The organism is Klebsiella sp. Q2, assembly GCF_009900705.1.
In the GTDB taxonomy this organism is placed as follows: Bacteria; Pseudomonadota; Gammaproteobacteria; order Enterobacterales; family Enterobacteriaceae; genus Klebsiella; species Klebsiella quasipneumoniae.
Window position 1 is genome coordinate 334,663 of sequence record NZ_JAAABE010000002.1, and the last position, 226,643, is coordinate 561,305.

The window sequence follows — 226,643 nt, forward strand, 5'->3', positions numbered from 1 at the left end:
CCTGGCCGAGGCGGAAGCCGACGCGAATGGTGACCGCGGCCGCCAGCGACAGCGGCAGAACGAACATCAGCGAGCTGAAGTTCAGCGCAATCTGGTGGCCGGCGACGTCAATGATCCCGAGCGGGGAGACCAGCAGCGCGACGACGGCAAACAGGGTCACTTCGAAGAATAGCGCCAGGGCGATGGGTAGCCCCAGCTGCACCAGCCGCAGCAGGACGGCGAAATCGGGGCCGCTGAAGCCCTCGGCGCAGCGGATATCGCGCATCGAACGCGACCGGCGCACCCACCACAGCATGCTGGCAAACATCACCCAGTAAACGGAGGCGGTCGCCACGCCGCAGCCGACGCCGCCCAGCTCTGGCATGCCGAAATGGCCATAGATAAAGATATAGTTCACCGGAATGTTGACCAGTAAACCGATAAAGCCCATGACCATTCCGGGCTTGGTTTTTGCCAGCCCTTCACACTGGTTACGGGCGACCTGGAAGAACAGATAGCCCGGCGCCCCCCACAGCAGCGCGCGCAGATAGCCAACCGCTTTCTCCGCCAGCAGCGGATCGATGTTATGCATGGAGCTGATGATATACCCGGCATTCCACAGCACGACCATGATCAGCACCGAGACCAGCCCCGCCAGCCAGAAGCCCTGACGCACCTGCGGCGCGATACGCTCCCGACGCCCGGAGCCATTAAGCTGCGCCACCACCGGGGTCAGCGCCAGCAGCAGCCCATGGCCGAAGAGAATGGCCGGCAGCCAGATGGAGGTTCCGATGGCCACCGCGGCCATATCGGTGGCGCTGTAGCCGCCCGCCATCACGGTATCGACAAAACCCATCGCCGTCTGCGCTACCTGCGCAAGAATGACGGGTATAGCCAGAGCTAATAACTGACGCGCTTCAATGAAATACTTCTGCACGTGAACACCTTTGTATTGTTGTTATTTTGAGACTAAAAAAGCCGCCGTAACTGGCAGCAAGGGGATAAAAATGAGGAAATTCCAGTCTATTGTAGCGAGGATTAGCCATTAAGCCAGTGAAAAAAGAGTCGAGGCACGAAGCGCGCTGGCAACCGCTCAGCCCTCCTGTTATTGTTCCCGATAGCGAAAACGGTAATGATACCGTCATGATTTTCAACAGGAGCCAAACATGTTTACTGGTATTGTTCAGGGAACCGCGAAAGTGGTCTCCATTGATGATAAACCCAATTTTCGCACCCACGTGGTGGAGCTGCCGGCGCATATGCTGGAGGGGCTCGAAACCGGGGCATCGGTAGCCAACAACGGTTGCTGTCTGACGGTGACCGACATCAACGGCGCGCGCATCAGCTTTGATCTCATGAAAGAGACGCTGCGGATTACCAATCTCGGCGATATTCAGGTCGGGGATGAAGTTAACGTCGAGCGGGCGGCGAAATTCAGTGATGAAATCGGCGGGCATTTGATGTCCGGCCATATTATGACCACCGCGGAAATCGTGAAGATCCTCACTTCCGAAAATAACCGTCAGATCTGGTTTAAAGTACAGGATCCGACGCTGATGAAATATATCCTTTATAAAGGATTCATCGGTATCGATGGCATCAGCCTGACGGTAGGTGAGGTGACGGCAACCCGATTCTGCGTGCATCTTATTCCGGAGACGCTGCAGCGGACCACGCTGGGGGCGAAAAAGCTGGGCGACCGCGTCAATATCGAGATCGACCCGCAAACCCAGGCGGTTGTCGATACGGTCGAACGCGTGCTGGCGGCGAAAGAGATGGCGGCAAAGGTCAGTGAAGCCTGAAAAAAAATCCCCCGCCGGTGAGCGGGGGACTGTGTTTTAACGGGCGACGCGCAGTCCGTGTTCTATTCCGCGCGAGAACACCACCTGCCAGAGCTGAATGTCGCGGGCGCGGAAGGCGCCGGCGCAGGCGTTCAGGTAATAACTGAACATGCGTTTGAAACGCTCTGAATAGTTATCGGCAATTTCCGGCCAGCTGGCGAGGAAACGCTCATACCAGGCCATCAGGGTGGTGTCGTAATCGGCGCCGAAGTTGTGCCAGTCTTCCATCACAAAGTGCTTCTCGCTGGCATCGGCGATCTGCCGTACCGACGGCAGGCAGCCGTTGGGGAAGATATATTTATTGATCCACGGGTCAACGTTATGGTCGGTGACTTTGGAACCGATGGTGTGCAGTAAGAAGCGGCCGTTGGGTTTTAAATTACGATCGGCGACCTCAAAGTAGGTGGCGTAATTTTTGGGACCCACATGCTCGAACATGCCGACGGAGACAATGCGGTCGAAGCTGTCGTGCAGATCGCGATAATCCTGAAGACGAATCTCTACGTCAAGGCCATCGCAGCGCGCCTGGGCCATCTTTTGCTGTTCGGCGGAGATGGTCACGCCGACAACGCTCACCTGGTAATTTCGCGCCATATATTCGGCAAGACCGCCCCAGCCGCAGCCGATATCCAACACTCGCATGCCTGGCTCGAGCTCCAGCTTACGGCAGATGAGATCCAGCTTATCCTGCTGCGCGGCTTCGAGGGTCTGCGCCTCTTTCCAGTAACCGCAGGAATATTGCATGTAGGGATCCAGCATCCGGCTGAAAAGATCGTTGCCGAGGTCATAGTGCTCTTTGCCGACAATCCAGGCGCGTTTTTTACTTTGCAGGTTAAACAGGCGAGCGCCTGCGATGCGGAGTGTGTCTTTGAAATGATGAGGGAGTTGTTTTTCCAGCCCGGCGCGGAGCACTTTATGGAAGAATATATCCAGACGCTCGCAGTCCCACCAGCCGTCCATATAGCTTTCGCCTAAACCCAGCGACCCCTCCTGCAATACGCGTTTAAAAAAAAGAGGGTTTTTAATCCGCAGGTCTGACGGCGCGGAGCCGTTGATTTCAACTCCCGCACGGCCCAACAATTCAGCTGCAATCCGGTACCAGTCATCATTTGGTACACTTACTTCTTCTATACACGATGAACTCATAGCTTCTCCATCACGCCCAAGTGATCAGAACCTTAAAACAGCGTAGACGCTTTTTTGGCTTTGTGAGAAATCTCACGGATAATCCGTGAAGTCGCTATCCGACGTAGAACAGAGGAAGGGAGATAACCCTTGCCGAAAGGCCTTCCATGGTGAAACAGAGGCATCCTGCATCCGTTAATCTGTTAAATATTTTTTATTTATGTGAACCCGGATCCAGTATAGGACGCTAAGTACTGGCTTTCAATAAAAATATCTTAGCGTGCTAATCACTGGTCCGGGCTCTGGCGACGGGCGTCAGGCGTGGGAAGAGTGGGCCTCCAGCTCTGGCGTCTGCTGCAGTCGATAACCCACTCCGGCTAACAAAATAGAGACCAGCATCACGCTGGTGGTGGTCAGCAGCGGCGTGGCGATCAGCGCGGAGACTAACAGGCTGGTCAGGAAGCACAGGCCAAGCTGGAGCGTGTTCTGCAGCGCCGCCGCGCGGCCGGTTGCCTGCGGGAAAGGCTTCAGCGCCTGAGCGACCACGATAGGGTAGATCCCGCCGTTAACTACCGCCATCAGGCAGAACGGGATCATTAACGCCACCAGCGAGGCATGCGTTTGCAGACCCACCAGCCAGGTGGCGGCGACGCTGACGGCGAAGATCACTAACAGCCACGGGAGCATCTGTTGTCCGGACCATTTTTGCAGCAGCGCGCGACAGCCATAACCGCCCACCAGAAAAGCGATGGTCTGCGGGATATAGCTCAACCCGATAGCGGTTGGGCCGTAGCCCATCTCATGAAGGATAAACGGCGAACCGGTAAGCCAGGCGAAGAAGCTGGCGGAACAGGCGGCGTAGATCAGGACGTTGCCGCTGTATTCCCGGGAGCGCAGCAGCGCGAGAAAAGTGATTTTCTTTTCAGTCACAGTGGCCGACTTAGCGGCGGCTTTCAGGCGCAGGGCAGGCAGCATCAGCAGCAGGGTGATGGCAAACAAGGTGGCGAAGATGGCCTGCCACTCGAAATGCACCAGCAGCCAGCTGCCCAGCAGCGGGGCCAGCGCAGGCGACAGCCCTACCAGCGGCATAATGGTGGCGAAGATACGGTTGGTGCGCTGGGCGGGATAGTAATCGGTCACCATCGCCTGCCAGGTGACCGCCGCGGCGCAGACGCCAATCGCCTGCAGAAAGCGCAGCGCCAGCATCAGAGTGGCGTTCTGCACCCACAGCATCCCCAGGCAGCCGACCGCGAAAATCGCCAGGCCGCTCAGCAGCACCGGTTTGCGCCCGTAGCGGTCCGACAGCGGCCCCCAGAACAGCTGGCCCAGCGCGAAGCCGGCAAGGAACAGGCTCAGGCTGGCGCTAATGGATGCGGCGGAGGTGTCGAGATCCTGCTGCATGGCGGCAAATGCCGGCAGGTACATATCGGTGGCCAGAAAGCCCAGCACGCTCAGGCCGGCCAGCCAGACTAAAAATCCTTTCCCAGGTTGTGACATAACGTTCTCTTTTTTGGAGTACAGGTACGATGCCGCAGAGTGTAGGGAGTGCATGGTGGCTTGTGAAACGCTAATATTTGTCACATGCATTCAAAAATTTTGCAGGCAGAAAATGTGGTCTGAATACTCTCTGGAAGTGGTTGATGCCGTCGCCCGTAACGGCAGCTTCAGCGCGGCGGCGCAGGAGCTGCACCGGGTGCCTTCCGCCGTCAGCTATACCGTGCGTCAGCTCGAAGAGTGGCTGGCCGTCCCCTTGTTTGAGCGCCGTCATCGTGACGTGGAGCTGACCCCTGCCGGGGTCTGGTTTTTACAGGAAGGGCGCTCTGTTATCAAAAAAATGCAGATCACCCGCCAGCAGTGCCAGCAAATCGCTAACGGCTGGAGCGGGCAGTTGTCAATCGCGGTGGACGATATCGTGAAACCCGCGCGGATGCGCCAGATGATCGTGGATTTCTATCGCCATTTTCCCGACGTCGAACTGATCGTTTTCCAGGAAGTGTTCAACGGCGTATGGGATGCGCTGGCCGACGGCCGCGTGGAGCTGGCGATTGGCGCAACGCGCTCTATTCCGGTCGGGGGGCGCTACGCGTTCCGCGATATGGGGATGCTGAGCTGGGACTGCGTGGTGGCGAGCGATCATCCGCTGGCGAAGATGGCGGGTCCGCTGAGCGATGATGTCCTGCGCAACTGGCCGTCGCTGGTGCGGGAGGATACCTCGCGTTCATTGCCCAAAAGGACAACGTGGCTGCTGGATAACCAGAAGAGGGTGGTGGTCCCCGACTGGGAATCGTCGGCCACCTGTCTGTCGGCAGGGCTCTGCGTCGGCATGGTGCCAAGCCATTTCGCCCGGCCATGGGTGGATCGCGGCGAGTGGACCGCGCTGGCGCTGGAAAATCCGTTTCCGGATGCGGCCTGCTGTCTGACCTGGCAGCAGAATGATGCTTCACCGGCGTTAAACTGGATGCTGGACTACCTGGGGGACAGCGACACGTTGAATCGGGAGTGGCTGCGGGCGCCGGAGTGATCCACGCCCGCCAATGCTTTAGCGACGATAGTCGACAAACGGGCCATCCGCCACCGAGCGGCGTTCGACCAGCCGAGGGTGCACCTCGATAGACTGCGACTCTTCGCGCTTGTTGACGATACGATCCAACAACATATTGAACGCGGCTTCGCCCAGCGAATCTTTCGGCTGATGAATGGTGGTTAACGCCGGGCTGAAATAGCGGGCGTTGCGCACATTATCATAACCGATCAGCGAAATGTCCTGTGGCACGCGCAGCCCCATTTCATCCGCGGCGCAGATGGCGCCCATCGCCATAATGTCGCCGCCGCAGAAGACCGCCGTTGGACGGTGCTGCTGGCTGAGGATCTGCTGCATGGCGCGGTAGCCGGACTCCGGCTCGAAGTCGCCCTGTACAATCCAGTTTTCCGGCACGCTGATATGCGCCTCTTTCATCGCCTGCATGAAGCCGGCCAGTCGCCCCGCGCCGGTGTTGCGCTCCAGCGGGCCCGGGATCACGCCGATTTCGCGGTGACCGCGTTCAATCAGGTAACGTCCGGCGATATACCCGCCCTGGAAGGCGTTATCGATCACCGCATCGGTAAAGTCGGCTTTGGCTTCGCCCCAGTCCATCACCACCATCGGAATATGGCGGTATTCTTCCAGCATGCTCAGGACGGAATCCGGATATTCCGAACACATCACCAGCAGACCGTCGACGCGTTTTTGCGCCATCATCGACAGATAGGCACGCTGTTTTTCCGGGTCGTTCCAGGCGTTGCCGAGGATCAGAGTATAGCCCTTCTGGAAACAGCTCTTTTCCACGGACTCAATGATTTCAGCGAAATAGGCGGCTTCGCTACTGGTCGCCAGCAGGCCAATCGATTTTGTATGATTGACTTTCAGGCTGCGGGCCACGGCGCTCGGCGAGTAGTGCAGCTCTTTAATCGCCGCCCATACCGCATTACGCGTCTCTTCGGCAACGAAACGGGTTTTGTTAATTACATGTGACACAGTTGTAGTGGAAACGTTTGCGCGCTTCGCTACATCTTTAATAGTTGCCATTACATCTCACTCCATGCCTTGACCTGATCGCCTGATCATCGATACGTAAACGTTTGCCTACACACACCCTGAATACAATTTTCAACATTGCATCACGTCGGGAAAACGACACAGAACGACAGGAAGGGGTCAATGGCCGATACGCTTTTAAATTAGCGTGGGATTTTGTCCGATCTTGGGGCAAAGTGGAAGAGCAAAAATGTGCATCGCCCTAAATCCCGGAAGATTTTTGCGATTTTTTGTGCAAAAATGAGCAAGCTCACTTTTGGTGTGGGGATAACAAGAGGGAAAAATGATGGATACCAATTTAAAGTTTTCGCTGATCACCACGATTATTGCTCTCGGCGTGATCGTCGCATTCAGCCTGACCGCCATTCTGCACTAATGCTCCAATGAGGGAGGAGCGCGGCTTCCTCCCCGTATCCCGCCATTATTATCAATTCTGCAAAAATCTTTTGTCATTTCGTTCACTTTTGTTTTTTTGTGATTGATGTCATGCTTTTGGCTTCTGATGTTATGCCGTCCCTCCCGACGGTCTGATGGAGTCATTGAATGAAAATCAACTTTCCTTTACTCGCGCTGGCGATCGGCGCCTTTGGCATCGGTACCACCGAGTTCTCCCCAATGGGATTGCTGCCGGTGATTGCCAAAGGCGTGGACGTTTCAATACCGGTGGCGGGAATGCTGATCAGTGCATATGCCATCGGCGTCATGGTCGGCGCGCCGCTGATGACTCTGCTGCTGTCGCATCGCGCCCGACGCAATGCGCTGATTTTTCTGATGGGGATCTTCACCGTCGGCAACCTGCTGTCATCCATTGCGCCGGATTACACTACGCTGCTGCTGTCGCGCATTATTACCAGCCTCAACCACGGCGCCTTTTTTGGCCTGGGGTCGGTGGTGGCGGCCAGCGTGGTGCCCAGGCACAAGCAGGCCAGCGCGGTGGCCACCATGTTTATGGGCCTCACCATCGCTAATATCGGCGGCGTGCCTGCCGCGACCTGGCTTGGGGAAACCATCGGCTGGCGGATGTCCTTCCTCGCCACCGCGGGGTTAGGCCTGCTGGCAATGGTGAGCCTGTGGTTCTCCCTGCCGAAGGGCAGCGCGGGCGAGCGGCCGGATGTCAAACAAGAGCTTTCGGTCCTGTTACGGCCGCAGGTGCTCTCAGCCTTGCTGACCACCGTGCTGGGCGCCGGGGCGATGTTTACGCTGTATACCTACATTTCGCCGGTCCTAAATACGCTGACCCATGCTTCATCGCTGTTTATTACCGCGATGCTGGTGCTGATTGGGGTTGGTTTTTCGCTGGGCAACTATCTGGGTGGCAAATTCGCCGACCGGTCGGTCTCCGGCACGCTGAAAGGCTTTCTGCTGCTGCTGATGGCGATCATGCTGGCGATCCCGCTGCTGGCGCAATCCCAGGCGGGGGCGGCCATCAGTATGATCGTCTGGGGCGCAGCCACCTTTGCGGTGGTGCCGCCGCTACAGATGCGAGTGATGCGCGTGGCGCATGAGGCGCCGGGGCTCTCATCTTCGGTGAATATCGGGGCGTTCAACCTTGGCAACGCGCTGGGCGCCGCCGCCGGCGGGGCGGTGATCTCCGGCGGACTGGGATACGCTTTTGTGCCGGTGATGGGCGCGATCATTGCCGGTCTGGCGCTGCTGCTGGTCTGGTTTAGCGGACGAGCGCAGCCGGAAGAGGCCTTTGCCAGTCAGTCATAAACGGGTGGGAAAGCGCTAAAAAAACCGCAGCCGGGGGGGACCCAGCTGCGGTTTGTCGTTTATGCGGCCAGGTTAGCGGCAACGAATTTCCAGTTAACCAGCGCCCAGAAGTGATCCAGATAGCTTGGACGGGCGTTGCGGTAGTCGATGTAGTAAGCGTGTTCCCAGACGTCAACGGTCAGCAGCGGCTTGGCGTCGGTGGTCAGCGGGGTACCGGCGTTGCTGGTGGAGACGATAGCCAGGCTGCCGTCGGCATTTTTGACCAGCCAGGTCCAGCCAGCGCCAAAGTTTTTCGCCGCGGCGTCGGTAAATTTGGCCTTAAACTCAGCGAAGCTGTCGAAGGATTTGGCAATAGCGGCAGCCAGCTCGCCTTCCGGTTCGCCGCCGGCGTTCGGTGCCAGGCAGTTCCAGTAGAAGGTGTGGTTCCACACCTGCGCCGCGTTATTGAAAACACCGCCTTCAGAGGTGCGCACGATCTCTTCGAGCGATTTCCCTTCGAATGCGGTGCCTTTGATCAGGTTGTTAAGGTTAGTGACATACGCCTGGTGGTGTTTACCGTAGTGGTATTCCAGGGTTTCTGCGGAAATGTGCGGCGCCAGGGCGTCTTTTGCATATGGTAATGCAGGTAATTCAAACGACATTGCTACTCTCCTTATAACTTTTTTGTTTTATCTCACATTGACAAGATGAGGTTTTCACCTGAATCGAGTGCTGACCGCCCGACGCTTTCGCGTCCCGGGCCTGTTATTGTATTGAGAATGTTAACATTTGCCGCAGGCAGTGAAAAGCCTTACAACGATAAAGGCTATTATCACAGGCGCAACTGCCGAAGGCTTAACCGTTTTCTGCGGAGCAGAGCGTAAGACGCCCGAAGATGTTGCAAAAATGTATAAGTTAAAGGGGGCAGGGTCACCAGTCTCTCGCCGCGATGGTTCATTTCTCAGCACGTCATTCGAAGATCCCTGCAGCGCAAGCGCCTGAGTGGAAATAAGCATTCTAAATCAATTAATTAATGATGCTATGCTTTCAGGTAATCGCCGCTATGCCAATAATTCATTGTCTATTTTCATATTTGTATGACAAATATAGCCGCCGGCAGCAATTTCCACAGGATGGCTACGATGGCAAAAACAGATGAAGTGGTAAGCCCGAAAATGATCCCGGTAGTGCAGGGGATCGTTGACTGGATCGAAGCACATATTTTTGACACCCTGCCGGTGAGCGCGATAGCGAAAAAGTCCGGCTACTCGCACTGGTATTTCCAGCGGCAATTCGCCATGGTGACCGGCTGTACGCTGGCGAGCTACGTCAGCCGACGGAAGATGACCATCGCGACAATCTACTTAACGCAGACCGAGGCCTCGATGCAGAGTATTTCTCAACGTTTGGGGTACGACGGGCAGGCGGCATTCTGCCGCACCTTTCACCGTCACTTTGGCATGTCGCCCACCCGCTATCGTCGGGAAGGGCCGGTCACAGAGGCGAATATGCAGTTTCCCCTGACGGTAGGGGCGGAGAACGGGCAGGTGAAGAGGGCTGCCGCCGTAGCGGCAGACCGGGATCAGCGAATGGTTTTCGGGGTCATGACGCGCCGGGCGCCGACGTAATGGCGAACCCAGTAATCTTCGCTCAGGGAGGTGATTTGTATATCGCGACCTGTGCGCGGTGACTGAATGAATTTCCCGTTGCCGACGTAAACGCCTACGTGGTCGGCAGTGCCGCGTCCGCGGGTGCGGAAGAAGACGAGGTCGCCGCTCTGCAGTTCGTCACGATCGACCGGACGCGCATCGCGCAGGTGATACATTTCGTTGGCGGTACGCGGGATATGAATCTTGACCAGGTCTTTGTAGGCGTAATAGACCAGCCCGCTGCAGTCGAACCCGGTGCGCGGGGAGGTGCCGCCCCAGCGATACGGTTTACCCAGCTGGCCCATCAGTTTGTTCATGGCGGTACTCTGCGCTTTTTGCACCCGGACTTTATGCGCATCGGCGATCGTCAGATTCGCTTCGCTGGCCTCGGGTTTACAGCGCTTTTTATAGCCTTTACGCACCACGCATTTGCTTTTGACGCTGTTCAACGCCAGGGTCGGCTCGGCGCTGGCGGCCACCGTTTTCGCGCACTGCTTTTTATACCCTTTACGCAGCACGCATTTTTTCGTGGCGCCGACGGCCTGACGATGAAGCGCGGTTTGGCTTGCTGCGGTAGTGCGGGTAGGGAGCCGGGTGCTCGAGGACTTTTTACTGGTGGTTTTAGCGGTGGTTTTACTTTTTTGACTGGTTGCTTTTTTCTTGCGCTCTGAGCCGCTTTTCGCGGGCAACGCCTTTGGCGAGGCGGAGGCGTGCGTATGCCCTGAAGCCTGAGCCAGTGGTGTGAATGAGATAGATGTGAACAGTAATGCACAGAGCGATATCGCGATTTTGTTTAGCCGCGCCACTGAGCAATCCCCTGATTAATTACAGACATGTACAAATGCCTGACGATGAATGACAAACCGGAACGATTCTAAAGCATAAAAACCCGGAAAGTTAATATTCTTTTGTATCAAAAATGTCGATTGGTTAACGATTGCAAGAAAACGCGTCAGACATTGACCGCCTCGCACAGAAAATGCGCAACGCACGCCTGCCGGCGGCGTCAAAATGATATTTTTAAGGCAACTTCGCGCAACAGAAGATAAAATATGAATAGTGAAAAAAATGTTATTATCGGTCCTGCCCTCGGGACGCTACAATGACAAGTTACTGCCGTAGAAAGAAGTTTAAGGAAGCACGACAATGAGCTCGACTTTAGAAAAGATCCAACGCCAAATCGCTGAAAACCCGATCCTGCTGTACATGAAAGGTTCGCCGAAGCTGCCAAGCTGCGGTTTCTCCGCTCAGGCCGTTCAGGCGCTGTCCGCCTGTGGCGAACGTTTCGCTTACGTTGATATTCTGCAGAACCCGGATATCCGCGCTGAGCTGCCAAAATATGCTAACTGGCCGACCTTCCCGCAGCTGTGGGTGGACGGTGAACTGGTGGGCGGCTGCGATATCGTCATCGAAATGTACCAGCGCGGTGAACTGCAGCAGCTGATCAAAGAGACTGCGGCGAAATATCACACTGACGAGCCGAAAGCGGAATAATTCCCGCTGTCAGTAAAAAAGCGACTTCCTGGAAGTCGCTTTTTTTATCACTCCGGCGTCGCTACCGGCAGCGGCCAGCCGCCCAGACGCTTCCAGCGGTTCACTATCTCGCAAAACAGCTGCGCCGTCTGCTCGGTATCGTAGAGGGCGGAATGGGCCTGCGCGCCGTCGAACGGCATCCCCGCGGCAATACAGGCTTTCGACAGCACCGTCTGGCCCAGCGCCAGCCCGCTCAGCGCGGCGGTGTCAAAGGTGACAAACGGATGGAACGGGTTGCGTTTTAGCCCCGCCCGTTCGGCGGCGGTCATGGTGAAGCTGTGGTCAAATGTGGCGTTGTGCGCCACCATGATAGCCCGACTGCAGTCGCTCTCTTTCATCCCTTTGCGTACCATTTTGAAGATGGCATGCAGGGCATCGTATTCGCTAACGGCGCCGCGCTCTGGATCGTGCGGGTTAATCCCGTTAAAGGCCAGCGCTTCGGGCTGGAGATTGGCGCCCTCGAAAGGTTCAACATGGAAATGCAGCGTTTCATCGGGCATCAGCCAGCCTTGCTCATCCATCTTCAACGTAATGGCGGCGATCTCCAGCAGGGCGTCGGTTTTGGCATTAAATCCTGCGGTTTCAACATCAATCACCACTGGATAAAAACCGCGGAAACGGTCGCACAGACCATTCAGTTGAGCGTTCTCGGACATCAGATTCTCTTAGCTGGTAAAAAGTAGCGCGCATTATGGCAAATTTTGCCACGGCTTGCAGCAGGCAGGGGTGAAAACAACGGGCGCCGCAGCGCCCGGGCGAGCGATGAAAATAAAGACGCTATGGTCGGGAGGGGTTAGTTGCCCAGCCCTTTGCCGGCGTCTTTCTCTTCAATCAGCTCAATTTTGTAACCGTCAGGATCTTCCACGAAGGCGATAACGGTGGTGCCGCCTTTTACCGGCCCGGCTTCACGGGTGACGTTGCCCCCGTTCTGGCGGATCCGCTCGCAGGCTTCGGCGGCGTTGTCGACGCTCAGCGCGATGTGACCGTAGGCGGTGCCCAGCTCATAGCTGTCCACGCCCCAGTTGTAGGTCAGTTCGATCACCGCGGTATCGCTCTCTTCGCCGTAGCCGACGAAGGCGAGGGAGTATTTGTACTCCGGGTTTTCGCTGGTGCGCAGCAGCTTCATGCCCAACACGTTGGTATAGAAGTCGATAGAACGTTGCAGGTCGCCAACGCGCAGCATGGTATGGAGTAAGCGCATAATGTCCCCTATGCAGTTTATTTGCTAGATCAGAGCGTTGAGTATAGCGGCGATACGTCGCCGCTATCAATGGAGGGATTACAGCGTAGGATAATCGGTGTAGCCTTTCGCGCCGCCGCCATAGAAGGATTCCGGGCGCTGCGGGTTAAGCGCCGCTTTTTTCTGCAGGCGGGCCACCAGATCCGGGTTGGCGATGTAATCGCGGCCAAAGGCCACGGCATCAATCAGCCCTTTGTTGATCAGGTCGTTGGCTTTTTCAACGGTGTAGGCGCCAGCGCCAATGATCACGCCAGGGAAGCGGTCGCGAACTTTCTGACGGAAAGCTTCGCTATACGGCTTGCCGCCCGCCCAGTCCGGCTCGGACATGTGCAGATAGGCGATACCGCGTTTCGCCAGCTCGCTAATCAGATACAGCGCGTCTTCTTCTTCATTCGGGCCATTATCCACATTCTGGAAGCTGCCAATCGGCGACACGCGAATGCCAATCCGGTCAGCGCTCCACTCTTTGCTCACGGCGTCGACCACTTCCAGCACCAGACGGGCGCGGTTTTCCACGCTGCCGCCATACTGGTCGGTACGCTGGTTCGCCGACGGCGAGAGGAACTGGTGCAGCAGATAGCCGTGGGCCGAGTGCAGTTCAACCAGATCGAAACCGGCGTCACGGGCATTGCCCACCGCCTGACGGAAATCATCGACGATCCCCGGGATCTCTTCGGTTTCCAGAGCGCGAGGCATCGAGGTGTCGACGCGGATGGCGTGGCCGTTTTCGTCGCGCAGCGAGGTGCGGGTGCCGGCGCTCAGCGCAGACGGCGCTACCGGTGCGGCGCCGCCGGGCTGCAGGCTGCTATGGGAAATTCGTCCGGTGTGCCACAGCTGCACGGCGATATGGCCGTTTTCCGCGTGAACGCCGGCGGTGATTTTCTGCCAGGCGGCAATCTGCTCCGGGCTGTGCAGCCCTGGCGCGCCGGCATAGCCTTTGGCCTGGGCGGAAATCTGCGTCGCTTCGGTGATGATCAGCCCGGCGCTGGCGCGCTGACGGTAGTATTCGCCCATCAGCGGGGTAGGGATATCGCCCGGCTCGATGCTGCGCAGACGCGTCAGTGGAGCCATAAATACGCGATTAGGGACGGTGACGGCACCGACTTTCAACGGGGTGAATAATTTTGATTCCGACATAATGACTCCTGAGTAGACCGGTCGTCTAGGAACTGATGAAATAAAAACGCCTGTTATACAGCAGGCGCCGCAATAATCTGTTTCGCGTGGGCAAGGGCGCTCTCCAGCGGCGTTGCGCTACGCGTTATTTTGGCCTGCAGGTTGGCGCCGAGCCACAGGGAATAGAGTACCTGCGACAGCGTCCTGGCCTCGCCGTCAAAGGTCAGACTGCCTTCCTGACGCCCTTTCTCCAGCGCGTCGCCCAGCAGGGCGATGATCTGGCTGGCGCCGTGGTCCATGGCGGTGCGCATGTCTTCCGACAGATCGCAAACCTCTGCCGACAGCTTGACGGTGAGACACCCGCTAATAATCCCCTGCTGGTAAAACTGATTCAGCGTGTGCTGATAGTAGGCCAGCAGCCGATCGCGATAGTTGCCCTCGCCATGGGCGAAGTGATCGACAAGGCGCTGCAGATATCCGGCGTAATGGTTTTCAAGCAAGGCGACGCCGAAGGCTTCTTTAGAGCGAAAGTAATGATAGAAAGAGCCCTTGGGCACTTCCGCCGTCTTCAGGAGTTCGCTCAAGCCCATGCCGGTAAAGCCGCGATGCATGCATAGCTGCTCGCCGGTGGCCAGGATATGTTCTCGGGTATCGCAATCGCTGTGTCTGTTCATGGCGCACACTGTAGTAGACCGATTGGTCTAATGCAAGACTTAGCGCAAAAATGTTAGCTGGCGCAGCACGGAGTGAACAAAATTTGCGTCGGCGCAGGGAAACGTCTTCAATGAAAGGAGATGAGGGGACAGGAGGCGTGTGGTGGCAGAGCAGTTAGAGTTTTTCCCGGTGCAGAGCCCGTGCCGGGGAATTTGTCAGACCGATGAGCGCGGCTACTGTCGCGGCTGTTTCCGTAGCCGTGAGGAGCGTTTTAACTGGCAAACGATGAGCGATGCGCAGAAACAGGAGGTATTGCGTCTGTGCCGTCAACGCCTGCTGCGCAAAATACGCGCGAACAGACCAGAGGCGGCGGAAGAACCGCAGCAACCCTCACTGTTTTAAGCCAAAAATTACGTATACTCAGAGCACTTTTTTATTGAGGAAGCGGTTATGGTTCAGCGTATTGCTATGGCTCCCCAGGGGCCGGAATTTTCGCGTTTTGTGATGGGCTACTGGCGTCTGATGGACTGGAAAATGTCGCCAGACGAGCTGGTCGGCTTTATCGAACAGCATCTCGATTTAGGCATTACCACCGTCGATCACGCCGATATCTATGGCGATTACCAGTGTGAATCCGCCTTTGGTGAAGCCCTGAAGCTGGCGCCGCATCTGCGTAGCCGGATGGAGATTGTCAGCAAATGCGGCATTGCCACCCGGGCGCGCGCTGAAAACACCATCGGTCACTACATTACCGACCGGGACCACATCGTGCTCAGCGCTGAGCAATCGCTGCGCAACCTGGCAACGGACCATCTCGATTTGCTGCTGATCCACCGGCCGGATCCGCTGATGGACGCCGACGAGGTGGCTGAAGCCTTCCTCGCGCTGCACCACAGCGGCAAGGTACGTCATTTCGGCGTCTCGAACTTTACCCCTGCCCAGTTCACCCTTCTGCAGTCGCGCCTGCCGTTTACGCTTGCTACCAACCAGGTGGAGATCTCGCCGGTGCATCAGCCGTTGCTGCTTGACGGTACCCTCGACCAGCTGCAGCAGCTGCGTATTCGTCCGATGGCCTGGTCCTGCCTCGGCGGCGGCCGCCTGTTTAATGAAGAGGGCTTTCAGCCGCTGCGCGACGAGCTGGCCCAGGTGGCCCACGAGCTCAACGCCGACAGCATCGAGCAGGTGGTTTACGCCTGGGTGATGCGCCTGCCGTCGCAGCCGCTGCCGATTATCGGCTCGGGTAAAATTGAGCGCGTGCGCTCGGCGATTGTGGCCGAAAAACTGAGTATGACCCGCCAGCAGTGGTTCCGTATCCGCAAAGCCGCGCTCGGTTACGACGTGCCGTAACGGGCATTTCGCCTCCGGAAAGCAGTTCCTGGTTTACACTTAACAGAGAGACAGCCATCCGGAGGTGTTATGCAACGATGTATTCTCGCTATCCTTTCCCTCGCATTTTGCGCTGGCGCGCAGGCCGTCAGTGAAGATGTGCCACTTAATCTCGTGACCAGCCAGGGCGTTGGTCAATCCATCGGCAGTGTAAAAATCACCGAAACCGACCGCGGACTCGAATTTGCTCCTAATCTGCGGGCGTTACCGCCGGGCAAGCACGGCTTTCATATTCATGCTGAAGGCAGCTGCCAGCCGGCGATGAAAGAGGGCAAAGCCGTAGCCGCCGGAGCGGCGGGCGGACATTACGATCCGCAACATACCGGTAAACATGAAGGGCCGTTGGGCACCGGGCATCTTGGCGATCTACCGCTGCTGGTGGTCAACGACGCGGGTGTGGCTGACCAGCCGATTATCGCTCCGCGTCTGAAAACGCTGGCGGAAGTGAAAGGCAAAGCGCTGATGGTTCATGTCGGCGGCGATAACATGGCCGACAGTCCGCAGCCGCTGGGCGGCGGCGGCGAACGGTTTGCCTGCGGGGTGATTAAGTAATCTTTTCGCCAATCGTTCCGGCGACCGGAGCCTGTTCCAGCTGCGACAGCGCGCAATACAGCCGCCAGATCGCGGCGGCCAGCTCCCGGGCCGCCGGCTGATGATGGTGGTTCAGAACTTCGCAGATCCGCAGCAGCTCCTGCAGCGTGGAGGCCAGCGGCCGCTGCTGCACGCCACGCTCGCTCATCACATCGCGCAGCAGGTTGATACACAGGTCGCGCACCTGGGCGAGAGGATCGGAGCGCGTTTCCCACTCGCGAAGCTGCCAGACCACGTGGGAGCAGTTCAGCAATACCACCCCCCAGCGCAGCAGCCAGCGGCGAGCCAGCGCATCCTGGCTCTGACTGAGCTGGCTGACATGGTGATATACCAGCGATTCAAATTCGTGCTCGCTGTGCTGGGGGTGGCGGCTGAGCTGATCGACAAAGTGACGCCGTAACGCTCTGATGTGGCGTCGACCTTTACGGGCGTCCGAGCCGGGACTGAGCACCGCAAAGGCCAGCCATGCAAAGCCCACGCCGACAATCTTACTTAAATTGTCATTAAAAAAGGCCGCATAGTCGTAAACCGGTGGGTTGGTGACGGAGATAAACGAGCCCATAAAGACGATAAGCTGCCCCCACAGGCCGGCAAATTTTGGCCACTGCAGCTTGAGTAACTGCATGGTGGTCAGCAACGGGAACAGAAACAGCAAGAACTGCCACAGGTCGGTTATCTGCACCATCAGGCCAAATTTCACCACAAAACTGAACAGCGACAGCAGCACCAGGGTCTGCATCAGCAGCGTCAACGAACGAAACGGCGAGGCGGAAACCGAATAGAGCACGCAGCAAATGGAGGCCAGGGTCAGGGCCGCCGCGCAGCTGGTCCACTGGGTACTGATCCCCCACGCGCCAATCGCCACCAGCGCGCAAAAGGTACGGATGCCGTTGAGCAATGCCTCTGCCTGGTCGGTGTGGCGGGCCAGCGCGGGCGCGGAAGGGACATTGAACTCGGCGATCGCCGAGGCATTTTCAACCCGGCGGATCCAGCGGCTGCTTTCCAGATAAATGCGGCAGAAATAGCGTAACCGCGCCCAAAAGGCGAGGTGGCGGTAATCCGCGTCCGGCGGCGGCGCCAGCGGCGCCAGAATGCGGGCGACGTGATAGCTGTCAGCACTGGAGGTGGCGAGCTCCGCGAGCAACGATTCCAGCACCTGGCGGGTATTGGCCGGGGCGTCAGGCCAGTTCAGCAGCATACGCCGCAGACTGGAAATGACGCTGGTCATGCGGAGCTGCTGGTGCAGCAGGTAGTTCAGCAGGGGATTTTGCCGACGGAAGCGGTAGTGGCTCCAGAAGGCCTGGATGCGCAGCAGGTTCATGGTCAGGATCTGGCCAATTACGCTTTCATGGGCGGTGCGGATGGCATCCGTCGTTTCCGGGACCCACAGCAGACTGGCGTGCTCCAGCAGGCGGGCGTGCATGGTTTTCAGGGCCGTCAGCAGATTGCTGCCATCGGAGGTGCTGGGCAGGATCATCATCATCAACCCGCCGCACAAGATCCCAACGATGACTTCGCACACGCGCGACTGGGCAATCACCCATAGCTCGTAGCTGTCGCTGATATTAATCACCGGAAAGGCGATGATGGCGCAGGTATAGCCCGCCAGCTGAAAGGCGTAGGCCACGTTATTGGTGAACAAGGCGCAGGCCCAGGTGCACAGCGCCAGCCAGCCGGAGATACTGAACAGGAACAGCCAGGGATCGTTGAGCGTATGGCCCGCCAGCAGCAGGGCGGCGCAGGCGCCGAGAAGGCTGCCGGCAATGCGGCCAAAACTTTTACTGATCACCCCGCCGACGGTGGGAAAGCTGACCACCGCCGCGGAGGTCATCGCCCAGTAGGGCTCATCCAGATCCAGTGCGTAGGCGATGCTTAACGCGAGACACATGGCGATGCCGTTGCGTAGCGCGTATCGCCACTGCGGTCGGGTGGCTTTAACCCAGGGCAGCGTGCGCCATGACAGGGTCTGCAGATTCATCACTGTCCGCCGATCGAGACGGTGCAGGTGGTACCGGAGACCAGAGTGACATCGGCCGGCAACGTATCAAAGGCAATCCGCACCGGCACGCGCTGGGCGAGGCGGACCCAGGGGATATTCGGTTTGATATTGGCCACCAGCCCGGTTCCCTGTTCCACGCTCTGGTCGACAATCGCGCGACCGATGCTGGCGACATGCCCCTGCAGCGTCTGCTGATTGCTGTAGAGAATGATTTGCGCCGGATCGCCGATGCGAATATGGCGCAGTTTGGTCTCTTCAAAGTAGCCCAGCACGTAGAACGAATGGCTGTCCACCAGGGCAAAGACCGGATGGCCGGTGGTGGCGTAATCGCCGACCCGGGTGGAGAGGTTAGTCACCCAGCCGTCTACCGGCGCTTTGACGACCGTCTGGCTGAGCTGCCACTGCGCATGTTTCAGCGCCGCCTCGCTGACACCGACTCCCGCTCTGGCGGCCGCCAGGGTAGTGGTGGCGGTATTCAGGGCGGTATTGGCGTTTTCAAGGTCTTCAGCTGAGATGGCATTTTGCGACAGGTTTCTGCGACGGCGGGCTTCGCTGGCGGCTTTGCTTTGCTCCGCCTGCGCTTTCGCCACCTCAGCTTGCGCTTTCGCCAGCTGCGCCTGGGCGTTCAGCACCGCGATGCGGTAGGGGGTGTCGTCGATGGTAAACAATACCTCACCGGCCTTGACCTGCTGGTTATCGGCCACGTTCAGCTGCAATATACTGCCGGAAACCTGAGGGGTGATCCCGACCTGCTCGGCGCGCACTTTACCGTCGCGGGTCCAGGGGGACTGAGTGTAGAAATTCCATAACAACCACGCGGCAACCAGAGCGATGGCCGCCACCAACAGTGTTGAAAGATATTTTAATTTTTTCATAGCAGGAAGATCACCAGGCAATCAGTAACACCAGGGCCAGACAGACCGAGAGCGCGAACAGGGAGAGATCCATCAGCAGTGGATGCCAGATGTCGCCCGCATACATCCAGTCACGCAGCTGGCGATGTAAAAACAGCCAGATAAAGAAGCCCAGCAGGACGGCTTTGAACAACGGAGGGAAATAGACGGATGCGCCGAACACCAGGTCCTGCAGCGGCAATCCGGATGAATTAAGACTCAGTTTCACAAGCAAAAATCCTTTGCCATAACAGGGATAACCTCAGGACGTGCTACTCTTTAACAGTGTAAATCATTGTTTTGGTTTTTGTTGAATCAAGTAATTCATTTGTTTTGATTATTCAAATGCTGCACACTATTCTAAAATCAGTATAATAACTTAGCAAGCTAATTATAAGGAGATGAAATTGGAATCGCCACTTGGTTCTGATCTGGCACGTTTAGTTCGCGTCTGGCGCGCGCTAATCGACCATCGCCTGAAACCTCTGGAGTTAACGCAGACCCACTGGGTTACGCTGCATAACATCCACCAGCTGCCGCCTGAGCAGTCGCAGATCCAGCTGGCGAAAGCCATCGGTATTGAACAACCGTCCCTGGTGCGCACGCTCGATCAGCTGGAGGAGAAAGGGCTTATTTCTCGCCAGACCTGCGCAAGCGATCGGCGAGCCAAACGCATCAAGCTGACGGAAAAAGCCGAACCGCTGATCAACGAGATGGAAGAGGTGATAGGCAAAACCCGCGATGAAATCCTCGCAGGGGTCTCGAAGCAGGAAGTGGAAACGTTGCTTCACTTAATTCGTAAACTTGAACAAAATATCCTCGATCTCCAGGCAAAAGATTAATCGTTTTGCGGCCCGGTTTATCCCGGGCCTTTTTTTACCTGCCCTGGCGTCGCCAGATTACCACCCGGTTACGTCCGCTGTTTTTTGCTTCATACATGGCTTCGTCCGCGCGCTGGACGCACTCTTCGGCTGTCACACTGCCGTCATGGGTCGTATACACGCCCATACTGATGGTCATCCGCTCTGGCAGAGGGGTTTGCTCGGCGCTGACCGCCAGGCGGACGCGCTCAGCGATCGCCTGCGCCTCGTCCTCTGCGGCGTTGACCAGCAGCAGGGCAAACTCCTCACCGCCAATGCGGGCGGCCGCGTCATCCTTACGCGAATGGCTGTCCAGCACCGAGGCGGCAAACTGGATCACCTTGTCGCCGGCGATGTGGCCATAGTTATCGTTGATGCGTTTAAAATGGTCGAGGTCGCAGATGATAACCGACAGCGGATGCTGGGCCTTCACCTTTGCCAGCTGCTGGTTGAGGGTATCGTAGAAGAAGCTGCGGTTGTAAAGCCGGGTCAGCGGGTCGCGGATCGAATTCTGGTATGAGTTGACATACTTGTGGTTAGACTCGCGATAGAGGATAAAGACGTCTACCAGCAGCACCAGGATCAGGAACAGGGTGCACAGCGTTTCAAAAAAACGCGCCTGATACCAGGCCTGATCGAGCTCCCCAACGGCAGAGAGCAGCTGGAAAATGGTGAACAAATATGCGCTGCAAAAAAAAGCGCCGCTGTACCAGAAAATATTGCGCAGTTTGCTAAACCAAATTATTAAAATCAGCGCGATAAACCAGACTGCCATCAGCAGCCAGCCAATAATACTCCGCCACAGCGGCGTAAAAGTATGGCTCAGATCGTCAATAAACCTAATGCTCAACCATGGCGAGTGGCTGGAGTAGATCCATGACAAAAAAATTATCATTAACGTAAAAACAATACATGCCGCGAAAGTCATTACATGGGCTTTAAAGGAGTGCATGATCCGTCGGCGAAAGTAATACAAAATAATTGACGACGTGAATAAGACGGCCATCATTATATTGCGAAAGAAATAATATATCACAGCGTCATTTTGTTTCACCACCGGCGCGGGATTACAGCTGAGCCAGTCCGGATAGCTACTGAGGGTGCCCAGCATCAGTAACGCCGAACAGGCAAAACCGAAAGCGACAGGCGTCAGATACAGGCGACGCTTGCTGCTCCAGTATTTCATGCCCATAAAACAGGCAATAGTGATATGAAAAACCATCAGAAAACTGGTCAGCAGGGGAAATAGTATTGATGAGGTGCTGTTGAATCTGGTCTCAAAAGAGCTGGTTAATCCGGTAATGCCGACTCCGGCCAGCAAACAAATAAAAAAATAAATGATAAGACGTCTAACAACATGATTCACATGTTTGGTCATAGGCAATATTCCAGAATAATAAACAACAGCAACGAGGTTGGGTTGGCTTAATAATATTAACGGTTATAAGAGTAGTGGGGGCTGTGGGCAAAGATATTGCGCAGGCGCAATGATTGATGAAATATTAAAATTAATATGTGTTATCGCTAATACAAAACTTTTACGGCGAGATAAATGTGGGTGATAAGTACGATGCGGCGCAACTGGCCGCATCGTGACAGGTGTTAGCGAGGAGAGACGGTGACCTGGCTGCCGCTGCCGGCAATGGCTACGCGCTGTCCAACAGAGAACGGGGTGCTGCCCTGTTTCTGTACCACCATGATGGTGTTGCCATCATCTTTACGAATTTCCAGTTCCACGCCCTGGGTTTTATTCATGGCGCCCTGTACGCCCTGACCGGCTACGCCGCCCGCGACCGCGCCAGCCGCAGTGGCCAGAGAACGTCCGGTGCCGCCGCCGATGGTATTCCCGAGGAAGCCGCCCAGAACCGCGCCGCCAATCGCCCCGATGGCATTGCTATCGTCGCCGCTCTGGATCTGTACGGCGCGGGTATGCACGATGGTACCGTATGTCACGCTCTGCACCTGTTTGGCTTCAGATGCGGAATAAACGTCGCCGGACAGGCCGCTGCTGCTCACACAGCCCGCGAGCGTAAAACCAATCATCGATACAGCCAAAACACGTAAAATCATTTATGAATCTCCTGTTCACCGAAGGTGTTCAATTGAACGTCCATGCGGTTAATTATATGGCATTTAGTCGTCGGCGGGCATAGCTTCCCCCCGGGATATACAAAAAATAATAATTAATGGTGCTTCAACCTAAACTAAACGCCGGTTCTTTACGATGTTCTCCGAAATGTCTCTCTATTGTTAAAAAGTATTATTACAACATAGCATTAGCAGACACTTTATGATGGAGTGAGACGCATACGAGGGTCATGGAATGAAGGAAAAACGTATGAGATCGGGTCGCTTTATTGGCGTTATGTCGGGTACCAGCCTTGATGGTATTGATGTCGTTTTAGCCGCTATCAACGAAAACATGGTGGCGCAGCAGGCCAGTCTCACCTGGCCCATCCCACACGCGATAAAAGAAGAGATCCTGGCGATTTGTCAGGGCCAGTCGCTGACCCTCTCGCAGCTGGGGCGTTTGGATACCCGCCTCGGAAGGCTGTTTGCCGAGGCCGTGCTGGCGCTGATGCGTCAGGAAAGTCTCAAACCCGCGGACGTCATCGCCATCGGCTGTCATGGGCAGACTGTATGGCACGAGCCGCAGGGCGATGCCCCGCACACGCTGCAAATTGGCGACAACAACCAGATTGCCGCCCATACCGGCGTCACTGTGGTGGGGGATTTCCGTCGGCGTGATATGGCGCTTGGCGGACAGGGGGCGCCGCTGGTGCCGGCTTTTCATCATGCGCTGCTGGCGCACCCCGTTGAGCGGCGGATGGTGCTGAATATTGGCGGGATCGCTAATGTGTCGCTTCTGGTGCCGGGCCAGCCGGTGCGCGGCTATGATACCGGGCCGGGCAATATGTTGCTGGACGCCTGGATCTGGCGTAAGCAAGGTAAACCTTACGATAAAGACGCCCACTGGGCCAGTGAAGGCAAAGTGCTCCTGCCGCTGCTGCAGGATATGCTGAGCGATCCGTGGTTTGCCTTGCCGGCGCCGAAAAGCACCGGTCGGGAATATTTCAATTACGGCTGGCTGGAGCAGCATCTGGCTCGTTACCCGGGGCTGCGCGGACAGGATGTGCAGGCAACCCTCGCGGAATTAACCGCCGTGACCATCAGTGAGCAGGTATTGTTAAGCGGCGGCTGCGAGCGTTTGTTAGTGTGCGGCGGCGGCGCGCGTAACCCATTGTTAATGGCGCGCCTGGCGGCCCTGCTGCCGGGAACCGAAGTCTCCACCACCGATGAAGCGGGGATCAGCGGCGATGATATGGAAGCGCTGGCCTTTGCCTGGCTGGCCTGGCGCACCATCGCTGGCCTGCCGGGGAATCTGCCCTCTGTGACTGGCGCCAGCGAAGCCACGGTGCTGGGCGCCATTTTCCCTGCTAACCCGCCGCAGAATCGGAGTTAACTGAAATCTTAAATACGACGCGACCGGTAAACTGGACATGTTAAGCGGAGGGCGGAGTGCCCTCCGTGACCGGGAAAGTCGAAGGCAAACGAATGAAAAAAATTCTTATCGCAGTTGTACCTTTTATGCTGGCGGGCTGTAGCTACTACAACCAGTTTGTCGAGCGGATGCAGACGGACACGCTGGAGTATCAATGCGACCAGAAACCGTTGACGGTCCATCGCAATAACTCACGCCAGCAGGTGAGTTTTATTTATGACAATCAGCAGCTGAATCTGTCAGAGGGGCTGTCGGCTTCCGGAGCGCGCTACACCGACGGCGTCTATGTCTTCTGGTCGAAAGGCGATACCGCCACCGTCTATAAGCGCGACCGCATCGTTCTCGATAACTGCCAGCTGCAGACCGCCAAACGTTGAGATTTCTGTCCGGGGGGCGCACAATAACGCCACCTTATGACTATATCCTCAATGGCCATGTCTGATAACGACGAACTCCAGCAAATCGCGCACTTGCGCCGTGAATACACCCGTGGCGGTTTGCGTCGCCACGATCTTCCAGCTGAACCTCTGCCGCTGTTTGAGCGCTGGCTGCGTCAGGCCTGCGACGCGAAACTCGCCGACCCGACGGCCATGGTGGTTGCCACCGTTGATGAAAGCGGCCAACCTTATCAGCGTATTGTGCTGCTAAAGCATTACGACGAAAAAGGGCTGGTGTTTTATACCAACCTTGGCAGCCGCAAAGCCCATCAGATTGAAAATAACCCGCAGGTCAGTCTGCTGTTTCCGTGGCATATGCTGGAGCGCCAGGTGATGGTGATCGGCAAAGCGGAACGCCTGTCCACGCTGGAGGTGGTCAAATATTTCCACAGTCGCCCGCGCGACAGCCAGATCGGCGCCTGGGTCTCGAAGCAGTCGAGTCGGATCTCTGCTCGGGGTATCCTGGAGAGCAAATTCCTCGAGCTGAAGCAGAAATTCCAGCAGGGTGAAGTACCGCTGCCGAGTTTCTGGGGCGGATTCCGCGTCAGCATTGAGCAGATGGAGTTCTGGCAGGGGGGCGAACATCGCCTGCACGATCGCTTTTTATACCAGCGCGATAACGGCGCCTGGAAAATAGACCGCCTGGCACCGTAATTGCCGAAATTAGTTATCGAAGCGCTGGCGCTGAAAGGGCCGGCGCTTTATTCTATGTACTTTTCGCATCTGGCGAAAAGTCGTGTACCGGCAGAGGTGCAGTCGTTTATACATGGAGAATTTGATGGCAAGCAGTAACTTGATTAAACAATTGCAAGAGCGGGGGCTGGTAGCCCAGGTGACGGACGAGGAAGCGTTAGCAGAGCGACTGGCGCAAGGCCCGATCGCGCTCTATTGCGGCTTCGATCCTACCGCTGACAGCTTGCATTTGGGGCATCTTGTTCCATTGTTATGCCTGAAACGCTTCCAGCAGGCAGGTCATAAACCTGTGGCGCTGGTGGGCGGCGCTACCGGTCTGATTGGCGACCCAAGCTTTAAAGCCGCTGAGCGTAAGCTGAATACCGAGGATACCGTGCAGGAGTGGGTGGATAAAATCCGCAAACAGGTAGCCCCGTTCCTTGATTTTGACTGCGGCGACAACTCGGCGATCGCGGCGAACAACTATGACTGGTTTGGCAGCATGAACGTGCTGACCTTCCTCCGCGATATCGGTAAACACTTCTCTGTTAACCAGATGATCAATAAAGAAGCGGTGAAGCAGCGCCTGAATCGTGACGATCAGGGCATCTCCTTTACCGAGTTCTCCTACAATCTGCTGCAGGGTTACGACTTCGCCTGTCTGAACAAACTGCATGGCGTGGCGCTGCAGATTGGCGGCTCCGACCAGTGGGGCAACATTACCTCCGGTATCGATCTGACCCGTCGTCTGCACCAGAACCAGGTGTTTGGCCTCACCGTGCCGCTGATTACCAAAGCGGACGGCACCAAGTTCGGTAAAACCGAGGGCGGCGCCGTGTGGCTGGATCCGAAAAAGACCAGTCCGTATAAATTCTATCAGTTCTGGATCAACACCGCGGATGCTGACGTCTATCGCTTCCTCAAGTTCTTCACCTTCATGGACATTGCAGAGATCAATGCCCTGGAAGAAGAAGATAAAAACAGCGGTAAAGCGCCGCGCGCCCAGTACGTGCTGGCAGAGCAGGTGACGCGTCTGGTGCATGGCGAAGAGGGTCTGGAAGCGGCGAAACGCATTACCGAGAGCCTGTTCAACGGCAACCTGAGCGACCTCAGCGAAGCTGACTTCGAACAGCTGGCTCAGGACGGCGTGCCGATGATCGAGATGGAAAAAGACGCCGATCTGCTGCAGGCGCTGGTGGATTCCGAGCTGCAGCCGTCCCGCGGCCAGGCGCGTAAAACCGTCGCCTCTAACGCGGTGACCATCAACGGTGAAAAACAGGCCGATCCGGAATATGTTTTTGCTGACAGCGATCGCCTGTTTGGTCGCTACACCTTGCTGCGCCGCGGTAAGAAGAATTACTGCCTGGTCTGCTGGAAATAAAAAAATACTACCAGGGCGTGGGAAACCACGCCCTTTTTCTTTTTAGGGTTGTGGTAAGAAAATGAAGAACATCCTCGCCATTCAGTCTCACGTAGTGTTTGGCCACGCCGGCAACAGTGCCGCCGAGTTCCCGATGCGCCGCCTGGGCGCCAATGTCTGGCCCCTCAATACTGTACAGTTCTCTAACCATACGCAGTACGGCAAATGGACCGGCTGTGTGATGCCGCCTTCGCACCTGACGGAGATCGTCCAGGGCATCGCCGACATCGACAAGCTACAGACCTGCGATGCGGTACTGAGCGGCTATCTCGGATCTGCTGAACAGGGCGAGCATATCCTGGGCATCGTGCGTCAGGTAAAAGCGGCCAATCCGGCGGCGAAGTATTTTTGTGACCCGGTGATGGGCCATCCGGAGAAGGGCTGCATCGTCGCCCCGGGCGTGGCGGAATTCCACGTGCGCTATGCGCTGCCGGCCAGCGATATCATTGCGCCTAATCTGGTGGAGCTGGAGATCCTCTGCGGTCATCCGGTCGCCAGCGTGAGCGAGGCGGTGGCCGCCGCGCGGGAGCTGATTGCCCAGGGGCCGGAGGTGGTGCTGGTTAAGCATCTTTCCCGCGCCGGCATGAGCATGGACCGCTTTGAGATGTTGCTGGTGACCGCAGAGGAAGCCTGGCATATCAGCCGGCCGCTGGTGGATTTTGGCCTGCGTCAGCCGGTGGGCGTTGGCGATGTGACCAGCGGTCTGCTGTTGGTGAAACTGCTGCAGGGCGCCAGCCTGCGCGACGCGCTTGAGCACGTCACCGCCGCGGTGTACGAGATCATGTTGACCACCAAAAACATGCAGGAGTATGAACTGCAGGTGGTGGCGGCGCAGGATCGTATTGCCGTGCCGGAGCACTGCTTCAGCGCTACCCGGCTGTAACTTTCTGACTCTGCCCGGCAGACCGCCGGGCAGAGTCTGGTCTTACTTTAAGCCTTCCGCCGCCAGTGCGTCAGCCACTGCCGGACGCGCCGCCACCTGCGCCATCCAGCTGCCGATATGACCGCAGGCGGCCATATCCAGTTTAATCGCATAGCCCCAGCGCAGCACCGTGAACAGATAACCATCGGCAATGGTGAAGCGATGGCCGGTCAGCCACTGTTTATCCGCCAGCGAGGCATCGACGTACTGCAGTTTCTTCTCGAGCAACGCGCGGGCAACGGGCTTATAGTCTTCCGGGGTGTCCGGGCGGAACAGCGGCGTAAAGCCTTTATGCAGTTCGGTAGCCACGTAGTTCAGCCATTCCAGGGTCTGGTAACGGGCAACGGAGCCCACGGGCGCCAGCAGATGGCGGTCCGGCACCTGATCGGCGATGTACTGCATAATAGCCACGCCCTCGGTGAGCAGGATGTCATCATCCAGCAGCAGCGCCGGCACCTGACCTTTCGGGTTGATCAGCAGATAATCTTCCCCGTTTTCCAGCTGTTTCCTTGCCAGATCCACGCTCTGCAAAGTGAAATCCAGGCCGCTTTCGCGCAGGGCGATGTGTGAGGCGAGGGAACAGGCGCCGGGTTTGTAGAACAGTTTCATGCGTTACTCCTCGTGGCTGCAGTTTTCTGTATGTTAGTCCCGCCAGGGGTAAAAAAAAAGCCGCTAACCTAACGTTAGCGGCTTAAAAATAATTGGTTTTCCCTGCGGCGTCAGGCTGCCGCGGTTTCGCGTGCTTTTACGTCCGCGCTGTCGTCCTGAGTCATTCGGTTCAGCTTCGGCGCGGTCAGCAGCATCAGGGCGGCGATGACCGCGGTGACGATACCGATCTGCAGGAACACATGACCGTACACTTCCAGCGACACCAGCGGATCGGTGACGTTTTCCGGTACCGCCATCAGGTTGGCGATTTTCCCGGCGATGATTGCCGCACCGGCGGTGGTGAGGAACCAGCTGCCCATAATGAAGCCCATCAGACGCTGAGGAACCAGCTGAGCGACCATCGCCAGGCCGAGGCCGGAAATCATCAGCTCACCGATAGACTGCAGCGCATAGCTCAGGATCAGCCAGTTAACCGAGACGATACCAGCGTCGCTGGCGAACTTCGCCCCTAAAGGCAGGACGAGGAACGCGCCGGAGCACAGCACCATACCGATAGCGAACTTGTGCGGCATCGGCAGGCGGTCGCCCATCTTGTTATAGATGGCGGCCAGAATAGGGCTACCAATCATGATCCAGAACGGGTTCAGCGCCTGATACTGTTCCGGCTCGAAGGCGATGCCGAGGATCGAGTGCTCCACGTTGCGGATAGCGAAGAAGTTCAGAGAGGTCGGCATCTGGCTGTACAGTACGAAGAAGACGATCGCTTCTACCATCAGCAGGAAGGCGACGATCATTTTCCGACGCGCGGCACCTTTCAGGCCCATCGCTTCTTTGGCGAAAATCACCACGATACCCAGCGCGATGACGCCCAGCGCCATGCGTGCGATACCCTGGTTGTGCAGCAGCCAGGTCGCGATAGCGACCAGCACCACCACGCCAGCGATGGTCGCCAGCAGTTTACCCATATGCACCGGGGCAAAGTCCGGTTTCGAACCGTACTGTTTCACCCATTTCTGGCAGAAGGCGAAGTTGATGATGGTGATCACCATCCCCACCACGCTCAGGGCGAAGGCGACGCTCCAGCCGAAACGCGCGGCCAGCCACGGAGTTGCCAGCATCGAGAAGAACGAACCGATATTAATGGACATGTAGTACATGGTAAATGCACCGTCCAGACGCGGGTCGTTTTTGTCATAGCAGGTAGAGAGCAGGGAAGACGGGTTGGCTTTAAACAGGCCGTTACCGACGGCGATTGTCGCCATACCCATATAGACGATAGCGGCGTCATGGCCAGACCAGGCGACCAGCGCATAGCCGATGGCCAACACGATAGCGCCCAGCATAATGACGCGTTTGGTACCCAGCACTTTATCGCCCAGCCAGCCGCCAATGGCGACCAGGCCATAAACCAGCGCGCTAAAGGAGGAGAACAGAGTAATGGAATCCGCTTCCGACATACCCAGCTGTTTTACCAGGTAAACGGCCATGATCCCTTGCAGGCCGTAGTAACCAAAACGCTCCCACAACTCGATCGAGAAAATGAGATAGAACGCGCGTGGTTGTTTGAAAGCGTTCAGACTCACGCTTTCTGCTGGTTTATTGTTTGCAGTAGACACATATACCTCTTTTTTTACATCCCATATTTACTGGGGGGTGTTCGGGGCGCAATCTCGTTGGACCGCCGCCTTTATAGTTATTCTTGGAGGGAAAACGGCAGGTAATGTTCACTATCCTGGCGCATCAGGCAAGGCTTTTGTAATAATCTGTTACACATAATCAGGGTGGCATAATGCTCCGGACATATGAATGTTATCCAGAGTTAAATTTCACCGTTACGTTATCGTTGATATTTTTATCTTTTTGATTGCCCGCTTTTCTTCAAAATGGCGATATATTCTGCTGATCGCGCAGTGAGGTAGTGATATGGTCCATTATCCTAAAAATTCATGGGCTATTATCCTGGCAATCTTTGCTCAGCCGTTGTATTACCTGACTTTAATTTCCATTTTTATAACATTCGTTCAACATTGAGTTGCGAGCATGATCTGGATCACAAATGTATAGAAATTTTGCGTTGATAAAAAATGAATGAGCTAGTTGTTTGTTATATAACCGGATAATTGCCCAGCAAAATGCAGTTTATGCGGTGTTAACGGCGGGTTAAATAGCTAAATACGGACCATAACCCAGAGTGAGGCTATGGTCGTGAGAAAGGCGCTCAGGCGTAGACTTTTTCTTTGAATTCGCAAAGGTCTTCAATCAGGCAAGAGCCGCAGCGCGGCTTGCGAGCGATACAGGTGTAACGGCCGTGCAGAATAAGCCAGTGATGGCAGTCGACCTTAAACTCGGCGGGAACGACCTTCAGAAGCTTCTCTTCAACCTGTTCGACGTTTTTCCCGGGAGCGAATTGCGTCCGGTTGCAAACACGGAAGATATGGGTATCCACGGCGATCGTCGGCCAGCCAAAGGCGGTATTCAGCACCACGTTGGCGGTTTTGCGGCCCACGCCGGGCAATGCCTCCAGCGCCGCTCTGTCCTCTGGTACCTCGCCGTTGTGCTGCTCCAGCAGGATACGGCAGGTTTTGATGACGTTTTCCGCTTTGCTGTTAAACAGGCCGATGGTCTTGATATAGGATTTCACGCCCTCCACTCCCAGCGCCAGCATCGCCGCGGGCGTGTTGGCCACCGGGTAGAGTTTGGCTGTCGCTTTATTGACGCTCACGTCGGTTGCCTGCGCCGAGAGCAGGACGGCAATCAGCAGCTCAAACGGCGAGCTGAAGTGCAGCTCGGTGGTGGGGTGGGGATCATTGTCCCGCAGCCTGGTCAGGATCGCCAGGCGTTTGGCTTTGTTCATGTTACGCTTTCCCTGTCGCGTCAGACGGGGCGACAGCGTCGGCCCGGGCCGCCTGCGCCTTCCGCTGCTTGCTACGTTCATCGATAAGGTATTTTACCGCCAGCATCATGCCGAGGCCAATAAAGGCGCCTGGCGGCAGCATAGCCAGCAGGAAAGGGGTGTCCGTATGGAAAACCTCGATGCGCAGCACCTTTGCCCAGCTGCCAAGCAGGCTGTCGGCGCCGTCAAACAGCGTGCCATTGCCGAGGATTTCGCGCAGGGAGCCCAGCACGAACATCGCGCAGGTGGCCCCCATACCGATAGAGAAACCGTCCAGCGCCGACAGCGCCGGCCCTTTTTTGGCGGCAAAGGCTTCGGCGCGGCCCACCACGATGCAGTTGGTGACGATAAGCGGGATAAATATCCCCAGCGACTGATACAGACCGAACGCATAGGCGTTGATCAGCATCTGCACCACGCTCACTACCGAGGCGATGATCATCACGTAGATCGGGATGCGGATCTCCGCCGGGGTCCAGCGGCGCAGGCTGGAGATGGTCAGGTTGGTCAGGGTCAGCACCAGGGTGGTCGCCAGACCCAGCCCAAGGGCGTTGGTGGCGGTCGAGGTGACTGCCAGCAGGGGACACATCCCTAACAGCTGAACCAGAGCGGAGTTGTTTTTCCACAGACCCTGGACGATGACGTCTTTAACTTCGCTCATGGTTACTCTCCACAGGCGCTGAATTCAGGAAGTTGCGCAGGCAGCGTTTGTGCATACAGGCCTGCGCGCTTAACGGCATTGACCACCGCCCGGGGGGTGATGGTGGCGCCGGTGAACTGGTCAAAATCGCCGCCGTCTTTTTTGACCGCCCAATGGCTGTCGCCCTGACCGTGGATGACTTTCCCGGCAAAATGGGTGATCCAGTCCGACAGGCGAAGCTCGATTTTATCCCCCAGACCCGGGGTCTCATGATGCTCGGTCACGCGGGTGCCGAGGACCGTGCCGCTAAAATCGGCGGCCACCAGCAGCTGGATCGCTCCGGAATAGCCGTCCGGCGCGGTGGCTTCCATGACCGCGCCAATCGGCTGACCGTTATTTTTGGCAATCCACACTTTATGCTGGCCTTTGCCCAGCGCCGGGGCGCTGACCAGATAGCAGCTCTTGAGCAGATCGTTATTATAGCGGTCGGCAGGTAAAACCTGGTCGAATAACGCTTTCTGCTGCAGGGCCGCCTGCTGGTCGATGGTGCTTTTGGTCAGCTCATTGATCGCCGCCGTTAGCCCGGTGGAGCCGGCGGCAAAAAGCGCCAGCGTGACGCCGTGTTTTCGCATCGTTTTTAACATCATCGTTCTCTCAACGGTGGCCATACACGCGCGGGCGCGTGTAGTAATCGATCAGCGGCACGGTAATATTCGCCAGCAGAACGGCAAACGCCACACCGTCCGGGTAACCGCCGAAGCTGCGAATAAGCCACACCAGCAGGCCGGCGAGGGCGCCGAAGATCAGACGTCCGCGGTTGGTTGTCGAGGCCGTCACCGGGTCGGTCAGAATAAAGAAGGCGCCAAGCATGGTGGCCCCGGAGAATAAATGCATCTGCGGCGAGGCCAGACTCTGCGGCGAGAAGATCCAGCCGAGGGTTGCGCACAGGCCAAGGCTGACGAGGAAGCTGACCGGTATATGCCAGCGGATCGCCTTCTGCCACAGCAGGAACAGACCGCCCGCCAGCCAGGCGATATTCACCCACTGCCAGCCCAGCCCCGCCAGAACGCCGCCGTAAACCGGCAACTGCAGTACCTGCTGGACGCTATGCCCGGAATGCAGGGAGGTTTTGAAAGTATCCAGCGGGGTGGCCTGACTGATGCCGTCGATACCCAGCCGCAGGGTGGCCATGTCGTCTCCGACGGCGGTATGACCGGTGAAGATCATCTGCAGCGTATCGCTGAACGTCGGGATATGGGCGGCAATCTCGTAAGAAGGCAGCCAGGAGGTCATCTGCACTGGGAACGAAATCAGCAGCACGACATAGCCGATCATCGCCGGGTTGAAAGGGTTATGGCCGAGTCCACCGTACAACTGCTTGGCGATCACTACGGCAAAGGCGGTGCCGAGCACCACCATCCACCAGGGGGCCAGCGGCGGAATACTCACCGCCAGCAGCAGGCCGGTGAGCAGGGCGGAGTTATCCCTCAGGGTGGCCGCAACAGGCTGTTTGCGCAGTTTGAGAATAGCGGCTTCCGTTGCCCAGGCCGTCAGGGCGGCGAGGACAATCTGCAGGACGGTGCCCCAGCCGAAAAACCACGTCTGGATCACAATACCAGGCACGGCGGCGAGCAGCACCAGCAGCATAATGCGCGAGGTCTGCCGCTGGTTATGGGTATAGGGGGAGCTTGCGATTCTGAAAACCATTTATTCCTCGTTAACTGCCTGCTGTGTTGCTTTGCGCGCCTGAACGCGAGCGATCGCCGCGGCGACGGCCGCTTTGCGTGGGTCGTCATTGGCTGCGGTTGACGCAATATCCGCCTGGGCAGCCTGCTGTTCGGCTTTGCGCGCTTTGGCGCGGGCGATAGCGGCCTCCACCGCGGCCTTGCGCGGGTCGACCGGCTCGGCTGGCGGGGCTTCCGCCGGCGCGGCCTGCTGTTCAGCTTTGCGCGCTTTGGCGCGGGCGATAGCGGCTTCCACCGCGGCCTTGCGCGGGTCGACCGGCTTGGCTGGCGGGGTTTCCGCCGGCGTGGCCTGCTGTTCGGCTTTGCGCGCTTTGGCGCGGGCGATAGCGGCTTCCACCGCCGCCTTGCGCGGGTCGACCGGCTCGGCCGCCGGGGTTTCCGCCGGCGCGGCCTGCTGTTCGGCTTTGCGCGCTTTGGCGCGGGCGATAGCGGCTTCCACCGCCGCCTTGCGCGGGTCGACCGGCTCGGCCGCCGGGGCTTCCGCCGGCGCGGCCTGCTGTTCGGCTTTGCGCGCTTTGGCGCGGGCGATAGCGGCTTCCACCGCCGCTTTGCGGGGATCGGCTGCGTCGGTCGACGGGGATTCTGCCGGCGCGGCCTGCTGCTGCGCTTTACGCGCCCGGGCTTCGGCCTTCCGCGCTTCGCGGGCGGCAATCGCCTCGCTGTTGTCCGGTCTGGCGCCGGCCTGAATCACGATAGGCTGCGCGGCGTCGCGCTGTTTATCACGTACCCGGGCCAGGGCGGCGTTAATCGCATCCTGATCTTTGGCGGCTGGCTGGACGGCGGCTTTTTTATGCCGCTCGGCGCGGGCCGCTTTCTCACGCTCCAGGCGCGCCTGTCGGGCCTCGAATCGCGCCTTGGCTTCCGCAGCGCGCTGCTCTTCCAGACGAATCGCCGCGATCTCGGCTTTCTCCTGGCGGAAGTACTGCACCAGCGGAATATTGCTTGGGCATACCCACGCGCACGCGCCGCATTCGATGCAGTCCGCCAGATTGTGAGCGGTGGCTTTATCGTGCTGCTGGCCTTTGCTGAACCAGTACAGCTGCTGCGGCAGCAGATCGGCCGGGCAGGCGTCGGCGCAGGCGCTACAGCGAATGCAGCCTTTTTCTTCCTGCGGCTCGCCCATTTCGCTGGCGGAGGGCGCTAAGAGACAGTTGGTGATCTTCACTACCGGGACGTCGAGCCCCGGCAGAGTAAAGCCCATCAGCGGGCCGCCCATGATCACCATCGGCTCAGCGCTGGCGCAGAATCCGGCGTCGTTCAACAGATGGCGCACCGGCGTGCCAAGGCGCGCCCAGACATTGCCCGGCCGGGTTACCGCCTCGCCGGTGAGGGTGACCACGCGCTCGGTTAACGGTTCGCCGTCAATTACCGCGCGTTTCACCGCGTAGGCTGTACCGACGTTCTGCATTAGCACGCCAATGTCCGAAGAACGACCGCCGTGCGGCACCTGTTTCCCGGTGAGAATCTGGGTGAGCTGCTTGGCGCCACCGGAGGGGTATTTGGTGGGAATCACGCGCAGCGAAATGCCATGGGCGTCGCAGAGTACAGCCCGCAGCATGGAGATGGCCTGCGGCTTATTGTCTTCAATGCCGATCAGCACCTCGTCAGGCTGCAGAATGTGGGCGAGGATGCGGATCCCTTCGACAATCTGCGCCGCGCAGTCCTGCATCAGGCGGTCGTCCGCCGTGATATAGGGTTCGCACTCGGCGGCGTTAATGATCAGCGTTTTAATTTTATCGCCGCCGCCGCGCAGTTTACTGCCGGTGGGGAAGCCGGCGCCGCCGAGGCCGGCAACGCCAAACTGGTGGATGCGCTCAATCAGCGCTTCACGTGTGCGGGTCTGGTAGTCGCTCCAGCCGTCGCGTTCGATCCAGCGGTCTTCGCCGTCGGCGTCAATGATCACGCTCATCTCCGCCAGCGCGGATGGATGGGCGGTGGTGTGCGGGGCGATAGCGGCAACGGTGCCGGAGGTGGGGGCGTGAACCGGCAGCATTCTTCCCCAACCGCGGGTTAGCGGCTGGCCGCGCAGCACCCGGTCGCCTACTTTGACGCACAGTTCGCCTTCGGCGCCGATGTGCTGCTTCAGCGGGATCACAAAGCGCTGCGGCAGGGAAACCTGGCGCAGCGGGGTGCCGTTTGACTGGGTTTTCATCTCCGGCGGGTGAATACCGCCGTTAAAATCCCAGACTTTGTCTTTTCGGAAAGCGGAAAATAGCTTAAACATGTTGTTCCACAGGAATATTTCGCACCGGGATCGTGTGCAGATCCCATTTCCAGGTCTCCGGGGTGGTCGCCACCGGAACGAGTGAAATGCACTGGGTCGGGCAGGGGGCAACGCACAGGTTGCAGCCGGTGCACAGGTCGCTCATCACGGTATGCATGGCGCGGGTCGCCCCGACAATGGCATCCACGGGACACGCCTGAATACATTTGGTACAGCCGATGCAGTTCGGCTCGTCAATCACGGCGAGCATGCGGGCCGGCTCGGCTGCCTGCTCGTCGCCGTCGACAGGCTGCGGGTCGACGTTGAGCAAGGCGGCGATTTTTAACATCACCGCTTCGCCACCCGGCGCGCAGCGATTAATTTTCTCACCCTGCACGCCCACCGCTTCCGCATAGGGGCGGCAGCCAGGGTAGCCGCACTGCCCACATTGGCTCTGCGGTAACAGTTCATCAATTTTTTCCACCACCGGGTCGTCCTGCACCGCGAAACGGCGCGACGCATACCCCAGTATTAAGCCGAAAATCAGCCCTAACAGGCTGATGGCGATCACGGCTATCCAGACTGCGCTCATTACAACTTCACCAAACCACTAAAGCCCATAAAGGCCAGAGACATTAAACCGGCGGTAATCAGCGCGATGGCATTACCGCGGAACGGCGCGGGGACATCGGCCACCACCAGACGTTCGCGGATCGCCGCGAACAGCACCATCACCAGCGAGAAGCCGACGGCGGCGGCAAAGCCGTACAGCGCCGACTGCAGGAAATTGTGGCCCAGGTTGATGTTCAGCAGCGCCACCCCGAGCACCGCGCAGTTGGTGGTGATAAGGGGCAAAAAGATGCCCAGCAGGCGATAGAGCGCCGGGCTGGTTTTACGCACCACCATCTCAGTGAACTGGACCACCACGGCGATAACCAGAATAAAGGCCAGGGTACGTAAATAAACCAGATTTAGCGGGATAAGGATCCAGGTATCAATCAGCCAGGCGCAAATAGAGGCCAGGGTCATCACGAAGGTGGTGGCGAGCCCCATCCCCATTGCGGTTTCCAGCTTTTTGGAAACCCCCATAAACGGACACAGGCCAAGGAACTTCACCAAAACGAAGTTATTGACAAGGACAGTACCGATAAAGAGCAGTAAATAATCAGCCATCATGCGACCTGAAACGAAAAAAAGCCGCTTATTATCGAATAAAACGATACCGGCGACAACAGGTTAAGTGTGGGGTTATTACGGATTAACAAAGGTCCGTTTTACCCGCTGTGAACGGCGAAAATAGGGCGCCAGCAGCGCGGCGGCCAGCAGCGGAAACAGTAGCTGACGCAGTGCAAGGACATCCGAAACGGGGGAGAAGGCAAACGCCTTTATCGCCAGCAGCAGCGTAATGAGCAGCCAGATAATATAGTGTTTCGGCACCAGCGAGCGCCGCTTGAAAAAGGCGATGGTCAGCCAGAGCGTATAAAACCACATGGCGAGGGCAAACAGCAACGAGGCGACCCACAGCGCCATGTGTCCGGTGCTCATGGCGCGCAGCAGGGCCCAGGTTTGCGGCGACATGAGGGCATTGGCAAAAAACAGCAGCGATAACGAGGCGCTCAGCAGCGCCACCAGCAACCAGGCCAGCGGTGCCAGCAGCCATCCGCCGATGCGTTCCGCAGATTGAGACGTCATGGTTCTCCCCTATTTAACGCCAGTATATAAAAGCAGGCCGGGAAGTATAAGCAACTGGCGTGAAGGATGACAGTCTTACTGCACGAATCGCCAAACGGATTTAGGCACCTGGCCCACATCGAACAATTTACCGCCGGAAACCAGCTCTGCCCGGCGGTGATCGGCGGCGCGATACATATTAACGATCTCTTCGGTGTCAGTCAGGGAGTAGTTAAGGTGATCAAATAGTTTTTCAAGACTTTCCAGCGAACTGATTTTGCGGAATTTTAATAAATAGTCCAGAACGGTCATTTTCGTATCCATTTTATAATCGGAATAATTACGTTGAATATTATCAGCATTCACTAAACCTACTCTCAACCAACGGCGCCTTCTGCCGGGGCCGCGTGGAATGTTTCAGGTTATATAAACCCATGACAAGGGGCAAAGCCAGCCTTGAAGAGCAGGGAGATGTTTAAGAATATTCTAAATCAGACCGGGCGCCGAATGGCGCCCGCAGGAGAAGATTAACGCTGTTCGCCGCGACTGGCAATAACAGATTTGTACCAATAAAAACTCTTCTTTCGTTTCCGTGCCAGATTTTGCTGGTGGTCCACATAGACAAAGCCATATTGCTTTTGATATCCGTTGAGCCAGCTAAGCAGATCGATAAACGACCAGGGATAATAGCCGCGAACGTCAGCTCCCTGCGCCAGCGCCTTTTCCAGAGCGCCAATATGGCTGCTCAGGTAGTCGATTCGCGGATCGTCGACCACCTCACCGGCAATAATCGGGTCTTTCGCTCCCAGGCCATTCTCGGTGATATAGATCGGGATATCGCCATAGCGCGCCTTGATCATCATAATGCCGTCGGTTAGCCCCTGCGGCCAGATCTCCCAGCCCCATTCGGTATAAGTGCTCTGCGGATTACGCACGAAATAGAATAACCCCTCCACGCCAGGCTCGCCGCCGGTGGGGATTTCGGGCGGCTGGGCGGATACCGTTTCCCGACGATAGTAATTCAGACCGATAAAGTCACAGCGGTTGTCTCGCAGCAGCGCGTCGTCGCCTGGAGCAAAGCGCGGTACTCCCCACAGGGCTTGAGTCTGCGCCAGCAGGGCAGCAGGATAGGTGCCTTTTAGCACCGGATCGTACAGCCAGTGGGTATGGATGGCGTCAGCCAGGTCGGTAGCCTGCCTGTCCGCCTCGCTGTCGGTGAGCGGGGTATGCGGCTGCAGCACATTGACGAAACCAATCTCGCCCGCCACGGCCATCTCGCGAAACGCCTTCACCGCCAGCGCATGGGCGATAAACACGTGATGACAGGCCTGGATGGCGCGCGCCGGATCGCGAACGGCCGGCGGATGCAGGCCGTTAATGTAGCCGTGGCCGATAAAGACGATGGTCTCGTTAAAGGTAGCCCACAGCTTCACCCGCGAACCAAAGCGGGCGTAGCACAGGCGGGCGTACTCGGCGAAGGCTTCGGCGGTGCTGCGTGCTTCCCAGCCACCCTCATCCTGCAGGGCCTGCGGCAGGTCCCAGTGATAGAGGGTAATCATCGGCTCAATATTATGCGCCAGCAGTTCATCGATCAGATCGCTATAAAACTGCACGCCTGCTTCATTAATCTCGCCGCGCCCGGTGGGCAGCAGGCGCGGCCAGGAGATGGAAAAGCGATAGCTCTGCAGGCCCATCTCGGCCATCAATGCCACGTCTTCGCGAAAACGGTGATAGTGATCGACGGCGATATCGCCGGTGGTCCCTTCAAAGGTGGTTCCCGGCAGGTGAGAGTAGATATCCCAGATTGACGGTCCTTTACCGTCAGCGTCGTGCCCACCTTCAACCTGATACGCTGCGGTAGCGGCACCCCATAAAAAATGTTGCGGAAAAGCGGCCATGAAAAAGCTCCCAGTCTGATGATAGAGGGAGTGTAATCAAAGCAAGGATAACTGTGCAACCGGTTTCTGAAACCGGTTGCACAGTTGCGAAGCGGGTCACTGTTTCACGGCGGCGCTACTTTGTCTGCACCACATCCGCTGGCGGTGGCGACTGGTAGTTATCAATATGGTGCGCGATAACCAAAAGCAGTGCGGAAATCCCAAAAACAATCCAGCCAATAAGTTCTACAATACGAGTAAAAACAGTCGTCATAACACTTCAATATCCTTTGAACACAGTGGGAAATGTTACTCTATGGTCAGCAGATCACAAGGGGTATCTGTCTGATTTTGCACGCATGCGTTAAAATCTTAAGTGAAAAAATGATAAGTTTTATTCACGTTTTGTAAGAATATTCTCATTAGTCAGATATTGACATCAGCTGAATAAGAGAGGCGGTTAAATGAGTGATGCGATCCGGGTGGGGCTGGTGGGCTATGGCTATGCCAGCAAAACGTTTCACGCGCCATTAATCAGCGGCACGCCGGGCCTGGCGCTGACGACGGTCTCCAGCAGCGACGCGGCCAAAGTTCATGCCGACTGGCCTGGCGCGAAGGTGGTCAGTGCGGCGGGTGAATTGCTGAACGACCCGGAGATCGATCTGGTGGTCATCGCCACGCCGAACGACACCCACTTCCCACTGGCGAAAGCGGCGCTGGAGGCCGGGAAGCACGTGGTGGTGGATAAACCCTTTACCGTGACACTGTCACAGGCTCGTGAGCTGGAGAGCCTGGCGAAGCACTGTGGCCGGGTGCTGTCAATATTTCACAATCGGCGCTGGGACAGTGATTTCTTAACGGTCAGAACGTTAATCGACGAAGGCCTGCTGGGAGAGGTGTGTTACTTCGAATCCCATTTCGACCGCTTCCGCCCGCAGGTACGCCAGCGCTGGCGGGAACAGGCTGGCCCCGGGAGTGGAATTTGGTATGATCTCGGACCGCATCTGCTCGACCAGGCGGTGGTGCTGTTTGGTCTGCCGGTGAGCATCACGGTGGATCTCGCTCAGCTTCGGCCCGGCGCGCAATCCACCGACTATTTTCACGCGGTGCTGGCCTATCCACAGCGGCGGGTGGTGCTGCACGGCACATTGCTCGCCGCCGCGGAGAGCGCGCGCTTTATCGTCCACGGCTCGCGGGCCAGCTTTATCAAGTACGGTCTCGACCCGCAGGAGGAGCGGCTGAAAAATGGCGAGCGTTTGCCGCAGGAGGACTGGGGGTATGATATGCGTGACGGTACCCTGACCCGCGCCGAAGGCGACGAACGTAGCGAGGAGACATGGCTGACGCTACCGGGCAATTATCCCGCTTACTATGCCGCTATCCGCGATGCGCTCAATGGGGTGGGAGAAAACCCGGTTCCGGCCAGCGAGGCGATTCAAATCATGAGCCTGCTTGAGCTCGGTATCGAGTCGGCCCGGCATCGCGCCACGCTCAGCCTGGTGTAAGAGATAGCCCGGCAGCGCGACTGCCGGGCCGGCTATCAGCCTTTAGCCACCCGCTGAATGAGCGCGGCTTTTTCCTGTTCGCTCAGAAACGCCTGGGTCAGACCATTGATCTGGGCCTGGCGGATCTGCTCCCGGCTCAGGCCCGCCGCCGGCGCCGCCACGGTGTATTCGTGGATAATATCGACCCCCTGGACCGCCGGATCGTCAGTGTTGAGGCTCGCCAGCACGCCGTGCTCAAGGAACTGCTTCAGCGGATGCTGGGCCAGAGAGGGTACGGTGCTGGTTTGCACGTTCGAGGTGAGACAGGATTCAATCCCGATGCGGTGCTCGGCCAGATAGTCCATCAGGGCGGGATCCTGTACCGCTTTTACCCCGTGGCCGATACGCTCGGCGCCCAGCTCACGAATGGCCTGCCAGATACTTTCCGGGCCGGCCGCTTCGCCAGCGTGAACGGTGATATGCCACCCGGCATCGCGGGCCTGGTTAAAATGACTGAGGAACAGCGCCCCCGGGAAGCCCAGCTCATCGCCAGCGAGGTCGAGGGCGGTGATGCCATCGCGGTGGGCGAGCAGCGCCGCCAGCTCTTCCTGACAGGCCGTTTCGCCAAAGGTGCGGCTTAAAATGCCGATCAGGCGGGCGTCGACCTGAAAATCGCGGCACCCCTCACGTACCCCGGCGATCACTGCCTCTACCACGCCGTCAACCGGCAGCTGGTGGGTCATCGCCATATAGCGTGGGGAGAAGCGCAGCTCCACGTAGTGCAGGCCATTGCGCGCCGCGTCTTCGACGTTCTCATACGCCACGCGACGGCAGGCTTCCAGCGAGGCCAGGACTTTCACCCCCCAGTCGAGCTTGGCGAGAAAACTGACCAGATCGGGCTCCAGGCTGGTGACCTGGACGTGGGGACGCAGCGTGTCAAGGGTGGTAGCGGGAAGGGTGATATTAAACTCGCGGCCAAGATCGAGGATGGTTTGGGCCCGGATGTTACCGTCAAGGTGGCGGTGAATGTCGGTTAATGGCAATGAGGAATCAATCATGGTCGCACTCTTTTTTTAGTTAAAGTGCACGTCATTATACAACATGAGCATAACTGTTTAAAAGCATTGAAAAAATCTATGCGATACAAACAGCTGGGGCAATCAGGTCATTTTTACGCGCTTTTTGACTGGCCCCTTCAAAACAGGGGCCGAATGTCATGATCGACGCGATCCTGACCAGACAAGAAAAGCACACGCGCTGACCGCGGCACCCGCAAGGCATACCGCCTGCCATCCCCAGTGGGAATAAAGCTGTGTGGCAACGATAGCCCCTGCCGCGCTACCCAGCGAATAAAAACACATGTAAGCCCCAACCAGGCGGCTTGCCGCTGCAGGCCTGGCGGCAATGATCAGGCTCTGGTTAGAGACATGTACGGCCTGTATCGCAAAGTCCAGCGCAATGACGCCAACTAACAGCCAGAGCAAAGAGGTTTCAACATAGGCGATAGGCAGCCATGAGAGAGCCAGCAGCGCCAGCGCCAAGCCGGTAGTACGCTGAGCCCATCCCTGGTCAGCCCACTTTCCCGCTCTTGAGGCGGCCAGCACGCCAGCGAGGCCGGCTAAGCCAAACATCCCCGCCTGGGTGTGCGAGAGGGAAAGGGCGGTAAGCGGCATGACCATAGTTGTCCATAGCATGCTGAAGGCGGCGAAGATAAGAAGCGCCAGGATGCCGCGCTTTCTCAGTTGCGGTTCAGTGATATATAGCTGAAACACTGACTTCAATAAGGAAAGGTAGGTGGACTTTTGTGGCTGCGATTGCTTTGAGGGCGAAGGCATGACCTTCCAGACGACACCGGCCATCAACAGCATCATACAGGCAGCCGTGAGATAAACGGCTCGCCAGCCGGCAATATCGGCTATCGCGCCTGAGATAAACCGAGACAACAGGATGCCTGAAACAATTCCGCTGGTCAGGGTACCCACCGCCTGGCCTCGTTTCTGCGGTGTCGCCAGTATTGCCACCCACGCCACCATCAACTGCACCACAACGGCCATCAGGCCAACGATCAGCATGGCGCCAAGCAGAGTGGCTATATTGGGGGATAACCCTGCTACAACTAACGCCGCCGCTGAAAGCAACAGCTGAGTCATCGCCACGTATTTACGGTTCAGCCAGTCCCCGAGCGGAACCAGGAACAGTAAGCCAATGGCATAGCCCAACTGCGTAGCGGTGATGACGCCGCCAATCATGCCTGGCGCCACCTTGAGGCTGACCGCCATCGAGTCGAGTAAAGGTTGAGCTGAATAAACGTTGGCTACCGCCAGCGCGCAGGTCAGTGAAAACAACGTCGTTATCCCTGCGGTGAGCATCGCGTCAGGGGCTGACGCGGTTTGAATGCCGTGGCCGGTACACCTGCTTGTCTTATCTTTCATAAGAGACCTTCTATCTGGTTGCTTTTTAAAACTCGTTTACCTATAGAAATAGCCATAGTGGTTTTTTTTTGCAACTGGTAAAACGGAAGATTAAGCTAGCATTAGTAGACAGATTGATGAGGAGCGCGCAGATGGCAAAACAGGAATCACTCAGAACCAGTGAATGTCCGGTGGCGAGAACGTTGGAATCCATTGGTGAACGCTGGTGCCTGATGATTATCCGCGAAGCATTTGACGATGTACGGAGATTCAGCGAGTTTCAAAAAAATTTAGGGCTGGCCAAAAATATCCTTGCCGCGCGCCTGAAGCACCTGGTCGAGATCGGTATTTTCGAGATTTTACCGGCATCGGATGGCAGCGCATATAAGGAATACGTCCTGACTGAAAAGGGGCGCTCCGTGTTTCCCATTGTTGTGGCGATGCGTCAATGGGGAGAGCGTTATATGTTTGAGCAGGGAGAAACCTACTCTGTCCTGCTGGATAACGAACACTGCCAGCCGCTTCAATATCTGGATGTGCGTTCCGCTCAGGGAGATAAATTGCAACCAGGCGACTGTCATCGCCGGCGCGTTGTATCAGATACCAGCGCCGAATAATGTCGTGAAGGGTTTGCGGGATTCTAGTGAGAATACGATCGTACCGCTAAAGGGTTGTGGAACAATCCTGACCTATTTTTTGCGCACTGCTTCTGATGCTAACTCCCCGGACGCGTAACAGTGACCCGCCGCCAGCCGCATAATCATTTACATTTATATTTTATTTGAATGTATTCATGTTACATATTAAATTCTGCTTACTTTATCGACGATGAGGCAGGGATGCGGATGTGGAAAGCGTAATCCATAATAATATTGAGGGTTTTCTGCTGTTGTTATTAAGCATGTGGCCCATTCTGCTGGTGGTATTCGTTGGCGTCGCGATCTCCTTCTATACCATGCTGTTACGCAAAACGGCGCTGGCCTGCCTGCTGTTCGCCGTCGCCATCGGCGCCGCAGGCTGGAGCTTTGCCTGACGCCAGGCCTCAGGGTTTATCCAGCAGGCTCATACTGGAGGTGGCGGCGCCATCATTCAGATTGGACGGCGAATGCCAGTCGCGACCCGCCAGGGCGCTGTCTCTCTGACCACTACTGGCGACGCTGTCCTGCTGCGTCGACAGCGTTGACCCTTCAAGCGCTTCCTCTGCCCCCGACTGGTCGGGCAGAGAACTGCTATACCCGCCATTATTCGAATACGTATCCATACCGTTGACTTCATTCGGCACCGTGTCGGTAGTGGTCCCGTCATCGTTAATGCAAAATGAGCCGCCGATGCCGTTAGGCTGACAGTCCGCGGCGAAAGTCGGGCTGGCCAGCGCGGTCAGCAGCAATAGCGGTAAGCTGATTTTCTTCATTTTCATCTCCATACGCAGCGTGGCCGACAGATGTTCTCAACTATAGAGGGGAGAGCGCGGCGGCAGGTAACAAAAATGTTTAATTTTGTAATAGCGGATGGTATCCGGCGCCCGTTTGCGTGGTCCGGGTGCAGCGGCTCAGCACAATGCGGTAATCAATTGTTAATTCAACGTAAAGGTTAATGAAAATTTAAGAGAAGGCCGCTATGTTGGCACAATCACACTTTCCATTAAGGATATTCCATGCGCGATAAATATTCCGGCCTGCAGATCGGCATCCACTGGCTGGTCTTTCTGCTGGTGGTGGTGGCCTATGCGGCGATGGAGCTGCGCGGATTTTTCCCCCGCAGCGATCGGCCGCTGATCAATATGGTTCATGTTTCCTGCGGAATCACCATTTGCGTGCTGATGGTGGCGCGTCTGCTGGTGCGGCTGAAAATGCCGACGCCGCCGATCGTGCCAAAGCCCTCACCGATGATGACTGGTTTCGCCCATCTCGGCCATCTGATTATCTATCTGCTGTTTATCGGCCTGCCGCTGATTGGCATGGTAATGATGTACTGGCGCGGGAATCCCTGGTACGCCTTTGGCCTGACGATGCCGTATGCTCCGCAGAGCGATTTTGAGCGGGTGGACACCCTGAAAGCGATCCATGAATGGTTAGCGAACGCCGGTTACTTCGTGATTGGCCTGCATGCCTTTGCTGCGCTGCTCCATCATTACTGGTGGAAAGATAATACCCTGCTGCGAATGATGCCCCGTAAGCGCTGAAGGGTTTGCTTCAACATTCAGACCCCGTCCCGAGACGGGGTTTTTTTTGCCTTTGTGGTAAATAAAATATAGTATACCCCCCTATATGATACGGAGGCGTTATCGTGCCACATTCACCTGAAGATAAAAAACGGGCGCTCAGCCGCGTACGACGCATCCGCGGCCAGGTTGAAGCCCTTGAACGCGCGCTGGAGTCCGGCGAGCCCTGTATGACCATCCTGCAGCAGATCGCCTCGATTCGCGGGGCGGCAAACGGTCTGATGGGCGAAATGGTGGAGATCCACCTGCAGGACGAGCTGGTCAGCGGCGACACCACCCCGGACCAGCGGGCCGCGAGAATGGCAGAGGTCGGTCATCTGCTACGATCCTATTTAAAATAACATCACGACGAGGAAGAGACAGTTATGAAATCACGCGCAGCAGTGGCCTTTGGCCCCGGTCAGCCGTTAAAAATCGTAGAGATTGACGTCGCGCCGCCGAAAAAAGGCGAAGTTCTGGTGAAAATCACCCATACCGGCGTGTGCCATACCGATGCTTTCACCCTTTCCGGCGACGATCCGGAAGGGGTCTTCCCGGCGGTGCTGGGCCATGAAGGCGGCGGCGTGGTCGTGGAAGTGGGCGAGGGCGTCACCAGCCTTAAGCCGGGCGATCATGTCATCCCCCTGTATACCGCCGAATGCGGCGAGTGCAAATTCTGTAAGTCGGGTAAAACCAATCTCTGTCAGGCGGTGCGCGCTACCCAGGGCAAAGGGCTGATGCCGGACGGCACCACCCGTTTCTCGTATAACGGCGAACCGATTTATCACTACATGGGCACCAGCACCTTCAGCGAATACACGGTCTGCGCTGAGATCTCGCTGGCGAAAGTCAATCCGCAGGCGCCGCTGGATAAAGTGTGTCTGCTGGGCTGCGGCGTGACCACCGGTATCGGCGCGGTGCACAACACGGCGAAGGTTAAGGCCGGGGATACCGTCGCGGTCTTTGGTCTGGGCGGCATCGGCCTGGCGGTGATCCAGGGCGCTGTGCAGGCGCAAGCCGGGCGCATTCTGGCAGTCGATACCAACCCGGATAAGTTCACTCTCGCTAAAGAGATGGGGGCTACCGACTTTATCAACCCCAACGACTACGATAAGCCGATTCAGGATGTGATTGTTGAGCTGACCGACGGCGGGGTGGATTTCAGCTTCGAGTGCATCGGTAATGTCAATGTGATGCGCGCGGCGCTGGAGTGCTGCCATAAGGGTTGGGGCGAGAGCGTCATTATCGGCGTGGCCGGCGCCGGGCAGGAGATCAAGACCCGTCCGTTCCAGCTGGTGACAGGCCGCGTGTGGCGCGGCTCCGCCTTTGGCGGCGTGAAAGGCCGTAGCCAGCTGCCGGGAATGGTGGAAGACGCGATGGCGGGTAAAATTCGCCTCGACCCGTTTATTACTCATCGCCTGCCGCTGGAGCAGATTAACGAGGCCTTTGACCTGATGCATGAAGGCAAATCGATTCGCACCGTGATCCACTTTGGCGACCAGTAATCACTAACGCGCAAGGCGTTTCGGCAACAGCATAAAAGGGCCCGGATGGGCCCTTTTGCTTAAGTCAATCAGTGATGGTCAGGGAGCGCGTAGGCGATAATGTAATCGCCGCGATCCGGAGACTGACGGGCGCCGCCCGCATTGATAATGATGTACTGCTTACCGGTTTTCGGCGACACGTAGGTCATCGGGCCTGACTGGCTGCCAACCGGCAGACGGGATTTCCAGATCTCCTTGCCGTTAGCGGTATCAAAGGCGCGCAGGTAGAAATCCTGAGTGCCGGCGAAGAACAGCAGCCCGGACTGCGTCGCCAGCGACGCGCCAAGGGTCGGCATACCGATCGGAATCGGCATGTGCATGCGGATCCCCAGCGGCCCGGTATCTTCTACGGTACCTACCGGCACCTGCCACACCAGTTTCCCGGTTTTCAGATCCACCGCGGACATGGTGCCGAACGGCGGCTTCTGGCACGGAATGCCCAGCGGCGACAGGAAACGTTCGCGCATGGCGCCAAACGGCGTGCCTTCCATCGGCACGATGCCCATCTCGATGCCGCTGGCGTCTTTCGCCACCTTCTCGCGCGGCACCATATAGTTGGCGAGACCCAGACGCATATCGTTAACGAACATCAGGCTGTTGTTGGGATCCACCGAGACGCTGCCCCAGTTCATGCCGCCAAGCGAGCCCGGGAACTGCAGGGAGCGGTCTTCTCCCGGCGGGGTAAAGACGCCCTGATGGCGCATCTCTTTGAACTGGATACGGCACAGCAGCAGGTCGATCGGCGTCGCTCCCCACATATCGGACTCGGTCAGCGTCTGGTTACCGATCATCGGCATTCCCACCGAGTAAGGCTGCGTCGGCGAGTAGCGCTCGCCTTTGACATTGCCCACCGGCACCGGCCGCTCTTCCACTTTCGCCACCGGCTCGCCGGTTTCGCGGTTGAGCATAAAGATCATGCCCTGCTTGCTGGTCTGCACCAGCACCGGGGTGGTGCCGCCCTTGCCGTCAGGCAGATCGTACAGCAGCGGCTGAGACGGCAGGTCAAAGTCCCACAGGTCGTGGTGGGTGGTCTGGAAGTGCCAGCGTACCTGGCCGGTAGCGGCATCCACGGCGACGATGGAGGAGCTGTATTTATCGTCCAGCGCGGTTCGTTCGCCGCCAAAGAAGTCAGGCGTAGCGTTACCGGTCGGCAGATAGATCAGGTTCAGCTTCGCGTCGTAAGACATCGCCGACCAGACGTTCGGCGTGCCGCGCGTATAGGTCTGGCCCTCCGGCGGTACGCCGGTCAGCGCCGGATTACCCGGATCCCACGCCCAGGCCAGTTTACCGGTGTGGACGTCAAACGCACGGACCACCCCCGGCGGTTCGCCGGTAGAGTAGTTATCCGCGACGCGGCCGCCGACCACCACCACATCACCCGCGACCAGCGGGGTGGAGGTCTGCTGATAGTAACCTGCTTTGACTTCGCCCATCCCGACGCTAAGGTCGACAATACCGCGATCGCCGAAGCTCTCGCACAGTTTGCCGGTGTCGGCATCAATGGCGATCAGGCGGGCATCGATCGTCGGCAGGAACAGACGACGGGAGCAGGCGGCAGGCTGGGCGCCTGACGCTGGCGTCGTCTGCGCCTGGCTGTCTTCGTAATAGCCTAAGCCGCGGCAGCGCTGCCAGTTGGGCGAAGAGGATTTGGAGTCATAGCGCCATTTCTCTTTGCCGCTGTCGACATCCAGCGCCAGCACTTTGCTGTAAGGGGTACAGACATAGAGGGTATCGCCAATCTGCAGCGGGGTATTCTGATCTTCCGCGCCGGAGCCATTGCTCTGTGGGATATCGCCAGTATGCGCCACCCAGGCTACCTGCAGCTGGTTGACGTTTTGCTTGTTGATTTGATCCAGGGCGGCGAAGCGGTCGCCGTGGGTGGTGTTGCCCCAGTGCGCCCAGTTTTTCTGCTCTTCGCCCGGCGCGACGGGTTTCACCGGCACCGCTTCCGTGGCGCTGACCAGCGGTTCGGATTTAAACATCCAGCCAAAGCTTCCCGCCAGCGCCACGGCGAGCACGGCGGCGATGGCAAAAGCCGGGCCTTTTTTCGTCGGCGAGCTGGCAAGGAAAGGCCAGACCAGGGCGGCGAGGAAGGCCAGCACGCCAAGGGCGAACAGACGCGAGAAGAGCGGCCAGAAGTTCCAGCCAGCGTCGCCGATCGCCCAGATCACCGAAGCGATAAACGCCACGGCGTACAGCAGAATACCCCCGCGGCGGCGACGGAAAATCAGCACCGCCGCGATAACCATCACCACGCCCATCAGCGCGAAGTACAGCGTGCCGCCGACGAGAGCCAGTTTTGCCCCCAGAATACCGATAGCCAGACCGATGATCAGCATCAGTCCGGCGAGAAGCCACTGCAGGATCCGGGGGAATCCGCGCGGCGCGTTGCCAGTTGTCATGAAATCTCCTTAACCACACCAGCCACCTCAGTGCGAACCAAATGAAACAAAGTTATTTTGTTTTATTTTTGAATGAAGTGGTTTGTATCTTCATAAAGCCAAGTTTATTGCCTGTTTTGATTTCGTATGAACCATTTGGTGAAATCGCGATATGATAGATCTGTTAAAGAAATTTGCGCAAATGTTAATAAATAATTTCGCACTAAATGATTATTTTGCTGAATGTGACGCAGTCAGCGTTGGCTCCCCGGCCGCTACGGGCCGGGGGATCAGCGGATCAGGCAGGCATTGATTTACGAATAGCGCTGAGCAGGGTTTGTGTACCGGGGGTCAGCGTCGCATCGACGCGGGTTAGAATACCGATGGGCTCCCCGGCGCCCTGGGTGGCAATCGGCAGGGCGGTCAGTACGCCACGGCGAAGATCGTCTTTCACCGCGCCGGAAGGGACGAACCAGACATAGTCAAAATCGACCGTCAGCTGGCGCGACAGTGAAGCGGAGAGGGTCTCGATGCAGCCGGCGGGCATTTTACAGCCCTGGCTCTGGAGCAGCGCTTCGGCGTTTTGCCGCGGCACGGTGCCCTTTGGCGAGACCACCACCGGCCACTCCATCACCCGACTGAGGGTCACGGTCTCCTGCAGCAGAGGATGTCCCGGGCGTACCACCAGCTTAAGGGATTCCAGGAACAGCAGTTCGTAATGCAGCCCGCTCATCAGCTCCGGATCGGACATCCGTCCGATGCCGATGTCGATCTCCCCGGATTTTAACCCGGCGAGCAGCATGGTGTTGTTCATGGTGGCGACCTGCAGCGTGATATCTTTTTGCTGCTTATGGAACTGGCCGATCACCGTCGGTAGGATCCCCAGCGCGGCGGTAGGCAGCGCGCCGATGCGCACGATATCGTTATTCAGGCCCTCTTTACGGTTCAGCGCCTGGCCCGCCGAGTTAAGGGCATCAAGCACTTTCACGGCATGAGTCAGAAACTGTTCCCCGACCAGCGTCAACTGCGCCCCCAGACGTCCCCGCTCAAACAGACGGGTACCGGTCAGCTGTTCAAGCTCGTTAAGCGTTTTTGAAAGTGCTGGCTGGCTCAGATTTAAAGTTTCAGCCGCGCGCCCCAGCGTTCCCTGTTGAGCGACGGCCACGAAGGTGTGTAGATGGCGCAAGCGAATGCGCTGACTGAAGAGACCATTTTTTTCCATAGTAAGATGATGTTAAAAACACAGCGGTGAAAGAGACAAGCGGCCTTGTTTAAATTTGATAACCAGATAGCAAAATATTATTAACATTTGAGCTGATTACATTACAAGATCTTTCCCTATGGTTTAACACGCCGTCGCCCCGGCTGTACGGGGCGACGGCGGTGGTCAGCATGGCCGCTAGATATCGAAAAAGACGGTTTCGTTCTCGCCCTGCAGATAAATGTCGAAACGATAGACCACTTCCGCACCGCGAACCTCGCGCTCGGCGATTAAGGTTTTGCGTCTCACCTCCCATTCGATGAGATTCAGCACCGGGTCGCTGGCATTGGCCTCGTGCTCATCGGCGAAATACATCCGCGTATTCAGGCCAATGTTGATCCCCCGCGCCACCACCCACAGATTGACGTGCGGCGCCATCAGACGGCCGTCGCGGCCAACCACCGCGCCGGGCTTGATGGTTTCAAAGCGCCAGACGCCGGAGGTGAAGTCAGAGCAGGTGCGCCCCCAGCCGCGAAAGCCTGGGTCGACCGCTTTCTGCTGCTGACGGTCCTCAGGATGGTTATAGCGTCCCGCGGCGTTAGCCTGCCAGATCTCCAGCAGCACGTCGCGGACCGGAGTCCCGGAGCCGTCGATAACCCGGCCTTCAATGGTGATCCGTTCCCCGACCGTATCGGCGGTGGTGAGAACCGGACCAAAATTTTTTTCAAAAATATGAAAACCCGCCGCGTCCGGTGCCAGACCGATATGAACATAGGGTCCCGCAGTCTGCGAGGCGGTTTCAGGCAGATACTCTTTCATCGGGCGGCCCCCTGAGTGCGATTTTCAAACAGCGTGGCGCGATGGCCGCGCAGAACAAGGTCGAAGCGGTAGGCCAGACAATCCAGCGGCACGGCGGCGTGCATGTCCAGCTCGGCGATCAGGGTGCGCACGGCGTCGTCATTATTAATGGTCCTGACGATCGGGCACTGCTTGATCAACGGGTCGCCTTCGAAATACATTTGGGTGATCAGGCGCTGGGCCCAGGCGTCGCCTGAAAGCGAGAAATGAATATGCGCCGGACGCCAGTCGCTGGCCTGGTTGCGCCAGGGGTAGGGGCCGGGCTTGATGGTGCGAAAACAGTAATAACCGTTCTCGTCGGTCAGCACCCGACCGCAGCCGCCGAAGTTCGGGTCAATCGGCGCCAGATACTGATCTTTTTTATGTCGATAGCGGCCGCCGGCATTGGCCTGCCACACTTCCACCAGGGTGTTTTTCATTGGTCGGCCGAAACCATCCCGCACATAGCCGTGCACAATGATCCGCTCGCCAATCGGCAGGCCTTCTTTGGCATAGTTAAGGATAAGGTCATTATCCAGTGGTCCCAGGTCGTCGCGGCTAAACACCGGGCCGGTGATCTCTGACAGCGAGTTCTGCAGGGAGATTAGGGCGTTTTTCGGGGAGCGCAGGACGCTGGTTTTATAGCCCGGGGCGTAAGCGGGCGGGTGACTACTGTAATCGCGATGGATAACCTCGCGCGGGGACCATTTATCGTTCATCGGGTACTCCGTATAGAGGGTAGAGAGGCATGTTGTTGTAATGTCGCCAGAAACAGTGTGTGTAAATATATTGTTAATTTAAAGTGAAATTACCGGGTGTTTTTCATAACCGTCGGTTATGCCCTGCGCCATGCCCATGACCGGAAGCAGGTTATCGCCATCACAGTTTGTAAATTCTTCCCCCCGCCGGGAGGCAGCTTTCCTACACTCCAGGAAGTATTCACTGGAGGTAACACATCATGGCGAACACCATCACGGCTGATGAGATTCGGGAGCAGTTTTCGCAGGCCATGTCGGCCATGTACCAGCAGGAAGTTCCGCAGTACGGGACGCTGCTGGAGCTGGTGGCTGACGTCAACCTGGCGGTACTGGAAAATAATCCGAAGCTGCATGAACAACTGGCCAACGCCGACGAGCTGGCTCGCCTGAACGTTGAGCGCCACGGGGCGATCCGCGTGGGCACAGCGGAGGAACTGGCGACGCTGCGTCGCATGTTTGCCATCATGGGGATGTATCCCGTCAGCTATTATGATCTTTCACAGGCCGGCGTGCCGGTTCATTCCACGGCGTTTCGTCCTGTCGACGATGCCGCGCTGGCGCGCAATCCGTTTCGGGTTTTTACCTCGCTGCTGCGTCTGGAACTGATCGAAAACCGCGCTCTGCGTGAGCGAGCCGAGGCGATCCTCGCCCGGCGCAACATATTCACTCCCCGCTGTCTGGCGCTGATCGCCCGGCATGAGGCCGAAGGGGCGTTCACCCCTGCGGAAGCCCGCGAGTTCGTGCAGGAGGCGCTGGAGACCTTCCGCTGGCACCGGCATGCCACCGTCGATGAGGAGACCTACCACGCGCTGCATCGCGAGCATCGCTTGATAGCCGATGTGGTCTGCTTCCCGGGATGCCATATCAACCACCTCACGCCGCGAACGTTGGATATTGACCGCGCGCAGGCCCTGATGCCGGAGTGCGGCATTGAGCCAAAGGCCCTGATCGAAGGTCCGCCGCGCCGGGAGGTACCGATCCTCCTGCGACAGACCAGCTTCAAGGCGCTTGAGGAACCAGTAATGTTCGCCGGCGAACACCGCGGCACTCACAGCGCCCGCTTCGGCGAAATTGAGCAGCGCGGCGTGGCGCTGACGCCAAAAGGACGCGCGCTATACGACCGATTGCTGCAGGCAGCAGGGACCGGCAAAGACAATCTCAGCCACCAGCTGCATCTGCAGGAGGTATTCCGCGAATTTCCCGACAGCGAATTTCTGCTGCGTCAGCAGGGGCTGGCCTGGTTTCGCTACCGCCTGACGCCGGCTGGCGAGGCACATCGCCACGCGTTTCGCCCGGGCGACGATCCCCAGCCGCTGATCGAGCGCGGGTGGATAGTGGCCCAGCCTATCGTCTATGAGGATTTTTTACCGGTCAGCGCGGCGGGCATTTTTCAGTCCAATCTGGGTAACGAAACCCAGGCCCGCAGCCACGGGAATGCCAGCCGCGAAGCCTTTGAAGCGGCGCTGGGCTGTCCGGTGCAGGATGAATTTGAACTGTACCAGCAGGCGGAGGAGCGCAGCAAACGACGTTGCGGTCTGCTGTAAAATCAGTAACCTGCTGGCATCAGCCTTACAGGGAGCAGGTTATGCAACATCCGTCGAAACCGTTGGCGAAAACCCGGCAGGGCACGCTGGCCGGGAGTGCAGAGCAGGGGATCCATATTTGGCGCGGCATTCCGTACGCCGCGCCGCCCGTGGGGCCGCTGCGCTGGCGCGCGCCGCAGCCTCCCGCCCGCTGGCCGGGCGTGCGTCAGGCCGACGCCTTTTCCGCCGCCAGCTGGCAGGACATTGACTACTGCCGCGAACTTGGCGGCGGGGATCCCGGTCGCTTCAGCGAAGACTGTCTCTATCTCAACGTCTGGGCCCCCGCCAGCGCAGCGCAGCCGCTGCCGGTGATGGTCTGGCTGCACGGTGGCGGGTTTACCATCGGCGCCGGTAGCCTGCCGCCTTACGATGGCCTGGCGCTGGCCAGCCGCGACGTGGTGGTGGTGACGGTCAACTACCGTCTGGGCCACCTCGGCTTTTTCGCCCACCCGGCGCTGGAAGAAGAGGCGGGCGAGCGGCTGTATAACTTCGCGCTGCTCGACCAGATCGCCGCCCTGCAGTGGGTCCAGGAAAACATTCACGCCTTCGGCGGCGACGCCGCCAACGTCACGCTGTTTGGCGAATCCGCCGGGGCGCGCAGCGTGCTGTCGCTGATGGCCTCGCCGAAAGCGAAAGGGTTGTTCCATAAAGCGATTATTCAGAGCGGGTATACCTTACCCGATCTGCCGCGGGAAAAGGCGCTGGAGAAAGGCCGTCTGCTGGCGGAACATTTCGCCTTACCACAGGCCAGCGCTGAGCAACTGCGGGCAATCCCGGCGGAGGCCTTCTGGTCGCTTTCCGCCCCGCTGAATATCGGCCCAGCGCCCATCGCAGGCGATATCGTGCTCCCGCAGCCGATGCTGGAGACCTTTTTTGCCGGGCGCCAGCATCCGATGCCGGTGATCATCGGCTCCAACAGCGATGAAGCCAGCGTGATGGCGGTGTTTGGCGTCGACATCGCCGGGCAGATCCAGAAGCTGCGTCGTGAGCGCCGTCTGGGTCTGGGACTGATCAAACTCCTCTATCCCGGCGTAAAAGGCGATGAAGCGCTGGGGCGGGAAGTCTGTCGGGATATGGCGTTTACCACCCTCGGCTATGTGGTGATGCAGGCCCAGCAGCGCGTGGGCCAGCCATGCTGGCGGTACTGGTTCGATTATGTCGCGGAAGCGGAACATGACGCCTATCCGCACGGCGCCTGGCACGGCAACGAGGTGCCCTACGTGTTTGATAACCTGCGGCTCACCGACCCGGTGCGGCAGTATGCCAGTGAAGCGGATCTGGCCTTCGCCGCTCAGGTCGCTGACTACTGGGTCCAGTTTGCCCGCGTCGCCAGCGGCGAGCAGGTGCTTGCCGGCGTGGTGCGCTGGCCGGCGTGCCTGCGCGGACGGGATCGTTTGCTGCGCATTGGCCTGCATAAGCGTGCCGGGTTTAAAGTGGAGAATCGCTTTATGCGCGCCCGGCTGGCACTGTTTCGCCGGGTGATGAAGCACCACGTGACCCTCGAATAAAGGGGATGGGGGCGGCTCAGCGGGGCACGCCCCTGCTGCAGGCCGCGGGTGGCTAAGAAACGGCCCGGCGATGAGACAGGGCGCCGGGAGAGTGCTGTCCGCTTTGTTTAAGGCGGGTTTGCGTTAGATATTGTGCTCTCCCTCCGCCGGCGATGAAAAAACAGCCTGTTCTGGTAGACAGGGCTTTTTTACCGTTTTTCTGCTGGCAACAATTGGATTATTAATCGTTTTTGTCTAGAGTGGGCGGAAATTATCACGCAGCGTGATGACGCGTTGCGAATCATTTCACCCGTGCAGAAGGACGCTTTCTCAGGCATGAACCGCAGACGTTTTCTTAAATCTTCCATGGCTGTTGCCGCCGTATGCGGAACGTCAGGAGTCGCTTCCTTATTCAGTCAGGCCGCGTTTGCTGAAGACGCGGGCATTGCCGACGGGCAGACGCGTCGGTTCGATTATGCCGTGCTGCAGGCGATGGCCCACGATCTGGCGCGCCAGCCGTGGGGCGGGGCACCGCGCGATCTGCCGCCGACGCTGGCCAATCTCACCCCGCAGGCTTATAACAGCATTCAGTATGACGCTAACCACTCGCTATGGAACAATATTGAAGAACGCAAACTGGATATCCAGTTTTTCCACGTCGGGATGGGGTTCCGTCGCCGCGTGCGCATGTTCTCTTTAGACGCCGCCACCCAGCAGGCGCGCGAGATCCACTTCCGTCCGGAGCTGTTCAAGTACAATGACGCCGGGGTAGATACCCGCCAGCTGGAAGGACAGTCCGACCTCGGCTTCGCCGGGTTCCGGGTATTTAAAGCACCTGAGCTGGCGCGCCGGGATATCGTGGCGTTTCTCGGCGCCAGCTATTTTCGCGCGGTAGACAGCACCTACCAGTATGGCCTGTCGGCCCGTGGGCTGGCGGTGGATACCTTTACCGATACCCCGGAAGAGTTCCCCGATTTCACCTCTTTCTGGTTCGAAACGGTCAAAGGGGACGCCACGGTCTTTACCGTTTACGCCCTGCTCGACAGCCCGAGCATCACTGGCGCCTACAAGTTCACCATCCACTGCCAGGATACCCAGGTCATTATGGACGTGGAGAACCATCTCTACGCCCGCAAGGATATCAAACAGCTGGGGATCGCGCCGATGACCAGCATGTTCAGCTGCGGCAACAACGAGCGTCGGATGTGCGATACCATCCACCCGCAGATCCACGACTCCGATCGGCTGTCGATGTGGCTGGGCAACGGCGAATGGGTCTGCCGGCCGCTGAACAACCCGCAGAAGCTGCAGTTCAACGCCTTCCAGGACAAGAACCCGCGCGGCTTTGGTCTGCTGCAGCTGGACCGTGATTTTTCCCACTACCAGGACGTGATGGGCTGGTATAACAAGCGTCCCAGCCTGTGGGTTGAGCCGCGTAACCAGTGGGGCAAAGGGGCGGTCAGCCTGATGGAGATCCCGACCACCGGTGAAACGCTGGATAATATCGTCTGCTTCTGGCAGCCGGAAAAGGCAGTGAAGGCGGGCGACGAACTCGACTTCCGCTACCGTCTCTACTGGAGCGCACAGCCGCCGGTCAGCACACCGCTGGCGCGTGTGCTCGCCACCCGCACCGGGATGGGGGGCTTCCCGGAGGGATGGGCGCCGGGCGAACACTACCCGGACAAGTGGGCGCGTCGTTTTGCCATCGACTTTGTTGGCGGCGATCTGAAAGCGGCCGCGCCGCGCGGTATTGAACCGGTGATCACCCTCTCCAGCGGCGAAGCGAAGCAGATTGAAATCCTCTACGTCGAGCCGTTCGATGGCTACCGGATCCTCTTCGACTGGTATCCGACTTCCAACTCGACCGACCCGGTGGAGATGCGTCTGTTCCTGCGCTGTCAGGGAGAAGCCATCAGCGAAACCTGGCTCTATCAGTACTTCCCGCCGGCGCCGGATAAACGTAACTACATTGACGACCGGATCATGAAATAACCCCGTGACAGCCGTGGCCCCAGGCACCCCCTGCGGGCCCGTAGAGAGCCCCATGACCACAGACATTCCAGCAGTACCGGAGTCGATCCCGGTGACCGAGGCGCTGACGCTTATCGCCATTGATGAACGCTACGTCAGCGACCTGCACCAGCTGGTGGTGAAAAACCAGCGCTGGCTACAGCAGTCGCTCAGCTGGGCCGGCGAGGTGCGCAGCGAAGAGGAGACCCGCCGCCATGTGCAGGGTAACGTGATGCTGCATCAGCGGGATTACGCCAAAATGTTTTTGCTGTTTCTCGAAAAGCGGCCGATTGGCGTTCTGTCGTTCAACCAGATCGAGCCGCAGAATAAGACGGCCTATATTGGCTACTGGATCGATGAGGATCACCAGGGGCAGGGGTATCTGTCCCGTTCCCTGCAGGCCTTTATCCACCACTATGCCCGCAGCGGGCTGGTGCGCCGGTTTGTGATCAAATGTCGGGTGGCGAATACCCGCAGCAACCAGGTGGCGTTGCGTAACGGGTTTGTTCTGGAAGGCTGTCTCCGACAGGCCGAGTATCTGAACGGCAGCTATGACGATCAGAATATCTACGCCCGTATTATTGACCGCGACGAGGCGCTACAGGGCGCCTAACAGCGGCGTTCGGGTGATCTGCTGTTGGCCGCCGAGGGTCTTCGGGCCGCGCAGGTGAATGGCTTCTCCTTCCCGTGCGGCGATTTGCACCTCGTCCCCAAGAGTGACCTGGTGCTCAACGATCACATCGCCGACGATGACAGCCCGCCCCTGGATCAGCACGTCATCATCAAGCAGAATCGGTCCACCGCGCAGCTGCGCCTCGCCGCCCACCATCGCCCGATGCTTTAGCAGACAGTTGCCTTCAATCACCGCATTCTCCGCGACCTGCGAGCTGTAGCGCACGGTGGGAATGGCGTCCTCACCGCGTCCCGCGATCAGACGGGCATGCCCGTAAATCCGCGCGTTATCGCACACCCAGACGTCGTTCTCCTCGTTTCCCTCGAGCCTGGCATGGTCAAAGACTTCCGCCCGATGTTCGACAAAAGCGTGTTCGACGAAGGCCTCGCCATAGATCTGCGCCTGGTGGAGAATGCGCGACGCGCTGACGGTGGCTCGCTGATAAATCTGCAGCACTTTGTCGCGATCGGCGGTCAGCCCACGGGCGGCAATGACTTGACAGTGGGGCAGAAGACGAGCCTCATCGGCGAGGCGACAGAAGCCGCGCACCAGACTCTGGCTAATCGTGACGTTGTCACCAATCTGCGCGTGATGGCTGACCTGCGAGGCGTGAATGGATGCCCGTCCGCTGATGATAGCCCCATGGCTGACCACGCAGGGGCCATTGAGTCGGGCATCGTCGAGGATGCGCGCCCCGGCGAAGACCACGCTATTGGCATCGTAGATCCAGCACTCTCCCTGCTGGCTGAGGGCGCTTTCTTCATCCACCCAGCCGCCTTCGCTGCCCGCTTTGACGTCAGCGAAATCGATAAGCGCCACAATCTGGCGCAGGGTGACGCACTGTTTGCCATCCTCTTCCTGGTAACAATACTGCCGGGTCTGTTCGCTGAGACGGTATTTACGCATTCCCGATCCTCATTACTTATGGTTAACATAAACATAGCAAAGATCGCCGTAGCGCGTGGTATAAGGTTCCTTTAGAATGCAACTTCAAATTTAATTGATAACATCAATAAAATGAGCAAAACGTATAGGTCGCAGCAGGTGCTTAACCTGCCGGCGGGATATTTTGGCATGGTGCTTGGCACCATCGGGATGGGCTTTGCCTGGCGTTACGCCAGCACCCTCTGGCCGGTCAGCCGCAGTATTGGTGATGGGCTGGTGACGCTGGCGATAGCGATATGGGTCCTGCTCAGTATGGCGTTTATCAGCCGGGCGATCCGCTTTCCGGCGAGTGTGCTGCAGGAGATGCGACATCCGGTCAGCAGCAGCTTCGTCAGCCTGTTTCCCGCCACCACGTTGCTGGTATCGATTGGTCTGGCGCCCTGGTGCCGACCGCTGGCCATCGGGCTGTTTGTGCCGGGCGTGGCGCTGCAGCTGGCCTATGCCGCCTGGCAAAGCGGCGGCCTGTGGCGGGGAAACCATCCTCGCGAGGCCACTACGCCGGGGCTGTATCTGCCCACGGTGGCGAATAATTTTATCAGCGCGATGGCCTGCGGCGCGCTGGGGTTTACCGACGCCGGACTGGTGTTCCTTGGCGCCGGGGTCTTCTCCTGGCTGAGCCTCGAGCCGGCTATCCTCCATCGTCTGCGCAGCGCAGGCGAACTGCCGACCGCGCTGCGCACGTCGCTGGGGATCCAGCTGGCGCCTGCGCTGGTGGCCTGCAGCGCCTGGCTCAGCGTTAACGGCGGTGAGGCCGATACCTTCGCTAAGCTGCTGTTCGGCTACGGTCTGTTACAGCTGCTGTTTATGCTGCGTCTGATGCCCTGGTATCTTCGCCAGCCGTTCAATGCTTCTTTCTGGAGCTTCTCGTTCGGTATCTCCGCCCTGGCCACCACCGGCCTGCATCTGGGCCAGGCGAAGGCGGACAGCTTTTTTCATCATCTGGCGCTGCCGCTCTTTATTTTTAGCAATCTGGTCATCGGCCTGCTGCTGCTGCGCACAGGGCTGCTGTTGGTCAGCGGGAAACTGTTGCTACAGGTCGACCGGGAAACACTCCTGAATAAGAAGGAAGGATCATGACAACGCGAGACGCGGATTATTTTAGTGAAAAATATGGCCTGACCCGCACCCACTCTGAGGTGCTGCATGCCGCGACGATTGTGCCGCCGGGAAGGGCGCTGGATCTGGGCTGCGGCAACGGACGTAACAGTCTTTATCTGGCGGCGAATGGCTTCACGGTGACGGCGTGGGATAAAAATGCGATGAGCATCAACAATCTGGAGACTATTCGCGCCGCCGAAGGGCTGGATAATCTGCAGACCGCGGTGAAAGACCTCAACAGCCTGGCCTTTGACGGCGAGTATGATCTGATCCTCTCCACCGTAGTGATGATGTTCCTCGAGCCTGACACCATCCCTGGACTCATCGGCAATATGCAGCGCTGCACCGCCGCCGGGGGCTATAACCTGATTGTCGCGGCGATGGACACCGAGGACTATCCCTGCACCGTCGGCTTCCCGTTTGCTTTTAAACCCGATGAACTTCGGGAGTACTACCGGGACTGGGAATTACTGAAATATAATGAGGACGTCGGTGAGCTGCATCGGACCGACGCCAGCGGCAACCGGATCAAATTGCGCTTCGCCACGCTGCTGGCGCGCAAGCCCGCATAATCCTCAGCGGCGCGTGTAATTACTGAGATTGACCGCGCCGCCTCTCACGAATACACCTCGGATCAAGAAGCGCGAAAATCCTCGCTGAAAAGAAAGGTTAAAGCCGACCTGTTAACGTTTTAAGTAATTATTTAATAACGTAATGTTGATCCCATCAATATTTGTATATCTTCCTTGACGAAGCCCTCATTTTGTCACAAAACTAGTGGGTCTTATCTGCTATAACGTCTGCCGAAAAAACTGCATTTACAGGGATCTCTTTATGCGTACTCGCGTGTTATTTAAAGTCGCCGCTCTGGCGGGGATGTTAGCGTTGACGGGCTGTGCGTCCAAACTGGCGCAACCGAATCAGTATTCGGGCTTTTTAAAAGACTATTCCAACCTGAAAGAAGCCACCACTGCCTCCGGTAAGTCGGAGCTGCGTTGGATCGATCCAAACTACAATCCGGCCAACTACGATAATGTCGTCTACCATCCGGTAACGTACTATCCAGTACCGAAGCCGACGACCCAGGTGGGTGAAAAGGCGCTGCAGGATATTTTGAATTACACCAACAAACAGCTCAAACAGGCCATTTCCGAGCGTAAACCGCTGGCAACCACCGCCGGCAAGCGTAGCCTTATTTTCCGCGGGGCGATTACCGGAGTGGACTCCAGCAAAGAAGGGCTGCAGTTCTATGAAGTGGTTCCGGTAGCGATGATTGTTGCCGGTACTCAAGCCGCCACCGGCCATCGTACGATGGACACCGACCTCTATTTTGAAGCCGAACTGATTGACGCCAGCACCAACAAGCCGGTGATCAAAGTGGTTCGTAAAGGTGAGGGCAAAACCCTGGCCAATGAAAACACGCCGCTGACTATCGAAACCATGAAGCAGGTGATCGATGATATGGCGGTAGACGCCGTCAAATTCGACCCTTCCCAGCGGTAATCTCGTCAGCGCCGTCTGCCGACGGCGCTGATTTATCTTCCGCCGTTTCAGGCCAGCTTTCGGCGCAGCAGCAGCTGTTCCGGTTTGGCAAACATCACCAGATTACCCAACAGGATCAGCGCCAGTCCGATAACGGCGTTGCTGTGCCATACATACCCTTCATAGACGGTGGAGATGGACAGGGCGACCAGCGGAAACAGCAGCGTACTGTAGGCGGCTTTGCTGGCGCCGATGCGCCCTACAAGGGTGAAATAGGCGCCGAAGGCGACAACTGAGCCGAACAGCGCCAGGTAAAGCAGGGCGCCAAGATAGCTGACGGTCCACTCCGGCATGAAATTATCCCCGCGGAGCAGAGCGATAGCCCCCATCACCAGCGTGCCGTACAGCATCGCCCAGCTGTTGGTGGTCAGCGTCTCCAGCCCCCGCCGCTGGTGACGAATACTGAACATATTGCCCAGCGAAAAGCCATAGGTGCCCAGCGCGCTCAGACCGATCCCCCACAGTAGCGTTGCGTTTAGCCCGTTGGCCAGCAGGTCATCCCAGAACAGGGTGACGATACCGGCCAGACCGAGCGCGGCGGCAGCCCAGAAGCGTCCCGGCGGCTGCTGGCGGAAGAAAAGAAAGCTGTTGATGGCGTTAAACAGTACCGCCATGGAAAAGATCACCGATTCCAGACCGGTGTTGATCCAGGCGGCGGCGGTATAAAAGCACCAGAAATTGAAGCAGAAGACGCAGCAACCCTGCAGCAGGCAGCAGAAATGGTCCTTCGCGCCCAGCGGCCGCAGACGTCGTGTGACGAGCAGAATCGTCAGCATTGTGACGCTGGCCACGGCGAAACGCCAGAATATCGATACCGGCGCCGCCACCGGCCCCTGCTGTAAAAAAATAGCAATCCACGTCGTCCCCCAGATAACGACAACGAGTGCATAAAGTAATGCGTTCACCCTGGTTCTCCTCTGCTTGTTGAACGGAGGAGTATGCCGCCTGCCGCAACCTGCGGCTTTCATCCGCTTGTTGTCGGCTTGCAAATTCTTGCGCTTATTTGTCTTTTGCCGGCGGTGAGGACTGGAAACCGCATCGCAGTCTCCCTAGACTAGAGTTTTCTTGACAGAACAGATGTGTGAAGGCGATGGGTTACGGGACGTTTGAAACATTACGGCGACAGAATGCGGTGCTGAAGGGCACCGTGGAGCTGAATTCCGGTATTCAACTGGCCGCGTGGTATAACAACTGCGATACCGTGACGGTGCGCAGCGATCATCATACCTTAAGCCTGTACATCGCCGATGGTTATGAAAGCTATCAAAAGACGCCGCACGGCTGGAAGAATGGCGGCGGCCCGGATCGCTTTTGCCTGATGCCGAAAGGCGATGAAAGCGTCTGGGATATCCGCGGCGATCTGTCGTTTGTCCATCTCTATTGTACCGATGCGCATCTGCGCCGCGTTGGGGAGGAAGTGTGGGATCGCAGCCCGGCTAACTTCACCCTTCAGGAAAAAACCTTCGCCAGCGATGACAAAATCACCAGCGTGTATCGTCAGTTTTTGCTGGCTAATGACTGGCGACAGCCGGCGAACCAGCTGACACTTAGCGCCGCCAGCAGTTTGTTGCTCACCCATCTGATCCAGCACTATTCCACAGTGCAGTGGCGCTTGCCCTCGGTCACCGGAGGACTGGCGCCAGGGGTGAAGCGTCACGTGCTGGCCTGGATCGACGCTCATCTCGATCAGCCGTTGACCCTGGCCGACCTGGCGCAGCAGGCGGGACTGAGTGAATTTCATTTTGCCCGTATGTTCCGCCAGTCGCTGAATATGGCTCCGCATCAATATGTGATGCAGCAGCGAATGGCGAAGGCGCAAAACCTGATCTGCCACAGCGCGCTGCCGCTCACCGAGATCGCTCTGGCATGCGGTTTCAGCTCCGCCAGCCATTTCAGCCATCGGGTCAAAGCCGCCACCGGCCTGACGCCCTCCCAGCTACGGGCGGCGCAGCGCGGATAACACGCCGTAGCTCACTCCGCCGAGCATCACGCCCCAGAACGCCGAACCAATTCCCGCCAGCGTCACCCCGCTGGCGGTGATCAGAAAGGTCAGCACCGACGCGTCGCGCTCACTGGCCTGGTGTACCGCCTGAAACAGGCTACCGCCGATGGTGCCGAGCAGCGCCAGGCCGGCCAGCATCTGGATCCACGCTGTCGGCAGGGCCGACATCAGCGCAGTGATCGATCCCCCGAACAGACCGGCCAGCAGATAAAAACCGCCGGCGGCCATGGCCGCCAGCCAGCGCTGCTGAGGATCCGGGTGCGCTTCCGGGCTCTGGCAGATGGCGGCAGTGATCGCCGCAATACAGATGGAGTAGACCCCAAACGGCGCCAGCAGCAGCGCCAGCCCCCCGCAGACAACGATCAGCGCGGAGACCGGTACGACATAGCCTGCTGCCTGCAGGGTAGCGAACCCGGGCGCGTTCTGTGAAGCCATGGTGACGAGGAAGAACGGCAGGCCGACGCTGAGCAGCAGCGCCGGGGTAAACTGCGGGGCGATCCATTCCGGTGCGACAAACGCCAGCGGCACAGCGGTGCTGGCCACCTCCCCGGAGACCGCGGCTATCAGCGCCCCCGCAGCCAGCGCGGCCACCACGGCGAAGCGGGGCCACAGCGCCTTACACAGAAGCCAGGCGGCGAGCATGCCGCCGCACAGCAGCAGATGATCCTGTAAGCCGGCGAAGGCCTGCAAACCGAAACGCAGCAGAATGCCGGCCAGCATCGCGGCGGCCAGCGAATGGGGAATGATTTTCATCAGCCAGGCAAACAGGCCGGTGACGCCGCAGAGGACGATCAGCGCATTGGCGAAGATAAATACCCCCACCGCCTCGGGGAGGGTCACCCCCTGCAGGCCGCTGACCAGCAGGGCGGCGCCCGGCGTTGACCAGGCGGTGAGCACCGGCACTTTTCGCCAGCCGCTCAACGCGAGGGTGCTGACGCCCATGGCGAGGCCCAGGGCCGTCATCCAGCCGGCGATCTGCCCGGTCGTGGCGCCGGCGGCCGCGGCGGCCTGCCAGATGATGGCGGCAGAACTGGCGTAGCCCACCAGCACGGCGACGAAGCCGGCGAACAGGGTGGGAAGCGGAACGGTAAACGAGCGCATAGTTTTCTCTTGTGCGTTATAACGTCCGCTTACTCTATCATTGTACGTTATAGCGCACAAGCTATCCGCGGCGTGAGGGTAGCGCCACCGAGGTGCTCGTCGCAAACGGCCCGCGATGCCGCTAATCGCCCTGTAGAATGAGGCAAATGGGGGTATACTCTGGGCTGAAAAATCAGGAGGTAGGATGAATATTGCGCAACATCTGGCGGCCACCCTCAAACATCTGCGTCAGCAGCGCGGCTGGAGCCTGTCGCGTCTGGCGGAAGAGACCGGGGTGTCGAAAGCCATGCTCGGGCAGATAGAGCGGAATGAATCGAGTCCGACGGTAGCGACGCTGTGGAAGATTGCCACCGGGCTGAACGTGCCGTTTTCGGCATTTATCGTTCCGGATGACAGCGTGGCGCCCTCCGCGTTTGACCCGCAGCAGCAGGCGATGGTGGTAACCCCGGTCTTTCCGTGGGACCCGGAGCTGCGCTTTGATCATTTCTCGATAACCCTCGCTCCCGGGGCGTTGAGTGAATCGACGCCGCATGAACAAGGGGTGATTGAGCATGTGGTGGTGATTAGCGGTACTCTGGAGCTCTGCTTACAGGGGGAATGGCACTCGCTGCAGGCGGGTGAGGGTCGGCGCTTTGCCGGCGATGCGGCGCATGCCTATCGGAACAGCGGCGTCCTGGCGGCTCATTTCCATTCGCTTATCCATTATCCAAAAGAAAAAACCGCGGGCGAACCCGCGGCCAGACAAGATGACTGATGATAACCACTCACAACGTGACGAGGAAAATCCGGAATACGTAATGACAGTACTCGGTACGGTGATTTGAAGGAAATATCTTTTCCTTCAATACTTTGCTGAAAACTGAAAATTCGTCGTCCCATGACGGCGGAAAAGGTTTTCGTCTGCGCCCGGTTCTGACTACAATAGCCGCCATTTCGACCCCCTTATACTGGATAACAACACGCGTATGCGCCTGCACAATCATCGTCTTGAACTTCTTAGTCCTGCCCGCGACGCCGGTATCGCTCGCGAAGCGATCCTTCACGGCGCTGACGCCGTTTATATCGGTGGACCTGGCTTTGGCGCCCGCCACAACGCCAGCAACAGCCTGAGTGACATCGCCGGGCTGGTGCCTTTCGCCCATCGCTTTGGCGCCAAGGTCTTTGTGACGCTGAACACCATTCTGCATGACGATGAGCTGGAGCCGGCGCAGCGGCTGATCACCGATCTCTATGACGCGGGCGTCGATGCGCTGATTGTTCAGGATATGGGGATCATGGAGCTGGATCTGCCGCCAATCGAGCTGCACGCCAGCACCCAGTGCGATATCCGTAGCGTGGAGAAAGCAAAGTTTCTCTCAGACGCCGGCTTCAGCCAGATCGTGCTGGCGCGCGAGCTGAACCTCAGTCAAATCAAAGCCATCTACGATAATACTGACGCCACCATTGAATTCTTTATCCATGGCGCACTGTGCGTGGCCTATTCCGGCCAGTGCTACATTTCCCACGCCCAGACCGGACGCAGCGCCAACCGCGGCGACTGCTCGCAGGCCTGTCGCCTGCCGTATACCCTGAAGGACGATCAGGGGCGCGTGGTGGCCTATGAAAAGCATCTCCTGTCGATGAAAGACAACGACCAGACCGCCAACCTGGCGGCGCTGATCGACGCCGGGGTACGCTCCTTCAAAATTGAAGGCCGTTACAAAGACATGAGCTACGTGAAAAACATCACCGCTCACTACCGCCAGATGCTGGACGCCATAATCGAAGACCGCGGCGACCTCGCGCGCGCTTCAGCCGGCCGCACTGAGCATTTCTTTATCCCGTCCACCGATAAAACCTTCCACCGCGGCAGCACCGACTACTTCGTTAATGCCCGTAAAGGCGATATCGGCGCCTTTGATTCGCCAAAATTTATCGGACTGCCGGTGGGCGAAGTGCTGAAGGTGGGTAAAGACCATCTCGACGTCGAGGTTAGCGAACCGTTAACCAACGGCGACGGCCTTAACGTGATGATTAAGCGCGAAGTGGTGGGTTTCCGCGCCAATACCGTGGAAAAAACTGGCGAAAATCGCTATCGAGTGTGGCCGAACGAGATGCCTGCGGATCTGCATAAAGTGCGTCCGCATCAGGCGCTTAACCGCAACCTCGACCACAACTGGCAGCAGGCGCTGCTGAAGACCTCCAGCGAACGCCGCATCGCCGTAGACGTCACCCTAAGCGGCTGGCAGGAGCAGCTGGTTCTCACCATGACCTGTGAAGATGGCGTCAGCGTGACCCATACCCTTGACGGGGTGTTTGCCGAAGCTAACCAGGCAGAGAAAGCGCTAACCAACCTGCGTGACGGTGTCACAAAACTGGGGCAAACCATTTATTATGCGCGCGATGTGCAGGTCAATCTGCCGCCGCTGTTTGTTCCCAACAGCCTGCTCAACCAGCTGCGTCGTGAAACCGCCGAAATGCTGGATGACGCGCGTCTCAACGCCTGGCAGCGCGGTACCCGCAAGCCGGTCTCCGTGCCGCCCCCGGTTTACCCGGAGACCCATCTCTCCTTCCTCGCCAACGTCTATAACCATAAGGCGCGGGCGTTCTACCAGCGCTATGGCGTGCAGCTGATTGATGCCGCCTATGAAGCGCACGAAGAGAAGGGCGATGTGCCGGTGATGATCACCAAACACTGCCTGCGCTTTGCCTTCAATCTCTGTCCGAAACAGGCGAAAGGCTCCATCAAGAGCTGGAAAGCCACGCCGATGCAGCTGATCCATGGCGATGAAGTGTTGACCCTGAAGTTTGACTGCCGTCCGTGCGAAATGCACGTGGTCGGCAAGATCAAAAACCATATCCTCAAAATGCCGCATCCGGGGAGCATCGTGGCCTCCGTTAGCCCTGACGAGCTGATGAAGACCCTGCCGAAGCGCAAAGGGGCCTGATCTGCGGCGACGCTACTGGCTGTGTGATGCCCGCGGTTTGCGGGCGTCCTGCCAGCGGTGATGCTCGCGCAGGTCGGCGGCGTTCTCTTCGCACCGGCTGCGAAGCTCATCGCTATCCGCCTCATGCAGCAGCTGCTGTTCGAGACCCTGTACCGGAAAGTAATCGTGCCCCTGACGGTGGGCCAGCAGATGCCCGGAAAATAGCGCGCACAACAACAGCAGGGCACTCGTGCTTCTTCTCAACATACCTTTTCTCTGCGAATCAATGGCGTGGGCTTACTATGCCAGGGGCTGTGCAGGTTTTTTTCCCGGTTTATCAAAGAAGGGCAAGGGTTTGTCAATGTCTGCTGAAAGAGGGTGAAAAAAGCCTGGCCTAGAAGGCCAGGCCTGAGGGATTACGCTTTTGGCGGCAGTGGTTTCCCGCTGTGCTCGCCGCCTTTTGGCGGCTGCTTACCACCATGCTGCGGTTGTTTGCCGTCTCGTTGCGGCTGTTTGCCATCATGCTGCGGCTGCTTGCCGCTGTGTTGCGCTTGCTTACCGTCGTGTTGGCCCTTTTTCGCCGGCAATTTACCCTGATGGTGCGCGCCTTTTTCTGGCGGCGGCGGCGGGTTGTCGGCAGCGAAAGCCCATGACGATATTCCCAGCGTCAACGCGGCGGAGAGTAAAGCTAACTTCTTCATAGCAATATCCTTTATTCTGATGTGTCCGCGTATTTCAGCAGGTAAAAGTGAAGACAAGATGGAGAAGTCCAGATCCGGAATACTCTGCATCCCGGTTCAAACCTTAAGACCTGCAGCGGTCATCAGCAGGCGAAACAGCAGGCTGATGGCGGCCAGCGTCAGCACGCTGCCTCCCCACAGCGCGATCAGCCACAGCAGACGTTTGGACCAGACGGTTTTCATCAATGATACCCCTCCCCGGGCTGGACTTTGCCGCGGAACACGTAATAGCTCCAGCAGGTATAGCCAAGAATAACCGGAATAATCAGCAGCGCGCCCACCAGCATAAAGCCCTGGCTTTGCGGCGGGGCGGCGGCCTGCCACAGGGTGATCGACGGCGGAATAATATGCGGCCAGATGCTGATCCCCAGTCCGCTAAAGCCGAGAAACACCAGGCCCAGCGTCAGGGTGAAAGGCGAGACATGGCGGTCATGCAGAGGTAGCGTGCGCCATAGCCAGGCGCTAATCAGGAGCACCAGCAGCGGCACCGGCAGCAGGAAATAGAGATTCGGCAGGCTGAACCAGCGGGCGGCGATCGCCGGGTGCGCCAGCGGCGTCCACAGGCTGATGACGGCAAATACCCCCAGCAGCGCGACCAGCATCTGCCGCGACGCCCTGCGCATCCGCTGCTGCAGCGCGCCTTCGCTCTTCATTACCAGCCAGGTGGCGCCGAGGAGCGCATAAGCCACGCACAGCCCGAGTCCGCAAAAGAGGTTGAACGGGGTCAGCCAGTCAAACATGCCGCCGCTGAAGGCGCGACCGCTGACGGTAAAACCATTAATCACCGCTCCGACCACCACGCCCTGGCTGAAGGTTGCCAGCAGGGAACCGCCGAAAAAGGCGCGATCCCAGAACGGCCGGTGCGACGGCGTGGCCTGGAAGCGAAATTCAAAGGCCACGCCGCGAAAGATCAGGCCGATCAGCATCAGGGTCAGGGGGATCGACAGGGCGTCGATAATCACCGCGTAGGCAAGAGGAAAGGCGCCAAACAGACCGGCGCCGCCCAGCACCAGCCAGGTCTCATTGCCATCCCAAACCGGGGCGACGCTGTTCACCATCACGTCGCGCTCTGTGCTGCCCTGGACCGTGCCGAACAGTATGCCAATGCCCAGATCAAAGCCGTCCATGACGATGTACATCAGCGTGGCAAAGACGATAATCACGAACCAGATCACCGATAATTCGATACCCATTAGCGGGACTCCTTCTGCAGATAACCTTCAGTAGCGGCGGACAGCGGGCGGGCTGGCGTACCGGTTGTCGCGGGTTGCACCGCCTGCGGCCCCTTGCGGATCAGGCGCAGCATATAGCTGTAGCCAACGCCGAAGACGGCGCTATAAACCACAATAAAGGTCAACAAACTGACCGACATATGCAGATCGCCGTGGGCGGAAACGGCCTCGGCGGTGCGCTGAACGCCATACACTACCCATGGCTGGCGGCCCACTTCGGTGGTCACCCAGCCGGCGAGAATGGCAATCAGTCCTGAGGGGCCCATCCACAGGGCGAAGCGCAGAAACGGCCGCGAGTGGTACAGCCGGTCGCCACGGCGCAGCCACAGGGCCAGCACCCCGAGCAGCAGCATCAGCATACCCAGACCGGCCATCAGGCGAAATGACCAGAACACCACGGTGGAGTTTGGGCGATCCTCTGGGGCGAACTCCTTCAGCGCCGGCACCTGTTTATCCAGGCTATGGGTGAGGATCAGACTGCCCAGCGCCGGGATCTCAAGCCCGTAGCGGGTGCGCTCCTGCTCCATATCTGGCCAGCCAAACAGCAATAATGGCGTAGGCTCGCCGGGCGGGTTTTCCCAGTGGCCCTCAATGGCGGCGATTTTTGCCGGCTGGTGTTTCAGGGTGTTCAGGCCATGCATATCGCCGATCAGCGCCTGGACCGGCGCGACCAGCAGCGTCATCCATAGCGCCATGGAGAACATCTTGCGGATCGCTGGCGACTGATTGCCGCGCAGCAGATGCCAGGCCGCCGAGGCGCCGACGAACAGCGCGCTGCTGAGAAATGCCGCCACCGTCATGTGCAGTAAGCGGTAGGGGAACGACGGGTTAAAAATCACCGCCAGCCAGTCGACGGGCACTACCTGGCCATCGACGATTTCAAATCCCTGCGGAGTCTGCATCCAGCTGTTGGAGGCGAGGATCCAGAAGGTTGAGATGATGGTCCCCAGGGCTACCATGCAGGTGGCGAAAAAGTGCAGCCCCGGCCCCACGCGGTTCCAGCCGAAGAGCATGACCCCGAGAAAACCGGCTTCGAGAAAGAACGCCGTCAGGACTTCATAGGTCAGCAGGGGGCCGGTGATGCTGCCCGCGAACTGCGAGAAACCGCTCCAGTTAGTGCCGAACTGATAGGCCATCACCAGCCCGGATACCACTCCCATACCGAAGTTGACGGCGAAGATCTTCGACCAGAAATGGTACAGCGAGCGCCAGGTGGGATTTTTGCTTTTCAGCCACAGGCCTTCGAGAACCGCCAGGTAGCTCGCCAGGCCAATGGTGATGGCGGGAAAGATAATATGAAACGAGACCGTAAAGGCGAATTGAATTCGCGCCAGATGGAATGCATCAAGACCGAACATGCAGGACTCCACAACAAAATTGATTCAGCGCAATTTTAGGCAGGGCGGTGGCAAGGGGGCAGAGGCAGTCGGGCCATTTTTTAGCATAACAGTTAGCGGCTGTTATGATCTTTTTGCCTGTCTCCGGGACATTCGGCGCAGTACTGCCCCTCGGGGGAGTCGCGCCTTTTATTCAACCCTGAAAGCACAACCAAATTATTGGCCATGGGGAAATATGGATTATATATATCCTTTAATTATCGCAGACTTACGAATTGGCTTAGACCTGAACTGAGGCGGGTATGGCCATTCAGGTTTTTTGGACAATATCCTCAGAGCACGACAGTAAGAGCATTTCTTGTCGCCACTTTATTCATAAAAGTTTTGCCTCAACTCATTTATTAGTATTAGGAACAGTAAAAAAGATGAGGCAGTTAATTGTGAATTAAATAATTTTAAATTGTCGTCTTTTACCGCGCTTTGTATTTTATTCTCAGGATATCAATACAAAGGAATGTACATGTCAGAAAAAGGATTACATAGTTTATGTATTACGCTCGGTATCATGCTCATTTTTTGGTTGGGTATAATTACGTTGTTTTGGGCAATTTTCGCGTAACTCCGGCCTGGAGGCTTTCTGTGCGATAGGGTTGCGCTGTTTTACATAACAGTTTCTTAAAACTGTTAATTTATAACAACTGATATATGATAAAAGGAGGTTGCAGCAAGGAAAGGGTAACAATGAAAAAGTATCAACAGCTGGCGCAGCAGTTGACCGACCAGATCGCGCTGGGCGTCTGGTTACCGGGTGATCGGCTCCCCTCGCTGCGCGAGCAGGTGATCAGCAGCGGCATGAGCTTTATGACCGTCAGCCATGCCTATCAGCTACTGGAAAGCCAGGGGCGCATCGTCGCCCGACCACAGTCAGGGTATTACGTCGCCCCCCAGCCGGTGAAGCTTCGTCAGCCGGCGCCGCCTGCCCAGGTGACCCGCGATGAAGCGGTTGATATCAATACTTACATCTTTGAGGTGCTTCAGGCCAGCCGCCAGGCGTCAATGCTGCCCTTTGCCTCGGCCTTCCCGGATCCGCGCCTCTTCCCTCTCCAGCAGCTTAACCGTTCGCTGGCGCAGGTGAGTAAAACCGCCACCGCCATGAGCGTGATTGAGAACCTGCCGCCGGGCAACGCGGAGCTACGGCACGCCATTGCCCGGCGCTATGCTCTGCAGGGGATGAACGTCTCGCCCGACGAGATCGTCATTACCGCCGGAGCGCTGGAGGCGTTAAACCTTAGCCTGCAGGCGGTGACCGAGCCGGGGGACTGGGTGGTGGTGGAAAATCCCTGTTTTTACGGGGCCCTGCAGGCGCTGGAGCGGCTGCGCCTGAAGGCGCTGTCGGTGGCTACCGACGTCAAGGAGGGCATTGACCTGACGGCGCTGGAGGCGGCCCTGCAAAACTATCCGGTCAAGGCTTGCTGGCTGATGACCAACGGTCAGAACCCGCTCGGCTTCACCCTCCGCGCCGAAAAAAAAGCGGCGCTGGTGGCATTGTTGGCGCGCTATAACGTGATGCTGATTGAAGATGATGTTTACAGCGAGCTCTATTTTGGCCGCGAGAAGCCGTTGCCGGCGAAGTTCTGGGATCAACAGGATATGACGCTGCACTGCAGTTCGTTTTCAAAATGTCTGGTGCCCGGCTTTCGTATCGGCTGGGTGGCTGCCGGGAAACAGGCGCGGCGGATCCAGCAGTTGCAGCTGATGAGTACGCTCTCCACCAGCTCGCCGATGCAATTAGCCCTGGTGGATTACCTGTCGACCAAACGCTACGACGCCCACCTGCGCCGTCTCCGTCGCCAGCTGGCGGAACGTAAACAGCAGGCCTGGCAGGCGCTGCTGCGCCATCTGCCGCCGGAGGTCATTATTCATCACAGCGACAGCGGCTATTTTCTGTGGATCGAACTACCGGAAGGGGCGGACGCCAGCGTGCTGAGCGCCCGGGCGCTGGCGTCGCACATCAGCATCGCTCCGGGAAAAATGTTTTCCACCTCTGCCAGCTGGACCTCGTTTTTCCGTTTCAATACCGCCTGGGGCTGGGGAGAACGCGAAGAGCAAGGGGTGAAGCGGCTGGGGGAACTAATTCGTGAGCAACTTTCCTGATCGCTTTGGCTATTTTTCGCCGCGATAACCAATCGCTATAAATAAACGAAGAGTTTTTTTTATCGAGGCCGGTCATTATTTTACCGGCGCTCACCATAGGAAATATGCATACCCCTCCTTTTTCTCTAACTCGTTGTCTATAATCCATAAAGTCATTCTTGTGTTGGCGATTTTTGCGTAATGCGTCCCGGGTCACAACCTGAATAAATTCCCTCGAGGGCGTTAATCCGATGACTACCCTTATTTCAGGAGATATTTTTACGGCACGGCTGCCGCTAATTCCCTTGTGACAGGAGTAACACCTGATGAGCAAAAAATTGGCCCGTTGCAGCCTTTATGTGCTGGGGATGGCCTGCCTGACCGTCCAGGCGGCTGAGCCACTCACCTCGCTGGATAAACCGGAAGGGCGGCTGGATATTATTGCCTGGCCGGGGTATATCGAACGCGGTCAGACCGACAAGCAGTACGACTGGGTCAGCCAGTTTGAAAAAGAGACCGGCTGTCAGGTTAATGTGAAAACTGCCGCCACCTCTGACGAAATGGTTAGCCTGATGGCCAAGGGCGGCTACGATCTGGTGACCGCCTCGGGCGATGCTTCGCTGCGTCTGATCATGGGCAAACGCGTTCAACCGATTAACACAGCGCTGATTGCCGGGTGGCGCACTCTCGACCCGCGCATTGCGCAAGGGGCATGGTTTAACGTCGGGGGCAAAGTTTACGGCACGCCGTATCAGTGGGGACCGAATCTGCTGATGTACAACACCCGCGTATTCCCGACGCCGCCGGACAGCTGGAGCGTGGTCTTCGTGAAGCAGGATCTTCCGGATGGCAAAACCAATCAGGGGCGGGTGCAGGCCTATGATGGCCCGATCTATATCGCCGACGCTGCGCTGTTTGTCAAAGCCACCCAACCACAGCTCGGGATCGATGACCCCTATCAGCTGACCGAAACCCAGTACAACGCGGTGCTGAAAGTGCTGCGTGACCAGCAACCGCTGATTCACCGCTACTGGCATGACGCCACCGTGCAGATGAACGACTTCAAAAACGAAGGGGTGGCCGCCTCCAGCTCGTGGCCCTATCAGGCCAACGGCCTGAAGGCGGAAGGCCAGCCTGTCGCCACCGTATTTCCGAAGGAGGGGGTGACCGGCTGGGCGGATACCACCATGCTGCACAGCGAGGCGAAGCACCCGGTCTGCGCCTATAAATGGATGAACTGGTCGCTCACGCCGAAGGTGCAGGGCGATGTGGCGGCCTGGTTCGGCTCGTTGCCGGTGGTGCCTGAGGGCTGTAAAGCCAGCGCGCTGCTCGGAGAGAAAGGCTGTGAGACCAACGGCTATGACCAGTTTACCCGCATCCACTTCTGGAAAACGCCGATTGCCGAGGGGGGGAAATACGTTCCCTACAGCCGCTGGACGCAGGACTACATTGCGATAATGGGCGGCCGCTAAGGATCGGAGGCAAACAATGACGTACGCGGTCGAGTTTCAGAATGTATCGCGCCTGTATGGCGATGTACGGGCAGTGGACGGGGTCAGCATTGGCATCCGTGACGGCGAGTTTTTCTCGATGCTGGGTCCTTCGGGCTCGGGGAAAACCACCTGCCTGCGGCTGATTGCCGGTTTTGAGCAGCTCTCCGGCGGCACCATTCGGATCTTCGGTCAGCCGGCCAGCGAGCTGCCGCCCTGGCAGCGGGACGTCAATACCGTGTTCCAGGACTATGCGCTGTTTCCCCATATGTCGATCCTCGACAATGTTGCTTACGGCCTGATGGTCAAAGGCGTGGCGAAGAAAGCGCGCCATGCCCGCGCCCAGGAAGCGCTGGAAAAGGTGGCCCTCGGTTTTGCGCACCATCGCAAGCCCTCCCAGCTCTCCGGCGGTCAGCGGCAGCGGGTCGCCATCGCCCGGGCGCTGGTGAACCAGCCGCGGGTGCTGCTGCTCGACGAGCCGCTGGGCGCTCTGGATTTAAAGCTGCGCGAGCAGATGCAGGTGGAGCTGAAAAAGCTACAGCAGTCGTTGGGGATCACCTTCATCTTCGTTACCCACGACCAGAGCGAAGCGCTGTCGATGTCCGATCGCGTGGCGGTGTTTAACAACGGGCGCATTGAGCAGGTGGACGCCCCGCAGGATCTTTATCTGCATCCGAAGACCGCCTTTGTCGCCGGTTTTGTCGGCACCGCCAACGTCTTTGAGGCCGAGGCGGCCCGGCGGTTATGCGGCCTGGCGGGCTGCTGGTCGCTGCGCCCGGAGCATGTTCGCCTGCAGGGCGGCGGGGAGGTGCAGGTGCAGGGCGTGGTTCAGGCGGTACAGTATCAGGGGGCGGCGACGCGGATCGAGCTCCGGCTGGCGGATGGCGACAAGCTGCTGGTCAGCCAGGCCAATATCGACGGCGCGGCGGCGGCGAGCGTTCCTCGAACCGGGCAAACGGTGCAGGCGTCATGGTCGCGGGCGGCGATGACCCCGCTGGAAAGCGGAGGCTGAGATGACCATGGCGATTGTTCCTGCGCAGGCCGGACGCGTATCGAGGATCTTCTGGCGCCGGCCGGCGCTGGGCCTGTTTTTGCTGCTGCTTGGGCCGTTGATGTGGTTTGGCATCGTCTATCTGGGCTCGCTGCTGACCCTGCTGTGGCAGAGTATCTACACTTTTGACGACTTCACCATGTCGGTGACCAGCGACTTTACGCTTGCCAACCTGCAGGCATTGTTCAACCCCGCCAACTACGACATTATCGTCCGCACCCTGGTGATGGCGCTGTGCGTGACCTTGGCCAGCGCCCTGCTGGCGCTGCCGATGGCCTGGTATATGGCGCGCTACACCAGCTGCAAAATGAAGGCCTTCTTTTATATCGCGGTCATGCTGCCGATGTGGGCCAGCTATATCGTCAAGGCCTACGCGTGGGTGCTGCTGCTGGCCAAAGATGGCGTAGCGCAGTGGTTCCTCGGCCATCTCGGGCTGGAAGGGGCGCTGAACGCTCTGTTGACCGTCGCGGCGGTGGGCGGCAACACCTTATCCACTTCCGGCCTCGGACGCTTTCTGGTCTTCGTCTATATCTGGCTGCCTTTTATGATCCTGCCGGTGCAGGCGGCGCTGGAGCGTATTCCGGGCTCTCTGCTGCAGGCCTCGGCCGATCTTGGCGCTGCCCCACGGCAGACCTTTCGCTACGTGGTCCTGCCGCTGGCTATTCCCGGAATTGCCGCCGGGTCGATCTTCACCTTTTCGCTGACGCTGGGCGATTTTATCGTGCCGCAACTGGTCGGCCCACCGGGGTACTTTATCGGCAATATGGTCTACTCGCAGCAGGGGGCGATCGGCAATATGCCGATGGCGGCGGCGTTTACCCTCGTGCCGATCGTGCTGATTGCCCTTTATCTGGCGTTCGTGAAACGTCTGGGAGCCTTCGATGCACTCTGAACGCGCACCCTGGTACCTGAAACTGGCGACATGGGGCGGGGTGGTGTTCCTCCACTTTCCGCTGCTGATCATCGCCATCTATGCTTTTAATACCGAAGATGCTGCCTTCAGCTTTCCGCCGCAGGGGCTGACGCTGCGCTGGTTCAGTGAGGCGGCAGGGCGCAGCGATATTTTGGAAGCAGTGACGTTGTCACTTAAGATCGCCGCCCTGTCGACGGCCATTGCCTTAGTGCTTGGCACGCTTGCTGCAGGCGCCCTGTGGCGGAGCACCTTTTTTGGTAAGAACGCGGTGTCGCTACTGCTGCTGCTGCCCATCGCCCTGCCGGGGATTATAACCGGCCTGGCGCTCCTGACAGCCTTTAAAGCGGTCGGCCTGGAGCCTGGTCTGCTGACCATCGTGGTGGGGCACGCGACCTTCTGCGTGGTGGTGGTGTTTAACAACGTCATCGCTCGCTTCCGCAGGACCTCCTGGAGCCTGGTGGAGGCCTCGATGGATTTGGGGGCGACTGGCTGGCAGACCTTTCGCTACGTGGTGCTACCCAATCTGGGTTCGGCGCTGCTGGCGGGCGGGATGCTGGCATTCGCCCTGTCATTTGATGAAATCATCGTCACGACTTTTACCGCGGGGCATGAGCGAACCTTGCCGCTGTGGTTACTGAATCAGCTGGGGCGGCCGCGAGATGTGCCCGTCACCAACGTTGTCGCGCTGTTGGTGATGCTGGTAACAACGATACCAATCTTAGGGGCCTGGTGGCTCACCCGCGACGGCGATAACGTCGCCGGAAACGGGAAATAAAACCATGAAACAGGATAATGCTATGCAACACAACCTCTTAATAAACGGTAAGTTAGTGGCAGGTGAAGGCGAAAAGGTGCCGGTATACAACCCTGCGACCGGCGAAGTGATCCTGGAGATTGCCGAAGCGACAGCGGCCCAGGTGGATGCCGCCGTTGAGGCGGCGGATCGGGCGTTTGATGCCTGGAGCCAGACGACGCCGAAAACGCGCGCGGAATGTCTGCTGAAGCTGGCGGATGCCATCGCGGCGCAGGCGGAGCCCCTGGCGCAGCTGGAGTCGCTGAACTGCGGCAAGCCGCTGCACTGCGTGCTTAACGATGAGATGCCGGCCATTGCGGACGTTTTCCGCTTCTTCGCCGGCGCCGCCCGTTGCCTGCCGGGGATGGCGGCCGGAGAGTATCTGGAAGGGCATACCTCGATGATCCGTCGCGACCCGGTGGGCGTGGTAGCCTCCATCGCGCCGTGGAACTATCCCCTGATGATGGCGGCCTGGAAGCTGGCCCCGGCGCTGGCGGCAGGCAACTGTGTGGTGATAAAACCCTCCGAGATCACGCCGCTGACGGCGCTGAAGCTGGCAGAGCTGGCAAAAGATATTTTCCCGGAAGGGGTGATCAACGTACTGTTCGGCCGCGGCAAAACGGTGGGCGATCCGCTGACCGCTCACGCGAAAGTGCGGATGGTTTCCCTGACCGGGTCGATTGCCACCGGCGCCCATATCATCGGCCATACCGCCTCGTCGATAAAACGTACCCATATGGAGCTGGGCGGTAAGGCGCCGGTCATCGTCTTTGACGACGCGGATATCGACGCGGTAGTGGATGGCGTTCGGACCTTCGGGTTTTACAACGCCGGCCAGGACTGTACGGCCGCCTGCCGGATCTACGCCCAGCAGGGTATTTATGAGCAGCTGGTGGAGAAACTTGGGGCGGCGGTGGCCAGCCTGAAAATGGGGGCGCCGGAGGATGCCGCCACCGAGCTGGGGCCGCTGAGCTCGCTGGCCCATCTTGAGCGGGTCAGCGCCGTGGTGGAAGCCGCAAAGGCGCTACCGCATATTAAAGTGGTTACCGGTGGCAATCGGGCTGATGGCGCCGGCTATTATTTCCAGCCGACGCTGCTCGCCGGCGCCCGGCAGGAGGACGCTATCGTGCAGCGCGAAGTGTTTGGCCCGGTGGTCAGCGTGACGCCTTTCAGCGATGAAGCGCAGGCCCTGAGCTGGGCAAATGACTCCCAGTATGGGCTGGCCTCTTCGGTGTGGACGAAAGATGTTGGCCGCGCCCACCGGCTCAGCGCCAGGCTGCAGTACGGCTGCACCTGGGTCAACACCCACTTTATGCTGGTGAGTGAAATGCCGCATGGCGGCCAGAAGCTGTCGGGCTACGGGAAAGACATGTCGATGTATGGCCTTGAGGATTACACCGTGGTTCGCCATGTGATGGTTAAACATGGCTAACGGATTGACCCTTAAGCGGCAAAAGATTATTACGCAATGGGTGTGTTAGTGCGCTAATAGTCACGATGGCAAAAATGGTTAAAACTCGCGGCGGGGGATGTGAGATTATTCTAATACCCCTTCAAGAGCTAAGCCATCGTGAGTGCCGGAGATAAGCGCCGGATGGGGTTCGCCAGCCACCCTGGGCGCATCGCGCCCTGCGGGTGAGGCGGCAACGTCGCGGTTTGCGACCGGATACCGGCCCCTGCCTGATGGCAGGGGCTTTTTTATGTCCACAGTAAGCCAGGAAGAGGAGGATGCCAGCGACGCTGGAGCAGGGAGGAATTTGTTTTAACCGTGTTCAGCGTTTGGTTTTTTTGCTCGGCAAGCTGGCGCTGCGACGGTCACGTATATAGGAAATAAGATTATACACCGCCGCGACCAGCAGGATCAGCGCGATGACCAGCGTGATGATTCCGGACATATCCACCTCGAAATATAAAAGCGCACTGCGCTAAAAACATTACCAATAGTTATGAATGTAAGTATTCTCTGCAGAGAAGGCAAATGATATTTGTTGTCATTTAGCGCTATTTTGGGCCCTGGCCAGCGAGGCCAGACAGGAAAAGGTTTGGTTACAATAGCTTGTAGTCGCCTGTTATCTTATTCAGATCCAGCGCCAGCGTGGTATATCGCATTTTCGGTCAAGGCGCGCTAATCTTTTCATTTGCGATTGGCGAAATATTATCTTTATCAGATGAATCAGATTGCGCTGAACAGAAACTATTTCACGACTATAAATAAGGCTTTTATATTTGCAGTCAGCGGGTGATATTTATTCGCAATATTTAATCACCGACGAATCAATCCACCATACGCGCCAGCGCGGTGGCGCACGCTCCCGGGTTTGACTTTCCGCCGCCGCTCATGCGATCATTTCATGCATATTCGGTTTTAACGTTGATGTCGCTGTGAAAATTTTGGCTTTTATTCTGCTGGCAATCGGTACCGTGGCGCTGAGCTATGGTAACGCGCCGGCAAAACGTATTAAGGACTGTGAGAACGCGGGAGTGGGGCAGGCCGTCTGCGCCGCTGCCGAATGGGATAATGAGAAAGTGAATGTTCTGCCTCATTATAACCCTGAGATGAATAAGGTTATTATCGCAGGCCATTCAGCCCGTAGCGTTTATGACCCTGATAATGGCGCCAGCCTCCGCACCTAAAAAAGCAGCCCAGTGGGCTGCTTTTTTAGGTTTCGTTGCTGAGTAAAATGATTAAAACCAGCCAAATCTCACCGACAGCAGGCTGATAAGCGCGAACGCGGCGCAGACATTAATCATAACGACGGTCTTGCTGGAGACATCCATAACGCCACCTTAATGAGTAAGTCCCTAAAGGTATAGTACGGCGGGCGCGGTTGCGCTATCGGATTAAGACGAATCAGGCTTTGTTCTGAATATTGAGCCCGATTCTGAATTTGTTATACAGGTATCTCTGAATCACGACGTCATGGCAGATAATTATCCCACCATGGAACGCTCCTCAGGGAAGGAAAACTAAGAATGACGTTATATCAAAAAATGTTGGTGTTTTACGCCATTATGGGCGTGATCTGTGCCGTAATTAGCTGGTTTTTAACCAAAGAGAGTTGGGTGATCCGCCTGCTGGCGGCCCTGTTGATCGGTGCCACCTGGCCGTTCAGCTTCCCCATGGCGCTGCTCGTCTCGCTGTTTTAACCTTCCGGCGGCGGACGACAGAAAAGGGTGGCGGCAAAGGTAAGGTTACTGTATAAAAACACAGTAACCTTATCATGGAGGCAAACAGGTGAACGGTTTCTTTTCGTCCGTCGCAGGCGCCACATTGCGCTGGCTCGATCTCCCGGGAGAGGGGCTTCCGCTGGTGTTTATCCACGGCCTCGGCTGCGCGTCCTCTTACGACTACCCCCGCGTCGCCAGCGACCCCGCGCTCAACGGGCGGCGCAAAATACTTATCGACCTCCCGGGCTTCGGCTACAGCGATAAACCGCACGACTTTAGTTACAACATACATAAGCAAGCGCAAGCTGTGGAGCAGGTCCTCAACCACCTGCGCCTGCAGCGCTTCGCGCTGTATGGGCATAGCATGGGTGGAAGCATCGCCATCGAAGCGGCAGGGCTGCTGGCGGAGCGAGTGACGACGCTGCTGGTGTCTGAACCCAACCTGTTCGCCGGAGGCGGTGAGTACAGCAGACGCATTGCGGCGCAGGCAGAGGGGGCCTTTATCGCTGAAGGTTACGCCAGGATGCTGGCGGAAGAGCGCTCGCCGTGGGCCGGCTGTTTGCAAAACAGCGCCCCCTGGGCCGTCTGGCGAGCCGCCAGCAGCCTGATAAACGGCAGCGACACGCCCTGGTTTACCCAGCTCTGCCAGCTGCGCTGTCAGAAGATGCTGATCGTCGGCGAGCAGTCGCTCCCTTATGCGGATATCGAACGGGCAGAGGCGCACGGGATCCCGGTCGGGATTGTGCCCCACGCGGGGCACTCGATGGCGTGGGAAAACCCGGAAGGGCTGGCGCAACTCATCGCCAGCCACGGCTAAGGGGAGACGGCGTCAGAAAGGCAGTTCGCGGGGCTGGGTCTGGAGCGTTATCCAGCGCAGCTCAGTGAATTCTGCAATTCCGGCCCGGCCGCCGAACCGGCCATAGCCGGAGGCTTTGCAGCCGCCAAACGGCATTTGCGCTTCATCATGAACGGTTGGACCATTGATATGGCAAATGCCGGTTTGCAGACGTTGCGCCAGGTTCCACGCTCTGGCGCTGTCGCGGCTGTAGACCGCCGCGGAAAGGCCATATTCGCTGTCGTTGGCTACCGCCAGCGCCTCTTCGTCATTATTAACCCGAATAATCGCTTTTACCGGGCCGAAGGACTCTTCGTTCCACAGCCGCATCTCGCGGGTGACGCCGTCCAGTAAGGTCGGCGCCATGTGGGTATCGCTGGCTTTACCGCCGGTCAGCAGGCGGGCGCCCTTGGCTAAGGCATCGTCGATTAACGCGTTGCAGCGGGTGACGGTATTCATGTCGACCACCGGGCCGGTCAGGCTGGCGGGGAGAGAGGCGGCGCGCCTCGCCAGCAGAGGGATAAAGCGCTCCGCCACGGCGTTGTCGACAATAATGCGCTCGGTGGACATGCAGATCTGTCCGGCGTTGGCGAAGGCGCCAAAAATGGCGCCCGCCGCCGCCTGTTCGATATCGGCATCGTCGAGGACCAGCAGCGGCGCTTTGCCACCGAGCTCCAGCACCGCTGGTTTCAGATACTGCCCGCAGGTGCGGGCGATAATCCGCCCCACCGGCGTGGAGCCGGTAAAGTTGACACGCCGCACCGCCGGATGGGCGATCAGCGACTCCACCAGCGCCGGCGCGTCTTGCGGCGCGCAGGTAAGATAGTTCACCACACCCGGCGGGAAGCCCGCCGCGTCGAGGGCGTCGATAATCAATCCTTGTGTCGCCGGGGAGAGCTCAGCGCCCTTGAGGATCACCGTGTTGCCGCAGGCCAGCGGCGTCGCCAGCGCCCGGGTGGCAAGGATCAGCGGCGCGTTCCACGGCGCCATGCCCAGCACCACGCCAGCCCCCTGGCGGACGCCCATCGCCAGATTGCCCGGCACGTTGGATGGAATGATCTGTCCTTCAATCTGGGTGGTCAGCGCCGCCGCTTCGCGCAGGATATCAGCCGCCAGATGGACGTTAAATCCGGCCCAGTGCGCGGTCGCGCCGGTTTCCGCCGCCATGGCGGCGATAAATTTAGCCTCCCGCAACAGCATATGTTCCGCCGCGTCGAGCAGTAAGCGACGCCGTTCCGCCGGGAGCGTATTGCGCCACTGTGGGAAGGCGCTGGCCGCGGCCTCGACGCAGCGTTTGCCGTCGGCGAGACTGGCGGCAGCGGCAACCGAAGCGACATCGTCTTGGGCCGGGTGGCGCCGGGTGAAGGTCCGACGGTCTTCGGCATCATGCCACTGGCCATCAATGTACAGATTGCAGGTGATTGTCATGGGGGTAGTAACCTCTTGTTCTGCGGTCCCTCCAGTGTACCGGTCGCCGCTGATGGCGAGCGTGAGCGGGGCGGTTATCGCACATTTTTTTGCCGGAATTGTGCGTAGCTCACAACATCCCAATCGTGCCTGACGCAAAAAGCAGCGCGACGCCGATTAAACCAGCAAATTCAGCGCGATTGGCATAAGGTGATAGCCATTGATTATTTGCCGGTGGCGAGGGGCTGTGCTGTTATTACTGTTCTTATAATCAATAATCAGGACTTATAACCATGTCTACAGGGAAAACCACGCTGGCGCTGCTGCTGAGCGCGCTGTTGCCGGTCAGCGCCGCATGGGCCGCGGGCAATGATACGCTGGTCTATTGCTCAGAGGCCTCCCCGGAGTCTTTCAACCCGCAGATCGCCAGCTCCGGCCCGTCGTTCGTCGCCAGCTCGCAGGTGCTGTATAACCGCCTGGTCACTTTTGACCCGGTGAAGAACACGCCGATCCCGTCGCTGGCCACCGAGTGGCACGTCTCTGAGGATGGCAAGACCTGGACCTTCACGCTGCGTCAGGGGGTGAAGTTCAACAGCAATAAATTCTTCAAACCGACCCGCGATTTTAACGCCGACGACGTCCTGTTTTCCGTACTGCGCCAGATGGATCCTCAGCATCCTTATCACAAGGTGTCGCAGGGGAACTATGAGTACTTCCACGACGTGGGCCTCGATAAGCTGATTAAGTCGGTGAAAAAGGTCGATGACTATCACGTCCAGTTCGTACTTAACGAACCGAACGCGGCGTTTCTTGCCGACTGGGGAATGGACTTCGCCTCTATTCTGTCGGCGGAGTATGGCGAGGCGATGCTGAAGAAAGGGACGCCGGAAAACGTTGATAACTGGCCTGTCGGTACCGGACCCTATGCCCTGCAGCAGTATAAAGTGGATTCGCAAATCCGCTATATCGCCAATCCCCACTACTGGGAAGGCGAGGTGCCGACTAAGCACTTAATCTTTTCCATCACGCCAAACGTCGAGACACGCCTGGCGAAACTGCAGACTAACGAGTGCCAGATTATTCCTGCGCCTTCGCCGGTTCAGTTCCCGGTAATTAAGGGCAATAAAGATCTGGCGCTGCACGCCGTCGAGGCGCTGAACGTCGGCTACCTGGCGTTTAACACGGAGAAAAAACCGTTTGATAATGTGCTGGTGCGCCAGGCGTTAAACTATGCCACCGACAAGCAGGCAATCGTTAAGGCGGTGTTCCTCGATTCCGGTACGGTGGCGAAGTCACCGATCCCGTCCACCATGCTCGGGTATAAAAAAGACCTCCCGGACTACGACTACGATCCGCAGAAAGCGAAAGCGCTGCTCAAGCAGGCGGGTCTGGAGCAAGGGGCGGAAGTGACCCTGTGGTCGATGCCGGTTCAACGTCCGTACAACCCGAACTCAAAACGCATTGCTGAAATGATCCAAAATGACTGGGCGAAAGTCGGGGTGAAAGCGAAGATCGTCAGCTATGAGTGGGGCGAATACCTCGCCGGCATGCGTAAAGGTGAACACGATAGCGCGCTGTACGGCTGGATGTCGGACAATGGCGACCCTGACAACTTTGCCGGCACGCTGCTCAGCTGTGATAATATCCAGACCGGCTCTAACGCCGCCCGCTGGTGCGATAAGTCGTATGACGCGCTGGTGAAGAAAGCGCTGCTGGTGAGCGATCCGCAGGCGCGCGCCACGCTCTATGAACAGGCGCAAGAGATCTTCTACCAGCAGGCGCCGTGGATCACCCTGGCGACCGGCAAGACCTTCTATGCCACCCGCAGTAACGTCAGCGGCTACCGCGTGAGCATGATGGGCAGCGATTTTTCCAAAGCGAAGCTGAATTAAGCGAAAGGAGAACAGGATGGCACATCTGGATGAGGTTATCGTCAAAGTCGATGACACTATTGCCGAGGGGGTTATCGCTCATATGAATGAGCTGCTGATCGCCCTGAGCGATGACGCGCAACTCAGTCGTGAGGAGCGCTATACCCAGCAGCAGCGCCTGCGCACCGCTATCGCCCACCATGGCCGACAGCATCAGGAAGAGCAGGACGCGCGCCGCGAGCAGTTGACCAAAGGCGGCGCGATCCTCTGAAGAGGCGCTCAGAACTGGCGTCTGGCCACCAGCCAGGCGCCCACCACCAGCATCACCGCGCCGCATAATGGCCCGAGCAGCGCTCGCAGCGGTACGCCGTGGGCGCGAATTAAATCCATGATCAACCCGCCGACCAGCTGGCTGGCCACCAGTACCGCAATGGTGGTGGCCGCGCCGACGTTTTGATAGCCGCTGATGCTGGCAAAAACGAAAAAGGACCCCAGCAGGCCAGGGATCAGCGTCCACCACTTCACGCTCAGGGCCAGCTCCTGAAAGCCAGCGGCGCCCTGGCGCAGGAGCAACAGGATCACGAAAATAACGATACCCACCAGCGAATTGAGCAGCATGGCGATGAGGATCGTCGACGCCGACTGGGTGATGCGCACCATCAGGGTGTTCTGTAGTACCAGGCCTACGCCGGCGGCCACCAGACAGGCGAGGGTGAGCGACGCATTCATGCCTTACCGTCCGGTTCCTGGCGCGCATCCAGCTGCAGCTGCATAAAGGTGAGATCCAGCCAGCGGCCAAATTTGGTTCCCACCTGCGGCATCTGCCCGGTGGTGATAAAGCCCAGCGTTTCATGCAGGTGCAGCGAGGCGTGGTTCTGCGACTCGATCCCGGCGACCATCACATGTTTATTCAGCCGCCGCGCTTCGGCGATCAGCGCAACCAGCAGTTTGCGACCCAGGCCTTTCCCCTGATGGTCGGGGTGAACGTACACCGAATGCTCCACGGTGTGGCGAAAGCCGTCAAACGCGCGCCAGTCGCCAAAAGAGGAATAGCCGGTGATGACGCCGTTTTCCTCGCTCACCAGCACCGGAAAGCCGACCAGCTGGCGGGCTTCAAACCACGCGATGCGGTTGTCGGTATCCACGGTTTTATCATTCCAGATAGCGGCGGTATGCACGACGGCGTGGTTATAGATCTCGGCGATCGCCGCGCAATCGTCTTTAATGGCAGGGCGGATGGACATAGCAAACCTCAGTTATCGTACACTATAGTAGTACGTTATTATTACAATAATGAACGTCACGCTGTCATCCGTTTTCAGCGAAATATTGCTGATGGGCCAGGGGGGGCGCGGCCCAACGGGCGATTGTGTAATGCGTGCGCGCACACTATAGTGTTACGTTATGAATACTATAGAAGACAACCTCAATCAGCGCATCAGCGCGCGCATCCGCATCGAGCGCGAATCCCGCGGCTGGTCGCTGAACGACCTCGCCGAACGGGCCGGCGCCTCGCGGGCGATGATCCATAAGATCGAGCGCGGTGAAAGCAGCCCGACGGCCTCAATGCTGGGCCGCCTTTCCGGCGCCTTCGGGATCAGTATGTCAACGCTGATCGCCCGGGCGGAAATGCAGGAGGGCAAGCTGCTGCGTTTTGCCAGCCAGCCGGTATGGCACGACCCGCAAAGCCACTATCTCCGTCGCCACGTCTCGCCGCGCAGCGATCTGCCCATTGACCTGGTGCAGATCGAGCTGCCGCCCGGCAGCGATGTGCCGATGCCGGCCTCGTCCTACGCGCTGGCCCGCCAGCTGATTTGGCTGCAGCAGGGCGAACTGGTGTTCATGGAAGGGAATACCCGCCACGAGATGCAGACGGGGGACTGTCTGGAGCTCGGCCCGCCGAACGACTGCCGCTTTATCAATGAGTCCGCAGAGACCTGCGTCTATCTGGTGGTGCGCCTTAATCAATCGCCATCCGGCTCTTAATGTTAAAGCGCATTGCGCATAAAGCAGCTAGCCTCAGTACAGTCTGCTAACAAGAGGAGTTTACTATGACAGAACAACCGCAACGCCATCGCCGCTGGGTACTGGCTTCCCGTCCCCATGGTGAACCGACGGCAGAGCATTTCCGCCTGGAAGAGAGCGAGGTACCGACGCCAGGGCCGGGTCAGGTTCTGCTGCGTACCGTTTATTTATCGCTGGATCCCTATATGCGCGGGAGGATGAGCGACGCGCCGTCCTATTCACCGCCGGTGGCCATCGGCGCGGTGATGGTGGGCGGGACCGTGAGTCGCGTCGTGACCTCGCAGCATGATGATTTTCAACCAGGCGACTGGGTGCTGGGCTACAGCGGCTGGCAGGATTATGAGCTTTCCGACGGCAGCGGACTGGTGAAGCTGGGGGACAACCCGCAGCACCCGTCCTGGTCGCTGGGGGTTCTGGGGATGCCGGGCTTCACCGCCTACATGGGGTTGCTGGACATTGGCCAGCCGAAGGCGGGTGACACGCTGGTGGTCGCTGCGGCCACCGGGCCGGTGGGCGCCACGGTCGGACAGATCGGCAAAATTAAGGGCTGCCGTACCGTCGGCATCGCCGGCGGCGCGGAGAAGTGTCGCTATGCGGTTGACACCTTAGGCTTTGATGTCTGCCTTGACCATCGCGCAGCGGACTTTGCCGAACAGCTGGCCCAGGCCTGCCCGCAGGGCATTGACGTCTACTACGAAAACGTCGGCGGCAAGGTGTTTGACGCGGTGCTGCCGCTGCTGAATACCGCGGCCCGGGTTCCGGTCTGCGGGCTGGTGAGCGGCTATAACGCCACCGGTCTGCCGGATGGGCCGGATCGTCTGCCGTTGCTGATGGCGACCATCCTCAAGAAACGCATCCGGATGCAGGGCTTTATTATCGGCCAGGATTACGGGCATCGGATCGCGGAATTCCAGCAGCAGATGGGGCGCTGGGTGCAGGAGGGGAAAATTAAATATCGCGAACAGCTGATTGACGGTCTGGAGCAGGCGCCGCAGGCGCTGATCGGCCTGTTGAAAGGCGAAAACTTTGGTAAGGTGGTGATCCGCGTGTCGGCGGACGACTAATACGCCGGGTTTAGCCTGAATGCGCCTCTCTCCCGGCCGGGAAGAGAGGCGCTGCATGAATATCAGGCGTAAAAGGCTAACCGCTGGGCGAGCAGATCGACAAAGGCTTCGCGGTCCACATCCAGCAGCAGGGTGGTATTGGGCAGATTGCCGGTCAGATGGTAGTAATCGACCACCGTCATCCCCTGGGTATATTTTCCTTCCGTTTCCACGCCGACCCAGCGCTCGATAGTGGTAAAGAGCTCCGGCTTGAGGAGCCAGGCGATGGTGCAGGGGTCGTGGAGCGGCGCGCCGTCGAAGCCCCACTTTTCGTCCTTGTGGTAGGCCATAAAGAAGTCGAGCAATTCGGCGACGATGGTTGATACCGGATTGCCAATCTGGCGGAATCGCTCAATATCCGCAGGAAGGATCTGCGCCCGGTGGGTGACATCCAGGCCCGCCATCACCACCGGGATCCCCGACTGAAAGACCATCTCCGCCGCCTGCGGATCGACGTAGATATTAAACTCCGCCGCCGGCTGCCAGTTGCCCAGCCCCATGGCGCCACCCATGATCACGATGCGGGCGATCTTCGCGTGCAGCTCAGGATGGCTGGCGAGCAGCAACGCCACGTTCGTCTGCGGCCCGGTGGCTACCAGCGTCACCGGCTCCTGACTTTCGCGCAGCACCCTGGCCATCAGCTCGACGGCGGTGCAGTTTTGCGGCGAAAAGGCCGGCTCCGGCAGGTTCGGGCCATCCAGTCCGCTTTCCCCGTGCACATTATCGGCAATGATCAGATCGCGCATTAACGGCTTCCACGCGCCGCCGGCGACCGGAATATCCGCGCGGTTCAGCAAGGTCAGCATACGCAGCACGTTGCGCAGAGTCTTCTCCGGGGTCTGGTTGCCTGCGGAGGCGGTGACGGCTTTCACCTCCAGCTCCGGCGAGGCGAGGGCGAGGACCAGGGCGATCGCGTCATCATGTCCCGGATCGCAATCAATCATAATCGGCAGTGCCATAGCAGCTCCTTGTTGGCGTTGTTCTGTGACCAGACTAACGCTGCGGCGCGAGGCAGACGAGATAGTGTGCAGAATAGTGTGATGACAAGCACGGTTGCAGCGGCAATCGCACGGTTAGTCGCGGCGGTCCTGCGTCATCAGGCCTCGCCTTGCGATGGCGCAAGCTAGCGTCCGGCGCGGCGCGATAGAATAAAAATCGCTAATCCTTACGGATATTAATGGTTTGCTTTTCGGCGAGCGGATTCTTATCCTTAAGAAAACTCAAGAGGTTATGACGATGAAAGATGTAGTAGATAAATGCAGCACCAAAGGCTGCGCCATTGATGTCGGGACAATCATTGATAACGAGGACTGCGTCTACCGGGCTGAGAAGTTATTCCCGAGCCGCGAGGAAGCGGAGTCAACCGTAGCCGCCGTTCGCGAGCGTGCCGCCGCGGCGGCGCCGGCCAGTGAACCGCCGCAGGTTGACTACACGCTCGCCGCCGCCGGCGACGAGGTGAAGCTCGATCTGTCCATCGCCTTCTCCTGCCAGGCGGAAAAGATCATTTTCGAATTGTCCCTGAGAAACCTGCTTTAATCAGCGCCCCGGGCGCCAGCGCCTGAGGGTAACGCCTTCGCCCGCTGGTCCGCGGGCGAAGCCGGGCGTTACTCGAAGCGCCAGGCGAGGTTCAGCCCGATACCATAGTTGCGTCCCGGCGCGGGCTCGTAGTAGCGTCCGTTGGACTCGTTAACGATGACGGACCCGACGTATTCGCGGTCGAACAGGTTGTCGACCCGGCCGAACAGATCCATATCCATCCTGCCATAGCTCCACTTATAGCCGGTCGTCAGGCCGACCACCGTCCAGGAAGGGGCTTTGGCGGTGTTTTCGTCGTTCGCCATGATGTCGCTCATGTAGCGAATATCGCTCCCGGCGTACCAGCCCTGCTCCGGCTGATAGCCGAAGGAGGCGTAACCCATATTGCGCGCGATCCCCGGAATACGGTTGCCGTTGCAGCTGGCGTCGCCGCAGACGTTGGTGCGATAGGTCGCGTCCAGCCAGGTCCAGGCCGCCTTCAGGCGCCAGCTCTCGCCAAACTGCTGATCCAGTCCCAGCTCCATGCCCTGACGACGGGTCTTGCCGGCGTTTTTATAGCTGGTGCGCCCGCCGCTGCTGCTGTCGACCACGATCTCATTATCGGTATCAGTCTGGAACAGGGCGGCGGTGAGCAGCCCATTGCCGATCCGCGTCTTGCTGCCGATCTCCACCGTGTCGTTGGTGGAGGGCTTCAGGCCGAAATTAAGGCCGCTCTGGTTATCGGAGCGGTATGACAGTTCGTTGATGGTCGGCGTCTCGAAGCCGCGGCCGGCGGAGAGGTAGACGTTCCACGCGTCGGTCAGGGCATACTTCAGCGAGCCTGCGGGCAGCCATTTGTGATAGCTGGCATCGCCGCTGTCATCGCCATTGCCCGGCGTGATGTAGTAGTCATTCGAATCGAACCATACCGAGCTGTAGCGCACCCCGGCATCGAGCGAAAGTTTGTCGGTGAGCTGCCACTGGGTCTGCAGGTAAGGGTCGACGTTCCACATCAGGTTGCGTTCGTTACGACGCAGCGCGCCCTGTTCGCCATACTGCGGCGCGCCGTTGACCATCACAAAGTTTTCATAGCCTTTGCGGCGCTCGCTCATGTTCTCGTAGTCAAGACCGGCGGTCAGGGTGACCGGCACCAGCAGCTCCCCGCGATGGGTCAGCCGGGTATCGATCCCCTGGTAGTGGCGGGTGAGGTCAATCACCCCGCCGGCGTGGCTCGGCTTCAGCTGCGGCGCGCGCGGGATCGACTGGAACTGGGTGGTTTCGCGTTCCCCGGCGTACATCATGACGCTGAGATCGTCCTGGGCGCTCAGCTGGCGCTCATAGCGCAGACCTGCCTGGGTCTGCCGGGTATTTTTGCGGGTATTATACTGGTCGCCGCGCGGCGACTGGCGCGGGTTATCGCGCCATTCATCGGCGGTTAATCCGCCGGCGTCATTGGCTTTGATATCGACACTATTCAGCAGCAGAGTCAGCTTACTGACGTCGTTGATACGCACCCCCAGCCGGGCGTTGGCCAGATTTTTGCGCGCGCCGCTGTGATCGCGATAGCCGTGGGTGGTGAAGCGGTTAGTCGACACCGTGTAATCCACATCGCCCGCGTGGCTGCCGTCGCCAACGGCGCCGGTGGCTTTCATTCCATAGTGCCAGGTGCCAAAGCTGCCATAGTAGCTGCTGGCTTCCACGGTGGGCGGCTGGGTGCCGGTCTGGCTGGTGACGTTGATCACCCCGCCGGACGAGTTACCGTAGAGGGCAGAGAAGGGGCCGCGCAGCACCTCAATGGTGTCGACGCTGCCGATATCGATATTGGACGTCTGCCCCTGGCCGTCGGGCATGGTCGCCGGAATGCCGTCCACATAGATGCGCAGCCCGCGCACGCCGTAGGTGGAGCGGGAGCCAAAGCCGCGAATCGACAGCTGCAGATCCTGGGCATAGTTTTGCCGGTTCTGCACCTGCAGGCCCGGCACGGCGCCTAGCGATTCAGAAAGGTTGACGCGCGGCGCGGCCTGGCGCATCTCATCCCCATTGACCACGCTGACGGCGGCGGGGGTATCCAGTTCAGAAACGGTGGTTGGCGCAGCGGTCACCACCATGGTTTGTTCATCGGCGGCCTGGGCGGCGGCGATGAGCGGCAGCAGCAGGGCCGGCAAGGCCGCATGTCGCACGGATAGGATTTTCATCGATAGTACTCGGGAGACGAACCAAATGGAACATATGTATATATGTTACCCCGTTTGTAAAATATTTGAAAATTATTAACTGCCGTTGGTTAACGGATAGTGCTCAAGGCTGACGAATTTACCGAACAACAACAATTAGCGCTCCACTTTAATAAGAATAATGATTACTATTCTCATTCAAAACAAGGTAGAGCCATGACTTTGCCGCCGGAAGCGATGTCGGGTCAGCACATACAGGTTTATCAAAGGGAGTCGTCATGTCATTACGTCAGTTTGCCGCGCCGCGTCTGCGCCATTCACTGTTATTCACTTCTCTGCTGCTGGCAGGCAGCTTTAGCGCCAACGCCGCGGAAGAGATGCTGCGCAAGGCCGTCGGAAAAGGGGCCTACGAAATGGCCTACAGCCAGCAGGAGAACGCGCTATGGGTTGCCACTTCGCAGAGTCGTTCGCTGGACAAGGGCGGGATTGTGTATCGTCTTGACCCCACCACCCTCGACGTGACGCAGATTATTCACAACGATCTGAAGCCGTTCGGCGCCGCTATCAACCATGCCACCGGTACGCTGTGGTTTGGCAATACCGTTGACAGCACCGTCACCGCCATTGACGCCAAAACCGGCGCCGTGAAGGGGCGACTGGTGCTGGACGAGCGTCAGCGCAGTGAAACCGTGCGCCCGCTGCAGCCGCGCGAGCTGGCGGTCAATGAGCAAACCAACACCGTCTACATTACCGGTCTGGGCAAAGAGAGCGTGATTTGGGTGGTGGACGGCGCTACCCTGAAGCTGAAAACGACCATTACCGGCACCGGGGCGATGGCCACCGGCCTGGCGATCGACCCGCAGAATAAGCGTCTCTATACCACCAACGCCGACGGCGAACTGCTGACCATCGACAGCGAGAACAACACCATTGTGTCGCGCAAAAAATTGCTGGATGACGGCAAGGCGCATTTCTACCTTAACCTGAGCCTCGATACCGCCGGCCACCGCGCCTTTATTACCGACAGCAAGCAGCCGGAAGTGCTGGTGGTCGATACCCGCGACGGTAAGGTGCTGGAGAAAATCGCCGCGCCGGAATCGCTGGCGGTGCTGTTCAACCCCACCCGCAACGAAGCCTATGTGACGCATCGTAAAGCGGGGGAGGTGAGCGTTATCGACGGCAAGAGTTATAAGGTGGTGAAGACCTTTAAAACGCCGACCCATCCCAACAGCCTGGCGCTCTCTGATGACGGCAAAACGCTGTACGTCAGCGTGAAACAAGCTTCCAGCCGTGAGAAAGAGGCCACCGCCCCGGACGATGTGATCCGCATCGCGCTGTAAGGTCCCCGGGCGCGACGACCACTGCCACCGGTGGTCGCGCCCGGCATCTCACCCTCTGTTACAAACGCGTATTGGCCTGATAAACCAGATGGTTATACACTTACCCCTTTCCCGCCTCGCGCGGGCAGTGGTAATCAGTGGAGATAAAATGAAAAAGCCATTCATGGTGATTTGCGCCGGCGCGATGCTGGCCTTGCTGGCAGGCTGTTCGTCCAACTACGTTATGACCACCAAAAGCGGTCAGACGATCGTGACTCACGGCAAGCCGCAGCTGGATAAAGAAACGGGGATGACCAGCTATATCGATGAGTCTGGTAATAAGCGGGAGATTAATAGCAGCGACGTGTCGCAGTTGGTTGAGGATAACTAAGTCCTGACCTCCCGGTTTGCCCGCGATGGACAAACCGGGAGTCCTGCCATTTACTGCTTGAGCGTCGGCGCTGTGCTGTGAATCGCATGCACGCGCTTACGCACGCCAAACCAGCCCGCCACCAACAGCACCGCCAGCAACGGGATGGAGCCAATGGTATAGGTGCCGTTCGGATAATCGAAGGCCATCAGCACCAGCACGCTAAACAGGAACAGCAGCGTCAGCCACGAGGTGAACGGCGCCCCCGGCATTCTGAAGCTCACCTGAGCCGCTTTCCCTTCCTTAATCGCTTTGCGCAGACGCATCTGACACACCACGATAAAGCCCCAGGAAGCAATGATCCCCAGCGAAGCGACGTTGAGGACGATCTCAAACACCTGCGACGGCACCAGATAGTTGAGGAACACCCCGACCACGTACACCGCCAGCGTCGCCAGGATCCCGGCGTAAGGGACGTGGTGACGGCTCATCTTCGACATGAACTTCGGCGCGGAGCCCCCCATCGACATGGAGCGCAGAATACGTCCGGTGCTGTAGAGGCCGGAGTTAAGGCTGGAGAGGGCGGCGGTTAATACCACGATGTTCATCACGCTGCCGATGTACGGCACGCCCAGTTTTGAGAAGAAGGTAACAAACGGGCTCTGTCCCGCCTGGTAGGCGTTCCACGGCAGCAGCAGCACCAGCAGCACCACCGACCCAACGTAGAACAGGCCGATACGCCAGATCACGCTGTTGATGGCCTTCGGCACCATCCTCTCCGGATCTTTACACTCACCGGCCGCGGTGCCCACCAGCTCAATGGAGGCGAAGGCGAAGACCACGCCCTGCACCAGCACCAGCGCCGGCAGGAGGCCGTGCGGGAAGAAGCCGCCGTTATCGGTGATCAGGTGGAAGCCTGTGGCATTACCGTCCAGCGGCTTACCGGAGCCGAGGAAAATGGTACCGACCACGAGAAACGCGACGATCGCCAGTACTTTGACCAGTGCGAACCAGAACTCCATCTCGGCGAACCACTTCACGCCGATCATGTTCATGGTGCCAACGATGGCTAGCGCGCCAAGGGCGAAGACCCACTGCGGCACATCGCCAAAGGCGCCCCAATAGTGCATATACAGCGCCACGGCGGTGATATCGACGATCCCGGTCATTGCCCAGTTAACGAAGTACATCCAGCCGGCCACGTAGGCGGCTTTTTCGCCGAGGAATTCCCTGGCATAAGAGACGAAGCTGCCGCTCGAGGGGCGGTGGAGAACCAGTTCGCCGAGCGCGCGAAGAATAAAGAAAGAGAAGATGCCGCAGACCAGATAGACCAGTGCGAGCGCTGGCCCTGCCATTTGTAAACGTGCCCCGGCGCCGAGGAACAAACCGGTACCGATGGCGCCGCCGATGGCGATCATCTGTACCTGACGGTTGCCCATCGCTTTGTGATAACCCGCTTCGTGTGAGTTGAGCCAGTGGCGTTTTGCAGCATGGTGCTCCGCTGCAGTGTCGTGTTTCGTATTCATTGATGTATCAGTTTCCTGTCAATGCCCATGTTTGCAGCCGGTGTGGAGGACGGCTGGCACATTATGCTGGCTTTCTCATCATTCTGACGTAGGAGATAAGCTCAGACATGGCGCTGAATCCTACACGTAACCTAATAGTTACGCACCTAAAACATTTACCGATAGCATTTGACAGATTTATCAATGAGATCAGCGTCGCAGAGTTTCCCGCAACAGAATGAAAGCGCTGGTATGTTGGCGTCGACTGGGGTAATAGCGAGGCTGTCCGGGGACGGCGTGGGGCCAGTTCGCCTGCTGGCGCATTCGTTGGTCACAGGCGATAGCCAGCTGTTCGCCGAGTCGCAGCCCAGCGTTTAACCGGTCATCGACGACCACCGTTTGGCCATTATCATCAGTGCTTTTGATGTTAATATCCGGATATTCCAGCATAAATGGCTTCAGCGTCAGTCACGGCGGGGATGCGCAGACGGGAGAAGCATGACGCCTGCCTGCCGAAGAGCAGAATGAACAGAGCGGTTAAGCCTTAGTGTTTAATTCATTCTGGCGGCGCAGGTATTGTAAGATGCAAGATCAGACCCATAGCGCCAGGCGACCCCACACAATGACCCCCTTACAGTTTCATAAATATCACGGACTGGGTAATGATTACCTGGTATGCCATCGCGCCGTTGCCGACCAGCTGAGCAACGAGCATATTCGAATTCTGTGCCATCGCCACTATGGCGTTGGTTCCGATGGTCTGCTGATCGACAGCGGCGATCAAACCCATCCCACGCTGCGTATTATCAATCCGGACGGCTCCGAGGCGGAGAAAAGCGGTAATGGGCTACGGATCTATGCGCGCTATCTGTTTGATAGCGGTCGCGTCGGCCATGAGCCTTTTTTAGTGCACACGGCGGGCGGAGATGTCTATTGCACCGTGGAGAGTGATTTTCATCAGATTAGCGTGGATATGGGGCGGGCGAATTTCAATCCGGCGGCGTTACCCGCCTTAGTGAATTTGCCCGAGGCGGTGAATTATCCGTTGACGCTGGCGGATGAAACCCTGTCCGTCGTGCTGGTCTCCATGGGCAATCCCCACTGCGTTGTCCTCGTGGATAAGCTCGACCTGGAACAGGTTCATCGTTTAGGACCGCAAATTGAACATCATCCCTTATTCCCCAAACGCTGCAATGTGCAGTTCGTGGAAATTGTCGATCGCCATACGCTGAAGATTGGTATCTGGGAGCGGGGCGCCGGGTTTACGATGGCCTCCGGGAGCAGCAGCTGCGCGGCGGCCAGCGCCATGCGCCGGTTAGGGAAGGTGGACGATCGGGTGGATGTCAACATGCCAGGCGGCCAGCTGTGCATCACCTTCGGCGCGGATTTTCAGGTGAATATGCGCGGTCCGGTGCATAAGATCGCCAGCCTGACGCTGGATAAAGACTGCTTTGTTGGCGGCAGCGCCATCTTTACTGGCGCGGCATGACAGGTGGGGCGATCAGCCGGAAATTTTTTGCCTTTCGCTTGCTGGCGTAAGCGGCTGTACATACTGCCTTTTCCCATCCGGGCAAAGGCGGCGAACAACGGGAATGGCTACCAGGGAGAATCAGAGATGAACATCAACGTGGTCGGCACCAGCGGCTCAGGTAAATCCACCCTGGCTCGTCGCCTGGCGCACAGGCTGGGGCTGCGCTGGATCGAACTGGATCGCCTGTACTGGCGGCCAAACTGGCAGGGCACGCCTGATGAGGCGTTTTTCGCCGCCATTGCCGCCGCGACGGCCACCCCGGGCTGGGTGCTGGACGGCAACTACAATCGCAGCCGCGGGGTCAAATGGCGCGAGGTGGATCTGGTGATCTGGCTGGATTATGGCCTCTGGCGCACGCTGCGCCAGGCGGTGTGGCGGGCCGCGAGCCGGGCGTGGCGACAACAGGAGCTATGGCCGGGCACCGGCAACCGCGAGAGTTTCCGCCGTTCGTTCTGCAGCCGGGAATCCATCATCCTCTGGACGCTGAAGACCTGGCGGCAGAATCGTCGACGCTATCTGGCCGATATGCAGGATCCGCAATATCGGCATATTCGCTTCGTCCGGCTGCGCAGTCCGCGGCAGGCTGAGGCGCTGCTCCGCGAGCTGGAAGCGCAGCGGTCAGGCGGGCATATCTAATTTTCAGCAGTACACATGTGAATTAATTGTTTCTCAATAGTTAGCAGAGATTTTAATAATGCAGGTACGTACTTTCATATGAGCCTGCGAAATGTCTTATCGAATCAGTATCCTGGATAAAAGTCCGCTTGCCGCCGGGGAAACCGCCGCGCAGGCGCTGGCGCGCACATTAACGCTGGCGCAACACGCCGAAGCCTGGGGCTATCACCGCTTCTGGGTCGCCGAACACCACAATACCGATCAGCTGGCGAGCCCCTCTCCGGAGCTGGTTATCGCCTGGCTGCTGGGCCACACCCGGCGCATTCGTCTTGGGTCCGGCGGCGTCATGCTCCAGCACTACAGCCCCTATAAAGTCGCGGAAAACTTTAACCTGCTGGCCGCCCTCGCGCCGGGTCGCATCGATCTCGGGGTGGGCAAGGCGCCTGGCGGCCTGCCGCTCTCCACCCGCGCCCTGCAGCAGGGCCTGCATCAGGAGGAGAAAGGGACCTTTGCCGATCAGCTGGCGCAGCTGGATAACTGGCTGTCACTGACTGAGCCAGGGGGAGAGGAGAGCCTGCGCGCCACGCCGATCCCGCCGCGCCGGGCCGACGGATTTCTGCTCGGCGCCAGCCTGGAGAGTGCGGAACTGGCCGCCCGTCTTGACTGGAACTTTGTCTTTGCGGCCCATCTCAATGGCGACAGCGCGCTGCGCCGCACGGTGATCAACCGCTGGCGCGAGCTCAGCCCGCGTGAGGCGATCGTCGCCGTGCAGGTGGTGGTGGCTGACGATCCGGCCACCGCCGCTGCGCTGGCGCAGCAGGTCGAGGTGTGGGGCGTCGAGCTGGAGAACGGCCAGCGGGTGACCGTCGGCAGTGAGGCTCAGGCCGTCGCCTTTGCCCGCCAGGCTGGCAGCCGGCCGACACGCATCCACCGCCGCGAATCTTCACTGATCTCCGGTACTCCCGAACAGGTTAAAGCCCGGCTTGACGCGCTGCAGGCGGAAGATCAGCTGGATGAATTAATCATTGATACCCCCATTAGCGACGGGCCTGCGCGCCTGCGCTCCCTGCGCCTGCTGGCGCAGGCTCACTACGGCAAGGAGGTGCTGAATGTCCTTTGAACAACAACTGATTAGCTGGCGGCGCGAGCTGCACCAGAACCCGGAGCTCTCCCTACAGGAAGTAGCCACCACCGCGCGGATCCGCGACTGGCTGCAGAGCGGCGGGCTGACTCTGCTGCCCTTCGATCTGAAAACCGGGCTGGTCGCCGAAGTCGGCAGCGGCGACAAGGTGATTGCCCTGCGGGCGGACATCGACGCGTTGCCCATCGAGGAGGCGACCGGTCTGCCTTACCGCTCGCAAAATGAAGGGGTGATGCATGCCTGCGGCCACGATATTCACACCAGCGTGATGCTGGGGGCGGCGCTGCTGCTGAAGGATCGGGAAGCGGAACTCCCGGGGCGGGTACGGATCCTGTTTCAGCCGGCGGAAGAAAATTTTGGCGGCGCGAAAACCCTGATCCGCGCCGGGGCGCTGGAGGACGTGTCGGCGATCTTTGGTATGCACAATGAGCCCGGCCTGCCGGTGGGCGAATTTGCCACCCGCGGCGGCGCGTTCTACGCCAACGTCGATCGCTTCGTCTTCAAAGTGACCGGGAAGGGGGCGCATGCCGCCCGCCCACATGAAGGAAAGGATGCGATCCTGCTGGCCAGCCAGCTGGTGACGGTGCTGCAGAGCGTGGCCAGCCGGGAAGTGAACACCCTCGACTCAGTGGTGCTCAGCGTGACGCGGGTCCAGGGAGGCAATACCTGGAACGTGCTGCCGGAGAGCGTCGAACTGGAGGGGACGCTGCGCACCCACAGCAGTGAAGTGCAGCAGCGGGTCAAGGCCCGGGTCAGCGAGATCGCGGCCGGTTTCGCCAGCGCCTTTGGCGCACAGATTGACGTCTTCTGGTATGCCGGCCCGACGGCGCTGGTCAATGACGCCCGCTGGGCCGACTTCGCCAGCGACGTGGCGGCCCAGGCCGGGTACCGCACCCATCACGCCGATCTGCATCTCGGTGGCGAAGATTTTGCGGTCTATCTTCAGCATATTCCCGGGGCGTTCGTCAGCATCGGCAGCGCCAGCGAATATGGTCTGCACCATCCGGCATTTAATCCGGATGAACGGCTGATTGCGCCCGCGGCGCATTATTTCGCCCGGCTCGCGGAAGAAGCGTTACAACACATTTAACGGATGGCAGGGGAAAGGGTAGCTATGTCTGAAAATCGACAATTGCGTCTGGGAACCATATTACATGGTGCATCGGGAAATATGTCCGCATGGCGTCATCCGGCGGCCCAGGCCGACGCCAGTATTAATTTTGATTTTGTTACAGAGACGGCGTTAAAAGCGGAAGCGGGTAAGCTGGATTTTATTTTTGTCGCCGACGGTTTATATATTAATGAAAAATCGATTCCCCATTTTTTAAATCGCTTCGAGCCCTTAACGGTGCTTTCCGCGCTGGCCGCGGTTACCCGGCGGCTGGGGCTGGTGGGGACCTTATCCACTTCGTACAGCGAGCCGTTTACCTCCGCCCGACAGTTCGCCAGCCTTGACCATTTAAGCCAGGGGCGGGCGGGCTGGAACGTGGTCACTTCGCCGCTGGAAGGGTCGGCGAAAAACTTCTCCCGGGCCCAGCATCCGGATCATGCGCTGCGCTATCGCATTGCCGATGAATATCTGCAGGTGGTGAAAGGCTTATGGGATTCATGGGAAGAGGACGCCTTTGTGCGCAATAAGGAGACTGGCCAGTTCTTTGATAAAAATAAACTGCATACGCTCGATCACCATGGCGATTTCTTTAAAGTGGCCGGGCCGCTAAATATTGCCCGCACGCCACAGGGACGGCCGATTATTTTCCAGGCCGGCGCGTCGGACGACGGCAAGAAATTAGCCGCACGCCACGCCGATGCCATTTTTACCCATCAGGAATCGCTGGCCGAGGCGCAGGCATTTTATCAGGATGTCAAAAGCCAACTCAGCGCATATCAGCGCACCCCGGACCAACTGCATATCTTCCAGGGCGTCAGCGTCATTGTCGGAGATGACGCCGAGGATGCGGAACGTCAGTACCAGACTACCGCGGCGCTGGTTTCCATCGAAGATGCGCTGAACTATCTTGGGCGCTATTTCGAGCACCATGATTTTTCGCAGTACCCGCTTGATGAACCGTTCCCGGATATTGGCGACCTGGGACAAAACAGCTTCCGCAGCACCACCGACGAGATTAAACGTCACGCCCGCGAGCGGGGATTAACCCTGCGCCAGGTGGCCCTGGAGGCCGCGAGCCCACGTCCGCGCTTTACCGGCACCGCCAGCGATGTCGCCGATGGCCTGCAGCTGTGGTTCGAACAGCGCGCGGCGGACGGTTTCATCATTCAGGGCGGCACGCCGGAAACCTTCCCGCGCTTTGTTGACGAGGTGGTGCCTCTGTTACAGGCGCGCGGTCTGTTCCGTCGCGACTATCCGGGCACCACCCTGCGGGAAAGTCTGGGCCTGGCGCTACCCGCTAATCAATTCCAAAAATAAGAAAAGAGAATCACGCTATGCAGAAAACAACACTCTTGCTGGCCGTCGCGTTGGCATTTAGCGCCTCGTCGTGGGCACAGGACGTCAAGATCAATGGCACCGGGGTAAGCCTGGAGGCCAACAAAACGCCGATTCACACAGCGAAAAACCCGAAGGCCATTGCCCTGTTGCCGAAAGATCTGCATCTGGCGGTGCCGGGGAAATTCACCGTCGCGGTGGCGGCCCTGAACTCACCGCCGCTGACGGTCTTCGCCGATGACAACAAAACCCTGCTCGGCAGCGAGGCGGATATCGCCCGGCTGGTGGCGGAGAGTCTCGGGCTGGAGGTGAACGTAGTTCCCACCTCCTGGGAAGACTGGCCGCTGGGAGTCACCTCCGGCAAATATGATGCCGCGATCAGCAATATTACCGTCACCAAAGAGCGAAAAGAGAAGTTCGATTTCGCCACCTACCGCAAAGATTCGCTGGGCTTCTACGTCAAAAGCACCAGTCCGCTGAACAAAATTGACAAGGCGGAGGACATCGCCGGGCTGAAGATTATCGTCGGCTCCGGTACTAACCAGGAGGCGATCCTGCTGGCGTGGAACGCGGAGAACGTCAAGAAGGGGCTGAAGCCGTTTACCCCGGTTTACACCAAGGATGATGCCGCCCAGACGCTGGCGCTGCAGACCGGGCGAGCCGACGCCTTTTTCGGCCCTAACGTAATTGGCGCATGGAAGGCGGCGCTGACCGGCAAAACCAAACTGGTGGGCAGCGTCGACGGCGGCTGGCCGAAAGCGGCGCATATCGCGGTAACGCTGAAAAAAGACAGCGGGCTGGTGAATGCCGTCCAGGCGGCGCTGAACGGCGCTATCGCCAGCGGGGACTACGCCAAAGTGCTTAACCGCTGGGGAGAAGGGGTGGAAAGCATACCGCAATCGGAAATCAACCCGCCCGGGCTGGGCGACTGACAGGAGGCGCGATGAGCGAAGCATTCCGCGATATTTCTCCGGACGCCCCGGAGCTGCAGCCGATTATTAGCGGGCTGTTTGCTGAATACGCCGCCCGCTACGGCGACTATTTTTCCCGCGATGCGGAAGTGGAGTTGAGCGAGTGGTATTTGCCGCCGCAGGGGCTGTTTATCGTCCTTGAGCGTGAGGGCGAAATTATCGCCACCGGCGCTTATAAACCTAAGGATCGCCACACCGCAGAGATCAAACGTATCTGGACGCACCGCCGTCTGCGCCAGCAGGGGCTGGCGGCGAAAGTAGTTCAGGAGCTGGAGCGGCGGGCGGTGCTGGCCGGGTACAGCCATATCTACCTGACCACCGGCTTCCGCCAGCCGGAGGCGGTAAAGCTCTATCTCAGCCAGGGGTATGAGGCGCAGTTTGACCTCGCGCGAGACCCGGAAGAGTACAGTCAGCCGCCTTACGATGGCCGGCTGCGGTTCACTAAAGCGCTGGCGGTGAGCGCCTTTAGCCACAGCGCCTGAGGAGGCATTATGCATACATCTGAAACGATAAAAGTGGTGCCGGCGCGCTATCCGCTGCGGGTGGTGGGAGCCCTGGTGGCCCTGCTGGTGCTGGCGGTAGTGATCCAGTCGGTGGCCTTCAACCCGCGCTGGGAGTGGGGCGTCTTCGCCCGCTGGTTCTTTGACCCGGTGATCCTCGAAGGGCTGGGACAAACCCTGCTTCTGACCCTGCTCGGCACGGTGCTGAGCGTGATCTTCGGCGGCCTGCTGGCGCTGGCCCGCTTGTCCTCATCCTGGCTGCTCAGCAGCCTCGCCTGGAGCTATATCTGGCTGTTTCGCTCGCTGCCGCTGATTGTAGTGCTGATCATTCTCTACAACTTCTCCTATCTTTACGACACCCTGTCGCTGGGGATCCCGTTTACCGGCGTCACCTGGGCCAGCTACCAGACGATAAACGTGCTGGGGCAATTCTCCACGGCGGTGGTGGGCCTGACCTTGGTGCAGAGCGCCTATACCGCGGAGATTATTCGCGGCGGCTTCCTCGGCGTTGACCATGGGCAGTATGAGGCCGCTGCCGCGCTGGGGCTGCCCGCCTGGCGACGCACGCTGCGCATTATTTTGCCGCAGGCGCTGCGCACCATTCTGCCATCCGGCTTCAATGAGATCATCAGTCTGGCGAAAGGAACGGCGATGGTGTATGTCCTGGCGATGCCGGAGCTGTTCTACACCATCCAGATGATCTACAACCGTACCCAGGAGGTGATCCCGCTGTTGATGGTCGGCGCCGCCTGGTATCTGGCGATCACCAGCGTTCTCTCCGCCATTCAGTACCTGGTGGAACGTGGCCTGGCGCGCAGCGAGCGCCGCTCGGCGGTGAACAGCGCCCGCAGCAGCCGTCTGAATCAACCCGCACGTCAACCACAGCCCCAGGAGGCCGTCCATGCCCAGCTCTCGTAATGGCCATATCTCTATCACCGGCGTCAGCAAATACTATGGCCGCCACAAAGCGCTGGACGATGTGTCCTTGGAGATACCTCCGGGCACAGTGACGGTGATCCTCGGCCCTTCCGGTTCGGGCAAGTCCACGCTGCTGCGCACCATTAATCACCTCGAGCGCGTTGATGAAGGGTTTATTCAGATTGATGGCGACTATATCGGCTATCGCCGCAAAGGCGACAAGCTGTATGAGATGAAAGAGAAGGAGATCCTCCGCCAGCGGATCAACGTCGGTTACGTGTTTCAGAACTTTAACCTGTTTCCGCACCTGACGGTGCTGGAGAACCTGATAGAGGCGCCGATCGCCCACAAGCAGGTCACGCGCAAAGAGGCCATTGCCCGTGCCTGGGAGCTGCTGGACGTGGTCGGACTGCGCAATAAAGCAGATGCCTGGTCGCGGCATCTCTCCGGTGGCCAGCAGCAGCGTATCGCTATTGCCCGGGCGCTGGCGCTGGACCCGCGGGTGATCCTGTTTGATGAGCCCACCTCGGCGCTGGATCCGGAGCTGGTGGGCGAGGTGCTGGATGTCATCAAGAAGCTGGCGCGCTCTGGCACCACTCTGGTGGTGGTCACCCACGAGGTTGGCTTTGCCCGCGAGGTGGCCGATCAGGTGGTGTTTATGGTCGACGGCAGGATCGTCGAGCAGGGCAGCAGCGACGAGGTGCTCAACCATCCTCAGCATCCGCGTACCCGGCAGTTTTTATCCAGGGTGCTGCCGTCATGAACAGAGCGATAGCGACCCTTGTATTCAGCGCCCTGGCGCTGGACGCTCACGCGGCGCTGGATCTGCGCGCCAATGAGCAGCCATTGCCGGTCACCCGCGACCCGCAGGCGATAGCGAAAATTCCACCGGGCTATCGCTTCGTGGAACCGGGGACGCTGACGGTAGCGATCTCGGCGCTCAATTCTCCGCCGCTGGCGCTGCTTGCCAGCGACAACCGCACGCGGATCGGCAGCGACCCGGATATAGCCCGCCTGCTGGCCGGGAGCCTTGGCCTGAAGCTCAGGCTGGTGCCCACCGCGTGGGAGGACTGGCCGCTGGGCATCGCCGCCGGCCGCTACGATGTTGCGCTGATCAATATCGCGGTAACCGAGAAGCGCAAAGAGAAGTTCGATTTCGCCACCTACCGAGTGGACTCCCTGGCCTTCTCGGTTAAATCCACCAGCGACATCGCCGCGGTAAACGGACCCGCAGACCTCGCCGGGCGCAAAGTGATCGTCGGGTCCGGCACCAACCAGGAGCGGATCTTGCTGGGCTGGAATGAGGACAACCGGGCCGCCGGGCGGCCGCCGGCCCAGCCGGTCTACCTGACCGATGATGCCTCCGGCAACCTCTATATCCAGTCCGGGCGGGCGGATATCTTTTTCGGTCCGCAGTCGGTGGCCGCCTATAAAGCGGCCCTTAATGGCCAGACCCGGGTGGTAGGCCTGGGGCCGAAAAAAGCGTGGGTGGCGACGACCACTAAAAAAGGTAACGGTTTGGTCTTTGCCCTGCAGGCAGCCCTCGACGGGGCGATCGCCCGCGGTGAATATCAGCAGGTGCTGGCGCGCTGGGGAGAGCAGGGCGAAGCGGTGGCGCAGTCGGTGGTCAACCCGCCGGGGATCACCTACTAACCACCCGGGCCATGGTATGCCGTTTGGGTGAGCGGTAATTTTCTGCCTACACTTAGGCTTTATCCTGGAGGCAGACCATGATTACCGTTTATGGCGTGCCGGGATGGGGCTCGACGATTAGCGAGCTGATGCTCTCCCTGGCCAATATTCCCTACGAGGTGGTTGACGTTGAGGGCTTTGACCAGCCCGGCCCGGCGCGCGAGCGCCTGCGGCAGATTAACCCGCTATGTCAGGTGCCCACCCTGAGGCTGGCCGACGGCAACATCATGACCGAAACCGCCGCCATCGCGCTGATGATCCTCGACCAGCGTCCCGACCTGGCCCCCGCGCCGGGGACGCCGCAGCGTCAGCAGTTTCAGCGCCTGCTGGTTTGGCTGGTGGCTAATGTCTATCCCACCTTTACCTATGCCGATTATCCGGAACGCTGGGCGCCCGCCGCGGCGGAGCAGCTGGTGGAGAATTGTCGCCAGTACCGGAAAAATCTCTATCTCTGGTTCGAACAGCAGCTTGCCGCCGGGCCGTGGGCGCTGGGCGCGTCGGTAACGTTGCTGGATTGCTATATCGCGGCGATGTACAGCTGGGGGCCGCGGCAGGCGTGGTTTGACGACCACGCGCCAAAATTCGCCGCCGTCGCCCGGGCGGTCTACCAGCGACCGGAGCTGGCCGCGACGCTGCGCCGTAACAAGCTGATTTAACGCACGCGATGCCAACCATAACGGCCATTGTGTGGTAGCGTTATGGCTCTGACCACAAGGAGTCTTTGCTATGCCGCATGTAGATATTAAATGTTTTCCCCGTGAACTGACTGAGGAACAAAAAACCGCACTGGCCGCCGACATTACCGAGGTGCTGATCCGTCATCTGAACAGCAAAGAGAGCGCCGTCAGCGTCGCGCTGACTCAGGTCGAGCCGGACGCGTGGCAGGCGGTGTGGGATAGTGAGATCGCCCCGCAGATGGCGCAGTTGATTAAGAAGCCGGGTTATAGCATGTAATTGCCACTGGCGGGCATGATGCCCGCCAGTGACGCTCGGTCAGAACCAAATCTCCGTCTGCACGCCGAAGTTCCATGTCCCGCCAGCGGTAAAGCCTTTGCTGCCGAAATCATCGTTGATCGCATAACGATCCAGGTCTTTATCCCAGTTCATCCACGTGACAAAGAAACGTATCTCCGGCCGCGCTTTGATATCAAACACATCGCCCACTTTAAAGGTGGGGGCGAAGGTCAGCTTGTAGAAATCACCGCGCACCGCCTGATACTGATAAACGTTGTCATTATAGCGATAGCTGCGCCCGTTCGGATTGAGATCCATATACTGCCACGAGGCCTCATACAGCAGGGCGAAGTGAGCGGAGATCCCTTGCGATACCCGCAGGTTAAACGTCGCCCAGTCGTAGCGGTCGCCGTCGCGATAGCGGTCTTCGCTGTGCTGGGCGATCACCGACGGCGCCAGCTGCCAGTTTTTCCCCAGCGGCAGGATCCCGTACGACGCAAAGCGCAGGGAGGCCGCGTTCTCGGTCAGGTCGCCATCGCTCCCCGGCTGACGCGCTTCGGCGCCCAGCCCGACGCCGTACTGCAGGGCGCTTTCCGACACCCCCGGCGCCAGGCCGTAGAACTGCTGTTTGTCGTGGAGGGCCAGCATCGTGTAGTAGCCGTTTTTGGCGGTGTTATCGCTGCGCAGGGCATAGCTCCCGGTGGTCGAGGTATTATCTTTCAGGTCATCGTTGCCCTGGGCGGTCATCACCGTGGTCATCAGCTGCCAGTTGCCGTAAAAATGGTTTGCGGTGAACAGCAGATTCTGGATGTCATTATCCGCGTAATTATCGCTGCCAAGGTCGCCGAAGTTACGCGCATACACCGAATAATCGCCGCGCAGGCCGCTTCCCCAGTCGACATCATTGATTCCGCCGCCGGTGCCACCGAGGAACATGATGTCGCTATCGGTAAAGTGGATATCGAAGTTATCCCGATCGAAGCGCTTGCCGGCCCAGATCGAGGCGCGTTTTAACGGCCCGGTGAACTCGGCGAAGTCGCCCATCTCGACGTACAGCTGACGAATGTTCAGATGGTGGCTGTCGTTGTCCTGAACCCACGGATCCGGGTTGGTGGCCCCGTCGGCGAGCATGGTCTTAAAGCGCGCCCATGAGCCATCGTTGAAGGTAAGCTTTTTGCCAAAGCTCAGCTCTGCGTAATTATCTTTTTCGTTGCCGAGACGACCGACGTGGGCATCGCCGTTGAGCGAACTGGCCGGGGAGATACCTGGCCCGCCGCGGGCGCCTTTGCCGTGGCTGTTGACTAACATTCCGGAACGGGCGTAGGCGTTGAACTCGAAGCCATCGCTGAGGCTGCTTTTCGCCAACTGTTTGTCGGTGTCCTGCTGCTTTTGCTCGGTCGCTGCGGTGCGCTGACTGAGCGCCTGCACCTGCTTTTCCGCTGCCGCCGCGCGCTGTTCCGCGGCGCTGGTGCGCAGCTCCGCCTGCTGCGCCCGGCGTTTAGCTTCTCCCGCCTCCTGCTCCGCATGATTTAGCCGGGCCTCCAACAGAGCCAGCCGTTGCTCGACAGTGAGTGGGGCCGCACTCGCGCCGTAAGCCGAAAAAAGGGCGCAGCAAACCGCTGCGCTTATCAAAGAGATACGCATATCAATCCTTATTTTTTCAGAGGTATGAAGGGTGTGCTGCGCCTTACAGGGCGTGGTTTTCTCCACCAACAGACGATGCGTTCGACGGCGCACGGCGTCCAGCGTCAAGGTCAGCGCGGATCTGCTCGTACTGGTCGTCGAGGCGGTAGAAGCGACCCATCCACAACATTGAGGCCACAATCAGCAGCGCGGGGATATAGAGGTAGCAGGCTTTTATCGCCAGCATCGCGCCGTCGCTTTGCGTCTGGTTAGCGATATAACCGGCGGATGAGAGTAGTACCCCGGTAATGGCTCCTGCGCCCGCCATAGCCACCTTGCCAAGAAAGCCGTTGATGGAGGTTAAAATGCCGGCGGTATTGATGCCGGTTTTCCATACCCCGTAATCCACCGGATCGGCCTGCATGGAAAAGTAAATTGCCGTGCGCTGTCCGGCGCCAAGCGATAACACGACCGCTCCGGCAACCAGACCCCAGCTATTAACGCCTGCCGCCATCATCATACCCATGCCGACCAGGTTGATCGCGCTGGCGACCAGATACACGTGGCGCTTTTTCATTCGGCTGGCGAGCAGCGGCACGGTGAGGGTGCCCAGCAGGGGAACGAAGGTGGAGATTCCGGCGACGACCGCCGTGAGTTCGTTATTGCCGACGTAATAATGGAAGAAGTAGACCAGCGCCCCGGTTTGAAAGAAAAACGCGCCCCACATCAGGAAAATGTTGATGGCGAAGACGAACCACGGTCGATTGGCGCGCAGGCTGACCCAGGCGCGTTTTAAGGTCATGCGCTCCTGAGTAATGCTGATATTTTCCTTAACGTTCCGGAAGCTCACCAGCAGAAAAAAGGTGGCAATAACGCCGAAAACTACCGCCGTATAGAAGAAGCCGTGCTCCTGATTGCCTTTCCCCAGCGCGCCAACCAGCGGCAGAGTGGCGACCGCGACAATGGTCGCGCCGAGCGAGCCGAGCAGAATACGCACTGCCGACAGCGTCGTGCGCTCTCGCGAGTCGTTCGTCAGAAACGGCAGCATGGCGCAGAATGGAATATTAACGAGGGTATAGAGAAACGACAGGCACAAATAGGTGACAAAAGCGTAGATCAGCTTACCGGTGGTGCCGAAATCGGGCACGTAGAAGGCCAGAATACACAGCAGTCCAAAGGGGATCGCGCCAATCAGCAGATACGGACGGCAGCGCCCCCAGCGGGTGGCGGTATTGTCGATTACCAGCCCCATCAGCACGTCGGCCACGCCGTCCACCAGTCGGGTGACCAGAAACATCAGGCCGACGTAATAGGCCGGGAGGCCCATCACGTCGGTGTAAAAAAACATCAGATACAGAGAGATCATCTGCCACACAAGGTTGCAGGAGAGATCGGCAATGCCATAGCCAAGGCGCTGCCGCCACAGGGTAAACGTTGTTTCTGCCATAAATCACTCGCTTATCGTTGTTGTTAAAGTCCGTACTGGCGAATAAACCAGGCCGGCGTACAGCTCCACGCATGGCAGTAACTATTGATGAGCTTACTGCCATAGGGGGAAAAGTCAGGATGCTGCGGATCGAAAATTTCCCAGAAGGTGTCGGCGCCGTAGTCGACCATCGCTCCCCAGTAGGCCTTGATCTCCGCTACCGCCTCCTCGCGCAGGCCGCATTGCAGCAGGGCGACAATGTGATGATGGCGCAAGTAGGGGGTATTCATGGCAATGGCGGGCGGATGTTGCTGCAGGCGGCGCATCAGCGCTTGCCGCTGCCCGGCGGTGCCAACCTCCGCCAGTACCAGCCAGATCTGCGATGCCCATGAGACCTGGCGCGCGGCGCCGCTGATAAACACCTGCCGCTCGCTGTCCCACAGGTGGCGGAGGGCGGCCTCTTTCAGCTGCGCGAGCGTAGCGGTGTAGTCGGCTACCCGCTGCGGTTCAACACGCTGCGCCAGCCAGAGGGCACGCTGCAGGCAGTAGATAAGCACCCCCTGCGCCGACGACTGTTTATTCAGCTCTGCCTGCCAGTCGATAAATACCCACCAGTCATCGCTGTCGCGCACCAGACCCTGGGGATCGCAGCGGGTCAGCGCCAGCTCGATTTGCCGTCGCGCCGTGGGCCACAGTTCACGGGCGGTTTCCATGTCGCCAGTGCTTTGCAGGTAGTGATAGAGTACGTCGACAAAAAATAATGAATAATCAAAGAGAAATGTGTCATCGGCACGCACGTCAGGCTGAACAAAGACATTGGCGGAGACCATGCCATCTTCCCGGGTATGGCCGGCAAACAGGTACAGGCAGCGGCGGACCAGATCGTGGTGGCCGAAGGTCACGTCATTGACCAGCGCCTGCAGGCGCAGGTCGCCGAGCCACAGCCGACGGTCGCGTTTCGGCCCATCCTCAAACACCTCCTGCATGCAGTTTTGCAGGGTGCGAACCGCGACGTCATCAATGGCTTTCAGCTCCGAATCGGCGATGACCGCCGGCTGCGGGCTGCCGGCTGAGGTAACGGTTTCCAGGGCTATCTCATCGAACTGCAGACGAAATTTGCGCGACAGCGCTTTGATTTCCACCTTCAGGTAGCGCAGGCAGTAGCGACGCGGCAGGTCAACCCGGGCGGGCAGGACGTCGAGCCACAGATCCTGTTGCTGCAACCAGCTACTGCTCAGCCACCCCTGGTACTCGCTGAACGGCTCGCAGACTTCGCTCAGCGTTTCGCCGAAGGTGAAGTGCAGATGGGCCGGGGCATCCGGCGGGCTGCCGACGCTGCGGCAGCTGAACTGCAGGTAGCCAACAAAATGGCTGCCAAAGTCAATGATAATGCTGTCGCCGACGCGAAGCGGCTGCTGATAAAACTGCTCAGGCGTGCAGACGGTGTGTCCCCGCCAGCCGTTCAGCGCCGCCGGATCGGCGACGGCCTCGACGATGGCCTGCGGCGCCTGGCGCTGACGATGTAGCGCGGGCGTTAGGGCGGCCGCACGCTCTAATAAATGCGGATGGCGGGTCATCGCCACACTGGAATTGTATTGAATTGCCTGTGACATACTGCGTCCTCTCCATTAGGTTAGGCGCAGCATAGGCCGTCGTCCGGCGGCACCACCACTCTGGCAATGCCAAACCGTCAGTGAAAATGGCAGGAATAATGAGGTGGGGGCGCTGGCGATCACAAATCCGCACATCGGGCGCGTGCCGAGGGCCGGAATAGATTATCGTGCCCCTGCGCACCAGGCTGTTCAGGATTTGCTGTAATGATGACACTGACCGTTGAGTATTATTTCACCCACCCCCAGGATAAGCTCGGCATGTACGCCAGCGACCCGGAAGATAATAGCCAGGAACATGGCCACGAGTTTGCCGAGCTGGTGATCGTCGAGGAGGGGCATGGATTACACGTTATTAATGGCCGCCCGCTGTATATCCAGCAGGGCGATGTATTTTATGTCCAGCCTGGCGATGTCCACTATTATGATGAGCTGGGGACGCTGAAGTTGATTAATGTCTTAATTAATCCGGCGGTGGCCTTTCGCTATTTACAGCAGATGGAGGGATTGCTGCAGCAATTATCGGCGCAGCGCGCCGCCTGCTATGGCTGGCTGGCACCGGAGACCCGCAGCTATTGTCGGGAACTGGTGGAAAAGATATTTTCCCCGGCGCTGAGGGCGGCGGATAATACCCCGCAACGGGAGTCTCTCTTTTTCCAGCTGGTGACCACCATTCTCACAGCCGAGTCGGAAGCCGAATATAGCAGCACCCGCTATAAACTGCATAAATTACTCACCTGGCTGCAGGAGCACTGTTTCGAAGAACATAACTGGCAGCAGCTGGCGGAGCAATTTCATCTCACCACCCGCACGGCGTTTCGCCATATTAAAGAGGCCACCGGATTAACGCCGGATAATTATCTGAAACGTCTGCGACTGGTCTCCGCGCGGGTCAAATTACGCGAAACGGAGATGACCATTACCGAAGTGGCTTATCTGTGCGGCTTCGCCAACAGCAACCACTTTACCACCCTGTATAAAAAAGTGTTTGGCCTGACCCCAAGCGCCGATCGCCGCCGCCCACCGGGTTAAAAGGGGGGCCGCAGGCCGGGCAGGGGAAAAATCTGCCACCCGCGGCAGGTCACGCTTATTCGTCGAGGGAGTTTGCCCGCACGTGGCGGCCACTGGCGACAAAATTGCCTGTCCCCAGATGATGCAGGGTATTGATCTTATCGTCATCGAACTGCCAGCGTCCGGTGACGAATGCGCGTTCATCGGCGGCGGCAGACACCACCTCCCCGAACAGGGTGTCGTACTGGGTCTGGGCCGCCGTCGCCGGCAGCAGGCGGCACTCCATCCATGCCAGACACTTCTCCTCGATCAGCGGCAGGCCCAGCTCCGGACCGGTCACCACCGGAATTCCGTAAGCATTGAATTTGTCTTCATCGCGGCCGCTGACGCTGCCGACGGCGTAGGTCCAGCTGGCGGCGGCCACGCCGGGAACCACGATGCCGAAGGTGCCGTTGCGCTCGATGATTTCCCGCGTCCAGGTGCTTTTATCCACCACGATAGCCACCCGCGGTGGGGCGAATTCCACCGGCATCGACCAGGCGGCGGCCATGACGTTGCGCCGGTCGGACGCAGCGTCGTAGCTGGTGATCAAAATGGTCGGACCGTGGTTGAGCAGGCGGCTGGCATACTGCAGTTCCACGTGGCGAAAGCGGCTCATAGGCGTTCCTTGAGTAATGGGTCGGTTGGCGGGTAATACGTTAAGCCGCAATGAAAATGTAATCAATACGTCATCTCGTCTGACTATAGTCGCCAGCACAAAGTCCCAAAGAGGATCACAATATGTTGGCTCCCCTGATGTTATCCCAGGTGAGCGCGCCCCGTCGGATGTCGACCGCCGGGCAGGGGTTGCTTTCCCGCAAGGGAGGGCGACAATGCGCGCGCTGACCCCTATCACTCTGCAGGCGGTCTCATTCGCCTTCGCAGAGACCCCCATTCTCGATCGCTTCTCGCTGCATATCGAACCCGGCAGCATTGTGGCGCTGCTGGGCCCGTCCGGCTGCGGCAAAAGCACCTTGCTGCGCCTGCTGGCGGGGCTGAGCGTGCCGGCCAGCGGTGAAATCCGCTTTGGCGATCGGCTGGTGGCCCGCGCAGGCTGGGGATTGCCCCCGGAACAACGCGATATCGGCATGGTTTTCCAGGATTACGCCCTCTGGCCGCATATGAGCGTGGCGCAGAACGTCGCCTTTCCGCTGCGCATGCGCGGCATTGCCCGCGCCGAACGCGAGCGCCGGGTGAGCGAGGCGCTGGCGCGGGTGGGCCTCGACGGCTTTGCCGAACGTAAACCTTCAGGCCTTTCCGGCGGCCAGCAGCAGCGGGTGGCGCTGGCGCGGGCGATCGTCGCCGCGCCGCGGGTGCTGCTGTTTGATGAGCCGCTCTCCAACCTGGACAGCGAACTGCGCGAATCGCTGTGTGGCGAAATGAGCCGCCTGCTGCGCCAGCTCGGCATCACCGCCGTGTATGTTACCCATGACCGCCGTGAAGCCGAGCTGTTAGCCGACCGGATAGTCCATTTATCCGCGGGCCGCGTGGCCGCTGTCCGCGCCGTTACGCCAACCTCAGGGGACGTTGTATGAACACCGTTATGACCGTTAAGAAAGGAGTGGTACTCGCGATGGCTCTCTCCGCCATGATGCTCTCAAGCGCCCATGCGCTGACCGTTTACACCGCCGGCCCTGGCTCGCTGGCGAAAAGCCTGGCCAGCGGTTTTGAACAACAGACCGGGGTGAAGGTGACCGTTTTCCAGGCCACCACCGGCAAAGTGATGGCCCGTCTGGAGGCCGAGCAGGCCAACCCACAGGCGGATGTGCTGATCTCCGCTTCATGGGATACCGCGGAGGATCTGCACCAGCGGGGTTGGTTGCTGCCTTTTCACAGCGCCAATGCCGACAAGGTACCGGCTAATCTGAAATCGGCGGACTATATCGCCCAGGGGGTCTCGGCGCTTGGCATCGTCTGGAACAGCAAAAGCGGCACTCCGGAGCCGAAAGAGTGGCGGGATCTCACCCAGCCGGCGTTTAAAGATAAGGTGACGACGCCTGACCCGGCGCTCTCCGGCGCGTCGCTGGATCTGCTGATTGGCCTGCAAAACAGCATGGGCGACCAGGCCTGGCAGCTGTTTGACGATCTGAAAAAGAACGGCATGGTGGTCAGCGGCCCCAACGCCCAGGCGGTGACGCCGGTGATGCAGGGGGCGAAAGCGGCGGTGTTCGGCGCGGTGGATTATGTCTCCTACGGCAATATTCAGCAGGGCGAGTCGCTGAAGGTGATCTTCCCGCCCAGCGGGACGGTGATTGCCCCACGCCCGATGATGATCCTCAAAACCAGCCAGCATGCCGACGACGCCAAAGCCTTTATCGATTACGTGCTGTCGCCGGAAGGTCAGGCGCGGGTCGCCGACGCCTGGCTGATGCCCGCTCGCCGCGATGTGGCCGCTAAACGCCCGCTGCTGGACGCGCTGAAGGTCTTGCCCACCAGCGGCGAGGGGAGTAGCGAGCGTAGCGCCGTCCTGACCCGCTTCAGTCAGCTGTATGCCCAATAATTGACACGGTTCTCCGGCGCTGGCCGCCGGAGAACGCTTCGTTTCAGGAACCGCTGTGAAACAAAAATTCCTTTCCGGCGTGACCCTTGCTGCCCTGACGCTGCTGGTCGCGTTACCGCTGTTGTTTATTCTGCTGCAGGCGATTTTTCCCCATTTTAGCGCCGGTTCGCTCCATGACGCCTTTGGCGGCGTCTCGCCGCTGCTGGCGGACCCTCAGCTGATGTCGATGCTCGGCGGTACGCTGTGGATCGCCGGCGGCGTGGCGCTGGCCAGCGTCCTCATTGGCCTGCCGCTCGGCATTCTGCGCGGTATGTTTTCGTTGCCGCTGCCCCAGCTATGGGACCTGCTGTTTTTGATCCCCTTTCTGACGCCGCCCTATATCTCGGCGCTCTCGTGGATGTTGGCGCTGCAACGCCAGGGCTATCTGCAGCAGCTGACCGGCTGGCAGCTAAACGATCTGCTATTCAGCCGCAGCGGGATCGTGCTGGTGATGACCTTTAATATTTTTCCCGTGGTCTACTTTGCTGTCTCCCGCAGCCTGCTGGCGAGCGGGCAACGGCTGGCGATGGTCGCCCGGGTCCATGGCGCCAGCGCCTGGCGCGCCTTCTGGCACGTGACGCTGCCGATGCTCTCCCCGGCGCTGGCGGCGGGGATGCTGCTGGCGTTTACTCTCGCCATCGAGGAGTTTGGCGTACCGGCGGCGCTGGGCAGCCGGGCGGGAGTGGTGATGCTGACGGTGGGCATTGAGAAAAAGCTGGCCGACTGGCCGGTGGATCTCACCGGCGCTGCGCTGCTGTCGCTGCTGCTGATGACGGTAGCGCTGTTCGCCTGGTGGCTGCAAACGCGGCTGGTGGGGGAGAAGGAGGTCACCAGCGTCACCGGCAAACCGGGAGAAAACCGTGGGACGTCGCTGGGCTGGATGACGCTGCCCGCGCTGCTGGCGATGGCGGCCGTCGGCGGCCTGGCGGTCGGGGTCCCCGCCGTCTCGATGATGCTCACCAGCCTGATGGGCACCCTCTCGGGCGGAGTCAGCCTGGAGAATGTCACGCTGCGTCACTTCGCGGCGCTATTCGACCAGCAGGGCGATGCCCTGTCGGCCCTCGGCGTCAGCCTGTCTCTGGCGCTAGGTTCGGCGCTGATCGTCGGCGCGCTGGGGCTGCTGGCCGCCTGGCTGGTGATGGTGCAGAAGATCAAAGGGCGCGGGGTGGTGGATGCGCTGTCGCTGATGCCGGCGGCGCTGCCGGGCGTGGTGGTGGGGGTGGGATTGATCCTGCTGTGGAACCAGCCCTTCTGGCCGCGCTCGCCCTACAACACGTTGTGGATGCTGCTGCTCTCCTATTGTTGCCTGCTGCTGCCCTGGCCGGTGCGCTATGTCGGCAGCGCGCTGCGCCAACTCGGCCCCAATCTTGAGCCCGCCGCCCGGGTCCACGGCGCATCGCCGCTGCAGGCGCTGCGGCTAATTGTTCTGCCGCTGGTCTTTCCGGCGCTGCTGGCGGCGATGCTGATGGTGTTTGCGGTGGCGTCCCGGGAGCTGGTGACCTCGCTGCTGCTGGCGCCCGCCGGCACGCAGACCGTGGCGGTGTTTATCTGGCGCCAGTTCGAACAGGGATCCGTTGGTCAGGGCATGGCGATGGCCAGCCTGACGCTGTTGACCGGTCTGCTCCTGATGCTGACGGCGCTGGCGCTGATGCAGCGCAGCACGCGCGGTTAACGACAAGCGCACAAAAAAGAGGGTCGGCGCGGGAATATAGGCTATAAATGTCGGACACCAACAGCTGGAGACCCTGATGAGTCCCTTTTTACGCGCCTATTTTTCCCGTCTGGGCTGGACGGGAGAGCCTGATGTTTCTATTGATACCTTGCGCCAACTGCATCTGCAGCATAACAGCGCTATCCCTTTCGAAAACCTCGACGTCCTGCTGCCGCGCGAGATCCATCTTGACGACCTGGCGCTGGAAGCGAAGCTGATCGCCGGCCGACGCGGGGGGTATTGTTTTGAACAAAATGGCCTGCTGGAGCGCGCGCTACGCGAAATAGGTTTTAATGTCCGCAGCCTGCTGGGCCGGGTGGTGCTGGCCAATCCGCCGCAGATGCCGCCGCGCACCCATCGTTTATTGCTGGTGGAAGTGGCGGGTGAGCGCTGGATCGCCGACGTTGGCTTCGGTGGCCAGACGCTGACCGCGCCGATTAAGCTGCTGGCCGATATCCCGCAGCAGACGCCGCACGGCAGCTATCGTCTGGTGCATGAAGGGGATGAGTGGACGCTGCAGTTCAACCATCACGAGCATTGGCAGTCGATGTACCATTTCGATTTAGGTCGCCAGTATGCGTCTGATTATGTGATGGGTAACTTCTGGTCGGCGCACTGGCCGCAGTCACACTTTCGTCACCACCTGCTGATGTGTCGTCATCTGCCGGACGGCGGCAAAATGACCCTTACCAATTTCCACTTTACCCACTGGGAAAATAACCACGTGGTGGAGAAGGTCGATTTTGCCGATGTCTCCGCGCTGTACGAAGGGCTGCAAACCCGCTTCGGCCTGGGCGTGGACGATCCTAAACATGGCTTCAGCGAAGCGGCGCTGGCGGCGGTGATGGCGGCTTTCGATACGCATCCGGAAGCCGGGAAGTAAATTTCCTCATGCCCGGCGGCCGGGCCTACGGGGTGTGAGCCTGTGAGTGGATCCTGTAGGCCGGGTAAGGCGCAGCCGTCACCCGGCATAAAAGTGGCTCCGTGCCCACAGTCATCGCCCGGCGGCGCTGCGCCTGCGCGGGCCTACGGGGTGTGAGCCTGTGAGTGGATCCTGTAGGCCGGGTAAGGCGCAGCCGCCACCCGGCATAAAAGTGGCTCCGTGCCCACAGTCATCGCCTGGCGGCGCTGCGCCTGCGTGGGCCTATGGGGTGTGAGCCTGTGAGTGGATCCTGTAGGCCGGGTAAGGCGTAGCCGTCACCCGGCATAAAAGTGGCTCCGTGCCCACAGTCATCGCCCGGCGGCGCTGCGCTTGCGCGGGCCTACGGGATGTGAGCCTGTGAGTGGATTCTGTAGGCCGGGTAAGGCGCAGCCGCCACCCGGCGAAATCAAGGATACCGTGCCTGATATCTTGCCCGGCAGCGCTGCGCCTGCGTGGGCCTACGGGGTGTGAGCCTGTGAGTGGATCCTGTAGGCCGGGTAAGGCGCAGCCGCCATCCGGCATAAAGGCTGGAACCGGGGCCGATAAATATGACCCGGAGTCGGCACGAGCGCCTCGTCCGGGCTACCGGTAAGGATGAATGATAAACGCCGTCAGCGTCGGGAGCGCACCACCTGGTAACGGCGGGTGAAATACTCCACCGGCGCACTCCAGACGTGAACCAGACGGGTGAACGGGAAGATCAGGAAGATGGTCATCCCCAGCACCAGGTGTACGCGGTAAATCCACGCCACGCCGTCCAGATGCGCCGAGGCGCCGCCGTGGAAGGTGACCACCGCCTGCGCCCAGTCCACCAGCTTGAGCATTTCGCTGCCGTCCGGATGCTGGGCGGAGAAGGGGATCGTCGTCAGCCCCAGCGCGCACTGAATCAGCAAAATGCACAGGATCAGAATATCAGCCGTGGTGGAGGTGGCGCGAATGCGCGGGTTGGTCAGGCGGCGCGCCAGCAGGCCGATGCCGCCCACCAGGGTGAGCGCCCCGCACACGCCGCCGAGGATCATCGCCATCAGCTGCTTCTGCGACATCGGCAGGAACCACGAGTAGACCCAGTGCGGGGTCAGCATGCCAAAGAGATGGCCGAAAAAAATGCCGAGAATGCCGATATGAAACAAGTTCGACCATAGCACCATCCCGCGTTTATCCAGCATCTGGCTGGATGACGCGCGCCAGGTATACTGCCCATAGTCGTAGCGTAGCCAGCTGCCGAGCAGAAACACGGCGCCGCAAAGGTAAGGGTAGATATCGTAAAAGAAGACGTTCAGATACTGGATCATTTCGGGCCTCCGGCGCGGATGTCGACGTACAGCGGCGCCACATCCTGGCTAAAGCGTCGTTGATAAGCTTGCATAGGCGAGCTGTCGCAAGCGGTCGCATTATCTTCAATAAACTTCACCTGCTCTTCTTCCCACACTTCGTCCAGCGCCTGAGAGGTATCGTCGCGCTTTTCTCCCGCCACCTGTTTGGTGACACTGTCACTGGTGAGCGGGCTTTTTGCCAGCGCCAGCAGGGCGTCAAACAGTTGATAATACGAGCATTCTCGTTGCTTCAGGCGGCCGCCGATCAGCGCCAGAATCGGCGCGATATTCTGCAGCCCTTCGCGGGCGTCGGCGAGGGGTAAAATACTGAGATACTCCAGATACAGCGGCAGATAGTCGGGCAGTTCACGGCAATCGATCAGCAGACCTGCCTGCTGATACTGATTCATCAGGTCCACCATCGCCTGGCCACGGTCGCGGGACTCAGCATGCACATGTTCAAACAGCAGCAGCGAGGTGGCGCGCCCTCGCTCGAACACCTCGCACCAGTCGGCCTGGCGATCCAACAGCGGCGCCGCCAGCAGCTCCCCGACAAAGGGCGTCAGGGAAGGGATATCGGCGCTGACCAGCGCCAGGGCTTCGTCGCGGTTCTCCCACAGCACCTCGTCGGGATACTCCAGCAGCAGACCGAGCACTTTCAGGATCCGCATCACTCTCCCTCCCCATGCTTACGCACGCCGCTGACGTCGATGGCGTCAATCCGCCGGCTGTTAAACAGGTTGAATTTCGTATCTGACCCGTGGCAGCCGTCGCCGAAGGTAAAGCCGCAGCCGTTGCGTTCCGGGAAGGCATCCTCCGCCAGTTCGCGATGGCTGGTGGGGATCACGAAGCGGTCTTCGTAGTTGGCGATCGCCAGATAGCGATACATCTCTTCGACCTGCTCAACGCTGAGTCCCACCTCTTCAATTGCCCGGGTATCGGTCACGCCCTCAACGGTTTGCGAGCGCTTGTAGTGGCGCATCGCCATCATCCGTTTCAGCGCGCGCAATACCGGTCCGGTATCCCCGGCGCTCAACAGGTTCGCCAGGTACTGGACCGGAATGCGCAGGCTCTCCACCGCCGGCAGGATGGCGCCGTTGTTGGGCAGGCCGCCGGCGTCGGCAACCGACTGGATCGGCGACAGGGGCGGCACATACCAGACCATCGGCAGGGTGCGATACTCCGGATGCAGCGGCAGGGCCAGCTTCCAGTCCATCGCCAGCTTATAGACCGGCGATTTCTGCGCCGCCTCAATGACATTGTGGGGGATGCCTTGTTTTAACGCTTCCTCGATGACCGCCGGATCGTTTGGATTAAGGAATACCTCGCACTGGCGCTCATAGAGGTCGGTTTCATGCTCGGCGCTGGCAGCCTCTTCGATACGGTCGGCGTCATACAGCAAGACGCCGAGATAGCGGATGCGCCCGACGCAGGTTTCGGAGCACACCGTTGGCTGCCCGGACTCAATGCGCGGATAGCAGAAGATGCATTTTTCCGACTTACCGCTCTTCCAGTTAAAGTAGATTTTTTTATATGGACAGCCGCTGATGCACATCCGCCAGCCGCGGCATTTGTCCTGATCGATCAGCACGATGCCATCTTCCTCACGCTTGTAGATGGCGCCGCTCGGGCAGGTGGCCACGCAGCTCGGGTTGAGGCAGTGCTCGCACAGGCGCGGGAGGTACATCATAAAGGTGTTTTCGAACTGGCCGTACATCTCTTTCTGCATGGCTTCGAAGTTACGGTCGCGGGCGCGTTTCTCGAACTCACCGCCGAGCAGTTCCTCCCAGTTCGGGCCCCAGTCAATTTTATCCATCCGCTCGCCGCTGATCAGCGAGCGTGGGCGGGCGGTAGGCAGATATTTTCCCTCCGGCGCGTTGTGCAGGTGCTGGTAATCGTAGGTGAAGGGTTCGTAGTAATCGTCAATCGCCGGCAGCACCGGGTTGGCGAATATCTTCGACAGCACGCTAACCCGATTGCCGAGGCGGGGCGTCAGTTTACCGCTGATGCCGCGGATCCAGCCGCCTTGCCACTTCTCCTGGTCTTCCCAGTTTTTTGGGTAGCCAATGCCCGGTTTGGTTTCCACATTATTGAACCACGCGTACTCCATGCCCTCCCGGCTGCTCCAGACGTTTTTACAGGTGACCGAGCAGGTGTGACAGCCGATGCATTTGTCCAGATTCAGCACCATTCCAACCTGAGAACGGATTTTCATTTTTTCGCCTCCTGTACCTGATCGCGACCTTCGTCATCCAGCCAGGCAATATTTTTCATTTTGCGGATCATGATGAACTCGTCGCGGTTGGAGCCGACGGTGCCGTAGTAGTTAAAGCCATAGGCCAGCTGGGCGTAGCCGCCGATCATGTGCGTCGGCTTCGGGCAGACGCGGGTAACGGAGTTGTGAATGCCGCCGCGGCGGCCGGTCACTTCCGAACCCGGGATATTCATAATCCGCTCCTGAGCGTGATACATCATGGTCATCCCCGGCGGCACGCGCTGGCTCACCACCGCCCGGGCGGTGAGGGCGCCGTTGGCGTTGAACGCTTCAATCCAGTCGTTATCTTCAATGCCCAGCTCTCTGGCGTCAGTTTCACTGAGCCAGACGATCGGCCCGCCGCGCGACAGCGTCAGCATCAGCAGGTTTTCGCTGTATGTGGAGTGGATCCCCCATTTCTGGTGCGGGGTCAGGAAGTTCAGCGCTTTCTCCGGAAAACCGTTCGGCGGCACGGCCTTCATCTGGCTGACGCTGCGGGTATCAATGGGCGGGCGATAAGCCACCAGGCTTTCGCCGAAAGCCCGCATCCACGGATGGTCCTGATACAGCTGTTGCCGCCCGGAGAGGGTGCGCCACGGGATCAGTTCGTGCACATTGGTATAACCGGCGTTGTAGGAGACGTGCTCGCTTTCCAGTCCGGACCACGTTGGGCTGGAGATGATCTTGCGCGGCTGCGCCTGAATATCGCGGAAGCGGATCTTCTCATCCTCTTTATTCAGCGCCAGATGAGTGTGGTCGCGACCGGTAAATTCTCCCAGCGCCTGCCAGGCTTTCACCGCCACCTGGCCGTTGGTTTCCGGCGCGAGGCTGAGAATAACTTCTGAGGCGTCAATGGCGCTGTCGATCCGCGGCCGGCCTTTGGCCGGACCGTCCTGCTTGAGGTAGTTAAGCTTGCCGAGGAAATCGACTTCGCTTTGCGTATTCCACGAGATGCCTTTTCCGCCGTTGCCAAGCTTATCGAGCAGCGGCCCGAGAGAGGTGAAGCGTTCCCAGGTGGCGGGATAGTCGCGCTCCACCAGGGCAATCGACGGAGCGGTTTTCCCGGGGATCAGATCGCATTCGCCCTTGCGCCAGTCAAGCACCTCGAACGGCTGCGCCAGCTCAGCCGGAGAGTCATGCTGCAGCGGGACCAGCACCACGTCGGTCTCTTTCCCGAGATGGCCGACGCAGACCTGCGAGAAGGATTTGGCGATATCTTTGTAAATCTCCCAGTCGCTCTTTGCCTCCCACGCCGGGTCGACGGCGGCGGAAAGTGGGTGGATAAACGGATGCATATCCGAGGTGTTCATATCGTCTTTTTCGTACCAGGTGGCGGTCGGTAGAACAATATCGGAAAAGAGACAGGTACTGGACATGCGGAAATCCAGCGTCACCAGCAGGTCGAGTTTGCCCTCGATAGCCGCCGTCTGCCACTCGACTTCCTCAGGTTTCACCTCATCGCTGGCGCCCAGTTCATCCCCCTGAATACCGCTGTCGGTCCCGAGCAGGTATTTCAACATGTACTCATGCCCCTTACCGGACGATCCCAGCAGGTTAGAGCGCCAGATAAACAGGTTCCGCGGATGGTTTTTGCCGCTGTCCGGCTGCTCGGCGGCAAAGCGGATCTCGCCGGATTTTAGCGACCGCACCGTGAACGCCGAGGGCGATAGCCCGGCGGCCTCGGCCTGCTGCTTGATGGCCAGCGGGTTGACGTTGAGCTGTGGCGCAGAAGGCAACCAGCCCATCCGTTCCGCGCGGACGTTGAAGTCGATAAGGCTGCCGCTAAATTTGCTGGCGTCGGCCAGCGGCGACAACAGCTCCTGCGCGGTCAGTTTTTCATAGCGCCACTGGCTGGCGTGATTGTAGAAATAGGAGGTGCTGTTCATTTGCCGCGGCGGGCGGTTCCAGTCCAGCGCGAACGCCAGCGGCAGCCAGCCGGTCTGTGGGCGCAGCTTCTCCTGGCCGACATAGTGCGACCAGCCGCCGCCGCTCTGGCCGACGCAGCCGCAGAACACCAGCAGGTTAATCATCCCCCGGTAGTTCATATCCATGTGGTACCAGTGGTTTACCCCGGCGCCGAGGATAATCATCGAACGGCCATGGGTTTTATGCGCCGTATCGGCGAACTCGCGGGCGATTTGTTCGATATGCTGGCGCGGCACGCCGGTGATCTGCTCCGCCCACGCCGGGGTATAGGCTTTAACCTCGGCGAAATCTTTCGCCGCATTGACATCATCAAGCCCTCGGTCCAGGCCGTAGTTAGCCAGAATCAGGTCATATACGCTGACCACCAGGCCGCGTTCACCACTGGCCAGCGTCAGCTGTTTCACCGGGAGCGGATGAAGGGTTACCGGTGCCTGCGGCACGCTGCGGAAATGCGGGTTTTCATTGCCGCCGAAGTAGGGGAAGGCGACTGACGCCACGCTGTCGCGAATATCCAGCAGAGACAGCGTGAGCTCCACCGTTTTGCCGTCAGCCAGCGGTTCGAGGTTCCATTTCCCTTTTTCGCCCCAGCGAAAGCCGATGGAACCGTTTGGCGCCACCAGTTCGCCGTCGGCGGTGCAGGCGACGGTTTTCCATTCCGGGTTATTCGTTTCGCCCAGTCCATCCAGCAGGTCGGAGGCGCGCAGCATGCGGCCTGGCACATAGCTGCCATCGTCGCGCGGCTCAAGCATCACCAGCATCGGCATGTCGGTATAGGTGCGGCAGTAGTTAAGAAAGTAATCACTCGGATTATCAAGGTGGAAGGCTTTGAGGATGACGTGGCCCATGGCCATCGCCAGCGCGCTGTCGGTACCTTGCTTCGGCGCCAGCCAGTGGTCGCACAGTTTGGCCACTTCCGAATAGTCCGGGGTGATGGCGATGGTTTTGGTGCCTTTGTAGCGTACTTCGGTGAAGAAGTGGGCATCCGGGGTCCGGGTCTGCGGCACGTTGGAGCCCCAGGCGATAATGTAGCTGGCGTTGTACCAGTCGGCGGATTCCGGCACGTCGGTCTGCTCGCCCCAGGTCATTGGCGAGGCCGGGGGCAGATCGCAGTACCAGTCGTAGAAGCTGAGGCAGGTGCCGCCGATAAGGGATAAATAGCGGGTACCCGCCGCGTAGGAGACCATCGACATCGCCGGGATCGGCGAGAACCCGGCGACACGGTCCGGGCCGTAGTGTTTGATGGTCCAGACGTTGGCGGCGGCGATGAGCTGATTCAGCTCTTTCCAGCTGGAGCGGACAAAGCCGCCTTTGCCGCGCGCCGCTTTATAGCTGGTGGTTTTGGCCGGATCCTGCATGATGCTATCCCAGGCCTGCACCGGGTCGGGAAACTGCGCCAGTGCTTCGCGCCACAACGCAATCAGCCGTTTACGCGCCAGCGGGTACTTCAGACGGTTGGCGCTATAGAGATACCAGGAGTAGCTGGCGCCTCGCGGGCAGCCGCGTGGTTCATGGTTCGGCAGATCCGGGCGGGTACGAGGATAATCGGTCTGCTGGGTTTCCCAAGTCACCAGACCGTTTTTGACATAAATTTTCCAGCTGCAGGAGCCGGTGCAATTCACGCCGTGGGTGGAGCGGACAATTTTGTCGAACTGCCAGCGTTGACGGTAGCTGTCTTCCCAGTCACGGTTGTTGTTGTAGACCTGACCGTGGCCGTTGGCAAAGGTTTCGCCTTTCTGCTTAAAGTAGCGAAAGCGATCCAGTAGTTTACTCATGACATTTCTCCTGCTCCGATGATGTCCGGCATCGTGCCACCCGGCCGGATGAGCGAACGAACGCGTACGCCGGATAAGGCGGAAGCCGCCATCCGGCAGATAAATCGTTATGGTTAAGCGGGTTTACGACGGCCGTAGACCAGCCAGGTCACCAATACGCAAACCACGTAAAAAACGAAGAAGACCTTCATCGCCCCGACCGGCGAACCGGTCATCGCCAGCGAGGTGCCGAAGGCTTTCGGGATAAAGAAGCCGCCGATGGCGCCAATTGCCGAGATAAAGCCCAGCGCGGCAGCGGTATCGGTCACGGCTTCATGCTGCGCTTCTTCTTCGCTGCCGCCGCGCTGCCTCACGCTCTCGATGGTGAGCTGACGGAAGATGACGGCGATCATCTGGAAGGTGGAGCCGCTGCCGAGCCCGGCGGTTAAGAACAGACCCATAAACACCACGTAGAAGGCGAGGAAGCTGCCGGATCCGCTGCCCGGCAGGGTGAGGAACAGCAGACCGGTAAAGAGCGCCATCAGCACGAAATTGACCAGCGTCACCCGCACACCGCCCAGACGGTCGGAGATGATCCCGCCGAACGAGCGCGCCAGCGCGCCAATAAACGGTCCAAAGAAAGCCAGCTTGAGAATGTCGACCGCAGGAAACTGGGTTTTCGCCAGCATGGCGAAGCCGGCGGAGAAGCCGATAAATGAGCCGAAAGTCGCCAGATAGAGCAGGCTCAACAGCCACATATGCGGGCGCTTGAGTACGGGAAGCTGATCGCGAATCGAGGCCTTCGAACTGGCGATATCATTCATACCGAACCAGGCGGCAGCGGTGGCAAGCAGCAGGAGGGGTACCCAGACGAGCGCCGCATTACTCAGGGCCATGGTCGAGCCATCGGGCTGGGTGACGCCATGGACGCCGAGGAAGGTGAAGATCGGCAGAAAGATCACCGCCGGGGCGACCATCTGCATCACGCTGACCCCGAGATTGCCCAGGCCGCCGTTGACCCCCAGCGCGCTGCCCTGTTTGGCTTTGGGAAAAAAGAAACTGATATTTCCCATACTGGAAGCAAAATTAGCCCCGGCAAAACCGCACAGCAGCGCAATAACAATAAATACCCAGAATGGAGTAGCGCTATTCTGGATCGCCACGCCTAACCAAATACAAGGCACAATTAGGATCACTGTACTTAATACGGTCCAGTAGCGCCCGCCGAAGAGGGGTACCATAAAGGAGTAGGGGACCCGTAATATCGCGCCGGAAAGTGAAGGAAGTGCGGTTAATAAAAAAAGCTGGTCGGTAGTGAAATGAAAACCGACCTTATTAAGGTTGACCGCCACGGCGCTGAATAACATCCATACGCAGAAAGCAAGTAGTAAGCAGGTGACTGATATCCAGAGGTTTCTTCTCGCAATGGCCTGACCCTTGTTTTCCCAGAAGGCCTTATTTTCTGGCCGCCAGTTTTTCAAAAGGTAATGATTATCTTTCTCATTTTGTACCGACATATTGCCCTCTAATTGCCCGGAATGGAGTAAATAAATAAGGTCAACAGCTGAATACAAGGTGACGGTGAATAACCCTTAATTGGCGTTATCTAAAAAGCGTAGATAAAAAAAACGTGCTGTCGGAGAGCACGTGGAGAGCGTAGCGGGATTAATTGTTACTAAATGTAAAATTTAACTAAAATAACTCCAGGGTTATCATCTTATTGACGTAACGGCTAAACGCCGTCTCGTCCAGGGTCTGGGTGCCGAGGGCGTAAATCCCGTCGAGGCCGCACACCAGGGCGATAAAACGCCAGGCGATATCCGCCGGCGGCTCGGTCGAATGAAACTCACCGCAGGCGAGGCCCTGCTCAACGATCGCCACGGTCTCGGCATGCCACATGGTCATGGTTAGCAGGTAGGCCGCTTTGATGTCCGGGTCGCTGTCGGCCAGTACCTGGCCTTCCCGCCACAGGCGGATATAGGGTTCCAGCCGGCCATCCTCGCTGCCGATCATCGAGAATAACCGCTCGCGCCAGCTGGCGTCCTCGGCCACCAGCGGCATGTCGAGCATCTCGCGGATAAGACGGATGAACACCTGGGACTTCAGCTCGCCTATGGAGGCGAAGTGGTGGTGCAGTTGCCCGGCGGCCACCTGCGCTTCGCGGGCGATCTGCCGCACGGTCATGGCGCTGAAGCCGCCGCGCAGCGCCAGGCGCATGGCGGCCTGCATAATCCCTTCCCGTCGCTCATCCCGCTGTAAATAGTGCATAGAACCCCGCTGATATCTGGCTTTGGCCGAGTGTAACAAAAAGTTGGACATGCGTTCAACAATCCGGCAGGATCGCCATCCTGGACGTGTGTCCAAGTTCTAACATTGAGGTACAAGCTATGTCACGGCAATGGATGACGCTGATGGCGATTTTGCTGGTTTATATTCCGGTGGCGATTGACGCCACGGTGTTGCATGTGGCCGCGCCGACCCTCAGCGTCGCGCTGGGCAGCAGCGGCAATGAGCTGCTGTGGATCATTGATATCTATTCATTGGTGATGGCCGGGATGGTGCTGCCGATGGGCGCCCTTGGCGATAAAATCGGCTTTAAACGTCTGCTGCTGCTCGGCAGCGCTATTTTTGGCGTCGCCTCGCTGTGCGCCGCACTGTCGCCGACGGCTCTGACGCTGATTGCCTCCCGTGCCCTGCTGGCGGTGGGGGCGGCGATGATCGTGCCAGCGACGCTGGCCGGGATCCGCAGCACCTTTGCCGAGGCCAGCCAGCGCAATATGGCGCTGGGGCTGTGGGCGGCGGTGGGCTCCGGCGGCGCGGCCTTTGGCCCGCTGGTGGGCGGCATGCTGTTGGAGCATTTCTACTGGGGATCGGTGTTCCTGATCAACGTGCCGATTGTGCTGGTGGTTATCGCCATTAACGCCAAAGTGGTGCCGCGTCAGCCCGCGCGCCGCGACCAGCCGCTGAACCTGCTGCAGGCGCTCATTTTGATTGCGGCGATCCTGATGCTGGTGTTTAGCGCCAAATCGGCCCTGAAGGGCCAGCTGGCGCTGTGGCTCACCGCGCTGGTGGCGATCGGCGGGGCGGCGATGCTCACCTGGTTTATCCGCAAACAGCTGTCGGCGGTCCGGCCGATGGTGGATATGCGACTGTTCACTCATCGCATTATTTTAAGCGGGGTGATGATGGCGATGACCGCCCTGATTACCCTGGTGGGTTTTGAGCTGTTGATGGCTCAGGAGCTGCAGTTTGTGCATCAGAAAACGCCGTTCGAGGCGGGGATGTTTATGCTGCCGGTGATGGTGGCCAGCGGCTTTAGCGGGCCGATTGCCGGGATGCTGGTGTCGAAGCTCGGGCTGCGCGAGGTGGCGACCGGCGGGATGTTGCTCAGCGCCTTCAGCTTTCTGGGCCTGGCGCTGACCGATTTCAGCACTCAGCAATGGTTGCCCTGGGGGCTGATGACGCTGCTCGGCTTTAGCGTCGCCAGCGCGCTGCTGGCCTCCAGCTCCGCCATTATGGCGGCGGCGCCGAAGGAGAAAGCGGCGGCGGCCGGGGCGATCGAAACCATGGCCTATGAGCTGGGCGCTGGCCTCGGCATTGCCCTGTTCGGCCTGATCCTGACCCGCAGCTACAGCGCCACCATTGTGCTACCGCCCGGGCTGAATGAGACCATGGCGCAGCGGGCGTCGTCATCGATCGGCGAGGCGGTTAGCCTGACCCAGGCGCTACCCGCCGGGGTAGCGGAGGCGCTGATGGCGGCGGCGAAGGCGGCCTTTACCCAGGCGCACAGTCTGGTGCTAGCGACAGCGGGGGTCATGCTTCTGCTGCTGGCCGCCGGGATCTGGCGCAGCCTCGCCACGGTGAAGAAGCCGCAGACGGCGCTATAGCTGTAGCGACAGGTCCATCGCCGCGCGGCGTAGCGGGGCGAGGGCCTTCTCTTTTAACGCCGCGGCGCTGACCGTCGCGGCCGGCACCCCGACATTCAGCGCGGCCACCACCTGGCCATGACGCGACAGCACCGGCACCGCCAGCGAGCACAGGCCCACCTCTATCTGCCGGTCGGCGAGGGCATAGCCCTGCATGCGCACCCGATCAATCTCCGCGCGTAGCCCGGCCATATCGCACAGGGTGTGTGGGGTGTAGCGAATGAGCACGGCTCGTGACAGTGTCACCTCCAGTTGCTCTTCCGGCAGCGCACTGAGCAATACCCGACCCATCGACGTCGCCCACGCCGGCAGGCGGCTGCCGCGTCCGATATCGACGCTCAATAAATTATTCACCGCCGCGCGGGCAATATAGAGCACGTTATCCCCGTCGAGTGTCGCCGCCGAACAGGATTCGCCAAGGGCTTTGCCGAGGCTGTCCAGCGCCGTCTGCGCCACTTTCGCCAGCGGGGTGCCGGCGAGATAGGCATGGCCCACCGCCAGCACCCGGGGGAGCAGCTCATAATGGCGGCCATCCGGGCTATGGACCATGCCCAGCGCGGCGAGGGTATACAGGCAGCGGCGTACCGCCGCGCGGGAAATTTGCGTTTTCTGGCTTAACTGGGAAATGGTCAGCCGCTGACGCTGTGGGGTGAAGGCGTTAAGCACCTCCAGACCGCGGGCCAGAGACAGCATAAAGTTGGGATCGTGCTCGGCCTGCCTGGCGCTCAGCGTATTGGGGATATTGTCGCTCATCGCATCCTTCTCCGTTGCAGCGTAAAGCTCACGGCAGATCACTATACCTTGCGCAAAATGGGGCGCGCTGAATTGTGCCGGTTTTACCACCACGATCACATTAATAACCGTCTTTTAACAAACGCGTCGATAATCGCACAACATTTCGATTATCGCCGTTGACCATCCGCCAGGCCGAACCCTATTGTCAATGGCACAGCCCTCCCCGTTATGGATGTGGGTACAAAAAGTTATACATCTCATCAGGAAGCGAAAATGACTGCCACCGTAGAACGTATTGAGAGCTGGATTGTGGATGTCCCAACCATCCGGCCACATAAATTGTCGATGACCACCATGGGATGTCAGACGCTGGTGATCGTGCGCCTTACCCGCTCCGACGGCATCTGCGGCATTGGCGAGGCCACCACCATCGGCGGCTTGAGCTATGGCGTCGAGAGCCCGGAGGCTATCTCGTCGGCGATAATGCATTACCTGACGCCGCTGTTGCTGGGGCAACCGGCTGATAACCTGAATGCGCTGACCGCCCGCATGAACAGCGCCATTAAAGGCAACACTTTTGCCAGGTCCGCCATTGAAACCGCGCTGCTGGATGCTCAGGGCAAAGCGCTGGGGCTGCCGGTGTCGGCGCTGCTCGGCGGCGCGCTGCAAACGGCGTTGCCGGTGCTGTGGACGTTAGCCAGCGGCGATACCGCGAAAGATATTGCCGAAGGGGAAAAACTGTTAGCCGAGCGGCGCCATCAGGCGTTCAAGCTGAAAATTGGCGCACGCGAATTAGCGACCGACCTGCGCCATACTCGCGCCATTGTGGAGGCGCTAGGGGATCGCGCCAGCATCCGCGTCGACGTCAATCAGGCCTGGGACGCCGCAACCGGCGCGAAAGGCTGCCGCGAGCTGGCGGCGATGGGCGTCGACCTCATCGAACAGCCGGTCAGCGCCCACGACAACGCGGCGCTGGTGCGGTTAAGCCAGCATATTGAAACCGCGATCCTCGCCGACGAAGCGGTGGCCACCGCTTACGATGGCTATCAACTGGCGCAGCAGGGCTTTACCGGCGCTTACGCGTTGAAAATCGCCAAGGCCGGCGGACCGAACAGCGTACTGGCGCTGGCCCGCGTCGCCCAGGCGGCGGGTATTGGCCTGTATGGCGGCACCATGCTGGAGGGGACCGTCGGGACTGTCGCCTCGCTACACGCCTGGTCGACGCTGCCGCTGCAGTGGGGCACCGAAATGTTCGGCCCGCTGTTGCTGAAAGACGATATCGTCAGCGTACCGCTCTCCTTTGCCTACGGCGAGGTGGTGCTCCCGCAAATCCCGGGTCTTGGCGTCGAGCTGGATGAAGACAAACTGCGTTTTTACACCCGCCAGGCGTAGCGGGAAACAGGAGAAACAGATGCTATTTAAAGTGGATATGACCGTGAATATACCGCTCGGCTTTCCCGTCGCCGAAGCGGAGGAAATAAAACAACGCGAAAAAGCCTATTCGCAACAATTACAGCGGGAAGGCAAATGGCGACATATCTGGCGCGTCGCCGGTCTTTACGCCAATGTCAGTATTTTCGATGTCAAAGATACCGAAGAGTTACATCAAATATTAATGGGATTGCCGCTGTATCCTTTTATGGATATTCGCGTCGAGGCGCTGTGCCGCCATCCCTCGTCTGTTCGTGACGATGATAGCTAATAATAATAACACCTGACCTCATGCCGGGGTGACCCGGTAAATACCCTACAACGATAAGAGAGAATAATAATGAGTAATGCTTTCGTACAACAAGAAGCCGTGCAGAAATTATTACGTGAAGGGGCGGGTTTACACGTCCCTGGCGGAAACGAACGTTTTAAAGCCATTATTCACCGTCTGCTGGAGAATATCTGTACGCTGATCGACGACTATAACATCACCGAAGAAGAGTTCTGGCATGCGGTGAACTATCTGCATGCGCTGGGTGGTCGTCAGGAGGCGGCGCTGCTGGCGGCAGGGCTGGGTCTGGAGCATTTCCTCGACCTGCGTCAGGACGCCATCGACGCAGCGGCGCGCCGGGAAACCGGCACCCCGCGCACCATCGAAGGGCCGCTGTATGTGGCCAATGCGCCGCTGGCCGAAGGTCACGCCCGGATGGATGATGGCGCCGACCCGGGGGAAGTGATGTGGCTGCATGGCCAGGTCAAAGATACCGAGGGCCGGCCGGTGGCCAACGCCATCGTCGATATCTGGCACGCCAATACCCTCGGCAATTACTCCTTCTTCGACCCGAGCCAGAGCGAATACAACCTGCGCCGTCGGATCCGCACCGGCGCCGATGGCCGCTATAGCGTGCGCAGCATCCTGCCTTCCGGCTACGGCTGTCCGCCGGATGGACCAACGCAGAAATTGCTGGATCAGTTAGGCCGCCACGGCAACCGTCCGGCGCATATTCACTTCTTCGTCTCCGCGTCGGGGCATAAACATCTCACCAGCCAGATCAACCTCAGCGGCGATAAATACCTGTGGGATGATTTTGCCTTTGCCACCCGCGACGGTCTGATTGCCGACCCGATTAAAGTGACGGACCGCGAGACTATCGCGCAGCGCGACCTTGAGGGAGAGCACACTGAGGTCTGTTTTGATTTCACCCTGTGTAAAGCGCTCAGCGCCGACGAAGAGCAGCGCGGCGCCCGCCTGCGCGCCAAAGCGTAATCTGCTGTAACGGCCCCGGGCACGCGGTTGCCCGGGCCAGACATTGCACCTGAAAGCTAACAATTCACCCGGTTTATTTCATCCTGAATACCGCAGGAGGGACTGACTCATGCAAAAAACGCTATCAGCGCTTAAAGACAAAATTAACAACGCCTTAATTGTCGATCGTGAAAATCATATTTACCGCTGCCACCGGTCGATATTTACCGACCCGCAGCTGTTTGAATTTGAAATGAAGCATATCTTCGAAGGTAACTGGGTATTTCTCGCCCATGAAAGCCAAATTGCCGAACCGGGTGATTATTATACCCTGACGCTGGGGCGTCAGCCGGTGATTATTACCCGCGATAAAAAGCATGAGCTGCATGCGTTAATTAACAGCTGCGCTCATCGCGGCGCCATGTTATGTCGACGGAAAACCGGGAATAAAAACTCTTTTACCTGTCCGTTTCACGGCTGGACCTTCAGCAATAACGGCAAATTATTAAAAGCCAAAGATGAAAGCACCGGCGCTTATCCTGACACCTTCAAACAGGAAGGATCTCACGACCTGCAAAAGCTGCCGCGTTTTCAGTCCTATCGCGGTTTTTTATTCGGTAGCCTCAATGCCGACGTGCAGCCGCTGGAAGCCTATCTCGGGGAAACTTGTAAAATCATCGATCTGATCGTCGACCAGGCGCCGGAGGGGCTGGAAGTGCTCAAGGGTTCGTCGAGCTACGTTTACGAAGGCAACTGGAAGCTGGGCGCGGAGAACGGCGCTGATGGCTACCATGTCAGCGTGGTGCACTGGAACTACGCCTCCACCATGTCGCGACGCAACTATGAAGCGCAAGGCACCCATGCGGTGGACGCCAACGGCTGGTCAAAAAGCCTCGGCGGCGGCTACGGATTTGACAACGGCCACATGTTGCTGTGGACCCGGGCGCTGAACCCGGAGGTGCGCCCGGTGTATGCCCATCGCGAGCGTCTGCAGGCGGAATTCGGCGAACGGCGCGCCGACCAGATGGTCAACGAAACCCGCAACCTGTGCCTGTACCCCAACGTCTATCTGATGGATCAATTCTCCACCCAGATCCGCGTCATTCGTCCGCTGGCGGTGGACAAAACCGAAGTCACTATCTGGTGCTTTGCCCCGAAGGGGGAATCCGACCAGGCGCGGGCCCTGCGTATCCGCCAGTATGAAGATTTCTTTAACGTTAGCGGGATGGGCACCCCGGACGATCTCGAAGAGTTCAGCGCCTGTCAGCGCGGCTATCTCGGTGAAAATCTGGCGTGGAGCGATCTCAGCCGCGGCGCGCTGCGCTGGGTCGATGGTCCGGATGAGCATGCGCAGCACGCCGGATTTAATCCGCGCTTAAGCGGCGTGAAATCGGAGGACGAGGCGCTGTACATCGCCCATCACCATCACTGGCAGACGCTGATGCTCGCGGCGATTGAACAAGAGCAGCAGCGCTATGACCAGTCGATCACCCAGCGCGTGGAGGTGGCCTGATGCTGAACCTCGAACAGGTACGCCAGTTTCTCTATTACGAAGCCCGTCTGCTGGATGACCGTCAGTGGGATGAATGGCTCAGCTGCTACAGCCCGCAGGTGATCTACTGGATGCCGGCGTGGGGCGACGACGATCAGCTGACGCGCGACCCGCAAAAAGAGATTTCACTTATCTACTACCCCAACCGGGAAGGACTGGAGGATCGTGTCTATCGCATTAAAACCGAACGTTCCGGCGCCAGCACGCCGGAGCCGCGGACCACCCATATCATCAGCAACGTCGAACTGCTGGGGGAGAGCGACGAGGGGCTGGAGGTGCGCTACAGCTGGGTGACCTGGAGCCACCGCTATCAGCACACCGATGCCTTTTTCGGCGCCACCTGCTGCACGCTGACCGAGCAGGACGGCCGGCCGCAGATCGTGCGCAAAACCGTGCGCCTGAATAACGACTATATCCGTCAGGTGATTGACGTTTACCACATTTAAGAGGCGCCTATGACCTTCACTATTGCTCTTAATTTTGAGGACGGTATCACCCGCTTTATTCAATGCCATGCCGGAGAGAAAGTCCTGGATGCTGCCTATCGGCAGAAGGTGAATCTGCCGATGGACTGCTCGGACGGCGTGTGCGGCACCTGCAAATGCCACTGCGTCAGCGGGGAATACGATCTCGGCGAGGAGTATCTCGACGAGGCGTTAAGCGATGAGGAAGCGCAGGCCCGCCAGGTGCTGACCTGCCAGATGGTGCCCACCAGCGACTGCGTTGTCGATGTGCCGGTGGCCGCCGCGCAGTGTAAAACCGCCCTGACGAACACCGGGGCGCAGGTGCGACAGGTGAATTGTCTGTCCGATACCGCCATCGAGCTGGTGGTCGCCCTCGATGAGCCGCTGGACTTCCTGGCGGGGCAGTACGTCAACATTCAGGTGCCAGGCACGCCGCACGTTCGCGCCTATTCCTTCAGCTCCCGGCCAGGCTCGGCAGAAGGGCGTTTCCTGATCCGTAACGTGCCCGGCGGCATGATGAGCCAGTGGTTAACCCTGCAGGCGCGGCCCGGGGATCGTCTTACCCTCAGCGGCCCGATGGGCAGCTTCTATCTGCGCCACGGCGAACGTCCGTTGCTGATGCTGGCCGGCGGTACCGGGCTGGCGCCGCTGCTCTCCATGCTCGAGACCTTGCAGGCGCAGAACGCCGCGCGCCCGGTGACCCTGATGTATGGCGTCACGCGCGACGCGGATCTGGTGAAGACCGAGGCGCTGGAGGCATTCCGTCAGCAGTTAACCAACTTTCGCTGGCTGCCGGTAGTGGCGGAGGAAAACAGTCCTTGCCCGCAGCGCGGCTTCGTCACCGATCATCTTGACGACGCCATGCTGAATAATGGCGAGGTCGATATCTACCTTTGCGGCCCGCCGCCGATGGTCAACGCGGTCGCCACGGCGCTGCGTGAGCGAGGGATCACCCCGGCGGGCTTCTGGTACGAGAAATTTATCGCCAGCCAGAGCGCGGCGGCATAAGGAGGCAGTATGCGTTTTAGCGATAAAGTGGTCGCCATCACCGGCGCGGCCCAGGGCATTGGCCGACAAACCGCGGAGCAGGCGGCTGCGGAAGGCGCGGCTCTGCTGCTCATCGATCGTTCGCCCTGGGTGCATGAGCTGGCGGCGACGCTGGCTCAGTCCGGCAGTCAGGTGCTGGCGCTGGAGGCGGACCTGGAACAGTGGCCGAGCGCCGAGCAGGCGTTTGCCGACGGGGTGGCGCATTTTGGCCGCATCGATGTGTTAATCAATAACGTCGGGGGGACCATCTGGGCGCGGCCGTTTGCCGAATACCAACCGGAGCAGATTGAGAAAGAGATCCGCCGCTCGCTGTTTCCCACCCTGTGGGGCTGCCGCGCGGCGCTGCCGTGGATGCTGAAGCAGGGCAAAGGCTGCATCGTCAATATCTCGTCGGTGGCGACGGCGGGGGTCAACCGGGTGCCTTATTCGGCGGCGAAGGGAGGTGTGAATGCGCTGACCCGGTCGATTGCCATGGAGTACAGCGGCAGCGGTATCCGCATCAATGCCGTCGCGCCGGGCGGGACGGAGGCGCCGCCGCGCCTGACGCCGCGTAACGACGAGCAGCCCAGTGAGCAGGAGAAGGCGTGGTATCAGCAGGTGGTCGATCAGACGGTGGCCAGCAGTCTGATGCACCGCTACGGCACGCTGGCGGAACAGGCAAACGCGATCCTGTTTCTCGCCAGCGATGAGGCCAGCTATATCACCGGCGTCACCCTCCCGGTGGCGGGCGGCGATCTCGGCTAACGGCGGGTCGCGTACCAGCAGAGCAGGGAGCCGAGACACACCATCCCGGCCCCCTGCCAGAACGACCATGATAGCGCGGCGCTAAGCAGGATCGCCGCCAGCGCGGAGGAGAGCACCGGCGTGAAGTAGGAGGCCGCCGCCAGCAGGCTGACGTTACCGTGGAGGATCCCCACGTTCCACGCGGCGTAGGCCAGACCGAGCGCCACCGCTACCGTCAGCAGCTTGATGCTGACCGGCCAGCTGAAGACCATCGGTGGCTGCGGCGTGGCGAGAAACTTCAGCCATAGCGTCAGCGCGGTTAACAGGACGAACAGGGTAATGGCATTTTTGCCGCCGGCATATTTGGCCGTCACCGTGCAGTAGGCCGCCCAGATAAAGGCGCCGACAAAGGCCAGCAGATAGCTGAGCGGACTGGAGATGACGTTGCTGATAATCTCCTCCAGCTGCAGGCCGTGCTCACCCCCCAACACCCAGCCGACGCCAAGCAGGGCGAGAAGCAAACCGGGGATCACCAGCCAGCTGCTTTTCTGACCATTAAACAGGATGGCGAACAGGATGGTCAGGCTGGGCCACAGGTAATTGACCATCCCCACCTCAATCGCCTGTTGACGGCTGGCGGCATAGCCCAGGGACAGCGCGAGGCAGATTTCATAGCTGACAAACAGCACGCTGCCGGCCAGCAGATAGCGGCGCGGGATCTGGCGCAGGTTGGGAAAACCAACGGTAAAAATCAGCAGCAGGCCGCTGAGGCTGTAAATCATCGCCGCGCCGCCGACCGGGCCCAGTCCTTCGCTGACGCCGCGAATCAATCCGACCATCGTGCTCCATAAAATAATGGCGGCGAAGCCGATGGTCGTGGCTCTCTTTTTCTCCATGCTTATCCTGAGGGTTACGCGAATGCAGCCGGCATATATATCATCTTTTGACCGCCGCGGGGCGAAATTTTCCGCCATGGGTAACCCCTGGGGATTAGTGAAAACGGCCGCGGCTGGCGATTAAGGGGGAGTGGGTTTTGCTCCTTGATTTGACGCAAATTTTCCCGGGATTTTACTGTTAGTTTCCTCCGCGCGATGAATCAACATCCTGCATGGAGGAATGCAATGGACGTCAGCCGCAGAAAGTTCTTTAAGATCTGCGCAGGCGGTATGGCCGGAACCACAGCTGCCGCCCTGGGCTTTGCCCCCAAAATGGCGCTGGCTCAGGCACGCAACTACAAATTGCTGCGTGCGAAAGAGATCCGCAACACCTGCACTTACTGCTCCGTTGGCTGCGGGCTATTAATGTATAGCCTCGGCGACGGCGCGAAAAACGCCAAAGAAGCGATTTACCATATCGAAGGAGATCCGGACCATCCGGTGAGCCGCGGCGCGCTATGCCCGAAAGGCGCCGGCCTGCTGGACTATGTCCACAGCGACAACCGCCTGCGCTACCCGGAGTACCGCGCCCCGGGATCCGATAAATGGCAGCGACTCTCCTGGGATGAAGCCTTCAGCCGCATTGCCCGGCTGATGAAAGCCGACCGCGACGCCAACTTTATGGAAAAGAACGAGCAGGGCGCGACGGTTAACCGCTGGCTTTCCACCGGTATGCTGTGCGCCTCGGCGGCGAGTAATGAGACCGGCATGCTGACGCAAAAATTTGTGCGATCTCTCGGCATGCTGGCGGTAGACAACCAGGCGCGCGTCTGACACGGACCAACGGTAGCAAGTCTTGCTCCAACATTTGGTCGCGGTGCGATGACTAACCACTGGGTGGATATCAAAAACGCGAACGTCGTGGTGGTGATGGGCGGTAACGCCGCGGAAGCCCACCCGGTGGGATTCCGCTGGGCGATGGAGGCGAAGAACAACAACGACGCCACGCTTATCGTCGTCGACCCGCGCTTTACGCGCACTGCGTCGGTGGCCGATATCTATGCGCCGATTCGCTCCGGTACCGACATTACCTTCCTGTCGGGGGTGTTGCTGTACCTGATCGAACATAACAAAATCAATGCCGAGTACGTGAAGCACTACACCAACGCCAGCCTGCTGGTGCGGGATGATTTTGCCTTCGAAGAGGGGCTGTTCAGCGGCTATGATGCGGACAAACGCCAGTATGATAAATCGTCCTGGAACTACCAGTTCGATGAAAACGGCTACGCTAAACGCGATGAGACGCTAAGCCATCCGCGCTGCGTGTGGAATCTGCTGAAGCAGCACGTTTCCCGTTACACGCCAGAGGTGGTCGAAAACATCTGCGGTACGCCGAAAGCGGACTTCCTCAAGGTGTGCGATGTGCTGGCCTCAACCAGCGCCGCCGATCGCACCACCACCTTCCTGTATGCCCTGGGCTGGACGCAGCACACCGTCGGCGCGCAGAACATTCGCACCATGGCGATGATCCAATTGCTGCTCGGCAATATGGGCATGGCCGGCGGTGGCGTGAATGCCCTGCGCGGTCACTCTAATATTCAGGGGCTGACCGACCTTGGCCTGCTGTCTACCAGCCTGCCAGGCTACCTGACCCTGCCTTCTGAAAAGCAGCCGGATCTGCAGACGTACCTGGCGGCCAACACGCCAAAAGCGACCCTGCCGGACCAGGTGAACTACTGGAGCAACTACCCGAAATTCTTTGTCAGCCTGATGAAATCCTTCTACGGCGAGGCGGCGCAAAAAGAGAACGACTGGGGCTTTGAGTGGTTACCAAAGTGGGACCAGGCTTACGACGTTATCAAATACTTCAACATGATGGATAACGGCAAAGTCACTGGCTATATCTGCCAGGGCTTTAACCCGGTCGCGTCCTTCCCGGACAAAAACAAAGTGGTTCGCAGCCTGAGCAAGCTGAAGTATATGGTGGTTATCGATCCGCTGGTCACCGAAACTTCCACTTTCTGGCAGAACCACGGCGAGTCTAATGACGTCGACCCGTCGACGATTCAGACGGAAGTCTTCCGCCTGCCATCGACCTGCTTTGCCGAAGAGGACGGTTCGATCGCCAACTCCGGCCGCTGGCTGCAGTGGCACTGGAAAGGTCAGGATGCCCCAGGTGAAGCACGTAACGACGGCGAGATCCTGGCCGGGATTTACCATCGCCTGCGCGAACTGTACCGCACCGAAGGCGGGAAGGGTGCGGAACCCCTGCTGAAGATGAGCTGGCGCTATAAGCAGCCGGACCATCCGGAATCGGAAGAAGTCGCGAAAGAGAACAACGGCTACGCATTGGCGGATCTTTATGACGCCAACGGCACCCTGGTGGCGAAAAAAGGCCAGCTGCTGAACAGCTTCGCGCTGCTGCGTGACGACGGGACGACGGCGTCTTCCTGTTGGATCTATGCCGGCAGCTGGACGGAGCAGGGCAACCAGATGGCGAATCGCGATAATGCCGACCCTTCGGGTCTGGGCAATACGCTGGGCTGGGCCTGGGCGTGGCCGCTTAATCGCCGGGTGCTCTATAACCGCGCTTCGGCCGATATCAACGGCAAGCCGTGGGATGCGAAGCGGATGCTGATCCAGTGGAACGGCAGCAAGTGGGTCGGGAATGATATTCCGGACTTCAATACCGCGCCGCCGGGGAGCAACACCGGGCCATTTATCATGCAGCAGGAGGGGCTGGGTCGCCTGTTCGCGCTGGATAAGCTGGCGGAAGGACCGTTCCCGGAACACTACGAGCCGATGGAAACCCCGCTTGGCACTAACCCGCTGCACCCGAAGGTGGTCTCCAGCCCGGTGGTGCGTTTGTATGAAGAGGACGCCATCCGCTTAGGTAAGAAGGATAAGTTCCCGTATGTCGGGACCACCTATCGTCTGACCGAGCATTTCCATACCTGGACCAAGCATGCGCTGCTCAATTCCATCGCGCAGCCGGAACAGTTTGTCGAAATTAGCGAAGGGCTGGCAAAAGCGAAAGGGATTGCCAACGGCGACCGGGTGAAAGTCAGCAGCCAGCGCGGCTTTATTCGCGCGGTAGCGGTGGTGACGCGTCGCCTGCAAACGCTCAACGTCAACGGCCAGCAGGTGGAGACCGTCGGGATCCCGCTGCACTGGGGTTTTGAAGGCGTGGCTCGCAAAGGCTATATCGCTAACACCCTGACGCCGAACGTTGGCGATTCCAACTCGCAAACGCCGGAATATAAGGCGTTTCTGGTCAACATCGAGAAAGCGTAAGGAGCGATTCAATGGCGATGGAAACACAAGACATTATTAAACGCTCCGCGACCAACCCGATCACCCCCGCGCCGCGCGCGCGGGACCATAAGGCGGAAGTCGCCAAGCTTATCGATGTCTCCTCCTGCGTGGGCTGTAAAGCCTGCCAGGTGGCCTGCTCCGAGTGGAATGACATCCGCGATGACGTGGGGCACTGCGTCGGGGTGTACGATAACCCGGCGGATCTTAGCGCCAAATCCTGGACGGTAATGCGCTTTAGCGAGACCGAACAGAACGGCAAGCTGGAGTGGCTTATCCGCAAGGATGGTTGTATGCACTGCGCAGAGCCGGGGTGTCTGAAGGCCTGCCCATCCGCCGGGGCGATTATTCAGTACGCCAACGGCATCGTCGATTTTCAGCAGGAAAACTGCATCGGCTGCGGCTACTGCATTGCTGGCTGTCCCTTTAACGTACCGCGTCTCAATAAAGAGGATAACCGGGTCTATAAATGCACCCTGTGCGTGGACCGGGTCAGCGTCGGTCAGGAACCGGCGTGCGTGAAAACCTGTCCTACCGGCGCGATCCACTTCGGTACGAAGAAAGAGATGCTGGAGGTGGCCGAGGAGCGGGTGGCTAAGCTGAAAAAACGCGGTTATGCCAGGGCCGGGATTTACAACCCGCAGGGCGTCGGCGGCACCCACGTGATGTACGTCCTGCATCATGCCGACCAGCCCGAGCTGTATCACAAGCTGCCGAAGGAACCGCAGATCGATACCAGTATCAATCTGTGGAAGGGGGCGCTGAAGCCGCTGTCGGCGGCGGGCTTTATCGCCACCTTTGCCGGGCTTATCTATCACTACATCGGTATCGGGCCGAACAAGGAAGTTGACGACGATGAGGAGAAGCATGATGAGTAAATCGAAGATGATAGTGCGCACGACCTTTATCGATCGCGCCTGTCACTGGACGGTGGTTATCTGTTTCTTCCTCGTGGCGCTGTCGGGAATATCGTTTTTCTTCCCGACGCTGCAGTGGCTGACGGAAACCTTCGGTACCCCGCAGATGGGGCGTATTCTGCACCCCTTCTTTGGCGTGCTGATTTTTGTCGCCCTGATGTTTATGTTCGTTCGTTTTGTCCACCACAACATCCCGGATAAACAGGATATTCCGTGGCTGAAAGGTATCGTCGAGGTGCTGAAAGGCAACGAGCATAAGGTGGCGCGCGTCGGTAAATATAACGCCGGGCAGAAGATGATGTTCTGGACCATCATGAGCATGATTTTCGTGCTGCTGGTGACCGGGGTGATTATCTGGCGGCCCTGGTTTGCCCAATATTTCCCGATTCCGGTGATTCGCTATAGCCTGCTGATACACGCCACTTCGGCCATTATTCTGATCCACGCCATCCTTATCCATATGTATATGGCGTTCTGGGTGAAGGGGTCGATTAAGGGGATGATTGAAGGCAAAGTCAGCCGCCGCTGGGCGAAGAAACACCACCCGCGCTGGTATCGCGATGTCGAACGCCTTGAAGCGATGAAAGAGAGTCGCGAAGGGATGAAGTAAGCCTTCACGGCGCGAAACCCGCTCCGGAGATGTCGGAGCGGGTTCCCGGCAGTCAGCAGTTCGTGATAAGTGTATCGATTGAATCGATAACGCCCTGGCGCGCATGACTCAGATTGCAGACGAAATCCTGTGGCTGGATCCGTTTATTATTTAAGTTACTGATCATTGGCGTACAAAGTAAAAAGCTGTCAAATTCAATATTTATCCTTGGTACGACATGCTGATGCCAGCGTGGTAACTGTTGTGGTCGCATTAAAGGAATAATGACTCTCGTGGCCAGGTCTGCATAATAATCATTCTGCACAATCATATAATATGGCAGGGTTTTATTTGTCTGAGCAGAACAATTTCGATAAACATTGAATTGTTCAAGCATCATAGTACCCTGAAAAATTCATCATCAGTAAGAGTGCCTCCTTTTGCAATAAATTCATTCATTGCGGCAATGAATTCCTTGTGCTGTCTCTGTTTATCTGCTTCTCGTAAATCCTTACCTGGCTGTACTGACACCTTCTGGACGGGTACGTCAGTGGGTCTTTTACGTAGCGTATTACTTTTCATCATAGGCTCCTTGCGGTTGGTTCTGTGATTATTCACTTTACTCACTAAAAGATAAATGCCAGCAGTAATTTTAATGTTTATTTTGCGAGGCAGCTTCCAGAGGAAAGTAATCGCCTGAAATATTAATGGTTATAGTAATAAACCCGGCGCTGGTATTAACCAGCGCGGCGGGAAATAATCAGAACTTCTCCGGAATAAAGCGGAAGGGAAAATTGGTCTGTTTCATTTTACCAATTTTGCGCTTCGGCAGCGTGACATGCTCCACTGGCAAGGCTTCGTAGGGGATCTGCGACAGCAGGTGGGTGATGATATTCAGACGCACCCGCTTTTTATCCTCGGAGCGGGCGACGAACCACGGCGCCCAGGCGGTGTCGGTAGCGGCGAACATGGCGTCGCGGGCGGCGGTATATTCATCCCAGCGATTGAAAGACTTGATGTCCATCGGCGAGAGCTTCCAGATCTTGCGCCCGTCGTCGATGCGATCCCGCAGGCGCCGCTCCTGCTCCTGCGGGGAGACCTCCAGCCAGTACTTGAGCAGGATAATGCCCGACTCGACCATGCCGCGCTCCACCATCGGCGCGCCGTCGAGAAATTTCTGCACCTCCTCCGGGGTACAAAAGCCCATCACGCGTTCGACGCCGGCGCGGTTGTACCAGCTGCGATCGAAAATCACGATTTCCCCAGCCGCCGGGAGATGCTTGATATAGCGCTGAAAATAGAGCTGACTTTTCTCGCGTTCGGTGGGCGAGGGTAAGGCGACGACCCGGAAGATACGCGGGCTGACGCGCTCGGTGATCGCCTTAATGGTGCCGCCTTTGCCGGCGCCGTCCCGGCCTTCAAAGACGATGCACACCTTCAACCCTTTATGCACCACCCAGCGCTGCAGTTTCACCAGCTCCACGTGGAGCTTGCGCAACGCCTTCTCATACGCTTTATTGTCAAGCGGGGCGATCTTCACCGCCGCGTCGACCGGATTACCGCTTTTCTTATTACCCATCGCCATGCTCCGTGTTGCCGAGGTATCCCTTTGAAGTGTAATCCTTCACCGGCGAGGCGGTGGAAAATATTCCGCCCGGGACGGGTTAGCGGGCGCTCCCCGCGGCGATGACTTCCAGTCCCACCCGCTGCCCCCACGACAGCTCAAGGGTGTTACCGTCCGGGTCGGCAAAGAAAGCGAAATAGCCTACCGGATCGCCCAACTGCTCCGGTTCCCGACGCAAAACGCCTTCCCGCCGCGCCTGAGCGACTTTCTCATCGATCTCCGCCTGGGTGGCGCAGGCGACGCCGAGATGGCCGAACGGACCCAGCGGCGTGTCGGCAGGGTCATCACTTTGCACCAGCACCAGGGCGAAAGGTCGGGTGCGATCGCTGAGCCACGCCACTTTACGCGCCGAGGGGAGGTCGGGTTCGCGCTGGTGAATAACGGTCATCGCCGTATAGCGGGTATAAAAATCGATGCTGCTGGCCAGACAGCGGACGGTAAAGGCGACATGGGTAAAGCCGACATCAACATTTTGCATGGATGATTCTCCCGAGGTGAACGATGTCTCGACTTTACAACCTCAAGTTAACTTGAGATCAATCCGCGATGTATCCCTGCGTGCCCACCAATTTTTACAGGGGATTATCCACCGCCAGGCGCCTCTGCCGTCGGCAGGAAAGCCAACAGTGGCGCTGGCGAGCGCATGAACGAATCAGGCCGTTATATGGAGGATACTGCCGTCGGGCGTTTTTAGCTGGTGTGGCGAGTCGGGATGGTCAATAATGCCGGCCGTCTCTCAATACCCCTATAAGATGTATGAAAAAAACGATCTTTTCACTGGCGCTGGGCACTTTCGGACTCGGCATGGCGGAATTTGGCATTATGGGCGTGCTGCCGGACATGGCGCGCGATGTCGGGATTTCCATTCCCGCCGCCGGCAATATGATTGCCTGGTATGCCTTCGGCGTGGTGATCGGCGCACCGATCATGGCGTTGCTCTCCAGTCGGTTTTCGTTGAAATCGGTGATGCTGTTTCTCGCCGCCCTGTGCATTCTCGGCAATACCCTGTTTACCTTCTCCAGTAGCTACGCCATGCTGGCGCTAGGCCGGCTGGTTTCCGGGTTTCCCCACGGGGCGTTCTTTGGCGTCGGCGCGATTATCCTGTCGAAAATCGCGCCGCCAGGGAAGGTGACCGCCGCGGTGGCCGGGATGATTGGCGGCATGACGATCGCTAACCTGGTGGGCGTCCCCGGCGGCACCTGGCTTGGGCATCACTTTAGCTGGCGCTATACCTTCGCACTTATCGCGGTGTTTAACGTCGCGGTGTTTCTGGCCATCTGCTGCTGGGTGCCCACGCTGTATGACCGGGCCAGCACGCGGCTGCGCGAGCAGTTCCGTTTTCTGGCTTCCCCGGCGCCGTGGCTGATTTTTGCCGCCACCATGTTCGGTAACGCCGGGGTGTTCGCGTGGTTCAGCTATATCAAGCCCTTTATGCTCAACGTCTCCGGCTTTGCCGAAAGCCGGATGATGCTGATTATGATGCTGGCGGGGCTGGGTATGGTGGTTGGCAATCTGTTCAGCGGTAAAATTTCCGGGCGCTACAGTCCGCTGCGCATCGCGGCCATGACTGACGGGGCGATCGCCGTGACGCTGCTGCTGATCTTTGCCTTCGGGGAGCATAAAGTCGCTTCGCTGACGCTGGCGTTTTTCTGCTGTGCCGGGCTGTTTGCCCTGTCGGCGCCGCTGCAGATCCTGCTGCTGCAGAACGCCAAAGGCGGCGAGATGCTGGGGGCGGCAGGGGGGCAGATCGCCTTTAACCTCGGGAGCGCCATCGGCGCCTTCTGCGGCGGAATGATGATTGCCCAGGGGTTCGGCTGGAACAGCGTGGCGCTTCCCGCCGCCACGCTGTCGTTTCTGGCGATGAGCGCCTTGCTCATCTACGGTCGCCATCAGCGCCGACAGGCTTGCTAACGACGCTTACTCACGCCAGGGTTCGCCGAGCGTCAGCATCAGCCGGTTGGCCCAGGCGAAAAAGGCCGCTGACTGCAGCAGATCCAGCTGGGCCAGGGTATCTAAGCCCTGCTCATCAAGCGCAGCCAGATGGCTGGCTTTCAGCGCGGGCGGCGTCACCGACAGCGCGGCGGCGGCATCGATCTCCGCCTGCCAGCGCGGCGACTGCCCGCCGCGCAGATCGTCTCCCGGCGTCACCGCCAGCAGCGTGTCGACGGCGGTCTCGTCCTTCGCCAGCTGCGCCGCTTTGCGGGCATGTACCGAGGCGCAGTAAATACAGCCGTTGATTTTACTGGCCACCGTGGCGGCCAGTTCACGTTCGGCGCGCGGCAACCCCCCTGGGGTATAGAAAATGCCTTTATCAGTCAGCGTCCGCTGCTCCAGCACCGGCTGGTTGCGCGCCAGCAGGCGGAAGTAAGGCGAATCGCTATGGCCATATTTTGCCAGGATCGCCTGTTCTTCAGGGCTAAATTCCGCCAGCGGTTTATCCGCCAGCCAGGGTTCCCAATGCAGTTCATCACGGGTGAAACGCACCGGGGCCGCTTTGCCGCTTTGAGTTTGTGGGGTGGTGTGCCAGTACCCGGCCACCACCGGTGTGTCGGCGCTGACGATGGGCTGATGGTTGAGCGCCCGCAGGCCCAGCAGCAGGCGGCTTTGGAAGCCGATAAAGGCCACCAGCTGCGCCAGGGTGACGATGCCCCGCAGGCTCCAGCCTGCTTTTGTCAGAGCGTGCAGCGCGGCGGGGGTCGCTTCGACAGGAGTGAAGGTCAGCAGGCGGGCAAAGGCCAGCGCCGGAACCAGACGGTCCGTGGTCGGGTCGGCAAGGCCGAAGCCGGCATAGTGCGCCGCCAGCGCGTCCGCCTGGTGCAGTTTCGCCACCTTCGCGGCCACGGCGAAGCGTTCATCAAGAGGAAAGTCAGTATCCTGCTGGCTGAACAGCACTTCATAACTTCCCTGGGCGTGACGGGTGGCGGCGTCGCGGATTGCGCGCGCCTGATCGAGCGGGGAGCCGATGGCGATCTCCGCCAGTTCGGCCAGAATATCCTGACTCAGCGTCATGGTGACTCCTTATCTGATGTGGGGGGCAATATGCTGAGCGATCAGCTCAATGGAACGCAGCGTATCCCGGTGCGAAGGCTCCACCGAGTGCACCTGAAACGAAATATCGGTAGCGCGGGCCAGTACGCTGTCTTGCGCCAGGGAGGCGATAACATGCTCAGGATCGCCGACGTGGGCATCCAGCTGCTGCAGATAGTCAGTGACACTGTCACCTTCTATCCGATGACCCGCTTCCCGGTGCTGTGCCGCCTGTTTGCGCAGGCCGGGTTCGGCGACCTGCAGGGCGTGGGCGTGGCTGTCAGCGACAAAGGCGGTGCGCGAGGCGAGGATCCGCGGCGCAACGCCGTCCGGCAGCGCCGACAGATAGGCGTCGATGATCGGGTTCTGAATGGCGTCCAGCGGCAGGCGCGGCTCACCGGGCGGCCGGGGCTGCGTGCGGGACAGCATCAGCCCGTGTCCCGCCTGACCGGCACGGATGGCGCCCTCCACCGAGAAGGTGGCGATCCAGATTCGCGCCGCCAGCTGCGGCGCCGGCGGATAGAGATGGTTGTCCGGGTGGCTGAGGGTGTCGCCGCGCCAGGCGCTGTGGATCAGGTGCAGATGGTCAGCAAACACCGCTCCGCGCTGCTCGCTGGTCAGGCCGAAGGGCAGAAATGAGGTTGGCGTGCCGCCGGAGCCAAACCCCACCTCCAGACGCCCGTCGGTGAGTAAATCCAGCACCGCCGCGTCTTCGGCGACGCGCAGCGGATTTTCCATCGGCAACGTGATAATGGCTGTGCCGAGGCGAATGCGGTCAGTCTGCGCCGCGACGTGGGCGAGAAACACCAGCGGGGAAGGCAGGCCGCCTTCCTGTTCATGAAAATGGTGTTGGGCAATCCATGCGCTGTCGAAGCCGACGCGCTCCGCGTGGCGGATCTGTTCGGCCGCCAGCAGGTAGCGCGTTTGCGCAGAGCCCTGGTCGAGCAGACGGGTAAAAAAGCCGAGGCGTTTAGGCATTATGCGTTCTCCGTATAGGGCTGCGCTAAGCGGGGGGAAACCTGGGGGATAGCGGCGATCAGCTCGCGGGTGTAGGCCTGCTGCGGGGCGGCGAACAGGCGGCCAACGTCGCCATGCTCCACCACCTGGCCGGCGCGCAGCACCGTGACGCTGTCGGCAATCCGCCTCACCGTCGCCAGATCGTGGGTAATGAACAGATAGCTCAGACCAAGCTGCTGCTGTAGCTGCTCTAGCAGGGCGAGGATCTGCGCCTGAACGGTGACGTCGAGCGCCGAGGTCGCTTCGTCAAGGACCAGGATCGCCGGCTCGAGGATCAACGCCCGGGCAATCGCCACCCGCTGCCGCTGGCCGCCGGAAAGCTCCCGCGGCGTCCGCGACAGCAGCTCCGGGGCCAGTGCCACCCGGGCGGCGACGCTCTCCACACGCTGGCGACGCGTCGCCGCGCTGAGGCGCTCAAAGTTTTTTAATGGCTCTTCGATAATCGCGAACAGCGTCTGGCGCGGGTCGAGCGAAGCGAAGGGGTTCTGATAGACGAACTGGATTTTGCGCCGCAGCTGACGCTGCGCCTCGCGGCTAAGATGCCCGGCGTCAATACCGTCGATGGTCACCTGTCCGGCGTCGGCGCGCTCGAAGCCCAGCAGGATCCTCGCCAGGGTGGTTTTTCCGGAGCCGGACTCGCCCACCAGCGCATGGGTGCTGCCGCGCCTGACCTCAAAGCTGACGCTGTCGAGCGCCTGCAGCGCCTGTTTGCCCAGCGAGAAGCGTTTGCTGATCCCGTCGACGCGAATGGCCGGCGTGGCCAGCGGACGAGGACGATCCGCCGTCAGCCTCAGCGGCGCGTCCTGCAGATCGCGGAGCAGCTGGCGGGTGTAAGGGTGCTGCGGACGCCGGACAATCGTCTCGGTGGCGCCTTGTTCCTGAATCTCGCCCTGGCGAAACACCATGATCCGGTCGGCGCGTTCGGCGGCCAGCGCCAGATCGTGGGTGACAAACAGCACGGCGGTTCCCGACTCGCGACGCAGGATATCGAGCAGGTCGAGAATGCGCTTCTGCACCGTGACGTCAAGGGCGCTGGTAGGCTCGTCGGCAATAATCAGATCCGGCTGCAGGGCAATGGCGATGGCGATCAGCACCCGCTGCTTCATCCCGCCCGACAGCTGATGCGGGTACTGGTCAAGACGCTGTTCCGGGTGGCTGAGCCCGACTTTAGCGAGCAGGTTGAGGACCTGCTGCCGGCGTTCGGCGGCGGAGAGGGATTGATGCAGTTGCAGAATCTCTTCCACCTGCTGACCAATGGTTTTTACTGGGTTAAGCGAATTGCCTGGGTCTTGCGGCACCAGGCTGATGCTCACTCCGCGCAGGCGGTTCAGGCGTTTTGCCGACCAGTCGCTAATCACTTCGCCATTGAGAATAATTCGCCCGGCGTCGCGGCGGGCATTATCCGCCAGCAGGCCGATAATCGCCTGCGCGGTTGTGGTTTTCCCCGAGCCGGATTCCCCAACGAAGGCCAGCATTTCGCCGCGCTGAATGGAAAAGCTGACGTTATGCACCACTTCGCGCCATTCGCCCCGCGAGCGGTAGCTGATGCGCAGATCTTCAACAGACAGAACGTTCATGGGCGTACTCCACTCCACTGGCGGCTAAGACGATTGGCGGCAAGGACCACCGCGACCACGGCGAGGCCGGGGAAGGTGGTCAGCCACCAGGCGGTCGACAGGTAATTACGACCTTCGGCGATCAGTAATCCCCACTCCGGGACCGGCGGCGGGGTGCCGTAGCCGAGGAAGCTGAGGGTGGCCAGAGCCAGCATCGCGGAACCAAACTGCAGCGTTGCGAAGGCGAGCACCGCGGTGAGCGAGTTGGGCAGGATATGACGCCAGAAGATGGCGAGAAAGGTGCCGCCGCTGCCCCGGGCCGCTTCGACGTAATCGCTGTGGCGCACGCGCACCACTTCCGCCCGCGCCAGGCGCGCGAAGCTGGCGATAGCCGCGACGCCGACCGCCACCGCCGCATTCACCGTGCCAAAACCCAGCAGAATGATCACCGTCAGCTGCAGCAGCAGCGAGGGGATGGCCAGCAGGACATCCACCAGGCGCATGAGGGTGGATTCCACGCGTCCGGCCAGTGCCCCGGCGAGGGTGCCAAGGGCGGTGCCGACCACCAGGCCGATGGCCACGGCGATTAGCGCCGCCGACAGAGAATGTACCGCGCCGTAAACCACCCGCGTCCACAGGTCGCGGCCCAACTGGTCGGTGCCCAGCCAGTAGTGCGCCTGCGGCGCCAGGCGCTGAGCGCCGGGGATCCCTTCCAGTGGGTTAGCGGAGGTAAACCACTGTGGGGCAAGGGCCATTAACAGGGCGGTGATCATCACCGCCCACGCCAGCCACAGGCCTGGCTGCAGACGCACTCTGCGCCACTCCGGGCGGCGGCGAACCGCGATGGCATAGTCGACCAGGCTCATTTCACACCTCCGGTCTGTAATTGGAGTCGGGGATCCAGCCGCGGCATGACCAGGTCGACCAGCAGGTTGATCAGGACGAAACCGAGGGCGGAGATCATCACCACCGCCTGCAGCACAGCAATATCCTGGTTATTCACCGCCTGCTGGGTCAGCTGCCCGAGGCCGCTGCGGCCGAAGACGGTCTCGGTGATCAGCGCCCCGGCAATCAGCTCGCCCAGCAGCAGCCCGGTTATGTTCAGCGCAGGCAGCAGGGCGTTACCCATCACATGGCGCCAGAGGACGCCGGTCTCGCTCATTCCCTTGGCGCGGGCGACCGCGACGAAGGGCTGAACCGCCACCTGATCCATGCTGCGCATCAGGATCTGCGCCAGCGGGGCGGAGATGGGCAGCGCGACGGCGATAACCGGTAAAATCAGCCCTTCCAGCGGACCGGGGTTGATCACCGGGATCCAGCGCAACTGAAACGAAAAGAGCTGGATCAGGGCGATACCCAGCCAGAAGGTGGGCAGCGAGATAAACAGCACCGGCAGCGACTGCAGGAGGTTGCTCAGCCAGCGCAGCCCCGGCAGACGCGAGGCGAAGGCGAGGGTGAACGCCAGGATCACGGCCAGCAGGAAGGCCGGCAGGGCGAGGCTTAAGGTATCCGGCAGGTTGCTGGCAATCAGGCTACTGACCGCCAGACCCGCCTGCAGGGAATAGCCAAAGTCGCCGTGCAGCATTGCCAGCAGCGTGTGCAGGTACTGGCGCCACAGCGGGCTGTCGGCGCCGTAGGCCAGCCGCATGTCGGCGATTTGCGCCGGGCTCAGACCGAGGTCCGGGTTCTGAAACTTGATCAGCACCGCATCCCCTGGCAGCACCTGCAGCAGGAAAAAGGTGAGGGTAAAGGCCGCCCACAGGACCAGCAGCCCCTGACCGAACCGTCGCAGAAGATAAGCGCTCATATCCGGCCTCTTAATGTTTATCCAGCCAGGCGCTGTAGAACGACGGACGACCGACGGCCTCGAAGCTGACGCCTTTCACCCACGGCGCGCCGGCGAACACCTGCGGCTCTTCGAAAATCGGGATCACATAGGCGTTTTCGATCAGATAGCGCTGGGCATCGCCGGTTAACTGCAGACGCTGCTGTGGCTCCACCGCCGCGGAGATGCCGGTCAGCAGATCGTTCAGCTTATCATCGCGGAAGTGCTGTACTTTATCGCTGGAGCCGCCTTTCTGCAGCAGCGCGTCGCGGTTGTTGGGGAAAAACATGCTTTTTACCACATCCGGATCGGCGCGGCCCACTTCCGAAACGGTGAGCGGCGTTTTTTGCGGGTCGAGGTTGTCAAGCGTACGGCTGCCGGCATCCCCGGCTTTGACCGTTAACGCGACTCCCACCTGGCGCCATTGCTGGGCGATCAGCTGCAGCACCTCTTTATTCTGCGGCTGCGGGAGCGACTCATAGACCGTCAGCGCCAGCCGCTGCCCGTCTTTGCTGCGAATCCCGTCGGCGGCCGCTTTCCAGCCGGCCTCATCCAGCAACTGCCGGGCTTTGGCCTGGTCGAAGGTCAGTTTATCGCTCAGATTGACATAGCCGGCGGCAGAGCTGGCCAGCACGGAGGTGGCTTGCGGGTAGTTAGCGGAGAACAGCGTCTCCACCACCTGTTTGGCGTTGGTGGCATGGAGCAGGGCCTGGCGCACCCGCAGGTCGGCGACCAGAGGGTTATCCGGGCGGAAGCTCAGGCTGTCGTTGACCCCGCGGGTAGGGGCGGCGTAGACCTTAAATCCCTGATCGGTCGCCTGCTTTTCATCGTAGGCCTGCACCTGGCGAATAAAGCCCGCCTGGCCGGCCAGCAGCGCGCCGATGCGCACGCTGTCTTCCGGGGTCACAATATAGGTGATGCCGTCGAGGTTGGCGGGCCCCTGCTGGGCGATGTTTTTCGGCCCCCACTGATAATCCTTGCGCGCCACCAGCGTCAGCTCGCGGCCCGGTTTTTCATCCTGCACCACAAAGGGACCAGAGCCGATGATATGCCGGGCATCGCCCAGCTCCTCAAAATTGCGCTGCAGGGTGCTGAGGGACACCAGACCGGAGCCGATGGTGGCGGTCCCTTGCAGAAAGCCCGGCGACGGTTTGTTGAAGTAAAATTTCACCGTCAGCGGGTCGATCACTTCGCTGCGCTGGTAGTTATTGATCACCTCCGAGACAGGCAGGCGGTGGGCTTTATCGCCCAGCCCATAGGTGTCGAAGTTTTTGGCGACGGCGGCGGCATCCACCGGCGTACCGTCCGAGAAGGTGACCCCTTTGCGCAGGTGGAAAGTGTACTCGGTTTTATCGGCATTACTGGTCCAGCTCTCGGCGATCCACGGCTCAATCTCCAGCGTTTTCGGGTTCTGCCAGGTCAGCTTGTCGGTGATCTGATTGAGAATGCCGCCGTTTGGATAAAAGCCGCCGGCGGGTGGATAGAGATTGGTGTGCGGTTGCTGCTCCAGATAAATTAAGGTACCGCCTTTAACCGGCGTGTCGGCGGCCCAGACGGAAAAGGCGCCGGAAAGAAACAGCGCGGCCAGCGCGGGCAGGCGAAAATGACGATGCATGGTGAATTCCTTTGTTATCTATTGTCTTGCCATCATCGGGCGCGGCTAAAAACAAAGGAACCAAGGAATTGCGCTAAGCATTTGCGGAAATTGCATTTACTTTTCGCGGCGGGAAGCGAGGGGAAGCGCCTCTCCCGGGCGGGAGAGGCGCTGGCGATTAGCTACGTAGATCGATAACCATACGGCCGCGGATCTGACCCTGCTCCATCTCTTTAAAAATGGCGTTGATATCTTCCAGCGGGCGCAGGGTGACTTTCGGCACCACTTTGCCTTCGGCGGCGAACTGGAAGGCTTCCACCAGATCCTGACGGGTACCGACCAGCGAGCCGACCACTTCGATGCCGTCGAGCACCAGACGTGGAATATCGAGGCTCATTGCTTCCGGCGGCAGGCCTACCGCCACCACGCGGCCGCCGGCGCGAACGGCATCCACCGCCGAGTTAAAGGCCGCTTTAGCAACCGCGGTCACCACGGCAGCATGCGCGCCGCCGGTTTTTTCCTGAATCACTTTCGCCGCATCTTCATTGCGCGAGTTGATGGTCAGATCGGCGCCCATCGAGGCCGCCAGCTCCAGCTGGCCGTCGTTGACGTCGATGGCGATCACTTTGGCGTTAAAGACATTCTTGGCATACTGCAGCGCCAGGTTGCCCAGGCCGCCGAGGCCGTAGATAGCGATCCACTGGCCCGGTTTGATGTGGGAGACCTTAACGGCTTTGTAGGTGGTGACCCCGGCGCAGGTGATGCTGCTGGCGGCGGCGGAGTCGAGGCCGTCCGGGACTTTGACCGCGTAGTTGGCGGTGACGATGCACTCTTCCGCCATGCCGCCGTCGACGGTATAACCGGCGTTTTTCACCGAGCGGCACAGCGTCTCGTTGCCGCTGTTACAGTATTCGCAGTGGCCGCAGCCTTCGAAGAACCACGCCACGCTGGCGCGATCGCCCGGCTTCAGGGAGGTGACGCCAGGGCCGACTTTTTGTACTACCCCGATCCCTTCATGACCAAGAATAACGCCGGTTTTATCGCCAAAATCGCCGTTTTTCACGTGCAGGTCAGTATGACACACGCCGCAGCATTCCATTTTCAACAGCGCTTCGCCGTATTCCAGCGGGCGCAGCGTTTTTTCCGTAACGTTAACCTGATGGTCGTGGGTAACAACAGCTGCCTTCATGCCTGTCTCCTTGTGAGGGGAATGATTAATTTTATTAATGCAATACTACCTAATAAGGATTAGACGCTATGGGGAAAAAAACAAGGCGCTTTAGTACAGGATGTGGTTTTTTGCTACAACGATAGCACAAAATTCAGACAATACCTCTAATTTTGGTAGGTAATAATAGCGTCACTGAATGGTCATGTTTTCTTCATCACTCAACACTATTGTTTTGCGCATCAATTTCTTATAACAACAGAGTGATACAACAATGCATCTGGTCAAAACGCTCCTCACTGCCGGTCTGCTTTTTTCCGCCGCCGCACAGGCTCACAATGTGCTGGAATTCCCGCAGCCGGAAAACAATCCCGAAGAGTTTTACGCGGTTACCGAGATCCCGGCTGGCGGGATCATTAAGTATGAAACCGACGCCAAAACAGGATTTATCATCGCCGACCGCTTTCAGTCGATGCCGGTGGCTTACCCGGCAAACTACGGTTCATTAACCCAGTCGCTGGCCGGGGATGGCGACCCGCTGGACGTGGTGTTTTACACCCGCGCGCCAATGGCCCCGGGCACGCTGATTAAGCTGCGGCCGATCGGCGTCCTTAAGATGGTAGACGGCGGTGAGAAAGACGACAAAATCATCGCCGTGCCGGCCAGCAAAATTGATCCCACCTATGACGACATCAAGACCATCGCCGATCTGCCGAAAATCGAGCAGCAGCGGCTGGAGGCCTTCTTCCGGGTCTATAAAGAACTGCCGGAGGGGCGGAAAAAGGTCGAGCTGGCCGGGTTTAATGATGCCGCCGCCGCGAAGCAGGAGATCAAATCGGCCTGGGAAGCCTGGAAGGGGAAGAACCCGCAATAATATTCATCGCGGGCGGAGTCCGGCGCCCGCAGCATTCCATCATCCGATACGCTACCCAGCCGTACTGGAGGGGTTATCCTCTTGACGCGTCCTGCGATAGATGGTTGTATAATACAACTATATCTTGATCTGGACGCATCGCTATGGCTGACACCTCCTTAATCCAACAGATCCGTACCGCCTCACGGTTAATGGTGCGCGAGCTGGGTTTTATGAACACCACGCTGGCCGCCACCCACTATTCGCCGTCGGCGGTGCATACCCTGCTCGAAGTGTCGGTGAGAGGGGCGATGACCGCCGCCCAGCTGGTGACTTTGCTGGGCCTGGAAAAATCGAGCGTCAGCCGGATGATTGCCCGTCTGCTGGCGGCCGGGGAGCTGGAGGAACGTCCCTGCGCGGAGGATGCGCGGTCTAAATCGCTGGCGCTGACCGCCAAGGGGCACGATACGGTGGCGATGATCAACGCGTGGGCTACCCGCCGGGTGGTGGAGACGTTAGGCCATCTGGATGAGCCGCAGCAGCGGACCGTCGCCAGCGGACTGGCGGCCTATGCGCAGGCGCTGGCGCAGTGTCGGGATACTGCGCTGGCGGATACGACCCCGCAGATTTCGCTGGTGACCGGCTATCAGCCGGGAATGATCGGTCGGATAGCCCAGATGCACGGGGAGTATTACGCCCGGCACCATGACTTTGGCGCTTTTTTTGAAGGCAAGGTCGCCAGCGGCGTGGCGGAATTTGCCACCCGGCTTTCCTCGCCGGCCAACCAGATCTGGCTGGCGATGCGCGAGGGGAAGATTGTCGGTTCGGTGGCGATCGATGGCGAGGATCTCGGCCAGCAGCAGGCGCATCTACGCTGGTTCATTCTCGATGACAGCTGTCGGGGAACCGGCATTGGCAGGCGGCTCCTCAGTGAGGCGATGGCTTTCTGCGATAGTCGTCAGTTCAGCGCCGTTCAGCTGTGGACGTTTAAAGGTCTGGACGCGGCCCGCAAACTGTATGAGTCCTTTGGCTTCACGTTAACCCGCGAATGGCAGGGGGATCAGTGGGGAAAGGTGATGACCGAGCAGCAGTTTACCCGGCCAGGCAACGCCGGCTAAGGGCGGGGTGCCTTAGCCGGCGGGGGGGCGAAGATTACCCCAGTTGATTTAGCAGCCGGGCGATCTCCTCTCGCCACTGCGCCTGCAGCGCAGGCTTTTGATGTTTCGGCTTACGGGCCATGTCGTCCGCCAGCCATTGCTCCAGAGCGATCAGGCGCGCCAGCAGCGCCTCTTCATCATCAGCCGCGAGTGACGGCTCCTGAGGTGAGTAGGCCACCGTCGGGGTGGAGGGCTGCGTCTGCAGACGGGCATAAACCTCTTCCAGACTGTGCCACTCCGTTAGCCCGGCGCGGTCGATCAGCCAGAAGCGGTTACAGCTTTCGCTAATAAGCTGGCGGTCATGACTAACCAGCAGCACGCCGCCGGGGTAGTCGCGGAGCGTCTGCGCCAGCGCCGCTTTGCCCTCCATATCAAGATGGTTGGTGGGTTCATCCAGCAGCAGCAGGCTGTAGCGCGCCAGCGACAGGCCGACGAACAGCAGCCGCGACCGCTCACCGCCGCTGAGAGTGCTGACCTTCTGACCATGCCTCGCCCAGCCAAATCCAGCGGCGATCAGCGCCCGTTTCCGGGTGTCCGCCGACGGGGCGAACGGCGTCAGGGCGTCGAGCAGGCTGGCATCGTCCGGCAACTGCGCCAGCGTCTGGTCGTAATACCCGGGGTGAAGCCGGGGGTGCAGACGCAGCCCCGGAAGAGGCGATGCGTCGTTCATCTGCTGCCACAGCAGGCGCAGCAAGGACGATTTACCGCCGCCGTTGCGCCCCATGATGGCCACGCGATCTCCGCTGCGCAGTCGCGCCACGCCGGCGGTAAACAGGGCCGGCAGTCCCGGCGCGGGGGCCACCGGCAGCCTGTCCATCTCCAGCAGGCGGTCCGCCGGCAGGGCGTCCCCTTGCAACACCAGGCGCCACGGCGGGCCGACGCTGAGCTCAGTCTGCTCGTCTTTCAGGCGGGCGACCTGCTTCTCCATCTGTTTGGCTTTGCGGGCGAGATCTTCGTTGTCATACACCCGACCCCAGGTGGCCAGCCGCCGGGCGCTGGCGCTGACCCGGTCGATCTCTTTTTGCTCGGCCTTATGACGTAATGCGGCGCTTTCATCCTGCTCCTGCAGTGCCTGACGGGCAGCGCTGCAGGGCAAGGCGAAGCTGTGCAGCGTCTGGTCGCGAAGGATCCAACTGGCATTAGTTACAGCATCCAGTAAGGTGTTGTCATGTGACACCAGCACGAAGCTCCCCTGCCAGGTTTGCAGGAAGCTTTCCAGCCACAACAGGGTGGGCAGATCGAGATGGTTGCCGGGCTCATCCAGCAGCAGCAGGTCAGGCTGGCGGATCAGCGCCCGGGCCAGCAGCAGGCGCGTGTGCTGCCCGCCGCTTAGGGTGCTGGTTTGCTGCGCCATCACCGCCGGCGTGAAGCCCATCTGCGCCAGCAGGCGTTCGGCCAGCCAGCGCTGTGCTTCCCGGGCGTCGGCGGGTAACGGGGCCAGCACCGCCTGCAGCAGTGACTGCGAACGCAGCGCCTCCGTCAGATGCTGTTCAACGCGGGCCATCAGACACTGACCGGCGAGCGAGACGCTGCCCGAGGTGGGCGCGAGAGTGCCATCCAGCACCTGCAGCAGGGTGCTTTTGCCACAACCGTTATGGCCAATGAGACCGATACGGTCGCCTTTCTTCAGGGTGAAGGAGAGGGTGTTAAACAGCGGCCCAAAAGCCGTCTCCACGTGGAGCGCATGGGCAGTTAGTAATGTACTCATAGTCAACTTACTCAAGAGTTACAGGCATGCGAATGCCTCGTCAAAACTCGCTGACGATAACCCGGTAAGCCGGAGAGAAGGGATTCTGTGAAGGGTCTTCGCTCAAGCCAAAGTTATCGCAGCACGATACCGATAACGCTTGAGCTGGCGCCATTGCCTAAGGCATGTGAAACAATAAACATTTCACAATACAGCATGGGGGGCCTCCTTTTATATTCAGTTAGTGAATGGGTGATGGCAGTGTAGTGGGGAAAGGAAAAGCGCGCCAGTGACAAAACTGGCAGGGGGCGAGCGCGGCGCCCCTCAGAGTTTAGCGTACAAAGGGAAACCAATACGCTTTTGCCAGTACCGCTTCGGTCAGGGTATTAGCGTCAGTTATTTTTTGGCACTGGGCTTCGAGGACATCAGGTTTACCCTTCGGGAACCAGCGTTGAGAAATGTAAAGCGTCAGGAAAACAGTTTCACGTGTTTGCTCACAGTGATAGGCATTTTTAATGTTATCAATTCTTCGGAATCCATATGGGTCTCTGTATTCTATGTAAGTTTCATAGTGGGATCTGGATTCAAAATAATTATCTGGTTCCATGCTTGCCCAGACAATACTGAGATAATGCTTATCATGAAGGAAGTAACGATAACGGGTTGTCTCTCCACCGGGAATAACGCCGGGGAACAATCCAAAAAAGATGAAAATCAGCAAAGATAGCATAACGGGAATAACCGGATGACGCAGTTTACGATGCGTTGATTTTCTCGTTGATAACAGCCAAATCAACGGTATAACGAGTGAGCAGAGAATAGCGACAAACGGTTTATAGAAGGTGTACAGACTATGTTCGATAAGATCACCAGCAACGGCATCATATGAACTGATTTCAAAGGGGGAATGCAGTGTTTCACCACTCAGTGAACATAAGCCATAGACTAACCCTGTTATTCCTGTCAGTGCTAAATATAAAATGATCATCCTATTCGTCATATTTTTTGTCGCAACCTGGTGGGGCATATTAACGTTCCTTGTTTGTCTTAGTAGTGAGAATCATTGAAAGTATTATCATTGATTTATTTAAAAAATAATGGGAAACCAGCGGGCGTGGTCGCGGGTATATTCCGTCATCGCCTGGGGATCCTTTATCGCCTGGCAGGGAGCCTCGAGAATATTCGGATACGCATCCGGATACCAATCCTCTTCGGTCGTTAAGGTAAAAAAGCGAGACTCCCGGTGGGTTTCACAGGTATAGGCGTTTTTAATATTGTCGGCTTTGCGATATCCCTTGGGATCGCGATATTCGATATACACGTTGTACTCAGAGCGGATACCCCGCCACGCGCCCGGCTCCGGTTTCTGCCAGCGGACCGTCTGGTAGTAGCGCTCCCGCTCGCCGTAGCGATAGACGGCGGTCTCCCCGCCGGGAATCACGTCGGGTCTGAGGAAGAAAAAAGCCAGTCCCGCCAGCAGCCGTAGCAATGGCGGGAGAAGGTGGGTCAGCGGCCGCTGCGGCAGACGGTTGACCAGCAGCAGCCACAGCAGCGGCGGGATCAGGCTGACGATAATAGCGAAGAGGATTTTCGCCGGCGTGTAGAGTTCATGCACCGACACCTCGCCGGCTTTCGCCGCGTAAAGCGCCTGCTTATCGCCGAAATACCAGTACTCGCCGTGAAAGCCGCTGATGGCGCTCACCAGCAGCAGCCCGCTAAACAACCCCAGCCAGACCCGTAATAGCGGTTGCAGAACCATTTTTTGCTGGCTCATTTATGGTGCCTCCACAGGAACGGTGGCGATCGGGCGGGCAATCATGATTGCCGTGTCGCTGAGCGCGTTCAGATCGCTTACCTGAGTACACTGGCGGGCCATGACCTGCGGATCGCGGTCCGGAAACCAGCCCTCATTGAATGACAGGGTGTAAAACTGGCTGTGCCGCTGTACTTCACAGCGCCAGGCGCGGCGAAGATTATCCCTGTCGACAGGCCAGCGCGGATCTTTCGCTTCAACAAAAATCTCATATTTAGAGGGCTGAGTGATACGTTGGTTAGAATTTGTCTTCATCCAGAAAATGGCAGTGTAGTAAACGTTGTGTTTCCCGTACTGAATACTGGCATCCCGTCCGGGGGTGACCTCCGGATGGAGGAAAATAAAGATCCCGGCGGCAATCAGTACCATCAGCGGGAATAGCGGATGCTGTATCGGCCGCCAGGGAATATTACGCACCGCCAACAGCCAGACCAGAGTCAGAAACAACACGTAGAGCAGGGCGAAGAAGAATTTACTCGGCGTATAGATGACGATGTCCACCAGATCGCCGGTAGCGGGCTGATACTGCTCAGCGCGCGGGGTGAGCATCCACATATCGCCGCCAGAGAGGCACAGGCCGGCGATGATGGCGATACTACCCGTGAGGAGTAAGACAATCCGGATCAGAATAGCCTTCGCTTTATTCGCGTCAGGGGTTAATTTTTGCATTTCACATTCCGTTGTGAGGGGGTGAGAAACAACTATTTTGCACAGCGGAGGGCGCGCGGCAAATGCTATCCGTTTTCTATTTTTACGATAAATGAATATGGGCGGAAAAGGCGTTTCTGTGGTGGGAAATATTATCCGGACGCTATTAATAACCGGGCCGATCGTTCGGCCCGGTGAGCGCGATTAAATTGAGGTGCGGCGGTAATTACGATATTCCGGTAGCCAGAAATTATCGCTGATGGACTGCAGCAGCGCTTCTGCGGAGGTTTTCACCGCCACGCCCTGCTCCTGAGCCACCTTACCGACCGCGAAGGCGATCGCCCGCGAGACGGTCTGGATATCCTTCAGCTCCGGCAGCACCGGACCTTCACCGTTGTTCACCAGCGGCGAGTGTTTCGCCAGGGTTTCGCTGGCGGCCATCAGCATCTCGTCGGTGACCCGCGACGCGCCGGAGGCGATCACCCCCAGACCAATGCCCGGGAAGATATAGGAGTTGTTGCACTGGGCGATGGGGTACTGTTTGCCTTTGACGGTAACCGGGGCAAACGGACTGCCGGTGGCGACCAGCGCCTCGCCGTCGGTCCAGCTCAGGATATTCTGCGGCGTGGCTTCCACCCGTGACGTTGGGTTGGAGAGCGGCATCACGATTGGCCGCGGGCAATGCTTGTGCATTTCGCGGATAATCTCTTCCGTGAACAGCCCCGGCTGACCGGAAACGCCGATCAGGATGTTCGGTTTCACGTTGCGCACCACGTCGAGCAGGGAAAGTACATCGTTAGTGGTATCCCAGCCCTGCAGATGTTCGCGTTTCTGCACCAGCTTGTTCTGGAACGGCAGCAGATTAGGCATGCCGTCGGTTAACAGGCCAAAGCGGTCAACCATGAACACACGCTGGCGGGCCTCTTCTTCACTGAGTCCTTCGCGGACGATCTGGGCGATAATTTGCTCGGCGATGCCGCAGCCGGCGGAGCCCGCCCCGAGGAAGACAATTTTCTGTTCGCTCAGCTGACTGCCGGCGCCGCGGCTGGCGGCGATCAGCGTCCCGACGGTCACCGCCGCGGTACCCTGGATATCGTCGTTAAAGGAGCAGATCTCATTGCGGTAGCGGTTGAGCAGCGGCATAGCGTTCTTCTGCGCAAAGTCTTCAAACTGCAGCAGCACGTCCGGCCAGCGGGCCTTAATCGCCTGGATCACGTCGTCAACGAACTGGTAGTACTCGTCATCGGTAATACGCGGGTGGCGCCAGCCCATATACAGCGGATCGTCCAGCAACTGCTGGTTGTTTGTTCCGACGTCCAGCACGATGGGCAGGGTGTAAGCCGGGCTGATGCCGCCGCAAGTGGTGTACAGCGACAGTTTGCCGATCGGGATCCCCATCCCGCCGATGCCCTGGTCGCCGAGGCCGAGGATACGCTCGCCATCGGTCACCACAATCACTTTGACGTTATGGTTCGGGACGTTCTGCAGAATGTCGTCAAGATTATGGCGATTCTGGTAGGAGATAAAGACGCCGCGGGCGCGACGGTAAATCTCGGAGAAACGTTCGCAGGCGGCGCCTACCGTCGGGGTATAGATAACCGGCATCATCTCTTCGAGATGGTTGCCAATCAGGCGATAGAAAAGGGTCTCGTTGGTGTCCTGGATGTTACGCAGGTAAATGTGTTTGTCGATTTCTGTTTTGAATCCCTGATACTGGATCCACGCGCGTTCCGCTTGCTCTTCGATGGTTTCAACCACTTCCGGCAGCAGGCCAAGAAGGTTGAAACTGCTGCGCTCTTCCATACTGAAGGCGCTGCCCTTGTTGAGCAGGGGGAATTCAAGCAGAACGGGACCCGCGTAGGGGATGTACAGGGAACGGTTTTTCTTATGGGTAAATTGCATCGCACTAACTCCTTGATCGTGTCCACAGTCCCGGCGCGGCGATAAGCGAAGGGCGGAGGGAAAAGCAGCGGGCAGAGTATAGAGCAGAAGGTCTTCAAGCGGGTAAACAAGCCGTCAATTGCCATAAAAAAACACCATCCTGGCAACAGGACGGTGTTGTTTATCATCACTCAGGCTGAAAATTAACCACCGCGGCGTTTGCGGCCGGTAGCATGGATATGGTTGAGGGTGGTTGCTTCATCGCCTTCCAGCACCACTTTTTTCTGCTGGGAAAGCTTGTAGTTCAGACCGAGAAGATGACGTGCCTGATGGTTCGATTTCATTCTGACTCCTTTATCCTGTTCTGGTTTCAAGGGCAAACCCGGTGGTGACCGGATGAAATGTAACCCAAAGTTGGCCGCACGTTTTTTATGCGGCCACAGGTAGGGTGGTCCATTTTCAGGGCAATAGCAACCTTAGTGCGCCAGATTAAGAACAGTCTCCCTCGCGCAGCGCCGGCGTTACCACTTCATCTCGCCGGTATTAACTTTGGCGCTGAGCTCCAGCGAGCTGGTTTCCGCCAGCCCTGGCCACTGTGTCTCCATTGCCTTGATCACCCCGGCGGAGTCCTTATGTGTCTTCAGCGCTTGCTCAAACTGCTGGAGGTAGGTTTTGGTAAAGCGCACCGCGCTGTCACCCTCCGGCGGCGTGCCGAGGTAATGTCCCGGGATCACCTGCTGCGGGTGCAGAGCAATCATCTGGTCCAGCGTAGTGCGCCACTGCTGTCGACTGGCCGGCGTCTGGGTGTCGGCGGTCCAGAGATGCATGCCCCAGGCCACGCCGGTGCCGCCGAGGATCGTTTTGTTCGCCCGGATCCAAACGAACGCCGCGTAGTCATGGGGCTGCATAATCGTCACTTTTTCGCCATCGATGGTAAAGCTGTTGGCTTTCAGCGCCTGCGGGACGTATACCTGCGTCGGCGCACCGTCTTTCATCTGTGGTCCCCAGTACGCCAGCTTTGCCGCTTTGGTGGCTGCAATATGTTTAACCACTTCCGGCGTGGCGACCACTTCCGCCTGCGGGAAGGCTTTCACCAGCGGCTCAAGGCCAAAATAGAAGTCAGGATCGCCGGAGGTGATCACAATCCGCGACAGCGGTTTGCCGTTTTTCTTGATCATGTCTACCAGCTTTTCGCCGTCTTTGACGCTGAACTGGGCGTCAAACAGCACCGCTTCATGCGGGCCGGAAACGAGGGTGGAGTTGACGGCAAAAAGACCTTTCTCCTGAGGGTTGTAAGTCTGCAGCGTCAGCGGCGCCGCGAAGACCGCGCCGCTGAACAGGGCGGTGGCAATAGCAAGAGCAGATAATTTCATGATTCATTCTCAATGACAGGGGAATGCGTAGCATTGTACGGATTTCGCCATTTGATAGAATTCCTGAAATAAGAGATGCTGAGTTTCATAAATCGTGCAGATAAAGGGGGCGTGATGGACAGGGTGATTGCGGCGCAGGTGTATCTGCGAATTTGCGAACTGGGAAGCCTCAGCGCCGCGGCGCGCGCGCTGGGGATGTCGCGCCCGATGGTCAGCCGCTATCTGGAACAGATGGAGAGCTGGGCCGGCGCCCGGCTGATCCATCGCTCAACCCGGCGGCTGACGCTAACCCCGGCCGGGGAGAAGGTATTGCTCAAGACCCGCGGCCTGACGCGGATCGCCGATGAAATCGCCGGCGAACGCCAGCGTGCCGACCCCAGCGGCACGCTGCGGGTGGCGTGCGCGCATTTTACCGCGATGCAGCTGATCTCCCCGCTGCTGCCGGATTTTCTTGCCCGTTATCCGCTGTTGCGTCTGGAGCTGGATATCAATAACCATCCGGTCAGCCTGATCGGCGAGCGCATCGACGTGGCTATTCGCATTACCGATAATCCGGAGGCGGGGGCTATCGCTCGCCGCCTCGGCGTGTGCCGGTCGCTACTCTGCGCTGCGCCGCGCTGGCTCCGCCAGCATGGTCCGCTGACGACCCTTGACGATCTGCAACAGCATAACTGCCTGTTATACAGTCATTTTGCCGGCCAGCGCTGGCAATTCAGCGATGCACAGGGTCAGGAGGCGTCAGTGGCAGTGAACGGTAATCTGAGCGCCGGGATCTCTTCCTTACTGCTGGAGGCGGCGGTCGCGGGGTGCGGTATCGCGATGCTCCCCGAACTGGAGGCGCGGAGCGCGATTGCCAGCGGCGCGCTGGAGGTGGTGCTTCCTGACTGGACGCCGAAGGCGCTGAGCGTTTACGGCATCTATCTTTCCCGCGACTATCAGCCCGATGGGCTGCCGCTGTTTCTGGATGCGCTGCAGCGACGGCTGGGGGAGACGCTCGCCGATGCCTGAGCAACGGCGCCGCCTTCAGCGGCAGCGCCGGCGGGCGGTTGCCCTGTCGGAAAGCCAAGGATCAACCTTACTCATTGCCCCACTGATTAAGGAAGTTGGCGATATCGTCAATACGGCGTTCGTCAATGGCCGCCTCGCGGGCCATCTCCTGCTGCGCTTCTTCATCGATCTCTTCGTTGTTGGTTAATCGCGCAATCAGCAGCTGAAAATAGCGCGCCAGCGCATCGCGTTCCTCATCCTTAACCGGGGCAGCCGCTTCGGTCTCGTATTCGTCCACGATGTCATAAAATTTCAGGGGAATGTCGTTACTCATCTGTCGTCCTCAGGATTGGCGTCAGGGCCGGGGTTAGCGCACAGCGGCGGGCGAGTATCATAGCACGCAGCCGGTAGGCTGCAGGAGAGGAAAAATCGCTGCGGCGGCGAGGCGAGAGGGCAGATATCGCTCCCCGGGGGACGGAGGGTAAAACCGGCGCGCGATGTCGCACGCCGGTCTGCCAGGAGGCTTAGACTACCCCGTCTCCACCGTCAGAGCACCACACCTGGCCGGAGGTATATGAGCAGGCATCGGATGCCAGGGTGACGTACAGTGGGGCGATCTCGACCGGCTGCCCCGGGCGCCCCATCGGCGTGTCTTTGCCGAACTGTTTCACTTTCTCGTCCGGCTGACCGCCGCTGGACTGCAGCACCGTCCAGTAAGGGCCGGGGGCTACGGCGTTAACGCGAATGCCGCGTTTTGCCACCTGTTTGGCCAGCGATTTGGTGAAGATCGCCAGGCAGGCTTTGGTCTGGGCGTAATCGAGGAGGATCGGACTGGGTTTATAGGCCTGCACCGAGGTGGTGTTGATGATCGCGCTCCCGGCCTGGAGATGGGGCAGCGCGGCGCGGGTGATCCAGAACGGCGCGTAGACATTGGTCTTAAAGGTGGCGTCAAAGTCTTCGGTGGTCAGCTCCTCAAGGGTCTCACAATATTGCTGACGTCCGGCGTTATTGACCAGGATGCTCAGGCCACCCAGCTGTTGCACCGCGTCGGCCACCAGCGACTGACAGAAGGACTCGGAGCGAATATCCCCCGGCAGGGCCACCGCGGTGCGGCCTTCGGCTTTGATCAGAGCGATGACTTCATCGGCGTCCTCTTGCTCCTCCGGCAGATAGCTTATGGCGACATCGGCCCCTTCGCGGGCAAAGGCGATCGCCACCGCGCGGCCAATGCCGGAGTCGCCGCCGGTAATTAGCGCTTTCTTACCGGCCAGCCGCCCGGTGCCGGTGTAGCTGGTTTCCCCATGGTCCGGTGACGGCTCCATTTCCGCATCCAGACCCGGCGGGTTCTGTTCTTGCTCCGGGAACTCCGGACGTGGAGCCGTCTCTTCTGGCAACATGGAGGTGGGTAGTTTCTTCATGGGCGGTTTTTCATCTTGCATAGTCATCTCCTTCAGACAGAACGGGCCAGCTGTAAGGATAGGTCAGGTTCCCCCGTCGCCAGACCCCGGATGACTCACCCAGGGCCAGTGAATGGCCGCGAAAAGACGCATTGTTATTCCTTAACCGACTGATCCCCGGCGTATTTAAGCAAATAGCGCTGCGTTATCATTGCCGGGGTTAAATTAGGATTATTCCATCATGACTTAATGCGGGCTGGCTATTTTATTTGCTGCGCGGCGGAGATTTTTTAAAGGCAGAGAGGGAGACAAAGTGAAAAGGGGAATAATAGGGTAATCCGCTACGCATGGATAATAATGGTATACCTCTTTGGTGTTAATTTTTGGAAGGGTGGCAGCCCGGGATTTGTAGAAACATTTATTCATCAGATTATTTTCATTAGTTTACAAACGTGAACCAATGTCCACAGTACAGTTCACAAGGTACATATAACCCAAAGCGAATAAGGGAGTTGCGTAAAAATTAATTTTTAATGCCGCTTCGCTGTGGTTAATTTATTTTGTTGATGCGCTGGGTGATGGCCAAGATTAATTTGACTCCTGCGGGTATTCCTCTAGTGTTAGATATCGAGGGTGATGATTTGTAACAGGGTCATTTTCCATTTACCAACCGATATTGATCAAACCAAAGGTGAAAATTATGGCAGAGCATAGAGGCGGTTCAGGTAATTTTGCAGAAGATCGTGAAAAAGCATCCGAAGCCGGGCGTAAAGGTGGGCAGCACAGCGGCGGGAACTTCAAAAATGATCCTGAGCGTGCATCCGAAGCCGGTAAAAAGGGTGGTAAGAACAGCCATGGCGGCGGCCGTAAATCCGGCGACAGCTGATGACTGATGACCCGTGACGCCGTTATGACGGTGTCGGGAAAGAAACCTGTGGGCCTGTGGGTCCGCAGGTTTCTGTTTATTTGCAAACGCTTTCCTCAGCTATTGTCTATTGTCCGCGACGGGAAAAGAGGTGCAGAATAATTTAATTACAGCCATCTTAACAATTAAATACTGATTACCGCAACGGCATTGTGCCGGCGAAGCGCTAAGAGTGAGTAAATAACGGTTCGGAGCAACACGTAACAGTACTGCTTTTTATCGCTGTGCATAAGTAAGCTATTTTAAGCCTGGTGTCAATCGTCGGACGCCAGGGGCGGGTAGCAACACATCCGCTTGCTAAATATTGTTCAGATCTAGGGTAATAAAATGAAACTGACGCCGGTATTTATTAAGCGCTGTCATCTTGTGGCCGCCGTTATGTGGGTGGGCCTGGCGATACCCTCGTTAATCTGGTGGAAAGACAGCGTCCTGTGGGTCATTCTCATCAGTATTTATGCCAATATTGTTGGACATTTATCCGGATATAGCGCAGCGCGAGCTGACCAGGCGGCGGAAGAGAATGAAGATTCCCCGTCAAAATAAATAATTAACGATCAGAGGTGTATATGACGGATAGTGAAAATTACCACAACTGGCTTCGCGATGCCCATGCCATGGAAAAACAGGCCGAGTCACTGCTTATGGCCACCATCAGACGCCTCGATAATGAACCGCAACTGCGAACCCGCCTTGAACAACATCTTTATGAAACTCGTCGGCAACTGTCTGCTCTGCAGGACCTTATCGCCCGCAACCATATTTCCCGCTCGGCGCTGAAGGATGCGATGAGCCGGGTCGCAGCCCTGGGCCAGACTATCGGCATCATGCTACCCGGCGATGAGCTCATTAAACTCATTATCACCGCCTACGTTTTTGCCCATTTTGAGGTCGCCTGCTATACCGCTTTATTAACGGCGGCGAAGCGCGTGGGGGACCATAGTGCGATGCCGACTCTGGAAGGGATCCTTGCCGAAGAGAGAGGGATGGCTGACTGGCTGCTGCATCATCTGCCGGCGCTGACCGGACAATATCTGATGCATAACTCTCTGCCCGGCGTTGAGGCCGGACAATAAGCCGCCGGAGTCAATCATGGTTAAGCGCCACACCATCGCGATCCTCGCCACAGATAAAGCGGTTCCGCTGAAATTAACCGCCAGGCAGCAGGCTCTGGTGGACGCGGTGGCGAACAGGGGGCCACCTGCAGAGCACGGCCCCGTATCGCCAGTCGACAAAACGCGCACGAAAACCAGCAGGGCGCGCTGAGGACGCTGACAGTGGCGGGCAGAACGCAAGGTGATAGTGATGCAACAGGAAGAGTGGTTTCACAGAGCGGTCATCTATCAGGTTGACAGTGCTCTGTTTTACGACGCCAACGGCGATGGGTTTGGCGATCTTGCCGGTATACGCCAAAAGCTGCACTACATTCGTAGCCTGGGGGCGACGGTGCTCTGGCTGACCCCTTTCTATCTTACCCCACTGCAGGATGATGGCTATGATATCAGCGACCATTTGCAGCCCGATCCCCGTTTCGGGACCATCGCCGACGTGATTGAGCTGATTGCCCGCGCCCGGGAGCTGGGGCTGCGGGTGATTGTTGAGCTGGTTATCCAGCATACTTCTGCCCAGCACCCGTGGTTTCAGGCGGCGCGACGCGATCCCCGGTCGCCGTGGCGGCCATACTATCTTTGGGCCGATCGGCCCCCGGAGAACGACGATCCTCCCATGTTTCCCGGCGTCGAGGAGAGCGTCTGGAGCTGGGACGACCAGGCCGGACAATACTATCGCCACATGTTTTATCGCCATGAGCCCGACCTGAATCTCGCTCATCCGCCGGTGATCGCTGAAATTGAAAACATCATCACCTTCTGGCTGCAGGCCGGGGTGTCAGGATTTCGCCTCGATGCGGCGTCACATCTGGTGAAGCAGGCCGGGAAGGGCGACGAGGCGCGGGGCTACCCGCTGTTGACGCATCTCCGGCAGGTCGTGCAGCGCCTCAATCCCGACGCGATACTGTTGGGTGAAGTGGACGTGGAAGTGGAAGATTATCGCCATTATTTCGGCCGCGGCGATCGGCTGCAGATGGTGCTCAATTTTTGGCTTAATAAATATCTCTATGTCAGCCTGGCGCAGCAGCGCGCCACCCCGGTAGTGAAGGCGTTGCAGGCAATGGTGGCCCCGCCGGACGGATGCTGCTTCGTCAACTGGCTGCGTAACCATGATGAACTGGACCTTGAGGGGATTGGCGAACGCAACAAACGCCAGGTTATCCGCACCTTTGCCCCTGATAAATCGATGTCGGTTTACCAGCGCGGCGTGCGCCGGCGGCTGGCGCCGATGCTGGATGGCGATACCCGACGCATCGCGCTGGCTCATGCCATCCTGCTCGCGCTGCCTGGCGTGCCGGTGATGCGCTATGGCGACGAGATTGGTATGGGCGACGATCTGCGCTTACCGGAGCGCTACGCGGTCCGAACGCCGATGCAGTGGTCGGGCGCGCCCAACGGCGGCTTTTCCCGGGCGGCGCCGGATGATTTGCCGGTGAAACCGGTGGCCAGTGGACGGTTTCGCTACCAGCGGATCAATGTCGAAGCGGCGTTGCGCCACCCCCGGTCGCTACTGCATCGGGTACGCAATATGGTGCTGGCGCGCACGGAATATACTGAACCGGGATCCATCCCTTTTACCCTTATTACGGTGAAGCCAGCCGCGGTGCTGGGCTTGTGCTATCGCAGCGAATCGCGGGAGGTGCTGATGCTGGCGAACTGCAGCCAGCAGGCGGTGGAGGTCCAGCTCCCGCCGCTGGCCGAGGGTTACTGGAGCCCGATCCTGGAAGATAAGTTCTACCAGGACGGGCTATACGGCGGGGAAAAGGCGCGGCTGGCGCTCTCCGGCTATGGTTACCGCTGGTTCAGCCGCAGCCTGCTTTAGCGCCGTCTTCCTGGTCGGCGGAACAACGCCCGCAGGGCCATCGTCGCCACCGCCACACCGACGCCGGCAGCCACTTTACCCGGAAGATCGGCGCTGATGGTCACCGCTTTACTCCGCGCGCCATCGTTAAAGGGGCCGTGTCCGGGATGATTGCCGCGCACTGGCGTGAACAGGTCGTCCTGATGTTCTGCCGGCTTCGGCTGGCCGGTAAACTGTCCCTCCCACGCTTTTTTCACCATCAGCCGATCGAGCAGACGAGGGAAGAAGACCTGGCCGAGGATCGACTGGATGGTGCTTTTCCCCACCCACAGCTCGTTCACCGGCCGCTGGATCACGCTGTAGATGGCCTCAGCGGCGACCTCCGGCTGATAGACCGGCGGTACCGGCTGCATGGCCTGCTCCATTTTGTTGCGCGCCCAGCCAAACTGAGCAGTGTTCATCCCCGGCAGCTGGACCATGGTCAACTGGATGTGGCTTTTCTCATGCATTAGCTCGGTGCGCACGGCATCGGTGAAGCCGCGGATCGCCGCTTTCGCGCCGCAATAGGCCGACTGCAGGGGGATCGAGCGCCAGGCCAGCGCCGATCCAGCCTGAATAATCACCCCCCGATCCCGGGGCGTCATGACCTCGAGCGCCGCGCGGGTACCGTTGACATAGCCGAGATAGGTCACCTCCGTCACCCGGCGAAATTCGTCGTCGCTCATCTGCCGAAAGGGCGCCAGCACGGTGGTCATGGCGTTATTGATCCAGACGTCGATGGCGCCGAGGGTGGCTTCCACCTCGGCGGCGGCGCGCTGCACGGCCCCGGCATCGGCGACATCGGCGCTAATCGCCAGCGTTTTGACGCCGAAACGTTCACAAGCCTGCTGCGTCTCCTGCAGACCCGTTTCATCGCGGGCGATCAGCGCCACGTGATACCCTGCGCGGGCGAAACGCAGCGCGGTGGCTTTTCCTGCCCCGGCGGTTCCGCCGGTAATAACCATCACGGACATAGTGACCTCATTAATTGTTTCGCTATCGTAAATTTAAGCTGCACGGATCGAATCATTATTAAGCATAAATAACGACGGTGAGGTGGGAAATATCCTGGAATAAGCGCAGTGTGAATCAGGCGACATATCCTGATGACTCTGGCCTGTTTCTGCATAAGCAGGCGTTAAGGTTCTATAATCTGTAAGATACTTGACAACCCGCGAGGAGGAAAAATGTTGACAGTAAACACGCGTAGCGTTGAAAAAGAAGAGGACGACGCCACCCGCGCCCCGGAATCGGGGGATAAACAACCGGAGCGCGATAAATAGCTAAGCCGGTGTTATTCCTGTTCCGGAATAATGGATATCTGGCCGTTACGTTCGAGAATAGCGAATTTTATCGCTTTCAGTTCATAAATCCCATGGTGCTGCCTGGCCGCCAGCAGGATATCATCGACAGAAATATTGACGAGCTTCATTTTCTCATCGATGACAGCACCATTTTCCACTACGATAACCGGCGTGCCATCCAGAAAATTTTCCGCCTGGGCAAATTTTTTCTTAATATAGCCGAATAAAATATCAATACTGACCAGGGTGACGATAGTCAGCATCGAACCGGTAACGGAATAGTCTGTGCTGAGCATCGCCTGCTGGGTCGCTTCACTGATAATCAGCAGCAGTATCAGGTCAAAATTGGTTAACTGCATCAGGGTTCGTCTACCGGCAATCTTGAAAATAATCAGCAGGATCAGATAGATTGCTGCGGCTCTGAGGACCATTTCCATCGCGACTCCTACGGATAGACAAACTGTTGCCAGCTGACGGCAGGGCGATCGTTGACTGCCGCCTGCAGGGAAATATTGCCTATCGTTTTGGGGGTAATAGATAACCATACCGATTGCGGCGAGCGGCTGGTTGTCCGCTGATACACCAGATGTAATTTCCCGTCGGCACTGTACATCTTATCCGGCTGCGGGCGGATATCGCCAACCTGGTAACGGGTTAATAACGTGGCGGCGAAACTGATCGTCGTGTCATTTTCCTGCGTGGGTTTGATCTGAATATTCAGTTCGGTTTCACTCATCAGTCTGGCATAACGCTGGTAATCGACGCGTAATTCACCATTAGGGCTTTCCCGGTGCGCCTCACTGAAATATCCGGAGGACCACAGGCCGCTCAATGCGGTAAGGATGATGAGGCTGAGAACAATTATCCCATAGCGCCTGAAGCGATATTCAAAGCGGCGGGCCTGTTCATTCTCGTCGACGATGTGACAAGGTTGTTGATTCTCAGTCATTATTATTTCCCCGCGTTTCGTTTCGCCATCAGCGTAACGATAAGGACATTCTTATATTAGACGATATCAGAACAATTGACTTTGTAAAAATGGCCAGCCTCAGCCAGGCTTTAATCTGTTCATCAGCAAAAACAAGGAGGCATGATGAAAAAATTAGCCTTGGCCATGGCCTGTTTGTTTGCCGCCGCGGTCGCGCAGGCGGACGATAAAGGCGGTTTTAGCCAGGATGCCGCGCCGCCGCCGCCGCACAAACTCGATGACGGCTATCGCGGCGTCGAGGAGGGGCGGATCATGACCGTTGAGCAGGCGAAAACCATGCACGACGGCGCCACGGTTTCCCTGCGCGGCAATCTGCTCACCCGACAGGGGGATGACCGTTATCAGTTTCGCGATAAAAGCGGCACCATCACCGCCATTATTCCGGTTGCCGCGTTTAATGAACAGCACGTAGAGCCTGACGATCTGGTCAGTATTAACGGCAGCCTTGATCGCAAAATGACGCCGCCGGTAGTACGTATCGATCGCCTGCTCAAACAGTCGCCTAAGTAAGGGGAGCTTACCGGTATGAGCACAACATCCCACCCGCATGACGAGGAGCGCGGGAAGCACCCTGCGCGCGAGGCGCCTGACGAACATGGCGAAGTGCCGCGTAAACGGGACGACAGCGAGGATGACAAAACCGATCCTTACCATCCTCACGATGGCCGTTAGCGTCATTCGCAACGGGAACTTTTTGGGAACGCTGATGCGGCGGGCCGCAGAATAGAAGCAGGTTCAGCATCAGGCACTATACTTTTTGTTCGACATCATCACAGGAGGAGTCATATGGCGATTCATAAGAAAGGGCTGGCGCACTGGGAAGGCGATCTCAAGCATGGCAAAGGCACCGTGTCGACGGAGAGCGGGGCGCTGAGCCAGCAGCCCTACGGCTTTAATACCCGTTTTGAGGGGGTGAAAGGCACCAACCCCGAAGAGCTGATCGGCGCCGCACATGCCGCCTGCTTCTCGATGGCCCTATCGTTGATGCTCAGCGAAGAGGGCTATACCGCGACGTCCATCGACACCACCGCAGTGGTCACCCTTAATAAAACCGACGGTGGGTTTGCAATAACCGACATCGCGTTGCAAAGCCAGATTGTCCTGCCCGGCGTTGCGCCGGCGGCGTTCGATGAGATCATCCAGAAAGCGAAGGCCGGCTGCCCGGTATCACAGGTGCTGAAAGCCAATATCACCCTTGACTACCAGCTGAATCCATAAGCTGTTGTGCCCGCACTCTGCGGGCACCGTTCCCGCGATCTCTCTCCCTGTCACTGCCTCCGCTGCGCAATAGTGGTATCTTTGGTCCTTTGGTAAACGTAAGGGACTCCAGCATGATCGGCATTCGCGGAATGATCGAGGCGCAGGTGCTCGGCCTGACCGGCATGGCGCTAAAAGAGATTGATTTTGAACAGCCCAAAGGGGAGCCGGGGCTTTTTGGTCCGCAATCAGCCATCTGGCAGGTGCATGGCGATTTTACCTCAATGCTGTGCGGCGGCATTAGCGCGCTGTTGCTGCAGATGCTGCACCCCCTGGCGCTGGCCGGCGTCTGGGACCACTCCCGTTTCCGCGAGGATATCTTTGGCCGCCTGCGTCGCACCAGTCAGTTTATCTCCGCTACCACCTTCGCCGCCACCCCCGACGCCGAGCGGCTGATCGCCAAAGTGCAGGGGATCCATCAGCGGATCGCCGGGGTGGACAAGGACGGCACGCCGTATCAGGCAAGCGACCCGGCGCTGTTGACCTGGGTGCATGTCGCTGAGTGCAGCCGCTTTATGGCCTCCCACCTGCGCTACAAGCGGACGGTGGTCAGCGTCCAGCGCCAGGAGGACTATTTTCGCGAGTCGGCGGAGATCGCTCGTCGGTTGGGAGCCAAAGATATTCCCCAGACGCCGAATGAGGTCGCGGACTATCTTGAGGCGATGCGTCCGCAGCTGCGCTGTGACGAACGTACCCGGGAGGTAGCCGAGGTACTGCTCACCACCCGTCTGCCGGGTCGCCTGAGTCAGCCGGTTGGCCAGGTGATGATGCGGGCCGGGATCGATCTTCTGCCGCCATGGGCGCAGGAGATGCTGGGACTGTCGCTGTCGCCGCTGCAGCGGCGCACGACGCGTCTGATGGTACTGGCGATCGCCCGCGTGCTTCGCGCCTCGGTACGTAACGGCGCCTGGCATTGCGCCATGCGCCGGATGGCGGAGGCGTGATTCAGCCCGCCTTGCCCAGGTGCCGGGCAATCAGCGCCTCCAGGCTACCGTCCGCCCGCCATTCGTCCAACGCGTCATTCACCGCGTTAAAGCGGACCACATCATCCCGGGCGACGCAGATGGCCTGCTGGATCTCGGTAAAATTATCCGCTAAGACCCGCACCCCCGGATGGCGGCGCGCTGTCGCCTCCAGCGGCTGACGGATGCCAGCGACCATATCCCCTTCACCGGCGAGGAAGGCGTCGATGGCCTCCTGCGAGGAGGGGAGACGATTCAGGCTGGCGTACTGCAAATGGCGGGTGAGCCACAGATCGTAGGCGGCGTTTTGCCCGACGTTAATCGTGGTTGCCGGGCGATCCATATCGGCCACGCTCTGGCAGGGCGAACCGGCTCTCACCAGCGCGGTCCCCTGAATGGTGATATAGGGAGAAGTAAAGCGCAGGGTCGCCTCCCTCGCCGGGTCGATGGCCAGAAAGGCGATATCCCAGCGTTCGCCGCCGGCGTCGGCCACCACTTTACCGGCGGCAGGATAGGTGACGAACTCGGCGACGACGCCCCAGCGCTGCGCCAGTCGATGGCTGAGCTCGGGGGTAATGCCTGTCGGCTCGCCGTTTTCTCCAGGATGGGCCAGTACCGCATTGCCCAGATTAATGGCAAAACGCAGCCGGGATGGTGTGATTGCTGACATCGCTGACTCCTGTGGTGGCTAAGAGAAGGTGGCCCGACCTGTCGGTCGCCAGTGATAAGATAGTCCATCCGCGCGCGGTTGTACCTCCGGGGCCACACTTTCAGAATACAGTAATTAACGACCGCAGCGATTTCGTTAAACAGCAAGGCAATGGCTTTTATATTGTTAAGCATAAACTCAGCTTGTCAGTTTATTCTTCCCGCTCACTGAGGGAGAGAAATAATGGCACAACATAATTTTGAAAATGATAATAAATATCATCAGCGTTCTGAGCAGGCGCGAAGGAGTACCCTGGTTAGCGTGGTGGTCAATATTTTTCTCTCCGCGTTGCAGATTGCGGTGGGAATATTTTCTGGTTCCCAGGGATTAATTGCCGATGGTATGCACTCTTTTTCCGATCTGCTCGCCGATGGCGTCGTGCTGGTGGCGAATAAAAAGAGTCGCCGACCGTCTGACCACGATCACCATTATGGCCACTGGCGTTATGAGAACGGCGCCTCTCTGGTCCTCGGCGCGATCCTGGTGCTGGTCGGGGTCGGTATGCTGTGGTCTGCCGCGGGTCATCTCGCGCAACCGCAGACGATTCCGCCGGTGCACAGCGTGGCGCTGTGGATGGCGCTGACGGCGCTGGTGGTCAAAGAGGGGCTGTTTCGCTATATGCTGGCGGCCGCCAGGCGGCTGAACTCCTCGCTGCTCATCGCCAACGCCTGGCATGCCCGCTCAGACGCCGCGTCATCCCTGGTGGTGGCGCTGGGGATTATCGGTAATCTGGCCGGGTTCGCCTGGTTCGACCCGCTCGCCGCGCTGGCGGTAGGGCTGGTGATTACGCGGATGGGCTATCGTTTCGCCGCCACCGCGCTGCACGATTTAATGGACCGCGCTGTCGATGAAGAGACGCAGCGGGCAATCGCCGGCACGCTGCGGGCCACGCCGGGCGTGGCGGGTCTGCACGATTTGAAAACCCGTAAGGCGGGGGATCTGGTGCTGGTGGATGTCCATCTCGAGGTTGCCGGAGAGCTGTCGGTCGCTGAAGGGCATCAGATTGCCCGGCAGGCGCGGGAGCGGGTCATGGCGCAGCATCCGGTGCTTAATGTGATGGTGCATCTCGATCCCTGCGCGGCGGTTGCCAGTTCGCCGGGGGAGGCAAACTGCCTGACGTCATAAGCGGAAAATAGACTGGCTCAGCGGTTATTTTATCCCTGAGCCATTATTCCTCGCCCCTTCCGCCCGCGCATTGATTGCCTGAACGATAAATAAGGCTCATACTGAGCCGGCCATTACCATCGCTAAATAATGGCGCAGATCTGCCCGTTGCAGTTAACGATAAAATAAACCAATCGGTTCATAGATAATCTCTATTCTTTATTTCGAGATAATGACCAGAGCGGTAATTCAGGAAGTCAGACAATGATCATTCGGCCAGAACAACACTGGTTTCTTCGCCTATTTGACTGGCACGGCTCCGTGCTGTCAAAAATCATCTTTCGTCTGCTGCTTAATGTGCTGATGTCCATCATCGCCATTATCAGCTATCAATGTTACGCGCAGCTGGGGATCCACTTAACGGTGGCGCCGTTCAGTCTGCTGGGCATCGCGATAGCGATTTTCCTCGGCTTTCGCAACAGCGCCAGCTATAGCCGCTTCGTCGAGGCGCGCAATCTGTGGGGGACGGTGCTTATCGCCGAACGTACCCTGGTGCGCCAGCTGCGCAATATCCTGCCGGCGGAACACGATGCCCATCAGCGCATCGTCAGCTATCTGGTGGCCTTCAGCTGGAGCCTGAAGCACCAGCTGCGCAAAACCGATCCGACGGCTGACCTGCGGCGGCTGCTGCCCGAGGAGAGGGTGACGGAGATCCTCGCCAGTTCGATGCCCACCAACCGGATCCTGCTGCTGGCCGGTAACGAAATTGGCCAGCTGCGCGAGGCGGGCAAGCTGAGCGACATCACCTACGGGCTGATGGACAATAAGCTCGATGAGCTGGCGCACGTGCTGGGCGGCTGCGAAAGGCTGGCCACCACCCCGGTGCCGTTCGCCTATACCCTGATCCTGCAGCGCACCGTGTACCTGTTCTGCACGCTGCTGCCGTTCGCCCTGGTCGGGGATCTGCACTACATGACGCCGTTTGTCTCGGTCTTTATCTCCTACACCTTTTTATCCTGGGATTCGCTGGCGGAAGAGCTGGAGGATCCTTTCGGCACCGCCGCCAACGACCTGCCGCTGAACGCGATGTGCAACACCATTGAGCGCAATCTGCTCGACATGACCGGTCAACATCCGCTGCCGGAGACGCTGCGTCCGGACCGTTACTTCAACCTGACCTGAACCCCTGCGCGCCGGGCAGTTTCCGCTGCCCGGTCATCGCTTTCCCGTCCCCGCGTGACCCGCCGCGCAGAGGGCGGCGATAAAAGCAAAATTTGCAAATAAGTTAAATTTAACACCCGATAGATAACATCAATTATACAGATTTGTGGCGTATGTTATTATTCGGTTAACAAACGCAGTACCTACGCTTTCCCATCGTACTATCCTTGAGAAACAGCATTCTTATCAGGTGACGCCGCGCACACCACGCCTCGTCGCCGGGGTCGTCGCACGCTTTTTTTCGGCCGGCGGCGGCCAGAACAGAGCAGCAGGAGTAAAAAGATGACCAATAAAAGACGCGCGGTTCCCGGTGTTCACCCCTATGACGGTCCGGCAGGCGGGTGGGGCGCGCTGAAGGCCACGGCCATTGCCGTGCGTACCCAGATGGATGCCTTCGAGGCGCCCGCCACGCTGCTGCGAACTAACCAGCCGGATGGGTTTGACTGCCCGGGCTGCGCCTGGCCGGATAAAGAGCATAAATCCACTTTTCAGTTTTGCGAAAATGGCGCCAAAGCCGTTACCTGGGAGGCGACCACCAAACGGGTGACGCCAGCGTTTCTCGCCGCTAACACCGTGACCTCCCTGCTGGCGAAAAGCGATTTTGAACTGGAGGGCTATGGCCGCTTAACCCATCCTTTGGTCTACGACCGCGCCAGCGATACGCTGCGACCGGTGGCGTGGGAGGCGGCCTTCGCCCGTATCGGCGAGATCCTTCGCGGCCTGCAGCCAGATGAAGTTGAATTCTACACCTCCGGACGGGCCTCCAATGAAGCGGCGTGGCTGTTTCAGCTGTTTGCCCGCGAGTACGGCACCAATAACTTTCCCGACTGCTCTAACATGTGCCATGAATCCACCAGCGTGGGCCTGCCGCAGTCGATCGGCATTGGCAAAGGCACCGTCTCCCTCGACGATTTTGACCAGACCGAGCTGGTGATCTCCATCGGCCATAATCCGGGCACCAACCATCCGCGGATGATGGGCACTCTGCATGAGCTTTCCCGCCGGGGTGTGCCGATTATCGTTTTTAACCCATTGCGTGAGCGGGCGCTGGAGCGTTTTGCCGACCCGCAGAACGTGATGGAGATGGCGACTTATCGCTCGACGCCGATCGCGTCGACCTACTACCAGGTACGGGCCGGCGGCGACGCGGCGGCGCTGAAAGGGATCGCCAAAGCGCTGCTGCAGCTGGAGGAGGAGCAGGGCCAGGTGCTCGACCACGCGTTTATTGCGCAACATACCCAGGGGTTCGCCGCCTTCGCCGAGGATCTGCACGCCACCCGCTGGCAGGACATTGAGCAGGAGTCCGGCCTGACGCGCGAGTCGCTAACCCAGGTCGCCGTGGCCTACGCCAAATCCACGGCCACCATCGTCACCTACGGCATGGGCATCACCCAGCATAATAAAGGCACTTCCAACGTCCGGTTGATTGCCGACCTGCTGCTGATGCGCGGCAATATCGGCAAGCCGGGAGCCGGGATCTGCCCATTGCGCGGCCATTCAAACGTGCAGGGAAACCGCACCGTCGGGATCAGCGAAAAACCCACCGCGGCCTTCCTCGACAGCCTGCAGCGGGTGATGGGGATCGTGCCGCCGCGGCATCATGGTCACGATGCGGTGAAGGCGCTGGAGGCCATGATCGCTGGCGACGCCAAAGCCCTGATCTGCCTCGGGGGCAACTTCGCCGTGGCGATGCCGGATCACGAACGCGCTTTCCCGGCGATGCGCAACCTTGAGCTCAGCGTTCACGTCGGCACCAAGCTCAACCGCTCGCACCTGCTGACGGCGAAAGAGACCTTTATTCTGCCGTGTCTGGGCCGCACCGAGCTTGACCTGCAGGCCAGCGGCCGACAGTCGATCACCGTCGAGGATTCGATGTCGATGGTACATGCCTCCTCAGGCAAGCTTAAGCCCGCCTCGCCGACGTTGCGCTCGGAGCCGGCGATTGTCGCCGGTCTGGCGAAGGCCACTCTGCCGGCCAGCAAAGTCGACTGGCTGTATCTGGTGGAAGATTACGACCGCATTCGCGATCTGATCGAACAGACCATTCCGGGATTCGAGGATTACAACCAGCGCATTCGTCACCCCGGGGGCTTTCGCATGCCGCTGCCGCCGACCGAGCGCATCTGGCCTACCGCCACCGGCAAAGCCATGTTCTCGGTTTTCAAAGGCGTGCATGAGAACGTGGTGGTGGAGGGCGAGGATGTGATGCGCTTAGTGACCCTGCGCAGCCACGACCAGTACAACACCACCATCTACGCTATGGATGACCGTTACCGCGGCGTTTTTGGCCGTCGCGACGTGCTGTTTATGAACGAGCAGGACATGGCCGCCCAGGGCCTGGAGCATGGCGATCGGGTGGATATCCACACCGCGCTGCCGGGCAGCGCGTTGACGCTCAGAGATATCACCGTGGTGGCCTACGGCATCGCGCCCGGCACCGTCGGCGCCTATTATCCGGAAGCCAACGTGCTGGTGCCCTTGAACTATCTGGATGAAGAGAGCGGTACGCCCTCCTATAAGTCAGTTCCTGTCCGCCTGACGCTGCGCTCGAAAGAGATCCGCCCGCTGGCCGGCGTGCGTTAAAGAAGCAGGGCGTTGGGCGGCGTCGCGCCGTCCTGCGCCCCGTCGCCCCTCCTGTCCTCGCTTGAATTTATCGGTGATGAAACTAACATTCTGGTAACCTGTGCGCGGCCCCGGGGGTGAACGGCGGGGTTCAAACGGGAAAGAGAATGGATATTAAGCAACTCAAGTATTTGATCGCGCTCGATCAGACGCGCCATTTTGGCCAGGCGGCGGCAGCCTGCCATATTACCCAGCCGACCCTCTCCATGCGCATTCGTAATCTGGAAGAGGAGCTGAACCTGACCCTTATCCAGCGCGGGCAGCGCTTTGAAGGTTTTACCCCGGAGGGGGAGCGGATTCTCGCCTGGGCGCGAGCGGTGCTTGCCGCCCATGACGGCCTGGCGGCGGAGGCGGCCATCTGTCGCGGGCAGATGGTCGGCCAGCTGCGGGTTGGTATGGTGCCACTGGCGAGCCTCAACCCGATGCAGCTGATTAAACCCCTCGCGGAGAAGTACCCGGCGCTGCAGTTCAGCCTGCTGTCAATGACCTCGGAGCAGATTATCGATGGCGTTAGCCGCAACCAGCTGGACCTGGGGATCTGTTACCTGCAGCATCTGGATGAACGCCTGTTTAAGATCGCCCGGCTGCCGCAAACCCGGATGGGACTGCTGCACGATAAACGCCATTTCGACTTCAGCGCCGGGACGCCGGGCTGGGATACGCTGGCGGCGCTGCCCCTTGGCTTTCTGACCAAGGGAATGTACTACCGGGAATCCATTGAAATCAGCTTTAAGGCCAAAGGGCTAACCCCGACGTCTGTCTTTGAAAGCGATTCAACGTTTCAGATTATCCAGGCGGTGCAGGCGGGGATCTGCTGCGCCATTATGCCGCTTAACAACGGCCTCGAAGCGCTAAGCGATAATCTTGAGATCCTGCCCATCGCCGAAAGCCAGGTCGATTCGCAGCTGGCGCTGATTATGCGCCAGCAGGAGCCGGTCTCGTCCCTGGCGGAAAAATGCTTCGCCGAGGCGCAGGGGATTTTTGGCTGAGGCCAGCCTCAGATATTCTCCAGTCGAATGCCCCGGGTTCTCGGGCCGAAGATCCCCACCGACAGCATCACCATCAGCATACTGACGACGATAAAGCTAATCACCCCCGGCGTGCCGGCATATTGCAGAATAATGCCGATCAGGATGCTGGTCACCGCGGTCGAGAGACGACTGAACGAGTAGCAGAAGCCGACGGCGCGGGCGCGAATATGGGTCGGGAAGACCTCGGCCTGGTAGGCGTGGTAGCTGATGGTCAGCCAGGCGTTGGACCAGGTGATCATAAACCCGCAGATCACCAGCAGGATAGGATTGTTTTGCAGCGCAAACAGGGTGCCGAAGATGACGGTCATCAGCGCGGAGAGTACGATCTGCCACTTGTTCTCAAAGCGATGCACGAAGCGGGTGCAGAACAGGCAGCCCAGCGGATAGGCGAGGGTGATAAAGAAGGCGTACAGCAGACTGTGGGTGATACTGGCCCCCTGACCGGAAAGCAGCGCTGGCAGCCAGTTGCCAAAGCCGAAGAAACCGATCGCCTGGAAGAAATTCATCACCATCAGCATCAGGGTTCGCTGCCGGTACTGCGGCGCCCAGATTTCGCCGAAGGTGCCGCGTTTGACGACGCTCTGTGCCGCCTGCACATGCTTCGGCGACGGCGTCAGGCCGCAGCGGGCTTCCATGGCGCACATCACCGCATGCGCTTCATCATGCCGCCCTTTGCTTTCCAGCCAGCGGGCTGACTCCGGCAGCTTTTTGCGGATAAACCAGATCGCCAGCGAGAACAGCGCACCGAAGATGATCACCCAGCGCCAGCCGCTGAGGCCGAAGAGGGTGGTTGGCACCAATATCCAGGACATCAGCGCTACCGCCGGAACCGACAAGAACTGAATAAAGAAGGCAAAGGCGAAGGCTTTATTGCGCAGGTGGGTAGGTACCCATTCGCTGAGGTAGGTGTCAATGGTCACCAGCTCAATGCCGAGGCCGATTCCCACCAGAAAGCGGAAGAAGATCACTCCTTCCGCACTGCTCTGGGTCGCCATCAGCAGCGAGAAAAAGCCGTACCAGGCGAGCGCCACCATAAAGGTCAGGCGGCGCCCCAGCTTGTCCGCCAGCGGCGCCAGCAGGCTCGCGCCGATAAACAGCCCCATAAAGGTGGCGGAAGCAAAGGCCGCCTGATCGGCGATGCCAAAGATCCCCGCCGCGCCGGTGTGGAAAATACCCTCCGCCAGCAGGCCCGCGCTGATGTACCCGGTCTGGAACAAATCGTAGAGCTCAAAAAAGCCGCCGAGGGAGAGTAGGGTGATAAACGACCATAACCCGAAGGAGGCGGGCAGCGCGTCAATGCGTCCGGTTAAGCTGGCGTGCGGTTGTCCTGGCGAAGCATAGGGCGATTCGCCGAGAACCTGGGTGGTAGACATGGTGTTGTGTTCCTCAGGAAGAATGGTTTGCTTGCTAATGTTAAGTGATTGTTAATAGTTTTAAATTTTTAATCTTTAGCGTTAACGGCAATCTTTAGCGCAAGATCGCGCCATGCAGGGTAAAAGATGATATTCCTGCTGCTTTTCGCCGCACGCTAAGGGAAGAATTGAAGTAAATCACCGTGGGCGGCAATGTTCTCCGCCAGGCGATGTCGCGCTGCGCAGGGCCAGGCCCAGGGCCAGACAGAGTAAACGAATCCTCACTGGCGGCGTTTTCCCGCTTTACCCGCTATTGCGCCGGGCTATAATGTGCCCACTTTCATACAGGAGTCATGCGTTGGACAGTCATCCTTATTGTTATTCTCCGGCAAGTTAACGCGACTATTTTCGCTGCTTGCCGAACCGGCGGGCAGCAATCTTTGATTACCGGATTGCCTCCCTGAATGTAGTGATTCGCGACCGAACGCGAGAGGCATCGTTATGTTTCTGTTTCCCACCACCTTATTTCCTCCACCATCATCCGCCCGCTAATTGCCCGGCGCGGCTGAGCGCGACATCAATACATTTTTATTGCTTTCTGTTATCTGGAGGAAGGCGCGATGGTATTTCCTTATATGACACATTTACTCGCGGCAATGCTGCTGGGAGCGCTGATCGGCGCGGAAAGACAATGGCGGCAACGTATGGCCGGTTTGCGGACCAATGCGCTGGTGGCCACCGGCGCGGCGGTGTTTATTCTTAGCGCGATGTCGGCCTCGCCGGACAGCCCGGGGCGCATTGCGGCGCAGATCGTCTCCGGTATCGGCTTCCTGGGGGCGGGAGTGATTATGCGCGATGGCATGAACGTTCGCGGCCTCAATACCGCCGCTACCCTGTGGTGCTCGGCCGGTATCGGTGTCCTTTGCGGCCGGGGGCAGTTCTGGAACGCGACGGCGGCGACGCTGATTATTCTGTGCGCCAATATCCTGCTCCGCGAAGCGGCGCAGCGTATTCATGCCTTGCCGGGCGCCGGTGACGAAGAAAAACGCTATATCTTACGCGTCACCTGTTTGCGCGAGCATGAAAAGGCCGTGCGTCAGCTGCTGCTGAATATTGCTCAGCAGCAGAGGTTCACCCTGCAGGGATTACAGTCGGCGGCAGCAGACACGGCGGATCAGCTGGAGATTTGCGCGGAGCTGATTAGCCATAAGCAGCATCAGAAAACGCTGGCGCAGATTATGGCGCAGGTTGGCGTTCAGCAGAACGTCACCTCGGTACACTGGCGCGTCGGAGAAGCATAGAGACAGGCGGCGGGGCAGCGGAAACGGCCGCTGGCCGCGCGATTCGCCAACCCGTGGGAAAGCGGCTAGAATGGCCTCCTGCCGGAGGTTATAAGAATGTTAAATAATGGATGTGTGCCGTCGGAATCTGGCCAGACTATGACGACGGCTGATTTTCGCTTTACCCGCGTGATGGCCGAGCAGGCGGCGCGTGCCCGTCTGACGCTGGACAACGATCAGCTGTCGCTCATCGCTCGCCTGGACGCCCTGGGCCAGCAGTTGTTGTCCGCGCCCGGCACGCCGCAGGGACTGTACGTCTGGGGACGCACCGGGCGAGGGAAAAGCTATATTCTCGACCACTTTTTTGCCAGGCTGCCGCTTGCCGCCCGGCGTCGGGTCCATTTTCATCACTTCTTCCGCGAACTGCACCAGCGGCTGAATGCCCCCGGCGCGCCTGGCCTGCAGACGGTGATGATGCAGATGACCTCCGGCTGCCGCCTGCTGTGTTTCGACGAATTTCATCTTCACGACCCCGGCGACGCCATGCTGATGAAGGCGCTGCTGGAACACCTTTTTCAACGGGGCATCGTGCTGCTGGCTACCTCTAACTACCCGCCGGAGATGCTGCTGCCTAATCCGCTGTATCACGATCGCTTTTTACCGTCGATCGCGCTGATCCGCGCCCACCTGGCGGTCGTCGCGCTTAACGGCGAGGAGGATTATCGCGAACGGCATCTGAGCCAGGATAACGCCTTCTGCAGCGGGCGGCTGTGGGTTAACCCGGGCGAATCACAGCGTCAGCTGTACGAGCTGCCCTCGCTGCCTGCCGAACCGGTCCCGCTGGAGGTAGGCTACCGCACGCTGCAGGCGGCCGCGGCGTCACCCGCCTTGCTCCATTTCTCTTTTGCCCAGCTCTGCCAGGCCGCCACGGCGGTGATGGACTATCTGGCGCTCAGCGAACGTTATGCCGTCTGGTTGCTGGACGAGGTGCCGCCGCTAGCCACGGTTGGGCCGGCGGCCCAGCAGCGCTTTATCAACGTGATTGATGTGTTGTATGAAAAGCAGATCCGCCTGCTGCTGGTGACCCGCTGCGACCTGGAGACGCTGGTGGCCGGGGTGGCACTGGAGGATATTCAGCGAACGCGGAGCCGCCTGCAACAGCTGCCGCGGGCGGTATAAAAAAAAGCCCCGGCGGGTGCCGGGGCGAGGGGATCACAGGTCGAAACGGTCGAGGTTCATCACCTTGGTCCAGGCGGCGACAAAGTCATGCACCAGCTTCTGCTGCCCGTCGGCGCAGGCGTACACTTCCGCCAGGGCGCGAAGGACCGAGTTGGAGCCAAACACCAGATCCACGCGGGTGGCGCTGTACTTCGCTTCGCCGGTTTTACGGTCGCTGCCGGTAAACAGCTCCGCCCGATCATCGGCCGGTTTCCAGACGGTGGCCATATCCAGCAGGTTGACGAAGAAGTCATTGCTGAGCACGCCGACGCGGTCGGTAAACACCCCGTGTTTGCTGCCGTCGTAGTTGGCGCCCAGCACGCGCAGTCCACCCACCAGAACCGTCATCTCCGGAGCGGTTAAGGTCAGCTGCTGCGCTTTATCGATCAGCAGCGTTTCCGTCGACACACCGCCCTCGATGCGACGGTAGTTGCGGAAGCCATCCGCCAGCGGCTGCAGCAGGTCAAACGACTCGACGTCGGTCTGCTCAGGCAGGGCGTCGACGCGACCAGGGGTAAACGGCACGTTGACGCTGACGCCGGCCGCCGCCGCAGCCTGCTCAACGCCGACCACGCCAGCCAGCACGATGATATCGGCCAGCGACGCTTTGCCGGAGGCGCGCTGGATCGCCTGCAGGGTCGGCAGCACCCGGCTGGCGATAGCATTGACCGGCCAGTCCTTCTGCGGGGCCAGCGCCAGACGCGCGCCGTTGGCGCCGCCGCGCTTATCGCCGCCGCGGAAGGTGGAGGCAGAGGCCCAGGCCACCGATACCAGCTCACTCACTGACAGGCCGGCGCCGGCGATGGCGGTTTTCAGGCTGGCGATGTCTTCCGCGCTCGGCTGATGGGTGGCCGCCGGCAGCGGATCCTGCCAAATCAGATCTTCTTTTGGCACTTCCGGCCCGAGGTAACGGGATTTCGGCCCCATATCGCGGTGGGTCAGCTTGAACCACGCCCGGGCGAAGGCCTCGTTAAAAGCCTGCGGGTCGTTGAGGAAGCGACGGGAGATCTTCTCAAACTCCGGGTCGAAGCGCAGGGTCAGGTCGGTGACCAGCATGGTCGGTTTGCGCTTTTTCCCCGGGTTAAACGGATCCGGGATAATTTCCGGGGCGTCTTTGGCTTCGAACTGGATAGCGCCCGCCGGGCTGCGGGTCTGCACCCATTCGTATTTGAACAGGTTCTCGAAAAAGTAGTTGCTCCACTGGGTGGGCGTCTGCGTCCAGACCACTTCCAGACCGGAGGTAATGGCATCCGCGCCTGCGCCGCTGCCGTAGCTGGAGTGCCAGCCCAGGCCCTGCGCTTCCAGCGGCGCGGCTTCCGGCTCGGCGCCGACGTGGCTGGTTTCTGCGGCGCCATGGGTTTTACCCAGCGTGTGGCCGCCGGCGATCAGCGCGACTATTTCTTCATCGTCCATCGCCATATTGCCGAAGGTGGCGCGAATGGCCGCGGCGGCGGACAGCGGCTCGCCGCTGGCGTTCGGTCCTTCCGGGTTAACGTAAATCAGCCCCATTTCGGTGGCGCCGATGGCCTGTTTCGCCAGGCTTTCCGGGTGACGGTGGGCCAGCCACTCTTTCTCATCGCCCCAGTCAACGTCCAGATCCGGTTCCCAGACATCTTCACGACCGGCGCCAAAACCGAAGGTGCGGAAGCCGGCGTTTTCCAGCGCCACGTTACCCGCCAGCATGTAAAGGTCGGCCCAGGAGATTTTCTGGCCATATTTCTGTTTCACCGGCCACAGCAGACGGCGGGCCTTATCTAGGCTGACGTTGTCAGGCCAGGAGTTCAGCGGCGCAAAGCGCTGCTGCCCACGACCCGCGCCGCCGCGACCGTCAACGGTGCGGTAGGTGCCGGCGCCGTGCCAGGCCATACGAATAAACAGACCGATATAGCTGCCCCAGTCTGCTGGCCACCACTCTTGCGAATCGGTCAGCAGCGCTCTGAGGTCAGCCTTCAGCGCGGAGTAATCGAGCTTTTTAAACTCTTCCCTGTAGTTAAAATCCTCACCCAACGGGTTGGAACGACTGGAGTGCTGGTTCAGCAGATCGACACGCAGCTGGTTAGGCCACCAGTCGCGGTTGCCGGTGCCGCTGCCGGCGCTCTGCTTGGGCGTCTCGGCGTGGAAAGGGCACTTTCCGGCGGATGCGTTGTTGGATGGGTCGTTAGACGTGCTCATATCAGGCTCCGTTTGCTTTTGTGAATGCCGTTACGATATACACTGCTACCAATAAGCGATATTTGAATGAGTCTACGGATTTAATAGCTAATTCCGTTCAACGAAGGGCGAAACACCCTCTTATATGACCTGGTGGATCCAGGGGTAAAAAATACACCTCACCATTAACCATAGACGTAACGAGACGGCAAAGGAAACGATCTGCGTCAATCGGGCCGAAGGAATGCTAATTGTTTGAGATATGACAATTTTACTATGAGAAAAGGATGAGGGTTTTCCGCTGAGCGAGCGTAACGAATGCCCGGCGCAGGGGTTGTTGGCGGACACAGAATAAGCTAATACTTAGACACCATGTGACTGGCGCTAAAGACAGAATACTGTTGGGGAGCATGGTCGACGTCGCCGCGCGCCTGGGCATTACCGCTATCTGGAGATAAGTTATGCCTGAATTCGCTTCATTAATGGCCTTTGCCGCGGTGGCGCTGGGATTAGTGTTAACCCCCGGCCCCAATATGATGTATCTCACTTCGCGTTCGATTTGCCAGGGAAAACGCGCTGGCTTTATCTCCCTTGCCGGGGTTGCCGTGGGCTTTTTCTTCTATATGCTGTGTGCCGCTTTCGGCATTACCGCGTTGGTTTTCGCGGTCCCCTATGCCTACGATGCCTTGCGTTTATGCGGGGTCGCTTATTTGCTCTATCTGGCGTGGCAGGCGATTAAACCGGGAGGGAGGCCGATATTCGCGGTGCGTGAATTACCTGCGGACAGTGGGCGTAAGCTGTTTCTGATGGGATTTATCACCAGCCTGGCGAACCCCAAAGTTGCTATCCTCTATTTGTCCCTGCTGCCGCAGTTTATCACCCCCGGACTCGGTAGCGTGCTCAGCCAGTCGTTAATGTTAGGCTGTACTCAGGTATTAATCAGTGTGGCGGTGAACGGCCTGATTATCTTGCTGGCCGGGCAGGTGGCGTTATTTCTTAGCCGGCGGCCGGGCTGGCAACAATTTCAACGCTGGCTGATGGCGACGGTACTGGCCGGAATGGCGGTTAAGATCGCTTTTGAGGCCAGAAAATAACCGGGTTTGTCGGGAAAAGGGAGGCCAGCGATATCCGTCGCTGGCTAACCTCGCACCCTGATGCCTTTCTGCCACAGAGAAAGGCTCTCAAGGCTCTAACATGCTGAAACATTTCTGCCAGATCATTAGCAACCTTTCAGTAGGGCTAACGCCGCGATAAGGCTATGCTTCCCGGCCGTTACGCCGTTGGCTTTTCCCGTGATCCAGGTGATGTACCGCTAATGCCCCTTTTGAGAGATGAAATTCGCGACCACTCCGCGGAAGAGATGCTGTTTATCCGCCGGGCCGCAATCGCCTTTCTGCTGGTGGTGGTCTGCTTTGGCGTGCTGATTTTCAACCTCTACCATCTGCAGGTGGAGCAGCACGATTTCTACCAGACCCGCTCCAACCAAAACGATATTAAAATGCTGCCCATCGCCCCCAGCCGCGGGCTGATATTCGATCGCAACGGCATACCGCTGGTGCAGAATATTACCCTGTATCGCCTGCAGGTGATCCCGAGCAAAATTCCCGATATGGCCGCGCTGCTGCAAACCCTGACGCCGATTGTCGACCTGACGCCGGACGACATCTCCAGCTTCCGCGACGATATGCACCACAGCAGCCGCTATAAAGCGGTTACCCTCAAATCCGACCTCAGCGACGTGGAGGTGGCCCGCTTCGCGGTCAACGAATTCCGTTTCCCCGGGGTGACGGTGGAGAGCTATCAGCAGCGTGAATACCCCTACGGCGCAGAGCTGGCGCACGTGGTGGGCTATGTGTCGAAAATCAACGACAGCGACCTGCAGCGGCTGGCGAAAGATGGCGAAGAGGAGAACTATGCTGCCGACCACAATATCGGCAAGCAGGGGATCGAGGGTTATTACGAAAAAGCGCTCCACGGCACCACCGGCTACCAGGAGGTGGAAGTGGACAACCACGGCCGGGTGGTGCGTCTGTTGAAAGAAGTACCGCCGGTGGCCGGGAAAAACCTCTACCTGACCCTTGACCTGCACCTGCAGCAGTATATTGAGTCGGTACTGAAGGGGCAGCGCGCGGCGGTGGTGGTGGTCGATCCCCGGGATGGCGGGGTGCTGGCGATGGTCTCCAGCCCCAGCTATGATCCTAACCCGTTCGTCAAAGGTATCGGCTATCAGGCCTATAAATCGCTGCTGGATAACCCGGACCGGCCGCTGATCAACCGCGTCACCCAGGGGCTGTATCCCCCGGCCTCGACGGTGAAGCCCTATATGGCGCTGTCGGCGCTCTCCGCCGGCGTGATCACGCCGAACACCACCTTCTTCGGGGCGCCGACGTGGACCCTGCCGGGCACGCAGCGTCGCTACCGCGACTGGCTGAAAACCGGCCACGGCATGCTCAACGTGACCAAAGCCATTGAAGAGTCGGCGGATACCTTTTTCTACCAGGTTGCCTTCGAGATGGGCATCGACCGGATCCATGAGTGGCTGAGCAAATTCGGCTACGGCCAGTCCACCGGCATCGATCTCAATGAGGAGTATAGCGGGGTGCTGCCCAGCCGGGAGTGGAAACAGCGAGTGCATAAAAAGCCCTGGTACCAGGGGGATACCATCTCCGTCGGTATCGGCCAGGGATACTGGATCGCCACCCCCATCCAGATGGTGAAAGCGCTCACCACGCTCCTGAACAACGGTAAGGTGCAGGACCCGCATCTGCTCTATTCGATGAAGCAGGGCAATCATGTGGAACGTTATCAGCAGCCGGCGAACCTGCCGCAGGTGGGCGATCCAAAATCCCCGTACTGGGGCATTGTGCGCAACGGTATGTATGGGATGGCGAATCTGCCCAACGGCACCGGCTACAAGCTGTTCCATACCGCGCCGTACCAGATTGCGGCGAAGTCCGGGACTTCGCAGGTGTTCAGTCTGAAGCAAAACCAGACCTATAACGCCAAAATGATCCCGGTGCGTCTGCGGGATCACATCTTCTATACCCTGTTTGCCCCTTATCAGCATCCGAAGGTGGCGATGGCGCTAATCCTGGAGAACGGCGGCGGGGATGGGGTGGTGGCCGGACCGACGGCGCGCGCCATTCTGGACCATATTTTTGTCCCGCAGCAGGCGCCGGCGGCCGCAGCCGACGTGCCGCAGCGGGAGAGCGCGGACGCCCAGTAAGCGGCTGGACTTATTCCGCAGGCGCATCGTTCATAGAAATTGGTTATTTGTCCCATCATCTTCCCGGCGGCATAGTATTTTAAGGAACATGACGAGCGAGGAGGAAGGGTGACACGTAACCGATTATTGCTGGTTCAGACCGGGACGCCGCCGGCAGCCATCCGTGAGGAGCATGGCGATCTGCCGCGCTGGTTCCGCACGCTGCTGGCGCCGTGGCAGGCGCAGCTCACCGCGGTACGGGTGTTTGAGGACGAGCCGCTGCCGGCGCCGGATCGCCAGACGGTGGCGGTGCTGACCGGCTCCTGGGCGATGGTGACCGACCGTCTGGCATGGAGCGAACGGACCGCCGACTGGATCCGTCAGGCGGTGGCTATCGGCATGCCGCTGTTCGGCGTTTGCTATGGCCATCAGCTGATGGCTCATGCCCTGGGCGGCGAGGTGGCGTATCATCCCGCCGGACGGGAAAGCGGCAGCCAGACCGTTTCGCTATCGCCGTGGGGTGTCGACGACCCGCTGCTGCGGGGCCTGCCGGCCGCTTTTCCCGCGCATCTGAGCCATTTGCAAACCGTGACCCGTCTGCCGGAGGTGGCCACGGTGCTGGCCGCATCCTCCCACGATCCCCACCAGATCGTGCGCTACGGGCCGCACGCGGTCTCCACGCAGTTTCACCCGGAATTCACCGCGCCGATTGCCCGCTCGCTGATCCGCTACCGGGAGGCGGTGCTGCAGGCGGAGGGCATCGACGCGAAACGATTACACGATGAAGTGCAGGAGAGCCCGCAGGCCGCGGCGATCCTCTCGCGCTTCGTCAGTGCCTATCTGCCCCCTGATGCCCCCGGCCATTAATCCCCGGCAGTGAACAGTACCCGCCAGCGGCGACGACGGCGGGACATCTCGTAGGCCAGGTCGTCGACCTCTTCAACGCGCAGCGCGTCAGCCGCCTGCGGCGTCAGCTCCGCTAAACCATACTTCTGACGCAGGACGGCCAGCGCTTGCGCCTCGGGCGGCGTCCGGGTGCGAACCTGTGCGGCCAGGCGCTGCTGTAGCGGCCTGAAGGTCGCTTCATCCAGCGGCGGCAGCTGGCGCAAAAAGGTGTTGCAACAGCGCAGCAGCGCCACGGCGCGGCGATCCGGGGACTGGAGCGCCATCAGCAGCCCGTCGCGATCGGCGACGCGCTGATAGCGGCAGCTCACCACATAGCCGATCTGCTGCTCCACCCGCAGGCGCTGGAAAAAGAGTGGCTCACAGCGCTGCGCCAGCACCCGCAGGGCCGCCAGCGAGGCGCCTTCCGGCAGCGGAATAAAGACCAGCAGCGCTGTATCGCCCCCGGGGAAAGTCAGCCGTTCGACGCCGCGGCGGCAGGGGACGGGGAGGTTGCCCGGCGGGTTAACCCGGGCGCTAAGCAGGCTCAGCTGGCGCGCGATCCACTGCGCATCCTCTGCGCTGCCGCCGGTCAGGGCCGCCAGCCAACCTTCCTGAAGCTCTGATGCGCCCAACCGATCGGGGAGCAAAGCCATGAGATGACGGATAGCAATACTCTCCGGCGGCGGGGCCAGCGGGGCGACCGGGAGTGCGAGCTGCCGCACAATGGCCTGCAGAATCGCCGCCGGCCGTTGGCCGGACGCTGGCCACTGCAGGAGCAACTGCCAGCTGCCGTCGACGCGATGCCACTCGCCGCGGCCCCCGGCGTGGCGGAGCGCGGCGAGCAGTGGGCGCAGCTGTTCCCCGCGCGCCAGCCCTTCGGCCAGATCGGACGAGCAGTAGAAGGGCGGTCGGAGCAGGAGCCTCGGCGGCTCGCCCGGTGACGGGAGGTGGAGCAGCGGCGCAGCTTTCTCCGGGTTTTCCGCGGCGAGGCCGCCAGCGGCTTGCGGATAAAAAGCGAATTCCAGCGCCGGGTCAGAGACCGGGCGGCGCCACCACCGGCTAAGCGGCAGGCTAAAGCCCTGGGTGGCAACAGGCTCCCCTGGGGAAATGGTCTGGCAGGCCAGGCTGACCGTGGGGGCGGCCTGCAGGGCGGCGCAAAAATCGGCGAACCCGACGGGCGGCCCGCCGGGGGCAAAGCCGAATGCCCGCTGGCGCAGCTGATCGAGGGGCGACAGCGTTTGAAAACGGCGCCAGGACAGCTGATAGTAGTGTTGCTGCTGGTCTGGCGTCGTCTGCCGTAGCACCTGCAGCCAGTGGGTTATCTGCTGGTCGACCTGTTCCGGCCGGTCGCTGGCGAAGACCAGCGCCAGCCAGCCGACGTGCCGATCCTGATACAGCCAGCTCAGCGCCACCTCTTGCGCCTGGCCACGCTGGCGCAGCCCGGCCATCAGGCTGCCAGGGGCTTCATCAAGCAAAAACTCGCGCAATAACGTGACGTTGTCACTTAAGGCGATCAGCGGGCAGCGCCACAGCGCGGGCTGGCTGGAGACCGCCAGCTGCAGTGCAGTGGATTCGCCCAGGCGCAGCGGCGGCGCCGGCGGCGGAGCCTCGCCTGCGTCAAGCCCGGTGGCGAAACGGGCCGCCAGCTCGCCGAGCGCCTCCAGCGACTGCGGCCCTTGCAGCCAGAGCTGCATCCGCCGGGCGACGTAATGGGTGCGGTGAAAATCACGTAACGCCGCCTGCAGTGCAGGGAGATCGCCCGCCAGCGCGTCGGCGCTGCCTACCTGAAAGCGGCGAAAGGCCGCGGGCGCGCTGGCGGCGTGGCGCACGGCGGCTTCCCGGCGCGACGGCTCATGCTGCTGGATCAGGCGGTACTCGGCGTCAATCACCGCCACTTCGCGCTGAATATCTTCCCTGAGCAGCCGCGGCGCCTGCAGCATCTCCTGTAGACGCGCGACACCGTCAGCCAGATCCCCGGCGGCGACCTCGAAAAAGAACGCGCTGTGGCGGGCCAGGGTGGTGGCATTCACGCTTCCGCCCTGGCGCTGCACCCAGCCCATCAGCCGGTCATCATCCCGGTAGCGCTCGCCGCCGTAAAACAGCAGATGCTCCAGCAGGTGCGCCAGACCGGGAAAGCGCGATGGTTCGTGGTGGCTGCCGGCGGCGACCCGCGCCAGGGCCGCGGCGCGATCGGCCTGCGGCTGATGGACCAGAGTGGCCTGCAGGCCGCCCGGCAACGTGACGGTGCGGGTCGCCAGCGTCATTACAGGTCCCGGGTTTTGTAGATCAGCTGCGAGCGGGTACGGTTGCGGAACTGCAGCTGGCTGACTTTTATGTCGCTGCAGGCCGCTTCGCGCCGGGCGTCGAGGATTTTGTGATGATGCGGCGATTTGCTGCACACCGGGTCGGCGTTATCGGCGCTGCCGGTCAGCATAAAGGCCTGGCAGCGGCAGCCGCCGAAGTCTTTCTCTTTTTCATCACAGGAGCGGCACGGCTCCGGCATCCAGTCATACCCGCGGTAGCGATTGAAGCCGAACGAGTCATACCAGATCGACTCCAGGCTCTGCTCCAGCACCGACGGAAACGCCACCGGCAGCTGACGCGCGCTGTGGCACGGTTGGGCGGTGCCTTCCGGGGTAACGCTGAGGAAAATCGATCCCCAGCCGCCCATGCAGCCTTTCGGCCGCTCTTCGTAATAGTCCGGGGTGACAAACAGCAGGTTGGTGAGATTGCCGCTGGCGGCCATTTTCTGCCGGTAGTCGGCGACCACTTGCTCGGCGCGGGCGATCTGTTCCCGGGTCGGCAGCAGCCCCTCGCGATTGAGGAACGCCCAACCGTAGAACTGACAGGTGGCCAGCTCAACGTCATCCGCTTCCAGCTCAATGCACAGCGCGATAATTTTATCCAGCTGATCGATGTTGTGCCGGTGAAGAACGAAGTTGAGCACCATCGGGTAGTCGCGCGCTTTTACCGCCCTGGCCATCGCCAGCTTCTGCTGGAAGGCTTTTTTGTTACCGGCCAGCGCAGCGTTGAGCACCTCATCGCTGGCCTGGAAGCTAATCTGGATATGGTCCAGCCCGGCCTCGCTGAAGGCGTCGAGTTTGCTCTCCGTCAGCCCTATGCCGGAGGTGATCAGGTTGGTATAGAATCCGAGGTCGCGCGCGGCGCGGATCAGCTCTGGCAGATCTTTACGGGTCAGCGGCTCGCCGCCGGAAAAGCCCAGCTGTACGCTGCCCATCGCCCGCGCCTGGCGAAAGACCTCGATCCATTGTTCGGTGGTCAGCTCCTTGTCCTGCTGGGCGAAGTCCAGCGGATTCGAACAGTAGGGGCACTGCAGCGGGCAGCGGTAGGTTAGCTCCGCCAGCAGCCACAGCGGCGGATTGACGGCGGGTTTACTCTGGCTCACGGCAGGTGATCCACTTCTGTTGACAGGCTATCTGCAGGAACTCGATGACGTCGTCATCGACGCCTCCGGCTTCCGGAAAGCGTTCGTTGAGCACGGCGATAATTGCCGCGACGTCGCGCCGGCCGTCCACCAGCTCGAGGATCGCCGCGGCGGTCTCATTGAGTTTGGCCATTCCCTCCGGATAGAGGATCACATGGCTCTCCTGGGCAGCTTCCCACTGCAGACGGTAGCCGCGGCGAAAGGCGACGATGGAGGTTTTTTGCATGGTTACACCAGTCGGGTCGTGTGCCAGGCCGCCTTGTCGGTGACCGTATGATAGGGCGGGCGCTGCAGGGCATAGGCCATGGTCATGGCGTCAAGCATCGACCATAAAATGTCGAGCTTAAACTGCAGGATCTCCAGCATCCGGTTCTGTTTTTCAGCGCTGTCGCAGTAGGCCTTCGCCAGCGCCAGGCCATGCTCCACGTCGCGGTTGGCCTGGCTCAGACGGCTGCGGAAGTAAAAATAGCCTTCCTCTTTGATCCACGGGTAGTGCTGCGGCCAGCTGTCGAGGCGCGACTGATGGATCTGCGGGGCGAACAGCTCGGTCAGAGAGCTGCAGGCCGCCTCCTGCCAGCAGGCGCGACGGGCGAAGTTAAGATAGGCATCCACCGCGAAGCGCACGCCGGGCAAGACGTGGCGCTCGCTGAGCAGATCGTCGCGGCTCAGACCGACCGCTTCTCCCAGCCGCAGCCAGGCTTCAATCCCGCCGTCCTCGCCATGGCTGCCATCATGGTCGAGGATCCGCTGTACCCATTTGCGCCGGGTCTGCGCGTCCGGGCAGTTGGCCATGATCGCCGCGTCTTTCAGCGGAATGGTGGTCTGGTAGTAGAACCGGTTCGCCACCCAGCCCTGAATTTGCTCGCGGGTCGCGTCGCCGTTATGCATGGCAATGTGGTAAGGGTGGTGAATATGGTAGAAGGCGCCTTTGGCCCGCAGGGCCTCTTCAAAGGCCTGCGGCGACAGCGTGTCGGTGATCAGCATGCGGTATCCTGAAGGGTGATAGCCATCCCGTCCCAGCTCACTTCAATCCCCTGTTGCGTCAGCACCTGGCGCTGGGGAGACCGCTCGTTAAGGATCGGGTTGGTGTTATTGATATGAATAAGAATTTTACGTTTTGCCGGCAGGGAGGCCAGCAGGGCCATCATCCCGTGCTCATCACCGAGCGCCAGGTGGCCCATATCGCGGCCGGTATTGCGCCCAACGCCGGCGGCCTGCAGTTCGTCATCCTGCCAGACGGTGCCATCGATCAGCAGACAATCCGCTTTTTGCAGCCATGGCAGAATGGTCTTATCCGGTTCACCGAGCCCCGGTGCGTAGAACAGCGCCTGCCCGTTGCGGCGGTTTTCGATAAACAGCGCCACGTTATGGCCCGGCAGCGGCCGGTCGCGATACGGCGAATAGGGCGGCGCGTTGCTGGCGATAGGCACCGCGGTAAACTGCAAATCCGGACAGGCGTCAACGGTAAAAGGCTGCTGCGGCGCGATGGGGTGATGCACCAGGCCGCCGTTCCAGTGTCGCAGCATGGTAAACACCGGGAAACCGGTGGAGAGATCCTCATGGACCTCCGGGGTGCACCACACCTGGTGCGGGCAGCCTTCGCGCAGGCTCAGTAACCCGGTGGTGTGGTCGATCTGGCTGTCGGTGAGAATAATGCCGCCGATATGCGTTCCGCGCAGCACGCCGGCTTTATTTAACTCGGGCGTGTGGGCAATCTGCTGACTGATATCCGGCGAGGCGTTGCACAGCACCCACTCCTGACCGTTATCGCTGACGATGATCGACGACTGGGTGCGGGCGCTGGCCTGGATCGTGCCGTCGCGCAGACCCTGGCAGTTGGCGCAGTTGCAGTTCCATTGCGGGAAACCGCCACCGGCGGCGGAACCGAGGACTTTAATGAACATGAAGACGGACCGGGTAATGTAAAAAGATGCCCGCGCGAACGGCGGGCGGGGCGATTAGCGGTTAGAAATGTACAGCGTCACTTCCAGACCGAGACGTAAATCGATAAAAGCAGGTTTCTTCCACATGTTTTGTTCCTCTTAAAAATAACGACAGGCCTCACGGATAATGCAGGATCTGTGACGGCCGCCGCATATTGCGCTTCACCGGGTGAGAGATCAACCCGGAATCTGTAAGGATTTAACTTTATGTTTACAATATAACCTATTGTTGCCAAACATGTTTTAATACCCGCAGCCAGTTACGCCACAGCAGCTTATCCAGCACCAATTGATCATAGCCGCTGTCACGCAAAGCATTGATTAGCAGCGGTAAGCCGGCCACATCCCCCAGCGCGTCCGGCAGGGTGACGCCGTCAAAATCCGAACCGAGGGCCACATGATCCTCACCCATTATGTTAATAAGATAGTCGATATGCCGGACGATGGTGGCGATGGGCGTGTCGCTATCGCGCCGTCCGTCGGCGCGCAGGAAGGCGTTGCCGAAATTGACGCCCACTACGCCGCCGCTGTCGCGGATCGCCCGCAGTTGCCGATCGGTCAGGTTGCGCGGCTGCGGGCACAGGGCGTGGGCATTGGAGTGGGTGGCCACCAGCGGGGCGGGGGAATGGTGGGCGGTATCCCAAAAAGCCTGTTCATTCATGTGCGAAACATCGATCTGCATCTTCAGGGCGTTGGCCTGGGCGATGAGCGCGATGCCCTCGCCGGTAAGACCCGGCCCGCTGTCCGGGCTGCCGGGAAAGGCGCCGGTGACCCCGCAGCCGAAGCGATTAGCGATATTCCAGAACAGACCGATGCTGCGCACCCCGGCGCGATAAAAGGCCTGCAGATCGTCGCCTTGGGCGTCGAACCCGCCGGCGCCTTCGATGTGCGCCACCATCGCCAGCGCCTTATCCTGACGACAGCGTTCGATATCCGCCGCGCTCAGGCACAGCCGCGCGCGGCTGGCGTCATGGGCGCAAATCGCCTTGAGAATAGCCAGCTGCTGCCAGAGGATCGTTAAGGGATCCCACGCCTGGCTGGCGTACTGCGGCGCCATACGGGCGATGTACTCCTGCGGCGGCACAAAGAGGGCGAACAGGCCGCCGGCCAGACCGCCCTGGAGAATACGCGGATAATCGAGGTGGCCGTTCTCTATCCCGGCAAAGAAGGCGGTCACCGGATCCTCGCGATGGTGAAGCCAGAGATTCAGCAGCAGGTCATTGTGACCATCAAAAATCGCCATAGCGGGCTCCTGGGTTATCAGGTGGTAAAAATGGCTGACACGGTAGCGGATTTATGCCCGGGGGCAAGCAGAAATTCACAAGCCCGCAACAATTGCCAACGTGAACGGTGTATCACACTGTATCCCGCGGCGGGTTCCTGACATTAAGAGATAAAAATGGCCCCGGTCGGGCACATGGCGGATACAAATTTCCGCTTAACTGGTCACGTACTCTCTTGATGAAGATAAAAGGTGAGAAAGCGATGAACAGATTATCCCTGATCCGGTATGCCAGCGCCGCGGCGCTGGGGTTATCCACCCTGTGGTCCGCCGCCGTTTGCGCCGCTGAAGACGCGGGGGCGTTCGACAAAATCCACCAGATTCACGCTGGCGATCTGAATATTGGCTACGTGGATATCGGTCCGCGGGACGGCCAGCCGGTGATTCTGCTGCACGGCTGGCCCTACGATATTCAGAGCTATGCCCAGGTGGCGCCGGCTTTAGCGCAGAAGGGTTACCGGGTGATTGTGCCGTATCTGCGCGGCTACGGCGCCACCCGTTTCCTGTCGGCGAAAACGCCGCGTAATGGTCAGCCGTCGGCGATGGCGGCCGATATTGTCCATTTGATGGACGCCCTGAACATCAGGCAGGCAGATCTGGCCGGCTTTGACTGGGGGGCGCGCACGGCGGATATCGTCGCCGCGCTGTGGCCGCAGCGGGTGAAATCCCTGGTCTCGGTGAGCGGGTATCTGATCAGCAGTCAGCAGATTGGCGAAAAACCGCTGCCGCCGCAGGCGGAACTGTCGTGGTGGTATCAGTTCTATTTTGCCACCCCGCGCGGCGAAGCCGGTTACCGGCAGAACACCCACGACTTTGCGAAATTTATCTGGCATCAGGCGTCGCCGCAGTGGCCATTCAGCGACGCGACCTTTGCCAAAACCGCCCGGGCGCTGGATAACCCGGACCACGTGGCGATCACCATCAGCAACTACCGCTGGCGCCTGGGGCTGGAGAAGGGGGAAGCGAAGTATGCCGGCTATGAACAACGGCTGGCGGCGCTGCCGCCGATAACCGTGCCCACCATCACTCTGGAAGGGGCGAATAACGGCGCGCCGCATCCGGCTCCGGCCAGCTACCGGGCCAAATTTACCGGTAAATATGAGCACCGGGATCTGCCGGGGGCGGTAGGCCATAACCCGCCGCAGGAGGATCCGACGGCGTTTGTGCAGGCGGTGGTGGACGCCGATCGGTTGTAACCCGCGACTTGCCGGCGGCGCGACGTTGCGCTTCCGGCAACACGGCTTATGCTTGTGAAGAGTTTATTTTGCCGCAGGAGCAGCCTTTGGAGCGTGTTGACCACATCCTGGTCGTCGATGACGACCGCGACATCCGGGAACTGATTGTCGACTATCTGGAAAAATCGGGATATCGCGCCAGCGGCGCGGCGAACGGCAAAGCCATGTGGTCGGTGCTCAAAAATCATCAAATTGACCTGATTGTGCTGGATATCATGATGCCGGGCGAGGATGGCTTAACGCTCTGCCGCCAGCTGCGCGCTAACCCGCAGCAGGATATTCCGGTGCTGATGCTCACCGCCCGCACCGACGACAGCGACCGGATCCTCGGCCTGGAAATGGGGGCTGACGATTATCTGATTAAACCCTTTGTGGCCCGCGAACTGCTGGCGCGCATCAAGGCCATTTTACGCCGCACCCGGGCGCTGCCGCCCAACCTGCAGATCACCGAGGCGGGCAGGCTGATCGCCTTTGGCGACTGGCTGCTCGATACCGCCGCCCGCCATCTGCTGGACGACAGCGGGGCGATTGTCGCCCTCAGCGGGGCGGAGTATCGACTGCTGCGGGTGTTTCTCGACCATCCCCAGCGGGTGCTGAACCGCGATCAGCTGCTCAATCTGACCCAGGGACGCGACGCCGAACTGTTCGAACGGTCAATCGACCTGCTGGTGAGCCGACTGCGTCAGCGCCTGCGGGAGGATGCCCGGGAGCCGGCCTATATTAAGACGGTGCGTAGCGAAGGCTATGTGCTGTCGGTCCCGGTCTCCATCCGCGAGAGGAATGAATGAGGTTCTGGCCCGTCTCGCTGCAGTCGAGGCTGATGGCGCTGCTGTTTCTGGCGCTGCTGCTGGCGAACACCTTAACCCTGTCGCTGCTGTTTTATGAGCGAATGAGCAGCGCCCGCAGTGTGATGCTGGGCAATCTGGCGTCTGATGTCGCCACCAGCGTGGCGATCCTCGACCGTCTGCCGCCCGCTGAACGCCCGCAATGGCTGCCGAAGCTGGCGCGCGGCAACTACCGCTATCAGCTGGACGCCGGCGAACGCGGCGACTACCCGGACAGCTGGCGCGCCCGGGACGCGGCGCGCTCCCTGCAGGAGGCGCTGAGCGCGCAATATCCGGTGAGTATTGTGGCGATCCCCGGTCCGCGTCAGCATATCCAGGCCCATATTACCCTCCACGATGGCGCCCCCTTGACCCTCGACCTGTGGCCAAAGCTACCGCCCATCGCCCGCTGGCTACCGGTGGTGCTGATCGCTCAGTTTGTCCTCCTGCTGGCCTGCGCCTGGTACGCGGTTCGCCAGGTACTGCTGCCCATCACCCGTTTTACCCATGCGGTGAATGCGCTTGAGCCGGCCAGCGACACGGCGGGAACCATGGCCGAGCAGGGGCCGGAGGAGGTGCGCCGTGCCGCCCGCGCGTTTAATGCGATGCAGACCCGCATCCACGATCATCTGCAGGAGCGGGCGCGGATCCTCGCCGCCATCTCCCACGATCTGCAAACGCCGATCACCCGGATGAAGCTGCGGGTGGAGATGGCCGACCAGCCGGAACTGCGCGACAAACTGCTGCAGGATCTCGACAATATGACCCGCCTGGTGCGCGAAGGTATCGCCTTCGCCCGCACCTCGCAGCCGCTGGCGGAGGCGCGCCAGCGGCTGAACCTTGACGCCTTTCTCGACAGTATCGCCTGCGATTATGCCGACGTTGGCCGGCCGGTGCGGTTTTGCCCCGAGGAGAGCGCCGGGGTGGTGTGGATCCCACCGCAGGCCCTGCGCCGGGTGATGACTAACCTTATCGATAACGGGCTGAAATTCGGCGCCACGGTAACGGTAACCCTGACCCGCGACGCCGCCGGGGATATCACTATCCATGTGCTGGATGAGGGGCCGGGGATCCCTGAGGCGTCGCTGCAGGCGGTGCTGCAGCCCTTTTTTCGCCTGGAGGACTCGCGCAATCGCGATACCGGCGGCACCGGTCTGGGACTGGCGATCGCCGCGCAGCTTGTCAGGCAGATGAACGGCACGCTGCGCCTGTCCAACCGCCCGCAGGGCGGCCTGGACGCCAGCGTGCGTCTCGCCGCGCAGGGATTGTATCCTGCTGTATCTCCGGCGCAGTTGGAAAACTAAGCCGACAATTCTCCCGCTTTCCTGACACATCCGCCCTACATCTCCTTGCTGTAATGTCGTGGCTGCCACTCCCGGCAGCGACGACACAATGAGGAGAAGGCGATGTCGATATTAATTGCGTTTTTCGGCGGGATGTTAACCCTGCTGAGCCCCTGTACGCTGCCGGTGATCCCGCTGCTGTTCGCCAGCGTCCGGGGCCGCCGGGGGCAGCTGGCGATCATGCTGGCGGGAATGGCGCTGATGTTCGGCGTTGTCTCGTGGCTGGTGACGGTCGCCAGCGGCTGGGTGGTCAATCTGACTCTGGTTGGGCGCAGCCTGGCGCTGGCGTTCTTCGCCCTTGTCGGGCTGAGTCTGCTTTCGCAGCGCATCGCACAGCGGCTGACCTCACCGCTGGTGGTGCTGGGGAATCAGCTTAACGACGCCAGCTCACGCCAGCGCGGCTGGATCGGTTCGTTGCTGGCCGGGCTGGCGGTGGGGCTGCTGTGGGCGCCGTGCGCCGGGCCGGTACTGGGGGCGATACTGAGCCTGGGCTTTGTGCATCCGGGCCAGGCGACCACCGGCGGGTTGCTGCTGGCCTACGGCAGCGGCGGGGCGGTGATGTTATTCCTGCTCGGGTGGTGCGGCGCGGCGTTGATTGCCCGTCTGCGTCGCGGGCTGGCGTTCGGCGAACGGCTGCGCCGGCTGGCGGGGGTGGCGATGCTGGCCTCGGTGGCGCTGATCGCCAGCGGCGGCGACCGCTATTTGCAAAGCGCGGGAGGGTGGAGTCAGGCGCTGGAGCAGCGGCTGGCCGCCCGTCTGCCGCAGCCGACGCAGAAAACGGTTCTGCAACCGATCGCTATGCCCAAGCCCAGCAGCGCCATGCCTTCGCTGGTGGGGGGCAGCGCATGGCTCAATAGCCCGGCGTTAACCCCGGAGCGTCTGAAGGGCAAAGTGGTGCTGGTGGATTTCTGGACCCGGGGGTGCATCAACTGCCAGCATACCCTGCCTTACGTGCGCGACTGGGCGAACAAATACCGCGCGGCCGGGCTGGTGGTGATTGGCGTCCATACCCCTGAATATCCCTGGGAGCGTTCGCTGCCGCTGCTTCGCCAGGCGGTGAAGGAGTGGCGGATAACCTACCCGGTGGTGGCGGATAATGAGTACAGCATCTGGAACGCCTTTGGCAATCAATACTGGCCGGCGCATTACATTTTTGACGCTCGCGGGCAGCTTCGCTATACCGCCTTCGGCGAAGGGGATTATGCCCGCCAGGAGCAGGTGATCCAGCAGCTGTTGCAGGAGAGCAAAGCCTGACCCGCGGCGCAGGCCTCTGGCGGATGGATCCCTCCAGGCCTTATACCTGATGCCGGGCGGCGCTGCGCTTGCCCGGCCTACGGGGTTACGGAGCCGCGTATAGGCCCGGTAAGGCGCAGCCGCCACCGGGCACTGAAGCGGGAACGGCGCCAGATGCCCCTTGCCGGGCGGCGCTGCGCTTGCCCGGCCTACGGGGTTACGGAGCCGCGTGTAGGCCCGGTAAGGCGCAGCTGCCACCGGGCACTGAAACGGGAACGGCGCAGAATACCCCTTGCCGGTGACTGCCGAACGGTTCCTTCTCCCTTCGGGAGAGGGTTAGGGGAGTTATCGTGACACTGTCACCTTTCAACCCACCCCTGCAGGGCCTCGGTCATCAGTTCGCCGAGCAGCGCGACCGCGGCGGAATGGGGTTCCTGACGCGGGGTTTGTTGCAGACTGACGGCCAGACTGCCAGGGGATGGCAGCAGTCCGCCGGCGGGGCGCAGATTGCCGGGCATGCCGATGCGGGTGCGAACCGTCAGCCCCAGGCCGGCCTGCACCGCCGCCCAGATGCCGCTCAGGCTGTGGCTGACGAACACCACCTGCCAGGGGATCCCAGCGGCATCGAGACAGGCAATGGCGCGGGAACGCATCAGGCACGGGCTGTCGAACATCACCAGCGGCAGCGGCTCGCCGGACGCCAGCAGCGCGCGAACGTCAAAGTCAGGATGCGCAATCCACGCCAGCGGACAGCGGCCCAGCCCCGGACCCTGATCTTCGGTTTGCCACAGCAGCGCCAGATCCAGCGTCTCCTCCGCCAGCGCCTGGCGCAGCGGGCCATTGCGATCCACCCTCGCGACTATCCGCACCTGCGGATGGTGGCGGGTAAACTGCCCAAGGATCCCCGGCATCAGCGATTCGCCAAAATCTTCCTGCATGCCAAGGTGAATTTCGCCGGTGAGCCGCTCGCCCTGCAGCGCGCGCAGGGTTTCATCATTGAGCGCCAGCAGCCGTCTGGCGTAGCTCATTAACTTTTCGCCTTCCGCGGTCAGCGCCAGGTGCCGCCCCTGCTTTACCACCAGCGCGGCGCCGCACTGGCCCTCCAGCTTTTTAAGCTGGGCGCTGACGGCGGAGGTGGAGCGCGCCAGACGCTGCGCCGCCAGGGCGAAGCTGCCGCACTCCATGCCGGTCACAAAGCTGCGCAGGGCGTCGAGATCGAGGCCGGGTAAGCGTTTCTCCATTATCATCCTTATTACCGGGACGTTAGATTCTGGCGATTGCCATTATCGGGACCATACTGTGGCATCGCGGCGGGCAGGCGTCAACGAACCTACGGCGAGAAGCGCGTCAGTAGCGCAGGCAGGCATAAAAAAAGCCGATAAGAGAACTTATCGGCTTAGTACTGGCTGGGCTGGCCGCTGAGCGGGGCGACAGGCGCCGCCTCGCTCAGGCAGATTATTGCGCCAGCAGCTCCTGTGCGGTGCGTTCCACCAGGTTAAGCAGAACCTTCACATCATCCAGCGTCACCACCGGGTTCAGCAGGGTCAGCTTCAGGCAGGTAACGCCGTTGTGCTCGGTCACGCCGACGTTAGCGCGGCCGGAAGCCAGCAGGGCGTCGCCGACGCGCTGGTTGAGCAGGGCGATTGCCGCCGCGTCGCTCTGCGCCATCTGCGCCGGACGGGAACGGAACAGCACGCTCGCCAGCTGCGGCTGCATCACCAGCTCCAGCGTCGGCTGAGACTTCACGTACTCCGCGACGTTTTTCGCCATGGTGACGCCGTGATCGATGATCGCCGCATACTGCTTCTGGCCCAGCGCTTCGAGGCCCATCCACAGCTTCAGCGCATCGAAGCGGCGGGTGGTCTGCAGCGATTTGGACACCAGGTTCGGCACGCCGTGTTCTTCATCGAACTCGGAGTTGAGATAGGCCGCCTGATAACGCATCAGCTCGTAATGGCGGGCATCCTTCAGCAGGAACGCGCCGCAGCTGATGGTCTGGAAGAACTGCTTGTGGAAGTCCAGGGTAACGGAATCCACCAGCTCCAGACCGTCAAGATAGTCGCGATACTGCTCAGACAGCAGCAGCGCGCCGCCCCATGCTGCGTCAACGTGCAGCCAGATCTGATGCTCCGCGGCGATACCGGCGATGTCGCGCAGCGGGTCGATAGCCCCCGCGTCGGTGGTCCCGGCGGTGGCGACGATCGCCATGATCTGCTCGCCGTTAGCCTGCGCTTGCGCAATCTTCGCCTGCAGATCGGCCACGTCCATCCGCGCGAATTCGTCGGTTTTCACCAGCGTGACCGAGCGGTAGCCGAGCCCCATCAGCGCCATGTTCTTCTGCACCGAGAAGTGGGCGTTTTCGGAGCACAGTACTTTGTACTTGCGGATATCCCCCGGCAGCCCATCCTGCTGGATGGAGTGTCCCTGACGGGCGAAGAAGGCGTCGCGCGCCAACATCAGCCCCATCAAGTTGCTCTGGGTGCCGCCGCTGGTGAAGACGCCGGCGTCGCCTGCCGGATAGCCGACCCGGGCGCGCAGCCACTCGATCAGCTTCATCTCAATGATGGTCGCCGACGGGCTCTGGTCCCAGGAGTCCATGCTCTGGTTGGTGGCGTTGATCAACACTTCCGCCGCCTGGCTAATCACCAGGCTCGGGCAGTGCAGGTGCGCCACGCACTGCGGGTGATGCACCGACAGACTGTCTTTCAGGAAATACTCGATTGCACGGTCAATCGCCGCCTGGTTACCCAAACCCTGTTCGTTAAACTCAAGGGAGATACGCTCACGCAGTTCGTCAACGCTTTTCCCCTGATACATCTCAGGTTGCTTCAGCCACTGCACAACGGCCTGACTGGTCTGCTCGATAACCTGCTGATAGGCCTCAACGCTCTGCGCCGAACCAGCAAGAATCGGATTCAATGTGGACATGGTGGTCACTTACTCCACTCAGACCGGTTTTACGCCGGCGGCCAGCAGGGCCTGTTCGAATTTGTCGAGGAACACATCCAGTTCCGCGTTGCTGATCAGCAGGGACGGCAGCAGACGCAGCACGCAGCCGTGACGGCCACCGCGCTCCAGAATCAGGCCCGCTTCAAAGCATTTCTTCTGCAGTAGGGCGGAGAGTTCGCCGTCAGCCGGGTAGCAACCCATGTGATCCTGCGCTTCGTTCGGCTTGACGATTTCGATACCGATCATCAGACCGAGACCGCGAACGTGGCCGATTACCGGGTAGCGCTTCTGCAGCTCCGCCAGTTTGCCTTTCAGCCACTCGCCCTGGGCGGCGACTTTGTCGGCAATCTTGTTGTCGCGCAGATGACGCAGGGTGGTCAGGCCGGTAGCCATCGCCAGCTGGTTGCCGCGGAAGGTGCCGGTGTGGTGACCCGGTTCCCAGGCGTCGAACTGCTTTTTAATGCCCAGCACCGCCAGCGGCAGACCGCCGCCAACCGCTTTCGACATCACGATGATGTCCGGCTGAATACCGGCGTGTTCGAAGGCGAAGAATTTACCGGTACGGGCAAAGCCAGCCTGCACTTCATCGACGATCAGCAGAATGCCGTGCTCTTCGGTCACTTTGCGGATGCGCTGCAGCCACTCGACCGGCGCCGGGTTCACGCCGCCTTCGCCCTGAACGGCTTCGAGGATAACCGCCGCCGGTTTACGGACGCCGCTCTCCACGTCGTTGATCAGGTTTTCGAAGTAGTAGGTCAGGGCTTTGACGCCGGCTTCGCCGCCGATGCCCAGCGGGCAACGATACAGGTGCGGGTAAGGCATGAACTGGACTTCCGGCATCATGCCGTTGACCGCCGCTTTCGGCGACAGGTTGCCAGTGACGGACAGCGCGCCATGGGTCATCCCGTGATAGCCGCCGGAGAAGCTGATCACCGCGGAACGGCCGGTGTATTTTTTCGCCAGCTTCAGCGCCGCTTCCACGGCGTCAGCCCCGGAAGGACCGGTGAACTGCAGGCAATACTCTTTCCCTTCGCCCGGCAGGCAAGAGAGCAGGTATTCGGAGAAACGATCTTTTAACGGGGTAGTCAGATCGAGAGTATGTAACGGCAAGCCGCTGGTAATGACACTTTGGATGCTCTGCAATACATCAGGGTGGTTGTGGCCCAGAGCGAGAGTACCGGCGCCGGCGAGGCAGTCCAGGTACTGTTTGTTATCCGCATCCGTCAGCCACACGCCTTCAGCTTTAGTGATAGCCAGCGGTAACTTACGCGGGTAACTCCTGACATTCGATTCAAATTCGGCCTGACGGGCCAAAAAGGTTTCGTTGTTTGCGTCTAATAAATCAGCACGTAAAGTATCAATACGGACTTTATCCGTCATCATATCACTCCCACAACCAGCATTGCGGTTGAACGCTGGTTGAATAATTGGTGTAAGGAATTGAATTGGCATTCATAAAGCGCGCACAATATATGGCTTTTTAAATCCGCATTCAACGTTTTATTGATTGCGTTATTTTGACGCTATTCTTACCGGGGTAAAAATTAACATAACCTGCTGAATTATAATAAAACAACCCAAGGTAACGATAACCCTTTAAAGTGTAATTATTAGTGAGAAAGTCTCTATATTTTTATTGCCGCTGCGTTAAAGCGCTGACGGAAAGCCTTCCGTCAGCGATAGCAAGAGTCAATGCAGCTCAACCGCATAATTTGTTAAAGGTGTAACTTTTTTCACCAACTTATTGTTATATAAAAACTGTTCGTAAGTGTCATAGCGCGCTTTATCCAGCGCCGCCGGATCGGTGGCGAACAGCGGCACGGTTTGCAGCCACGCCTGATGGTTAAGCTCGGTCTTCAGCTCCGGGTGGGCGGCGGCGAACGCCTCCCAGCTCTCCTGCGGATGGGCGCGCAGGTAGCTGACCCCGGCCTGCAGGGCGGTGAGGAATTTACGGATTTTCGCCTCATGAATCGCGTCGCGGTGGGCGACAATCACCAGCTCGTCATAGGCCGGCACGCCGTAATCTTCGACGTTCATCACTACCGGCGTTTTGCCCTGCAGCTTCAGCTCCTGCGCTTCTATATTACGGTAGCCGCCGATGACCGCGTCCACCTGGCCTGCCAGCAGAGCGCTGGTCAGCTGAAAATTGACGTTGACCAGCTTGATACTGGCCGGATCGATCCCCGAATGCTGCGCCATGGTCGCCAGGGTGGCCTGCTCAATGCCGCTGACCGAGTAACCCACCTTCCTGCCTTGCAGATCCGCCGGGGTTTTGATCTGCTTATCGAGGGCGATCACCGTATTCAGCGGCGAGTTGATCAGGGTGCCCACGCGCACCAGCGGTAATCCTTCGTCAGCGAAGAAGTGCACCTGCGGCTGATATGTGATGGCCAGGTCTGCCTGATGGGCGGCCACCATACGGGGCGGCAGCGCCGGATCCGACGGAGGGACAATCTTGACGTCCAGACCCTGGGCCTTAAAGGCGCCGATCTGCTCGGCCACCATAATCGGCGCATGGTCGGGGTTAATATACCAGTCCAGCACCAGGGTGAGCGGTTCATTGGCCAGCGCGTGACCGCTGAGCAGCGCCGTCAGGGTTGCCCCGACGAAAAGCGACGTTTTCATCTGTTTTCCTTTATTACTTCATGATTATTCCGGCGACCAGTCGATCAGCCGGTGCAGCAGGGTGTCTACCGCCAGCCACAGGAAGAGGGTCAGCAGCACTAAAATAAACAGCGCGGCGAAGCAGATATCGGTTTGCAGCCGCGCGTTGGCATTGAGCATGACGTAGCCCAGTCCCTCGGCGGAGCCGACCCATTCGCCGATAATGGCGCCGATGGGGGCCACCGCCGCCGCCATGCGCAGGCCCGAGCCCAGCGCCGGCAGGGCGGCCATCAGGCGGACATGCCGTAGCTGAGCGCCAAAGGAGGCGTTCATGCTGCGCGCCAGATCGAGATAGTCGTGGTTGACCCGTCGCAAGCCGTCAAAGAAGGCGGAAGTGACGGGAAAGAAAATCACCAGCACCGCCATCGCCACTTTGGCGCTCATGCCAAACCCCAGCCACAGCACCAGCAGCGGGGCGAGGGCAAAGACCGGGATCGCCTGGCTGGTGAGCACCAGCGGCATCAGCCAGCGCTGCAGGCGCGGGGAGAGGATCATGCCCAGCGCCAGCGTGACGCCGAGCGCCACCCCCAGCGCCAGGCCGCTGAGGATCTCGCTGAAGGTAATCAGCGTGTGCCAGCCGAGATAGGCGCGGTTGACCCACAGCGCCTCGGCGACCGCCGCCGGGGAAGGTAAAAGAAAGTGCGGAATGCCGCTGCGGCTGGCCAGCCCCCAGAGAAGCATCAGTCCGCAGAACACCATGCCGCCGCGCCAGAGACGTCCGCTCATGAGTGGGCCCTCATCAACTGCTGCAGCAGCGCCGCCTGGGCGTTCAACAGCTCGGGCGCGTCCGGCGCGCGCGGTGGCGCGCCGGTGAGGTGATGGCTGTCGTCGATCTCCCCGTCGGTGGCCGAGAGGACCAGCAGACGGTGGCTCAGCCGGCAGGCTTCCAGCGGATCGTGGGTGATCAGCACCACCGTCCGCCCCGCCAGCAGAGTGGCCGCGAGGGTCTGAATGCGCGTGCGGGTGAGGGTGTCCAGCGCCGAGAAAGGCTCATCCATGAGCACGATGGGCCGGTCCTCATACAGGGTGCGGGCCAGCGCGGCGCGCTGACGCATCCCGCCGGAGAGCGTCGCCGGCCGGGCGTCGGCGCACGAGGCGAGCTCCACCTGTTCCAGCAGGGTGGCGACCCGGGCGTGATCCACTTTCTCACCGCGCAGCCGCGCGCCGAGGGCGACGTTCTCCCGAACGCTCAGCCAGGGATAAAGCAGATCTTTCTGCCCCATCCACGCCAGGCGGCCGGGTATCGGCTTGCCGTCGCTGGCGACCACTTCCCCGCAGGTGGCGGGGGCCAGGCCGGCCATGACCCGCAGCAGGCTGGTTTTTCCGGCCCCGCTGGCGCCGAGCAGCGACACCCACTGGCCGCCGGGGACCGTCAGCGACAGATTGTCGAACAGGCGGCGGTCGCCGAAATGGAGGCTCAGATTGCGGACCTCGATACCTGGCGCCGTCACGCCCGGGACTCCACCGCGGCGTTGAGCCCCATCTGCCAGAACTGCGCCTCAAGGCGGGTGGCGGTGGTGAAGATGTCGCTCAGTTCAGTGATTCGGGACTCGCTTCCACGCTGTTGCCACACGGTCTCCAGCAGCGCCAGCGCGGCGCTGACGCCCTGCAGATAGCCTTCATCGCCGTAGTTGCGGATCCATGAGGCGTAAGGATTGTCGTCCAGTCGGGTGGTGGGGTGATGCAGCAGGCCCAGACCGATTTCGGCGTAACCCGCTACACAGGGCATTAGAGCGACCAGCAGATCCAGCGCGTCGCCTGAATGGCCGATATCCAGCACGTAGCGGGTATAGTTGATGGTTTCCGGCGCTTCGGGCTGGGCGGCCATCTCCGGTTCGCTAATGCCCCACTGGGCACAGTAGCCGACGTGCAGCGGCACTTCGTTAAGAATGGCGTTCATGGAGGCGGCCGCGGCCCGCATCTCTGGCAGCGTGCGCAGTTTACTCACCAGCAGCGCGTAGCTGCGGGCGAAATGGATCAGAAACAGATAATCCTGGGTCAGATAGCGACGAAATGCGCTTTCAGCAAGGGTACCTTCGGCGAGCTGCCGGACGAAAGGGTGCGCCACATAGTGCTGCCAGTCAGCGGCGGCCAGCTGGCGTAAACGGCCATAAAGACCTTGGCTAAACGCGGGAACAATCACAGGACCTCCAGTTGTGCAGGGGAGATCCGGGCGTGCAGGGGTGTGAACAGGCAATGGCGGTAATGCTGGCAAAATTGCCGACCCGTCCCTTCGCTGGCATGACCCAGATCAGGTTCAAAGGGTTCGGCTTGCGCCATCTCAGCCCTCACGGGACACCCCTCGGTAGCGCTATGTTATACGACATTCACCTTATGAATACAATCATCGCGCCGTCCGGCGGAGCGAAGGCGGCTTTCTGTGACGGCCAGCTCTTTTTTGTCCAAAAATACCCAAAAAACAGGCCACTGCGCGTTGGTGAGGGTTCTCCGGTTACGTTATATTTTCCTTATTCCGTTGTAATAATCCTGTTCGCCACGCGTGTCGTGCGCGCCCCAACGCCCTGGAGTGAGCATGAAATTCCCGCTGTCCACGCTGGCGCTTCTGTTCCTGTTGTGCCCGCCTGGCGATGCCGCCGATCTCTTCGATGCGGAAGATGGCATGCTCGACATGAGTCAGTATCTGGCGGAAAACCGTTACGGTTTTCTGCCGGTGCCGCTGGCGATAACCGAGCCGGCCATCGGCTATGGTGGCGGACTGTTTGGCCTGTTTTTACACGGCAAAGGTAGCCGGGAGGGCGGGCAGTTTATTCCTCCGCCGCTCACCGCTTTTGGCGGGGCCGCCACGCAGAATGGCACCTGGTTTATTGGCGGCGGTCATCGTCACACCTGGCAGCATGATCGCATTCGTTACCTGGCGGGCGCCGGCTACGCTAACGTCAATCTGGATATCTATTCCGGCGACACCGGCGACTTCAGCCATGCTAAACCGGTGCAGACGCAGACCAAAGGCGTCGCCGCGCTGCAAAAGCTGCTGTTTCGCCTGGGTGACACGCCGGTGTTCCTCGGGGCCTCCCAGGTGTATGCCCGGGCGGATGTCTCTACCGATAATCCACGGCTCAACCGGGTGTGGCAGCAGGTGCTCGGGCAAAACAGCACCTCTTCGGCGCTGGGGGTGGTGGCGGAATATGACACTACCGATAATATTTTCTATCCTCAGAGTGGGTTAGCGCTGAAGGGTGAATATCGGTTTTTCCGTTCGCTGCTCGGGGGCGATTATCACTACAACACTTTTTCGCTGGACGGAAAGGTGTTTATTCCGCTCAGCCAGACGCTGACCCTGGCGGTCGCGGGCAATTATCAGTCCTTAACCCACCATGATAAGCATCTGATGCCGATGGCGCGTCCTTATATCGCGTTGCGCGGGATTTCGCGCTACCGCTATCAGGGCGACTACGTGGCCACGGCGCAAACCCAGCTGGCCTGGGCGGTTACTCCGCGCTGGATCCTGCAGGGATTCGTTGGCGCCGGGAGCGCCGCTGACGCGGCGGATACGCTATGGGAAGAGTCAGAGGTGGCATGGGGGGCCGGTTTTCGATACCTGATCGCGCGACAGTACGGTTTACGTACCGGGATTGACATGGCGTTCAGCGAGCATGAACAGGCGGTCTATTTCAATGTCGGTTCGGGTTTATAACTACACATGAGAACAAAAATGAGATCATCCGGCGCGGTGTTAACGCTGCTGTTAGCGGCCTGGGGCACGTCGGCTGCGGAGCCGGACGAGAGCGACAGCTATTTTCCGATCTGGGGCGAGGAGGCTCGCGCCAGGGGATATTCCATTCCGTTACCTTACGGCGTCAACCTGAGCTATATGAATATCCGACAGGATATCATGGTCGACAGTATTACCTTTTCCGGGCTTAAGCTCGGCAACCATCCCATTCCCAGCGATATGTTCGCCATCGATGCCGGGCACACCCGCGAGAAGAGCAAAACCGAAAACCTGCGCCTTGATATGTGGGTCTTTCCGTTCCTCAACGTATACGGACTGGTGGGGCATACCCGCGGGTCGTCCGTCTCCCAGGTCTCAGTGGATTCAGATCCGTCGCAGTTTCGCGGTCTGGACCGGGTCATCGCCGGCGCGGTTCATCAGCTTTATCAAAGCGGAAAGCTGCAGAATATTGATTTTACGCTTGATTTTAAAGGCACCACCTGGGGGACCGGCTTTACGCTCGCCGGCGGCTACGGCAACTGGTTTGGGTTGGTGGATACTAACTACACCCGCACCGACTTCGATATCCTCGACGGCAGCATTTCGGCGGTCACCGTCTCGCCGCGCGTCGGCTACCGCTTCAGTTTTCAGGGGATCGACGGGCCGTCCCATCTCAGCCTGTGGGTCGGCAGCATGTATCAGGACGTGCAGCAGGAGTTTAAGGGCGATCTCGCCGACCTGCACATGCCGCCAGAGCTGCAGCCCCTAATTGCCGCGGTCAATAAAGACGGCGAGGGCAAATTCGACGTTAAGCAAAAGCTGACCTCGCCGTGGAATATGCTGATTGGCGCCCAGTATGAAGTCACCAAAAACTTTAACGTGCTGACTGAATTCGGTTTTAACGACCGCAATAGCTTCTTTGTCTCCGGTGAATACCGCTTTTAACTAAACCTGCAGGCGCCGTCTGCCGGTAAGATGCGCGTTCTTTTGTTGCTGTGGAGAGGCTGTTGATGCGTAAAGCCTTATGGCTGTTATTCGCGCTGGCGCTGCCGGCGCTGGCGCAGGACCCGGTATTGCCCGCGGTGACGGCGATCCATCCGGTTCCCACCCTGGGCGAGCTGTCGCCGCCGGAATCGCTGCGGCCATGCTGCGCCTTTGGTTACGACCTGCACGTGCGGGCGGTGGGCATCCCCATCCCGGTGTACCAGATTGGTAACGTGCTGACTCTGGATTCTCTGGGCAAGCACCATTACAACGACAGCGCGCTCGGGGCGGTGAAAAATCTGCTGGGACTGAGCGAGGAGCAAAACGGGCTTATTTATACCCGTCGCGGCGGGTTTATCGATATTGCCCATGTGCGCGACACGGCGGATTACACCTTTTATCTGTTCAATCGCATTTCGCCGACGCTGGGCCAGGCGGGGCGCATATTCTACAGCGAAGAGCTGGGGGTGCGCCGCGTTCAGCTGAATGCCTTTACGCCGCCGCCGGGCGTCAGGCAGCGCTATCAGCTGGCGGCCTGGCTCGCCGGGCATCTGGCCTTCGAAATCGCCCAGTGGCATGAGATCGCCCAGTGGTATGGCTTCCAGTCGGTGCCGGGGTTTTCTGAGGAGATCTCCGCGTTTTCGCCGGAAGATCTCTATTCCAATTTACTGGGCGCCAGGCTGGCGATTAACGTCATCCTTAGCGGCCATGGCGGGTCAGTGGAAGCGTATAACCAGGCCATGGAGGCGGCGCTGAAAAAGGCGCTGACCCGGCTGATGGTGGCCACGCGAGGGGAGACGGAAGCGATGTTCCAGCGGATAGATGGCGACTGGTGGAACAGTCGCCGACGGGTGCCGGATAAATTTCTGGTGCTGAAGCGTAATTACGACCTGCAGGAAAACCGGCTGCCGACGCCGGTCCCTTTCGAAACCATGCCGCCATATCGCCTGACCATGCCCTCGCAGGTGGCGGGGTTCCGCTTGCGCGACCTCGGCGAGCTGCAGATCTACCCGGGGCACGATATGCAGGCTCTACCGGCGCCCGAGCAATACTATGGCGCCGCAGCGTTTCAGGGGCTGGCCGATCGCGCCCGCGAGGCCGATAAAACCCAGCTGGCGCGCATTGAAAAGTAACGTGGAAGGCTCAGGGCGAGGCCCTGAGCCGGCGAGTTAGCGGAAGTCGACCCAGCAGGCGCCGTTGTCGGCCGAGCGCACGCAGTTTTCCACCCAGCGGACGCCGAACGCCCCGGCGCGGGCGTCCGGATACCAGAAGTCGGCCAGCAGCGCTTCGTCGCGCCGGTCCGCGGCGTCCATAGCGATGGCGAAGCGGCGATAGAGATTCGACCAGGCCTCGAACAGCCCCTCCGGGTGACCACCGCCGATGCGATCATCCTGACGCGCCAGCGGATCAAGATAGTCCATGCCTCGCTCCAGAATGCGCGCTGGCTCGCCCTGCACCTCGTAACGCAGCTGGTTGGGCTGTTCATCCCACCATTCGAGACTGGCCTTTTCCCCCACGATGCGCACCTTTTGCCCGTGCATGGAGCCGCAGTTAACGGCGGAGCTCCACAGCGAGCCGATGGCACCGTTGTCATACTCCATCAGCACCTGCGCGTTATCCTCCAGCGGCGCGCGGCTTTTGACGAAGCTTTGTCTGGCGCACATCAGCCGGGCGATCTTCAGCTGCGGGGCCATGGTTTCGACCAGAAACAGCGGGTGGGTGGCTAAATCCCCCAGCACATAGCTGGGGCCGACGAAGCGGGGATCGACCCGCCAGCGGGTACTGGCGTTTTCCTGCTCCACCGGCTGGGCGTGGAAACCATGAGCAAACTGCATATTGACGATACGGATGTCGCCCAGCAGTCCGTCGGCGATCATCTGCCGGGCCTGGAGGATAAGCTGATGACCGGCATAGCCGTAGGTCACGCCGATGATTTTGTGCTGCCGCTGGCTGAGGGCCACCAGGTCGTCCGCCTCTTCGCTGCTGAAGCACAGCGGCTTTTCGCACACCACGTGCAGCCCGGCCTCCAGCGCCGCCCGGCAGATGGCATAATGGGTGTTATTCGGCGTGGCAATCGACACGGCCTGAATACCGTCCGGGCGGGCAGCCTCGCCGCGAAACAGACTCTGGTAGTCGGCGTAACAGCGATCGGGATCCACCCCCAGCTGTTGGCCGAACTGGCGCCCGCGTTCGGCATCAATATCAAAGGCGCCTGCCAGCAGCGCAAAGGTGTTATCGCGCAGGGCGGCAGAGCGGTGAATATAGCCGATCTGGCTGCTGCCGCCGCCGCCGACCATGCCCCAGCGCAGGGTGCGATCGAGAGGTCTTAAACCGTTAATCATGGGGTGTCTCCTGTCAGAATCCAACGTCGCGCAGATAGCGCAGGCTCTCCGTGACCGCCTGCAGGCTGCCTGCGGCATGGCGCGGATCACGCTCTTGTTCAATGGTTATCCAGCCCTGATAGCCGCGGCGGGCAAGGAAATCGTTAATGGCCGGGTAGTCAATGGCGCCGCTGCCGAGCGGGCACATCACCCCTTCGGCGCAGGCGGTGAAAAAGTCGATGCCTTCGGCGATGGCGCGCTGGTAAACCTGCGGATCCACATCCTTGAAGTGCAGGTAGTCGAGCCGCGCGTAATAGCGATCCAGCCAGGTGAGCGGATCCATTCCGGCGTAGTAGAGATGCCCGGTATCCAGACACAACCCCGCCACGTCGTGCGGGATATCGTTGGCCAGCCGCTCGATTTCATCGGCAAATTCGATGCAGCCCCCGGCGTGGGGATGAATAACCGCCCGCACACCGTACTCCCGCCAGGCGAGGGTGCTGAGGGCGGTAATGTGCGCCATCATCCGCTGCCAGTCCTGGTCATTGAGGCGCGGAGCCAGCGCGCTGCGTCCGGCAAATCGCGCCCGCTCGGGGTTGCCGAAGTCGATAATCACCAGATAGGGCGGCTGGAAAGGGTGCCCCGGGATAGGTTCGGCGGCCGGAACCTGAGACAGATTGCGGCATATTTGATGGGTCAGCGCCTCCAGAGTGGGGTAATGGGCCTCGCTCACCAGATCGTCAAAGATCGTCCCGGCGACCAGCGACAGCTGATGCTGGTCCAGCGCCGCGCGCAGGCTGGACGGGTCGGTGGGCAGGTAGCCCCACGGGCCGAGCTCGATGCTGCGATACCCGGCCTGCGCCGCCTCCTTCAGCACGGTAGCCCAGGCGGGAAGGTCAGGGTTTTTCGGGTCATCCACACCCCAGCTGCAGGGGGCGTTGGCGATAGGATGTGTCATGTCGGCTTCCTTTTTTCACAGGGGATGCCGCAGAGTATTGAATGAAAATTTCATAGCCAACAATATTGGAATGATGATTTTATGATGGCCATCATGATTTATATTGAGGTTGTTTTTGATAGTTATTTATCAAAATGAGGCGAGGCGTGGTTCAGGCGTGAGGCAGCCCCGTTGGCGACGGGGCGAGCGTTTACATATTTTCTTTGGTGATGATATCGAAAGGCTGAGGATGCGAAATCACGTCGCTGGGCGGCCGCGAAACGGCTTCCGTCATGGCGCGCAGGGTGGCGGCGGCCAGGTCATCCAGCCGGTGGTTGAGAATGACATCGATGGTGCCGTCGATCAGCGCCAGTTCACTGCCGCTTAGCGGGCCATGGCAGACCAGGGTGACGGCCTGCTGGCGGCCGCTGTCGCGCAGCGCCCCGACAATCCCTTCGACGCCGCCGCAGGGAGCATAGATCGCCTGCAGGGCCGGGTACTGGCTGAGCAGCTTTTCCGTTACGCTTCTGGCGACATCCGCCCGTTCGTGGCTGCGAACCGGCTCGAGGATCTGCTGCCCTTTACCCTGCTCACGCAGGCAGGAGCGGAAGCTGATCTCACAGCTTTCCTGACAGGTAAAACGATTATCGCCAATGATAATGGCTATTTCGCCTTCGCCACGGCATAAGCGGTCGATAAACCAGGCGGCGGTGCGCCCGGCTTTTTGGTTATCGAGGCCGATATAGCCGCTGCGCTGGGGAACCGACAGATCTGAAAGTAGAGTGAATACGCGAACGCCGCGGGCGGCGGCACGGCCCACCGCATGGCGAATCAGCGGGTGATCCAGCGCCACCAGGCCGAGCACCTCCACCTCATCGCTGAGCCGGTGAATGGCCTGGGCCATTGCTTCCACCGCATCAATGGCAAAATGCAGGATCGCCGGTGTCTCGCCTGCCGGTAGCCACGGCGCGGCCTCTCTTGCCAGCGCCCTTGCCAGCGGCAGGTAGAAGGAGTGGGTCTCCTGCAGCAGAATAAAGCCCATTCTGACGGTAACCGGCGCTTTGCCGGCGGCCAGGCGATAGTGCGGCTGTTCGAGCGTAAACCCCAGCCGCCGGGCGGCCTCCAGCACGCGGTACGCGGTCGATTCCTTCACCGCCGTGCGCTTGTTGAGTACCCGGTCGACGGTGGCCACGCCGACGTTAGCTTCACGCGCAATGTCGGAAAGCGTGATTTTGCTGGTGGATTTTTTCACTGTGATGACCATTAAAAATGAGCGTTATGATAGAAACTATCACGGTAACCCTGCGCAGAACAGCGACAATCTGCGTGCCACAGGACAAGCCTGCGCTCCTGCCGCGTAAAGTGTGACGGGTATACACAGTCTGTGATCAAAAGCGACTACCTGTTCTGGCATTGCTGCTATGCTATTGAAATAAAATTAATAATAAAGGCAGTGTCGTCTTTGTCGGTTAAACCGTGCGCAAAGTCGCTCCGGATGGGCGTCGCTGGGCCTGTAACCGACTATACTTGCCGCGCACGCGCGTAATGACGTTTACTCGATGACTTTTTGCTATCACTTTGTGCCAGCGTCAGGGCTGCACTGAATAATGTGCCGTTCCGCGCCGGGAGTGGGTCGGTTTGGGGCCTGTATGTTATTAAAAGAGCTGGCTGTTTTTGATGTATTAAGCACGCCGATCTGGGTAGTCCATCCTTTTACAGAGTGTGTGGTCTATGCCAATCAGGCTTCCCGGACGCTGAGCGGCGATATGTCGCTGAATGAGATGCGCAACGGTATCTATTCCACCTGCCCGGAAACGCAGCTGCAGCATTATCTGCGCTATCTCGACGCGATGACTGAGATATTTGAAGTCTGGACGCTGCAGACCGCCAAAGGGTTGCAGTCGGTATATTGTAAAACTACCCTGGTCGAGACCGAGGACTGCGGCCCCTTACTGTTATTTGAAGCGGTGAAGCTGCTCGCGCAAAATCAGTCGATTCATACCGGCTCCCGCCGCTACCAGCGGCGTAACAATGGTTTTTTTGCCCGTTTTTTTATGACCAATACCGCGCCAATGCTGTTGATCGATCCTCAGAAAGAGGGCCTGATTGTCGATGCCAATATTGCCGCACTGCGCTTTTATCATTATTCCGATGAGGAAATGCGCAATAAACATACCTGGCAAATTAATACCCTGGGCCGGGATGTGATCCCTATTATGAATAACATTGCCAATATGCCCGGCGGGCATAAGCCGCTTAATTTTACTCATATTCTGGCTGACGGCTCGCTGCGCCATGTTCAAACCTATGCCGGGCCGGTGGTGCTATATAATATTCGGCTGATGTTATGCATCATTCACGATATCACCGAAGAAGTGCTTCTGAAAAAAGAGCTGGAATTTTCCGCCGCCCACGATCCCTTAACCGGACTACTCAATCGCCGCGAATTTTACCGGCTCGTCGATGCGCCGTCGTTTATCGGCCATGGCTTTTGTCTGCTGTTAATCGATATCGATCATTTCAAAAGTATTAATGATATTCACGGTCATCAAAAAGGCGATGAAGTCCTGTTGGTGATCTCCCGCATTCTGGAAACCTCGGTGGACCGCGAAGATAAGATATATCGCTGGGGAGGCGAGGAGTTTCTGCTCTTTTTGCCTCATTCGCCGATCGCCCGCGCGCTGATGGTGGCGGAGGCGATCCGTCAGGCGATCAGCGAGTATCAGACGCTGTCGGTCACCGTCAGCATTGGCGTTGCCGAGCATCATGATGGCGAAGCGATTGATCAGCTGTTTTACCGCGTCGATAAAGCGCTGTATGCGGCGAAAAATGACGGGCGCAACCGGGTAACGCGCTTGCCGTCGGAAAACGTAGCGGCCCATTCCGGGCGGTCAGAATAGAGGTGGCGCTATTTATCGCCGTCTGATGCGCAGGCAGACTCGCCGGCTATACTCAGGAGAGTCCTGCCTGCTGATTCGGGCGGTAATCTTGTTTGCCTGCGGCTGAGGTGGCATGCGACTCATGGTGCGTTTTCTCGTTGTCCTGTCGGTAGTTTCTCTTTCTGCGCCGGCGACGCTGGCGGCGAACGGTCACGCCATCAAGCAGCGTGCCGATGCTGTTCTGACCCTGATGAGCTATACCGTGGTCCCCGACGTGACCGCCAGCGATCTCAATATTGGCTCCGGGAGCAACGACAAACACAACCTGGCCATTACCCAGTTTGGCGGCGGGGCGACCCTGAGCGAGTCGTTTCCTCTCTATCTCGAAGGAACGATGGGCTACAGCCGTTACGACCCGCGTTTTGTGGTCAGCAATGGCGAACAGACGCGGAATGTGCCCACCAAGTGGAACAGCCTGACCACCACCGGCGGCGTCGGCTGGGATTTTTCGCTGCACCGGGATCGCTTTGGCGGCAACCTGGTGCTGCGGCCGATCGTCAATGTGATGCTCGGCACCCTGGCCAGCGATGCGCGCCTCGGCAGCTGGGTAATTGAACGAAAAACCAACGCCGAACTGCAGTTCCTCGACGGCGGTCGGTTCAATGCATGGGGGCTCGGCGGAGCGCTGATGCTGGATTATGAACGCTTCTCCGCCACCCAGGATATTGATGCCGAGCTGCGTTACTCCTATATGCATCTGCAAAGTTTCGGCAGCAGCGCTGAGGTGGTGCAGGGGGAGGCCAGCGCGGAGAATCTCGGTCTGTATCTGCGCCGCCGCGCGCCGATCGCTGACTGGACGCTGCTGGGCAACCCGCTGCGCTACGTGCTGGAAGGGGCGCATACTGCATATCTGGGCGAACAGCGAGGGGCGCTGGGCTTCTCCGGTTTAACGTCGCTGGGGATTGGACTCGAGCTGGACAGCAGTAAATACCCGGTCTTTATCACCCGCACCCGGCTGGTGGCGCGCTATATGTTCGGCAATAACACCACAGGCTATGGCGTTGGACTGGCGATGAGTTTTTGAAGGCCACTAACCCAGCAGCCGCCGGCCAGCGCCTTCTTCCTCCGGGAGAGGCCAGGGTGAGGGTTAATCCTGACACCACACCCGCTCGCCGTTAACCCACGTCTCGCTGATATTGCGCTCATCGCCCAGGGTCATCAGTACGAACAGCTGCTCATAAATATCATGGCAGCGGCCCATCCGCAGACGCTGCAGCGGAGTGACCGCCGGGTCAATCACCACAAAGTCGGCCTCTTTGCCCGGCTGAAAATTGCCAATCTTCTCTTCCAGCCGCAGGGCGCGCGCGCCGCCGAGGGTGGCGTGATAGAAGGCCTCGCTGGCGCGCAGGCGATAGCTCTGCAGTTGTCCTACCTTGTAGGCCTCGCCCAGCGTCCGCAGCATGCTGAAGGTGGTCCCGGCCCCGACGTCGCTGCCGATACCCATCCGCACCTGGTGCTGCCAGCAGGCGGGCAGGCGAAACAACCCGCTGCCGAGAAACAGATTCGAGGTCGGACAGAAGGCGACTGCGGAACCGGTGTCATGCAGGCACTGCCACTCGGCATCATCAAGATGGATCCCGTGAGCAAATACGCTGCGTTCGCCGGTGAGCTGATAGTGATGATAGACATCCAGATAGCGCGCATGCTCCGGCCACAGCTGCTTAACCCAGGCGATCTCCTCGCGGTTTTCACTGAGATGCGTCTGCAGCCAGGTATCGGGAAACTCGGCCCGCAGACGCTGCACCGCCTCCAGCAACGCCGGCGTCGAGGTGGGAGCAAAGCGCGGGGTAATGGCATACCCCAGCCTGCCACGCTGATGCCAGCGGCGGATCAGCCCCCGGGTCTGCTCGTAGCTCTCCTCGGCGGTTTCGCACAGGTAGTCGGGCACATGGCGATCCATCATCACTTTCCCGGCGATCAGGCGCATATTGAGGCGCAGCGCTTCGCTGAATAACGCCTCCACCGAGGCCGGATGCAGGGTACAAAACACCAGCGCGGTGGTGGTGCCATGGCTTATCAATTGATTTACAAAAAACTGCGCTATCTCCTGGGCATACTCCGCATCGGCAAACTGGCTCTCCACCGGGAAGGTGTAAGTGGTAAGCCACTCCAGCAGCTGTTCGCCAAAGGCGCCGATCATCTCGGTCTGCGGATAGTGGACGTGGGCATCGACGAACCCCGGCAACAGCAGTTTACCCCGCAGGTCAACATAGCCCTTCAGCGGATGCAGAAAGGCTTCACCCTCCTGCCATGGCAGCAGCGCGACAATTTTTCCGTCCTGCAAGAACAACAGGCCATCATCGAGATAGCGGGCCTGGGCGGCCACCTCATCCGGGGTCTCCGCCACGCCGGCGATATCAAAAAATGCACCGCGCACCGCGGTCTGGTAATCCATCATCGAACCTGCCTTCTCTTAACGCTCTGGGAATAGTGATAAACAGCAAGATTGGTGCCAGTTTGCAGCCTGCCGTGGCCAGACGCCGCGGCAGAAGGGGAAGGTTACTCTTTTTGCGCCACCGCGCCGGAGCGGAAGGCGGCTTTCGCCTGCACTTCGCGCTCGTCGCGAGCCAGCCAGCGGTAGGTGGTCGCGCCGAGGAAGACGCCGATAAACCAGCTGAAGTTCGCCACTTCATGCAGGGCCGGAATAAAGCTGATAATCAGTCCCAGGCCCACCGACGGCAGCAGGGCGGCAATGGCTTTCGGGTTAAAGCCGTTGCGGTACCAGTATTTACCCTTCGGCGTATCGTCAAACAGGTCGTCCACCGACACCCGGCCGCGTTTGATCAGATAGAAGTCGGCGATCAGGATGCCAAACAGCGGGCCAATAAAGGCACCCAGCACGTCGAGGGTATAGTGGATCAGCTCCGGTGAGTTAAACAGGTTCCACGGCGTCAGGAGTATCGAGCCCACCGCAGCGATCATCCCGCCGGCGCGGAAGCTGATTTTCTGCGGCGCGCAGTTGGAAAAATCGAAGGCTGGCGAGACGAAGTTAGCCACGATATTGATGCCGATAGTGGCGGTGATCATGGTCAGCAGGCCGATGGCCACCGCCAGATCGTTCCCAACGCGGCTGACGGTTTCAATCGGGTCGGTGATCATTTTGCCGAACAGCGACTGGGTGCCGGAGACAATCACCACGGTGACCACCGAGAACAGCAGGAAGTTAAACGGCAGTCCCCAGCGGTTGCCGCGGCGGATCTCGCCCATGCTTTTGCCGTAGCGGGAAAAGTCGCCGAAGTTAAGCAGCGGCCCGGAGAAGTAGGAGACGACCAGGGCCGTGGCGGTGATCATCTGCCAGGTCTGCTCTCCGGCGCTCAGGGATTTACTGGCGAGGGTAAAGGAGATCCCATCCAGACCGGTCTTGTATACAATCCAGCCTGCCAGGGCCAGCATCACCACATAGACCGCCGGACCGGCGATGTCGATAAAACGCTTGATGGCGTTCATGCCGTGCCAGAAAACCATCGCCTGCAGCAGCCACATGGTGGCGAAGCAGAGCCAGCCGAGCGTCGACAGCCCGAGGAAACTGCTGCCGGTCAGCGAGGCAAGGGAGGGCCAGAACTTGAGCAGGACCAGCATCAGGGCGTTTGCCGCCAGATAGGTCTGAATACCGTACCAGGCGAAGGCGATCAGCCCGCGGATCACCGCCGGGATATTGGCGCCGAAGACACCGAACGCCTGGCGACAGATCACCGCGTAAGGCACCCCGGCCATCTGGCTGGGCTTCGCCACCAGGTTAGCGCACAGCTGCACAATACAGATGCCCACCAGCAGGCAGAGCAGAACCTGCCAGCTGGCCAGCCCAAGCGTAAAGAAGCTTGCCGCCACCACGTAGCCGCCCATGCTGTGCACGTCCGACATCCAGAATGAAAAGATATTGTACCAGCTCCAGTTCTGGTCGCGGGTGGGCGCCAGATCGTCATTACATAGCCGCGGACTGTAGCCGGCGGCCGCCTCGTGAGTCTTCGTCTGCTGCGTGTGGGATGAATGTGGCATGAAACCTGCTCCTCTGAATGAAAACCCTTTGATATGGATTGCTGAGGCTATTGCAGGATCCAGGCCAGAATGATGAATCTTGTATACAAAAAATAAATTTTATGTATACGATCTGCTATCGATAAGTGAAACCGGAGTGGGTTAATGAATAATGAACATCGTCTCCAGGCCGCGCCAGCGCTGCAGGATAAGGACGAAAGCATTTACCAGGCGCTGATGACGGCTATCGTCGAACATCAGCTGCCGCCGGGCAGCAAACTGCCGGAAGAGGCGCTGGCGGAAGTATTCGCCGTGAGCCGCACCGGCATCAGAAAGGTGCTGCAACGACTCGCCGCTGTGCAACTGGTCACATTAACGCCCAAACGTGGTGCACACGTCACCAGCCCGAGCGTGGAAGAGTCCCAGGCGATCTTTCGCACCCGGGCGCTGCTTGAGGTCGCGAATCTGCCCGATGTGATCGCGCGCTGTCAGCCGCCGCATCTGGCGGCGCTGGAGAACATTATTCAGCGTGAGCAGCAGGCCCATGAGGCGCACGACGGCCCGGCGGCCATCCGCCACTCCGCTGACTTTCACATTCAGCTGCAGGCTATCTCCGGCAACCCGGTGCTCACTGAGATGGTGACCCGCCTCAGCCAGCGCTCCTCGTTAGTGATTGCCGCCTGGGGCGCACCCTGGCGCCAGGGCTGTCGCTGCGACGATCACCAGCAGCTGGTCGGTTTGCTGCGGGATAAAGCCCTGCAGCCGCTCAGCGAGGCGCTGATGCACCATTTTGATCATATTGTCGCCAGCCTGTGCTTCGAGCGCGATGGCGTCAGCCTGCCCGATTTTTCCCGGCTGTTCGCCGGTCACAAGGAGTCGTGATGTCTTCTGTTTGTATACAAGTGATCAACCCCAACACCAGCCTGGCGATGACCGAAACGATAGGCGCCGCCGCGCGCGCGGTCGCCGCGCCGGGTACCGAGATCCTTGCGGTCTGTCCCCGCGCCGGCGTGCCGTCAATTGAGGGCCATTTTGACGAAGCCATCGCAGCGGTCGGTGTGCTGGAGCAGATCAAGGCCGGACGCGAGCAGGGGGTGGATGGACATGTGATCGCCTGCTTCGGCGACCCGGGGCTGCTGGCAGCGCGCGAACTGGCCCAGGGGCCGGTGATCGGCATTGCGGAAGCGGCGATGCATATGGCGACGATGGTCGCCACCCGTTTCTCCATTGTGACCACGCTGCCGCGCACGCTGATCATCGCCCGTCATTTACTGCACCAGTACGGATTTCATCAACACTGCGCGGCGCTGCACGCCATTGATTTGCCGGTACTGGCGCTGGAAGACGGCAGTGGCCTGGCGCAGGAGAAAGTGCGCGAGCGCTGCATTCGCGCGCTGAAAGAGGATGGCAGCGGGGCGATAGTCCTTGGCTGCGGCGGGATGGCGACCCTGGCGCAGGAGCTGACCCGCGAGCTGCGGGTGCCGGTGATCGATGGCGTCAGCGCGGCGGTGAAGATGGTGGAGTCGCTGGTCGCGCTGGGCCTGGCGACCAGCAAGCACGGGGACTTAGCGTTCCCGGAGAAAAAGGCGTTAAGCGGGCAATTTCAGTCGTTAAATCCATTTTAAAAGGGGCAGAAGATGGTTGAGAACCAGGAACACTATCCTCGCGATCTGCGAGGTTATGCAGGGCAGCCGCCGCACGCGCGCTGGCCGGGCGGGGCGCGGATCGCGGTGCAGTTCGTCCTCAACTATGAGGAAGGCGCGGAGAATCACGTCCTGCATGGCGATGCGGGTTCGGAACAGTTCCTGTCCGATATCATCGGCGCCGCCAGCTATCCGGCGCGTCATATGTCGATGGACTCGCTCTATGAGTACGGCAGTCGGGCCGGGTTCTGGCGCATCCATCGCGAATTCAGCCAGCGAGGGCTGCCGCTGACGGTTTTCGGCGTGGCGATGGCGCTAGCGCGTCATCCGGAGATTGTGGCGGCGATCAAGGCGGCGGATTACGATGTGGTCAGCCACGGCTGGCGCTGGATCCACTATCAGCACATGGATATCGCCGAGGAGCGAGAGCATCTGCACAAAGCGGTGCAGGTGCTGACCGACCTGTTCGGCAAGCCGCCCACCGGCTGGTATACCGGCCGCGACAGTCCCAACACCCGCCAACTGGTGGTGGAGCACGGCGGCTTTGACTATGACAGTGATTATTACGGTGATGATTTACCCTTCTGGAGCGAAGTGGTCTGCAGCGACGGCAGCCGCCGACCGCACCTGATCGTGCCTTATACCCTCGACGCCAACGACATGCGCTTTGCCACCGCCCAGGGGTTCAACACCGCGGAGCAGTTTTATACCTATCTGAAAGACAGCTTTGACGTACTGTACGCCGAGGGAGAAACCGCGCCGAAGATGATGTCCGTGGGGATGCACTGCCGGCTGCTTGGGCGTCCGGGGCGTTTCCGCGCGCTGCAGCGATTCCTCGACTATATCCAGCAGCACGACAAGGTGTGGGTCTGCACCCGGCAGCAGATCGCCGACCACTGGCGCGAGGTTCATCCGTATCGCGGGTAGCCTGCTGCCCCTTTTCCTTGCCCTCTCCCCGGGGAGAGGGCATCACCCGATCGCGTCTCTTGCACCGATAAACCCTGAAAGACGCCGTGATGAATCGTGATTATTGAATCAGCATGGCGAGGAGCACCAGGAACAGTAGCAGGACATAGATGCGTGCATACCATACATCCGGTACCGCAGGGATAGCCCGGCGGCTAAACGCTATCCCGGCCCAGCCGGTCAGGACGAGCAGGCCTAGAATTTTCAGGCTGATAAAACCCAGAAATCCGCTCAACGGAATGGTGTGCCAGCCAATGATGGCATAGGTCACAGCGCCGCATAGCGCCACGGGCAAAGAAAGTGGGTTGGATGCGCTAACGCACTCCTGCATCGCATACCCGTGTCGCCGTAGCAGGGGCACCGTCATGACGCTGCCGCCCACGCCCAGCAATGCGGCAATCGTACCGATAACCACACCGCCGCCGGTGACCACTGGCAGTGACAGCCGACGCCGAGCGCTGCCCGTGAAAAATCCCTTGCGCAACAAACAATCGCTGATGGTTGCCAGCATATAGAGAATAAACAGCGCGCGAACAATATTCTCGCTAAATATCCCCGCCAGACAGGAGCCCGCTACTGCCCCAATGGCAATAAACCATATCAACGGAAACAGCGTCTGTGCGGCAAGCTTGCCCGCCCGCCAGTTACGATAGCTGATCCAGCCGGCGTTAAATATCATCACCGCCGTTGAGGTAGCCACCGCGACGTGCATAGCGTTTTCCGTGAGTTCCGGCTGGCGGAGCATCAGTTGATAGACAAAGGGCACCACCACAAAGCCGCCCCCGAAGCCGAACAGCACCGTGGTAATGCCGGTAGTAAAGCCTGCCAGCGCAATTATAACGATATCATTCAACAGAATATCCCCGCCCTGAAAATGAGCGAGCAGCTTATACCGGTCGCGTACAGCTTCCCATTTGCACAGCGCTCAATTACCTTTGTAAATCGGTCAAAGGGAGACAGGTGTGCGCAACATAAAAATTGACGAGGTCGATCGGCTCGATCGCGAAGTGGTGGCGTTAGGCAATGACTATGCGCAAGGGTATATTCTGCCCCCGCACCAGCATCGTCGCGCACAGCTGCTGTACGGCGCGACCGGACTGATGTATGTCACTACGCAGGACGGAGAATGGGTGGTTCCTCCGCAACATGCTGTCTGGATCCCCCCTGAAACCGTGCACGCTGTCAGATTTGTGGGGGTGACCACGCGCAGCTTGTATATTGAGCCAGATTGTGTGGCCGCTTGCATTAAACACCATCGTTGCGAAGTGATCAGCGTCTCGCCGCTGTTGCGCCAGCTACTGCTGGAGGCTGTGGATTTACCACCGTTGTACGACAGCCCACGCGATCGCATGCTGATACAGTTGATGTTGCTGGAACTGGCCGCCATGCCGGTCCGCGAATTTGACATTCCGTTGCCACAGCATCCGGCGCTGCTGGCGCTTTGTCAGGCTTTTTTGCTTAACCCCACTATCCATGATCCTGCGGCGCGCTGGGCCAGGGCGCTGTTTATGAGTCCCAGTACCTTTCGCCGCCATTTCCTGAAGCAGCTGGGCATGTCATTTTCCGCCTGGCGACAGCGAGCCTGTGTGGTGAGCGCCCTGGCATGGTTGATAGCAGGCAAACCGGTGAACGAAGTGGCATTATCCCTTGGATACGACAATGCGTCCTCTTTCGCCACCATGTTCCGCCGCGTGACCGGGCAACCGCCGTCGTTTTATCACCCAGCCTGATGCTCAGGGGAAGGGGACTCCGGCAGCATGTGTCGGCAATGAATGTCGCATTCATGGCGTTGCTATGCATTAACGCAGCCATAAGACAGACACCTGGCTTGCGTCTTCAGGTACCCCAACATTTAGTGGTGGCTACCTCGATGCGGTTTATCTATTCTGCCTGTAACCATGAGAAGACCGGAATCTCTCTTTGTGAACCATCTAATCTTTGAAAAAGTCATCATCATCTTCATTCTCGTCCTGTGGGTATTCGATACATTCAGAACCAGGAAAAGAAAACGTTTTGATCCTGCCATTGAAGCGGCTGATGCCAGAGAACGTTATCAATGGCGTTATTTCAGATGGGGTTTTCGGATCATACAAGTGGTAGCGGGAGTGTATATCTTCGTACAGCTGATTCAGGTTTTACTGAGATAGAGGCCGCCGGCAGGGGCTACTGAACATAATCCGTGTCAGCGACACGTGTTCCTGTTTTTCGTTGAGAGCTGAGAACTTGCCAGCATATAAACGGGGTGTTTTTAGTTTGTAACATTTTAAACAACAGCATATGTGACCCTTCAATGATGCAAGTAATACTGGTTCGACACGCGGAAACAGAGTGGAATGTAAAAGGTATTATTCAGGGACACAGTGATAGCGCCTTGACGCTTCGTGGGGAGCGTCAAACAGCAGCCTTGCTGGCAGCGTTTGTAGCGAGTGATTACCGGGTAGAATGTGTTTACGCTTCTCCGCTTGGCCGGGCCTGGCAAATGGGACAGCGCCTGGCGGAGAGTTTTCATTGTTCACTGATAGCTGAACCAGCGCTGAAAGAACAGGCTTTTGGTCAGTTTGAAGGTATGACAACCATAGAGCTCCTGCAGAATAATCCAGACGCCGCAGAAGCGTTATTCAACCTTGATGCAGAGTATTGTCCGCCAGAGGGTGAGTCTCTCTCACATGCTTCGCAGCGAATTATGCATTTTTTAACCAATCTGGAAAAAAAACGTCATCATCGAACAATATGTATTGTGTCTCACGGACAGGTCATTCAAGGTGTGCTTGCGATGCTAAAAAGTGGTGCTGTGGATGATTTTCACCGGTATTCACAACCCAACGCGAGTTACTCCGTGTTCGAACTGATTAATGGAAGATGTACCGCCCTAAAATGGGGGATCGCGACGCATTTACGTCACCTGGATTAAACAGTCTGACTTACCCCAGATTCCTGCTGTTCATGTTTGCTGTTCTTCCTCAGTTTGTCGGTCCCGTCGCGGGTCCTGTCTGGTTGCAATTGCTTGTTCTGGGGAGTATTCAAAAGCGGGCTGGAATGGTTTCCCTGGGTTCAGTCGCGATGGCATCAAGGACGTTTGGAAACGGCTCTTAACACCCGGGCGATATCAAATGGCAGGAACGGTGTACAGGCGTCGTCATCCGCATGATGTTTAGCGGGCCGGCATAGTATCGACATCAGCCCGTTAAGGTATACACAACCTGTAAACCCGCTGTCCGCTTCTCGTTCAGACTGGAACTTAACCTCAGTTGGTTCGTCCGCTCTGTGCCAAAAGCAGACGTAGTTCATCACATGAGATGTGCAGATAGGAAGCTGTCCGGAGATGGTGGGTCAAGATCAGTCAATGTATCCACCATAAACTTTCTATTCAATTAGAACGCTAACGATATTTTAGGTTGCGAGAATCGTATCGATCTATAGTTGAACCATGAATTTAAGCGTTATGAAGCAATAAATCTTTTTGTACTTTATTTTTAGACAACTTTAATACGCTGTGCTAAAAATAAGTAAATAGCATTAATTACCTTCATAACCATACATGAATTTGGATATGTATTATAAAATAACTTGCGCATGTTTATTAAGTGTCAATAGCGGGAGCAATTGATAAAGTCCCCCATTTCTTGAGAGATTTTACATTATTTACCAATCAGATTATCGGCAAAGCGTAAATTTAAAAAGGAGGTGTAAGTGATATCTGTCTAGAACGGAATATAAAATACATGCACGGAAAACCATTAAACTGAGTAACGTATTAAAATACTTGTCTTTGATTTAATTGGCGGAACATCCAGATTAGGCCCGTTTTGTCTCCAGGTTTACTGAACAAGTCCGTCCCTTGTGTGTCAGAAACGGAAGTTGGAGTAGCATAGGCTATATAAAAGTAGAAAGGTCGTTTTGCAGGGGTGCTTACAGCTTGATATCTAAGATTGTCAGGACTGCA

219 protein-coding genes, 7 pseudogenes and 2 riboswitches (1 of these 228 running past the window's edge) are annotated in these 226,643 nt (G+C 59.3%); of the genes and pseudogenes, 114 read left to right on the forward strand and 112 right to left on the reverse strand.

Annotated features, from left to right (window positions below):
- Positions 1-916: the 5' portion of an MdtK family multidrug efflux MATE transporter gene (gene mdtK / locus GT756_RS09325; RefSeq protein WP_004202895.1), read on the reverse strand. The gene continues 458 nt to the left of window position 1, outside the view; only the first 916 of its 1,374 coding nucleotides appear in the window; the start codon lies at positions 914-916; its stop codon lies beyond the left edge, outside the window.
- Positions 917-1,145: 229 nt separating this feature from the next.
- On the opposite strand from mdtK, the gene GT756_RS09330 reads away from it, so the two are divergent.
- Positions 1,146-1,781, forward strand: coding sequence for a riboflavin synthase (locus GT756_RS09330; RefSeq protein ID WP_004202894.1), 636 nt, complete (start codon positions 1,146-1,148; stop codon positions 1,779-1,781).
- Positions 1,782-1,817: 36 nt separating this feature from the next.
- On the opposite strand, the gene cfa is transcribed toward GT756_RS09330, so the two are convergent.
- Together cfa and punC are read right to left on the reverse strand one after the other, a co-directional pair.
- On the reverse strand, positions 1,818-2,966 hold the full coding sequence (gene cfa, locus GT756_RS09335) for a cyclopropane fatty acyl phospholipid synthase (protein WP_004202893.1): 1,149 nt from the start codon (positions 2,964-2,966) through the stop codon (positions 1,818-1,820).
- Positions 2,967-3,260: 294 nt separating this feature from the next.
- A complete protein-coding gene (punC, locus tag GT756_RS09340) occupies positions 3,261-4,442 on the reverse strand; it encodes a purine nucleoside transporter PunC (RefSeq protein WP_043519960.1) in 1,182 nt (393 codons plus the stop codon).
- Positions 4,443-4,554: 112 nt separating this feature from the next.
- Here punC and punR point away from each other — a divergent pair, with 112 nt between their 5' ends.
- Positions 4,555-5,466 (forward strand): DNA-binding transcriptional activator PunR, encoded by a 912-nt coding sequence (gene punR, locus GT756_RS09345; protein WP_160124720.1) that lies wholly within the window; start codon positions 4,555-4,557, stop codon positions 5,464-5,466.
- A gap of 18 nt (positions 5,467-5,484) precedes the next feature.
- On the opposite strand, the gene purR is transcribed toward punR, so the two are convergent.
- Positions 5,485-6,510: an HTH-type transcriptional repressor PurR gene (gene purR / locus GT756_RS09350; RefSeq protein ID WP_004202888.1), complete on the reverse strand. Its 1,026-nt coding sequence runs from the start codon at positions 6,508-6,510 to the stop codon at positions 5,485-5,487.
- Positions 6,511-6,802: 292 nt separating this feature from the next.
- On the opposite strand from purR, the gene GT756_RS09355 reads away from it, so the two are divergent.
- Positions 6,803-6,895: a YnhF family membrane protein gene (locus GT756_RS09355; protein WP_002907776.1), complete on the forward strand. Its 93-nt coding sequence runs from the start codon at positions 6,803-6,805 to the stop codon at positions 6,893-6,895.
- A 167-nt stretch (positions 6,896-7,062) separates the two neighbouring features.
- Entirely contained in the window at positions 7,063-8,232 is a 1,170-nt protein-coding gene (locus GT756_RS09360; RefSeq protein ID WP_004202887.1) for an MFS transporter, read from the forward strand.
- Between the two features lie 59 nt (positions 8,233-8,291).
- Here the strand turns inward: GT756_RS09360 and sodB are convergent, their stop codons facing one another.
- Complete coding sequence (sodB, locus tag GT756_RS09365) at positions 8,292-8,873, reverse strand: superoxide dismutase [Fe] (RefSeq protein WP_160124721.1); 582 nt, start codon at positions 8,871-8,873, stop codon at positions 8,292-8,294.
- 480 nt (positions 8,874-9,353) lie between these two features.
- On the opposite strand from sodB, the gene GT756_RS09370 reads away from it, so the two are divergent.
- Positions 9,354-9,839 (forward strand): AraC family transcriptional regulator, encoded by a 486-nt coding sequence (locus GT756_RS09370; RefSeq protein WP_004202883.1) that lies wholly within the window; start codon positions 9,354-9,356, stop codon positions 9,837-9,839.
- Here GT756_RS09370 and GT756_RS09375 read toward each other — a convergent pair.
- Entirely contained in the window at positions 9,794-10,666 is an 873-nt protein-coding gene (locus GT756_RS09375) for a C40 family peptidase (RefSeq protein WP_004189707.1), read from the reverse strand. The genes GT756_RS09370 and GT756_RS09375 overlap by 46 nt on opposite strands.
- A 340-nt stretch (positions 10,667-11,006) precedes the next feature.
- On the opposite strand from GT756_RS09375, the gene GT756_RS09380 reads away from it, so the two are divergent.
- Positions 11,007-11,354, forward strand: coding sequence for a Grx4 family monothiol glutaredoxin (locus GT756_RS09380; RefSeq protein WP_002907768.1), 348 nt, complete (start codon positions 11,007-11,009; stop codon positions 11,352-11,354).
- Positions 11,355-11,401: 47 nt separating this feature from the next.
- On the opposite strand, the gene rnt is transcribed toward GT756_RS09380, so the two are convergent.
- From rnt to GT756_RS09400, 4 genes are all read right to left on the reverse strand, one after another.
- Complete coding sequence (gene rnt, locus GT756_RS09385) at positions 11,402-12,049, reverse strand: ribonuclease T (RefSeq protein ID WP_004202881.1); 648 nt, start codon at positions 12,047-12,049, stop codon at positions 11,402-11,404.
- Between the two features lie 137 nt (positions 12,050-12,186).
- A complete protein-coding gene (gene gloA / locus GT756_RS09390; RefSeq protein ID WP_004202879.1) occupies positions 12,187-12,594 on the reverse strand; it encodes a lactoylglutathione lyase in 408 nt (135 codons plus the stop codon).
- A gap of 78 nt (positions 12,595-12,672) precedes the next feature.
- Positions 12,673-13,770 (reverse strand): alkene reductase, encoded by a 1,098-nt coding sequence (locus GT756_RS09395; RefSeq protein WP_160124722.1) that lies wholly within the window; start codon positions 13,768-13,770, stop codon positions 12,673-12,675.
- A gap of 53 nt (positions 13,771-13,823) precedes the next feature.
- Positions 13,824-14,423, reverse strand: a complete 600-nt coding sequence (locus GT756_RS09400; RefSeq protein ID WP_004202876.1) for a TetR/AcrR family transcriptional regulator — start codon at positions 14,421-14,423, stop codon at positions 13,824-13,826.
- Positions 14,424-14,562: 139 nt separating this feature from the next.
- Between GT756_RS09400 and GT756_RS09405 the strand changes: the two genes are divergently transcribed.
- From GT756_RS09405 to sodC, 3 genes are all read left to right on the forward strand, one after another.
- Positions 14,563-14,805, forward strand: coding sequence for a DUF1289 domain-containing protein (locus GT756_RS09405; RefSeq protein ID WP_017901094.1), 243 nt, complete (start codon positions 14,563-14,565; stop codon positions 14,803-14,805).
- Positions 14,806-14,853: 48 nt separating this feature from the next.
- Entirely contained in the window at positions 14,854-15,750 is an 897-nt protein-coding gene (locus GT756_RS09410) for an aldo/keto reductase family oxidoreductase (RefSeq protein WP_004202873.1), read from the forward strand.
- Positions 15,751-15,819: 69 nt separating this feature from the next.
- The gene (sodC, locus tag GT756_RS09415) at positions 15,820-16,341 is read left to right on the forward strand and encodes a superoxide dismutase [Cu-Zn] SodC (protein WP_017901092.1); all 522 of its coding nucleotides are present in this window, start codon (positions 15,820-15,822) and stop codon (positions 16,339-16,341) included.
- Here the strand turns inward: sodC and GT756_RS09420 are convergent.
- Genes GT756_RS09420 through GT756_RS09430 form a run of 3 tightly spaced genes read right to left on the reverse strand, consistent with a single transcriptional unit; the run spans position 16,334 to position 19,501 of the window.
- Positions 16,334-18,358: an FUSC family protein gene (locus GT756_RS09420; RefSeq protein ID WP_004202870.1), complete on the reverse strand. Its 2,025-nt coding sequence runs from the start codon at positions 18,356-18,358 to the stop codon at positions 16,334-16,336. The two genes, sodC and GT756_RS09420, sit on opposite strands and share 8 nt — an antisense overlap.
- The gene (locus GT756_RS09425; protein ID WP_023318434.1) at positions 18,358-19,254 is read right to left on the reverse strand and encodes an HlyD family secretion protein; all 897 of its coding nucleotides are present in this window, start codon (positions 19,252-19,254) and stop codon (positions 18,358-18,360) included. The genes GT756_RS09420 and GT756_RS09425 overlap by 1 nt, the downstream gene beginning before the upstream one ends.
- A 10-nt stretch (positions 19,255-19,264) precedes the next feature.
- Complete coding sequence (locus tag GT756_RS09430; protein ID WP_004202868.1) at positions 19,265-19,501, reverse strand: DUF1656 domain-containing protein; 237 nt, start codon at positions 19,499-19,501, stop codon at positions 19,265-19,267.
- Positions 19,502-19,673: 172 nt separating this feature from the next.
- Here GT756_RS09430 and slyA point away from each other — a divergent pair, with 172 nt between their 5' ends.
- Positions 19,674-20,114, forward strand: a complete 441-nt coding sequence (gene slyA, locus GT756_RS09435) for a transcriptional regulator SlyA (RefSeq protein WP_017901090.1) — start codon at positions 19,674-19,676, stop codon at positions 20,112-20,114.
- A 34-nt stretch (positions 20,115-20,148) separates the two neighbouring features.
- On the opposite strand, the gene GT756_RS09440 is transcribed toward slyA, so the two are convergent.
- Together GT756_RS09440 and slyB are read right to left on the reverse strand one after the other, a co-directional pair.
- The gene (locus GT756_RS09440) at positions 20,149-21,510 is read right to left on the reverse strand and encodes a GGDEF domain-containing protein (RefSeq protein WP_160124723.1); all 1,362 of its coding nucleotides are present in this window, start codon (positions 21,508-21,510) and stop codon (positions 20,149-20,151) included.
- 224 nt (positions 21,511-21,734) lie between these two features.
- The gene (gene slyB, locus GT756_RS09445; RefSeq protein WP_002907749.1) at positions 21,735-22,202 is read right to left on the reverse strand and encodes an outer membrane lipoprotein SlyB; all 468 of its coding nucleotides are present in this window, start codon (positions 22,200-22,202) and stop codon (positions 21,735-21,737) included.
- Between the two features lie 268 nt (positions 22,203-22,470).
- Between slyB and anmK the strand changes: the two genes are divergently transcribed.
- The 5 genes from anmK (at position 22,471) to pdxY (ending at position 27,046) form a co-directional block, all read left to right on the forward strand.
- Positions 22,471-23,595, forward strand: coding sequence for an anhydro-N-acetylmuramic acid kinase (gene anmK, locus GT756_RS09450; protein ID WP_004202863.1), 1,125 nt, complete (start codon positions 22,471-22,473; stop codon positions 23,593-23,595).
- A 92-nt stretch (positions 23,596-23,687) separates the two neighbouring features.
- On the forward strand, positions 23,688-24,011 hold the full coding sequence (gene mliC, locus GT756_RS09455) for a C-type lysozyme inhibitor (RefSeq protein WP_004202862.1): 324 nt from the start codon (positions 23,688-23,690) through the stop codon (positions 24,009-24,011).
- Between the two features lie 57 nt (positions 24,012-24,068).
- Positions 24,069-24,725, forward strand: a complete 657-nt coding sequence (gene pdxH, locus GT756_RS09460; protein ID WP_004202860.1) for a pyridoxamine 5'-phosphate oxidase — start codon at positions 24,069-24,071, stop codon at positions 24,723-24,725.
- 124 nt (positions 24,726-24,849) lie between these two features.
- Positions 24,850-26,124, forward strand: a complete 1,275-nt coding sequence (tyrS, locus tag GT756_RS09465; protein WP_160124724.1) for a tyrosine--tRNA ligase — start codon at positions 24,850-24,852, stop codon at positions 26,122-26,124.
- A 61-nt stretch (positions 26,125-26,185) separates the two neighbouring features.
- The gene (gene pdxY / locus GT756_RS09470; RefSeq protein WP_057215612.1) at positions 26,186-27,046 is read left to right on the forward strand and encodes a pyridoxal kinase PdxY; all 861 of its coding nucleotides are present in this window, start codon (positions 26,186-26,188) and stop codon (positions 27,044-27,046) included.
- 42 nt (positions 27,047-27,088) lie between these two features.
- Here pdxY and gstA read toward each other — a convergent pair whose 3' ends face one another.
- The 13 genes from gstA to blr all read right to left on the reverse strand — a co-directional run bounded on the left by gstA (position 27,089) and on the right by blr (position 38,997).
- On the reverse strand, positions 27,089-27,694 hold the full coding sequence (gene gstA / locus GT756_RS09475) for a glutathione transferase GstA (RefSeq protein ID WP_004202856.1): 606 nt from the start codon (positions 27,692-27,694) through the stop codon (positions 27,089-27,091).
- Positions 27,695-27,804: 110 nt separating this feature from the next.
- The gene (dtpA, locus tag GT756_RS09480; protein WP_004202855.1) at positions 27,805-29,310 is read right to left on the reverse strand and encodes a dipeptide/tripeptide permease DtpA; all 1,506 of its coding nucleotides are present in this window, start codon (positions 29,308-29,310) and stop codon (positions 27,805-27,807) included.
- Positions 29,311-29,912: 602 nt separating this feature from the next.
- A complete protein-coding gene (gene nth / locus GT756_RS09485) occupies positions 29,913-30,548 on the reverse strand; it encodes an endonuclease III (protein WP_004202854.1) in 636 nt (211 codons plus the stop codon).
- A gap of 1 nt (position 30,549) precedes the next feature.
- Positions 30,550-31,248, reverse strand: coding sequence for an electron transport complex subunit E (locus GT756_RS09490; RefSeq protein WP_017900824.1), 699 nt, complete (start codon positions 31,246-31,248; stop codon positions 30,550-30,552).
- A gap of 2 nt (positions 31,249-31,250) precedes the next feature.
- Positions 31,251-31,871: an electron transport complex subunit RsxG gene (gene rsxG, locus GT756_RS09495; protein ID WP_064183401.1), complete on the reverse strand. Its 621-nt coding sequence runs from the start codon at positions 31,869-31,871 to the stop codon at positions 31,251-31,253.
- Positions 31,872-31,881: 10 nt separating this feature from the next.
- Complete coding sequence (rsxD, locus tag GT756_RS09500; RefSeq protein WP_049004654.1) at positions 31,882-32,934, reverse strand: electron transport complex subunit RsxD; 1,053 nt, start codon at positions 32,932-32,934, stop codon at positions 31,882-31,884.
- Positions 32,935-35,196 (reverse strand): electron transport complex subunit RsxC, encoded by a 2,262-nt coding sequence (gene rsxC, locus GT756_RS09505; protein ID WP_065877553.1) that lies wholly within the window; start codon positions 35,194-35,196, stop codon positions 32,935-32,937.
- On the reverse strand, positions 35,189-35,767 hold the full coding sequence (gene rsxB, locus GT756_RS09510; protein WP_004202846.1) for an electron transport complex subunit RsxB: 579 nt from the start codon (positions 35,765-35,767) through the stop codon (positions 35,189-35,191). Before rsxB ends, rsxC begins: the two co-directional genes overlap by 8 nt.
- Positions 35,767-36,348 carry an electron transport complex subunit RsxA gene (gene rsxA, locus GT756_RS09515; protein WP_002907658.1) on the reverse strand — a complete coding sequence of 194 codons (582 nt, stop codon included), beginning with the start codon at positions 36,346-36,348 and terminating at the stop codon, positions 35,767-35,769. The genes rsxB and rsxA overlap by 1 nt, the downstream gene beginning before the upstream one ends.
- Positions 36,349-36,426: 78 nt before the next feature.
- Entirely contained in the window at positions 36,427-36,867 is a 441-nt protein-coding gene (locus GT756_RS09520; RefSeq protein ID WP_004202845.1) for a DUF2569 domain-containing protein, read from the reverse strand.
- Between the two features lie 75 nt (positions 36,868-36,942).
- Positions 36,943-37,158, reverse strand: coding sequence for a transcription modulator YdgT (gene ydgT, locus GT756_RS09525; RefSeq protein WP_004202843.1), 216 nt, complete (start codon positions 37,156-37,158; stop codon positions 36,943-36,945).
- A gap of 215 nt (positions 37,159-37,373) precedes the next feature.
- Positions 37,374-38,744 carry a GH1 family beta-glucosidase gene (locus GT756_RS09530; RefSeq protein WP_060655927.1) on the reverse strand — a complete coding sequence of 457 codons (1,371 nt, stop codon included), beginning with the start codon at positions 38,742-38,744 and terminating at the stop codon, positions 37,374-37,376.
- Positions 38,745-38,859: 115 nt separating this feature from the next.
- On the reverse strand, positions 38,860-38,997 hold the full coding sequence (gene blr / locus GT756_RS09535; protein WP_012541534.1) for a division septum protein Blr: 138 nt from the start codon (positions 38,995-38,997) through the stop codon (positions 38,860-38,862).
- Between the two features lie 190 nt (positions 38,998-39,187).
- Between blr and GT756_RS09540 the strand changes: the two genes are divergently transcribed.
- The gene (locus GT756_RS09540; protein ID WP_160124725.1) at positions 39,188-40,228 is read left to right on the forward strand and encodes an oxidoreductase; all 1,041 of its coding nucleotides are present in this window, start codon (positions 39,188-39,190) and stop codon (positions 40,226-40,228) included.
- A gap of 35 nt (positions 40,229-40,263) precedes the next feature.
- Here GT756_RS09540 and add read toward each other — a convergent pair whose 3' ends face one another.
- Entirely contained in the window at positions 40,264-41,265 is a 1,002-nt protein-coding gene (add, locus tag GT756_RS09545) for an adenosine deaminase (RefSeq protein WP_101993352.1), read from the reverse strand.
- Positions 41,266-41,421: 156 nt separating this feature from the next.
- On the reverse strand, positions 41,422-42,576 hold the full coding sequence (locus tag GT756_RS09550) for an MFS transporter (RefSeq protein ID WP_160124810.1): 1,155 nt from the start codon (positions 42,574-42,576) through the stop codon (positions 41,422-41,424).
- A gap of 194 nt (positions 42,577-42,770) precedes the next feature.
- Between GT756_RS09550 and GT756_RS09555 the strand changes: the two genes are divergently transcribed.
- Positions 42,771-43,235, forward strand: coding sequence for a helix-turn-helix domain-containing protein (locus GT756_RS09555; RefSeq protein ID WP_017900466.1), 465 nt, complete (start codon positions 42,771-42,773; stop codon positions 43,233-43,235).
- Between the two features lie 230 nt (positions 43,236-43,465).
- Positions 43,466-43,651, forward strand: a complete 186-nt coding sequence (locus GT756_RS09560; RefSeq protein WP_004202827.1) for a hypothetical protein — start codon at positions 43,466-43,468, stop codon at positions 43,649-43,651.
- A gap of 9 nt (positions 43,652-43,660) precedes the next feature.
- Here GT756_RS09560 and GT756_RS09565 read toward each other — a convergent pair whose 3' ends face one another.
- A complete protein-coding gene (locus GT756_RS09565) occupies positions 43,661-44,029 on the reverse strand; it encodes a hypothetical protein (protein ID WP_048294964.1) in 369 nt (122 codons plus the stop codon).
- A gap of 243 nt (positions 44,030-44,272) precedes the next feature.
- On the opposite strand from GT756_RS09565, the gene cybB reads away from it, so the two are divergent.
- From cybB to GT756_RS09580, 3 genes are all read left to right on the forward strand, one after another.
- A complete protein-coding gene (gene cybB / locus GT756_RS09570) occupies positions 44,273-44,800 on the forward strand; it encodes a cytochrome b561 (RefSeq protein ID WP_032456162.1) in 528 nt (175 codons plus the stop codon).
- A gap of 104 nt (positions 44,801-44,904) precedes the next feature.
- On the forward strand, positions 44,905-45,180 hold the full coding sequence (locus tag GT756_RS09575) for a metal/formaldehyde-sensitive transcriptional repressor (protein ID WP_004202822.1): 276 nt from the start codon (positions 44,905-44,907) through the stop codon (positions 45,178-45,180).
- 24 nt (positions 45,181-45,204) lie between these two features.
- Entirely contained in the window at positions 45,205-46,323 is a 1,119-nt protein-coding gene (locus GT756_RS09580; RefSeq protein ID WP_004202819.1) for an S-(hydroxymethyl)glutathione dehydrogenase/class III alcohol dehydrogenase, read from the forward strand.
- Between the two features lie 68 nt (positions 46,324-46,391).
- On the opposite strand, the gene GT756_RS09585 is transcribed toward GT756_RS09580, so the two are convergent.
- The 4 genes from GT756_RS09585 to pcaH all read right to left on the reverse strand — a co-directional run bounded on the left by GT756_RS09585 (position 46,392) and on the right by pcaH (position 51,500).
- Positions 46,392-48,764 carry a membrane-bound PQQ-dependent dehydrogenase, glucose/quinate/shikimate family gene (locus tag GT756_RS09585; protein WP_160124726.1) on the reverse strand — a complete coding sequence of 791 codons (2,373 nt, stop codon included), beginning with the start codon at positions 48,762-48,764 and terminating at the stop codon, positions 46,392-46,394.
- Positions 48,765-49,041: 277 nt separating this feature from the next.
- On the reverse strand, positions 49,042-49,965 hold the full coding sequence (locus tag GT756_RS09590; protein WP_004143800.1) for a LysR substrate-binding domain-containing protein: 924 nt from the start codon (positions 49,963-49,965) through the stop codon (positions 49,042-49,044).
- A 177-nt stretch (positions 49,966-50,142) separates the two neighbouring features.
- Complete coding sequence (gene pcaG / locus GT756_RS09595) at positions 50,143-50,763, reverse strand: protocatechuate 3,4-dioxygenase subunit alpha (protein ID WP_004202817.1); 621 nt, start codon at positions 50,761-50,763, stop codon at positions 50,143-50,145.
- Positions 50,760-51,500: a protocatechuate 3,4-dioxygenase subunit beta gene (gene pcaH / locus GT756_RS09600; RefSeq protein ID WP_004202816.1), complete on the reverse strand. Its 741-nt coding sequence runs from the start codon at positions 51,498-51,500 to the stop codon at positions 50,760-50,762. The genes pcaG and pcaH overlap by 4 nt, the downstream gene beginning before the upstream one ends.
- 239 nt (positions 51,501-51,739) lie before the next feature.
- Here pcaH and GT756_RS09605 point away from each other — a divergent pair, with 239 nt between their 5' ends.
- The 4 genes from GT756_RS09605 (at position 51,740) to rimL (ending at position 57,232) form a co-directional block, all read left to right on the forward strand.
- Positions 51,740-53,083, forward strand: a complete 1,344-nt coding sequence (locus GT756_RS09605; RefSeq protein WP_023318417.1) for a VOC family protein — start codon at positions 51,740-51,742, stop codon at positions 53,081-53,083.
- Positions 53,084-53,124: 41 nt separating this feature from the next.
- Positions 53,125-54,630 carry a carboxylesterase/lipase family protein gene (locus tag GT756_RS09610; RefSeq protein ID WP_080841518.1) on the forward strand — a complete coding sequence of 502 codons (1,506 nt, stop codon included), beginning with the start codon at positions 53,125-53,127 and terminating at the stop codon, positions 54,628-54,630.
- Positions 54,631-54,945: 315 nt separating this feature from the next.
- A complete protein-coding gene (locus GT756_RS09615) occupies positions 54,946-56,601 on the forward strand; it encodes a glucan biosynthesis protein D (RefSeq protein ID WP_049003833.1) in 1,656 nt (551 codons plus the stop codon).
- A gap of 52 nt (positions 56,602-56,653) precedes the next feature.
- On the forward strand, positions 56,654-57,232 hold the full coding sequence (rimL, locus tag GT756_RS09620; protein WP_004202802.1) for a 50S ribosomal protein L7/L12-serine acetyltransferase: 579 nt from the start codon (positions 56,654-56,656) through the stop codon (positions 57,230-57,232).
- Here the strand turns inward: rimL and ydcK are convergent.
- Entirely contained in the window at positions 57,218-58,198 is a 981-nt protein-coding gene (ydcK, locus tag GT756_RS09625; protein WP_049092912.1) for a YdcK family protein, read from the reverse strand. The two genes, rimL and ydcK, sit on opposite strands and share 15 nt — an antisense overlap.
- Before the next feature lie 111 nt (positions 58,199-58,309).
- Here ydcK and tehA point away from each other — a divergent pair, with 111 nt between their 5' ends.
- The 3 genes from tehA (at position 58,310) to GT756_RS09640 (ending at position 60,838) form a co-directional block, all read left to right on the forward strand.
- On the forward strand, positions 58,310-59,314 hold the full coding sequence (tehA, locus tag GT756_RS09630) for a dicarboxylate transporter/tellurite-resistance protein TehA (protein ID WP_160124727.1): 1,005 nt from the start codon (positions 58,310-58,312) through the stop codon (positions 59,312-59,314).
- Complete coding sequence (gene tehB, locus GT756_RS09635; RefSeq protein ID WP_017900473.1) at positions 59,311-59,907, forward strand: tellurite resistance methyltransferase TehB; 597 nt, start codon at positions 59,311-59,313, stop codon at positions 59,905-59,907. Before tehA ends, tehB begins: the two co-directional genes overlap by 4 nt.
- A 262-nt stretch (positions 59,908-60,169) precedes the next feature.
- The gene (locus tag GT756_RS09640) at positions 60,170-60,838 is read left to right on the forward strand and encodes a DUF3313 domain-containing protein (protein ID WP_004202796.1); all 669 of its coding nucleotides are present in this window, start codon (positions 60,170-60,172) and stop codon (positions 60,836-60,838) included.
- A 47-nt stretch (positions 60,839-60,885) separates the two neighbouring features.
- Here GT756_RS09640 and GT756_RS09645 read toward each other — a convergent pair whose 3' ends face one another.
- A complete protein-coding gene (locus tag GT756_RS09645) occupies positions 60,886-61,782 on the reverse strand; it encodes a DMT family transporter (protein ID WP_032456156.1) in 897 nt (298 codons plus the stop codon).
- Between the two features lie 185 nt (positions 61,783-61,967).
- On the opposite strand from GT756_RS09645, the gene GT756_RS09650 reads away from it, so the two are divergent.
- Positions 61,968-62,837, forward strand: coding sequence for a helix-turn-helix domain-containing protein (locus tag GT756_RS09650; protein WP_004202793.1), 870 nt, complete (start codon positions 61,968-61,970; stop codon positions 62,835-62,837).
- On the opposite strand, the gene GT756_RS09655 is transcribed toward GT756_RS09650, so the two are convergent.
- The gene (locus GT756_RS09655; protein ID WP_160124728.1) at positions 62,814-63,980 is read right to left on the reverse strand and encodes a benzoate/H(+) symporter BenE family transporter; all 1,167 of its coding nucleotides are present in this window, start codon (positions 63,978-63,980) and stop codon (positions 62,814-62,816) included. The two genes, GT756_RS09650 and GT756_RS09655, sit on opposite strands and share 24 nt — an antisense overlap.
- 184 nt (positions 63,981-64,164) lie before the next feature.
- On the opposite strand from GT756_RS09655, the gene GT756_RS09660 reads away from it, so the two are divergent.
- The gene (locus GT756_RS09660) at positions 64,165-64,734 is read left to right on the forward strand and encodes a helix-turn-helix domain-containing protein (protein WP_004202791.1); all 570 of its coding nucleotides are present in this window, start codon (positions 64,165-64,167) and stop codon (positions 64,732-64,734) included.
- Between the two features lie 10 nt (positions 64,735-64,744).
- On the opposite strand, the gene GT756_RS09665 is transcribed toward GT756_RS09660, so the two are convergent.
- On the reverse strand, positions 64,745-64,912 hold the full coding sequence (locus GT756_RS09665; protein WP_032425876.1) for a hypothetical protein: 168 nt from the start codon (positions 64,910-64,912) through the stop codon (positions 64,745-64,747).
- 33 nt (positions 64,913-64,945) lie between these two features.
- Here GT756_RS09665 and GT756_RS09670 point away from each other — a divergent pair, with 33 nt between their 5' ends.
- On the forward strand, positions 64,946-66,907 hold the full coding sequence (locus GT756_RS09670) for a U32 family peptidase (RefSeq protein ID WP_004202789.1): 1,962 nt from the start codon (positions 64,946-64,948) through the stop codon (positions 66,905-66,907).
- Positions 66,908-66,919: 12 nt separating this feature from the next.
- Here the strand turns inward: GT756_RS09670 and GT756_RS09675 are convergent, their stop codons facing one another.
- The 5 genes from GT756_RS09675 to GT756_RS09695 all read right to left on the reverse strand — a co-directional run bounded on the left by GT756_RS09675 (position 66,920) and on the right by GT756_RS09695 (position 70,216).
- Entirely contained in the window at positions 66,920-67,153 is a 234-nt protein-coding gene (locus tag GT756_RS09675) for a DUF2554 family protein (RefSeq protein WP_017900476.1), read from the reverse strand.
- 149 nt (positions 67,154-67,302) lie between these two features.
- Positions 67,303-67,587 carry a hypothetical protein gene (locus tag GT756_RS09680; RefSeq protein WP_160124729.1) on the reverse strand — a complete coding sequence of 95 codons (285 nt, stop codon included), beginning with the start codon at positions 67,585-67,587 and terminating at the stop codon, positions 67,303-67,305.
- Between the two features lie 96 nt (positions 67,588-67,683).
- Complete coding sequence (locus GT756_RS09685) at positions 67,684-67,809, reverse strand: DUF2474 domain-containing protein (RefSeq protein ID WP_004202785.1); 126 nt, start codon at positions 67,807-67,809, stop codon at positions 67,684-67,686.
- Entirely contained in the window at positions 67,809-68,819 is a 1,011-nt protein-coding gene (cydB, locus tag GT756_RS09690) for a cytochrome d ubiquinol oxidase subunit II (protein ID WP_032456154.1), read from the reverse strand. The genes GT756_RS09685 and cydB overlap by 1 nt, the downstream gene beginning before the upstream one ends.
- On the reverse strand, positions 68,819-70,216 hold the full coding sequence (locus GT756_RS09695) for a cytochrome ubiquinol oxidase subunit I (RefSeq protein WP_023318407.1): 1,398 nt from the start codon (positions 70,214-70,216) through the stop codon (positions 68,819-68,821). The genes cydB and GT756_RS09695 overlap by 1 nt, the downstream gene beginning before the upstream one ends.
- Before the next feature lie 720 nt (positions 70,217-70,936).
- On the opposite strand from GT756_RS09695, the gene GT756_RS09700 reads away from it, so the two are divergent.
- From GT756_RS09700 to patD, 6 genes are all read left to right on the forward strand, one after another.
- Complete coding sequence (locus GT756_RS09700; protein ID WP_004202781.1) at positions 70,937-72,349, forward strand: PLP-dependent aminotransferase family protein; 1,413 nt, start codon at positions 70,937-70,939, stop codon at positions 72,347-72,349.
- Between the two features lie 305 nt (positions 72,350-72,654).
- Positions 72,655-73,800 carry a putative ABC transporter substrate-binding protein YdcS gene (ydcS, locus tag GT756_RS09705; protein WP_017900481.1) on the forward strand — a complete coding sequence of 382 codons (1,146 nt, stop codon included), beginning with the start codon at positions 72,655-72,657 and terminating at the stop codon, positions 73,798-73,800.
- Positions 73,801-73,816: 16 nt separating this feature from the next.
- A complete protein-coding gene (locus tag GT756_RS09710) occupies positions 73,817-74,830 on the forward strand; it encodes an ABC transporter ATP-binding protein (RefSeq protein ID WP_004202778.1) in 1,014 nt (337 codons plus the stop codon).
- A 1-nt stretch (position 74,831) separates the two neighbouring features.
- A complete protein-coding gene (locus GT756_RS09715) occupies positions 74,832-75,761 on the forward strand; it encodes an ABC transporter permease (protein WP_160124730.1) in 930 nt (309 codons plus the stop codon).
- Entirely contained in the window at positions 75,751-76,557 is an 807-nt protein-coding gene (locus GT756_RS09720) for an ABC transporter permease (RefSeq protein WP_017900483.1), read from the forward strand. Before GT756_RS09715 ends, GT756_RS09720 begins: the two co-directional genes overlap by 11 nt.
- Positions 76,558-76,579: 22 nt before the next feature.
- The gene (gene patD, locus GT756_RS09725) at positions 76,580-78,007 is read left to right on the forward strand and encodes an aminobutyraldehyde dehydrogenase (RefSeq protein WP_160124731.1); all 1,428 of its coding nucleotides are present in this window, start codon (positions 76,580-76,582) and stop codon (positions 78,005-78,007) included.
- 340 nt (positions 78,008-78,347) lie between these two features.
- Here patD and GT756_RS09730 read toward each other — a convergent pair whose 3' ends face one another.
- Positions 78,348-78,470: a small membrane protein gene (locus GT756_RS09730; RefSeq protein ID WP_004175940.1), complete on the reverse strand. Its 123-nt coding sequence runs from the start codon at positions 78,468-78,470 to the stop codon at positions 78,348-78,350.
- Between the two features lie 487 nt (positions 78,471-78,957).
- On the opposite strand from GT756_RS09730, the gene GT756_RS09735 reads away from it, so the two are divergent.
- Positions 78,958-79,209, forward strand: a complete 252-nt coding sequence (locus GT756_RS09735) for a hypothetical protein (RefSeq protein ID WP_160124732.1) — start codon at positions 78,958-78,960, stop codon at positions 79,207-79,209.
- Between the two features lie 51 nt (positions 79,210-79,260).
- Here the strand turns inward: GT756_RS09735 and yncL are convergent, their stop codons facing one another.
- Positions 79,261-79,353 carry a stress response membrane protein YncL gene (gene yncL, locus GT756_RS09740; protein ID WP_002906891.1) on the reverse strand — a complete coding sequence of 31 codons (93 nt, stop codon included), beginning with the start codon at positions 79,351-79,353 and terminating at the stop codon, positions 79,261-79,263.
- 195 nt (positions 79,354-79,548) lie between these two features.
- On the opposite strand from yncL, the gene GT756_RS09745 reads away from it, so the two are divergent.
- Positions 79,549-79,722: a GhoT/OrtT family toxin gene (locus GT756_RS09745; protein WP_004202771.1), complete on the forward strand. Its 174-nt coding sequence runs from the start codon at positions 79,549-79,551 to the stop codon at positions 79,720-79,722.
- An 88-nt stretch (positions 79,723-79,810) separates the two neighbouring features.
- A complete protein-coding gene (locus GT756_RS09750; RefSeq protein WP_017900486.1) occupies positions 79,811-80,560 on the forward strand; it encodes an alpha/beta fold hydrolase in 750 nt (249 codons plus the stop codon).
- A gap of 12 nt (positions 80,561-80,572) precedes the next feature.
- Here the strand turns inward: GT756_RS09750 and GT756_RS09755 are convergent, their stop codons facing one another.
- Complete coding sequence (locus tag GT756_RS09755; RefSeq protein ID WP_049092992.1) at positions 80,573-82,006, reverse strand: aldehyde dehydrogenase; 1,434 nt, start codon at positions 82,004-82,006, stop codon at positions 80,573-80,575.
- Positions 82,007-82,278: 272 nt separating this feature from the next.
- Between GT756_RS09755 and GT756_RS09760 the strand changes: the two genes are divergently transcribed.
- Positions 82,279-83,877 carry an ABC transporter substrate-binding protein gene (locus tag GT756_RS09760; protein WP_004202766.1) on the forward strand — a complete coding sequence of 533 codons (1,599 nt, stop codon included), beginning with the start codon at positions 82,279-82,281 and terminating at the stop codon, positions 83,875-83,877.
- 16 nt (positions 83,878-83,893) lie between these two features.
- Positions 83,894-84,127: a YdcY family protein gene (locus tag GT756_RS09765; RefSeq protein WP_004202765.1), complete on the forward strand. Its 234-nt coding sequence runs from the start codon at positions 83,894-83,896 to the stop codon at positions 84,125-84,127.
- Between the two features lie 8 nt (positions 84,128-84,135).
- Here GT756_RS09765 and GT756_RS09770 read toward each other — a convergent pair whose 3' ends face one another.
- A complete protein-coding gene (locus GT756_RS09770; RefSeq protein ID WP_064189676.1) occupies positions 84,136-84,585 on the reverse strand; it encodes a DMT family transporter in 450 nt (149 codons plus the stop codon).
- Positions 84,582-85,100 carry a GNAT family N-acetyltransferase gene (locus GT756_RS09775; protein WP_064177758.1) on the reverse strand — a complete coding sequence of 173 codons (519 nt, stop codon included), beginning with the start codon at positions 85,098-85,100 and terminating at the stop codon, positions 84,582-84,584. The genes GT756_RS09770 and GT756_RS09775 overlap by 4 nt, the downstream gene beginning before the upstream one ends.
- Positions 85,101-85,260: 160 nt before the next feature.
- On the opposite strand from GT756_RS09775, the gene GT756_RS09780 reads away from it, so the two are divergent.
- Entirely contained in the window at positions 85,261-85,842 is a 582-nt protein-coding gene (locus GT756_RS09780; protein ID WP_023318398.1) for an XRE family transcriptional regulator, read from the forward strand.
- 65 nt (positions 85,843-85,907) lie between these two features.
- Positions 85,908-86,945 carry an NADP-dependent oxidoreductase gene (locus GT756_RS09785; protein ID WP_017900489.1) on the forward strand — a complete coding sequence of 346 codons (1,038 nt, stop codon included), beginning with the start codon at positions 85,908-85,910 and terminating at the stop codon, positions 86,943-86,945.
- A gap of 62 nt (positions 86,946-87,007) precedes the next feature.
- Here the strand turns inward: GT756_RS09785 and rihA are convergent, their stop codons facing one another.
- Positions 87,008-87,943 (reverse strand): pyrimidine-specific ribonucleoside hydrolase RihA, encoded by a 936-nt coding sequence (gene rihA, locus GT756_RS09790; protein ID WP_130971831.1) that lies wholly within the window; start codon positions 87,941-87,943, stop codon positions 87,008-87,010.
- Positions 87,944-88,220: 277 nt separating this feature from the next.
- Between rihA and GT756_RS09795 the strand changes: the two genes are divergently transcribed.
- The gene (locus tag GT756_RS09795; protein ID WP_020481014.1) at positions 88,221-88,520 is read left to right on the forward strand and encodes a DUF406 domain-containing protein; all 300 of its coding nucleotides are present in this window, start codon (positions 88,221-88,223) and stop codon (positions 88,518-88,520) included.
- Between the two features lie 68 nt (positions 88,521-88,588).
- On the opposite strand, the gene pqqU is transcribed toward GT756_RS09795, so the two are convergent.
- Positions 88,589-90,694, reverse strand: coding sequence for a TonB-dependent receptor PqqU (gene pqqU / locus GT756_RS09800; protein ID WP_017900492.1), 2,106 nt, complete (start codon positions 90,692-90,694; stop codon positions 88,589-88,591).
- A 257-nt stretch (positions 90,695-90,951) separates the two neighbouring features.
- On the opposite strand from pqqU, the gene GT756_RS09805 reads away from it, so the two are divergent.
- Both GT756_RS09805 and GT756_RS09810 read left to right on the forward strand, forming a co-directional pair.
- Positions 90,952-92,013, forward strand: a complete 1,062-nt coding sequence (locus GT756_RS09805) for a YncE family protein (RefSeq protein ID WP_135683627.1) — start codon at positions 90,952-90,954, stop codon at positions 92,011-92,013.
- 148 nt (positions 92,014-92,161) lie between these two features.
- Positions 92,162-92,383 (forward strand): YgdI/YgdR family lipoprotein, encoded by a 222-nt coding sequence (locus GT756_RS09810; RefSeq protein ID WP_002906779.1) that lies wholly within the window; start codon positions 92,162-92,164, stop codon positions 92,381-92,383.
- A 50-nt stretch (positions 92,384-92,433) separates the two neighbouring features.
- Here the strand turns inward: GT756_RS09810 and ansP are convergent, their stop codons facing one another.
- Both ansP and GT756_RS09820 read right to left on the reverse strand, forming a co-directional pair.
- Positions 92,434-93,888, reverse strand: coding sequence for an L-asparagine permease (gene ansP / locus GT756_RS09815; protein WP_004202744.1), 1,455 nt, complete (start codon positions 93,886-93,888; stop codon positions 92,434-92,436).
- 189 nt (positions 93,889-94,077) lie between these two features.
- Positions 94,078-94,329, reverse strand: a pseudogene (locus GT756_RS09820) (hypothetical protein); the annotation flags it as partial.
- 160 nt (positions 94,330-94,489) lie between these two features.
- Here GT756_RS09820 and dapF point away from each other — a divergent pair.
- From dapF to pptA, 11 genes and pseudogenes are all read left to right on the forward strand, one after another.
- Positions 94,490-95,356 (forward strand): diaminopimelate epimerase, encoded by an 867-nt coding sequence (gene dapF / locus GT756_RS09825; protein ID WP_128335416.1) that lies wholly within the window; start codon positions 94,490-94,492, stop codon positions 95,354-95,356.
- 126 nt (positions 95,357-95,482) lie between these two features.
- A complete protein-coding gene (locus tag GT756_RS09830; protein WP_004202736.1) occupies positions 95,483-96,034 on the forward strand; it encodes a hypothetical protein in 552 nt (183 codons plus the stop codon).
- Positions 96,035-96,125: 91 nt separating this feature from the next.
- Entirely contained in the window at positions 96,126-97,133 is a 1,008-nt protein-coding gene (locus tag GT756_RS09835) for an LLM class flavin-dependent oxidoreductase (protein ID WP_053810327.1), read from the forward strand.
- Complete coding sequence (locus tag GT756_RS09840; protein ID WP_017900497.1) at positions 97,123-98,244, forward strand: M20 peptidase aminoacylase family protein; 1,122 nt, start codon at positions 97,123-97,125, stop codon at positions 98,242-98,244. The genes GT756_RS09835 and GT756_RS09840 overlap by 11 nt, the downstream gene beginning before the upstream one ends.
- Positions 98,245-98,268: 24 nt before the next feature.
- Positions 98,269-100,532: pseudogene (locus GT756_RS26175) on the forward strand (NtaA/DmoA family FMN-dependent monooxygenase).
- Between the two features lie 11 nt (positions 100,533-100,543).
- The gene (locus GT756_RS09855) at positions 100,544-101,053 is read left to right on the forward strand and encodes a GNAT family N-acetyltransferase (protein WP_004202731.1); all 510 of its coding nucleotides are present in this window, start codon (positions 100,544-100,546) and stop codon (positions 101,051-101,053) included.
- A gap of 9 nt (positions 101,054-101,062) precedes the next feature.
- The gene (locus GT756_RS09860; RefSeq protein WP_004202730.1) at positions 101,063-101,989 is read left to right on the forward strand and encodes an amino acid ABC transporter permease; all 927 of its coding nucleotides are present in this window, start codon (positions 101,063-101,065) and stop codon (positions 101,987-101,989) included.
- Entirely contained in the window at positions 101,973-102,752 is a 780-nt protein-coding gene (locus GT756_RS09865) for an amino acid ABC transporter ATP-binding protein (RefSeq protein ID WP_053810329.1), read from the forward strand. The genes GT756_RS09860 and GT756_RS09865 overlap by 17 nt, the downstream gene beginning before the upstream one ends.
- A 38-nt stretch (positions 102,753-102,790) precedes the next feature.
- On the forward strand, positions 102,791-103,642 hold the full coding sequence (locus GT756_RS09870; protein WP_074440910.1) for a transporter substrate-binding domain-containing protein: 852 nt from the start codon (positions 102,791-102,793) through the stop codon (positions 103,640-103,642).
- A gap of 77 nt (positions 103,643-103,719) precedes the next feature.
- On the forward strand, positions 103,720-104,337 hold the full coding sequence (locus GT756_RS09875; RefSeq protein ID WP_160124733.1) for a glutathione S-transferase family protein: 618 nt from the start codon (positions 103,720-103,722) through the stop codon (positions 104,335-104,337).
- 70 nt (positions 104,338-104,407) lie between these two features.
- Positions 104,408-104,635, forward strand: a complete 228-nt coding sequence (gene pptA, locus GT756_RS09880) for a tautomerase PptA (RefSeq protein WP_032456134.1) — start codon at positions 104,408-104,410, stop codon at positions 104,633-104,635.
- Positions 104,636-104,674: 39 nt separating this feature from the next.
- Here pptA and GT756_RS09885 read toward each other — a convergent pair whose 3' ends face one another.
- From GT756_RS09885 to GT756_RS09895, 3 genes are read right to left on the reverse strand one after another with little or no spacing between them, the layout of a single operon-like run.
- On the reverse strand, positions 104,675-106,279 hold the full coding sequence (locus GT756_RS09885) for a carbohydrate porin (protein WP_160124734.1): 1,605 nt from the start codon (positions 106,277-106,279) through the stop codon (positions 104,675-104,677).
- 43 nt (positions 106,280-106,322) lie between these two features.
- Positions 106,323-107,705 carry a glycoside-pentoside-hexuronide (GPH):cation symporter gene (locus GT756_RS09890; protein ID WP_043519650.1) on the reverse strand — a complete coding sequence of 461 codons (1,383 nt, stop codon included), beginning with the start codon at positions 107,703-107,705 and terminating at the stop codon, positions 106,323-106,325.
- A 23-nt stretch (positions 107,706-107,728) separates the two neighbouring features.
- On the reverse strand, positions 107,729-109,297 hold the full coding sequence (locus GT756_RS09895) for a family 78 glycoside hydrolase catalytic domain (RefSeq protein ID WP_017900504.1): 1,569 nt from the start codon (positions 109,295-109,297) through the stop codon (positions 107,729-107,731).
- Between the two features lie 204 nt (positions 109,298-109,501).
- Here GT756_RS09895 and GT756_RS09900 point away from each other — a divergent pair, with 204 nt between their 5' ends.
- Positions 109,502-110,326, forward strand: a complete 825-nt coding sequence (locus GT756_RS09900; RefSeq protein WP_004202721.1) for a helix-turn-helix domain-containing protein — start codon at positions 109,502-109,504, stop codon at positions 110,324-110,326.
- Between the two features lie 55 nt (positions 110,327-110,381).
- Here the strand turns inward: GT756_RS09900 and GT756_RS09905 are convergent, their stop codons facing one another.
- Positions 110,382-110,963, reverse strand: coding sequence for a flavin reductase family protein (locus GT756_RS09905; RefSeq protein WP_004202718.1), 582 nt, complete (start codon positions 110,961-110,963; stop codon positions 110,382-110,384).
- Between the two features lie 214 nt (positions 110,964-111,177).
- Between GT756_RS09905 and GT756_RS09910 the strand changes: the two genes are divergently transcribed.
- From GT756_RS09910 to nhoA, 4 genes are all read left to right on the forward strand, one after another.
- Positions 111,178-111,879, forward strand: coding sequence for an ABC transporter ATP-binding protein (locus GT756_RS09910; protein ID WP_004202717.1), 702 nt, complete (start codon positions 111,178-111,180; stop codon positions 111,877-111,879).
- Complete coding sequence (locus GT756_RS09915) at positions 111,876-112,844, forward strand: ABC transporter substrate-binding protein (RefSeq protein WP_004202716.1); 969 nt, start codon at positions 111,876-111,878, stop codon at positions 112,842-112,844. The genes GT756_RS09910 and GT756_RS09915 overlap by 4 nt, the downstream gene beginning before the upstream one ends.
- A 55-nt stretch (positions 112,845-112,899) precedes the next feature.
- Positions 112,900-114,555: an iron ABC transporter permease gene (locus GT756_RS09920; RefSeq protein WP_160124735.1), complete on the forward strand. Its 1,656-nt coding sequence runs from the start codon at positions 112,900-112,902 to the stop codon at positions 114,553-114,555.
- Positions 114,556-114,631: 76 nt separating this feature from the next.
- The gene (gene nhoA, locus GT756_RS09925; protein ID WP_004202712.1) at positions 114,632-115,477 is read left to right on the forward strand and encodes an N-hydroxyarylamine O-acetyltransferase; all 846 of its coding nucleotides are present in this window, start codon (positions 114,632-114,634) and stop codon (positions 115,475-115,477) included.
- A gap of 650 nt (positions 115,478-116,127) precedes the next feature.
- Here nhoA and narI read toward each other — a convergent pair.
- The 6 genes from narI to GT756_RS09955 all read right to left on the reverse strand — a co-directional run bounded on the left by narI (position 116,128) and on the right by GT756_RS09955 (position 125,028).
- Positions 116,128-116,808 carry a respiratory nitrate reductase subunit gamma gene (narI, locus tag GT756_RS09930; protein ID WP_049092370.1) on the reverse strand — a complete coding sequence of 227 codons (681 nt, stop codon included), beginning with the start codon at positions 116,806-116,808 and terminating at the stop codon, positions 116,128-116,130.
- Positions 116,805-117,500 carry a nitrate reductase molybdenum cofactor assembly chaperone gene (gene narW / locus GT756_RS09935; RefSeq protein WP_049092371.1) on the reverse strand — a complete coding sequence of 232 codons (696 nt, stop codon included), beginning with the start codon at positions 117,498-117,500 and terminating at the stop codon, positions 116,805-116,807. The genes narI and narW overlap by 4 nt, the downstream gene beginning before the upstream one ends.
- The gene (narH, locus tag GT756_RS09940) at positions 117,500-119,044 is read right to left on the reverse strand and encodes a nitrate reductase subunit beta (protein WP_087770997.1); all 1,545 of its coding nucleotides are present in this window, start codon (positions 119,042-119,044) and stop codon (positions 117,500-117,502) included. The genes narW and narH overlap by 1 nt, the downstream gene beginning before the upstream one ends.
- Positions 119,041-122,781, reverse strand: coding sequence for a nitrate reductase subunit alpha (locus GT756_RS09945; RefSeq protein ID WP_160124736.1), 3,741 nt, complete (start codon positions 122,779-122,781; stop codon positions 119,041-119,043). The genes narH and GT756_RS09945 overlap by 4 nt, the downstream gene beginning before the upstream one ends.
- A gap of 113 nt (positions 122,782-122,894) precedes the next feature.
- Positions 122,895-124,277, reverse strand: coding sequence for a NarK family nitrate/nitrite MFS transporter (locus GT756_RS09950; RefSeq protein WP_023289860.1), 1,383 nt, complete (start codon positions 124,275-124,277; stop codon positions 122,895-122,897).
- Between the two features lie 175 nt (positions 124,278-124,452).
- Positions 124,453-125,028, reverse strand: coding sequence for a TetR family transcriptional regulator (locus GT756_RS09955; protein ID WP_004202704.1), 576 nt, complete (start codon positions 125,026-125,028; stop codon positions 124,453-124,455).
- 119 nt (positions 125,029-125,147) lie between these two features.
- Between GT756_RS09955 and kmrA the strand changes: the two genes are divergently transcribed.
- A complete protein-coding gene (kmrA, locus tag GT756_RS09960; RefSeq protein WP_160124737.1) occupies positions 125,148-126,647 on the forward strand; it encodes an efflux MFS transporter KmrA in 1,500 nt (499 codons plus the stop codon).
- On the opposite strand, the gene GT756_RS09965 is transcribed toward kmrA, so the two are convergent.
- Positions 126,642-127,532 carry an IclR family transcriptional regulator C-terminal domain-containing protein gene (locus GT756_RS09965; RefSeq protein WP_072140467.1) on the reverse strand — a complete coding sequence of 297 codons (891 nt, stop codon included), beginning with the start codon at positions 127,530-127,532 and terminating at the stop codon, positions 126,642-126,644. The two genes, kmrA and GT756_RS09965, sit on opposite strands and share 6 nt — an antisense overlap.
- 117 nt (positions 127,533-127,649) lie before the next feature.
- Between GT756_RS09965 and GT756_RS09970 the strand changes: the two genes are divergently transcribed.
- The 7 genes from GT756_RS09970 (at position 127,650) to benD (ending at position 133,905) form a co-directional block, all read left to right on the forward strand.
- Positions 127,650-128,813 (forward strand): muconate cycloisomerase family protein, encoded by a 1,164-nt coding sequence (locus GT756_RS09970; protein WP_174562431.1) that lies wholly within the window; start codon positions 127,650-127,652, stop codon positions 128,811-128,813.
- 19 nt (positions 128,814-128,832) lie between these two features.
- On the forward strand, positions 128,833-129,123 hold the full coding sequence (catC, locus tag GT756_RS09975) for a muconolactone Delta-isomerase (RefSeq protein ID WP_004202698.1): 291 nt from the start codon (positions 128,833-128,835) through the stop codon (positions 129,121-129,123).
- Positions 129,124-129,192: 69 nt separating this feature from the next.
- Positions 129,193-130,119, forward strand: coding sequence for a catechol 1,2-dioxygenase (gene catA, locus GT756_RS09980; protein WP_053810331.1), 927 nt, complete (start codon positions 129,193-129,195; stop codon positions 130,117-130,119).
- Between the two features lie 109 nt (positions 130,120-130,228).
- The gene (locus GT756_RS09985) at positions 130,229-131,611 is read left to right on the forward strand and encodes a Rieske 2Fe-2S domain-containing protein (RefSeq protein WP_032456123.1); all 1,383 of its coding nucleotides are present in this window, start codon (positions 130,229-130,231) and stop codon (positions 131,609-131,611) included.
- Positions 131,611-132,096 (forward strand): benzoate 1,2-dioxygenase small subunit, encoded by a 486-nt coding sequence (gene benB, locus GT756_RS09990; RefSeq protein ID WP_023318372.1) that lies wholly within the window; start codon positions 131,611-131,613, stop codon positions 132,094-132,096. The genes GT756_RS09985 and benB overlap by 1 nt, the downstream gene beginning before the upstream one ends.
- A 9-nt stretch (positions 132,097-132,105) precedes the next feature.
- Complete coding sequence (gene benC / locus GT756_RS09995) at positions 132,106-133,122, forward strand: benzoate 1,2-dioxygenase electron transfer component BenC (protein WP_108433560.1); 1,017 nt, start codon at positions 132,106-132,108, stop codon at positions 133,120-133,122.
- Between the two features lie 9 nt (positions 133,123-133,131).
- A complete protein-coding gene (gene benD / locus GT756_RS10000; RefSeq protein ID WP_023318370.1) occupies positions 133,132-133,905 on the forward strand; it encodes a benzoate diol dehydrogenase BenD in 774 nt (257 codons plus the stop codon).
- Here the strand turns inward: benD and yddG are convergent.
- Positions 133,902-134,780 (reverse strand): aromatic amino acid DMT transporter YddG, encoded by an 879-nt coding sequence (gene yddG / locus GT756_RS10005; protein WP_004202687.1) that lies wholly within the window; start codon positions 134,778-134,780, stop codon positions 133,902-133,904. The two genes, benD and yddG, sit on opposite strands and share 4 nt — an antisense overlap.
- A gap of 225 nt (positions 134,781-135,005) precedes the next feature.
- On the opposite strand from yddG, the gene fdnG reads away from it, so the two are divergent.
- The 3 genes from fdnG to fdnI are packed head-to-tail and all read left to right on the forward strand — an operon-like array spanning position 135,006 to position 139,598.
- Positions 135,006-138,053 (forward strand): formate dehydrogenase-N subunit alpha, encoded by a 3,048-nt coding sequence (fdnG, locus tag GT756_RS10010; RefSeq protein WP_085956532.1) that lies wholly within the window; start codon positions 135,006-135,008, stop codon positions 138,051-138,053.
- An 11-nt stretch (positions 138,054-138,064) separates the two neighbouring features.
- On the forward strand, positions 138,065-138,949 hold the full coding sequence (gene fdxH, locus GT756_RS10015; protein ID WP_043519640.1) for a formate dehydrogenase subunit beta: 885 nt from the start codon (positions 138,065-138,067) through the stop codon (positions 138,947-138,949).
- Positions 138,942-139,598 (forward strand): formate dehydrogenase-N subunit gamma, encoded by a 657-nt coding sequence (gene fdnI, locus GT756_RS10020; protein WP_004202678.1) that lies wholly within the window; start codon positions 138,942-138,944, stop codon positions 139,596-139,598. Before fdxH ends, fdnI begins: the two co-directional genes overlap by 8 nt.
- Positions 139,599-139,650: 52 nt before the next feature.
- Here fdnI and GT756_RS10025 read toward each other — a convergent pair whose 3' ends face one another.
- From GT756_RS10025 to GT756_RS10040, 4 genes are all read right to left on the reverse strand, one after another.
- Positions 139,651-139,977 (reverse strand): CcdB family protein, encoded by a 327-nt coding sequence (locus tag GT756_RS10025; protein ID WP_004202676.1) that lies wholly within the window; start codon positions 139,975-139,977, stop codon positions 139,651-139,653.
- The gene (locus tag GT756_RS10030) at positions 139,974-140,159 is read right to left on the reverse strand and encodes a hypothetical protein (RefSeq protein ID WP_004202675.1); all 186 of its coding nucleotides are present in this window, start codon (positions 140,157-140,159) and stop codon (positions 139,974-139,976) included. Before GT756_RS10030 ends, GT756_RS10025 begins: the two co-directional genes overlap by 4 nt.
- A gap of 178 nt (positions 140,160-140,337) precedes the next feature.
- Positions 140,338-141,156 carry a polyphosphate kinase 2 gene (gene ppk2, locus GT756_RS10035; RefSeq protein WP_004202673.1) on the reverse strand — a complete coding sequence of 273 codons (819 nt, stop codon included), beginning with the start codon at positions 141,154-141,156 and terminating at the stop codon, positions 140,338-140,340.
- Positions 141,157-141,241: 85 nt separating this feature from the next.
- Positions 141,242-141,679, reverse strand: a complete 438-nt coding sequence (locus tag GT756_RS10040; RefSeq protein WP_004202671.1) for a VOC family protein — start codon at positions 141,677-141,679, stop codon at positions 141,242-141,244.
- Between the two features lie 278 nt (positions 141,680-141,957).
- Between GT756_RS10040 and araJ the strand changes: the two genes are divergently transcribed.
- The gene (araJ, locus tag GT756_RS10045) at positions 141,958-143,112 is read left to right on the forward strand and encodes an MFS transporter AraJ (protein WP_053810337.1); all 1,155 of its coding nucleotides are present in this window, start codon (positions 141,958-141,960) and stop codon (positions 143,110-143,112) included.
- Between the two features lie 6 nt (positions 143,113-143,118).
- On the opposite strand, the gene GT756_RS10050 is transcribed toward araJ, so the two are convergent.
- The 7 genes from GT756_RS10050 to adhP form a co-directional block, all read right to left on the reverse strand.
- Positions 143,119-144,210 carry an alkylhydroperoxidase domain protein gene (locus GT756_RS10050; protein ID WP_048294921.1) on the reverse strand — a complete coding sequence of 364 codons (1,092 nt, stop codon included), beginning with the start codon at positions 144,208-144,210 and terminating at the stop codon, positions 143,119-143,121.
- A gap of 9 nt (positions 144,211-144,219) precedes the next feature.
- Positions 144,220-145,206 (reverse strand): putative FMN-dependent luciferase-like monooxygenase, encoded by a 987-nt coding sequence (locus GT756_RS10055; protein ID WP_062914235.1) that lies wholly within the window; start codon positions 145,204-145,206, stop codon positions 144,220-144,222.
- Entirely contained in the window at positions 145,206-146,822 is a 1,617-nt protein-coding gene (locus GT756_RS10060; RefSeq protein WP_017900523.1) for an ABC transporter ATP-binding protein, read from the reverse strand. The genes GT756_RS10055 and GT756_RS10060 overlap by 1 nt, the downstream gene beginning before the upstream one ends.
- Positions 146,819-147,667, reverse strand: a complete 849-nt coding sequence (locus GT756_RS10065; RefSeq protein WP_160124738.1) for an ABC transporter permease — start codon at positions 147,665-147,667, stop codon at positions 146,819-146,821. The genes GT756_RS10060 and GT756_RS10065 overlap by 4 nt, the downstream gene beginning before the upstream one ends.
- Complete coding sequence (locus tag GT756_RS10070) at positions 147,664-148,608, reverse strand: ABC transporter permease (RefSeq protein WP_160124739.1); 945 nt, start codon at positions 148,606-148,608, stop codon at positions 147,664-147,666. The genes GT756_RS10065 and GT756_RS10070 overlap by 4 nt, the downstream gene beginning before the upstream one ends.
- A 10-nt stretch (positions 148,609-148,618) precedes the next feature.
- A complete protein-coding gene (locus GT756_RS10075) occupies positions 148,619-150,241 on the reverse strand; it encodes a TIGR04028 family ABC transporter substrate-binding protein (protein ID WP_060655891.1) in 1,623 nt (540 codons plus the stop codon).
- A gap of 157 nt (positions 150,242-150,398) precedes the next feature.
- Positions 150,399-151,409 (reverse strand): alcohol dehydrogenase AdhP, encoded by a 1,011-nt coding sequence (gene adhP / locus GT756_RS10080; protein WP_004202657.1) that lies wholly within the window; start codon positions 151,407-151,409, stop codon positions 150,399-150,401.
- Between the two features lie 253 nt (positions 151,410-151,662).
- On the opposite strand from adhP, the gene GT756_RS10085 reads away from it, so the two are divergent.
- On the forward strand, positions 151,663-152,262 hold the full coding sequence (locus tag GT756_RS10085; protein ID WP_004202655.1) for an inorganic diphosphatase: 600 nt from the start codon (positions 151,663-151,665) through the stop codon (positions 152,260-152,262).
- A gap of 290 nt (positions 152,263-152,552) precedes the next feature.
- Positions 152,553-152,642 (forward strand): annotated as a pseudogene (locus tag GT756_RS26180) (MarR family transcriptional regulator); the annotation flags it as partial.
- 309 nt (positions 152,643-152,951) lie between these two features.
- Here GT756_RS26180 and GT756_RS26185 read toward each other — a convergent pair.
- Positions 152,952-153,110 (reverse strand): annotated as a pseudogene (locus tag GT756_RS26185) (hypothetical protein); the annotation flags it as partial.
- On the opposite strand from GT756_RS26185, the pseudogene GT756_RS26190 reads away from it, so the two are divergent.
- Positions 153,033-153,359: pseudogene (locus GT756_RS26190) on the forward strand (GNAT family N-acetyltransferase); the annotation flags it as partial. The pseudogenes GT756_RS26185 and GT756_RS26190 sit on opposite strands and share 78 nt — an antisense overlap.
- A 34-nt stretch (positions 153,360-153,393) precedes the next feature.
- Here GT756_RS26190 and GT756_RS10095 read toward each other — a convergent pair.
- From GT756_RS10095 to GT756_RS10115, 5 genes are all read right to left on the reverse strand, one after another.
- The gene (locus GT756_RS10095; protein ID WP_160124741.1) at positions 153,394-155,106 is read right to left on the reverse strand and encodes an ABC-F family ATP-binding cassette domain-containing protein; all 1,713 of its coding nucleotides are present in this window, start codon (positions 155,104-155,106) and stop codon (positions 153,394-153,396) included.
- 310 nt (positions 155,107-155,416) lie between these two features.
- On the reverse strand, positions 155,417-156,112 hold the full coding sequence (locus tag GT756_RS10100) for a hypothetical protein (protein ID WP_023318355.1): 696 nt from the start codon (positions 156,110-156,112) through the stop codon (positions 155,417-155,419).
- A gap of 60 nt (positions 156,113-156,172) precedes the next feature.
- A complete protein-coding gene (locus GT756_RS10105; RefSeq protein WP_160124742.1) occupies positions 156,173-156,859 on the reverse strand; it encodes a hypothetical protein in 687 nt (228 codons plus the stop codon).
- Positions 156,860-157,567, reverse strand: a complete 708-nt coding sequence (locus tag GT756_RS10110; protein ID WP_160124743.1) for a glycosyl transferase — start codon at positions 157,565-157,567, stop codon at positions 156,860-156,862. It lies immediately after the preceding gene.
- 183 nt (positions 157,568-157,750) lie between these two features.
- Positions 157,751-159,448 carry an NAD-dependent malic enzyme gene (locus GT756_RS10115; RefSeq protein WP_004202648.1) on the reverse strand — a complete coding sequence of 566 codons (1,698 nt, stop codon included), beginning with the start codon at positions 159,446-159,448 and terminating at the stop codon, positions 157,751-157,753.
- A 78-nt stretch (positions 159,449-159,526) separates the two neighbouring features.
- On the opposite strand from GT756_RS10115, the gene GT756_RS25845 reads away from it, so the two are divergent.
- Positions 159,527-159,634, forward strand: coding sequence for a hypothetical protein (locus tag GT756_RS25845; protein WP_032425875.1), 108 nt, complete (start codon positions 159,527-159,529; stop codon positions 159,632-159,634).
- On the opposite strand, the gene sra is transcribed toward GT756_RS25845, so the two are convergent.
- Together sra and GT756_RS10125 are read right to left on the reverse strand one after the other, a co-directional pair.
- A complete protein-coding gene (gene sra, locus GT756_RS10120; protein WP_004202647.1) occupies positions 159,631-159,771 on the reverse strand; it encodes a stationary-phase-induced ribosome-associated protein in 141 nt (46 codons plus the stop codon). The two genes, GT756_RS25845 and sra, sit on opposite strands and share 4 nt — an antisense overlap.
- A 177-nt stretch (positions 159,772-159,948) precedes the next feature.
- Positions 159,949-160,800, reverse strand: a complete 852-nt coding sequence (locus GT756_RS10125) for a Vmh family MBL fold metallo-hydrolase (protein ID WP_043519632.1) — start codon at positions 160,798-160,800, stop codon at positions 159,949-159,951.
- Between the two features lie 114 nt (positions 160,801-160,914).
- On the opposite strand from GT756_RS10125, the gene GT756_RS10130 reads away from it, so the two are divergent.
- On the forward strand, positions 160,915-161,808 hold the full coding sequence (locus GT756_RS10130) for a LysR family transcriptional regulator (RefSeq protein WP_004202645.1): 894 nt from the start codon (positions 160,915-160,917) through the stop codon (positions 161,806-161,808).
- Positions 161,809-161,875: 67 nt separating this feature from the next.
- Here GT756_RS10130 and GT756_RS10135 read toward each other — a convergent pair whose 3' ends face one another.
- Entirely contained in the window at positions 161,876-162,121 is a 246-nt protein-coding gene (locus GT756_RS10135) for a YmjA family protein (RefSeq protein WP_004202643.1), read from the reverse strand.
- Positions 162,122-162,311: 190 nt separating this feature from the next.
- Positions 162,312-163,226 (reverse strand): SDR family oxidoreductase, encoded by a 915-nt coding sequence (locus GT756_RS10140; protein ID WP_004202642.1) that lies wholly within the window; start codon positions 163,224-163,226, stop codon positions 162,312-162,314.
- Positions 163,227-163,884: 658 nt separating this feature from the next.
- On the opposite strand from GT756_RS10140, the gene GT756_RS10145 reads away from it, so the two are divergent.
- The 5 genes from GT756_RS10145 to GT756_RS10160 all read left to right on the forward strand — a co-directional run bounded on the left by GT756_RS10145 (position 163,885) and on the right by GT756_RS10160 (position 167,037).
- Positions 163,885-164,070, forward strand: coding sequence for a general stress protein (locus GT756_RS10145; RefSeq protein ID WP_004143718.1), 186 nt, complete (start codon positions 163,885-163,887; stop codon positions 164,068-164,070).
- 366 nt (positions 164,071-164,436) lie between these two features.
- Positions 164,437-164,652: a hypothetical protein gene (locus tag GT756_RS10150; RefSeq protein ID WP_004202641.1), complete on the forward strand. Its 216-nt coding sequence runs from the start codon at positions 164,437-164,439 to the stop codon at positions 164,650-164,652.
- A 23-nt stretch (positions 164,653-164,675) separates the two neighbouring features.
- Complete coding sequence (locus GT756_RS10155; RefSeq protein ID WP_032456113.1) at positions 164,676-165,182, forward strand: ferritin-like domain-containing protein; 507 nt, start codon at positions 164,676-164,678, stop codon at positions 165,180-165,182.
- A gap of 16 nt (positions 165,183-165,198) precedes the next feature.
- Entirely contained in the window at positions 165,199-165,372 is a 174-nt protein-coding gene (locus GT756_RS25850) for a hypothetical protein (protein ID WP_174562432.1), read from the forward strand.
- Positions 165,373-165,411: 39 nt separating this feature from the next.
- The gene (locus GT756_RS10160; protein ID WP_004202637.1) at positions 165,412-167,037 is read left to right on the forward strand and encodes an alpha-amylase family protein; all 1,626 of its coding nucleotides are present in this window, start codon (positions 165,412-165,414) and stop codon (positions 167,035-167,037) included.
- Here GT756_RS10160 and GT756_RS10165 read toward each other — a convergent pair.
- The 3 genes from GT756_RS10165 to GT756_RS10175 form a co-directional block, all read right to left on the reverse strand.
- Positions 167,034-168,029 (reverse strand): SDR family oxidoreductase, encoded by a 996-nt coding sequence (locus GT756_RS10165; protein WP_153245163.1) that lies wholly within the window; start codon positions 168,027-168,029, stop codon positions 167,034-167,036. The genes GT756_RS10160 and GT756_RS10165 overlap by 4 nt on opposite strands.
- Before the next feature lie 320 nt (positions 168,030-168,349).
- Positions 168,350-168,796: a DUF421 domain-containing protein gene (locus tag GT756_RS10170; protein ID WP_004202634.1), complete on the reverse strand. Its 447-nt coding sequence runs from the start codon at positions 168,794-168,796 to the stop codon at positions 168,350-168,352.
- Between the two features lie 8 nt (positions 168,797-168,804).
- Positions 168,805-169,308 (reverse strand): hypothetical protein, encoded by a 504-nt coding sequence (locus tag GT756_RS10175; protein ID WP_160124744.1) that lies wholly within the window; start codon positions 169,306-169,308, stop codon positions 168,805-168,807.
- 144 nt (positions 169,309-169,452) lie between these two features.
- Here GT756_RS10175 and GT756_RS10180 point away from each other — a divergent pair, with 144 nt between their 5' ends.
- The 4 genes from GT756_RS10180 to GT756_RS10190 all read left to right on the forward strand — a co-directional run bounded on the left by GT756_RS10180 (position 169,453) and on the right by GT756_RS10190 (position 171,548).
- The gene (locus GT756_RS10180; RefSeq protein ID WP_004202632.1) at positions 169,453-169,857 is read left to right on the forward strand and encodes a YdeI family stress tolerance OB fold protein; all 405 of its coding nucleotides are present in this window, start codon (positions 169,453-169,455) and stop codon (positions 169,855-169,857) included.
- Between the two features lie 15 nt (positions 169,858-169,872).
- A complete protein-coding gene (locus tag GT756_RS25855) occupies positions 169,873-170,019 on the forward strand; it encodes a hypothetical protein (protein ID WP_017900537.1) in 147 nt (48 codons plus the stop codon).
- A 114-nt stretch (positions 170,020-170,133) separates the two neighbouring features.
- Positions 170,134-170,565 (forward strand): OsmC family protein, encoded by a 432-nt coding sequence (locus GT756_RS10185; RefSeq protein WP_004202630.1) that lies wholly within the window; start codon positions 170,134-170,136, stop codon positions 170,563-170,565.
- Between the two features lie 113 nt (positions 170,566-170,678).
- On the forward strand, positions 170,679-171,548 hold the full coding sequence (locus GT756_RS10190) for an oxygenase MpaB family protein (RefSeq protein ID WP_032456112.1): 870 nt from the start codon (positions 170,679-170,681) through the stop codon (positions 171,546-171,548).
- A 1-nt stretch (position 171,549) separates the two neighbouring features.
- Here the strand turns inward: GT756_RS10190 and GT756_RS10195 are convergent, their stop codons facing one another.
- On the reverse strand, positions 171,550-172,236 hold the full coding sequence (locus GT756_RS10195; protein ID WP_048324334.1) for an ABC transporter substrate-binding protein: 687 nt from the start codon (positions 172,234-172,236) through the stop codon (positions 171,550-171,552).
- A gap of 222 nt (positions 172,237-172,458) precedes the next feature.
- Here GT756_RS10195 and GT756_RS10200 point away from each other — a divergent pair, with 222 nt between their 5' ends.
- The 4 genes from GT756_RS10200 to GT756_RS10215 all read left to right on the forward strand — a co-directional run bounded on the left by GT756_RS10200 (position 172,459) and on the right by GT756_RS10215 (position 178,211).
- Positions 172,459-173,400, forward strand: coding sequence for a cation diffusion facilitator family transporter (locus GT756_RS10200; RefSeq protein WP_057215444.1), 942 nt, complete (start codon positions 172,459-172,461; stop codon positions 173,398-173,400).
- A gap of 243 nt (positions 173,401-173,643) precedes the next feature.
- Positions 173,644-174,561: a bestrophin family protein gene (locus GT756_RS10205; RefSeq protein ID WP_160124745.1), complete on the forward strand. Its 918-nt coding sequence runs from the start codon at positions 173,644-173,646 to the stop codon at positions 174,559-174,561.
- Positions 174,562-174,882: 321 nt separating this feature from the next.
- Entirely contained in the window at positions 174,883-177,183 is a 2,301-nt protein-coding gene (locus GT756_RS10210) for an FdhF/YdeP family oxidoreductase (protein ID WP_043519627.1), read from the forward strand.
- Between the two features lie 146 nt (positions 177,184-177,329).
- Positions 177,330-178,211 (forward strand): LysR family transcriptional regulator, encoded by an 882-nt coding sequence (locus GT756_RS10215; protein WP_023318340.1) that lies wholly within the window; start codon positions 177,330-177,332, stop codon positions 178,209-178,211.
- Between the two features lie 8 nt (positions 178,212-178,219).
- Here GT756_RS10215 and GT756_RS10220 read toward each other — a convergent pair whose 3' ends face one another.
- The gene (locus GT756_RS10220; protein WP_004202615.1) at positions 178,220-179,626 is read right to left on the reverse strand and encodes an MFS transporter; all 1,407 of its coding nucleotides are present in this window, start codon (positions 179,624-179,626) and stop codon (positions 178,220-178,222) included.
- Between the two features lie 599 nt (positions 179,627-180,225).
- On the opposite strand from GT756_RS10220, the gene GT756_RS10225 reads away from it, so the two are divergent.
- On the forward strand, positions 180,226-180,906 hold the full coding sequence (locus GT756_RS10225) for an MgtC family protein (protein ID WP_160124746.1): 681 nt from the start codon (positions 180,226-180,228) through the stop codon (positions 180,904-180,906).
- A gap of 96 nt (positions 180,907-181,002) precedes the next feature.
- Positions 181,003-182,064: a cell division protein ZapE gene (gene zapE / locus GT756_RS10230; protein WP_160124747.1), complete on the forward strand. Its 1,062-nt coding sequence runs from the start codon at positions 181,003-181,005 to the stop codon at positions 182,062-182,064.
- Positions 182,065-182,097: 33 nt separating this feature from the next.
- On the opposite strand, the gene katG is transcribed toward zapE, so the two are convergent.
- The gene (gene katG, locus GT756_RS10235; RefSeq protein WP_004202604.1) at positions 182,098-184,275 is read right to left on the reverse strand and encodes a catalase/peroxidase HPI; all 2,178 of its coding nucleotides are present in this window, start codon (positions 184,273-184,275) and stop codon (positions 182,098-182,100) included.
- Positions 184,276-184,618: 343 nt separating this feature from the next.
- Positions 184,619-184,698, forward strand: a riboswitch (ZMP/ZTP riboswitch).
- A gap of 17 nt (positions 184,699-184,715) precedes the next feature.
- Between katG and GT756_RS10240 the strand changes: the two genes are divergently transcribed.
- From GT756_RS10240 to GT756_RS10250, 3 genes are all read left to right on the forward strand, one after another.
- Entirely contained in the window at positions 184,716-185,348 is a 633-nt protein-coding gene (locus GT756_RS10240; protein WP_004202603.1) for a LysE family translocator, read from the forward strand.
- A 221-nt stretch (positions 185,349-185,569) separates the two neighbouring features.
- The gene (gene mrdA / locus GT756_RS10245) at positions 185,570-187,480 is read left to right on the forward strand and encodes a penicillin-binding protein 2 (protein WP_174562433.1); all 1,911 of its coding nucleotides are present in this window, start codon (positions 185,570-185,572) and stop codon (positions 187,478-187,480) included.
- A 108-nt stretch (positions 187,481-187,588) separates the two neighbouring features.
- On the forward strand, positions 187,589-188,326 hold the full coding sequence (locus tag GT756_RS10250; RefSeq protein ID WP_048324318.1) for a glutamine amidotransferase: 738 nt from the start codon (positions 187,589-187,591) through the stop codon (positions 188,324-188,326).
- Here the strand turns inward: GT756_RS10250 and pqqF are convergent.
- From pqqF to GT756_RS10285, 7 genes are all read right to left on the reverse strand, one after another.
- Positions 188,323-190,608, reverse strand: coding sequence for a pyrroloquinoline quinone biosynthesis protein PqqF (gene pqqF / locus GT756_RS10255; protein ID WP_064177785.1), 2,286 nt, complete (start codon positions 190,606-190,608; stop codon positions 188,323-188,325). The genes GT756_RS10250 and pqqF overlap by 4 nt on opposite strands.
- Complete coding sequence (pqqE, locus tag GT756_RS10260) at positions 190,608-191,750, reverse strand: pyrroloquinoline quinone biosynthesis protein PqqE (RefSeq protein WP_160124748.1); 1,143 nt, start codon at positions 191,748-191,750, stop codon at positions 190,608-190,610. The genes pqqF and pqqE overlap by 1 nt, the downstream gene beginning before the upstream one ends.
- Positions 191,737-192,015: a pyrroloquinoline quinone biosynthesis peptide chaperone PqqD gene (pqqD, locus tag GT756_RS10265; RefSeq protein WP_004202592.1), complete on the reverse strand. Its 279-nt coding sequence runs from the start codon at positions 192,013-192,015 to the stop codon at positions 191,737-191,739. The genes pqqE and pqqD overlap by 14 nt, the downstream gene beginning before the upstream one ends.
- Positions 192,016-192,017: 2 nt before the next feature.
- A complete protein-coding gene (gene pqqC / locus GT756_RS10270; RefSeq protein WP_004143685.1) occupies positions 192,018-192,773 on the reverse strand; it encodes a pyrroloquinoline-quinone synthase PqqC in 756 nt (251 codons plus the stop codon).
- Entirely contained in the window at positions 192,767-193,693 is a 927-nt protein-coding gene (gene pqqB, locus GT756_RS10275; protein ID WP_064177786.1) for a pyrroloquinoline quinone biosynthesis protein PqqB, read from the reverse strand. Before pqqB ends, pqqC begins: the two co-directional genes overlap by 7 nt.
- Before the next feature lie 54 nt (positions 193,694-193,747).
- Complete coding sequence (gene pqqA, locus GT756_RS10280; protein WP_002905689.1) at positions 193,748-193,819, reverse strand: pyrroloquinoline quinone precursor peptide PqqA; 72 nt, start codon at positions 193,817-193,819, stop codon at positions 193,748-193,750.
- A 136-nt stretch (positions 193,820-193,955) separates the two neighbouring features.
- Positions 193,956-194,975, reverse strand: a complete 1,020-nt coding sequence (locus tag GT756_RS10285; protein WP_064177787.1) for a dipeptidase — start codon at positions 194,973-194,975, stop codon at positions 193,956-193,958.
- Between the two features lie 242 nt (positions 194,976-195,217).
- On the opposite strand from GT756_RS10285, the gene GT756_RS10290 reads away from it, so the two are divergent.
- From GT756_RS10290 to GT756_RS10305, 4 genes are all read left to right on the forward strand, one after another.
- A complete protein-coding gene (locus GT756_RS10290) occupies positions 195,218-196,210 on the forward strand; it encodes an alpha/beta fold hydrolase (protein ID WP_064177788.1) in 993 nt (330 codons plus the stop codon).
- An 86-nt stretch (positions 196,211-196,296) separates the two neighbouring features.
- Positions 196,297-197,037, forward strand: a complete 741-nt coding sequence (locus tag GT756_RS10295) for a response regulator (protein WP_064177789.1) — start codon at positions 196,297-196,299, stop codon at positions 197,035-197,037.
- Positions 197,034-198,377: a HAMP domain-containing sensor histidine kinase gene (locus GT756_RS10300; RefSeq protein WP_064177790.1), complete on the forward strand. Its 1,344-nt coding sequence runs from the start codon at positions 197,034-197,036 to the stop codon at positions 198,375-198,377. The genes GT756_RS10295 and GT756_RS10300 overlap by 4 nt, the downstream gene beginning before the upstream one ends.
- A gap of 102 nt (positions 198,378-198,479) precedes the next feature.
- Positions 198,480-199,670 (forward strand): cytochrome c biogenesis protein/redoxin, encoded by a 1,191-nt coding sequence (locus tag GT756_RS10305; RefSeq protein ID WP_064177791.1) that lies wholly within the window; start codon positions 198,480-198,482, stop codon positions 199,668-199,670.
- A gap of 338 nt (positions 199,671-200,008) precedes the next feature.
- Here GT756_RS10305 and GT756_RS10310 read toward each other — a convergent pair whose 3' ends face one another.
- From GT756_RS10310 to tenA, 7 genes are all read right to left on the reverse strand, one after another.
- On the reverse strand, positions 200,009-200,902 hold the full coding sequence (locus GT756_RS10310) for a LysR substrate-binding domain-containing protein (RefSeq protein WP_049003882.1): 894 nt from the start codon (positions 200,900-200,902) through the stop codon (positions 200,009-200,011).
- 202 nt (positions 200,903-201,104) lie between these two features.
- Positions 201,105-202,586, reverse strand: coding sequence for an aspartate aminotransferase family protein (locus GT756_RS10315; RefSeq protein WP_074194072.1), 1,482 nt, complete (start codon positions 202,584-202,586; stop codon positions 201,105-201,107).
- Between the two features lie 9 nt (positions 202,587-202,595).
- Complete coding sequence (locus GT756_RS10320) at positions 202,596-203,981, reverse strand: diaminobutyrate--2-oxoglutarate transaminase (RefSeq protein WP_004202575.1); 1,386 nt, start codon at positions 203,979-203,981, stop codon at positions 202,596-202,598.
- 306 nt (positions 203,982-204,287) lie between these two features.
- Positions 204,288-205,223, reverse strand: a complete 936-nt coding sequence (locus tag GT756_RS10325) for an ABC transporter substrate-binding protein (protein WP_160124749.1) — start codon at positions 205,221-205,223, stop codon at positions 204,288-204,290.
- Between the two features lie 24 nt (positions 205,224-205,247).
- Complete coding sequence (locus tag GT756_RS10330) at positions 205,248-205,988, reverse strand: ABC transporter permease (protein ID WP_160124750.1); 741 nt, start codon at positions 205,986-205,988, stop codon at positions 205,248-205,250.
- Positions 205,985-206,713, reverse strand: coding sequence for an ABC transporter ATP-binding protein (locus GT756_RS10335; RefSeq protein WP_004202571.1), 729 nt, complete (start codon positions 206,711-206,713; stop codon positions 205,985-205,987). The genes GT756_RS10330 and GT756_RS10335 overlap by 4 nt, the downstream gene beginning before the upstream one ends.
- A complete protein-coding gene (gene tenA / locus GT756_RS10340) occupies positions 206,710-207,405 on the reverse strand; it encodes a thiaminase II (protein ID WP_023318323.1) in 696 nt (231 codons plus the stop codon). The genes GT756_RS10335 and tenA overlap by 4 nt, the downstream gene beginning before the upstream one ends.
- Before the next feature lie 68 nt (positions 207,406-207,473).
- A riboswitch (TPP riboswitch) is annotated at positions 207,474-207,575 on the reverse strand.
- A gap of 220 nt (positions 207,576-207,795) precedes the next feature.
- Here tenA and GT756_RS10345 point away from each other — a divergent pair.
- The 3 genes from GT756_RS10345 to GT756_RS10355 all read left to right on the forward strand — a co-directional run bounded on the left by GT756_RS10345 (position 207,796) and on the right by GT756_RS10355 (position 211,052).
- Positions 207,796-208,917, forward strand: a complete 1,122-nt coding sequence (locus GT756_RS10345) for a BamA/TamA family outer membrane protein (RefSeq protein ID WP_094311947.1) — start codon at positions 207,796-207,798, stop codon at positions 208,915-208,917.
- Between the two features lie 18 nt (positions 208,918-208,935).
- Positions 208,936-209,880, forward strand: coding sequence for a lipoprotein (locus GT756_RS10350; RefSeq protein ID WP_004202566.1), 945 nt, complete (start codon positions 208,936-208,938; stop codon positions 209,878-209,880).
- Between the two features lie 65 nt (positions 209,881-209,945).
- On the forward strand, positions 209,946-211,052 hold the full coding sequence (locus tag GT756_RS10355; protein WP_004202562.1) for a DUF4056 domain-containing protein: 1,107 nt from the start codon (positions 209,946-209,948) through the stop codon (positions 211,050-211,052).
- A 36-nt stretch (positions 211,053-211,088) separates the two neighbouring features.
- Here GT756_RS10355 and GT756_RS10360 read toward each other — a convergent pair whose 3' ends face one another.
- From GT756_RS10360 to GT756_RS10370, 3 genes are all read right to left on the reverse strand, one after another.
- Positions 211,089-212,261: a Gfo/Idh/MocA family protein gene (locus tag GT756_RS10360; RefSeq protein WP_004202560.1), complete on the reverse strand. Its 1,173-nt coding sequence runs from the start codon at positions 212,259-212,261 to the stop codon at positions 211,089-211,091.
- A gap of 13 nt (positions 212,262-212,274) precedes the next feature.
- Positions 212,275-213,198: a TIM barrel protein gene (locus tag GT756_RS10365; RefSeq protein ID WP_049003889.1), complete on the reverse strand. Its 924-nt coding sequence runs from the start codon at positions 213,196-213,198 to the stop codon at positions 212,275-212,277.
- A gap of 190 nt (positions 213,199-213,388) precedes the next feature.
- Positions 213,389-214,429, reverse strand: coding sequence for a LacI family DNA-binding transcriptional regulator (locus tag GT756_RS10370; RefSeq protein WP_065904461.1), 1,041 nt, complete (start codon positions 214,427-214,429; stop codon positions 213,389-213,391).
- A gap of 397 nt (positions 214,430-214,826) precedes the next feature.
- On the opposite strand from GT756_RS10370, the gene GT756_RS10375 reads away from it, so the two are divergent.
- Together GT756_RS10375 and GT756_RS10380 are read left to right on the forward strand one after the other, a co-directional pair.
- Positions 214,827-216,077, forward strand: a complete 1,251-nt coding sequence (locus tag GT756_RS10375; RefSeq protein WP_004202549.1) for a sensor domain-containing diguanylate cyclase — start codon at positions 214,827-214,829, stop codon at positions 216,075-216,077.
- Between the two features lie 121 nt (positions 216,078-216,198).
- Positions 216,199-217,140: a hypothetical protein gene (locus GT756_RS10380; protein WP_065904303.1), complete on the forward strand. Its 942-nt coding sequence runs from the start codon at positions 216,199-216,201 to the stop codon at positions 217,138-217,140.
- A gap of 63 nt (positions 217,141-217,203) precedes the next feature.
- On the opposite strand, the gene guaD is transcribed toward GT756_RS10380, so the two are convergent.
- Positions 217,204-218,514, reverse strand: coding sequence for a guanine deaminase (gene guaD / locus GT756_RS10385; RefSeq protein WP_136073448.1), 1,311 nt, complete (start codon positions 218,512-218,514; stop codon positions 217,204-217,206).
- Between the two features lie 101 nt (positions 218,515-218,615).
- Positions 218,616-220,112 carry an NCS1 family nucleobase:cation symporter-1 gene (locus GT756_RS10390; RefSeq protein ID WP_043519602.1) on the reverse strand — a complete coding sequence of 499 codons (1,497 nt, stop codon included), beginning with the start codon at positions 220,110-220,112 and terminating at the stop codon, positions 218,616-218,618.
- A 144-nt stretch (positions 220,113-220,256) separates the two neighbouring features.
- On the opposite strand from GT756_RS10390, the gene GT756_RS10395 reads away from it, so the two are divergent.
- The 3 genes and pseudogenes from GT756_RS10395 (at position 220,257) to puuE (ending at position 222,661) form a co-directional block, all read left to right on the forward strand.
- Positions 220,257-220,973, forward strand: a complete 717-nt coding sequence (locus tag GT756_RS10395; protein ID WP_002905523.1) for a GntR family transcriptional regulator — start codon at positions 220,257-220,259, stop codon at positions 220,971-220,973.
- Positions 220,973-221,844, forward strand: a pseudogene (gene hpxA, locus GT756_RS10400) (allantoin racemase). Before GT756_RS10395 ends, hpxA begins: the two are co-directional and overlap by 1 nt.
- On the forward strand, positions 221,762-222,661 hold the full coding sequence (puuE, locus tag GT756_RS10405) for an allantoinase PuuE (protein ID WP_227659798.1): 900 nt from the start codon (positions 221,762-221,764) through the stop codon (positions 222,659-222,661). Before hpxA ends, puuE begins: the two are co-directional and overlap by 83 nt.
- A gap of 100 nt (positions 222,662-222,761) precedes the next feature.
- Here the strand turns inward: puuE and GT756_RS10410 are convergent, their stop codons facing one another.
- A complete protein-coding gene (locus tag GT756_RS10410) occupies positions 222,762-223,553 on the reverse strand; it encodes a sulfite exporter TauE/SafE family protein (RefSeq protein WP_106939063.1) in 792 nt (263 codons plus the stop codon).
- A gap of 109 nt (positions 223,554-223,662) precedes the next feature.
- On the opposite strand from GT756_RS10410, the gene GT756_RS10415 reads away from it, so the two are divergent.
- From GT756_RS10415 to GT756_RS26195, 4 genes and pseudogenes are all read left to right on the forward strand, one after another.
- Positions 223,663-224,430 carry a helix-turn-helix domain-containing protein gene (locus tag GT756_RS10415; RefSeq protein ID WP_160124752.1) on the forward strand — a complete coding sequence of 256 codons (768 nt, stop codon included), beginning with the start codon at positions 223,663-223,665 and terminating at the stop codon, positions 224,428-224,430.
- Between the two features lie 192 nt (positions 224,431-224,622).
- On the forward strand, positions 224,623-224,847 hold the full coding sequence (locus GT756_RS10420) for a hypothetical protein (RefSeq protein WP_004202530.1): 225 nt from the start codon (positions 224,623-224,625) through the stop codon (positions 224,845-224,847).
- Between the two features lie 143 nt (positions 224,848-224,990).
- Positions 224,991-225,611, forward strand: a complete 621-nt coding sequence (locus GT756_RS10425; protein WP_074194073.1) for a histidine phosphatase family protein — start codon at positions 224,991-224,993, stop codon at positions 225,609-225,611.
- Positions 225,608-225,888: pseudogene (locus GT756_RS26195) on the forward strand (LysE family translocator); the annotation flags it as partial. The gene GT756_RS10425 and the pseudogene GT756_RS26195, both read left to right, overlap by 4 nt.
- Positions 225,889-226,643 lie beyond the last annotated feature (755 nt).

What these genes read in the sequence shown, in the direction of transcription:
- GT756_RS09330 (WP_004202894.1), top strand. Translation starts at nt 1,146, where the DNA reads ATGTTTACTGGTATTGTTCAGGGAACCGCGAAAGTGGTCTCCATTGAT.
- cfa (WP_004202893.1), bottom strand. Translation starts at nt 2,966, where the DNA reads ATGAGTTCATCGTGTATAGAAGAAGTAAGTGTACCAAATGATGACTGG.
- punC (WP_043519960.1), bottom strand. Translation starts at nt 4,442, where the DNA reads ATGTCACAACCTGGGAAAGGATTTTTAGTCTGGCTGGCCGGCCTGAGC.
- punR (WP_160124720.1), top strand. Translation starts at nt 4,555, where the DNA reads ATGTGGTCTGAATACTCTCTGGAAGTGGTTGATGCCGTCGCCCGTAAC.
- purR (WP_004202888.1), bottom strand. Translation starts at nt 6,510, where the DNA reads ATGGCAACTATTAAAGATGTAGCGAAGCGCGCAAACGTTTCCACTACA.
- GT756_RS09355 (WP_002907776.1), top strand. Translation starts at nt 6,803, where the DNA reads ATGATGGATACCAATTTAAAGTTTTCGCTGATCACCACGATTATTGCT.
- GT756_RS09360 (WP_004202887.1), top strand. Translation starts at nt 7,063, where the DNA reads ATGAAAATCAACTTTCCTTTACTCGCGCTGGCGATCGGCGCCTTTGGC.
- sodB (WP_160124721.1), bottom strand. Translation starts at nt 8,873, where the DNA reads ATGTCGTTTGAATTACCTGCATTACCATATGCAAAAGACGCCCTGGCG.
- GT756_RS09370 (WP_004202883.1), top strand. Translation starts at nt 9,354, where the DNA reads ATGGCAAAAACAGATGAAGTGGTAAGCCCGAAAATGATCCCGGTAGTG.
- GT756_RS09380 (WP_002907768.1), top strand. Translation starts at nt 11,007, where the DNA reads ATGAGCTCGACTTTAGAAAAGATCCAACGCCAAATCGCTGAAAACCCG.
- rnt (WP_004202881.1), bottom strand. Translation starts at nt 12,049, where the DNA reads ATGTCCGAGAACGCTCAACTGAATGGTCTGTGCGACCGTTTCCGCGGT.
- gloA (WP_004202879.1), bottom strand. Translation starts at nt 12,594, where the DNA reads ATGCGCTTACTCCATACCATGCTGCGCGTTGGCGACCTGCAACGTTCT.
- GT756_RS09395 (WP_160124722.1), bottom strand. Translation starts at nt 13,770, where the DNA reads ATGTCGGAATCAAAATTATTCACCCCGTTGAAAGTCGGTGCCGTCACC.
- GT756_RS09400 (WP_004202876.1), bottom strand. Translation starts at nt 14,423, where the DNA reads ATGAACAGACACAGCGATTGCGATACCCGAGAACATATCCTGGCCACC.
- GT756_RS09410 (WP_004202873.1), top strand. Translation starts at nt 14,854, where the DNA reads ATGGTTCAGCGTATTGCTATGGCTCCCCAGGGGCCGGAATTTTCGCGT.
- sodC (WP_017901092.1), top strand. Translation starts at nt 15,820, where the DNA reads ATGCAACGATGTATTCTCGCTATCCTTTCCCTCGCATTTTGCGCTGGC.
- GT756_RS09420 (WP_004202870.1), bottom strand. Translation starts at nt 18,358, where the DNA reads ATGAATCTGCAGACCCTGTCATGGCGCACGCTGCCCTGGGTTAAAGCC.
- GT756_RS09425 (WP_023318434.1), bottom strand. Translation starts at nt 19,254, where the DNA reads ATGAAAAAATTAAAATATCTTTCAACACTGTTGGTGGCGGCCATCGCT.
- slyA (WP_017901090.1), top strand. Translation starts at nt 19,674, where the DNA reads ATGAAATTGGAATCGCCACTTGGTTCTGATCTGGCACGTTTAGTTCGC.
- GT756_RS09440 (WP_160124723.1), bottom strand. Translation starts at nt 21,510, where the DNA reads ATGACCAAACATGTGAATCATGTTGTTAGACGTCTTATCATTTATTTT.
- slyB (WP_002907749.1), bottom strand. Translation starts at nt 22,202, where the DNA reads ATGATTTTACGTGTTTTGGCTGTATCGATGATTGGTTTTACGCTCGCG.
- anmK (WP_004202863.1), top strand. Translation starts at nt 22,471, where the DNA reads ATGAGATCGGGTCGCTTTATTGGCGTTATGTCGGGTACCAGCCTTGAT.
- mliC (WP_004202862.1), top strand. Translation starts at nt 23,688, where the DNA reads ATGAAAAAAATTCTTATCGCAGTTGTACCTTTTATGCTGGCGGGCTGT.
- pdxH (WP_004202860.1), top strand. Translation starts at nt 24,069, where the DNA reads ATGTCTGATAACGACGAACTCCAGCAAATCGCGCACTTGCGCCGTGAA.
- tyrS (WP_160124724.1), top strand. Translation starts at nt 24,850, where the DNA reads ATGGCAAGCAGTAACTTGATTAAACAATTGCAAGAGCGGGGGCTGGTA.
- pdxY (WP_057215612.1), top strand. Translation starts at nt 26,186, where the DNA reads ATGAAGAACATCCTCGCCATTCAGTCTCACGTAGTGTTTGGCCACGCC.
- gstA (WP_004202856.1), bottom strand. Translation starts at nt 27,694, where the DNA reads ATGAAACTGTTCTACAAACCCGGCGCCTGTTCCCTCGCCTCACACATC.
- nth (WP_004202854.1), bottom strand. Translation starts at nt 30,548, where the DNA reads ATGAACAAAGCCAAACGCCTGGCGATCCTGACCAGGCTGCGGGACAAT.
- GT756_RS09490 (WP_017900824.1), bottom strand. Translation starts at nt 31,248, where the DNA reads ATGAGCGAAGTTAAAGACGTCATCGTCCAGGGTCTGTGGAAAAACAAC.
- rsxG (WP_064183401.1), bottom strand. Translation starts at nt 31,871, where the DNA reads ATGTTAAAAACGATGCGAAAACACGGCGTCACGCTGGCGCTTTTTGCC.
- rsxD (WP_049004654.1), bottom strand. Translation starts at nt 32,934, where the DNA reads ATGGTTTTCAGAATCGCAAGCTCCCCCTATACCCATAACCAGCGGCAG.
- rsxC (WP_065877553.1), bottom strand. Translation starts at nt 35,196, where the DNA reads ATGTTTAAGCTATTTTCCGCTTTCCGAAAAGACAAAGTCTGGGATTTT.
- rsxB (WP_004202846.1), bottom strand. Translation starts at nt 35,767, where the DNA reads ATGAGCGCAGTCTGGATAGCCGTGATCGCCATCAGCCTGTTAGGGCTG.
- rsxA (WP_002907658.1), bottom strand. Translation starts at nt 36,348, where the DNA reads ATGGCTGATTATTTACTGCTCTTTATCGGTACTGTCCTTGTCAATAAC.
- GT756_RS09520 (WP_004202845.1), bottom strand. Translation starts at nt 36,867, where the DNA reads ATGACGTCTCAATCTGCGGAACGCATCGGCGGATGGCTGCTGGCACCG.
- ydgT (WP_004202843.1), bottom strand. Translation starts at nt 37,158, where the DNA reads ATGACCGTTCTGGACTATTTATTAAAATTCCGCAAAATCAGTTCGCTG.
- GT756_RS09530 (WP_060655927.1), bottom strand. Translation starts at nt 38,744, where the DNA reads ATGGCCGCTTTTCCGCAACATTTTTTATGGGGTGCCGCTACCGCAGCG.
- blr (WP_012541534.1), bottom strand. Translation starts at nt 38,997, where the DNA reads ATGACGACTGTTTTTACTCGTATTGTAGAACTTATTGGCTGGATTGTT.
- GT756_RS09540 (WP_160124725.1), top strand. Translation starts at nt 39,188, where the DNA reads ATGAGTGATGCGATCCGGGTGGGGCTGGTGGGCTATGGCTATGCCAGC.
- add (WP_101993352.1), bottom strand. Translation starts at nt 41,265, where the DNA reads ATGATTGATTCCTCATTGCCATTAACCGACATTCACCGCCACCTTGAC.
- GT756_RS09550 (WP_160124810.1), bottom strand. Translation starts at nt 42,576, where the DNA reads ATGCTCACCGCAGGGATAACGACGTTGTTTTCACTGACCTGCGCGCTG.
- GT756_RS09555 (WP_017900466.1), top strand. Translation starts at nt 42,771, where the DNA reads ATGGCAAAACAGGAATCACTCAGAACCAGTGAATGTCCGGTGGCGAGA.
- GT756_RS09565 (WP_048294964.1), bottom strand. Translation starts at nt 44,029, where the DNA reads ATGAAGAAAATCAGCTTACCGCTATTGCTGCTGACCGCGCTGGCCAGC.
- cybB (WP_032456162.1), top strand. Translation starts at nt 44,273, where the DNA reads ATGCGCGATAAATATTCCGGCCTGCAGATCGGCATCCACTGGCTGGTC.
- GT756_RS09580 (WP_004202819.1), top strand. Translation starts at nt 45,205, where the DNA reads ATGAAATCACGCGCAGCAGTGGCCTTTGGCCCCGGTCAGCCGTTAAAA.
- GT756_RS09585 (WP_160124726.1), bottom strand. Translation starts at nt 48,764, where the DNA reads ATGACAACTGGCAACGCGCCGCGCGGATTCCCCCGGATCCTGCAGTGG.
- GT756_RS09590 (WP_004143800.1), bottom strand. Translation starts at nt 49,965, where the DNA reads ATGGAAAAAAATGGTCTCTTCAGTCAGCGCATTCGCTTGCGCCATCTA.
- pcaG (WP_004202817.1), bottom strand. Translation starts at nt 50,763, where the DNA reads ATGAAAGAGTATCTGCCTGAAACCGCCTCGCAGACTGCGGGACCCTAT.
- pcaH (WP_004202816.1), bottom strand. Translation starts at nt 51,500, where the DNA reads ATGAACGATAAATGGTCCCCGCGCGAGGTTATCCATCGCGATTACAGT.
- GT756_RS09605 (WP_023318417.1), top strand. Translation starts at nt 51,740, where the DNA reads ATGGCGAACACCATCACGGCTGATGAGATTCGGGAGCAGTTTTCGCAG.
- GT756_RS09610 (WP_080841518.1), top strand. Translation starts at nt 53,125, where the DNA reads ATGCAACATCCGTCGAAACCGTTGGCGAAAACCCGGCAGGGCACGCTG.
- GT756_RS09615 (WP_049003833.1), top strand. Translation starts at nt 54,946, where the DNA reads ATGAACCGCAGACGTTTTCTTAAATCTTCCATGGCTGTTGCCGCCGTA.
- rimL (WP_004202802.1), top strand. Translation starts at nt 56,654, where the DNA reads ATGACCACAGACATTCCAGCAGTACCGGAGTCGATCCCGGTGACCGAG.
- ydcK (WP_049092912.1), bottom strand. Translation starts at nt 58,198, where the DNA reads ATGCGTAAATACCGTCTCAGCGAACAGACCCGGCAGTATTGTTACCAG.
- tehA (WP_160124727.1), top strand. Translation starts at nt 58,310, where the DNA reads ATGAGCAAAACGTATAGGTCGCAGCAGGTGCTTAACCTGCCGGCGGGA.
- tehB (WP_017900473.1), top strand. Translation starts at nt 59,311, where the DNA reads ATGACAACGCGAGACGCGGATTATTTTAGTGAAAAATATGGCCTGACC.
- GT756_RS09640 (WP_004202796.1), top strand. Translation starts at nt 60,170, where the DNA reads ATGCGTACTCGCGTGTTATTTAAAGTCGCCGCTCTGGCGGGGATGTTA.
- GT756_RS09650 (WP_004202793.1), top strand. Translation starts at nt 61,968, where the DNA reads ATGGGTTACGGGACGTTTGAAACATTACGGCGACAGAATGCGGTGCTG.
- GT756_RS09655 (WP_160124728.1), bottom strand. Translation starts at nt 63,980, where the DNA reads ATGCGCTCGTTTACCGTTCCGCTTCCCACCCTGTTCGCCGGCTTCGTC.
- GT756_RS09660 (WP_004202791.1), top strand. Translation starts at nt 64,165, where the DNA reads ATGAATATTGCGCAACATCTGGCGGCCACCCTCAAACATCTGCGTCAG.
- GT756_RS09665 (WP_032425876.1), bottom strand. Translation starts at nt 64,912, where the DNA reads ATGGCGGCTATTGTAGTCAGAACCGGGCGCAGACGAAAACCTTTTCCG.
- GT756_RS09670 (WP_004202789.1), top strand. Translation starts at nt 64,946, where the DNA reads ATGCGCCTGCACAATCATCGTCTTGAACTTCTTAGTCCTGCCCGCGAC.
- GT756_RS09675 (WP_017900476.1), bottom strand. Translation starts at nt 67,153, where the DNA reads ATGTTGAGAAGAAGCACGAGTGCCCTGCTGTTGTTGTGCGCGCTATTT.
- GT756_RS09680 (WP_160124729.1), bottom strand. Translation starts at nt 67,587, where the DNA reads ATGAAGAAGTTAGCTTTACTCTCCGCCGCGTTGACGCTGGGAATATCG.
- GT756_RS09685 (WP_004202785.1), bottom strand. Translation starts at nt 67,809, where the DNA reads ATGAAAACCGTCTGGTCCAAACGTCTGCTGTGGCTGATCGCGCTGTGG.
- cydB (WP_032456154.1), bottom strand. Translation starts at nt 68,819, where the DNA reads ATGGGTATCGAATTATCGGTGATCTGGTTCGTGATTATCGTCTTTGCC.
- GT756_RS09695 (WP_023318407.1), bottom strand. Translation starts at nt 70,216, where the DNA reads ATGTTCGGTCTTGATGCATTCCATCTGGCGCGAATTCAATTCGCCTTT.
- GT756_RS09700 (WP_004202781.1), top strand. Translation starts at nt 70,937, where the DNA reads ATGAAAAAGTATCAACAGCTGGCGCAGCAGTTGACCGACCAGATCGCG.
- ydcS (WP_017900481.1), top strand. Translation starts at nt 72,655, where the DNA reads ATGAGCAAAAAATTGGCCCGTTGCAGCCTTTATGTGCTGGGGATGGCC.
- GT756_RS09710 (WP_004202778.1), top strand. Translation starts at nt 73,817, where the DNA reads ATGACGTACGCGGTCGAGTTTCAGAATGTATCGCGCCTGTATGGCGAT.
- GT756_RS09715 (WP_160124730.1), top strand. Translation starts at nt 74,832, where the DNA reads ATGACCATGGCGATTGTTCCTGCGCAGGCCGGACGCGTATCGAGGATC.
- GT756_RS09720 (WP_017900483.1), top strand. Translation starts at nt 75,751, where the DNA reads ATGCACTCTGAACGCGCACCCTGGTACCTGAAACTGGCGACATGGGGC.
- patD (WP_160124731.1), top strand. Translation starts at nt 76,580, where the DNA reads ATGCAACACAACCTCTTAATAAACGGTAAGTTAGTGGCAGGTGAAGGC.
- GT756_RS09730 (WP_004175940.1), bottom strand. Translation starts at nt 78,470, where the DNA reads ATGTCCGGAATCATCACGCTGGTCATCGCGCTGATCCTGCTGGTCGCG.
- yncL (WP_002906891.1), bottom strand. Translation starts at nt 79,353, where the DNA reads ATGGATGTCTCCAGCAAGACCGTCGTTATGATTAATGTCTGCGCCGCG.
- GT756_RS09745 (WP_004202771.1), top strand. Translation starts at nt 79,549, where the DNA reads ATGACGTTATATCAAAAAATGTTGGTGTTTTACGCCATTATGGGCGTG.
- GT756_RS09755 (WP_049092992.1), bottom strand. Translation starts at nt 82,006, where the DNA reads ATGACAATCACCTGCAATCTGTACATTGATGGCCAGTGGCATGATGCC.
- GT756_RS09760 (WP_004202766.1), top strand. Translation starts at nt 82,279, where the DNA reads ATGTCTACAGGGAAAACCACGCTGGCGCTGCTGCTGAGCGCGCTGTTG.
- GT756_RS09765 (WP_004202765.1), top strand. Translation starts at nt 83,894, where the DNA reads ATGGCACATCTGGATGAGGTTATCGTCAAAGTCGATGACACTATTGCC.
- GT756_RS09770 (WP_064189676.1), bottom strand. Translation starts at nt 84,585, where the DNA reads ATGAATGCGTCGCTCACCCTCGCCTGTCTGGTGGCCGCCGGCGTAGGC.
- GT756_RS09775 (WP_064177758.1), bottom strand. Translation starts at nt 85,100, where the DNA reads ATGTCCATCCGCCCTGCCATTAAAGACGATTGCGCGGCGATCGCCGAG.
- GT756_RS09780 (WP_023318398.1), top strand. Translation starts at nt 85,261, where the DNA reads ATGAATACTATAGAAGACAACCTCAATCAGCGCATCAGCGCGCGCATC.
- GT756_RS09785 (WP_017900489.1), top strand. Translation starts at nt 85,908, where the DNA reads ATGACAGAACAACCGCAACGCCATCGCCGCTGGGTACTGGCTTCCCGT.
- rihA (WP_130971831.1), bottom strand. Translation starts at nt 87,943, where the DNA reads ATGGCACTGCCGATTATGATTGATTGCGATCCGGGACATGATGACGCG.
- GT756_RS09795 (WP_020481014.1), top strand. Translation starts at nt 88,221, where the DNA reads ATGAAAGATGTAGTAGATAAATGCAGCACCAAAGGCTGCGCCATTGAT.
- pqqU (WP_017900492.1), bottom strand. Translation starts at nt 90,694, where the DNA reads ATGAAAATCCTATCCGTGCGACATGCGGCCTTGCCGGCCCTGCTGCTG.
- GT756_RS09805 (WP_135683627.1), top strand. Translation starts at nt 90,952, where the DNA reads ATGTCATTACGTCAGTTTGCCGCGCCGCGTCTGCGCCATTCACTGTTA.
- GT756_RS09810 (WP_002906779.1), top strand. Translation starts at nt 92,162, where the DNA reads ATGAAAAAGCCATTCATGGTGATTTGCGCCGGCGCGATGCTGGCCTTG.
- ansP (WP_004202744.1), bottom strand. Translation starts at nt 93,888, where the DNA reads ATGAATACGAAACACGACACTGCAGCGGAGCACCATGCTGCAAAACGC.
- dapF (WP_128335416.1), top strand. Translation starts at nt 94,490, where the DNA reads ATGACCCCCTTACAGTTTCATAAATATCACGGACTGGGTAATGATTAC.
- GT756_RS09830 (WP_004202736.1), top strand. Translation starts at nt 95,483, where the DNA reads ATGAACATCAACGTGGTCGGCACCAGCGGCTCAGGTAAATCCACCCTG.
- GT756_RS09835 (WP_053810327.1), top strand. Translation starts at nt 96,126, where the DNA reads ATGTCTTATCGAATCAGTATCCTGGATAAAAGTCCGCTTGCCGCCGGG.
- GT756_RS09840 (WP_017900497.1), top strand. Translation starts at nt 97,123, where the DNA reads ATGTCCTTTGAACAACAACTGATTAGCTGGCGGCGCGAGCTGCACCAG.
- GT756_RS09855 (WP_004202731.1), top strand. Translation starts at nt 100,544, where the DNA reads ATGAGCGAAGCATTCCGCGATATTTCTCCGGACGCCCCGGAGCTGCAG.
- GT756_RS09860 (WP_004202730.1), top strand. Translation starts at nt 101,063, where the DNA reads ATGCATACATCTGAAACGATAAAAGTGGTGCCGGCGCGCTATCCGCTG.
- GT756_RS09865 (WP_053810329.1), top strand. Translation starts at nt 101,973, where the DNA reads ATGCCCAGCTCTCGTAATGGCCATATCTCTATCACCGGCGTCAGCAAA.
- GT756_RS09875 (WP_160124733.1), top strand. Translation starts at nt 103,720, where the DNA reads ATGATTACCGTTTATGGCGTGCCGGGATGGGGCTCGACGATTAGCGAG.
- pptA (WP_032456134.1), top strand. Translation starts at nt 104,408, where the DNA reads ATGCCGCATGTAGATATTAAATGTTTTCCCCGTGAACTGACTGAGGAA.
- GT756_RS09885 (WP_160124734.1), bottom strand. Translation starts at nt 106,279, where the DNA reads ATGCGTATCTCTTTGATAAGCGCAGCGGTTTGCTGCGCCCTTTTTTCG.
- GT756_RS09890 (WP_043519650.1), bottom strand. Translation starts at nt 107,705, where the DNA reads ATGGCAGAAACAACGTTTACCCTGTGGCGGCAGCGCCTTGGCTATGGC.
- GT756_RS09895 (WP_017900504.1), bottom strand. Translation starts at nt 109,297, where the DNA reads ATGTCACAGGCAATTCAATACAATTCCAGTGTGGCGATGACCCGCCAT.
- GT756_RS09900 (WP_004202721.1), top strand. Translation starts at nt 109,502, where the DNA reads ATGATGACACTGACCGTTGAGTATTATTTCACCCACCCCCAGGATAAG.
- GT756_RS09905 (WP_004202718.1), bottom strand. Translation starts at nt 110,963, where the DNA reads ATGAGCCGCTTTCGCCACGTGGAACTGCAGTATGCCAGCCGCCTGCTC.
- GT756_RS09910 (WP_004202717.1), top strand. Translation starts at nt 111,178, where the DNA reads ATGCGCGCGCTGACCCCTATCACTCTGCAGGCGGTCTCATTCGCCTTC.
- GT756_RS09915 (WP_004202716.1), top strand. Translation starts at nt 111,876, where the DNA reads ATGAACACCGTTATGACCGTTAAGAAAGGAGTGGTACTCGCGATGGCT.
- nhoA (WP_004202712.1), top strand. Translation starts at nt 114,632, where the DNA reads ATGAGTCCCTTTTTACGCGCCTATTTTTCCCGTCTGGGCTGGACGGGA.
- narI (WP_049092370.1), bottom strand. Translation starts at nt 116,808, where the DNA reads ATGATCCAGTATCTGAACGTCTTCTTTTACGATATCTACCCTTACCTT.
- narW (WP_049092371.1), bottom strand. Translation starts at nt 117,500, where the DNA reads ATGCGGATCCTGAAAGTGCTCGGTCTGCTGCTGGAGTATCCCGACGAG.
- narH (WP_087770997.1), bottom strand. Translation starts at nt 119,044, where the DNA reads ATGAAAATCCGTTCTCAGGTTGGAATGGTGCTGAATCTGGACAAATGC.
- GT756_RS09945 (WP_160124736.1), bottom strand. Translation starts at nt 122,781, where the DNA reads ATGAGTAAACTACTGGATCGCTTTCGCTACTTTAAGCAGAAAGGCGAA.
- GT756_RS09950 (WP_023289860.1), bottom strand. Translation starts at nt 124,277, where the DNA reads ATGTCGGTACAAAATGAGAAAGATAATCATTACCTTTTGAAAAACTGG.
- GT756_RS09955 (WP_004202704.1), bottom strand. Translation starts at nt 125,028, where the DNA reads ATGCACTATTTACAGCGGGATGAGCGACGGGAAGGGATTATGCAGGCC.
- kmrA (WP_160124737.1), top strand. Translation starts at nt 125,148, where the DNA reads ATGTCACGGCAATGGATGACGCTGATGGCGATTTTGCTGGTTTATATT.
- GT756_RS09970 (WP_174562431.1), top strand. Translation starts at nt 127,650, where the DNA reads ATGGATGTGGGTACAAAAAGTTATACATCTCATCAGGAAGCGAAAATG.
- catC (WP_004202698.1), top strand. Translation starts at nt 128,833, where the DNA reads ATGCTATTTAAAGTGGATATGACCGTGAATATACCGCTCGGCTTTCCC.
- catA (WP_053810331.1), top strand. Translation starts at nt 129,193, where the DNA reads ATGAGTAATGCTTTCGTACAACAAGAAGCCGTGCAGAAATTATTACGT.
- GT756_RS09985 (WP_032456123.1), top strand. Translation starts at nt 130,229, where the DNA reads ATGCAAAAAACGCTATCAGCGCTTAAAGACAAAATTAACAACGCCTTA.
- benB (WP_023318372.1), top strand. Translation starts at nt 131,611, where the DNA reads ATGCTGAACCTCGAACAGGTACGCCAGTTTCTCTATTACGAAGCCCGT.
- benC (WP_108433560.1), top strand. Translation starts at nt 132,106, where the DNA reads ATGACCTTCACTATTGCTCTTAATTTTGAGGACGGTATCACCCGCTTT.
- benD (WP_023318370.1), top strand. Translation starts at nt 133,132, where the DNA reads ATGCGTTTTAGCGATAAAGTGGTCGCCATCACCGGCGCGGCCCAGGGC.
- yddG (WP_004202687.1), bottom strand. Translation starts at nt 134,780, where the DNA reads ATGGAGAAAAAGAGAGCCACGACCATCGGCTTCGCCGCCATTATTTTA.
- fdxH (WP_043519640.1), top strand. Translation starts at nt 138,065, where the DNA reads ATGGCGATGGAAACACAAGACATTATTAAACGCTCCGCGACCAACCCG.
- fdnI (WP_004202678.1), top strand. Translation starts at nt 138,942, where the DNA reads ATGAGTAAATCGAAGATGATAGTGCGCACGACCTTTATCGATCGCGCC.
- GT756_RS10025 (WP_004202676.1), bottom strand. Translation starts at nt 139,977, where the DNA reads ATGATGCTTGAACAATTCAATGTTTATCGAAATTGTTCTGCTCAGACA.
- GT756_RS10030 (WP_004202675.1), bottom strand. Translation starts at nt 140,159, where the DNA reads ATGAAAAGTAATACGCTACGTAAAAGACCCACTGACGTACCCGTCCAG.
- ppk2 (WP_004202673.1), bottom strand. Translation starts at nt 141,156, where the DNA reads ATGGGTAATAAGAAAAGCGGTAATCCGGTCGACGCGGCGGTGAAGATC.
- GT756_RS10040 (WP_004202671.1), bottom strand. Translation starts at nt 141,679, where the DNA reads ATGCAAAATGTTGATGTCGGCTTTACCCATGTCGCCTTTACCGTCCGC.
- araJ (WP_053810337.1), top strand. Translation starts at nt 141,958, where the DNA reads ATGAAAAAAACGATCTTTTCACTGGCGCTGGGCACTTTCGGACTCGGC.
- GT756_RS10050 (WP_048294921.1), bottom strand. Translation starts at nt 144,210, where the DNA reads ATGACGCTGAGTCAGGATATTCTGGCCGAACTGGCGGAGATCGCCATC.
- GT756_RS10055 (WP_062914235.1), bottom strand. Translation starts at nt 145,206, where the DNA reads ATGCCTAAACGCCTCGGCTTTTTTACCCGTCTGCTCGACCAGGGCTCT.
- GT756_RS10060 (WP_017900523.1), bottom strand. Translation starts at nt 146,822, where the DNA reads ATGAACGTTCTGTCTGTTGAAGATCTGCGCATCAGCTACCGCTCGCGG.
- GT756_RS10065 (WP_160124738.1), bottom strand. Translation starts at nt 147,667, where the DNA reads ATGAGCCTGGTCGACTATGCCATCGCGGTTCGCCGCCGCCCGGAGTGG.
- GT756_RS10070 (WP_160124739.1), bottom strand. Translation starts at nt 148,608, where the DNA reads ATGAGCGCTTATCTTCTGCGACGGTTCGGTCAGGGGCTGCTGGTCCTG.
- GT756_RS10075 (WP_060655891.1), bottom strand. Translation starts at nt 150,241, where the DNA reads ATGCATCGTCATTTTCGCCTGCCCGCGCTGGCCGCGCTGTTTCTTTCC.
- adhP (WP_004202657.1), bottom strand. Translation starts at nt 151,409, where the DNA reads ATGAAGGCAGCTGTTGTTACCCACGACCATCAGGTTAACGTTACGGAA.
- GT756_RS10085 (WP_004202655.1), top strand. Translation starts at nt 151,663, where the DNA reads ATGCATCTGGTCAAAACGCTCCTCACTGCCGGTCTGCTTTTTTCCGCC.
- GT756_RS10095 (WP_160124741.1), bottom strand. Translation starts at nt 155,106, where the DNA reads ATGAGTACATTACTAACTGCCCATGCGCTCCACGTGGAGACGGCTTTT.
- GT756_RS10100 (WP_023318355.1), bottom strand. Translation starts at nt 156,112, where the DNA reads ATGCCCCACCAGGTTGCGACAAAAAATATGACGAATAGGATGATCATT.
- GT756_RS10105 (WP_160124742.1), bottom strand. Translation starts at nt 156,859, where the DNA reads ATGAGCCAGCAAAAAATGGTTCTGCAACCGCTATTACGGGTCTGGCTG.
- GT756_RS10110 (WP_160124743.1), bottom strand. Translation starts at nt 157,567, where the DNA reads ATGCAAAAATTAACCCCTGACGCGAATAAAGCGAAGGCTATTCTGATC.
- GT756_RS10115 (WP_004202648.1), bottom strand. Translation starts at nt 159,448, where the DNA reads ATGCAATTTACCCATAAGAAAAACCGTTCCCTGTACATCCCCTACGCG.
- sra (WP_004202647.1), bottom strand. Translation starts at nt 159,771, where the DNA reads ATGAAATCGAACCATCAGGCACGTCATCTTCTCGGTCTGAACTACAAG.
- GT756_RS10125 (WP_043519632.1), bottom strand. Translation starts at nt 160,800, where the DNA reads ATGAAATTATCTGCTCTTGCTATTGCCACCGCCCTGTTCAGCGGCGCG.
- GT756_RS10130 (WP_004202645.1), top strand. Translation starts at nt 160,915, where the DNA reads ATGGACAGGGTGATTGCGGCGCAGGTGTATCTGCGAATTTGCGAACTG.
- GT756_RS10135 (WP_004202643.1), bottom strand. Translation starts at nt 162,121, where the DNA reads ATGAGTAACGACATTCCCCTGAAATTTTATGACATCGTGGACGAATAC.
- GT756_RS10140 (WP_004202642.1), bottom strand. Translation starts at nt 163,226, where the DNA reads ATGCAAGATGAAAAACCGCCCATGAAGAAACTACCCACCTCCATGTTG.
- GT756_RS10145 (WP_004143718.1), top strand. Translation starts at nt 163,885, where the DNA reads ATGGCAGAGCATAGAGGCGGTTCAGGTAATTTTGCAGAAGATCGTGAA.
- GT756_RS10150 (WP_004202641.1), top strand. Translation starts at nt 164,437, where the DNA reads ATGAAACTGACGCCGGTATTTATTAAGCGCTGTCATCTTGTGGCCGCC.
- GT756_RS10155 (WP_032456113.1), top strand. Translation starts at nt 164,676, where the DNA reads ATGACGGATAGTGAAAATTACCACAACTGGCTTCGCGATGCCCATGCC.
- GT756_RS25850 (WP_174562432.1), top strand. Translation starts at nt 165,199, where the DNA reads ATGGTTAAGCGCCACACCATCGCGATCCTCGCCACAGATAAAGCGGTT.
- GT756_RS10160 (WP_004202637.1), top strand. Translation starts at nt 165,412, where the DNA reads ATGCAACAGGAAGAGTGGTTTCACAGAGCGGTCATCTATCAGGTTGAC.
- GT756_RS10165 (WP_153245163.1), bottom strand. Translation starts at nt 168,029, where the DNA reads ATGTCCGTGATGGTTATTACCGGCGGAACCGCCGGGGCAGGAAAAGCC.
- GT756_RS10170 (WP_004202634.1), bottom strand. Translation starts at nt 168,796, where the DNA reads ATGGAAATGGTCCTCAGAGCCGCAGCAATCTATCTGATCCTGCTGATT.
- GT756_RS10175 (WP_160124744.1), bottom strand. Translation starts at nt 169,308, where the DNA reads ATGACTGAGAATCAACAACCTTGTCACATCGTCGACGAGAATGAACAG.
- GT756_RS10180 (WP_004202632.1), top strand. Translation starts at nt 169,453, where the DNA reads ATGAAAAAATTAGCCTTGGCCATGGCCTGTTTGTTTGCCGCCGCGGTC.
- GT756_RS25855 (WP_017900537.1), top strand. Translation starts at nt 169,873, where the DNA reads ATGAGCACAACATCCCACCCGCATGACGAGGAGCGCGGGAAGCACCCT.
- GT756_RS10185 (WP_004202630.1), top strand. Translation starts at nt 170,134, where the DNA reads ATGGCGATTCATAAGAAAGGGCTGGCGCACTGGGAAGGCGATCTCAAG.
- GT756_RS10190 (WP_032456112.1), top strand. Translation starts at nt 170,679, where the DNA reads ATGATCGGCATTCGCGGAATGATCGAGGCGCAGGTGCTCGGCCTGACC.
- GT756_RS10195 (WP_048324334.1), bottom strand. Translation starts at nt 172,236, where the DNA reads ATGTCAGCAATCACACCATCCCGGCTGCGTTTTGCCATTAATCTGGGC.
- GT756_RS10200 (WP_057215444.1), top strand. Translation starts at nt 172,459, where the DNA reads ATGGCACAACATAATTTTGAAAATGATAATAAATATCATCAGCGTTCT.
- GT756_RS10205 (WP_160124745.1), top strand. Translation starts at nt 173,644, where the DNA reads ATGATCATTCGGCCAGAACAACACTGGTTTCTTCGCCTATTTGACTGG.
- GT756_RS10210 (WP_043519627.1), top strand. Translation starts at nt 174,883, where the DNA reads ATGACCAATAAAAGACGCGCGGTTCCCGGTGTTCACCCCTATGACGGT.
- GT756_RS10215 (WP_023318340.1), top strand. Translation starts at nt 177,330, where the DNA reads ATGGATATTAAGCAACTCAAGTATTTGATCGCGCTCGATCAGACGCGC.
- GT756_RS10220 (WP_004202615.1), bottom strand. Translation starts at nt 179,626, where the DNA reads ATGTCTACCACCCAGGTTCTCGGCGAATCGCCCTATGCTTCGCCAGGA.
- GT756_RS10225 (WP_160124746.1), top strand. Translation starts at nt 180,226, where the DNA reads ATGGTATTTCCTTATATGACACATTTACTCGCGGCAATGCTGCTGGGA.
- zapE (WP_160124747.1), top strand. Translation starts at nt 181,003, where the DNA reads ATGTTAAATAATGGATGTGTGCCGTCGGAATCTGGCCAGACTATGACG.
- katG (WP_004202604.1), bottom strand. Translation starts at nt 184,275, where the DNA reads ATGAGCACGTCTAACGACCCATCCAACAACGCATCCGCCGGAAAGTGC.
- GT756_RS10240 (WP_004202603.1), top strand. Translation starts at nt 184,716, where the DNA reads ATGCCTGAATTCGCTTCATTAATGGCCTTTGCCGCGGTGGCGCTGGGA.
- mrdA (WP_174562433.1), top strand. Translation starts at nt 185,570, where the DNA reads ATGCCCCTTTTGAGAGATGAAATTCGCGACCACTCCGCGGAAGAGATG.
- pqqF (WP_064177785.1), bottom strand. Translation starts at nt 190,608, where the DNA reads ATGACGCTGGCGACCCGCACCGTCACGTTGCCGGGCGGCCTGCAGGCC.
- pqqD (WP_004202592.1), bottom strand. Translation starts at nt 192,015, where the DNA reads ATGCAAAAAACCTCCATCGTCGCCTTTCGCCGCGGCTACCGTCTGCAG.
- pqqC (WP_004143685.1), bottom strand. Translation starts at nt 192,773, where the DNA reads ATGCTGATCACCGACACGCTGTCGCCGCAGGCCTTTGAAGAGGCCCTG.
- pqqB (WP_064177786.1), bottom strand. Translation starts at nt 193,693, where the DNA reads ATGTTCATTAAAGTCCTCGGTTCCGCCGCCGGTGGCGGTTTCCCGCAA.
- GT756_RS10285 (WP_064177787.1), bottom strand. Translation starts at nt 194,975, where the DNA reads ATGGCGATTTTTGATGGTCACAATGACCTGCTGCTGAATCTCTGGCTT.
- GT756_RS10290 (WP_064177788.1), top strand. Translation starts at nt 195,218, where the DNA reads ATGAACAGATTATCCCTGATCCGGTATGCCAGCGCCGCGGCGCTGGGG.
- GT756_RS10300 (WP_064177790.1), top strand. Translation starts at nt 197,034, where the DNA reads ATGAGGTTCTGGCCCGTCTCGCTGCAGTCGAGGCTGATGGCGCTGCTG.
- GT756_RS10305 (WP_064177791.1), top strand. Translation starts at nt 198,480, where the DNA reads ATGTCGATATTAATTGCGTTTTTCGGCGGGATGTTAACCCTGCTGAGC.
- GT756_RS10320 (WP_004202575.1), bottom strand. Translation starts at nt 203,981, where the DNA reads ATGATGACGGATAAAGTCCGTATTGATACTTTACGTGCTGATTTATTA.
- GT756_RS10325 (WP_160124749.1), bottom strand. Translation starts at nt 205,223, where the DNA reads ATGAAAACGTCGCTTTTCGTCGGGGCAACCCTGACGGCGCTGCTCAGC.
- GT756_RS10330 (WP_160124750.1), bottom strand. Translation starts at nt 205,988, where the DNA reads ATGAGCGGACGTCTCTGGCGCGGCGGCATGGTGTTCTGCGGACTGATG.
- GT756_RS10345 (WP_094311947.1), top strand. Translation starts at nt 207,796, where the DNA reads ATGAAATTCCCGCTGTCCACGCTGGCGCTTCTGTTCCTGTTGTGCCCG.
- GT756_RS10350 (WP_004202566.1), top strand. Translation starts at nt 208,936, where the DNA reads ATGAGATCATCCGGCGCGGTGTTAACGCTGCTGTTAGCGGCCTGGGGC.
- GT756_RS10355 (WP_004202562.1), top strand. Translation starts at nt 209,946, where the DNA reads ATGCGTAAAGCCTTATGGCTGTTATTCGCGCTGGCGCTGCCGGCGCTG.
- GT756_RS10360 (WP_004202560.1), bottom strand. Translation starts at nt 212,261, where the DNA reads ATGATTAACGGTTTAAGACCTCTCGATCGCACCCTGCGCTGGGGCATG.
- GT756_RS10365 (WP_049003889.1), bottom strand. Translation starts at nt 213,198, where the DNA reads ATGACACATCCTATCGCCAACGCCCCCTGCAGCTGGGGTGTGGATGAC.
- GT756_RS10375 (WP_004202549.1), top strand. Translation starts at nt 214,827, where the DNA reads ATGTTATTAAAAGAGCTGGCTGTTTTTGATGTATTAAGCACGCCGATC.
- GT756_RS10380 (WP_065904303.1), top strand. Translation starts at nt 216,199, where the DNA reads ATGGTGCGTTTTCTCGTTGTCCTGTCGGTAGTTTCTCTTTCTGCGCCG.
- guaD (WP_136073448.1), bottom strand. Translation starts at nt 218,514, where the DNA reads ATGATGGATTACCAGACCGCGGTGCGCGGTGCATTTTTTGATATCGCC.
- GT756_RS10390 (WP_043519602.1), bottom strand. Translation starts at nt 220,112, where the DNA reads ATGCCACATTCATCCCACACGCAGCAGACGAAGACTCACGAGGCGGCC.
- GT756_RS10395 (WP_002905523.1), top strand. Translation starts at nt 220,257, where the DNA reads ATGAATAATGAACATCGTCTCCAGGCCGCGCCAGCGCTGCAGGATAAG.
- GT756_RS10425 (WP_074194073.1), top strand. Translation starts at nt 224,991, where the DNA reads ATGATGCAAGTAATACTGGTTCGACACGCGGAAACAGAGTGGAATGTA.